Origin of the sequence: Streptomyces sp. NPDC006529, assembly GCF_040611795.1 — a bacterium.
Lineage (GTDB): Bacteria > Actinomycetota > Actinomycetes > Streptomycetales > Streptomycetaceae > Streptomyces.
The window spans coordinates 1-225605 of record NZ_JBEXPB010000003.1 but is presented as its reverse complement, the minus strand read 5'-3'; the positions used below and the strand labels follow the sequence as shown (position 1 = coordinate 225605).

The following is a 225605-nucleotide window of genomic DNA, read 5'->3' as shown; positions in this document are numbered from 1 at the left end:
ACCCCGTACGTCTGGAGCATGCCGCCCCCGTCCACCCGCATCTCGTACAGCCCGGCCGGGATCTGCTGCACCGCCCCGTCCTGGGTGCGCAGGACCGCCTGGCCGTACGTCTTCAGCCCGTCCAGCACGGCGCTCGCGCCCTCCGGTGGCCGGGTGGCCGAACCGTCCGCCCCGGCGGCGGCCGCGGCGGTGCCCGGCGCGGTGGCGATGGCCGCCGCCAGCAGGGCCGTGGCGAGCGGCCGTCTCGCGGCGGCCCGCACCCCGCCCCCGGACGCGCCGGGCGCGGCGGACGCCGCGGACGTAGCCGCAGCAGACGTAGACGTGGACGTAGACGCAGGAGATGCGGGAACGGCGATCGACACAGTCTTCCCCTCCGGGCCAGAGACCCAGGTGCCCGTGAGTTCCGGGGAATCCTATCGGCCCCGAACACTCAGCCCACCGTCGCCTTCTGAGGTTCCGTCAGTGGAGTCTCCGCGCGGACGATGCGGCGGAACGCCGAGGTCCCGCGATTGAGGTCGTGGCCGATGGCCACCGCGTCGATCTCCGCCGAAAAATAGCGTTTGCCGTCGCCCTCCTCGTCCCGCACCCGCAACCGCCCGTGCACCACCAGCGGTTCGCCCGACGCGACCGACCCCGCGAGGTTGGCGGCGAGCGCACGCCGTGCCCACACGGTGTAGAAGCTGGTCGCGCCGTCCTTCCAGCCCTCCCGCTGCCGGTCCCAGTACCGCGGGGTCACGGCGAACCGGAATCTGACCACCGCCCCGCTCGGCGATTCCCGGTAGTCCATGCCCGTCGCCACGTTCCCCACCAGCGTCACCAGGGTGTCGTTCATCCCGGCCGCCCCCTCCCCCGCATCCGTCCAGCCTCTCGGACACCCGGCCATCCGCCCCGATCGGCACGTCCGCACCTCGCGTCCGCCCACCCATGCTGACCCGGCCGGCCCGCACCCCGCTCCGGGCTGTGGACTACTGACGGGTTGTGGACAACCGCGCCACCGTCGCGTACTGCTCGCGCACCTCCCGGTAGCGCAGCAGCTCCGCCGCCACCGGCTCCAGCACCCGCGCCCGCCCGCACCCGGCGGCGGCCTGCCGCAGCCGCTGCTCCGCGTCCTGCCCGTACCGCCGGGCCGGTCCGCGGGCCGCGATCGAGCAGGCCCACTCCACCAGCGGGCCGCCCACGATGCCCGCCACCATCAGCAGCACCGGCGGCAGCAGCCGCGGCTCCAGCACCCCGGCGATCTGGCCCACCAGCCACAGCCCGCCGAAGATCTGGAGCAGCGTCATGGCCGCCTGGGTGAGCACCGCGGCCGGCCACCACGCGGGCCGCGGCGGCTTCCCGGCGGGCACGCCCAGCGTCGCCGTCAGCTCGTCCAGCGCCTCCGGCAGCCGCTCGCCGCCCCGCACCGCGGTCTCCCGCACCGCCTGCGCCCAGGGGTCCGGCAGCCCGTTCACCGCCTCGTCGGAGACGGTCCGTACGGCCTGCTCCACCCGCTGCCGGGCGGTCACCTCCTCGCCGACCGGCGCCTCCACGATCCCGGATCCGGGGTGACGTCCTCCAATGGCGGCAAGGGCGGCGAGCCCGGCCAGCGTGCGCGGGGCGCGCTTGCCCTCGTACCAGCGCCACAGCCGCAGCCACGGCGTCCCGCAGGCCTTTCCGGCATTGCGCCGCCAGGCCCGTTCGGCGGCGAGCCCGGCGGCGTACGCGCCGACCGCCTCGGCCAGCCGGTCCTCGAACTCGGCCCGGGCGGCCTCGCCGATCTCCGGCCCCGAGTGCCCGTCGGCCACGTACAGCGGGCGCAGCCGCACCGCCGCCTGGTCGACGTCGGCGGCGATCCGCCGGGTGGCGGCGCCGCGCTCCTGGGTGAACTGGCCGAGCAGTTCGCGCAGTTCCCCCAGCCCCTCGCCGGTGAGGGCGGAGAGCCCGAGCACGGTCGCGCCGGGTTCGCCGTGCTCGCCGAGCGCGATGCCGTCCTCGTCGAGGAGCCGGCGCAGGTCGTCGAGGACCAGGTCGGCGGCCTCGCCGGGCAGCCGGTCCACCTGGTTGAGCACGACGAAGGTGACCTCGGCGTGCCCGGCCAGCGGTCGCAGGTACCGCTCGTGCAGCACCGCGTCGGCGTACTTCTCGGGGTCGACGACCCACACCACGGCGTCCACCAGCGCCAGTACCCGGTCCACGTGGTCGCGGTGCGCGCCGACCGCCGAGTCGAGGTCGGGCAGGTCCACCAGGACCATTCCGCGCAGCGCCTCCGCCTCGGAGGTCTCGCGCGGGCGCCGCCGCAGCCGGCCGGGGATCTCCAGCCGGTCCAGCAGGCCCGCCGCCCCGTCGGACCAGCTGCACGCGATGGGCGCGGCGGTGGTCGGGCGGCGCAGGCCCGTCTCCGAAATCTGTACCCCTGCGAGTGAATTGAAGAGCGTGGACTTGCCGCTTCCGGTGGCTCCGGCGATCGCGACGACCGTGTGCTGCGCCGACAGGCCGCGCCGCGCGGCGTACTCGTCGAGCACCCGGCCCGCCTCGGCCAGCGTCTTGCCGTCGAGCCGGGTCCGGGACAGCCCGACCAGCTGGCGCAGGGCTTCGAGCCGGGTCCGCAGGGCCTGTCCCTCGGGGCTGAGCGGCGGCGCGGCGGGCGACTTGCCGCCGTCGTTCCCGGCTCCGGAGACGGCGCGGACGAGCGCCTCGTCGGCGCCCCCGTCGGTGTCCGGGTCGTCGTCCGTACCCGCCCGGCGCGACCGCGCGATGAACCCGTCGTCCCAGCGCGGCCGCCCGTCCGCGCCCTGCTCGGACTCCCCCTCGGGCCCGCGCCCGCTGTCGGGGTCCCCGCCGCGGTCGCGGTCGCGCGGGTGCTCCCCCTCCCGCTCGCGGTCGCGGTCACGGTCGTCGGTTCGGTCGGTCAGGGCGGTCACCGCGTCACCTCTCCTTCTGCAGTAGGGACAGCGCGGCGATCAGTTCTGCCTGGGGCTCCGGGGTCACGTCGAGCGCTTCGAGGGGGGCCAGGCGGCGGTCGCGTTCGGCCCGCAGCACCTGGTCGAGGTGGGTCGCGACGAGTTCCGCGCCGCGGTCGCGCAGCCGCAGGGCGACCTGTACGCCGACCCGCTCGGCCAGCTTCTCGCCCGCCGCGCGGGCCCGCTTGCCGCCGAGCAGCACCGCGACGAGGAGGGCGGCCACGCCGTCCGGATCGGGCCCGGGCTGCTTCTCCAGCCGGGCCACCTCCTCCTCGGCCAGCTCCTCCAGGACGCGCCGCCAGCGCCGTACGGCCATCCCGATGCGTTCGCCCGCCTCCCGGTCGGGCGCGGGCAGCGGGACGGCGGCGGCGGCCGGTTCGCGGCGCCAGGCCTGCGCGATCCGCTCGTCGGCGGCGGCCACGGCGCATTGCAGCAGGGCGGCGAGCGACTCGGCGAGGGAGTCGAGGAGTTCGTCGGGGGTGGTGTCGAGGGGGTAGCCGCGCCAGCGGGTGAGGGCGTCCCCGGCGAGTACGGCGCCGTGGTCGAGCCGGTTGCGGACCCGCTTGCCCTCCCGCTTGTACGCGTCCTCGACGGCGAAGGTCAGCCGTACGGCGGCGGCGTGCTGGGCGGCGACGGCGGAGGCCAGTTCGGGCATCCGCCGCGAGAGCGAGTCCAGCACCCCGAGCGCGGTCCGGCCGACGGCCTGCTGCCGTGCGGCGGGGTCCTGCGCGTGGTGGCTGAGCCAGGCGAACAGCGGTGCCACCGCGCTGGCGGGCAGCAGCCCGCCCTCCCCGGCCGATTCGGGCAGCTCCGGGACGGTGAAGCGCGGTACGTCGCCCAGCCCGGCCCGGGTGAGCAGCGCGGCGTACTGCCGCGAGACCTCGCCGAGCACCTGGTGCGGCACCCGGTCCAGGACGGTGACCAGGGTCGCCTTGTACTCCTTGGCGGTGCGCAGCAGGTGCCAGGGGACGGCGTCGGCGTAGCGCGAGGCGGTGGTCACCATGACCCACACGTCGGCGGCGCAGATCAGCTGGGCGGCCAGGGTGCGGTTGTCGACGACGAGGGAGTCGATGTCGGGGGCGTCGAGGACGGCGAGGCCGCGCGGCAGGGTGCTGACGGTCTCGATGCGCAGTTCGCGCGGCTGCCCGCCCCCCGGAGCGGCCGGCCGCCGGCCGAGGCCCTTGCGGCCGACCGGAACGGCTTCCTCCTCGCCCTGCGGAAGCCAGACGCGCATCAGGTCGGGCAGCACCCGCATCCCGGCGAACCAGTGGTGGTCGTCCGGATGGCAGACGAGGACGGGCGTGCGGGTCGTGGGCCGGAGCACTCCGGCCTCACTGACCTGACGGCCCACGAGGGAGTTGACGAGGGTGGACTTCCCGGCTCCGGTGGACCCGCCGACGACGGCGAGCAACGGGGCTTCGGGGGCTTTGAGCCGGGGCACGAGATAGTCGTCGAGCTGTGCGAGCAGCTCCGATCTGGTCTGCCGGGCGCGCGGGGCACCGGGCAGAGGCAGCGGCAGACGCACGGAGGCTACCCGGTCGCGCACGGCGGAGAGGGCATCGAGCAGCTGGGGCCGAACATCCAAGGTCACCACATGTGAAGAATGCCCAATTTGTGACCTTTTTTGAAGCTTATACGCCCCCTGCGCGGCGAACGCGACTCCAGTGGTGCATTCCGGGCACTCCGGACAGCCCACCGGCGGGGCCCCGCCGAGACATCACAGACAGACGGGACGAGTGGGGCACAGGCATAACGAGTGCACAACACCCGGGGCGCCGCGGCGCAAAAGCGATGCGCGAATCGCACCTGCCTGCGATTATCGGGACCGCTTCACCGAACCTCCACATCGTGGCACGCGGGGGAAGCAACCGGGACAAGGCGGCCGGAGCCCTATCCTTGACCCGGCACGGACCGCAGCCCCACCCCCACACCGGGGCTCCAGGCCCCACACGGCCACCTTCCGGCCCCCGTAGCTCAGTGGATAGAGCAGGTGCCTTCTAAGCACTTGGCCGCAGGTTCGAGTCCTGCCGGGGGCACCACTTCTCCACCACCCGAAGCCCTCCCCCCGGGGAGGGCTTTCGTGCAGGTCAAAGGCACGTTAGCGTGTGCGTCGTTGCGGTGACGTCAGCCCGGTCAGAGACCCTGGTGCCGGCGGCGGCAGTCCGACTGAAGCCGGCTTCGGACGGCTCTTGGCGGCTGTTCTTCCCGAAAACTTGCCGAAGTTCTGGCCCGACCAGTCCGGCGGCGAGACTACGGCGGGCAGCTCCTGCGGGCCCTCGATGCGCTTTTGAAGATCGGCCAGCTGGCCAGTCACACATCGAGCGTAAGTAGCGAGCAGGACAGGGACGCTGTTGCCCGCCCAAGCGGCCACCTGGGCCGGCGGAACTCCATTGTTCAGCCAGGTCGTCAGGCAGGTGTGCCGGAGGTCGTACACGCGCTTGCCGACGGGCGAGGCGTACTCGTGTTTGTCGAGCACGGTCTGCCGCGCCCTGCTCCAGACGCGCCGGAAGACGGAGCCGGCGAGCAGCCCACCCTTCTCCCCGGGGAACAGGAGGTCCCCGGGCTTGAGATCGTCACGCGCCACGAGCTCGCGCGGGATCGCGGCGAGCGCCGGATGGGCGGGCACCGGACGGATATCGCCAACTGCCCGGCCCTTCAGCTGACGGCTCTCGTGTACCTGGCCGTCGTCCGTCCACTGACTGCCGACCTCGGGCCCCGCCCTGTGAGCAAGCAGTTCACCCCAGCCCATCTCCGGCAGCGTCGCATCGGCGACGCGCAGGGCGACGGCCCCCTCCGGGCGTAGGCCCGCGTAGTAGAGGGTGGACTGCCCAGCGATGAACGACGTTCAACGGCACGGGGGCGCCGGACAGGGCGCGCCCGGCGATGGTCCACTGAGGTCGAACACGCCGAACACAGAAGCAGTTGTGCAAAAACTTCGACATCAACTAAAGTCAAGACCGCACTGGAATGCTTCGATGCGTAGTCCGACCCTAGGAGTCGTCCGCATGAGTGTGCCTCCGTCGCAGTGGGCGACCAACGTGTTCGGCGATCAGGCCGCAGCTGTACGCCTCGGCGTCGGACAGGGCCTTCGCAACATGCAGGCCAACGCACAGGCCGCACAGGAACAAGGCGCAGCCCGCACCACTCGCGCCTACGGCACCAGCCGGTACGAGAACCAGTACGAGCGGCTCCAGGACGAGCTCAAGGATCTGCCGGGCGCCCGTGCGGTCCAGCCCTTCGGGTTCCCCTACGAGCTGATGCTCATCGGCAACGGACTGCTCTACCCGTTCCGGTACGCCAAGACCAAGTCCGACGTACGCAGCGCGCACATCCCCAACGAGACGCGACTGGTGAAGGAACTCTTCACCTTCGCGCCGACGCCGAAGCACACCCAAGACCCGTTCGACCTCGACTTCGGGGCGGCCGTCACCGTCGCTGAACCGCGTGGCGCCCTGGCCACGATCCCGCCGGACACCCAGCTGATCCTGGTGCCCTTCGCCTGCAACGCCTCCGAACTGCTAGAGGCGTACTGGGGCATCGCCGCTCTCGGGGTCAACCGGCAGCTGGAGTGGACCACCGACCCCGAGGCGCTCCACCTGCCACAGGCGGTCACCTCGTACACGTCGCGGCCGATCATCATCCCGGGCCAGATCACGGCGCACACCAGCTTCGCCGACGGAACCGAACCCACCCTTACGCTGTCCTCTCGTACCGCCTCGGATCGGGCCCTGCACCTGCCCGCTCAGACCGAGGCAGAACCCGTCGAGGACCAGACCAGCGAAGACGATGCGACTCACTAAGCAAGACCTGATTCCCGGTACGGAAGAACGAGGCGCCACGCCGCGTGCCATCTCCGACGGCTTCGATCCCACCCGGCTGACTCAAGCCCGCCGGTTGGCGGAGATGACGAAGAAGGACGTGGCGACGCAGCTCGGAGTGACGCCTGCCGCGGTGGGTCAGTACGAGACGGGGGTCTCCAAGCCACGGCCTGACCTGATTCCCCGTCTCGCGGAGATCCTCGGGGTTCCGGTGACGTTCTTCCTGCTGGGAAGGCCGGCCAACCGGCTCGACGCCTCCATGGCGCACTTCCGAAGCCTGCGCAGCACACCGAAGTCCCAGCGAGAGCGGGCTCTTGCCTTCGCCGAGCAGGTCTGGGAGCTCACCTACGCGCTGGAACAGCGGATCCAGTTGCCCCTCGTGGATCTGCCCGGCTTCGCCGGCGGGGAGGTCCACCCCGGCGAGGAGCTGTCCACCGATCCCGCGTCCGCCGCCCGCGAACTCCGCAAACGCTGGGGTCTCGGCGACGGCCCTGTCACGCACCTGGTGAGGCGGATGGAGTCGCACGGCATCGTGGTGGTGATGCCGCCTGCCAGTGACCCTTCCGCTGCGAGCGTGGACGCGTTCTCTACCCGGGCCGCGCGGCCGCTCGTCGTTCTGACCGCCAACCGGGCGGACGACATCTACCGCCACCGGTTCACCGCCGCCCACGAATTGGGCCACCTCGTCCTTCACGGCGACGCCACCGGTGACAGCCGCCAGGAGAAGGAGGCCGATGCCTTCGCGGCCGAGTTCCTGACGCCCCACTCCAGCATCCTGCCCCTGTTGCCCAGGCGGATGGATATCGCTCGGCTGGCTGAGCTGCGAGGTGTCTGGGGGGTCTCCCTCCAGTCGCTCGTCTACCGATGCCGTGAGCTGGGACTGATTTCCGACGCCACCGCCAGCAGGACGTACCAGCGCCTGCGCGCGCTAGATGGCCAGCCCGGCTTCACGCCGGAATCGGTCTCGAACTTCTCCGGTGAGCAGCCCTCGCTGCTCGGTCAGGCCTTCGACCTGGCGTCGAAGGAAACGAATCTCTCGGTGTCCGAGCTGGCGCATGAACTGGCCTGGACGAACAAGCGGGTTCGAGATCTGCTCGGCGTCCAGGAGCAACGGCCCGTGCTCCACCTCGTTCAGTAGCGCGAAGCCTCAGAGCATCGGCACGGTGTTCCGCAACTGCGCCGCGCTTCAAAGACGGTCGGCCTCAGTTCGGATTGCTGGGGCCAGGAGTTCGAGCGCCTCCAGCCAGGGGAAGCGGTCGGCGCCTCCGCCGGACTTGGGAGGGTGGGGCTGGTAGCTGCTGACCAGGACGCCCATCTCGCGGAGCTCGGCCAGGCTTCTCTGGTACGCCCGGTGGGCAGCGAGGGCGCTGTTCACGTACGGAAGGACCACGGTCGGGACTCCCATGCCGGTGGCCTCACACAGGATCCCGAGGGCGAGGTTGTCCGCGAAACCGGCCGCCCACTTGTTGACCGTGTTGAAGGTGGCCGGTGCGACGGCGATGGCGTCGGCTGGCGGGAAGGCCCGCGCCTCGCCGGGTGAGCGCCACGCCGAGCGGATCGGGTACCCGGTCTGGGCCTCGACAGCCGCGGCGTCCACGAAGCCGAGCCCCTGAGGTGTGGCGACCACACCCACGTCCCAGCCCCGCTCCTGCGCGGCACTGATCAGTCTGCCGACATCGTCAGCCACCCCGGCCGCGCACACGACGACGTACAGGAAGGGCTTGCGCTGCGGGTCGGTCACGCGGGTACTCCCAGTCGGCGGCTGAAGTGGTGGAGCTCTGGCAGCGTACGACGGCGGTCCCGGGCGGCCATGTCGGCGACGAGTTCGCGGACGGCGGGACGGCGCACGTCCTGGGCGGCGCAGGTCTCGGCGATCCGCAGGGCCTGATAGCCGTCGGCGAGACGACCCTGCTGGGCGTAGGCCCGGGCGGTCTCGATCCAGAGGGCGGCTCGGCGCTCGGGTACCGGGATGTGGCGGCGCATGAGCGGGCGGGCCGCGTCGAGGGCGATGCCTGCGTCACCGAAGGACACGGCGGCGCTGATCTGGTGCAGCGTGACGTTGGTCGGGCTGAAGTTGGCCCACACGTCCGGCTGGTCCAGAGCGACGTATTGCGCGACCTCTTTCGCTTCGGCGACGAACTCGCTGGTCGCGGCTCGGTCGCCGGCGCGGCTCGCGGCTGTGACTCCGCGAAGCAGGAGCAGGCCGAGGACGGCGAGATGGTGCGGAGAGCGGCGGTCGTACGACCCGGTGAGCTGGGAAGCGGTGTGCTGGATCAGCGTGACCGCCTGGCGAGCGTGCTGCTCACGCACCAGGACGTGTGCCTGGAGCCGAACACTGGCGGCGAGGACGAGCGGGTCCCCGAAGCGCTCCGCCTCGGCCATCGCCCGGCCGACGGCGAGCCACGCCGTACCCGCGTCTCCCCGCTTGAGGAAGAGGCTGGCCGAGGTCTGGTAGGCAGTGGCCAGGAAGCGGGACACCTCCTCCGGCTGCCGAGAGCTGCGGGCCGCTTGGCGCAGATCCGTGATCAGGCCGGGAAGCGTTCGCTCGAGCTCCGCGTAGTCGCATGTGGTCAGCAGCCGCCGCACGTTCATGGCTCGCTGCCGAAGCTGTTCCGCGGAGGGCGACTCGGCCGTCGAAGCCGGCAGTGCGCCGGGAAGCAGAGCCTGGACCAGGGCCGGATGCGCCGCCGCCATAGGTGCGGGGGTAGCGAGCATGGTGACACTGGCGGCAAGCAGGGTACGGCGGCGCAGCATGTCCTCGGTCTCCGGATCGTCGGGCTCGGCTTCCAGGGCGGTCTCCGCCAGCCCGAGGTGGGCCGGCGGGATCCGCAGGACGCGGGCGACTTCACGGAGGACTCGGATGTCCTCGGTTCCGCGCCCGCCCTCCAGGCGGCTGATCTTCGACTGGTGGTATCCGAGATCGGCGGCCACGTCCGCTTGTGAGCGGCCCCGTAAGACGCGCGCTTGGCGGAGCAGCTCACCGATTCGGTGTGCCTCGCCCTGTGTGTCGGCCATCTGCGCCACGGCCCCTTCTGCCGAGACCGATCCTGCCTGCTCAACCGAGCCTAACGGCAGGGAACTTGCCCGCCATGCACAACGTGCATAAGCGATGCAGCGCCCGCACAGGACATCGCGGTGCCCGTCTCCGAACCGGTTGCCTGGTGGAACCGCACCCCTCCAGGAGGAGTTGATCGTGGCACTCACCCAAGCCTCTGCATCGAACCCCGAGGTGATCGCCGTACGCCCTGGGAGCCCTCTGTCCGGCTCCGTCACCGTCGACGGTTCCAAGAATGCCGCCCTGCCCATGCTGGCCGCCGCGGCGACCGTGCGACGGACGGTCCAGCTGGACAACGTCCCGGCCAGCGCGGACGTCCAGTCCATGCTGGCACTGCTCCAAGGGGCCGGCTGGCATGTCGCCCAGGCCGTCGGACAGCAGGGCAGCCTCCTGGTCATGACACCGGAGACCGCACCCACGGCTCCCGATCTGGGTCGTGCCGCGGGCATCCGGGCCTCCTACTACCTGGTGCCCGCCCTCCTCGCCCTACAGGGCAGCGCCCGGCTGCCCTGGCCCGGTGGCTGCCGGATCGGGGAGCGCGGGATGGAGCTGCACTTCAAGGTGTACGAGGCGTTCGGTGACCGGGTGACCGTCCAGGACGCCGGTTACATCGTCGAGGCGGGGGAACGGTGCACCGGCGTGGTCTCCCTCGCGCTGCCCTTCCGGTCGCGCGGCGCGACGATCGCCGCCGTTCTCCGTGCGGTCGTCGCCGGCCGGGCCTTGCGCCTGGGTCTGCCGAACCTGTCGCCGGAAGTCCTCGCTGTGTTGGACGCCCTGGGTTCGGCGGGTTGGGAGGCCCGGGTCAGTGAGCAGGTCCTCGACCTCAGGATGGCGATGGTCCCCGCCGAGATCCCCACCTGGCGCGTGCCGGGCGACAAGATCGAGGCAGGGACCCTGGCCTGTGCCGTGGCCGCCACCGGGGGCAACGCGCGGATCGAGGGCATCCGCGGGCGCGACCTCGTGCCGTTGCAGGCTGCCCTCCAGCGTCTGGGCATCCCCACATCGGTCCGAGGGGAGGCTCTCCTCGTTGACGGCGGAAACGCCCGGCCGACAGGTCAGCCCTTGCGGGCCATCGCCACTCTGTCGCCGGGCGGCCTGGACGCGGACTTCGAGCCCCCGCTGATGGCCCTCGCCCTGAGCCAGCCCGGCACGCACCTGTTCGCCGACTCGATCAACCCCGGCCGACACGGCAACCTGCTTCCTCAGCTGGCCAGGCTCGGCGCCGAGATCGAGGAGATCTCGCCCACCGAGTGCCGGCTGACCGGGCCGCAGCGCCTGACCGGGGCCGGTGTCGAGGCCACGGACATCCGCACCGGATCCGCCCTGATGGTCGCCGCTCTGACCGCCCGCGGGATCACCACCCTCGGCGGCGTCGACCAGCTCCGCCGAGGCCACGCCGACCTGCCCGGCAAGCTCCTCCACCTCGGCGCCGACATCTGCGAGGTCACCCCATGACCGCGAGCCGTTCGGTGCGCCAGATCATGGCCACCACCGACGTCCACTCCGCCCTCGGCGCGGGCGACCTGCTGCTCGGCCACCTTCACCAGTCGCAAGCGGACAATCTCCTGGTCGACTGCGGTGATTTCTTCGAGGGCACCGGCTACTACCGGCTTGGCCAGGGTGCCCTGGAACGGGAGATCTTGCTCGGCCTGTACGACGTCATCGCGCCGGGGAACCACGGCTGGCCACACTACTTCGAGCCGGTGCTCCAGTGCCGGACCGTGTGCGCGAACACGGTCGACACTGCGAGCGGCAACTCCCTCTTCCGGCACCTGCGCATCGTGGAGGTCGCAGGTCGGCGTACGGCCGTCACCGGTGTGATCGGTCTCCAGGCGTTCGACTCGATCCCCGTCGACCAGCGGTCCGGGCACCGGGCGACCGACCCGGTGCAAGCGCTGCGCGAACTGATGCTCGCGCACCACCACGAGGTCGACTCCTGGGTGCTCCTCAGTCACTCCGGATTCGAGGAAGACCTCAAGCTCGCCGAAGCCTGCCCCTTCCTGGACGTGATCTTCGCGGGCCACTGCCACAGCCGGCACACGGGCCCTGCCCGCGTCGGCAACACCGTCGTCCTCAAGGGCCGTGAGCTCGCCGTCGGCTACGCCATCGCGGCGCCCAGTCCCGTCGGCTGGGTCGGACGTACGGCTCTGTTCCCGGACTCCGTCGAGGCCGTAGCACCGGACCTGCCGCTCGAGCTGGCCTCCTTGCGGGACCGAATGGCCACGGTCGAGGCCCAGCTGGCAGAACCCATCGGACGGATCGCGAAGCCCTACCGGAACCACCAGCTCGACCGCCGGGCCCTCCTCCAAGACGTCGCCGACCGGCTCCGCAGCGGACTGAGCAGGGAGGCGGTCGTCCTGAACGAGACCACCGTTCGCACGACACTGCTCGGCGAGGTCATGACCACGGGCGACCTGCTGGCCATCGAGCCGTTCGCGAACACCCTGGTCGAGGCCCGCGTCGCGCCGGCCCACCGCCACGACCCTGGGGCCCTCATCGCCCACCTCACCGAACGAGTCGGCCCGCTCGTCACCTCTCCCGACCCCCTTCCGGCCGGGCTGACAAGCATGCTCACCACCGACTACCTGGCCGACAGCTGCCTCGACGGCCGCACCCACCCCGCCGGCCTCGGTCTCGGCTCGGCGATCCGGAGCACCCTGACGAACGGAGACGACCAATGATCCTGACGGGCCCCGAGATCACCTCCGCGTCACAGGACGGGCGGTTGCGCATCGATCCGTTCCTGCCCTCCCAGGTCAACCCGAACAGCTACAACGTCCGCCTCGGACCGGTCCTGCTCACCTACGCGGAGGAGGTCCTGGACTCCCATCGCCCCAACCCCACGCGCCGCATCCAAATCGGTGACGACGGGTACACGCTGCAGCCCGGCGAGCTGTACCTGGGGCACACCCAGGAGGAGGTGGGCTCCGACTGCTTCGTCCCGCTGCTGTTCGGCCGTTCCTCCGTGGGCCGCCTCGGCCTCTTCGTCGAGATCACCGCACCGATCGGGGACATCGGGTTCCACGGGCAGTGGACGCTGATGCTCACCCCGACCCGCCCCGTCCGTGTCTACGCCGGGATGAAGATCGGGCAGATCATGTTCTTCGTCTCCGAAGGCGCGGTGGACCTGTACGCGGGCAAGTACCAGGCGGCCTCCGGTCCCCAGCCTTCCGCGTACTGGCGCGACCTCGACGGCACGGCGGTGACCTCGTGATCCTCACCGGACCGGCCATCGCCGCCGCGCGCGAGGCGGGCCGCATCACCATCGACCCGTACGACCCGGACCGCCTGTCCCCCAACGCGTACGACTGGCGACTGGGAAGCACCCTCCGCGTCTGCGAGGGGGACCTCGACGCCGCCGCTCCCACCGCCTTCCGCGAGCTCGCCCTCCCCGACGACGGATACGTCCTGGAGCCTGGCCACCTCTACCTCGGCCACACCCTGGAGCGCACAGGCTCCGAGACCTATGCCCAGCTCCTCAACGGCGACCGGACCACCGGATCCCTCGGCATCTGGGTCCACGTATCGGCGCCGCTCGGGCACCAGGGCCACGCGATCCGCTGGACCCTGGAAATCCGAGCCACCCGGCCCGTACGCGTCCAGCCCGGCATGACCTTCGGCAAGCTCGTTTTCCTCCGCACCCACGGCTCCCCAGCCAGCTACCAGCAACACGGCCTCAAGTACCGCTCCAGCGCAGGCATCGAGACGTCGCGCCTCTACGAGGAGAACCCCGGAGGCCGCCGATGAACGCCCTCGTCGCCACCGCTCTCGACCTGCCGTTCCCCAGCCCTGGCGGCAGCGTCGAACTCTTCCTCGACCTCTACACCGGCGCACAACCCGCCATCCCCGCCCGCGCCTTCATGCTCGCTCCCGACGGTCCCCGCCCCCGCACGCCCGCCGGTCTCGACCTCCTCCACGCTCCTGGCAAGTCCATCAGCGGCCCCGCCTTCAGCCGCTACATCACGAACCTGCGCCACGCCATGACGACCGCCATCGACCCGCGTCAGATCGGCATCCTGCACCTGCACCACCTCGCCTTCGGCGCCACGCCCGCTCTCCTGCGGGCGCTGCCCGCCCACCCGCGGATCGCATTCGTCCACGGAACCGACCTGCTGTACGCCGAGAACCACAGCACCCAGCTACGCGTCCTGCGCGAGGCCGCCTCCGAGGCCGACGCGATCGTCGTCCCCACCGGTGCAATGGCCGACCGCCTGCTCAAGCTCACTCCCAAGACGGACAGGCGCAAGATCGAGAAGATCCCTTGGGGCATCCCCGACCACCTCCTGACCAGCCCACCGCCCCGCCCCGCGCGGCGCCCCGCCAGCCATCTGCGAGTGCTCTTCGCCGGGCGCCTCAGCTCCGAGAAGGGGCTCGAACCCCTCCTGCAAGCCATCTCGGCCACCCCCTCGGTCGAGCTGAGCATCGCCGCCCCGCGCGCCCAGTTCCACGACCTCACGCCGGTCATCCGCCAGCATGGTGTCCACGTCCGCTACCTCGGCTGGTTCCGCCGGCAACAGCTCTGGAAGGTCTTCGCCGACCACGACGTCCTTGCCGTGCCCTCCACCACCCTGGAGGCCATGGGGCTCGTCGCGCTCGAAGCTCAGGCTTGCGGACTCCCTGTCCTCTACCAACCCGTCCCCGGACTCAGCGAAGCCCTCTCCGGTAGCGGCCTGGCAACCGACTTCACCAACGCCACGACCGCAGCCCACGATCTCCACCGCCTGCGCACCACCCCCGGCCTGCTGGAGATGCTCCGGGCATCCGGCCGCACCAACGCCGCCCGCTTCCCCCTCAGCACCACCGTCGCAGCCATCTCCGACCTCGGCCGACGGCTCGCCTGACCCCGCCTGTGGCGCAGCGGGCGCTGCCCTGGCCGCGTCACTAACCTGGCCAGTGGACCACCCGCGACCCACGACGATCGGGAGACCATGACCCACACCAGCGACCGGATCGAAGCCCTCCTGCAGACCGGAGTGCGCGACGAGGTCTACCCCGGCGCGGTGTGGGCGGTCGGGGACGCCGACGGCATCCAGGCCAGCGGAGCCGTCGGCCTCCTCGACCCCACCCAGCCGGACGAGCCGATGCGGCTGGACACCGTCTTCGACGTGGCCAGCCTCACCAAGATCCTTGCCGTCTGGTCCACGATCGGCACTCTCGCGGAAGAGGGGAAACTCCAGCTCCACGCTCCCCTGGGCGCCTTCTGGGACGAAGTCTCGGGTCACCCCCTGGCCGAGGCCACGACCCATCACCTGCTCACCCACACCGCCGGGCTGCCCCTGCGTGCCAACCTCAAGAACCTCTACGGCACCGACCCCCAGGACATCCGCGACGGGGTCCTCCACGAGGCCCTCCACCGCCAGCCCGGCGAAGCCGTCGAGTACACCGACCGAGCCGCCCTCATCCTCGGCTATCTCGCCGAGCACCTCGCGGGCCAGCCTCTGGACCAGCTCGCCACCGACCGGATCTGGCGCCCACTAGGCATGACCGAGACCCGCTTCGGCCCCCTCCCCGATGCCGAGGCGGCCCGCTGCGCCCCCACCGAGTACGACGACACCACCGGCGCCCACCTCAAGGGCACCGCCCACGACTTCTCCGCCCGTCTCCTCGGCGGCGTCTGCGGCATCGCCGGCACCTTTTCCGTCCTCGACGACCTCGCGCTCTTCCTGCGCCACATGCTCGCCCCCACCCAGGCCGCCTTCGGCCCCACCTGGATCAAGGACTCCCTCCGCCTCCACACCGGCGACCTCACCCCCGCCCGCGGCCTCTTCTGGCACCCCGCCCCCGGCACCGACCCAGCCGACGACATCTGGGTCCACTACGGCTTCACCGGCACCGGCATGTGGATCAGCCCGGCCCAAGGCCGCTGGGCCGTCCTCCTCACCAACAAGCTCCGCTTCGCCCGCGACCGGGAGCCGTTGACCGATATCCGCAACACTTACCGCGCCGCCCTGTTCTCGTAGCTGCACACGGCCTGGTGGAGCAGCGTGGCTGCCATTTTTCGAGCGTTCTGCTTCATCTGCGACTGAAACTGTCTACTGCTAAAAGTCCTGATGAGCAATCAACTCAGGGGCTAGCATCGTGATCGTCACATGGGGATCAGCACCCCCCTTCCGAACCGCGCTTTCAGGACGACCGTGAAGATCAAGCGAGTACGCATCGAGAACTTTTGCTGTCTGCACAAAGTGGACGTCTCCTTCGAGGAGACAACCTCCTTCATCGGCCCGACCGGTGTCGGCAAGTCCACTGTGCTGCGCGCCCTCGACTGGTTCTTCAACGGCGAAAAGTCCCTCGCCCTCAGCATCGATGACGTCCACTCTGCAGCCGAGGGCGGCCGCATCTCCGTGGAGGTCGAGTTCGACGGGCTCACCGGCCACGACCGCAAGGTCCTCGGACGGTACGCGCCGGACGGCTTCGAGAGCGTGAGTATCTGGCGGACCTGGCAGGACGGCGAGGACAAGATTACGGGCAAGGCACTCGCCTATGCCCCGTTCGAGGAGGTACGCCGGCACCAGAAGGCCGGTCCGCTGCGGGCTGCGTACAGGGAGCTCATGGAGAGCCACCCAAGCCTGGGCCTCTCCAGCGTCGGCAGCGCGCCTGCAGCGGAGGAGGTGATGCGAAACTGGGAGCTCGCGCACCGCGAACGGCTCACCGACTCCGAGGTCGAGGACACGCACTTCTTCGGCTTCGCGGGCCAGAGTGTCTTGGCCCAGTTGATCGACTTCGTATTCGTCTCCGCTGACTTGCGAGCGTACGAGGAGACAGACGACCAGAGAGCAACGGCGCTCGGCCGCATCCTCGACCACGCTGTGGACCGAACCGAGGCGAACGAGCAGCTCGGTCATGTCGAGGAGAATGCACACCAGGCGCGTCAAGAGATCCACTCCAAGGTGTACGGCCCCCTGCTCGATGACATTTCCGCCGCGCTCTCCTCGGAGGTCGCCAAGTTCACGGCCGGACGCCAGGTGGTAGTGACCCCCACGGCGCAGGCTCCGAAGCCAGCCCGGACCGCGTTCCTCGTAAGCATCCGGGACGGCGCCGCCGAAACTTCTGTATACCGGCAAGGACACGGCTTCCAGCGAGCGCTCATCATCGCCGCTCTGAAGTACCTGGCGGATCGCAGGCGTCCCGAGGACGGCACGCGGACCCTGTGTCTGGCAATCGAGGAACCCGAGCTGTTCCAGCACCCCCCGCAGGCGAGAACCTTCGCGAAGGTGCTGCGCGAGCTGATCGCCACCTCCCCGGAGGGGCGCACCCAGGTCATGTACGCCACGCACAGTCCCGTCTTCATCGACCCGAGCGGCTACCACCAGATCCGCCGCCTATGCCGTGCCGCTGATCAGGAGCATCCCGTCACCCAGGTCTGGCAAGCAACCGAGGACGACCTATGCCAAGTCCTCGATGGGCTGGTCAGCGCCGACGCGATCAGACGGCGCACGGTCGGCAAGCTGACCAGCTCGTTCGCGGAGGGGTTCTTCGCCCACGCGGTGGTGCTGGTCGAGGGTACGGGGGACGAGGGCGTGCTTGTCGGCTGCGCGGAGCGCGTGGGCGTCAGCTTCGGCGCCGAGGGTATTTGCGTTATCGAGGTCAACGGGAAGGACAACCTGATGATCTCCCATGCGATCTTCAGCTCCTTGGGGGTGCCTTGCCACGTCGTCTTCGACGGTGACGCCCGCAAGGAAGACGACAAGCGGCAGTCGGTGCAGCATCTAATTCCGGACCAGCGGCGCCAGCAGGAGTTGAAGTTCGAGCGCGAAGCACAGCAGACCCGGAAGAAGAACGCGGACCTTCTCCGGTACCTGGGCGCATCGCCCACTCCTCAGCCCACGAACAAGTCCACCGCCCAGTACACCGTCTTCGAGAACAATTTGGAGAGCTACCTCGCCGATCACTGGCCGGCCTGGGATGTGCGCAGGCAGGAGCTGATCGACGGGGGCGAAGGCGTCGAGGGCAAGAATGCGGCGACGTACCTGGAGGCCACTCGCACCGCAGTAACGAACCCGCCGTTCGTGCTTCATGCCTTGCTGGAGAACGTGCGGGCGCTGACCGGACAACGGTGATTGCACCCGGCGGAGGTTGCCCTCCGCCGGGCCGACGTAAGCTGAGTGGCCTCTTTGCAGCTGCTGAGCGCTGATCTACCCTCACCCCACTCAGCAAACGACATTCAGGAAGTCCTCATGGCTCCCCGGTCCCCGGGCGAGATCCGCGCTCAACTGCCCCGCCGTAACCATGGCACCCGCACTGTCATCCGGTGCTCTCCCGTTTAGCCAACCAGCGGATCGCGCACTTCGAACCTCGTCACGGCCTTCACCGAGGCGATGGCGCGCACGCGGTCCTCATCTGGGGCCGGTCCAGACGCCTACCGCGAAGAGGTATCCGCATCCTGGATACCTGCTGCGGCGACGCGACCTCGGACTGGCGGCACGGTGACTGCCACCCCCGGACGCCCACCGAGCACGCACTGGCCACCATGCGAAAGCAGGCCAGGCGAGAACTGCTCTTGGCCGTCACCGAGCACGACACACAAGCTATGGCCACCACGGTCAACAGTCCTTTTGCACCGCCCGCCCTGCCCTGGTGGGAAGGCCGCCTCGGCATCTGACACGACACGGCCCAAGTCCTCCCAGCAGAATCAGGGCATGTCCACCGAGGTGAGCGGGATGATCGAGTGCCAGCCGTGGCGGACGCTGTGGGATGACGACGATGATGAGCGGGCGGGCTGGCCGGGCGCCATAGGCCTGTTCCTACCCAACAACGGCAATGCCTACTCTGCACTCGCGCGCCTCTTCGGAGTACGCAATTCCTACGACTTTCAACCCCTTTCCGAGGGGCGCGGACAACGGGCGACACGTCTGACGCCGTCCTATCCGACTTCGCCGCCTACCCTGACGCCCATGGGGCGACCTGGCTCATTTGGGCCGAGAACGCCGCGGCTGACTGGGGCGAAACGAACGAGTCCGGCTCACTGCGCCGACGCGAAGCCGTTGGCAAAGGCAGCGGATGGAGCCCGGTCTGGAACGTAATGAGGACCCTGGCTGCACTGCAGGGCGAAGAAGTGACTTATGGTCAGTGAGTGGACATTACCGGCATGGTGGCGCCAGGAGCCGTGAGACGGAAGCCGTGGAGCCGGAGTTCGTCCGAGTCTATGTCGGTGGGTGCCCCTCTGCCTTCCAGGATGAAGCCGAAGAATGCGCGGAGCGCTTCTTCGCCGAGTTCGAGGGGGTGGAAGGGCAGCGGGTACGGTGCCTCGTCCTCCCAGTCCGGGTCCAGCTCCACCGGGTGGCCACCGGCCCAGTACGGCACTTCGAAGGGGAACGGCTCGCCTATGTCCTCGATGACTCCGCTGTCAGGCGACAGGCTCAGCGAGCGGACGAGCCGGCCGTCCTGCCAGACCGCGAAGGCGAGCCAGTCCACCACGCTGTGCATCGCGTGCAGGACCATCCTGCGTCCGGCACTTGCCGTGATCAGGTGCTCCAGCAGCCGCGACGGGCGGTCGATCATCAGACGCCGGTCGCAGACGATGTCCACGCCTGGGAAGCTCGCGGCGTAGGTGAGTCCGTCGGCGGGATAGGTGCCCTCACCCAGGATCTCGCCCTCCGCGACCTCCATGACCCAGCCCGGATACAGCCGCCCGACGAGTTCGGTCGTCTCCGCGATACCAGCTTCGGGCACCTGGCGCAGCGCGGCCGAGATGTCCCCGTCCGCGTACGCCAGCAGGCCTGTCTTGGCTCCCACGAGCACCCTCCCACCCTCGAATCCACGCGGGATGGACGCTAGCCGCACCCACTGACAGTGCGGGTGAAGGTTGTGGGGCCGACGGGGGTTTCCCGAAAACGGCGGAACGGGTTCGGCGACTGGTCGGGGGCCGTGGCCGTTCGTGCAGGTCAGGGGTGCATCGTCCCAGTACACGCCAGGTGCCTTCTAAGCACTTGGCCGCAGGTTCGAGTCCTGCCGGGGGCACCACCACAGTCTGACCAGTGGAAACGCTGGTCATTCTCCTTTCCTCCCACAGGCGCAGCGCTCATCGGACCTGCGCCCGGCTCAGTGCGCGAATCGGGCGTGGCGGATGGCCGCCCACCGGCAGCCTGGCGGCGCGACGCCGTGGGCGCGGTCCGGGGAGGCCCGGGGGTTTTCCCCACCCCGGACGGGCCTGCTGGCCGGAATCCGGATGGGCCCACTCACCGGATGGATCCGTTCCTCTTGTTCGCCGAGGCTGGACGTGTCGCACATGCTCGACCGATCGGAGAACCAGTGTTCAGCTTGAAGTCCTCGCGTCGCACGGTGGCACGCACCGCCGCGGTGGTCACCGCCGGAGCGGCCTGCGCCGCCCTGATGAGCGGAAGCGCGCACGCCATCGTCAACGGGGAGGACTCCACGCAGAGTTACCCCTTCATGGTGTCGATCCCCGTGGCGGGGGCGGAGGACCCGACCTTCAAGGGCGTCTGCGGGGGAACGCTGATCGGCTCGCAGTGGGTGCTCACGGCCGCCCACTGCGTGGATCCGACGCTCGTCACCCTGGACGGCACCGTCCGGATAGGCAGCGCATGGAAGTCGTCCGGCGGCACGGTCCGCAACGTGGCCAAGACGGTGACCCACCCGGGCTACAAGAACGGTGAGGGCAGCGGCCCCAACCGCGACGACCTCGCACTCGTCCGCCTGGACCGCCCCGTCACCGAGAAGCCCCTGCGCATCGCCGACAAACCGGGACGCCCCGGCACCCCGACCCGGCTGCTGGGCTTCGGCACCACCGACGACGCACCCAACCCCGACGGATGGGTCTTCCCCGAGCGGCTCCAGGAACTCGACACGCGCAGGGGCGCGGTCTCCGAGTGCGCGCCAGGCTATGCCGACACCACCCGCCTGTGCACGATCAGCCGGGTTCCCAAGGCCATGGCGTGCAACGGCGACTCGGGCGGTCCCCAGATCCAGCGCGACCGCAAGGGACGCTGGGAACTGATCGGCGTCACCACGGGTCCCGGTGCTCCGGGCGTACGGTGCAGCGAGGGCCCGGGGCTCTACACCAGTGCGCCCGCCTACACGGGCTGGATCCACAAGACGATGGGCCGCAACGGCTGATCCCGCCCCTACCTACGACGGCACTTGGGGCGCACGGCCCCCGTCCACGCCCCTCGGCGGACGGGGGCCGTTCCTCATGCGACGTCGCTCGTCACGGCCTGCGCCCCGCCGGTCGCGGGCCGGCCGCAGGGCGAACCAGAGGCCGAGCAGCACCGCTGCGGCCGCCACCCTCGGCGCGCCTGCCACCGCGGTGAGCGGCCCGTTGTGCCCCCTACGCGTCCGGGAGCGCCCCGGTCGCCCGGCGCTGCCGTTCGCGGTAGCTGCGCATGGACACTTGGGAGCCGCAGCCGGGGCTGCAGTACAGCCCTCCCCCGTTGCGCGTGCGGTCGAGGAAGCCGAAGTGGCAGGGGGGATTCCGGCACGCCTTGACGCGTCCCCAGTCACCGCTGCCGGCGAAGGCCGCCACCGCGGCCAGTACGGTCCCGAACGCGCCCGGCACCCCGGTCTGGGGCGACGCCAGTTCGACACCGTCGGCCGTGATGACCGTCGCCAGCGGGTAGAGCGCGCCCGCGCGCCGCAGGTGCCGTTCGGCGCGGCGCAGCGGTTCGCCGCGGCCCCCCTCGTCGCCCGCGTGCGCGAGCAGGACGGTCACCAGCGCGTCGCGCAGCTCGCGCGCGGCCGCGGCGTCGGCATCGGTCGCCACCGTCGCGCCGCCGAAGGCGTCGTGGCGCGCGAGCCATGCCGCGAACGCGTCGCCGTCCGCGAACGACTCCTCGCGGCCGGAGCCGTCGGCGCGGGTGTTCACGAAGGCGAGCACGGTCTCCACCTCCGGTGTGACCGCGCGGGGGCTGAGTTTGGAAGGTCCGGCCGTCGCACCGCTCATGGTCCCCACCCTACCCCAGCAATGAGAGGCACTAAAGCCTCTAACGGGCAACGTATAGCGCCCACTTGCTTGACTCGTTATGAGCTAACCACTTACGGTCGCAACATGAACGAGACGACAGCACAGCAGACCCAGCCCCGTCCCCGCGTCTGGCTGATCACCGGCGCGACGTCCGGCATCGGCCGCGAACTGACGCTCCAGGCACTGGCGAACGGCGACGCCGTCGCGGCCATTGCCCGCGACGCGTCCTCCCTGGCCGAACTGGCCGAACTGGCCGAACCACATGGAGCGGCCGACCCCCACAGCCCCCACGGCCCGCACCACGACCGCCTGCTCGCCGTACCGACGGACGTGCGGGACGAGCAGGCCGTCCAGCAGGCGGTGCAGCGCACCCTCGAACGCTTCGGCCGCATCGACGTGGTCGCCAACAACGCGGGATACGGGCTGTTCGGAGCCGTCGAGGAGGCCTCCGACGCACAGGCCCGCGCCGTCTTCGACACCAATGTCTTCGGCGTGCTGAACGTGCTCCGCGCCACCCTGCCCGTACTCCGCGCCCAGCGGTCCGGGCACGTCCTCCAGGGCTCCTCCGTCTACGGGCAGTCCGCCCACCCCGGCGTGGGGCTGCTGGCGGCGACCAAGTACGCGGTCGAGGGGCTGTCCGACGCGCTGGTGGCGGAAGTCGCCCCGCTGGGCATCAAGGTCACGCTCGTCCAGCCCGGGATGGCCGCGACCCCCTTCCTGTCCCACCTCGACGTCGCGGCCGGCCTCGGCGACTACGACGGGACCGTCCGCGAGGTCCAGAAGGGCATCGGTGAACTGCCCCCCTCCGCCTTCTCCTCCGCGGCGCGGATCGCCGAGGGCATCCGGAGCGCGGTCGACAGCCCCAACCCGCCGCTGCGCCTGGCCCTCGGCTCCTCCGGCGCCTCGGTCATGCGCGCCGCGCTGGAGGCGCGCCTCGCGGAGCTGGACCACGGGCAGCAGGTGGCGGACGCCGTCGACGGGTGACCGTGCGGCGGCCCGCCGGAGCGCCCGCCCCGAGCGGGACCTCGCGCCACGCGGCGGCCCCGGTCCCTGCACCCGCGCAGATGACGCGCAGGGGGTACGTACCCTTGGCCCGTCAGCAGCGGCACGGCGACGAACGGGGACCGGACCATGGCGGATGCGCCACAGGGCGAGCAGACCGGCGCCGAAGCGGCCGCCCCCGGCACCCCCGCCCCCGGAAGCTCGGATTCCGCAGGCGGTAACGGCGGCACGGATTCCGCAGGCGGTACGGGCGGCGCCCCGGCGCGCGATGCCCGGCGGGACGTCTTCCGCGACTACGTCGACGCCGTCGGGCTCCACGGCATGGCGGCAGCCGAAGCGGCCGGACTGCACGCCTCCGAGTGGTACGCCCTGAGCCGGATCACCCTGACCGGCGGGCTGACCTCCGGTGAACTGGCGGCCGGAACCGGCCTGACGACGGGGGCGACCACCCGCCTCATCGACCGCCTGGAGCGCGCGGGCTACGTACGGCGCACCGCCGACCCGGCCGACCGCCGCAAGGTGGTCGTGGAGGCCGTGCCCGGCTCGCTCGCGGCCGTCGAGCACGCAGTGGGGCCGGCCCGCCGCCGCGTCGCCGACGTACTCGCCGCCTATACCCCGGAGCAACGCGACCTGATCTTCGACTACTTCAGCCGCGCGACCCCCGCGTTCCGGGAAGCCACGGAAGAGATCAGGACGGCGTCGGGCGGCAGGCGGACCCGGCCCGCGACGGCGGGACCGCACGCTGCGGGCGGGCCGTTGTGACAAGCCACGGGTCCCGCTGTTATTCCTGTTGTTCCGGGATCCGCGCAGTCCCTACATTGCGGGGGTGACCACCTCGCTCTCGCCGGAACGCTCCGCGACGGACCGCCGGGCCCTGCTCGCCGCGGCCGCCACCGTGCTGCTCTGGGCTTCCGCGTTCGTATCGATCCGGGCGTCCGCCGGGCACTTCACCCCCGGCGCGCTCGCCCTGGGGCGGCTGCTGGCGGGGTCCGTGGTGCTGGTGCTCCTGTTGCTGGCGCGGCGCGGCGGGATTCCGCCACGGCAGGCGTGGCCCGGGATCCTGGGGTCCGGGATCCTCTGGTTCGGCGCCTACATGGTCGTCCTGAACTGGGGCGAGCAGCTGGTGGACGCCGGCACCGCGGCGATGGTCGTCAACATCGGCCCGGTGCTGATCGCGCTGCTGGGCGGCTGGTTCCTCAAGGAGGGCTTCCCGCCGCTGCTGCTGGCCGGGGTGGCCGTGTCCTTCGCGGGCGCGGCCATCGTCGGGTTCTCGACCTCCGGCGGCGGCTCGTCCTCGCTGCTCGGCCTGCTCCTGTGCCTGCTGGCCGCCGTGGCGTACGCGTCGGGGGTGGTGCTGCAGAAGCCCGCGCTGCGCCACGCGACCCCGATGCAGGTGACGACGTACGGCTGCCTGACGGGGACGGTCGCCTGCCTGCCCTTCAGTGGGCAGCTGCTCTCCGACCTCTCGCGCGCTCCGGCGTCGGCCATCCTCAACGTGGTGTACCTGGGGCTCTTCCCGACCGCGCTCGCCTTCACCACCTGGGCGTACGCGCTGTCGCGGACCACCGCCGGGAAGATGGGGGCGACGACCTACGCGGTGCCCGCCGTGGTGATCCTCATCTCCTGGATCGCGCTGGACGAGGTCCCCGGGTGGGTGACCCTGCTCGGCGGCGCCGTCTGCCTGAGCGGGGTGGCCGTGTCCCGGTCCCGGCCGCGCCGACCGGTTCGCCCGGCGCCGCCGGAGGCCTGACACCGGTCGCCGATGCCGAGTCGCCGCCGGGGCGGAGAGCGGCCCGGTGGAGTTTGGTCGTACGTCTCGAGAATGATGCGATCGCGTCCCGCCAGCCGGTCCGCGGCGGGGACCGCGGGGCCGCACGGAAGGGGCATTTCGCCGATCGCCCGAGGCCGCGGGGGTGCGCGCGGCCACCGCGCGGAGGCCGGCCGCCCCGGTGCCGGGAGGAGCGGGGAACCGGGCGGGGTGGGCGCATCAGACTTGCGGCGAATACGAGTTCGTCCGCAGGGCGGACCCGCTCGGGGGCCGCCGGAGCCACACTGGAGGCATGAAGCGTCCCTTCGTCATCGCCCTCGCCACCGTGGGAGTCATCGCCACCGCCGCCGTCGCCCTGCCGAACCTGCCGCCGAACCCGCTGACCGACACGGCCAACGCCCGCCTCTTCGGCAACGAGGAGAAGACGTTCGCCACCGCGGCGGACGCGCCGAAGAAGGGCGACCCCGCCTTCGTGCTGCCGGACTGGATCCCGCAGGACGCCCGGAAGGTCAAGGTGAAGGCCCACACGGCCGGCGACGCGAAACTGATCCGCTTCACGCTCGGCCGCACGCCGCTGGACGGCCCCCGGTGCGCGGGCGTCCCGGCCCCGCGGACCGGCGCCCCGAAGCTGGGCGCGAAGTGGTGGCCGAAGGACACCGCGAACGGGAGCCGTCCGCAGTGCCGGGGCCACTACCAGGTCGTGGTGCGCGGCGGGAAGGTCTACGCCTGGACCAACGGCGCGGTCCCGCCCGTGCCGACCCGGTCCGGCGCGACGATGGCGGGCGCCGCGGCCACGCGCTGAGCGGTGGTCGGACCGCCCTGGTCGACCGTGACCGGCCTCGACTACCCTCGGCCGGGTGATCGAGTACGTGAACCAACTCGGCGGCGCCGCCCCGCGGATCGGCGCGCTGCCCCAGGGCGACGCCGTGTCCCTGTGGGCCCTGGACACCACCCTGGAGGTGGTCGGCGGCCACCGCGTCGCCGGTGCGCTGCCGCTGCTGGACGCGGCCGAACGCGACCAGGCGGGCCGCCGCCGCCGGCAGGCCGACCGGCACCGCTACCTCGCCTCGCACGTCGGGCTGCGGGTCCTGCTCGGCGCCCATCTGGGGCTGGCTCCCGAACGGGTCGAGCTGGTCCGCGAGGTCTGCCCCTGCTGCGGCGGCCCGCACGGCCGCCCCGCCGTCGCCGGGGGCGCGCTCCACTTCTCCCTCTCGCACAGCGCCGACGTGGCGTACATCGCCCTGTCGCGGGTCCCGCTCGGGGTCGACGTGGAGGCCATACCGAGCCCCGATGCGGTGGTCGACGTACTCAACACCCTGCACCCGGATGAGACGGCCGAGCTCAACGCGCTGCCCGAGCCGGGCCGCCCGGTGGCCCTGGCCCGCGTGTGGTGCCGCAAGGAGGCCTACCTGAAGGGCACCGGCACCGGTCTCGCCCTCGGCCTCGTCGAGCCGTACGTCGGCTCCGCGCCCGCGCCGGCCGCCGTCCCGGGCTGGACCCTGACCGACCTTCCGGCGCCCCGCGGCTATGCGGCCGCGCTGGCGGTCCGGAGCGCCTAGGCTGCGCGCATGGACATCCACCGGGCCCGGACCGTCGCCGAACTCGTCGCCGCCGAAGGCCTGTTTGACGGTCCCGTCCGGGAGGAGTGGGCCACCCGGTTCCTGGCCGCCCCCGGGCACCTGATGCTCATCGCCTCCGTGGCGGGCGTACCGGTGGGGATGGTCTCCGGCGTCGAGATGAGCCACCCGGACAAGGGCACGGAGATGTGCCTGTACGAACTGAGCGTGGACGAGGGCCACCGCCGCCGCGGCATCGGGCGCGAGCTGACGCGCGCCCTCGCGGACGAGGCCCGGGCGCGCGGCTGTTACGGCATGTGGGTGGGCGTGGACACCGACAACGAGGCGGCGCTCGCGACCTATGCCTCGGCCGGCGCCGTCGACGAGGGCGTCTTCACGATGCGCGGCTGGGCGCTGCCCTCGGACCCCGCGGCCGGCACGCCGTAACCCCCGTGCGCGGCGTGTCGTGCGCCCACTCGGCGCACCCTCCGCGCGCCCCGCCCCCGCCTCGCCGAGCATCGCCGCATGACCGCATTCACCGCGCTGCTCCCCGCCGCCGCCCTGCTGGCGGCGACCGCCATGCCCCCGCAGACACCCCCCGGCGCGAGCAGCGGCCCCGCCACCGGCACCGCCCCCTATGTCGTCGTCCTCAAGGACACCACCGCGCGCGCCCCCGCACGGGCCCTGGCCGCCGAGGCCGCGCGGGCGGGCGACACCGTCGGCCGGGTGTACGACAACGCCCTGAGCGGGTTCTCCGTACGGACCACCGCGGCCCGGGCCGCCGCGCTGGCCGCCGACCCGCGCGTGGCGTCCGTCGAGCCCGACGCCCTCGTCCACACCACCGCCCGGGCGACGCGCGCGGCGGACGCGCCCGGTTCCCAGACCCCGGCGCCCTGGCAGCTGGACCGGCTCGACCAGCGCGCGCTGCCGCTCGACGGGGCCTACGCGTACCCGGGGACCGGGGCGGGCGTGACGGCGTACGTCATCGACACCGGGATCAACACCGCCCACACGGAGTTCGGCGGCCGGGCCGTCTTCGGGGTCAACGAGACCGGCGAGCCCGCCGAGGACCTCAACGGCCACGGCAGCCACGTGGCGGCGAGCCTGGGCGGCGCCACCTACGGGGTCGCCAAGGGGGTCTCCCTGATCGCGGTCAAGGTGGCCGACCGGCGGGGCGACGGCAGCGTCTCCGACATCATCGCGGGCATCGACTGGATGATCGGCCACGCGCGCGCGGCCCGGCAGGCGGGTGGGCTCCCCGCCGTCGCCAACCTGAGCATGGGCGGCGGCTACAGCTACGGCATGAACCGCGCCGTGGCCAAGGCCGTCACCTCCGGCATCACCTTCACCGCCGCCGCGGGCAACGACGGCGCCAACGCCTGCTACTCCTCCCCCGGCAGCACCCCGAGCGCCCTGACGGTCGGCGCGACCGACGCCGCCGACCGGCGGTCCTCCTTCTCCGCTTACGGTCCCTGCGTGGACCTGTTCGCCCCCGGCTCGCGCGTCACCTCGGCCTGGAAGGGCTCGCCGACCGCCCTCCAGAGGCTGTCCGGGACCTCCATGTCCGCCCCGCACGTCGCCGGTGCGGCCGCCCTGGTCCTGGCCGCCGGGACGGCGAAGACCCCGGCGGAGGTGACCCGGGCGCTCCTCGCCGGGGCCGCCGTCAACAAGATCACCGGGCTGCCCGCCGGGACCCCGAACCTGCTCCTGCAGACCCCGGCCGCGCCCGCGCCCGTACCGGCCCCCGCGCCCGTCGTCCCGCCGGTGGTCGCGCCGGTGCCGGCGCCGGTGGTGACGCCCGTGGTCCCGTCCGTCCCGCCCGCCCCGTCCGCATCGGACGTCCCGTCCCCCGCCCCGGCCGCCCCGTCCGTCCCGCCTGCACAGGCCGCTCCCTAAGGCAGGCCCGTACGGCCCGCACTCCGCCCGCCCTCCCGGCCCGCTCGCCGCCCCGTCCTGATGGGACATCAATGTCTGAGTGCTTCGGGCGAAAGCAAGTCATTGACTTCTCATCACCGCGACGCGTCAATATCGGCCACCGCACCGGCTCGGCCTCTCCCCCACAGCGGGTGGGGGGAGGGTTCGTTTGACGAAGGAGTCGCGACCCAGTGAGTACGACAACGTTCCGACGAAGAGTTCTGGCCGGGGCGGGCGCCCTTTCCCTGGCCCTGACGGGTGGCGTGGTGGGCCTGGCGGGTACGGCTCAGGCGGCGACCAAGACCACCCCGGTCGCCATGAAGTGCGTCGCCCCCGCGCCGCAGCCGGGCGCCAACGGCAACCAGGACTACACGATCACGCTCCCGGACGGCGCCAAGGCCGGGCAGTCCGTACCGATCACCATCGACCCGGGCGAGACCCCGGTCATCCCGATGTTCACGATCGACACGGTCAACACCATCAAGGCCAAGCTGTTCGTCGGCGGGGTCGCCCAGACCGTCACCAGCCCGGCCGTGCCCAGCCACCAGGAGGCCAACAAGAAGTCCGACCCGCCGGCGTTCAGCGGGAGCATCACCATCCCGGACGGAACCGAGGGCAGCAGCGTCCAGATCACCATCGACCAGGTGGTCACGGACGCCGACCTCGGCGGCACGGTCTACACCACGACCTGTACGCCGGACCCGCGTCCCAGCGGTCCGGTCGGCTCGGTCGCCGTGGAAGCCCTGCCCAAGGACCCGGTCACCACGAAGGTGACGCCCAACAGCGGCAAGGCGGGCACCTCCGTCGTCGCCACCGGCGCCAACTTCCCGGCCGGGCCGGTCACCTGCTCCGCCCTGCTCGGCGGCGCGGCGACCGGTGACACGGGGGCGGGCACGGCGGACGCCTCGGGCGTCGCGAGCTGCACCCTCACGGTCACGAAGAAGGCCGACGCGATCCGGATCGACGGCTCGGTCACCCCGTACAAGTCCTTCGTGTTCCTGGAGGACCAGGCGGGCGTGCGGAACCCGGTCGACGTCGAGGTGCTCCCCGGTCCGCTGGCGCTGGGTCCGAAGGACGGCCAGCCGGCCGTCAGCTTCGGCTCCGTCACGATCAACGGCAAGGCCCAGTCGGTGGTCGGCATGTTCAACGCCGCGGCCGTCCAGGACTTCCGCGGCGGCAGCCTCGGCTGGGACGTGACGGCGACCCGTACGCCGTTCCTGAACCAGACCACCGGTCACTCCATGGCCAAGGCCCAGATCGGCATCCAGCCGACCTGCACCGTGACCAACCCGGACAGCCCGAGCACCTGCTCGGCCGGTACCCCGGGCGCGATCACGGACACCCCGATGAAGGTGGCCTCGCAGGCAGCGGGCGGGGACGAGCTGACCGGTGGCGAGTTCGCGGTCGGCGGCGCCGGGATGATCCAGCTCCCGCCGTTCATGTTCGCGGACACCTACCAGTCGGTCGTGACCTTCTCGATCGCCTGACCGGCACCACCGCACGGCACAGCCCGGCTCCGGGTGGTGCGGCGCTCCGGCGCCGCACCACCCTTCCCGTTCCCTTTCCCGCTCGCGTTCGCGTGCGCGTTCCCCGTCGCGTCGCGTCCTGTCGCGTCCCGTCCCGTGGCGTCCCGTCCCGTCCGTCTGGAGCCCGCCCATGCGCCGCACCCGCACCCGCATCCGCCCCCGTCACCATGGACCCCTGCTCCGAGGCCAGTTGCTCGGCCTGCTGCTGCTCGTCGGGCTGCTGCTGCCGGCCGGGGCCGCGGACGCCGCCGAGAACGGCACCTGGGGCGTCTTCCCGACCCCTGCGGCGGGTGCGGCGATGACCGAGCGGGCGTACTTCTTCCACCAGGGCGCGGCCGGGTCCACCGTCGGCGACAGCGTGACCATCCTCAACACCTCAGCGAAGGACCTCACGTTCCAAGTCTTCGCCACCGATGCCGTGAACACCCCGGCCGACGGCGCCTTCGCGCTGCTGCCCCTCGAGACGAAGCCCAAGGACGTCGGCGCCTGGCTCGCCCTGCCGCCCGGCAGGGCGACCGTCACCGTCCCCGCCAAGGGCCGCAAGGACATCCCCTTCACCGTGAAGGTCCCCGAGGACGCGACGCCGGGCGACCACGTCGGCGGGATCGTCGCGCTGAACACCGAGGTGGAGGGCGTCCAGCGGGAGGGCAAGGTTCAGGTCGGGGTGAAGCGATCGGTCGGCGCGCGGCTCTACTTCCGGGTGCCGGGGCCGCTCGCTCCCGGGCTCAGCGTCGAGGACGTCCGGGTCCGCCGGGACGCGCCGCTGCTGCCATGGCTGCACCGGGCCTCCGCCACCATCACGTACGCGCTGGTCAACCGGGGGAACGTGGTGGTCGAGCCGAAGGTGGCGGTGAGCGCGGAAGGCCTGTTCGGGCGGAACGTCCTGAACCGGACGGGGCGCGATCCGAGGCTGACCCTGCTGCCGGGCCAGCGGATCGAAATGAGCGAACCCTGGCCGGACGCACCTCAGTTGGACTGGGTCACCGTGAAGGTGGAAGCGCGTGCGGCGACGTACGGAGACCTGGTCTCCGCCGGTTCGGCGGAGTTCGTCGCGGTGCCGTGGCCGGCGGCCGGCGCGCTGCTCGTCCTCCTGGGAGCCGGGACGGCGTTCTGGGTGCTGCGCCGCCGGCGCCGCCCGGAGGCCGAAGTCCCGGCTCATGACGCGGACTTGGCCGAGGCGCGCTGATCGTGGAAGGTGTCCAGGGAGGGGCGGCGCCCGCCCACCGCCGCCACCCTGGGGAGGCACTTCCATGACGTCCACGCCCCGACCGCAGCCCGCCGACGGGAGAATCCCGCCCGCGTCCACGGACGTTTCCGCAAGCGGCGGGCCCGCGGCGGCGCAGGCGCGCACCCCGCTCGCCGGTACCGCCCTGCTGACCCTGGTCGAACGCGCCCTGGGCGCAGGCACCGCCGCCCACCACCCCGGCCGCGACCACCTGCGCCTGACCCTCCCCCGTTCCGACGGTGGCCCCGGCGGCGGGGAGTCCGTGCCGCTGACCGTGGACGTCGTCACCGACCCCGAGCGGCCGCCGCGCGGGATCGTGTACCTGCTGCCGGGCGGCGGTCTCAACTGCGCCGCCGCCTTCCTCACCCCGGCCCGGCACGGCGCCGCCCCGGGCCATGACGGCCTCGCGCACCACTTCCTCCGCCAGGGCCACCTCGTCGTCGGGGTCACCCCGCGCGAGGACGCGGCCCGCCCCGGTGACGTCACCGCCGAGTGGGGGCTCGCCGCGCACCGCCGGGACCTGGCGGGGGTGGTGGCCGCGCTGGATTCCGTACTGGGCCTGCCGTACCAGTACGCCGGTCACTCGGCCGGGGGCGCCCTGGCCCTCGACGCCGCCTCCCACGACCCCTCGCCCCGGCTGCGCCGCGTCGTGGTCCTGGACACCACCGGCCCGCTGACCGGCGAGGACGCGGTCCGGGCGGGTGCGGCCCGGGACGCGTACGCCGCCCAGCTCGCGGCGGGCACGTACGCGAGCGACCCCGGGCTGGCGGCGCTCGTCTCCCGCGCCGTGACCGACCCCGACGGCGCCTCCGCCGCGCCCTGGCCGCCCGACCCGGCGCTCCGCTTCACCCACGCGGGCCTGGCCCACTACGCCCTGATCCGCACGGCCACCCTCCCCGGCCCGGCCAACTGGATCTACGCCCGCGGCCACGCCGCCGGCACCTACGCCTTCGGCGCCACCCCGGCCGAGGACCGCTTCACCCTGACCCACACCCCGCTCGCGGTGTGGCACGCGGCCACGGCGGCCCTGGGCAGCGGCCTGATCCCGCTGGCACTGCTGCGCGACCTGACCGCGATCTGGGCGGGCGACTCCTCGACGTACGCCCTCGCCTGGGACCGCATCCGCACCGAGGTCCTGTGGCTCAACACCGAGTACGGCCGCGGCGACCACCCCGAGGCCGCCGACCTCATCCGCGCGTCCGGCAACCCCCGCGTCACCTACCGCGTCCTCCCGAATCACGCCCACGCGGACATCACCTGGAGCCCCACCGCCCCCACGGCCACGTGGCCCCTCCTGTGACCCTTGTTCACTCACCGTGCTTGACCCACCAGTCGGGGAACGGTTCCGCGCGGGCAGGACTTCGACGCAAACACCGGACCGTGGGAACTGCGGCTCGTAGACCGGTCCACGTCCAAGGCCGCACTGGGGCAGTACAGCCGCGCCCCTGAATAGGCAGCAGGAACCCCCGGCCGGTGAGGGTGGGCCGGGGGTTCCTGGGTGCGGGGGTGGCGGGGTGGGTCAGTGGTTGCGGGGGAAGCCCAGGTCTACGCCCGAGGGGGCTTCCGAGGGGTCCGGCCAGCGGGTGGTGACGACCTTGCCGCGGGTGTAGAAGTGGATGCCGTCGTTGCCGTAGATGTGGTGGTCGCCGAAGAGCGAGTCCTTCCAGCCACCGAAGGAGTGGTAGCCCACCGGGACCGGGATCGGCACGTTCACGCCGACCATGCCGGCCTCGACCTCCAGCTGGAAGCGGCGCGCGGCGCCGCCGTCGCGGGTGAAGATCGCGGTGCCGTTGCCGAAGGGCGAGGCGTTGATGAGGGCGATGCCTTCCTCGTAGGTCTCGGTGCGCAGGACGCACAGGACCGGGCCGAAGATCTCGTCGCGGTAGGCGTCGGAGTCGGTGGAGACGTTGTCGAGGAGCGAGAGGCCGATCCAGTGGCCGTTCTCGTTGCCCTCGACCGTGTAGCCGGTGCCGTCGAGGATCACGTCCGCGCCCTGGGCGGCCGCGCCGGTGACGTACGAGGCGACCTTGTCGCGGTGGGCCGCGGTGATCAGCGGGCCCATCTCGGAGGTGGGGTCGTTGCCGGGGCCGATCTTGATCTTCTCGGCGCGCTCGCGGATCTTCTCGACCAGCTCGTCGGCGATGGCGCCGACCGCGACGACCGCGGAGATCGCCATGCAGCGCTCGCCGGCCGACCCGTACGCCGCCGAGACCGCCGCGTCGGCCGCCGCGTCCAGGTCGGCGTCCGGGAGGACCAGCATGTGGTTCTTGGCGCCGCCGAGGGCCTGGACCCGCTTGCCGTTGGCGGAGGCGGTGGTGTGGATGTGGCGGGCGATCGGCGTGGAGCCGACGAAGGAGACGGCGGCGATGTCGGGGTGCGCGAGGAGCGCGTCGACGGCGGTCTTGTCGCCGTGGACGACGTTCAGCACGCCCGCCGGGAGCCCAGCCTCGGTGGCCAGCTCGGCCAGCTTGTTCGCGGCAGAGGGGTCCTTCTCGCTCGGCTTGAGGATGAAGGAGTTGCCGCAGGCCACGGCCAGCGGGAACATCCACATCGGCACCATGGCCGGGAAGTTGAACGGGGTGATGCCCGCGACGACGCCGATCGGCTGGCGGATCGAGGCGACGTCCACGCGGCTGGAGACGGAGGTCGACAGCTCGCCCTTGAGCTGGGTGGTGATGCCGCAGGCCAGCTCGACGATCTCCAGGCCGCGGGCGACCTCGCCCAGCGCGTCCGAGTGCACCTTGCCGTGCTCGGCGGTGATCAGCTCGGCGATCGCGTCGCGGTTGGCGTCGAGGAGGGCGCGGTAGGCGAACAGCACCTTGGTGCGGGCGGCCAGCGAGGACTGGCCCCAGCTCAGGTACGCCTCCTTGGCGACCCGTACCGCCGCGTCGACCTCTTCGGCCGAGGCGAGGGCGACCTGGGTGGTGACTTCGCCGGTGGCGGGGTCGGTGACCGGGCCGTAGTTGCCCGACGCGCCCTCGACGGTCTGGCCACCGATCCAGTGGTTGACGGTCTTCATGCCTTGCTCCTTCACAGATGGCGACGTCGCTGCGCGGCTTGCCGGTCGTACTCTTCACGGGCTCCGGCCGCCGACGCACGGGTCGCGGTCTCGGCCACGGGAACATCCCACCACGCCGCCGCGGGGGGCGGGCCCGACACAGTGTCGGGCGTTCGGGTCTCCACGTAGACACATGTGGGACGGTCCGCATCGCGGGCCGCCGTCAGGGCTTCCCGCAGGTCACCGACGGTGCGGGCGCGGAAGACGGCCATCCCGAGGGAGGCCGCGTTGGCCGCGAGGTCCACCGGGAGCGGCGCGCCGTCGTACGCGCCGTCCGGCCCCCGGAAGCGGTAGGCGGTGCCGAAGCCCTCGGCGCCCACGGCGGCCGAGAGCCCGCCGATGGAGGCGTAGCCGTGGTTGTCCAGGACCACCAGGCGCAGCGGGACGCGCTCCTGGACGGCGGTGACGATCTCGGTCGGGTTCATCAGGTACGTGCCGTCCCCGACCAGGGCCCACACCCGGTCCGCGGGCGCGGCGAGGGCGGCTCCCAGGGCGGCCGGAATCTCGTAGCCCATGCAGGAGTAGCCGTACTCCACGTGGTACTGGTGCGGCGAGCGGGCCCGCCACAGCTTGTGCAGGTCGCCGGGGAGGGAGCCGGCCGCGTTGACGAGGACGTCGTCCTCGGTGAGCAGGGCGTCGAGGACGCCGAGCACCTGGACCTGCGTCGGTACGGCGCTCTCGTCGGGCGCGGCGTACGCGCGGTCCACGCGCGCCTCCCAGTCCTCCTTCGCCCGGGTGTAGCCCGCGCGGTACTCCGGGCTCACCCGGTGGCCGGCCAGCGCCTCGCGCAGCTCGTCCAGGCACTCGCGGGCGTCGCCGACCAGGGGCCGGGCGGCCAGCTTGTGGGCGTCGTACGGGTCCAGGTTGAGCCCGACGAAGCGGACCGCGGGGTGCTGGAAGAGGGTCGCGGAGGCGGTGGTGAAGTCGGTCAGCCGGGTCCCGGCCGCGATCACGAGGTCGGCCTCGCGAGCCAGTGCGGCGGCGGTGTCGGTGCCGGTGTGGCCGATGCCGCCGACCTCGGCGGGGTGGCCGTGGAGCAGGGCGCCCTTGCCCGCCTGGGTGGCCGCGACCGGGATGCCGGTGGCCTCGGCGAAGGCGGCCAGGGCGGCTCCGGCCCCGCTGTGGTGGATGCCGCCGCCCGCGATGAGCAGGGGGCGCTCGGCCGACCGTACGGCCGCGGCGGCCCCGGCCAGTTCGGCGCGGTCGGGCCGGGGACGGCGTACGGACCACACGCGCTCGGCGAAGAACTCCTCGGGCCAGTCCCACGCCTGCGCCTGGACGTCCTGCGGGAGCGCGAGGGTGACGGCGCCGGTCGCCACCGGGTCGGCGAGCACGCGCATCGCCTGGAGCGCGGCCGGGATCAGCGCCTCGGGGCGGGTGATCCGGTCGAAGTGGCGGGAGACGGGGCGCAGGGTGTCGTTGACGGAGACGTCCCCGGCCCAGGGCACTTCGAGCTGCTGGAGCACCGGATCGGCGGGCCGGGTGGCGAAGGCGTCTCCGGGGAGCAGGAGAACCGGGATCCGGTTGATGGTGGCGAGGGCCGCTCCGGTGACGAGGTTGGTGGCGCCGGGGCCGATGGAGGTGGTGACGGCGTGCGCGGAGAGGCGGCCGCTGCGCCGGGCGTAGCCGACGGCGGCGTGCACCATCGCCTGCTCGTTGCGTCCCTGGAGGAACGGCATGGCCTCCGGTCCGCTCTCCAGCAGCGCCTGGCCGATCCCCGCGACGTTGCCGTGGCCGAAGATCCCCCAGGTCGCGGCGACCAGGCGGGTGCGGCGGCCGTCGCGCTCGGTGAACTGGCGGGCGAGGAAGGCGACGAGGGCCTGCGCGACGGTGAGGTGACGGGTATCGCTCACCGGACCTCCTCCGATCGGTGCGCCGTGACGGGCCGACCCGGCGTGTCGGACCGGTCCGCCGCGGTCGACCGGTCCGCCGCCGGGAAGGGCAGCCGGGGGTCGACGGCCTGGTCCGGCCAGGTGTCCCGGATCCAGCCGTGGTCGGGGTGGTCCCGGATGAGCCATTCCCGGGACTCCCCCGGGCCCGCCATCACATTGAGGTAGTACATGTCGTGGCCGGGCGCGGCCATGGACGGTCCGTGCCAGCCGTCGGGGATCAGCACCGCGTCTCCGCTCCTCACCTCCGTGAGGATGTCGGTCTTCCCCGCCGGGGACGGACTGACACGCTGGTAGCCGACGCCGGGGGCGGCGCCGTGCGGGGCGATCTCGTAGTAGTAGATCTCCTCCAGCTCGGACTCGGTCCCGGGGTGGTGCTCGTCGTGCTTGTGCGGGGGGTACGAGGACCAGTTCCCGCCCGGGGTGAGCACCTCGACGGCGATCAGCCGGTCGCACGCGAAGACACCCGCGGCGGCGAAGTTGTTGACCTGGCGGGAGCAGCTACCCGCCCCGCGCAGCTCGACGGGCACCCGCTCGGCGGGGCCGTGGCGGGCGGTCAGCCTGCGCGTGGCGAGGGCGCCGGCGAGGGCGAAGCGGCCGCCGGCGGGCGAGGTGATCCGGGCGCTGCCGTCGCGCGGCAGGTACGCGCAGTCGGTGACGCCCGCGAACACGCCGGCCCGGCCGCGCAGGTCGAAGAGCTGCCCGGGGTCGTCCGGGGCGGGCCCAAGGCTACGCACCGCGCACGCCCCCGCCAGCGGGAGGACGATCCACTCGTGGTCACCGCACTCCAGCCGGTACGTCTCCCCCGGCTCCAGTGCCAGCACGCGCAGCTCCGTGTACGCCATCGCCCATGCCCCGGTCACCGCCATGACGCCAGCACCTCCTCCACCTCGTCGGTCCGCGGCATCGCCGTGGAACAGGCCAGCCGGGACGCCACGATGGCTCCCGCCGCGTTCGCGAAGCGCACCACCCGCTCCAGCTCCCAGCCGGCGAGCAGCCCGTGGCACAGCGCTCCCCCGAAGGCGTCCCCGGCGCCCAGCCCGTTGACCACCTCCACGCTCACCGGCGGCGCCTGCACCGCGCGGCCGTCGCGGTGGACGGCCAGGACGCCCTCCGGGCCCCGCTTGACCACGGCCAGTTCCACCCCGGCGGCCAGCAGCGCGCGGGCCGCCGCCCACGGCTCGCTCTCGCCGGTGGCGATCGCGCACTCCTCCACGTTCCCCACGGCGACCGTGGCGTGGGCCAGGGCCCGCGCGTACCAGGCGTCCGGCTTCGAGGACCAGAGCATCGGACGCCAGTCGAGGTCGAAGACGGTGGTCCCGGCCTTCGCCCGGGCCTCCAGCGCGGCCAGGGTCGCCGCCCGGCTCGGCTCGGCGCTCAGTCCCGTGCCCGTCACCCAGAACACCCGGGCGGCGCGCACCGCTTCGAGGTCCAGCTCCTCCGGGTGGATCTCCAGGTCGGGGGCCTTGGGCTGCCGGTAGAAGTAGAGGGGGAAGTGGTCCGGCGGGAAGATCTCGCAGAAGGTCAGGGGGGTCGGGTAGGCGGCGACCTCCCCCACCCAGCGGTCGTCCACGCCGAAGCCGCGCAGCTCCTGGCGCAGGTACGCGCCGAAGGGGTCCGCCCCGGTCCGGGTGATCACGGCGGTGCGCCGGCCGAGCCGGGCGGCGGCGACCGCCACGTTGGTCGGTGAGCCCCCGAGGAACTTGCCGAAGGTCTCGGCCTCGGCCAGCCGTACGCCGGTTCTCAGGGGGTAGAGATCCACCCCGATCCGGCCCATCGTGATCACGTCGAACGGGTCGGTGGTCACAAGCGTCCTCCCACTCCTCTTGCGGTCCCTGCGGCCTGTCCCGTCGAGCCTCGCACCCTAAGGTGGCGTCATGACGTCCTCCCCGCCCGCGTTGACCCGTATCCGCATCGGTTCGGCTCCGGACTCCTGGGGGGTGTGGTTCCCCGAGGACCCCCGGCAGACCGGCTGGCCGCGCTTCCTCGACGAGGTCGCGGAGGCCGGGTACGAGTGGATCGAGCTGGGCCCCTACGGCTATCTGCCCACGGATCCCGCGCGGCTCGCCGAGGAGACCGGCAGGCGCGGCCTGAAGGTCTCGGCCGGAACGGTGTTCACCGGACTCCATCACGGACCCGCCGTGTGGGAGGAGACCTGGGCGCACGTGTCGCGGATCGCCGGACTGACTCAGGCGATGGGCGCGGAGCACCTGGTGGTCATCCCCTCCTTCTGGCGGGACGACAAGACGGGGGCGGTCCTGGAGGACCGCAACCTCGACGCCGGGCAATGGCGCGAACTCGCCCGGCAGACCGAGCGGCTGGGCCGCGAGGTGCGCGAGCGGTACGGGCTGCGGATCGTGGTCCACCCGCATGCCGACACCCACATCGACACTCCGGAGAACGTCGCCCGGTTCCTGGACGCAACCGATCCGGACGCGGTCTCGCTGTGCCTGGACACCGGGCACTACGCCTACTGCGGGGGCGACAGCGTCGAACTGATCGAGACCTTCGGCGAGCGCATCGGCTACCTCCACCTCAAGCAGGTGGACCCGCAGATCCTCGCCGAAGTCGTCGCGGAGCGGCTGCCCTTCGGGCCCGCGGTGGGCCGCGGGGTGATGTGCGAGCCGCCCGCCGGGGTGCCCGCGCTGGAGCCGGTGCTGGCGGCGGCCCAGCGGCTCGGGGTGGACCTCTTCGCCATCGTGGAGCAGGACATGTACCCGTGCCCGCCGGATCGGCCGCTGCCGATCGCCCGGCGCACCCGCGCCTACCTCCGCTCCTGCGGCGCCCGTTAGCCCCCCTGGTCGCATCGAACCCTGGAAGAGGTAGTCATGAGCACGCTCGGCATCGCCGTCATCGGCACGGGGAAGATGGGCAGCGACCACGTCCGCCGGATCGGGCGGACCGTCGGCGGGGCCCGGGTGGTGGCCGTGGCGGACCCCGACGGCGACCGGGTCAAGGAGATCGCGGCGGCGCTGGAGGGCGCGAGCGCGCACACCGACCCGGCGGCCGCCATAGCCGCACCCGGGGTGGACGCGGTGCTGATCGCCTCGCCCGGACCCGCGCACGAGGAGGCCGTCATGCGGGCCCTGGCCCGGGACCTGCCGGTGCTGTGCGAGAAGCCGCTGACCCCGGACCCGGCGGGGGCCCTGCGCATCATGGAGGCGGAGCAACGGCTCGGGCGGCGGCGGGTGCAGGTCGGCTTCATGCGCCGCTACGACGCCGAGTACGAGCGCCTCAAGGAACTGCTGGACGCCGGGGGCATCGGCCGGCCGCTGTTCCTGCACTGCCGCCACCGCAATGCCTCCTCGCCCTCCTTCTTCACCAGCGACATGCTGATCACCGACTCGGTGGTGCACGAGGTGGACGCGGCCCGCTGGCTGCTGCGGCAGGAGATCACGGCCGTCACCGTGCTGTCCCCGACGCCGTCGGGTGCGGCCCCCGAGGGGTTGCGCGACCCCCGGCTGGTGCTGCTGGAGACCTCGGGCGGCGCGATCGTCGACGTGGAGATCTTCGTCAACTGCGGTGTGGGCTACCAGGTGCAGTGCGAGGCCGTGGGCGAGGCGGGCAGCGCCCGGATCGGCGACGGCCACGCGATGGTGGTGCAGTCCGGGGGCCGCTGGGGCGGTGAGATCGTCCAGGACTACACCGTGCGCTTCGCCGACGCCTACGACCGCCAGCTGCGCCGGTGGGTGGCCGCCGCGGCGGCGGGCCGGGTCGAGGGGCCCGGCGCGTGGGACGGCTACGCGGCGGCCGCGGTCTCGGAGGCGGGCCTCGCCGCCTCCCGCAGCGGGGCGCGGACCGCCGTCGAACTGGCGGAACGGCCCCCTCTCTACCGCTGATCGGCGCCGTGGCCCGGCGCGACACGCCCTTGCCCCTTCCGACCCTCGTGCCGCTTGTGTCACGGAGGTCGGGGTCTCGTCACACGTGTCCGCATTACGCGGGTCTTGCGTCACAGACATTCGACAGCCCCTCCCCTGCGTTCACTCCGTGTCGTTCTCCGGGCACAACCTTGATTGATCGTCAGTGTCCACGCTCTGGCTCCCCCGACGGCCTCCCGGCCGCCCCCGCGGCGTGGACGAGGAGGTGCCCCAGATGACCGACCGGAAGCTGTGGTCGTACAAGGAGATCGCCGCCCACATCCAGGTCCAGCCGGACACCGTGCGTTCCTACCGCAAGCACGGGCTGCTCCCCCCGCCCGACCACGTCGAGGTCGGCAAGCCCTACTGGTACGCCGACACGATCCGCGCCTGGGTCGCCCGGCGCCCCGGCAACCGGGGCCGCCGCGACGACTGACTCCCGCCGCGCGGAGTGCCGTTCGCCGCCCGGGCCGGGGTGCCGCCACCCCGGCCCGGACACCGCCCGCGAGGTCCGCGGTCCGGTCCGGGCTACGGCGCGACCGGCACCCGGCCGGAAGGTTCTACGGGTTCTACGAGCCCTACGGGCTCCGCGGCCCCGGCGGCAGGCTCGCGCGGCGCACCCGCCTCCCCGCCCTCGCTCAGCCCGAACCGGTCGTGCAGCCGGCGCAGCGGCCCCGGGGCCCACCAGGTGGCCCGTCCCGTCAGCTTCATGACGGCCGGCACGAGCAGGCTGCGGACCACCATCGCGTCCATCAGCACGGCCAGCGCGATCCCGAGCCCCAGCATCTTGGTGTTGGTCACCCGCGAGGTACCGATGGCCACCATCACCACCGCCAGGATCACGGCCGCCGCGGTGATCAGGCCGCCCGTGCGGGCGAGCCCCGTCCGCACCGCGCCCTCGTGGTCCCCGGTGCGGTCGTACTCCTCCTTGATCCGGGATATGAGGAACACCCCGTAGTCCATGGAGAGTCCGAAGGCGATGGAGAACATCAGCACCGGCAGGGTGGTCTCGATGTCTCCGGTGGAGGTGAAGGAGAGCAGGCCCGAGAGGTTGCCGTCCTGGAAGACCCACACCACCGCCCCGAACATCGCGGTCAGGCTGAGCGCGTTGAGCAGCACCGCCTGGAGCGGTATGAGCAGGCTCCCGGTGAGCAGGAAGACCAGCAGCAGCGTGGCCAGGACCACCAGGGCCAGCGCCCACGGCAGCCCCCTGGCGATCGCGTCCTGCCCGTCGACCAGGACCGCGGCCTGCCCCGTCACGGACGTCTTGAAGTCCGCATCGACCCCCCGGACCTCGCCGACCAGCTCGCGGGCCTGCTGCCCGGCGGCCTCCCCCTCGCCGACCACCGAGAAGTAGGCGTACTGCCCCGGGGCCCCGCCCGGACCGGAGCCCACCGGCCCGTCGACCCGGACCACCCCGGGCAGCTCGCTGAGCCTGCTCCGGTAGGCGGTGTACGCGGACGCGTCGGCCGGGCCCTCGGCGAGCACGAGGAGCCGCGCCGCGGGGTTGCCCGGGAAGCCGTCCCGGATGTGCTGCTGCACCACGTGCGATTCGGCGGTGGCCGGCAGCTGCCGGTCGTCCACCGTGCCGAACTTCACCCCGAGGAAGGGGACGCCGAGCAGCAGCAGCCCGGCGGTGGTGATCACCGCGAAGACGGGCGCCCGCCGCATGACCAGCGCGGCGGTACGCGCCCACCCCCGGCCCTCGCCGCCGCCGGCTTCCGCACGGGGCCCGCGCCGCCCGCGCCGCCACAGCGCCCGCAGGTCGAAGGAGTTGACCCGGTCCCCCAGCAGCACGAGCGCCGCGGGCAGCAGGATCAGCGCGGCTCCCGCCGCGAGCAGCACCACCGCGACCCCGGCGTAGGCGAAGGAGCGCAGGAAGTACATCGGGAAGAACAGCATCGCCGAGAGGGACACCGCGACCGTCAGGGCGGAGAACAGCACCGTCCGCCCGGCGGTGCGCAGGGTGGCGCCCACGGCCTCCCGGGGCTCCCGCCCGGCCGCGAGTTCCTCGCGGAAGCGCCGCACGATGAACAAGGCGTAGTCGATGGCCAGTCCGAGCCCGAGGGCGGTGGTGAGGTTCTGGGCGAAGACGGAGACCTCTGTGATCTCGGTCAGCCCGCGCAGGACCGCGTTGGTGCCGATGATCGCGACGATCCCGACCCCGAGCGGCAGTGCGGCGGCCACCGCGCTGCCGAAGACCAGTACCAGCAGGACCAGGGTGACGGGCAGGGCGATCATCTCCGCCCACAGCAGGTCTTCCTGGATGGTGCTGGTGACCTCGCTCTGTACGGCGACGGGCCCGCCGAGGGAGACCCGCACCGGGCCGTGGGTCCCGCGCAGCGCGGGGGCGATCCGGTCGAGCACCTCGGCGGTGGTCTTCTCGTCGCCCTCGACCCGGGCGGCGATCAGCGCCTGGTGACCGTCCTCGGAGCGCAGCGCGGGCGCGTTGGCCTGCCAGTACGAACCGACTCCGGCGATCCCCTCCTCCGCGGTGAGCCGCGCGGTCAGCCGGCGCGCCTCGGCGGCGACGGCCGGATCGTCCACCCCGGCCGCCCCGGCGTCCACGAGCAGCAGCAGATTGGGCTGCGAGGCGGGGAACTCGCGCTCCAGTGCCTTGGTGGCGTAGGTGGACCGGGCGTCCGGATCCTGCCAGCCCCCGCTGGCCATCCGGTCGGCGACGCCGCTGCCCGCGAACACGGCCAGGGCCGTGACGATCAGGGCGAGCAGCAGCGACAGTCCCGGCCGGGCCGTGACGAACCGCGACCAGCCGCCGATCTCCAGCCCGGCGACCGACCCCGGACCCGGCGGCCCGCCTCCCCGCCCCGGCCCCTGCCCCGACTCCCGCCCCTGTCCCTGCGCCCGCTCCGACGGTTTCTTGACTTCGGACATGTCTCGGTGTCCCCTTCACCGTGATTGCCAGAAGCTAGACTGGCAAACACGAGCAGTCGCTCGCGTTCCCACAGAATGCGAGCGATAGCTCGCGTTTGTCAATCACCCTCGGGAAGGACGGGGAGCGAAGTGCCCGACATGCCGGAAACATCCGCACCCGGGAAGGCCGTGCAGACGTCGCCGAAGTCGCCGAAGACGCGGAAATCCGCCCCCGGAACCACCCCGGACCCCACCGGCCCCGCCGCCCCGGACCCCGCCCCCCGCCGCCGACAAGCGCGCGGCGAGCGCCGGATCGCACAGCTCCTGGCCGCCGCCGCGGGGGTGTTCTGCCGTACCGGTTACGCCGCGGCGAGCACCAACGCCATCGCCCGCGAGGCCGGCGTGTCCCCGGGCACGCTCTACCAGTTCTTCCCGAACAAGGAGGCCATCGCGATCGAGCTGGGCGGCGAGCTGCTCAAGCGCGCCCACGACACGCACGGCCAGGCCTTCCTGCCCGAGAACCTGAGCAAGCCGCTGCCCGAGCTGCTCGACGCGGTCCTCGACCCGGTCATCGCCTTCAACTGCGAGAACCCCGCCTTCTGGGCCCTGATGCACGGCTCGGGGGTCCCCGGCATGACCCAGGAGCACGAGGAGCTGCACTCCGGCCTGCTCACCCGGGTCGAGGACGTGCTGCGCGCCTACGCGCCGGACTTCTCCCCCGAGCGGCTGACCCACGTCTCCAACATGGTGCTGGGCATCTTCAAGTCGTCCCTGGACCTGGTGCTCGCCAGCGAGGGCGCCGAGCGGGACGCCTACGTCGCCGAGCTGAAGGACGTACTCCTGCGCTACCTGGAGCCGATGATCACCACGACTCCCCATCGCTGACCGGCACCCGCTCACCCCGGCCGGCCTGCACCCCCGCCCGCCTACCACCCGACCGCAGCCGCAGCGCCAGCAGCGGGAACACCAGCACCGAGATCATCCCCGCACCCACCAGCGCCGCCGCCTCCCCCGCCCGTTCGAACTGGATCCCGGTGAGCACGAAGAACAGCGGCACCAGGAAACCGAAGCCCATCGCCTCGACCTTGGAGAGCACCACCTCGCCACTGTCGGGCGCGGCGCCGCGCAGGACCAGTCGGGTGATCAGCCCCGCGGCGAAGGCCCCGAGCAGCACGTCCAGGCCGAGCGCCTGCGCCAGCCCCAGCATGACCACCAGCAGCAGCATCACCAGCCGCACCGCGAACTGCGCGCTGCTGTCCAGGGTCCGGGTGATGACGTGCGAGAGCCAGGGCGCCTTCGGGCGCAGCGCCCAGAACACGGCGGCCGCCGTGAGCACCCCGAAGGCGGCCAGCAGGGCGGCGGAGCGGGCGGGGGCCCGCCCGCTGAGCAGCAGGGCCATGGCGATGACCGGCCCGAACTCGCCGATCGAGCCCATGGCCATCACCACGGACCCGAACCGGCCCCGCAGGTCGCCCGCGTCGCGCAGCACCGGCAGGACCGTGCCCAGCGCGGTGCTGGTCAGCGCGGTGCCGACGTAGACGCCCTTGCCGAAGCCGCCGCCCTGCGCGAGCAGGGTGCCGGCCGTCAGCCCCGCGGCCAGGGCGATCAGCCAGGCCGCGGCGGAACGCTTGAGGGTGTCGCCGCCGATCCGGTCGAACCGGATCTCGTACCCCGCCAGGAACATCAGCATCGCCAGGCCGAGCCGGCCGAGCACGTCGATCACCTGGCCCGGCGCCGCCCATCCCAGCACGTCGGGCCCGACGAGCACTCCGAGCAGGATCTCGAAGATCACCAGGGGTACGGACAGCCATCGGGAGACGCCGTGGGCGAGCAGGGGCGCCAGCACCGCGATCGACATGATCAGGATCAGCGTCAGACTTCCCGAAGCGGACATACCCGCCATTTACATACGGTGAACACGCCCTGTCCACCGGTCGCCCCGGGCGTCGGGGCTCGCTTCGATACCCCCTAGGGGTATAGTCTGGAGCCGTCGGCAGGAGGGTGGAAGGATCCACCGCCTTCCGGCGACCGCACACGCCCCCGATGAGGAGAACGACATGAGCGCCGAGACGGACACCCGGACCACCACCGTCTACCGGGTGACCGGCATGACCTGCGGCCACTGCGAAGGCGCCGTGACCGCCGAACTGACCGCCCTGCCCGGCGTCGACTCGGTCAAGGCCGTCGCCGCGTCCGGCGAGGTCACCGTGGTCTCCGCCGCCCCCCTCGCCGAGGACGACGTGCGCGCCGCCGTCGACGAGGCGGGGTACACCTACGCCGGCCGGGCCTGACCCTCCGCGGCGGGCCCGGCCTCCACGACGGACCGGGCCCCGCGCAACTCCGCAGCACCCGCAGCACCCGCAGCACCCGCAGCACCCGCCGGGCCGTACCGTCCAGCTCATACTGGTTCCGTACGGACCCGGCCCTCCCCCTGGAGCCGGACATGACCAGCACAGTGCACGACGGACCGATGACCACCGAGGTCGAGCTGACGATCGGCGGAATGACCTGCGCCTCCTGCGCGGCCCGCATCGAGAAGAAGCTGAACCGGATGGACGGCGTCAGCGCCTCGGTGAACTACGCCACCGAGAAGGCGCGGGTCTCCTACGCGCCCGAGGTGCAGGTGGCCGACCTGATCGCCACCGTCGTCAAGACCGGGTACACCGCCGAGGAACCCCCGCCGCCGGCCCCGGCGCCGCAAGCGGAATCCGGCGCGGCGGCGGACGGGGACGCGGCGCCCGATCCGGAACTCGCCGCGCTGCGCGGGCGCCTCCTCGTCTCCGCCGCCCTGGCCCTGCCCGTCGTACTACTCGCGATGGTGCCGGCCTTCCAGTTCGACAACTGGCAGTGGCTCTCGCTCACCCTCGCCTCGCCCGTCGTCGTCTGGGGCGCCCTCCCCTTCCACCGGGCCGCCTGGACCAACGCCCGGCACGGCGCCGCCACCATGGACACCCTGGTCTCGGTCGGCACCCTGGCCGCCTTCGCCTGGTCGCTGTGGGCGCTGTTCTTCGGCCACGCGGGCATGCCCGGCATGCGGCACGGCTTCACCTTCTTCGCCGTCCGGTCAGGCGCCGTCTCGCGCGTCGACGGTTCCTCGGCCATCTACCTCGAAGTCGCGGCCGGCGTGGTCGCCTTCATCCTGCTCGGCCGCTACCTGGAGGCCCGCTCCAAGCGGAGGGCGGGCGCCGCCCTGAAGGCGCTGCTGCACCTGGGCGCCAAGGACGTCGCCGTACTGCGCGGCGGCGCCGAGGTCCGGATCCCGGTCGGCGCGCTGGCCGTCGGCGACCGGTTCGTCGTACGCCCCGGCGAGAAGATCGCCACGGACGGCACGGTCGTCGAGGGCAGCTCCGCCGTGGACGCCTCGATGCTGACCGGCGAGTCCGTCCCGGTCGAGGTGGGCGTCGGCGACGCGGTCACCGGCGCCACCGTGAACACCGCCGGACGCCTGGTCGTCGAGGCGACCCGGATCGGCGCGGACACCCAGCTCGCCCGGATGGCCACCCTGGTCGAGCAGGCCCAGAACGGAAAGGCGCAGGTCCAGCGGCTGGCCGACCGGATCGCCGCCGTCTTCGTCCCCGTCGTGCTGCTGCTCGCACTCGGCACCTGGGTGGCCTGGCTGCTGCTCACCGATGACCCGACCGCCGCGTTCACCGCCGCGGTGGCCGTCCTGATCATCGCCTGCCCCTGCGCCCTGGGGCTCGCCACCCCGACCGCCCTGCTGGTCGGCACCGGTCGCGGCGCACAGCTCGGGATCCTGATCAAGGGCCCGGAGGTGCTGGAGTCGACCCGGCGCGTGGACACCGTCGTCCTCGACAAGACCGGTACGGTCACCACCGGCCGGATGACCCTGGCCGGGGTGCACCCCGCCGAGGGCACCGACGCGCGCGAACTCCTGCGCCTGGCGGGCTCGCTGGAGCACGCCTCCGAGCACCCGATCGCCCGGGCCGTCGCCGCCGGGGCCGCGGAGCGCGCGGGCTCGCTGCCCGTGCCGGAGGACTTCCGGGCCCTCGCCGGTCTCGGCGTCCAGGGCGTGGTGGACGGCCACGCCGTCCTGGTGGGCCGCGAGCAGCTGCTGGCCGACTGGTCGATCACGCTGCCCGAGGACCTCGCGCGGGCCCGGGCGGAAGCCGAGGCCGCGGGCAGCACCGCCGTCCTGGTCGCCTGGGACGGGGCGGCGCGCGGCGTGCTGACCGTCGCCGACGCGGTCAAGGAGACCAGCGCCGAGGCGGTGGCCCGGCTGCGCGCACTGGGGCTGACCCCGGTTCTGCTGACGGGCGACAACCGGGCGGTGGCTGAGACGGTGGCCCGCGCGGTGGGCATCGACGAGGTGATCGCCGAGGTGCTGCCGCAGGACAAGGTCGACGTCGTACGCCGGCTGCAGGCCGAGGGCCGTACGGTCGCCATGGTCGGGGACGGGGTCAACGACGCGGCGGCGCTGGCTCAGGCCGACCTGGGTCTGGCCATGGGCACGGGCACGGACGCGACCATCGAGGCGGCCGATCTGACCCTGGTCGGCGGGGACTTGAGGGTCGCGGCGGATGCGATCCGGCTCTCCCGGCGTACCCTGGGCACCATCAAGGGCAACCTCTTCTGGGCCTTCGGCTACAACGTGGCGGCGCTGCCGCTCGCGGCGGCCGGGCTGCTCAACCCGATGATCGCGGGGGCCGCGATGGCGTTCTCCTCGGTGTTCGTGGTGAGCAACAGCCTCCGGTTGCGTTCGTTCCGTTAGAAAGCGGCCTCCGCAGCCCGTACACATTTCCTTCACAGGAGACGCAGATCACAGTGATGGGAACGTAACCATCGGGCGTCGGCGCGGGTCTAATGGGGCGGGTGCCAGGAATGTCTTGGGGGACGTTCACGGAGGTCTTGGGGGACGTCCGCAGGCACCGGCCGGCCGGGACACGTGCCCGCGGGAAGCCCGTACGACGCGGGCCTTCCCGAACCGAACGGGTCCCGGCGGACACCCCTGACGGAGCGCCGTTCGCGCTCCTCACCGACACCCTGGTCCGGGTCCCGTGGGGGGAATCCGTACCGGGGAAAGGAAAGCGCCCCGACCGTCGACCCGTGGGGGGATCGACGGCGGGGCGCTTTTCGTACGCGCGGGGCCGGTGACGCGGTCAGCGGGCCTCGACCGGGACGAAGTCGCGCAGGACCTCGCCGGTGTAGATCTGGCGCGGGCGGCCGATGCGGGAGCCGGGCTCCTTGATCATCTCGTGCCACTGGGCGATCCAGCCGGGGAGGCGGCCGAGCGCGAAGAGCACGGTGAACATCTCGGTCGGGAAGCCCATGGCCCGGTAGATGAGACCGGTGTAGAAGTCCACGTTCGGGTAGAGGTTGCGCTCGACGAAGTACTCGTCGGCCAGCGCGTGCTCTTCCAGCTTGAGCGCGATGTCCAGCAGCTCGTCGCTCTTGCCGAGCGCCGAGAGGACGTCGTGCGCCGCGGCCTTGATGATCTTCGCCCGGGGGTCGAAGCTCTTGTAGACGCGGTGTCCGAAGCCCATGAGGCGGACGCCGTCCTCCTTGTTCTTCACCTTGCGGATGAAGGCGTCGACGTCGCCGCCGTCGTTCTTGATGCCTTCCAGCATCTCCAGGACGGACTGGTTGGCGCCACCGTGCAGCGGGCCCCACAGGGCGCTGATGCCGGCGGAGATCGAGGCGAACATGTTCGCCTGCGAGGAGCCGACCAGGCGCACGGTGGAGGTCGAACAGTTCTGCTCGTGGTCCGCGTGCAGGATGAGCAGCTTGTCGAGCGCCGAGACCACGACCGGGTCCAGGTCGTACTCCTGGGCCGGCACGGAGAACGTCATGCGCAGGAAGTTCTCGACGTAGCCGAGGTCGTTGCGCGGGTAGACGACCGGGTGGCCGACCGACTTCTTGTACGCGTAGGCCGCGATCGTCGGAAGCTTGGCGAGCAGCCGGATCGTCGAGAGGTTGCGCTGCTTCTCGTCGAACGGGTTGTGGCTGTCCTGGTAGAACGTCGACAGCGCACTGACCACGGAGGACAGCATCGCCATCGGGTGCGCGTCACGGGGGAAGCCGTCGTAGAAGCGCTTCACGTCCTCGTGCAGCAGCGTGTGCTGGGTGATCTCGTTGCGGAACGACGCGAGCTGGTCGACGGTCGGCAGCTCGCCGTTGATCAGCAGGTACGCGACCTCGATGAAGGTCGAGCGCTCGGCCAGCTGCTCGATCGGGTAGCCGCGGTAGCGCAGGATGCCCTGCTCGCCATCGAGGTAGGTAATGGCGGACTTATAGGCGGCGGTGTTCCCGTAGCCGCTGTCCAGGGTGACCAGACCGGTCTGGGACCGGAGCTTCGAGATGTCGAAGCCCTGGTCGCCGACGGTGCTTTCGACCACCGGGTAGGTGTATTCACCGTCCGCGTACCGCAGTACTACAGAGTTGTCGCTCACGTCATCCCTCACCGACGTAGTGCCTCTTCTTCGAGGTGCCCTGACTGCCTCTACCTTCCCCCATTTGGCACAGGTGAGTGCACTCGGGGTCGGGGTTTGGTGTGTGTGACGGCACTGAGTGCCTTCAAGCTGCTCATCCTGCCCCCTCCGAAGGGGTGGGGATAGCCCAAATGATCGATCATTTAGGTGATGTTTCCCACCGGTATGCGTCCGGAGAGCCTGGCGGCCACGGCTGTGTACCTCCTGCCTGCGGAAACGGTACGCACCGCCTGGCCCAGCGCCTTGCGGGACCCGACGAGGACGACCAGTTTCTTCGCCCGCGTCACCGCGGTGTAGAGCAGATTTCGCTGGAGCATCATCCAAGCCCCGGTGGTGACCGGGATCACGACCGCGGGATATTCACTCCCCTGGGACCGGTGGATGGTGACGGCGTAGGCGTGGGCCAGCTCGTCGAGCTCGGAGAACTCGTACCCCACCTCCTCGTCCTCGTCCGTGCGCACGGTCAGGCGCTGTTCGACCAGGTCGAGGGCGGTGACGACGCCGACGGTGCCGTTGAAGACGCCGTTGGCCCCCTTCTCGTAGTTGTTCCGGATCTGGGTCACCTTGTCGCCGACCCGGAAGACCCGGCCGCCGAACCGCTTCTCGGGCAGGTCGGGGCGGGCCGGGGTGATCGCCTGCTGGAGCAGGCCGTTCAGGTTCCCGGCGCCCGCCGGGCCCCGGTGCATGGGCGCGAGGACCTGGATGTCGCGGCGGGGGTCGAGGCCGAATCTGGCCGGAATGCGGCGGGCGGCCACGTCCACGGCGAGCAGCCCGGCCGCCTCGGTGTCCTCCTCGGCGAAGAGGAAGAAGTCCGGCAGCCCCTCGGTCAGCGGCGGCAGCCCGGTGTTGATGCGGTGCGCGTTGGTGACCACGCCCGACTGCTGGGCCTGCCGGAAGATCCGGGTCAGCCGGACGGCCGGTACCGGCCCGCCCTCGGCCAGCAGGTCCCGCAGCACCTCGCCCGCCCCGACGGACGGCAGCTGGTCCACGTCCCCCACGAGCAGCAGGTGGGCGCCGGGCGCCACCGCCTTCACCAGCTTGTTGGCGAGCAGCAGGTCGAGCATCGAGGCCTCGTCGACCACCACCAGGTCCGCGTCCAGCGGCCGCTCCCGGTCGTACGCCGCGTCGCCGCCCGGTTTCAGCTCCAGCAGCCGGTGCACCGTGGAGGCGTCGGCCCCGGTCAGCTCGGCGAGTCGCTTGGCGGCCCGCCCGGTGGGGGCGGCCAGCACCACCTTGGCCTTCTTCGCCCGGGCCAGCTCCACGATGGAGCGCACGGTGAAGGACTTGCCGCAGCCGGGCCCGCCGGTGAGCACCGCGACCCGCCGGGTGAGGGCGAGCCTGACCGCGTCCCGCTGCTCGGGCGCCAGGGTGGCGCCCGTCCGCCCGGCCAGCCAGCCCAGCGCCTTGTCCCAGTCGACGTCCGCGAAGCCGGGCATCCGGTCCTCCTCGGCCCGCAGCAGCCGCCGCAGCTGGCCGACGAGGGAGAGTTCGGCGCGGTGGAAGGGGACCAGGTAAACCGCGGTGAGCGGGGGGCCGCCCTGCGGGTCGGGCACCTGCTCGCGCACGACGCCCTCGGGATCCGCGGCGAGCTCGGCCAGGCACTCGATGACCAGCCCGGTGTCCACCTGGAGCAGCTTGACGGCGTCGGCGATCAGCCGCTCCTCGGGCAGGAAGCAGTGGCCCTGGTCGGTGGACTGGGAGAGGGCGTACTGGAGGCCGGCCTTGACCCGTTCGGGACTGTCGTGCGGGATCCCGACCGACTGGGCGATCTTGTCGGCGGTCAGGAAGCCGATGCCCCAGACGTCGGCGGCGAGCCGGTAGGGCTGGTTGCGCACCACCGAGATGGAGGCGTCGGCGTACTTCTTGTAGATGCGCACCGCGATGGAGGTGGAGACCCCGACCCCCTGGAGGAAGATCATGACCTCCTTGATGGCCTTCTGCTCCTCCCAGGCGGCGCCGATCATCTTCGTCCGCTTGGGGCCCAGTCCGGGCACCTCGATCAGCCGCTTCGGCTCGTCCTCGATCACTTCCAGGGTCCCGACGCCGAAGTGCTCCACGATCCGGTCGGCGATCTTCGGCCCGATGCCCTTGATCAGACCGGAGCCGAGGTAGCGGCGGATGCCCTGGATGGTGGCGGGCAGGACCGTGGTGTAGTTCTCGACGGTGAACTGCTTGCCGTACTGCGGGTGCGAGCCCCAACGGCCTTCCATGCGCAGGGATTCGCCGGGCTGCGCGCCGAGCAGCGAGCCGACCACCGTGAGGAGGTCGCCGGCGCCGCGCCCGGTGTCGACGCGCGCGACCGTGTAGCCGCTCTCCTCGTTGGCGTAGGTGATGCGTTCCAGAACCCCTTCGAGCACTGCCGTGTTCACTGCGCTGTCCGTCCCCATGGGCGCAACGCTAGCGCCAGGCGCCGACAGCCCGGCCCCCCTGTGGACAACCCCTGGACGAACGAAAGGGGGTCCGGCCTCGCGGCCGGCCCCCCTCACGGTTACCCCTCCCTCGCCGGACTTCCCGATCCCCCCAGATCCCCTCCCGGAAGTTTCCGACGCACCCTATGACCCGCGATCCGGCAGGACGGTTGCACAGAGATCCGAGGCTTTATCTTTCCGTTACCCGAGGTGCCGGTGAAACGCGGCAGACGTAGCGTTTCGGACATGAGCGAACCCTCCTTCCAGGACGACGTGATCAACGAGCTGGGCGACGACAGGCTGACCGAGATCGCGGGTCTGCTGGGCACCGACGCCTCCGGCGCGCGCGACACGATCGCCACCACCGTCGGCGCCATGACCGGCGACCTCCAGCAGAAGGCCCACACGGACGACGACGACGGCGTCCAGGTCCGCCAGGCCGTCGCCGAGGTGAGCGAACCGCCCCTCCAGGGCGTGGCCACCCTGGGCGGCGGCCTGCTGAGCGGCGGCATGATGGCCGGAGTGCTGGCCAAAGTGAGCCGGCCCGTCTCCGAGGCCGTCTCCAAGAAGACCGGCATCCCCGCCCCCACCATCGCCCGGGTGATCGAGATGCTGATCCCCGTACTGCTCGCCGTCTTCGCCAAGCGCGCGGCGGGCAAGGGCGCCGGTGCGGGCGCCGGTACGCCCCGGGCCTCGGGCGCTCCCGCCCCGGGCGGCGGCGGCCTCGGCGACCTGCTGGGCCAGATCCTGGGCGGCGGGAAGAAGTAGCCCGTCCGCGGCCGGAACACCCGCGCGTCCCCCGTACGGTGCGGCGCGGAGCCGGAAACCCCCGTTCCCCGGCTCCGCGGCGCGCCGTATCCTCGGACGCCATGGAGACGTCCGGCACGCAGCCAGTACTCCGCCCACCGGAACCCGGCGACCTGGGCTGGATCGTGCAGCGGCACGGCGCCCTCTACGCCGCCGAATACGGCTGGAACAGCGAGTTCGAGGGGCTGGTCGCGCGGATCGTCGCGGATTTCGCCCAGGACCACGATCCCCACCTCGAACGCGTCTGGATCGCCGAGCTGGGCGGCCGTCCCGTCGGCTCGGTGATGTGCGTGCGCGATCCCGCGCCCGGCACCGCCCGGCTGCGGCTGCTGCTGGTGGACCCGGCGGGCCGCGGTCACGGGATCGGCGCCCTGCTGGTGGACACGGTGATCGCGTTCGCCCGGTCGGCCGGCTACCGGGAGCTGGTGCTGTGGACGAACGACGTGCTGAGCGCCGCCCGCTCCCTCTACCAGCGCGCCGGATTCACCCTGGTGGCCGAACGCGAGCACCGTTCGTACGGCGTCACCCTGACCGGACAGGACTGGCGGCTGCCGCTGCGGGAGGACCCGCCGCGATGAGCGGTGCGCGGGGCGTACGGGCTCCCCGCGCCGGAGCGAGCGAGGTGGCCGCGACCCCGCCGACCAGCAGCGCCGCGGCCAGCCAGCGCAGCGGCGAGATCTGCTCGCCCAGCACCAGCGCGGCCGAGGACATCCCGAAGACCGGAACCAGCAGCGAGAAGGGCGCCACCGAGGAGGCCGGGTAGCGGCGCAGCAGGTAGCCCCAGGCCCCGAAGCCGAAGACGGTGGACACCCAGGCGACGTAGCCGATGACCGCCGCGCCGGACCAGTCCAGGGCGCGCAGCGCGGCCAGGTCCCGCCCGGGCCCCTCCAGCAGCAGCGAGAGGCCGAACAGGGGCAGCACCGGCACCGCGCACACCCACACCATGAAGTTCAGCGCGTCCGGCGGCGCGGCCCTGCGCGTCAGCACGTTGGACACCCCCCAGCACGCGGCCGCGGCGACGACCAGCACGAAGCCGGTGACGGGCGCCGAGGTCCCCCGGTCCACGGCCGCGACGACGATCCCCGCGAGCGCGACCGCCATCCCGGCCAGCCGCACCCGGCCGGGCCGCTCGCGCAGCACGACGGCGGCGATCAGGGCGGTGAAGACGGCCTGCACCTGGAGCACCAGCGAGGACAGCCCGGCCGGCATCCCGGCGGCCATCCCGGTGAAGAGCAGCCCGAACTTCGCGATGCCGAGGGCCGCTCCGACGCCGAGGATCCACTTCCAGGCGACCTTGGGCCGGCCCACGAAGAACACCGCGGGCAGGGCCGCGACGAGGAAGCGCAGGGCGGAGAGGAGCAGCGGCGGGAAGTGGCCGAGTCCGATCTCGATGACGACGAAGTTGACCCCCCAGACGGCGGCGACGAGGACGGCCAGAGCGGTGTGTACGGGACGCATACGAAGAGCATCACGCGCCGCATCATGTAGCACCAGCGATGATCTCTTCCGTCAAGGATGAAGCAGCACTTACGATTGCCCCATGCTCGACCTGTCCCGGCTCCGCGCCCTGCACGCCGTCTCCGTCCACGGCTCCGTCGCGGGCGCGGCGGCCGCCCTCGGCTTCACCCCCTCGGCCGTCTCCCAGCAGATCGCCAAACTGGAACGCGAGACCCGCACCACCCTCCTGGAGCGCCGCGGCCGCGGTGTCGCGCTCACCGACGAGGCCCGCCACCTCGCCGCCACCGCCCAGGAGTTGCTGGGGATCGTGGAGCGGGCCGAGACCACCCTGGAGGAGCGGCGCGGACAGCCCAGCGGGCTGCTGCGGGTGGCGGCCTTCGCCTCGGCCGCGCGCGGGCTGCTGCCGGGGGTGCTGGCCGAACTCGCCGACCGCTACCCGGCCCTGGAGGTCCGGCTGACCGAGGTCGATCCGCACCTCTCGGTGGACCTGGTGACCCGGGGCGTGACCGACCTGGCCGTGGCCCATGACTGGGACATCGCCCCGCTGCCCGTCCCCGACGGGGTGGAGCAGGCGGTGATCGGCGACGACCTCTGCGATCTGCTCGTGCCCGCGGCCCATCCCTTCGCCGCCCGGGCCGTCGTCCGCCGCGCGGACCTCGTCGGAGAGCGCTGGATTTGCCAGCCGCCCGGCCGGGTCTGCCACGACTGGCTGGTGCGCACCCTGCGGGCGGTCGGCTCCGAACCGGACGTCGCGCACGTCGCCGAGGAGAACCACACCCTGGTGGCCCTGGTCGCGGCGGGCCTGGGCATCGCGGTGGTGCCGCGCCTGGGCAGCGGTCCGCTGCCGCCGGGCGTGGTCGCGGCCCCGCTGCGGCCCGCGCCCTCGCGCAGGCTGCACGCCCTGTGGCGGGCGGGGGCTGCCCGGCGGCCCGCGATCACGGCGGCCGTCCGGGCCCTGCGGGAGCACGGGGCCACCACGTCCGGGGGACCCGGCGAGTGTCCTTAGGCGCTGCGGGGGCGGGCGGCGCTAGCGTGCCCGCGTGCCGAACCACGCGTCCCGCCGCTCCCTGCTGTCCGCCGCCGCCGTGGCCGCCGTCGCCGCCGCCGGAGCCGCCGCTTCCGCGCTGCCCCGCCGGGCGCCGGGGGGCCCGTACCGCCGGGCTCCCGGTCCCGCGGGCGGAGAGGCCCCGGAGCGGCTGATGGCCCGGATGAGCCTGGAGGAGAAGGTCGGGCAGCTCTTCGTCACCCGGATCTACGGGCACAGTGCGGCCGCGCCCGACCCGGCCGACGCGGACACCTTCCGGGCCGAGCTGGGCGTCCGCAGCGCCGCCGAACTGATCGCCCGTTACCACCCGGGCGGGGTCATCTACTTCGGCTGGGCGAACAACATCCGCTCCCCCCGCCAGGTCGCCGAGCTGTCGAACGAACTGCAGCGGACGGCCCGCGCGGAGGGCGCCGGGGTCCCGCTGCTGCTCTCCACCGACCAGGAGCACGGCGCCGTCAACCGGATCGGGAAGCCCGCGACCCAGCTGCCGGGGGCGATGGCGCTGGGCGCGGCCACGGGCGGCGGCGCCGAGGCGGCGGCCGACGGCGCCCGGCGGGCCGCGCGGATCGCGGGCGCCGAGCTGGCCGCGATGGGCATCCGCCAGGACTACGCCCCGGTCGCCGACGTGAACGTGAACCCGGCCAACCCGGTGATCGGCGTACGGTCCTTCGGCGCGGACCCGCGGGCGGTCGCGGCGCTGGTGGCGGCCCAGGTGGGCGGCTACCAGAGCGCCGGGGTGGCGGCCACCGTCAAGCACTTCCCCGGGCACGGGGACACCGACACCGACAGCCACGTCGGGCTGCCGGTCATGCGGCACACCCGCGCCGAGTGGGAGGAGCTGGACGAGCCGCCGTTCCGGGCAGCGATCGAGGCGGGCGTGGACGCGGTGATGACCGCGCACATCGTCTTCGCCGCGCTCGATCCCGCCGGGGACCCGGCGACGCTTTCGCGGCCCATCGTCACGGGCATCCTGCGCGAACGCCTGGGCTTCCGGGGCGTGGTGGTCACCGATTCGCTGGGGATGGCCGGGGTCCGCCAGACGTACGGGGACGACCGGGTGCCGGTCCTCGCGCTCCTGGCCGGGTGCGACCAGCTGCTCAACCCGCCGGACCTGGGGCTCGCGTACCGCAGTGTGCTGGCGGCGGTCCGCTCGGGCGAGCTCACCGAGCGGCGGATCGAGGAATCGGTCCTGCGGATCCTGGAACTGAAGGCGCGCCGGGGCCTGCTGGCGGACCCGCTGGTGGTACCCGCCCGGGTGGCGTCGACCGTCGGCACCCCGGAGCACCTGGCCGGGGCCGACGCGCTCGCCGCCGGGACCACGACCCTGCTGGCCAACACCGGGGGCCTGCTGCCGCTCGACCCGGTGCGTTATCCGAAGCTGCTGGTCACCGGCGCCGATCCGGCCTCGCCCACGGGGACCGGCGGGCCGCCGACGACCGTGCTGGCGCGCGAGCTGGGAGCGCTGGGCTTCACCACGACCGCGCTGCCCGGCGAGCGGGCGGTGGCCGCGGCCCCGGACCACGACGTGGTGCTGGTGTGCACCTACAACGTCCCGGAGGGCGACAGCGCCGCGCACGAGCTGGTGGCGGACCTGGTCGCGGCGGGGGCCCGGGTGGTCACGCTGGCCCTGCGCAACCCGTACGACCCGGCCCGGCTGCCACCGGTGGCAGCCGCGCTGGCGGCGTACTCCTGGACGGACGGGGAACTGCGCGCGGCCGCCCGGGTGATCGCGGGCGCGCACCGGCCGACGGGACGGCTCCCGGTGCCGGTGCCGGGGCGCTGGCCGCTCGGTCACGGGCTGACGTACTGAGGCAGGAAGCGACGCTGCCGCTCCCGTGGGCCCGGGGCCCACGGGAGCGGCAGCGTTCACCGGATCACGGCCGCAGCTGCGGCTCGCGCTCCAGGTCGCGCTTGTCGAGCAGGGCGTCGGCCCGGGCGAGCGGGGCCGCCTTGTTCGGGTCGGCCTGCACGGCCGCCGGGGCGACTCCGGCCCACTGGAGGATCTTCGCGGTGGCGAGCTTGCGCTCGCCCTCCTGGAGCTTGGCCACGTTGGCGCCGTGGTTGGCTCCGGGGGCGATCATCACGTAGCTGTCGGTGACCCCGTAGCCGAGGTGGAACGGTTCGGCGCCCCACGGGTCGTTCTGGCCGTACACGAACAGCATCTGGTGGGCGTTGGTGCGCACCCAGTTGTCGACCTCGGCCATGACCCCGGGCTGGAAGGTCATGGGGATGTCGCGGGGCACGAAGTTGCGCGGCGGCTGGTAGCCGTAGCGGCTCAGGCCGGCCAGGTGCGGCTGCTTGATGTCGGGCGAACCGAGCTGGGTGCCCGCCTGGTAGTAGTACGGGGTGTAGGTCTCAAGGCCCTGGTCCGCATAGGCGGAGAAGCCGGAGATCGCGTCCACCGTGTCCCAGATCTCCTGGTCGGAGGCGGTCGCGGCGGTCGGGATGCCCGCGCAGTCGGCCAGCAGGCTGTACTGCCAGAAGGCCCAGGTGTAGTCGAGGACGACCGCTTCGAAGGCCTTGTCGAGGGTGCCGACGGTGTTGAAGGTCCAGCCGTTCTCGGCGGCGGCGGCCGCGTACTTGGCCTCCAGCGGCTCCCGGCGCACCAGGGCCTCGCGCTGTACGGCGTTGAGCTTGTCGCGGCACTCCTTGGTGCCGACCTTGGTGAAGAACCGGTCGTAGGCCGAGTCCTCCTTGTTGACCACGTCGTTGGGGGCGACGTAGGCGACGACGCCGTCCATGTCGCGGGAGTAGTAGCGCTCGTAGTACGTCGCCGTCATGCCGCCCTTGCTGCCGCCCGTGGCCAGCCAGTTCTTGGTGTAGATCTTCTTGAGGGCGGTGAAGACGCGGTGCTGGTCACTGGCGGCCTGCCAGATGTCCAGCTTCGACCAGTTGGCCGGGTCGGGGCGGGACGGGGTGAAGAATCGATACTCCAAAGACACCTGGTTGCCATCGACGATGGTCGTCGGCTCGCTGCGGCGCGGGCTGGCGTTGACGTTGTACCCGGAGGTGAAGAAGACCGTCGGGCGGGAAGTGTCCTTGTGCAGCAGGGTCAGCCGCTGCTTGAAGGTGCCCTTCCCCGGCTGCCGGTGGTCGATCGGCTGCTCATAGTTCAGTACGAAGAACCGGTAGCCGGGATACGGCTGTTCCTCGATGAGGGTCATCCCCGGAATCGCGAGGATCCGGTCCTTGATGTCCGTGGCGGCGGCCGGCCCGGCGGCGGTGGCCGCTTGAGCCGTCACGCCCGCCGCGCCCATGGTGCCGATGAGCACCACGAACGACAACAGCCATCTGAGCGCCTTGTGCATTCTCACCCTCCCCTTGAGTTCACTGCGGTACCGGTGAACCTAGCGGGGTCAACGCACGATCGAACAGGGGGCGTTGGGACTCCGTCTCAGCACAGGATCCAGCCGGAGCCGACCGCTTCCGGCCCCACCCGCCCCTTTACATACACACAGCGGTTCACCGCGGGCACCGTGACGGGCCCGGCGAACCGGGTGAAAGCGCCCGCGTCCCCGACCGGCACCCCACCGCGCGGCTGCACGCTCACCGCCATCCGCTGCCGCGCTCCCGGCCGCGCGGGCACGGTCACCGCGCACACCTGGGTACGGGTCCTGTACACCCGGATCTCGCCGGCCGTGAAGGGCGCCGTCCGCACCAGCTCACCGGGGCAGTCCCCGGTCGCCGCCCCGGCGGCGGGCGCCGCCACCAGCGTGCCGGACGCGAGGAGCAGCCCCGCCCCGGCCGCCCCCAGGGCCCTGGCCGTCCGGCCCGTCCCCCGCCATCCGAACATCTTCGCCCCCCTCGGTCGTCCGTACGCGTACGCACCCGTACGACGCACGGACCCCCCGGAAGGTTGCAGGGGCAACCTGGTCCGGGGGGCCGTGGCGGGCCGGGCCGCCGGTCAGGCGGCGGCGCGCTCGTCCTCGCCGACGAAGGTCCGCCACAGGCGCGCGTACCGGCCGTCCTGGGCCAGCAGTTCGGCGTGGGTGCCGTCCTCCACGACCCGGCCGCGGTCCATCACCACGACCCGGTCGGCGCGCGCGGCGGTGGTCAGCCGGTGCGCCACCACCAGGGTGGTGCGCTTGCCCGCCAGCCGGTCGGTGGCCTGGTTGACCAGGCCCTCGGTGGCCAGGTCGAGCGCGGCGGTGGCCTCGTCGAGCAACAGGACGTCGGGGTCGACGAGTTCCGCCCGGGCCAGGGCGATCAGCTGGCGCTGGCCCGCGGAGAGGTTGCGGCCGCGCTCGGCCACGGTGTGCAGGTAGCCGCCGTCCAGGGTGGCGATCATGTCGTGCGCGCCGACGGCCCGGGCGGCCCCCTCCACCTCGGCGTCGGTGGCGGCGGGGCGCCCGTAGGCGATGGCGTCGCGCACGGTCCCCGGGAAGAGGTACGGCTCCTGCGGGACCACGCCGAGCCGGTGGCGGTACGCCGTCAGGTCGAGGTCGCGCAGGTCGGTGCCGTCGGCGGTGACCCGGCCCGAGGTGGGGTCGTAGAACCGGGCGACCAGCTTGACCAGGGTGGACTTGCCCGCTCCGGTCTCGCCGACGAAGGCGACGGTCTGGCCCGCGGGAATCCGCAGGCTGATGCCGCCCAGCGCGTCGCCCTTGGCGCCGCGCTCCTCGGCCGTCCCGTACTGGAAGCGGACGTCCTCGAAGGCGATCTCGCCCCGCAGGGCGGGCACCTCGCGCGGCTCGGCGGGCAGCGGGGTGGTGGTGGGCTCGCGCAGCAACCCCTGGATGCGGCCGAGCGAGACGGTGGCCTGCTGGTAGCCGTCGAAGACCTGGGAGAGCTGCTGGACGGGGGCGAAGAACAGGTCGATGTAGAGCAGGTACGCGACCAGCGCGCCGGTGGTCAGCGTGCCCGCCTCGACCCGGCCCGCGCCGACGATGAGCACGGCGGCAGCGGCGACCGAGGACAGCAGCTGGACGAAGGGGAAGTAGACCGAGATCAGCCACTGGCCGCGGACCCGGGCCTCGCGGTAGGAGTGGCTGCGCTCCGCGAAGCGGGCGGCGCCGATGCCCTCGCGGCGGAAGGCCTGCACGATGCGCAGCCCCGACACGGACTCCTGGAGGTCGGCGTTGACCAGCCCGACCCGGTCGCGGGCGAGCTCGTACGCCGCCACCGACTTGCGGCGGAAGACGACCGTGCCGATCACCAGGAGCGGCAGCGTGGCGAAGACGATCAGGGCCAGTTCGACATCGAGGACGAGCAGCGCGACGAGGATCCCGAGGAAGGTGAAGACGGAGACGACGGCGGTGACCAGGCCGGTCTGCAGGAAGCTGGACAGGGCGTCCACGTCCGTGGTCATCCGCGTCATGATCTTGCCGGTCAGTTCGCGCTCGTAGTAGTCGAGGCCGAGCCGCTGGAGCTGCGCGAAGATCTTGACGCGCAGGGCGTACAGCACCCGCTCGCCGGTCCGCCCGGTCATCCGGGTCTCGGCGAACTGCGCGGCCCATTGGGTGAGGACCACCGCCAGCGCCAGCCCCGCGGCCACCCACACGGCGCCGAGCGCGAGCCGCTCGACGCCCCGGTCGATGCCGTGCCGGATCAGGATCGGCAGCAGCAGACCGGCGCCCGCGTCCAGGGCGACCAGGGCGAGGCTGATGGCCAGCGGCGCCCAGAAGCCCCGCAGCAGGTGGCGCACGCCATAGCTGGTCTCGGCGGACGCGGCGCGGGCCTCGTCCACCTCCGGGGTGTCGTCGGCGGGCGGCAGCGCGGCCACCTGGGCGAGCAGCTCGGGGGTGGCGGGCATCCCGGCGACGGCTCCGGCCATGGAATGACCCGCCCCGGGCGCGCCGGCGGTGACGGCCGCGCCCGGAGCCGGGGCCTTGGCGGCGTCCGTGTCCTCCTGGCGCCGCCACAGCTCGGGGGTGACGCCGTCGGCGACCCGGCGCTTGGCGCCGACCTGCTCGGAGTCGATCTCCGCTTCGAGTTCCAGGTCCCGTTCGAGATCGCGCTCCAGATCCCGTTCGAGGCCCGCGATGACGGCGGCCGGCGCCTCGTCCGCCCGCGGCGATCCGGCGCCGAGCGCGTCGGGGTCGGTCAGCAGCCGCCGGTAGAGCGCGGACCTGCCCTCCAGCTCCTCGTGCGTGCCGACGTCGGAGAGGCGCCCCTGGTCGAGTACGGCGATCCGGTCGGCGAGGGCGAGGGTGGAGCGGCGGTGGGCGATGAGCAGGGTGGTGCGGCCCGCCATCACGGAGCGCAGCGCCTCGTGGATCTCGTGCTCGACGCGCGCGTCGACGGCCGAGGTGGCGTCGTCGAGGAGGAGCAGCCGGGGGTCGGTGAGGATGGCGCGGGCGAGCGCGATGCGCTGGCGCTGGCCGCCGGAGAGGGTCAGGCCCTGCTCGCCGACCTTGGTGTCGTAGCCGGCGGGCAGGTCCCTGATGAAGCCGTCGGCCTGGGCGGCGCGGGCGGCGGCCTCGACCTGCTCGTCGGTGGCGCCGGGGTGCCCGTAGGCGATGTTGGAGCGGATGGTGTCGGAGAAGAGGAACGAGTCCTCCGGGACGAGTCCGATCGCGGCGCGCAGCGAGTCGTAGGTCAGCTCGCGCACGTCGTGCCCGCCGACGCGGACGGCGCCGCGGTCGGCGTCGTAGAAGCGGGGCAGGAGCAGCGAGACGGTGGACTTGCCGCTGCCGGAGGAGCCGACGACGGCGACGGTCTCGCCGGCCGCGACGGAGAGGGAGAACCCGTCGAGCACCGGCCGGTCCGGGTCGTACCCGAAGGCCACGTCGTCGAACTCGACGGTCGCGGGCGCGTCGGCGGGCAGCGCGTGGGAGCCGTCCCGGATGACGGGTTCGGTGTCGATGAGTTCCAGCACCCGCTCGACGCCGGCCCGGGCCTGCTGGCCGACGGTCAGCACCATCGCGAGCATCCGGACGGGTCCGACGAGCTGGGCGAGGTAGGTGGAGAAGGCCACGAAGGTGCCGAGGGTGACCTCGCCCTTGGTCGCCATCCAGCCGCCCAGGGCCAGGATCGCGACCTGTCCGAGGGCGGGTACGGCCTGGAGCGCGGGGGTGTAGCGCGAGTTCAGCCGGATGGTGCGCATCCGCCCGGCGAACAGCCGCCGCCCGGCCTCGCGGAGCTTGCCGGTCTCCTGCTCCTCCTGGCCGAAGCCCTTCACCACACGGACGCCGGTCACGGCGCCGTCGACGACGGTGGCGACGGTGGCGGCCTGCGCCTGGGCGTACCAGGTGGCCGGGAAGAGCCGCTTGCGGCTGAGCTTCGCGATGAACCACAGGGCCGGGGCCATCAGCACGGCGACCAGGGTCAGCAGCGGGGAGAGCCACAGCATGATGGCCAGGGATATCCCGAAGAGCAGGAAGTTCCCGATGGTCATGGGGAGCATGAACAGCAGACCCTGGATGAGCTGCAGGTCACTGGTGGCCCGGCCGACGACCTGGCCGGTGGACAGCTCGTCCTGGCGGCGCCCGTCGAGGCGGGTGATGGTCGCGAACATGTCGGTGCGCAGGTCGTGCTGCACGTCGAGGGCGAGGCGTCCGCCGTAGTACCTGCGGACGTAGGTCAGCACGTACACGAGGAGCGCCGCGCCTATGAGCGTCCCGGCCCAGGGGGCCATGGGCCTGCTCTTGTCCCCGATGACGTCGTCGATGATCACCTTGGTGACCAGCGGCACGAGCGCCATGACGGCCATGCCGCCGAGCGAGGAGCCGAGCGCCAGCAGCACATTGGCCTTGTAGCGCCAGGTGTACCCGGTCAGCCGCCTGCCCCAGCCCTCGGCCTTCCCATGTTTCTCCGCCGCCGCCACGTGGTGCCTCCCCGTCCGTCCTGCCTGCCCTGCCGGAAGCCCCAACGCTGCGACCGGTCGTTTTCATCCCGCCGCAACAATCGAACGCCGTTGCGGAGCGGGTCGGGGCGGGCCCGGGCGGCCGCCGTCAGAGGTGGGTCGGGGCGAACATCTTCAGGGTCGCGGGGAGCACGAGGACGGAGGGGCCCGGGGTGGCGAGGGACGCCGCCAGGTCCGCGCGCAGGGATTGCGGGGTGGTGGTGGACGCCGGGACGCCGAAGGACCCGGCCAGGGCCACGAAGTCGGGGCGGGCGAGGTCCGTACCCGTGGTGCGGCCGTCGAAGGACTGGTGCATGTACTCGCGCAGGATGCCGTAGCCGCCGTCGTCCACGATCAGCCAGGTCACGTCCAGGTCGTGCTGGCGGGCGGTGGCCAGTTCCGCCAGGGAGTACATCGCGCCGCCGTCGCCCGAGACGGCCAGCACCGGGGTGCCCGGTTCGGCGGCGCAGGCGCCGAGGGCGGCGGGGAAGGCGTAGCCGAGGCCGCCCGCGCCCTGGGCCGAGTGCATGGTGTTGGGGTGCTTGGGATCGAAGGCGGACCAGGCCCAGTAGGACAGGATCGTCATGTCCCAGAAGGACGGCGAGCGGGGCGGCAGGGCCGACCTGATGGAGGCCAGGAGATGCTGCTCCAGGGTGACGTCCTGACCGGCCAGGCGCTCCGCGATCGCCGCGAGGACGGCGCGTACGCGCTCGGGCGCGCCCGGGTCCGGGCGCTCGGCCACCGTCTCCAGCAAAGCCTGGAGGGCGAGGCGCGCGTCCGCGTGGATGCCGAGCCCGGGGTGGTTCGACTCCAGCTTTCCGAGGTCGGCCTCGATCTGGACGACCCGGCCCTCCGGGAAGAACGTGTGGTAGTTCGAGGAGAGTTCCCCGAGGCCCGAGCCGACCACCAGCAGGACGTCCGCATCCTCCAGGAAGTCCGTCATGTGGCGGTCCTCCAGCCAGGACTGGAGCGAGAGCGGGTGGGTCCAGGGGAAGGCGCCCTTGCCGCCGAAGGTGGTGACCACGGGCGCGTTCAGGCGTTCCGCGAGCTGCTTCAGCTTGCCCGCCGCGTCCGAACGGATCACTCCGCCGCCCGCGATGATCACGGGGCGCTCGGCGTTCTCCAGCCAGTGCGCGGCCAGGGCGGTGAGCTCGGGGCGCGGGGCCGGCTCGTGCGGGGCCGCGTCCATGCCGGTGACCCGGGGGACGAGGGTTTCCGCGCGCAGGACGTCTTCCGGGATCTCGACCCAGACCGGGCCGTGCGGGGCCGTCAGCGCCGATTCCCAGGCCTCGGCGATGACCGAGGGGATCTGTGAGGGGGCGCGGGCGACGTGGACGGACTTGACCACGTCCCGGAAGGAGGCCGCCTGGTCCCGCAGCTCGTGCAGGTGTCCGCGCCGGCCGCCTCCCAGTCCCGGGGTCGGGACCTGGGAGGCGATGGCCAGGACGGGGGCGGATGCCGCGGCCGCCTCGGCGAGGGCGGGCAGGGCCATCAGCGCGCCGGGACCGGTGGAGAGGAGGAGGGGGACCGCCTCGCCGGTCATCCGGCCGTACGCGTCGGCCGCGAAGGCCGCGTTGTTCTCCGTACGGAGGCCGATCAGGCGGAGGTCCGAGCGGCCGACCGCGTCGAAGAGGCCGAGGGCGTGCTGGCCCGGCAGGCCGAAGACGGTGGTCGCGCCGAGCGAGCGCAGCGTCTCCACGACCAGGTCCCCGCCCGTGCGCCCCGGCGGCGGCGCCAGGGCGGCCGCCGTCTGGGCGGGGGTCGGACGGAGTACCAGGTCGTGGTCGTGCGTCACGTCGTGCGGGCCCTTCGGCTCTGTCCCCGGCGCGCCGCTCAGCCCTGACGTGCCGCGGAGATCTGGCGGCTCATGATCGTGGTCAGCTCGTAGGCGGTGTGCGAGGCCGCGACCGAGGTGATCTCCGCGTGATCGTACGCCGGGGCCACCTCGACCACGTCGGCGGAAACGAGGTTGCAGGACGACAGGCCGCGGATGATCTCCAGCAGCTCGCGGGAGGTCATGCCGCCCGCCTCCGGGGTGCCGGTGCCGGGCGCGTGGGCCGGGTCCAGCACGTCGATGTCGATCGAGATGTAGAGCGGGCGGTCGCCGATGCGCTGGCGCAGCTGGTCGGCGACCTCGTCGGCGCCGCGCCGGTAGACGTCCGCCGAGGTGACGATGCCGAAGCCCATCTTGGCGTCGTCGTCCAGGTCCTGCTTGCCGTAGAGCGGGCCGCGGGTGCCGACGTGCGAGAGCGCCTCGGTGTCGAGGATGCCCTCCTCGACGGCCCGGCGGAACGGCGTGCCGTGCGTGTACTCGGCGCCGAAGTAGGTGTCCCAGGTGTCCAGGTGGGCGTCGAAGTGGAGCAGGGCGACCGGGCCGTGCTTCTTGGCCACCGAGCGCAGCAGCGGCAGCGCGATGGTGTGGTCGCCGCCGAGGGTCATCAGGCGCGAGCCCGCGCCGAGCAGCGCGTCGGCGGCGGCCTCGACCTGGTCGACGGCCTCGTTGATGTTGAAGGGGTTCACGGCGATGTCACCGGCGTCCGCGACCTGCGCGAGGGCGAAGGGGGAGGCGTCCTGGGCCGGGTTGTACGGGCGCAGCAGGCGGGAGGCCTCGCGGATGGCGTTGCCGCCGAAGCGGGCGCCGGGGCGGTAGGAGACACCGGAGTCGAAGGGCACGCCGACGACGGCGACGTCCGCCGAGCCGACCTCGTCCAGGCGGGGCAGCCGGGCGAAGGTCGCGGGGCCCGCGTAGCGCGGGATGCGGGAGGAGTCGACGGGGCCGCGCGGCTGCGTGCTCATGAGGGGTGCCCTTCCGGAGGTCCTACGGGGTTGGTGCGGGTGCGGTGCTTCGAGCGTAAGCGGACACCCGGGGCGGGCGAAGTGTACGTTTCATCCACCCGGCGTTCCCGATGTGTACGGAGTATCCATGGAAGCGGCCCCCGCACCCGCTGCCCCGTCCGCTCCCCCGCCCACCCCGCCGGTCGCGCTCTCCGCGCTGCTGCGCGACCGGGAGCTGGGGCTGCGGCACCTCGCGGGGCCGGCCGAGGCCGCGGTGCACGGCGTGCACGCCTCCGAGATGGCGGACCCCTCCCCCTACCTGCTGGGCGGCGAGCTGCTGCTGAGCGCGGGCGCGGCCGCGGCCCAGGACGCGGAGCGGTACGTCGCCCGGCTCGCCGGAGCCGGTGTCGCGGCGCTCGGCTTCGGCGTGGCGCCCCTGCACGAGAGGGTGCCGCCGGGGCTGGCCGAGGCGTGCGAGCGGGCCGGCCTGCCACTGCTGGAGGTGCCGCCCGGCACCCCCTTCAGCGCGGTCGCCCGGGCGGTCTGGCGGCTGATGGCGGAGGCCCGTACCCGGGAGCTGCGCCGGGTCACCGAGGCCCAGCAGTCCCTGGCGGCCGCGGCGGCCCGCCCCGATCCGGTCCCGGCGGTGCTGCGGCGCCTCGCGGCCGCGCTGGGCGGGCGGGTCGAGCTGGCGCCGGACGGCCGCTCCGCAGGCGCGGCGCCGCCCGCGGCGGCCGCCGGGGCGCTGGTCGCGCTGCTGGAGCGGGTCGGCCGGCCCGGTGGCCCGGCGACGGCCACCGCCGAGGCCGCGGGCTGGCAGCTGGCGGCCTACGCCCTGACCCGCCGCCCGGAGCAGGCGGCCGCCCCGGCCCGCGCCGAGGCGCCCCGCCCCCCGGCCGCCCCGCAGCAGCCGCACACCGACTCCGCCGCCGCCCCGGAAGCCCCGGACCGGGCCCCCGCCGCGCCCGGGGCCGGGGGGCACGGGCGCGCGCGGGCCCTCGGGACCGCCACACCGGTCCGCGCCCCCGGGGACCACACCATCGCCTCGGTGGCCGCCGTCCTGCTCGCCCTGCTGACCGCGCACCGGCCCGGTGGCGACGAGGCCACCGCCCTGACCCGGCTGCTGCTCGACGGGGATCCGGCCGAGGCGCTGGGACCGGGGCCCTGGTACGCCGTCCACGCGCGCGGGGCCGGGGATCCGCGGGCCCTGGCGGCCGCGCTGGGCACCGTACTGCTCGACCCGCGCGAGTCCGCAGGAGTGCGCCTGCTCACCGACCGGGACCCGGACCCGCAATCCGGATGGCGGCTCGGCGTCGCAGCGCCCGCGGGCCCCGCGGAGCTGCGCGGGGCCGCCGCCCAGGCCCGGCGGGCCCTGGAGCGCGCGGAGGCCGCCCGCATCCCGCTGGCCCGGCACACCCCGGGCGGCATCGGCGCGCTGCTCGATCCGGCGGAGGCCCGCGCGCACGCCGAGGCGCTGCTCGCTCCGCTGAGCCCGGCCCACGCGGACACCCTGCGCGCCTGGCTGGCCCACCACGGCAGCTGGGACCGCAGCGCGGCCGCCCTCGGGGTCCACCGCAACACCGTCCGCCAGCGCATCGCCCGCTGCGCGGCCCTGCTGGCCCTCGACCTGGACGACCCGGACACGCGCATGGAGCTGTGGTTCGCGCTGCGGCACACCGCACCGGGCGGCTGACCCGGTCCGCCCCCGAGGCGCCCGGAGGCGACAAGCGGGGCGGCAGGGGCGAGGCTGGGCACATGAACCGAGCGGAGGACAGCACGCCGCGGCCGGGAGGATGGGAACGGCGCCCTCCCCCGGGCGGCCCGCCCCCGGGCCCGCCTCCGCATGCGCCGCGCAGGCGGCGGCGGTGGCCGTGGGTGCTGCTCGGGCTGCTCCTGCTGCTGGTCGGCGGGTGCGCGGCCCTCTTCGCCGTCTTCGCCCACGAGGTGTCGCAGGAGGCCGGGCGGACCGCCCGTGTCCGTTACGCGGCGACCGGCCAGGCCGCGGGCGTGACCATCACCTACTCCAGCTGGCGCAACGGGAACGTGTCCACGAGCCAGATCGGCGACCGGAGCGTGCCGTGGTCGAAGGAGATCACCACGAAGGGCTTCGTCAAGGGCGGCTCCCTCGTCGTCACGCTGGGCGCCGACGGCGGCGCGGCCACCTGCTCCGTGACCGTGGACGACGCTCCGCCGGTCACGGCGACCGCGCTCGGCCCCTTCTCCTCGGCGGTGTGCAGTGGTTTCTAGCCGCGGGCGTCGTGGTGCGTGCCCGGCGTCACTCTGGACAGCAGGGACAACTCACCGGTAACTTAATCTGAGCAAGCGCTTAGATTGGGCGGCTGACTGCCGCGACGAAGGGAGTCGGCCGTGCGCCGTACGGTGTTCAACGAGGACCACGAGGCGTTCCGCGAGACCATCCGCGCCTTCATCGAGGCCGAGGTCGTCCCCGTCTACGACGAGTGGTTCCAGGCCGGCCAGGCTCCGCGCGAGTTCTACTACAAGCTCGGCGAGCTGGGCGTCTTCGGCATCAACGTGCCGGAGGAGTTCGGCGGCGCGGGCCTGGACACGCACAAGTTCGAGGCCGTCCTCTACGAGGAGACCTCGCGCGCCGGCGTGAACTTCGGCGGCTCCGGCGTGCACGTGCTGCTCGCCCTCCCCTACATCAAGATGCTCGCCAACGACGAGCAGAAGAAGCGCTACCTGGAGAAGTTCGTCACCGGCGAGGAGATGTGGGCCCTCGCGATGACCGAGCCGGGCACCGGCTCCGACGTCGCGGGCATGAAGACCTCCGCCAAGCTCTCCGAGGACGGCACGCACTACGTCCTCAACGGCGCCAAGACCTTCATCACCGGCGGCGTGCACGCCGACCGCGTGATCGTCTGCGCCCGCACCTCCGCCCCCTCGGCCGAGGACCGCCGCTTCGGCATCTCCCTCTTCGCCGTGGACACCAAGTCCGAGGGCTACTCGGTCGGCCGCAAGCTGGACAAGCTGGGCCTGCGCACCTCCGACACCGCCGAGCTGGCGTTCGTCGACGTGAAGGTGCCGGTCGAGGACCTGCTCGGCGAGGAGAACAAGGGCTTCTACTACCTCGGCGCCAACCTGCCCTCGGAGCGCTGGGGCATCGCCTTCGGCGCGTACGCCCAGGCCAAGGCCGCCGTCCGGTTCGCCCAGCAGTACGTGACCGACCGCACCGTCTTCGGCAAGCCGGTCGCGCACTTCCAGAACACCAAGTTCGAACTGGCCTCCTGCCAGGCCGAGGTGGACGCCGCCGAGGCCGTCGCCGACCGCGCCCTGGAGGCCCTGGACGCCGGTGAGCTGACCGCCGCCGAGGCCGCGTCCGCGAAGCTGTTCTGCACCGAGGTCGCGCACCGCGTGATCGACAAGTGCCTCCAGCTGCACGGCGGCTACGGCTACATGAACGAGTACCCGATCGCCCGTCTGTACGCCGACAACCGCGTGAACCGCATCTACGGCGGCACCAGCGAGGTCATGAAGTCCATCATCGCCAAGTCGATGGGCCTGTAAGGGACGTACGGCGCGCAGCCTTCCACGGTGAACGACGCACTGACGACGCTCCTCGATCTGCTCGACCTGGAGCAGATCGAGGAGAACATCTTCCGCGGTACCAGCCGTTCGGCGCTGGTACCGCGCGTCTTCGGCGGTCAGGTCGCGGCCCAGGCCATGGTCGCGGCCGGCCGTACCGTGCCCGAGGACCGCACGGCGCACTCGCTGCACTCGTACTTCCTGCGCGCCGGTGACCCCGGCGCGCCCATCGTCTACTCCGTCGACCGGATCCGCGACGGGCGCTCCTTCACCACGCGCCGGGTCGTCGCCGTCCAGCACGGGCAGCCGATCTTCCACCTCTCGGCGTCCTTCCAGACCGCCGAGGAGGGCCTGGACCACCAGGCCGCGATGCCGGACGCGCCCGATCCGGAGACCCTGCCGACGGCCGCCGAGTCCCTCCCGCGCTACCGGGACGTCTTCCGCGACCCGGGCACGGTGGAGCGGCTGATCGAGGCGCGGGGCGCGGTGGACCTGCGGTACGCGACGACCCCGCCGTGGGGCAGCGTCGGCGAGCCGGTCGAGCCGCGCTCGCAGGTGTGGTTCCGGACCGCGGGCAAGCTGGAGAGCGACGACCCCCTGCTGCACACCTGCCTGGCCACCTACGTTTCGGACATGACCCTGCTCGACTCGGTGCTGCTCGCGCACGGCCGGGGCGGCTGGGCGGTCGGAGACGTCGTCGGCGCCTCGCTGGACCACGCGATGTGGTTCCACCGGCCGTTCCGCGCGGACGAGTGGCTGCTGTACGACCAGGAGTCCCCCTCCTCGGCCGCCGGCCGGGGCCTGGGCCAGGCCAGGATCTGGACCCGGGAGGGGCGGCTCGCCGTCACCGTCATCCAGGAGGGCGTGGTGCGCGTCCCGCGCGCGTAGCGCGGGCGGCGCTTGTACCGTCGGCTCATGTCGAGCAGCGAGCACGAGGGCCCCGGCCATGCGGGCCGCGGCGACGAGCGCGCCGGCGGCGAGAGCGTCGGCACGGTCCTCGTCGCGGTGGTCACCAACCTGGGCATCGCCGCCGCGAAGGCGGTCGGCGGGATCGTCAGCGGCTCCAGCGCCATGCTGTCCGAGGCCGCGCACTCGGTGGCCGACACGGTGACCGAGGTGCTGCTGCTGGCCTCGCTGAAGCGCAGCGCGAGACCGGCGGACGAGGCCCATCCGCTGGGTTACGGACCGGAGCGCTACATCTGGGCGCTGCTGGCCTCGATCGCCACCTTCGTCGGCGGCGCGGTGTTCGCGGTGTACGACGGGATCCACACACTGGTGCACGGCGAGGATCCGGGGAACCCGGCGCTGTCGTACGTCATCCTCGGCGTCGCGTTCCTGCTGGAGGGCTACTCGCTGCTGGTCGCCTGGCGCCAGGTGACGGGCGAGGCGGCCCGGATGCGGGCGCCGCTCGGCCTGTACGTGAAGCACACGCCCGACACCGCGGTGAAGGCGGTCCTGCTGGAGAACGTGGCCGCGCTGATCGGGCTCGTCCTGGCCGCGGGCGGCCTGCTGGGCGCGCAGCTGACCGGGTCCGGGGCGTACGACGGGATCGCGTCGCTGCTGATCGGACTGCTGCTGGTCGCGGTGGCGTGGGAGCTGGGCCGCTCGAACGCCCAGTACCTGATCGGCCGCCCGCTGCCGGCGCCGATGCGGGCCGAGGTCCGCGAGGAGCTGCTGTCCGTGCCGCACATCGAGGGGGTCCTCGAACTCACCACGCTGGTGCAGGGGCCGGACGAGGTGCTGATCGCGGCGAAGATCGACTTCCACGACCTGGCGTCGGCCCGCCAGGTCGAGGCGGCGTGCGAGGACGCGGAGGCCCAGCTGCGCGAGCGCTGGCCGGCGGTCCGCCGCGTGTACCTGGACCCGACCCCCACCCCGGGGCGGACGCCGACGCCGGCCCCGGCCGCTCCGCCCGCCCCCGCGGACGGGCCCTGAGCCCGGCCCGGACCGTTCCCGTACCCAGGAGAACCCCATGACCCGCAAGACCGTCCTCATCACCGGCACCTCCTCCGGCATCGGCCTGGCCGCCGCGGTCGGGGCCGCCCGGGCGGGCTGGCACACCGTCGCGACGATGCGCGACACGGGCCGGGCCGACGCCCTGCGCCGGGCGGCCGAGGAGGCGGGCGTGTCCGGCCTCGTGGAGGTCGCGCGCCTCGACGTCACCGACGCGGCCTCGGTCGCCGAGTGCGTGGCCGGGGTGGTCGCCCGGCACGGCCGGCTCGACGCGGTCGTGAACAACGCGGGCGCCGGGTTCGCCGGCACCGTCGAGCAGCAGGGCATGGGGCCGGTCCGCGCCGCGATGGAGGTCAACTACTTCGGCGTCGTGGAGGTCACCCTCGCGGCGCTGCCCCACCTGCGGGCGTCGGGCGGCCGGATCATCACGGTGACGAGCGTCGGCGGGGTGGTCGGCCAGCCCTTCAACGAGGCGTACTGCGCCGCCAAGTTCGCCGTGGAGGGCTTCATGGAGTCGCTCGCCCCGGTCGCGGCGAGCGTCGGCGTCCTGGTGTCGGTGGTCGAACCGGGCGCGGTCACCAGCGAGTTCGTGGCGAGCCAGCGGCTCGACGTCCCCGCGATGGTGGAGGCGGCCGGTCCCTACGGCGGCGCGCTGCGGGCGTACGTCGAGCACGCGATGTCCTCGTACGGGGCGGACACCTCGCAGACCTCCGCCGAGGCGGCCGGACCCGTCGTCGCCCTGCTGGACGCGCCCGAGGTGCCGCTGCGGGTCCAGACCTCGCCGTGGGCCCGGGACTTCGTCGCGGCGAAGCTGGCCGACCTCGACGGCTCGGCCGTCCAGGCCGTCACGACCGGCTGGCTCCGCTGAGCGGCGGCCGCCGGGGCCCGCTGCGCCGCGCGGGTCAGCCGGACAGCCCCGCCGCGTCCAGCAGGTACGCCACCAGCGGGTCGTAGTGCCGCGGGTCCCGCACGTGGTCGTCCAGCGGCACCGCCACCTGGAGGGTCCCCTCGGCCTCGCCGAGGAAGAGCGCCGGGTCGTTGCAGTCGGCGTACCCGACCGCGTCCAGGCCCCGCTGGGCCGCGCACCCGGCCCACCCGTGGTCCGCGACGACCAGGTCCGGCAGCGGCCGCCCCTCGGCGGCCAGGGCGTCCAGGATCGCGGCCATCGGGTTCGGCGAATGGGTGTGCCACAGGGTCGCCCCGCGCTCCAGCACCGCCACGTCCGCGAACTGCCACACGGAGCCCTCGTCGGCCATGAGCCCGGCCGGGATCACCACGATCTCGCAGCCGGCCGCCCGCAGGGCCGCCGCGGTGGCGCGGTGCACGTCGAGCAGGCCGCCCGGGTGGCCGGTCGCGAACAGCACGCGCTGCTGGTCGAGGGCGGCCTTGCGCAGCCGGGCCGCCATCCGGTCGAGGGCGTCCAGGGTCAGCTCGGGGTCGATGGTGTCCTGGCCGGACATCTGCGCCGGGTCGTCGACGACCCCGCAGCGCTCCGCCATCACGGCGAGGACGTCCTGTTCGTCCGTCCAGCGGTCGCCCAGTTCCAGGCCCAGCCAGTAGTGGCGGTCGCCGTTGGCGAGCTTGCGGTAGTGGGAAAGGTTGTTCTCGCGCGGCGTGGCGACCTGTCCCGCGATCCGGGTGCGGACCAGGTGATCGACGAGTTCGGCGCGGCTGGGTACGGACGTCTCTATCGGCATGGGGGCCATTCTGCCGCCGGAGGACCGGACGCGTCCGTTCCGTCCCGGCCGGCGGACCCCGCGGACCGGCTTCCCGCCGCGGCCCCACCTCACCCCGACAGCGCCCCGAACGCCCCGTGCGCCACCCGGCGCAGCAGCGACTCGGTGGCCTCGCGGCCGAGCGGTCCCAGGTGCGGGGTCGAGTTCAGCAGGCCGAAGACGGCGTGGACGCAGATGCGCACCTCCGCCTGCGGCACCAGCGGGTGCAGCTCCCGCACGACCTCGACCCACAGCTCCACGTACTGGCGCTGGAGCTGGCGCACCAGCTTGCGGTCGGCGTCCCGCAGCCGGTCGAGCTCGCGGTCGTGGACGGTGATCAGCGCGCGGTCGTCGAGCGCGAAGTCGATGTGCCCGTCGATCAGCGAGGCCAGGACGGAGGCGGGGTCCCCGGCGGCCTCGGCCACCCGGTGGCGGCCGCCGGTCAGCAGCCGCTCGCTGATCCCGACGAGCAGCTCGGCGAGCATCGCGTCCTTGCCCGCGAAGTGGCGGTACAGGCCGGGGCCGCTGATGCCCACCGCGGCCCCTATCTCATCCACGCCGACCCCGTGGAAACCACGCTCGGCGAAGAGACGAGCGGCCTCGTTGAGGATCTGCTCGCGACGGGTGGGGACGGCCGCTCCGGTGTTCATGGGAATCCATTCTAGACAGGGCCGTTAGCGGTCGTTAACCTATGGCGCGTAAGGCGTTAACGCTCATTAACCGAGCAAGGGAGCTCGAGCGATGCAGCAGGCACCAGTGCTGACGACCGCCGCCGATCCGGCGTCCGAGGCCTGGCGGACCAACGAGGCCGCCCACCGCGAGCTGACCGAGGGGCTGCGGGCCCGGCTCGACGCCGCCCGGCTCGGCGGCGGCGAGAAGGCCCGCGCCCGCCACACCGCCCGCGGGAAGCTCCTGCCGCGCGACCGGGTGGACGCCCTCCTGGACCCCGGTTCGCCGTTCCTGGAGCTGGCGCCGCTGGCCGCCGAGGGCATGTACGGGGGCGCCGCCCCGGCCGCCGGGGTGATCGCGGGCATCGGCCGGGTCAGCGGGCGCGAGTGCGTGATCGTGGCGAACGACGCCACCGTCAAGGGCGGCACGTACTACCCGATGACCGTCAAGAAGCACCTGCGCGCCCAGGAGGTCGCGCTGGAGAACCGGCTGCCCTGCCTCTACCTGGTCGACTCCGGCGGCGCCTTCCTGCCCATGCAGGACGAGGTCTTCCCCGACCGCGAGCACTTCGGCCGGATCTTCTACAACCAGGCGCGGATGTCCGGCGCGGGCATCCCGCAGATCGCCGCCGTCCTCGGCTCCTGCACCGCGGGCGGCGCCTACGTCCCGGCGATGAGCGACGAGGCCGTCATCGTGCGCGGCCAGGGCACCATCTTCCTCGGCGGGCCCCCGCTGGTGAAGGCGGCCACCGGAGAGGTGGTCACGGCCGAGGAGCTGGGCGGCGGCGAGGTCCACTCGCGGACCTCCGGGGTCACCGACCACCTGGCCGAGGACGACGCGCACGCGCTGCGGATCGTCCGCAACATCGTGGCCACGCTGCCGGCGAAGGCGGCCCCGCCGTGGTCGGTGGAGGCTCCCGAGGAGCCGAAGGCGGATCCGTACGGCCTGTACGGCGCGGTGCCCGTCGACTCCCGCACTCCCTACGACGCCCGCGAGATCATCGCGCGCCTCGTGGACGGCTCCCGCTTCCAGGAGTTCAAGGCCGAGTTCGGGCAGACCCTGGTCACCGGCTTCGCCCGGATCCACGGCCACCCGGTCGGCATCGTCGCCAACAACGGCATCCTGTTCTCCGAGTCCGCCCAGAAGGGCGCCCACTTCATCGAGCTGTGCGACCAGCGCGGCATCCCGCTGCTCTTCCTCCAGAACATCTCGGGCTTCATGGTCGGCCGGGACTACGAGGCGGGCGGCATCGCCAAGCACGGCGCGAAGATGGTCACCGCCGTGGCCTGCACCCGGGTCCCGAAACTGACCGTGGTCGTGGGCGGTTCGTACGGCGCGGGCAACTACTCCATGTGCGGCCGGGCCTACAGCCCCCGCTTCCTGTGGATGTGGCCCAACGCCAAGATCTCCGTCATGGGCGGCGAGCAGGCCGCCTCCGTGCTGGCCACCGTCAAGCGCGACCAGATCGAGGGCGCCGGCCAGGAGTGGCCCGCCGACGACGAGGACGCCTTCAAGGCCCCGATCCGCGCACAGTACGAGGAGCAGGGCAACGCCTACTACGCCACCGCGCGGCTGTGGGACGACGGGGTCATCGACCCGCTGGAGACCCGGCAGGTCCTGGGACTCGCCCTGACCGCCTGTGCCAACGCGCCCCTCGCCGAATCGGCTTTCGGCATCTTCCGGATGTGATGTGTGACGTGAGGACCTCTTCGATGTTCAGCACTGTTCTGGTGGCCAACCGGGGCGAGATCGCGGTCCGGGTCATCCGTACGCTGCGGCGCCTCGGCGTGCGCTCGGTCGCCGTGTTCAGCGACGCGGACGCCGACGCGCGCCACGTGCGGGAGGCGGACACGGCCGTCCGGATCGGCCCGGCGGCGGCCGCCGAGAGCTACCTGTCGGTGGAGCGGCTGCTGGATGCCGCCCGCCGCACCGGCGCCGAGGCCGTCCACCCCGGCTACGGCTTCCTCGCGGAGAACGCCGCCTTCGCCGCGGCCTGCGCCGAGGCGGGGCTCGTCTTCATCGGCCCGCCCGCCGGCGCGATCTCCCTGATGGGCGACAAGATCCGCGCGAAGGAGACGGTACGGACGGCAGGCGTACCGGTCGTCCCCGGCTCCTCGGGCAGCGGGCTCACCGACGCCGAACTGACCGCCGCCTCCCGGGAGATCGGCATGCCGGTCCTCCTCAAGCCCTCGGCGGGCGGCGGCGGCAAGGGCATGCGGCTGGTCCGCGACGAGGCCCTGCTCGGCGAGGAGATCGCGGCCGCGCGGCGCGAGGCGCGGTCCTCCTTCGGCGACGACACCCTGCTCGTGGAGCGCTGGGTCGACCGCCCGCGGCACATCGAGATCCAGGTCCTGGCGGACGCCCACGGCCACGTCGTCCACCTCGGCGAGCGCGAGTGCTCCCTCCAGCGGCGCCACCAGAAGGTCGTCGAGGAGGCCCCGAGCGTCCTGCTGACCCCGCGGATCCGGGCCTCGATGGGCGCGGCGGCGGTGGAGGCGGCCCGGTCCTGCGGGTACGTCGGCGCGGGCACCGTGGAGTTCATCGTGCCGGGCGGGGACCCGTCCTCGTACTACTTCATGGAGATGAACACCCGCCTCCAGGTCGAACACCCGGTCACCGAGCTGGTGACCGGCCTGGACCTGGTGGAGTGGCAGCTGCGGGTCGCCTCCGGCGAGCCCCTCGGCTTCGGCCAGGACGACATCGCCCTCACCGGCCACGCGATCGAGGCCCGCGTCTGCGCCGAGGACCCGGCGCGCGGGTTCCTGCCCTCCGGCGGGACCGTGCTCGCGCTCTCGGAGCCGAACGGGGGCGCGGTGCGCACCGACTCCGGGCTGACGGAGGGCGTGCCGGTCGGCAGCACCTACGACCCGATGCTGTCGAAGGTCATCGCCTACGGGCCGGACCGGGCCAGCGCCCTGCGGACCCTGCGGGCGGCGCTCGCGGACACGGTGATTCTGGGCGTCCAGACCAACACCGGCTTCCTGCGGCGCCTGCTGGCCCACCCGGACGTGGTCTCGGGCGACCTGGACACCGGGCTGGTGGAGCGGGACCTCGCCAAGCTCCTGCCGCAGGGGGTCCCGGCCGAGGTGTACGCGGCGGCCGCACTGCTGGCCGCGCCCGAAGACGGCCCGGCGGCGCAGGGATCGTGGGTCGACCCCTTCGGCGTCCCCAACGGCTGGCGCCTGGGCGGCACTCCCGCCTGGACCGTCCACCACTTCCGCCTCCCGGGCGCCGACCCGGTCGAAGTCCGCACCCGCCCCTCGGGCCAGGACACGGAACTGCTCCTCGCCGCCGAGCCACTTCCAGCCGCACCGGCACATCCAGCCCCGCCGGCGTTTGAGGCGCGGGGCCCGGGGCGGAGCCCCGGCACACCGGCCCGCGGCCGCATCGTCACCCGCACGCGGAACACCGTCACCCTCGAACTCGACGGCATCACCCACCGCTTCACCCACACCCCCTCCCCGGAGGGGACCTGGCTCGGCCGCGACGGCGACACCTGGCACGTCCAGCGCCACGACCCCGTCACCGCGTCCCTCACCGGCCGCGGCCGCTCCGGCGCCGACACCCTGGCCGCCCCCATGCCCGGCACCGTCACCGTCGTGAAGGTGGCCGTCGGGGACGAGGTGGCCGCGGGCCAGAGCCTCCTGGTCGTGGAGGCGATGAAGATGGAGCACGTCATCTCCGCGCCCCACGCCGGCACCGTCACCGAACTCGACGTGACCCCCGGCACCACGGTCGCCATGGACCAGATCCTGGCCGTGGTCACCCCCGCCGCAACCGGGGAGGACAAGTGAACGGGCTCCCGATGGCCGTCCCCGCAGCCGGCCTCCCGGCCCGGGTCCGCATCCACGAGGTGGGTGCCCGCGACGGCCTGCAGAACGAGAAGACCTCCGTCCCCACCGCGGTGAAGGCGGAGTTCATCCACCGCCTCGCCGCTGCGGGCCTCACGACCATCGAGGCGACCAGCTTCGTCCACCCCAAGTGGGTGCCCCAGCTGGCGGACGCGGAGGACCTCTTCCCGCTGCTGTCCGACGTCTCCGCGGAGCTGCCCGTCCTCGTGCCCAACGAGCGCGGCCTGGACCGGGCGCTGGCCCTGGGCGCGCGGCGGATCGCCGTCTTCGGGTCCGCGACCGAGACCTTCGCCGCCCGCAACCTGAACCGCACCGTCGCGGAGTCCCTGGCCATGTTCGAGCCGGTCGTCGCCCGCGCCAAGGAGGCCGGCGCGCACGTCCGCGGCTACCTCTCCATGTGCTTCGGCGACCCGTGGGAGGGGGCCGTCCCGGTCCGGCAGGTCGTCACGGTCGCCAAGGCCCTGCTCGACCTCGGCTGTGACGAGCTGAGCCTCGGCGACACCATCGGCGTCGCGACCCCCGGCCACGTCGGGGCGCTGCTCACCGCGCTGAACGAGCGGGGCGTGGGCACCGGCCTGATCGGGGTCCACTTCCACGACACCTACGGGCAGGCCCTGTCCAACACCCTGGCCGCGCTCCAGCACGGGGTCGCCGTCGTCGACGCCTCCGCGGGCGGCCTCGGCGGCTGCCCGTACGCCAAGAGCGCCACCGGCAACCTCGCCACCGAGGACCTCGTGTGGATGCTCGACGGCCTCGGCATCGAGACCGGGGTCGATCTGCCCGCCCTCACCGCCACGAGCGTGTGGATGGCCGGACAGCTGGGGCGGCCCAGCCCCTCCCGCACCGTCAAAGCCCTCTCCCACAAGGAGCAGTAGACCCATGCCCCTCGACCACCGGCTCACCCCCGAGCACGAGGAACTCCGCCGCACCGTCGAGGCGTTCGCGCACGACGTGGTCGCCCCGAAGATCGGCGACCTCTACGAGCGGCACGAGTTCCCGTACGAGATCGTCCGCGAGATGGGCCGGATGGGCCTGTTCGGCCTGCCCTTCCCGGAGGAGTACGGCGGCATGGGCGGCGACTACCTCGCGCTCGGCATCGCCCTGGAGGAGCTGGCCCGCGTCGACTCCTCCGTCGCCATCACCCTGGAGGCGGGCGTCTCGCTGGGCGCCATGCCCATCCACCTGTTCGGCACCGAGGAGCAGAAGCGGGAGTGGCTGCCGCGGATGTGCTCCGGCGAGATCCTCGGCGCCTTCGGCCTGACCGAGCCCGACGGCGGTTCGGACGCGGGCGGCACCCGCACCACGGCCGTCCGGGACGGCGACGAGTGGGTGATCAACGGGTCGAAGTGCTTCATCACCAACTCCGGTACGGACATCACCGCTCTGGTGACGGTCACCGCGGTCACCGGCCGCAAGGCGGACGGCCGCCCCGAGATCTCCTCGATCATCGTGCCGTCCGGCACCCCCGGCTTCACGGTCGCGGCGCCGTACTCCAAGGTCGGCTGGAACTCCTCCGACACCCGCGAGCTGTCCTTCGCCGATGTCCGGGTGCCGCTCGCCAACCTGGTGGGCGCGGAGGGCCGGGGCTACGCCCAGTTCCTGCGGATCCTGGACGAGGGCCGGATCGCCATCTCGGCGCTCGCGACGGGCCTGGCCCAGGGCTGTGTGGACGAGTCGGTGAAGTACGCCAAGGAGCGGCACGCCTTCGGCCGCCCGATCGGCGACAACCAGGCGATCCAGTTCAAGCTGGCGGACATGGAGATGCGCGCGCACATGGCGCGCCTCGGCTGGCGGGACGCGGCGTCGCGGCTGGTGCACGGGGAGCCGTTCAAGAAGGAGGCGGCGCTCGCGAAGCTGTACTCCTCGACGGTAGCGGTCGACAACGCCCGCGAGGCCACCCAGATCCACGGCGGGTACGGCTTCATGAACGAGTACCCGGTGGCCCGCATGTGGCGGGACTCCAAGATCCTGGAGATCGGCGAGGGCACCAGCGAGGTGCAGCGCATGCTCATCGCGCGCGAACTGGGCTTCGCCGGCTGAACCGAGGCCCCGTACATACGGAAGACCCGGCGTCCGTCGCTCACGCGGCGGGCGCCGGATCACGTTTCGAGCCGGAAGTTAGGACCCCCTTACCCAGAGGGCATGAGGTTAGGCTAACCTTCGTTGCGAACGGCCGAGAGCGGCCCCTGCAACGCACGAAAGCGGACACCCACATGCCCAAGTCCCGGTCCTCCCTCCTCACCCGCCGCGGTCTGATCGCCGCGGGCGGCGCCCTCGGTCTCGTCGCCGCGCTCACCGCGTGCGGCGGCTCCGACGCGAAAGCGGAGAAGGGCGGGTCGGACGCGGCCGGCGCGAGCGCGGGCGCCTGGACGTTCAAGGACGACCTCGGCAAGGACGTCTCGCTCAAGGCCAAGCCGAAGAACATCGTCGCCTTCACCGGCACGGCCGCCGCGCTGTACGACTACGGCATCCAGGTCAAGGGCGTGTTCGGGCCGACGACCCTGCCGGACGGCAAGCCGGACGTGCAGGCCGGTTCGATGGACGTGAAGAAGGTCGAGATCCTCGGCAACGTGTACGACCAGTTCAACGTGGAGAAGTACGCGGCCCTGCAGCCCGACCTGCTGCTCACCAACACCTGGGACGGTACGTACTGGTACGTCCCGGAGGCCTCCAAGGACAAGATCCTGAAGCTGGCCCCGGCCGCCGCCATCGCGGTGGGCGGTGACGTCACCCTCACCAAGCCGCTGGAGCGGATGGCCGAGCTGGCGAAGTCCCTGGGCGCCGACATGAACGCGAAGAACGTCGTCGACTCCAAGGCCCGCTTCGAGGCGGCCTCCGCCAAGCTGCGCGCGGCGACCAAGGCCAACCCGGGCGTCAAGGTGCTCGTCGGCTCGGGCGCGGAGGAGATGTTCTACGTCTCGACCGCGAAGACCTCCGCCGACCTGAAGTACTTCGAGGAGCTGGGCGTCGAGTTCGTCACCCCCGAGAAGCTGGACGCGGGCGGCTTCTTCGAGAGCCTCAGCTGGGAGAACGCCGGCAAGTACAAGGCCGACGTGATCATGCTCGACAACCGCAGCTCCGCCCTCCAGCCGGAGGCCCTGAAGGCCAAGCCGACCTGGAACGAACTGCCCGCCGTCAAGGCCGGCCAGGTCATCCCGCGCGTCACCGAGCCGATCTACTCCTACGACAAGGCCGCCAAGCTCGTCGAGGACCTGGCCGCCTCCATCGAGAAGGCCAAGAAGCTCGGCTGAGCCCGGCAGTGGTGGCGGACGCCGCCCGCGCCCGCCACCGCGCCCGCTCCGGCCGCCGCACGCACCGACTCCCAGGGGGACCCTCCGCATGACCGTCACCGCACCGGCCCCGGCCGCCGTCGCCCACTTCCGGTTCTTCGCGCTCGACGTGCTGCGCACCCGGCGCCTCGGCCACTCCTTCCTGCGCGTCACGTTCGGCGGCCCCTCGCTCGCGGACTTCCGTTCCGGCGGCTACGACCAGAGCCTCTCGCTCTTCCTCCCGCCGCCCCACCGGGAGCACACCGTGCTCCCGTCCACGGACGAGGAGACCTGGTTCGGCGCCTGGCGGGCGATGCCGGAGGAGGAGCGTCCGGTGATGCGGTCGTACACCGTGCGCGAGCAGCGGCGCACGGAGGAGGGCGTGGACGAGATCGACATCGACTTCGTCCTGCACGGGGACGGGAGCCCCGCCTCCTTCTGGGCGGGCAGGGCGGTTTCCGGCCGCCGGATCCTGGCGATCGGCCCGGCCGTCGCGGAGAACAAGTCCGTCCGCTTCCAGCCGCCCGCGGCCACCGACCTGATCCTGATGTACGCCGACGAGACCGCGCTGCCCGCGGCCGCGGCGATCCTGGACCGGCTCCCGGCCGGCGCCCGGGTCAGGGCCTGGTTCGAGGTGCCGCACGAGGACGACCGGATCGTGCTCCCGACCGCGGCGGACGCGGACATCACCTGGATCGTCCGCACGGAGCCGGGCTCCGGGCGCACCGACCAGGTCCTCCGGGTGCTGCGCGCGGCCGAAGCGCCGCACGCGCAGGCCCCGTACGCGTGGATCGCGGGCGAGGCCGGCACGGTGCGGGCGGTCCGCCGCCACGTCGTGCAGGAACGGTGCGTCGACCGACGGGCGGTGCGCTTCACCGGGTACTGGCGGCTCGGGACCAGCGAGGAGCAGCTGCTCGCCGAAGCGTACGCGGGCGAGGCGCCCAGCGAGGAACCCGACTCCGCGCTGTAGTACGCGACATGGGAGAGGGGCCCCGGCTTTGGCCGGGGCCCCTCTCTATTTGGTGCACGACTTAGGTTAGGCTAACCTAATCAACGCCAGCCCACTCCCCGCCTCTTCCCCGCCCGGAGGAACCAGTTGATGCGTCAGCATCTGCTCAACGAGACGACCGCGGACCTCTACCGGCGTTCCGTCACCGAGGGCGTCGCACGCGTGGCCGCCAAGATCGCCACCACGGAGCGCCCCCACACCGGCATCTCCGTCGACGCACTCGCCCCGGTCATCAACGGGATCGACCTCGACAAGCCGCTGGAGGACCCGGCCCTCGTCCTGGACGAACTGGAAGAGGTCTACCTGCGCGACGCGGTGTACTTCCACCACCCGCGCTACCTCGGCCACCTCAACTGCCCGGTCGTCATCCCGGCCGTCCTCGGCGAGGCGGTCCTCTCCGCCGTCAACTCCTCGCTCGACACCTGGGACCAGTCCATCGGCGGCACGCTCATCGAGCGCCGCATGGTCGACTGGACCGCCCGGCGCATCGGCCTCGGCCCCCGCGCGGACGGCGTCTTCACCTCCGGCGGCAGCCAGTCGAACTTCCACGCGCTGCTCCTGGCCCGGGACGAGGCCTGCCGGACCGTCATGCAGGCCGGCCAGGGTGCCCAGGCCGGCCCCACCAAGGCGCAGGTGCTCCCGAAGCTGCGCATCTTCGCCTCCGAGTGCAGCCACTTCAGCGTCAAGAAGTCGGCCGCCATGCTCGGCCTCGGCTACGAGGCGGTCATCTCCGTCCCCTGCGACGGCAAGCGCCGCATGGACACCTCGGTCCTCGCCCTGGAGCTGGAGGACTGCGTCCGCGAGGGCCTCGTCCCGATGGCGGTCGTCGCCACCGCGGGCACCACCGACTTCGGGTCCATCGACCCGCTCCAGGAGATCGCCGACCTGGCCGCCGAGCACGGCGCGTGGATGCACGTGGACGCCGCCTACGGCTGCGGCCTGCTGGCCTCCCCCACCCGCCGCCACCTCCTCGACGGCATCGAGCGGGCCGACTCGGTCACGGTCGACTACCACAAGTCGTTCTTCCAGCCCGTCTCCTCCAGCGCGATGCTGGTGCGCGAGCGCGACACCCTGGGGCACGCCACCTACCACGCGGACTACCTCAACCCGCGCCGGATGGCCGAGGAGCGCATCCCCAACCAGGTCGACAAGTCGATCCAGACCACGCGCCGCTTCGACGCGCTCAAGCTCTGGATGACCCTGCGGGTGATGGGCGCGGACGGCATCGGCTCGCTCTTCGACGAGGTCGTCGACCTGGCCGCCGAGGGCTGGAAGCTGATCGCCGCCGACCCCCGCTTCCAGGTCGTCGTCGAACCGCAGCTCTCCACGCTGGTCTTCCGTTACGTCCCCGGCCCGGACGCGGGCGAGTTCCGCGCCGACCTGGTCGACGAGGCCAACCTGCACGCCCGCAAGGCCCTGTTCGCCTCGGGCGAGGCGGTCGTCGCCGGCACCAAGGTGGACGGCGACCAGTACCTCAAGTTCACCCTCCTCAACCCGCAGACCACGACGTCCGACATCGCGGCCGTCCTCGACCTGCTCGCCGCGCACGCCGAGCAGTACCTGGGAGAATCCCTTGTCCACGCCTCGTGACCTCCGTGAACCCCGCGGGCCGCACGATTTCATCGCCATCGGACTCGGTCCCTTCAACCTGGGACTGGCCTGCCTGACGGCGCCGATCGACGAGCTCGACGGCCTGTTCATCGAGTCGAAGCCGCACTTCGAATGGCACGCCGGGATGTTCCTGGACGGCGCGCACCTGCAGACGCCGTTCATGTCGGACCTGGTCACGCTGGCCGACCCCACCTCGCCCTTCTCCTTCCTGAACTACCTGAAGGACAAGGACCGGCTGTACTCCTTCTACATCCGGGAGAACTTCTACCCGCTGCGCGCCGAGTACAACGACTACTGCCGCTGGGCCGCCGACCGGCTCGACAACGTCCTGTACTCCACCTCCGTCACCGAGGTCACCTACGACGAGGCCGCCGGCCTGTACGAGGTCCACACCGACCAGGGCTCCGTGCACCGTGCCCGCCACCTGGTCCTCGGCACCGGCACCCCGCCCTTCGTCCCGCAGGCCTGCGCGGACCTGGGCGGCGACTTCACGCACAACTCCGCCTACATGCGCGGCAAGGCGGAGCTGCAGAAGAAGAAGTCGATCACCCTGGTCGGCTCGGGCCAGAGCGCCGCCGAGATCTACTACGACCTCCTCTCCGAGATCGACGTACACGGCTACCGGCTCAACTGGGTCACCCGCTCGCCGCGGTTCTTCCCGCTGGAGTACACCAAGCTAACGCTGGAGATGACCTCCCCCGAGTACGTGGACTACTTCCACGCGCTCCCCGAGGACACCCGCTACCGCCTGGAGACCTCGCAGAAGAACCTCTTCAAGGGCATCGACGGCGAGCTGATCAACGCCATCTTCGACCTGCTCTACCAGAAGAAGGTTTCCTCGCCGGGTCCGGTCCCGACCAGCCTGCTGACCAACACCTCGCTGAACTCCGCGGCCTACGACACCACCGCGGGCGCGTACACGCTGGGGCTGCGCCAGGAGGAGCAGGAGCGCGACTTCACCCTCGTCACCGAGGGCCTGGTCCTGGCCACCGGCTACAAGTACACCGTGCCGGAGTTCCTCGCCCCGGTCCGCGACCGCCTCAACTTCGACTCCCACGGCCGCCCCGACGCGGCCCGCAACTACAGCATCGACACCACCGGCCGTGGCGTGTTCCTCCAGAACGGGACGGTCCACAACCACTCGATCACCTCGCCCGACCTGGGCATGGCCGCGTACCGCAACGCGTACATCATCGGGGAGCTGCTCGGCCGCGAGTACTACAAGGTCGAGAAGTCCATCGCGTTCCAGCAGTTCGCCGCCCCGGAAGGCAGCCTCGCATGAGCACCACCGACGTCTTCTTCACCCGCACCGATCCGGCCCTCGGCACCTTCGCCCTGCGGCCGCTGGACCCCCTCGTCGACGCGGAGACGCTGCACCGCTGGGTCACCGATCCGAAGGCCGCGTTCTGGATGATGCAGGACGCCTCGCTGCCGGACGTCGAGCGCGAGTACATGAGGATCGCCGCGGCCGAGCACCACGACGCGTTCCTCGGCCTGCACGACGGCCGCCCGGCCTTCCTGATGGAGCGCTACGACCCGAGCCGGGTGGAGCTGGCCGGCCTGTACGACGCCCGGACCGGGGACGTCGGCATGCACTTCCTGGTCGCTCCGAGCGACCGGCCGGTGCACGGCTTCACCCGCGCCGTCATCACCACCGTCATGGCGGCCCTGTTCGCGGACCCCGCCACCGCGCGCGTGGTCGTCGAACCCGACGTCCGCAACACCGCCGTGCACGCCCTCAACGCGGCGGTCGGCTTCGTGCCCGACGGCCCCGTCACCAAGCCGGAGAAGGAAGCCCTGCTGAGCTTCTGCACCCGCGCGCAGTTCGAGGCCGCCACGGCCGCGCAGGGGGCCTCCATATGAACCTCGCCGACGCCGTCTCCCACCTCTCCCCCGCACTGTGGGAGCGGGCCAACCGCGCCCTCGTCCGCAAGGGCCTCGCGGAGTTCTCGCACGAGCGCCTGCTGACCCCCGAGCCGCTGGGCGACGACCGCTACGCCGTCCGCAGCGACGACGGGAGCGTGGAGTACCGCTTCACCGCCCGGCGCCGCGCGCTGGACCACTGGGCGGTCGAGGAGTCCTCGGTCAGCCGCCACCGGGACGGCCGCGAACTCCCGCTCGACGCGCTCGACTTCCACATCGAGCTGCGCGAGACGCTCGGACTGAGCCCCGAGGTGCTGCCGGTGTACCTGGAGGAGATCTCCTCCACGCTCGCCGGATCGGCGTTCAAGTACACCAAGGAGCAGGTCCCGGCCGCCGTCCTCGCCACGTCCTCCTTCCAGGACATCGAGACCGGCATGACAGAGGGCCACCCCTGCTTCGTGGCCAACAACGGCCGCCTCGGCTTCGGCGTCGACGAGTTCCGCTCCTACGCCCCGGAGGCCGCGAGCCCCGTCCACCTCGTGTGGGTCGCCGCGCACAAGGACGTCTCCACCTTCACCGCGGGCGCGGGCCTGGACCACGACTCCTTCGTCCGCGCGGAGCTGGGCGAGAAGGCGGTCGAGGGCTTCGCGGCGCGCCTCGCGGAGCTGGGCCTGGACCTCGCGGACTACCACCTGATGCCGGTCCACCCCTGGCAGTGGTGGAACAAGACCTCCGTCACCTTCGCGGCCGAGATCGCGAACCGGCGGCTGGTGCTGCTCGGCGAGGGCGAGGACGCCTACCTCGCCCAGCAGTCGATCCGGACGTTCTTCAACACGAGCGCGCCCGGCAAGCACTACGTCAAGACGGCGATCTCGGTCCTCAACATGGGCTTCATGCGCGGCCTCTCCGCCGCCTACATGGAGGCCACCCCGGCCATCAACGACTGGCTGCACCAGCTGATCCAGAGCGACGAGACGCTGCGCTCGGTCGACTTCTCGATCATCCGCGAGCGGGCGGCCATCGGCTACCACCACCGCCAGTACGAGCGCGCCACCGACCGGTACTCCCCGTACCGCAAGATGCTGGCCGCGCTGTGGCGCGAGTCCCCGGTGGAGTCCCTGCGCGACGGGGAGCGCCTGGCCACCATGGCCTCGCTGCTGCACGTCGACTCCGAGGGGCGGTCCTTCGTGGGCGCCCTGATCGAGGAGTCCGGGCTGAGCCCGGCCGAGTGGCTGCGCTCCTACCTGCGCGCCTACCTGGTGCCGCTGCTGCACTGCTTCTACCAGTACGACCTCGCCTACATGCCGCACGGCGAGAACACCATCCTCGTCATCGAGGGCGGCGTGGTGAAGCGGGCGGTCTTCAAGGACATCGCCGAGGAGATCGTGGTCATGGACCCGGACGCGGTGCTGCCGCCCGCGGTCGAGCGGGTCCGGGCGGACATCCCGGAGGACATGAAGCTGCTGTCGATCTTCACGGACGTCTTCGACTGCTTCTTCCGCTTCCTGGGCTCCATTTTGGAAGAGGAGGGCATCTGCGAGGAGGCCGTCTTCTGGCGGGCGGTCGCCGAGTGCGGGCACGCCTACCAGGAGTCGATGCCGCAGCTCGCGGAGCGCTTCGAGCGCTACGACCTCTTCGCCGAGGAGTTCCAGCTGTCCTGCCTGAACCGGCTCCAGCTGCGCAACAACAAGCAGATGGTCGACCTCGCCGACCCGGCCGCCGCACTCCAGCTGGTCGGCACCCTCAAGAACCCCGTCGCGCCCTTCGCGCGGCGGTGACCGCGGGCCGGGCGCGCCGTGCGATACGGTCCCTCGCACAGCGCGCCCGGCCTCCCCGGCCCCCGGATCACGACCAGGGGACGTCCGGAGCCCGGTAGAACGTCACGCCCTGCTCGTCCAGCCGCGGCCCCTGGTCCGCCAGCCGCCGCGCGTACCCCGTCCAGCCGTGCGCGGTCTTCGGCGCCCAGCCCAGCTCCGCGAGCCCCAGCACCCGCGGGAAGGCCATGAACTCCAGGTCGGCCCGGGTCCCGATGGTCTCGGTCCACAGCGGGGCCTCCACCCCCAGCACCGCGGACTCCGGGACGCCGGCCCCGCCCAGGTAGGTCCCCGGGTCCCAGTCGTAGGCCCGGCGCACCGGCACGTATCCGGCCCAGGTCAGCCCGGGCCCCGTCGTCGCGTCGTACTTCATGTCGAGGTAGAGCCGGTCCGCCGGGGACAGGATCAGCGGGTGCCCGTTCTTCGCGGCGTCCGCCACCTTCCCCTTCTCGGTGGCCGAGGTGGACGCCGTCCCCCAGTACTGGAGCACCGCCCCGTCCGCCGGGCGGGCCCCCGCGAGCTGGTGCCAGGCCACGGCGGTCTTCCCGTACCGGGCCACCGACTCCTGCGCCCGGTCCATGAACGCCGCGTAGTCCTCGGCGGTGGTGCTGTGCGCCTCGTCCCCGCCGATGTGCAGGTACCGGCCGGGGGTCAGCTCCGCCAGCTCGCCGAGCACGTCGTCGATGAACCGGTACGTCACCTCCTTGCGCACGCACAGGGAGCTGAAGCCGACCTTGATCCCGGTGTAGCGCGCGGGGGCCTTGCCGTCGCAGTTCAGCTCCGCGTAGGAGGCCAGCGCCGCGTTGGTGTGCCCCGGCATGTCGATCTCGGGCACCACCTCGACGTGCCGCTCCCGCGCGTACTCCACCAGCGAGCGGTACTCCTCCTTGCTCCACGCCCCGCCGAGCCCGGCGCCGACCTCGCCGGCGCCCCCGTACGTCGCCAGCCGCGGCCACGCGTCGACGGCGAGCCGCCAGCCCTGGTCGTCGCTCAGGTGCACGTGCAGCGTGTTGACCTTGTACTGGGCGAGCTGGTCGACGTACCGCTTCGCCTGGCCGACCGGGAAGTAGTGGCGGGCGATGTCCAGCATCACGCCCCGGTAGGCGAAGCGCGGCCGGTCGGTGATCGTGCCGCCCTGGACGAGCCCGCCGCCCGCCGCGGGGACCAGCTGGCGCAGGGTCTGCACCGCGTAGAAGAGGCCGGCCGGGGTGCGGGCGGTCAGGGTCACGGCGCCGGGGCCGGAGGTCAGCTCGTACCCCTCCGCCCCCAGCCGGGCGGCCCCCTCGTCGATCCGCAGCAGGATCCCCTCCCGCTCGTCGCTGTCCACCACCAGCAACGACAGGCCGCTGGTGGCGCGCAGCTGCTCGGCGAGCCGGTCGGCGGCCTCCCGGGTGTCCGGCGAGGAGGGATCGGCGCGGATCACCGTGCCCGGACCGAGGGGGTAGCCGGTGCCCGGGGCGGCCGCTACGGCCCGTTCGGGCGCCGGGAGCAGCCGCTGGAAGGCGGGCAGCACGGGCGCCGGGGCCCCCGGTTTCGCGTCGTCGCCCTGGGCCGCGGAGCAGGAGACCGCCGCCATGAGGACCAGCAGGGCGGCGAAGGTGCGCGGGACTCTCATGAGCCCAGGTATAGGCCAGGAACGGCCGTGCGCACGGTGCGAGAATCCGGGCATGGCGGAAATCATCCAGAAGGATGGCAATTGGAGCTTCGACGGGGACGCGGTGCGCATCGTGCCGGGCCACGACAAGGGGGTGGGGCTGCTGCGGCAGACCCTCGGTGAGGTGGCCGTGCCGCTGGGGGCACTGGCGGGGATCTCCTTCGAACCGGGGCGCAAGGCGGGGCGGTTGCGGCTGCGGCTGCGGGACGGGGCCGATCCCCTGCTCCAGGTGGCGGGCGGGCGGCTGCCGGAGGGCTCGGACCCGTACGTGCTGACGGTGGCGGACCGCGCGGGCGTCGCGGAGTACTTCGTGGACGAGGTGCGGCGTGCGCTGCTGCTGGACGGGATGGACGCAGGGCCCGTGACCGGCTACCTGCTGCCGGGGCCCGCGGTGCCGCTCTCGGTGAGCGCCGGGGACGGATCGGTGTCCTTCGACGGGGACCGGATCGCGCTGGACTGGAACTGGAAGACCGAGGAGTCGAAGAGGTCCGCGGGCCCGCGGGACTTCCGGGCGGCCGACCTGCGGTCGGTGGAGTGGTTCCCCGCGGCGGGGATCGAGACCGGCTACCTCCGTTTCGCCCTGACGGGCGCGCCGCCCGCTCCCGCGCCGAAGTACGACCCGTACGCCGTGGAGCTGTTCGGCTTCAAGAAGGACCCGCTGATGGCTCTGGTGGCGGCGGCCGTGCTGGCGCGGCTGCCGCACCCGGCGGCCCCGCGGGACGCCGTTCCGCCGGCCTGGGCGCAGGAGCCGTCGGCCGGGGAGACGATGGTGGCGGACCACGACGCCCTGCTGCGGCGGCTGCGCGAGCTGGCCGACCTGCATCGGGTGGGAGTACTCACGGAGGACGAGTTCTCGGTCGCGAAGCAGGCCGTTTTGCGTCGTTTCTGACCGACCAGGACCGGATTATTCGCTTCCGTTGGTCCGTACCAGCTGAATCCTGCCCGATTCCGGGCAGGATTTTTGCGTTCCGATCGATCTCCGGTCAATATCTACGGGTGCCCGATCGCCGCCCGTCGCATGACGACCTCGTCGACCACCTGGTGCGCAGCACCGCGCTCCCCCGCGGCGAAGCCGCCCGGGTGGTGCTCGACGTCCTCGCGTACTTCGACGAGACGGCCGAGGAATTCGTCCGGCGCCGCCACCGCGAGCTGCAGTCCGGCGGCGCGGTGAACGCGGAGATCTTCGAGCGCATCGCGGCCGAGCTGCCGCACCGGGCCGTGGCGCCGCCGGAGCTGTCGCTGCGGCAGCTGCGCCGCATCGTCTACGGCTGAACCGGCCGGGCGGCCAGGGGCCGCCGCGGGCACACACACCGAACTTCAGGAGGGGCAGAACCGTATGTGCGGAATTGTGGGTTACATCGGCAAGCGTGACGTGGCACCGCTGCTGCTGGAGGGACTCCAGCGACTGGAGTACCGCGGCTACGACTCGGCCGGCATGGTCGTCAACACCCCCAAGTCCGGCGCCCTGAAGATGGTCAAGGCCAAGGGCCGGGTCCGCGACCTGGAGGCGAAGGTCCCCAAGCGCTTCACGGGCACCACCGGCATCGCCCATACCCGCTGGGCCACCCACGGCGCCCCGAGCGACCACAACTCCCACCCGCACCTGGACCCCGAGAACAAGGTCGCCGTCGTCCACAACGGCATCGTCGACAACGCCTCCGAGCTGCGCGCCAAGCTGGAGGCCGACGGGGTCGTCTTCGCCTCCGAGACCGACACCGAGGTGATCGTCCACCTCATCGCCCGCGCCCAGGCGGACACCCTGGAGGAGAAGGTCCGCGAGGCGCTCAAGGTCATCGAGGGCACCTACGGCATCGCCGTGATGCACGCCGACTTCGCCGACCGCATCGTCGTCGCCCGCAACGGCTCGCCCGTCATCCTCGGCATCGGCGAGAAGGAGATGCTCGTCGCCTCCGACGTCGCCGCGCTGATCGCCCACACCCGCCAGGTCGTCACCCTCAACGACGGCGAGATGGCCACCCTGAAGGCCGACGACTTCCGCACCTACACCACCAGCGGAACGACGACCACCGCCACCCCGGAGACCGTGGAGTGGGAGGCCGCCTCCTACGACATGGGCGGCCACGACACCTACATGCACAAGGAGATCTCCGAGCAGCCCGACGCGGTCGACCGCGTGCTGCGCGGCCGGATCGACGACCGCTTCTCCACCGTGCACCTGGGCGGCCTGAACCTGGACCCGCGCGACGCGCGCGGCATCCGCCGGGTCAAGATCCTGGGCTGCGGCACCTCCTACCACGCCGGTCTGATCGGCGCGGGCCTCATCGAGAGCCTGGCCCGGATCCCGGCCGACGCCGAGCCGGCGTCCGAGTTCCGCTACCGCAACCCGGTGGTGGACCCCGACACCCTCTACATCGCGGTGTCGCAGTCCGGTGAGACGTACGACGTGCTCGCGGCGGTGCAGGAGCTCAAGCGCAAGGGCGCCCGCGTCCTCGGCGTGGTCAACGTGGTCGGCTCGGCCATCGCCCGCGAGGCCGACGGCGGCGTGTACGTGCACGCGGGCCCCGAGGTCTGCGTGGTGTCCACCAAGTGCTTCACCAACACGGTGGTCGCCTTCGCGCTGCTCGCCGTCCACCTCGGCCGCATCCGCGACCTGTCCGTCACCGACGGCAAGCGGATCATCGAGGGCCTTCGCAGGCTGCCCGCCCAGATCCAGGAGATCCTGGAGGGCGAAGAGGACATCAAGGCGCTGGCCGCCGAGTACGCCGAGGCCAAGTCGATGATGTTCATCGGCCGGGTGCGCGGTTACCCGGTCGCGCTGGAGGCCTCGCTCAAGCTCAAGGAGATCTCCTACATCCACGCCGAGGCCTACCCGGCCTCCGAGCTCAAGCACGGCCCGCTCGCCCTGATCGAGCCCGCGATGCCCACGGTCGCGATCGTGCCGGACGACGACCTGCTGGAGAAGAACCGCGCGGCCCTGGAGGAGATCAAGGCCCGCAGCGGCCGGATCCTTGCGGTGGCCCACCGGGCGCAGGAAAAGGCCGACCACACCATTGTGGTGCCGAAGAACGAGGACGAGCTGGACCCGATCCTGATGGGCATCCCGCTCCAGCTGCTCGCCTACCACACGGCGCTGTCCCTGGGCCGGGACATCGACAAGCCGCGCAACCTGGCCAAGTCGGTCACCGTCGAATAGCCGTCCCGCCCCCGGGCGGCGAACCGCCCCTCGTGCGTCCCGCGCACGAGGGGCGGCCGCGTTCCGCCCGCGGTCAGCTCGCGGGGACGGCCCCGCGCGAGCGCCTGCCGACCGCCATCGGCCACTTGGCGAGCGCGGCGGTGGCCGCGTACCAGCCCAGCAGTCCGGCGACCGCCGCGACCCAGCCCGCCACCTTGGCCAGCGAGCCGCTGCCCGCGAAGGCGGATATGGCGAGCAGCACCAGCGAGAGGCACAGCAGGCCGTACAGGCCCTGGCCGAACGGACCGCTCGCCGCGCCCACGGCGAGGCTCAGCGCGAGCAGGGCGAAGAGCACCAGAAACGTTCCGCCCGCGTGCGCGGACACCTTGTCTCCGGCCCCACTGGCCCAGGTGAACCAGAAGGCGCCGAGGCCGGCGAACGCCGTGCCGTTGAAGCCGTTGCCGCCGCGGAATTCGAGGATCCCGCAGACGAACAGGGCGAGACCGCCGATGTACAGGGCGAGCGAGACGGAATCGGCGGCCGACACTCCGCTGATGATGCCGGTGTGGCCGATTCCGAACGCGAGAAGGGTCAGACCCAGGGCCAGGTGCCCCAGGGTCGACGTCGTGGCCGTGCTTCCCGCAGAGACGTCATTGTCCACGGCGGGCTCCCTTCGATCTGCAGTTTTGTGCTGGGTCCCAGCGGCTTTTATGTACCCTTCACAACCGCTCATTCCACCATTCGGCGGGTCACGGCTGGGTCACGGGACGCGTGACCGGGCGATCACAACTGGTGACGGAGTAGGGGTCGCGGGGGCGCCGCCCGGGGAGCCCGGATCAGGGAATGACGACGACCGGCCGCTGGGCCCGCTTCGCGAGACGGCCGGCCACCGAACCGAAGAGGCGCCCGACGAAGCCCTGGGTGGAGCCGACCACGATCGCGTCGGCCGCGTACTCGCGGCCGACCTCCTCCAGCTCGTGGCAGATGTCGCCGCCCCGCTCCACCAGGATCCACGGGACCTCGGCCAGATAGTCGGCGCAGGCGAGTTCCAGCCCCAGCACCTCGGTGCGGTGGTCCGGGACGTCCACGAAGACCGGCGGCTCACAGCCCGCCCACACCGTGGTGGGCAGCCGGTTGGCCACATGGACGATGATCAGACCGGAACCGGAGCGGCGGGCCATGCCGATCGCGTAGGCGAGCGCGCGTTCGCTGGACGTCGAGCCGTCGAATCCGACCACGACCCCGTGCCGGAAGGCCGGGTCGCAGGCGAGACGTGTCTGTTCCACCGCGCGCAGGTCGGCCGACGCGGAGTCGGCGAGGGACTTGCGCTTGCGGTCCGCGGGTTCGGAGAATTCGTGACCGGCCATGGGCGTCTCGGCGAAGGTCCTCGGGATCAGGGTCGCGCGGAATCGGCGACTCAGGGTGACGGGGGTCTGTCCGGGAAACCATCTTCCCAAGCCCTTACCCCCAGGGTACGGCGACACTCCTGCCGTGCACAGGGCTTGCCGCCCCTTGCCGCCCTTGGAGAGCGTCGAAGGGAGCATGCCGGAGCGCGGGCCGCTTGGCAATGGCCGCTGTCCCCTACAGGCAGTGACGAGCCACCCCTGCGCGCAGTGACCGAGCCCCGCCGCGCGGCGTTGGACAAGGGTCCGACCGTCCAGGAAGAGCGCAGGGAGTACGCCGTGCCCGGTCATCCGGTCCACCCCGTCCAGCCAGCTCCGCCGACCCCGCCTGCTCCACCCCTCCCCTCTTCACGCGCCTCCCTCGCCCCGTCCCGCCGCCGCTGCTTTCACTCGTCCGTGCTCCCCGCCCGGGAGGCCGACGCCGATCCGGCGGGTGACGTGGTGCGCTGGGCCGCCTTCAGCTGCCTGCTCGTCCCCGTGGTCCTCGTCGTCTACGGGACCTCCTTCGGCGGGGCCGCGGTCGCGACCCTGGGCCTGGTGGCCGTCACGGCGGTGTGCCGGGTGATGCTGCGCCAGTCGGAGAAGACCCTGCGGGCCGCCGCGCGGGTTCCGGTGGCCCTGCCTCCGGGCTCCGCCCCCCGCGGCCGGCACTCCCGCCCGGGGGCCGGAACCCACCGCGGCTGCCATGGGTCCGGCGGGATTTCCCCCCACGAATGACTGATTCGCACACGCGCGCCCGCACGTTTTAAGCCAACTTCACTTCCGGACCCCGCCCTTGCCGGAACGCCCGGCCCAGCGCCCCACCACCAGGGACGACGGCGCCGGGGGAACGCTCTGACCCTATGCGTACTGGCCAGGGGCCGACGGCGCACTTCCCACCCGCCTGGCGGAGTGGAAGGGTTCCTGATCGAATGCTTTTCGCCAAGTTGCCAAGTCGACATAGCGCTGCGTGCTGAACTTGTCACGCCGACACCACGGGACGCAGTAGATTCGATCATGTTTTTACGGCGGGGGATCCACGTGCAAGGCCGAGGGGAAACGTGCAGGTGCGACCAGACCAAGGAGTCGCGACACCCAAGGGGGGCTTAGCGCCATGAGCCAGGATTCCACCGCCGTCGTCGCGGACGCCGGCCGGAAGCTCGCAGGGCGCCGCCGCAGGGAAATTGTTGCGGTGCTGCTCTTCAGCGGCGGTCCGATCTTCGAGAGTTCCATTCCACTCTCCGTGTTCGGCATTGACCGGCAGGACGCGGGAGTTCCACGCTATCGACTGCTCGTGTGCGCCGGGGAGGACGGTCCGCTGCGGACCACCGGCGGGCTCGAACTGACCGCGCCGTACGGGTTGGAGGCGATCGCCCGGGCAGGCACGGTCGTCGTTCCGGCCTGGCGCTCCATCACTTCGCCGCCGCCGCCCGAGGCGCTCGACGCACTGCGTCAGGCGCACGAGGAGGGGGCCCGGATCGTCGGACTGTGCACGGGGGCCTTCGTGCTCGCCGCCGCCGGTCTGCTGGACGGCCGGCCCGCGACGACGCACTGGATGTACGCGCCGACGCTGGCCAAGCGGTATCCGTCCGTCCATGTCGACCCGCGCGAACTCTTCGTGGACGACGGCGACGTGCTGACGTCCGCGGGCACCGCGGCCGGAATCGACCTGTGCCTCCACATCGTGCGCACGGACCACGGCAGCGAGGCGGCCGGGGCACTGGCCCGCCGGCTCGTCGTGCCGCCGCGCCGCACCGGGGGCCAGGAGCGCTACCTCGACCGGTCGCTGCCGGAGGAGATCGGCGCCGACCCGCTCGCCGAGGTCGTCGCCTGGGCGCTGGAGCACCTCCACGAGCAGTTCGACGTGGAGACGCTGGCGGCGCGCGCCTACATGAGCAGGCGCACCTTCGACCGGCGGTTCCGTTCGCTTACCGGCAGTGCGCCGCTGCAATGGCTGATCACCCAGCGGGTGCTCCAGGCGCAGCGGCTGCTGGAGACCTCCGACTACTCGGTCGACGAGGTGGCCGGCCGCTGCGGCTTCCGCTCGCCGGTCGCGCTGCGCGGGCACTTCCGCCGGCAGCTGGGGTCCTCTCCCGCCGCCTACCGCTCCGCCTACCGGGCGCGCCGGCCGCAGGCCGACGCCTCGCAGGTGGGGCAGCTCTCGGACGGGCCCGTTCCGCACCAGCGCACACCGCAGCCCCAGCGGGCCGCGGCCGCCCTGGCGGCCACCGGACCGTCGGTGACCGAGCTGTACTCCCCCGGCCGGGTCCTGCGCGAGCACGCGTAGTCCCCGCCCCGGGCGGACACCGCTGAACGGCAGGTGCCCCCGGCCCTTGATCAGGGCCGGGGGCACCTGCGCGTCCGGCGGGCGCATCACCGGCGCCCTCCGGGGGGTCCGTGGAAAGGAAAGCTCCGCATAAGGTGGGACGCATGAACGATCGCATGGTGTGGATCGACTGCGAGATGACCGGGCTCTCGTTGGCGGACGACGCACTTATCGAGGTGGCCGCACTGGTCACCGACTCGGAGCTCAACGTGCTCGGCGAAGGCGTGGACATCGTGATCCGCCCGCCGGACGCCGCCCTGGAGACCATGCCCGACGTGGTGCGCGAGATGCACACCTCGTCCGGCCTGCTCGACGAGCTGGCCGGCGGGACCACCCTCGCGGATGCCGAGGCCCAGGTCCTGGCCTACGTACGCAAGCACGTGAAGGAACCGGGCAAGGCCCCGCTGTGCGGGAACTCGGTCGGCACCGACCGCGGTTTCCTGCTGCGCGACATGGCCACGCTCGAGGCCTACATGCACTACCGGATCGTGGACGTGTCCTCGGTCAAGGAGCTGGCGCGCCGCTGGTACCCGCGGGCCTACTTCAACAGTCCGCCCAAGAGCGGCAACCACCGGGCGCTCGCGGACATCAAGGAGTCCATCGCCGAGCTGCGCTACTACCGCGAGGCGGTCTTCGTCCCGCAGCCGGGCCCGGACTCGGACACCGCCCGGACCATCGCCGCCAAGCACGTCATCCCCGCCGAATAGCGGCCTGCCGCGCGGGGCCCCGCGGGCCGGGGAAAAGGTGGGAGCGAGCACCCTCTCGGACCCTGTACCCTTTTAATCGGCCGGTCGGGATTCCCGCCGGGCATGGTGGGTGTAGCTCAGTTGGTAGAGCACCTGGTTGTGGTCCAGGTGGCCGCGGGTTCAAGTCCCGTCACTCACCCTGTGGAAGGGCCCCGGTTCGCGCGAGCGGACCGGGGCCCTTCGCGTTTCCCCGGTGCGGTAGGCCGCGCGGTCCGCGGGGCGCTCACGCGCCCGCGAACTCGGCGGCGTGATCCTCGGCCCAGTCGGCGAAGGAGCGGGCCGGGTGCCCGGTGAGGCGCGGGAGGTCGCCGGTTATTTCCACCGGCCTCCCGTCCCCCGCGGCCCAGTAGGCCAGCAGCGAGTCGGCGTAGGGGCCCGGTACATACTGCGCGACGGATTCCTTCCACGCCTGCGGACTGAGCGTCTCGAAGCGGACGGGCCGGCCCAGCACCTCGGCGAGGATCTCCAGCTGCTCCGCGAAAGTCAGCGACCGGGGCCCGGTGAGGAGGTGGGCCCGGCCGTCCGGACCCGGATCGGCGAGGACGGCGAAGGCCGCCTCGACGAGGTCCGCCTCGTGGAGCGGGTCGCTGTGCGCGTGCGGGTAGGGAAGGAGCACCGGCTCGCCGGAGCGGATGGGCCAGGACCAGCTCCGCGCGTTGCTCGCGAAGGAGCCGGGGCGCAGCAGGGTGGACCGGACGGGGGCGGCCAGGAGGGCCTCCTCCACGGCGAGGTGGGAGGCGGCCAGGGCGCTCTCGCGGGCGTCGGGAGCCAGCACGCTGGAGGAGGACAGGAGCACGATGTGCTCCACCCCGGCGCGGACGGCTTCGGCCAGGAAGTCGTCTATGCCCTCGGCGGCGGCGTAGAGGAAGACGGAGCGGATGCCGTCGAGCGCGGCGGGGAAGGTCGTGGGGTCGGTCAGGTCGCAGTGGACCGCGCCGGGCGGCGCGGAGCCTCCCGCCGCTCCGGGCTCGCGGGAGGCGAGCCGGAAGGGGACGTCGCGCTCGGCGAGGAGCGCGGCGAGGCCCCGGGCGATGGCTCCGCGGCCTCCGGTGACGAGGATCGTCATGGCGGGTGGTTCCTTTCACGTCGGTGGTGCGCTCGGTTAAGATGAAGACGTGGCGCAGATTCTGTGTGACACACCCTCTGCGTCACACAGATAAATCTGGAGCATGGAGAAGCCGATGTCAACAGATTCACTTCCTTCGGGTGGTTCCCAGCCCGGTGACTCGCAGCCGTGGACCCGCGCCGAACTGCTCGCGCGCGTCGTCACCGAGAGCCAGCGGCACTACGCCGACTACTCCCTCTTCAGCCAGGCCCTGGCCGATCACGTCGGTCTGCACCCCACCGACCTGCAGTGCATCGCGCTCCTCGACATCGAGCCCGGCCCCGTCAGCACCGGCGACATCGCCCGCCTCACCGGCCTGACCTCCGGCTCGGCCACGCGCCTCGTGGACCGGATGGTCAAGGCGGGCATCGTCGAGCGCCGGGCCGACCCCCACGACCGCCGCCGCTCCCTGGTCGCCCTCGCCCCCGAGGCCCGGGCACGCATCGGCGCGGCCTGGGACGCCCCGGGCCGCGCCTTCGGCGAGGTCCTGGCCGGCTATTCGGACACGGAACTGGCCGTCATCGCCGACTACCTGCACCGCGCCGCCGAGGTCGGCCGCGCCCAGGCCCGGCGCCTTGCCTCGGGCGCGGCGGACGAACCCGCCCCCTGAGCGGCGCCGGGCGGCCCTTCAGCCGGCGGTGCGGTCGAGCGCCCGCAGCCCCTTGGCGAGGTCGTCCTGATTCATCACGGGGAAGATCTCGATCTCGGCGTTGACCTGCACGAACAGGTCCTCGGCCAGCGGCGGCAGCTGGGCGCTGTCCTGCATGTCGAAGACGATCCAGCAGGACCGGACCCCCTCGGACAGGCCGAAGTAGGCGGACTCGGGCTTCAGGGTCTCCATCAGCCTGCCCACCATCTCGCTCATGGTGCCGTTCTGGATGCCCTCATTGGCGGCGGCCGTGTCGAAGTGGGCGCGGAGCATGACTCTCATGCTGACTCCTTCCGTCACGCCCACCCTCGGCGCGCCCTCCGCACCCGGCAACGCGGCCGCACCCGTCAGGGGCGGGCACGGCCGGGGCGCGCCGGGCCTCAGCCGAGGATGCCGAGGTCGTACGGCAGCCGGTACCTCGTCGGGTCGTCCGGGAGGAACCAGTGGAACCCCTCCTCGAAGAAGACGGCCACCAGGTTCACCGCGATCACCACGCCGAGGAACCACAGCGCGAACACCCCGACCGCCCGGTACGGCCCGTCCTCCGGCACCGCCCGGTCCGCCGTCGCGTGCGCGAAGGCCAGTACGACGCCGATCGCGACCACCGAGGCCTGGAAGAGCACCCACGCCCACACGTACAGGTGCAAGCCGAAGACCTCGCTCCCGAACCCCTTGTCCCCCGGCAGGACGTGCAGCATCGTCTGGCGCCAGGAGGCGAAGGACCCGGCGGTCACCGCGACCAGGGCCAGCCCCCAGCCCGTCATGTAGTCCCGCCCGGTCACCGCCCCCGTACCGATCCCCGTACGGATGATGGACGCCGCCCCCATCGCGGCCAGCAGCATGAACATCCGCTGCACCACGCAGAGCGGGCAGGGGTACTCCCACAGCACGAACTGGAAGAACAGGCCCCCGCAGACGACCCCCGTCCAGCCGATGGCGAAGACGCAGGCGAACCAGTACTGGACCCGTCCCAGCAGCCCGCCGGCCAGCGGGGCCTCGGGCATGATGCTGCGCATCGCGGCCACGGCGGTCAGTAGCTCAGGGTCAGGGCGAGGCCGCCGGTGACGTGGTGCGCCATCAGCAGGATCACGGCGACCAGTGCGACCCACCAGGCCGCGAGCACGAGCCTGCGGGAGGAGTCCCGGCACATCGTGACCAGCGTGGCGAGGAGCCCGCCGAAGAGAAGGGTGTCCATGCGCCGGACCGTACCGACCGGGCCGCGCGCCCCTCACGAGGCGCGCCCCCCGCCCGCCTGCGCTTCCCCCCCTTGAGCCGCCTTCGCCGCCCCTCAGCCGCCGGCCCTCGCCCGCCCCGCCGCCGGCCGCTCAGCGGCCCCGCTTGCGCCGCCCCCGGCGCCCGCGCGCGCCGTCCGGCCTGCCGCGGGTCCGCCCGTCCAGCGCGAGCCACACCCGTACCTCGGTCCCCCCGAGCACCGAGCGCCCCAGCCGTACGTCCCCGCCGGTCGATTCCGCGACCCGGCGCACGATGTCCAGGCCGAGCCCCGTGGACCCGTCCCGGCCCCCGTCGTTCCCGCGCCGCAGCGCCGCGTCCGGGTCGGCGATCCCCGGCCCCGCGTCCGAGACCAGCACGATCACCGCGTCCCCGGCGTCGTGCACGTCCACCGCGAAGGGGGTGCCCTCGGGGGTGTGCCGGAAGACGTTGCCGAGCATCGCGTCCAGCGCGGCCGACAACTCCGGCCGGGCCACGGGGATCCGTACGACCCCGTCCACGCCCGCCAGCCGCACCTCGCGGCCCTCGTCCTCCGCCAGCGCCGACCAGAAGTCCATCCGCTCCCGGATCACCTCCGAGGCGTCGCACCCGCCGCCGGAGAACCCCTGGGCGGCGGCGGGCCGCTGCTCGCGCGCGGTGCGGATGATCGTGTCCACCTCGCGCTCCAGCTGCTCGACGGCGGCGCGGGTCTGCTCGGCCGCCGGACCCTCCCCGAGCGAGGCCGCGTTGAGCCGCAGCACCGTCAGCGGCGTCCGCAGCCGGTGCGAGAGGTCGGCGGCCAGCTCCCGTTCGCCGGCGAGGAGTTCCACGACCTGGTCCGCCATGGAGTTGAACGCGACGGCCGCCGACCGGAGTTCCTTCGGCCCCTCTTCGGGCACCCGGGCCCCCAGCTTCCCCTCGCCCAGCCGGTGGGCGGCGTCGGCGAGCCGTTCGGCGGGGCGCACCAGGCGCGCGCCGAGCCGGTCCGCGACCGCCACCGAGCCCACGACCAGGGCGAGTCCGACTCCCGCGAGGACCAGCCAAGCGGTGGTGACACCGTTGCTGACCTCGCGCTCGGGCACGTGGATCTCGATCACCGCGATGTCGCCGGAGCCGAGGGCGGTGGGCTGGAGCAGCGCCGATCCCCCGCCCGGGACCGAGGTGGTCATCGCGCGTCCGTAGGAGCGGGTCTCGGCGACCGCCCGGGCCCCCGCCCAGCCCGCGCCGTCCTCCCCGGGTCCGCCGATGTCGACGGCCGGGCCGCCGCCCACCGGCGGCACGTGCACGGCCATCCGGTGGGCGGCGCCCGCCTGCGTGGACTCGACGGCCTTGCGCAGTTGGAGCGGGTCGGTGGTGATGGAGAGGGTGGGGCCGATGGTGGCCGCCTGCCGTTCGGCGTTGGAGAACGCCCGGTCGCCGGCCATCTCGCGGACGACCAGCCCGAGCGGGATCGCGAAGGCGGCGACCACCATGGTGGTCACGGCGAGGCACACCTTGACGAGCGCCCACCTCATCGCGGACCGCCGCGCCCGCCCGGTCCGCCTCGCGCACCGGTCACAACGGCGGTTCCAGCTTGACGCCCACACCCCGCAGCGTGTGCAGGTAGCGCGGGCTGGCCGCCGTCTCGCCGAGCTTGCGGCGCAGCCAGGACAGGTGGACGTCGATCGTCTGGTCGTCGCCGTACGCCTGCTGCCACACCTCGGCCAGCAGCTCCCGCCGCGCCACGACCACCCCGGGCCGCCCGGCCAGGAAGGCCAGCAGGTCGAACTCGCGCCGGGTCAGGTCCAGTGCGGTCCCGTCCAGCTCGGCCTGGCGCCGTAGCGGGTCGATCGCCAGCCCGCCCACCCGCAGCACCCGCGAGGGCGGTTCGCCGCCCGCGGCCGCGCGCGCCCGGCGCAGGACGGCGGCCATCCGGGCGGACAGGTGCTCGACGGAGAACGGCTTGACGAGGTAGTCGTCGGCGCCGTCGTTGAGCAGCCGGACGATCTCCGCCTCGTCGTCGCGCGCGGTCGCGATGATGACCGGTACGTCGGTGATCCCGCGCAGCATCTTCAGCGCCTCCGACCCGTCCAGGTCGGGCAGCCCGAGGTCCAGGACGACCACGTCGAAGGAGTGGTGCGCGACCTCGCGCAGGGCTTCCAGGGCGGTCCCGACGCTGCGCACGGTGTGGGAGGCCTCGGTGAGGTGCCGGATGAGGGCGGAACGTACGAACTGGTCGTCCTCGACCACGAGCACACTTGCCATGAGCGGCACCGTACGCCATTCGGGTGGTACCGCAGGCCCCGGACCGCCACTCGGACGGGTGGTGCAGGATGTCCCCTGATGCAACGAGGACTGGTCCACGCACTGGCCTGGACGCTGTCGACCGGAGCTGCGGTGACGCTCTCCTGGTGGGGCGTCCACACCGTCATGTCCGGTACGGTCTACGATCCTCCGCGCGCCGTGCCGCTGACCGCGCTGCCCCGGTCCTCCTCGACCGGCGACGCCCTCACACCCTCCCCCTCGCCGTCGGCCACGCCCTCCCCCGGCCCGTCGGCCGCCGCGTCCACGCCCCCGCCGTCACCGTCCCCGGCACCCCGAACGACCTCTGCCGCGCCCCCGGAGCAGCCGCAGGGCCGTCCTTCGGACGAGGCCGCCGGGAGCGTCAGGAGCTACGCGGTCCAGGGCGGCCGGGTCGTCCTCGACGTCGGCGGCGCCGCGGGCCAGCTGGTCTCCGCAACCCCGGAGGCGGGCTGGCGGATGCAGGTGTGGAAGCAGACCGAGTGGATCCGGGTGGACTTCACCCGCGACGACCGCACGGCGTCCGTCTTCTGCACCTGGAACGGCCACCCGCCGCTGGTCGAGCTCGTCGACCGCTGACCCGGGCGGGCGGCTCGGTCAGGACCGCTCCGGGGCCCCGTGCAGGAGCAGTTCGAGCACCGCGTCGACGTGCGCGGCCACCCGGCCCTCCTCGGCGCCGCCGAGCGGGAGCACCCCCGGCAGTCTGGTCTCCAGTTCGTCCTGCCCGACGTACGCGGTGTAGCCGAGCGCCGCGCGCCGCGCGGCGGTCTCCGGCGGGAAGCCGATCTCCTCGAACAGCCCGGTGATGTAGTCGAGCCGGCGGCGCACCACCCGGCGCACCACGGGCGCCACCAGCTCGTGGTCGGCCGCCGCGAGCAGGTTGGCCGCCGCGGCGCCGCGCCCGAGGCCGGTGGTCACCCGGGTGAACAGGATGCGCAGCCGGGCCCGCGGGTCGGGCTCGGCGGCGAGGTCCGCGATGGTCGCCTCGGTGAAGCGGCGTTCCCAGAGCGCGAGGGCCGCCTCGATGAGCGCGTCGCGGTGGGTGAAGTGCCAGTAGAAGCTGCCCTTGGTCGTGCCGAGGCGCGCCGCGAGCGGCTCGACGGCCACCGCCGCGAGCCCGCGCTCGCCGATCGCGTCGAGCGCCGCCGCCGCCCAGTCGTCCGCCGTGAGCCGTCGTCTGCTTCGTTCCACGTCCATACGCTACCGTACGGTCAGTCCATACGCCTCCGTATGGACACCCGCGCAGGGCATGCAGGGAGACGACGTGCAGAACGTGCAGGAACGCACCATCGACGCCCCCGCCACCGAGGTCGGCGCACTCCTCGACCGGCTGGGCACCCCGGACGACCGGATCTGGCCCGCACCGGCCTGGCCTCCACTGGTCCTCGACGCCGGCCCGGCCGTCGGCTCGCGCGGCGGGCACGGGCGGATCGCTTACGCGGTGGTCGCGTACGAACCGGGCAGGCGCATACGGTTCGCCTTCGCCCCCGGGCGCGGCCTCGACGGCCACCACGAGTTCGTGGTGATCCCCCAGGGGCCGGAGCGCTGCCGGATCTCCCACGTGGCGCGGGGGCGGCTGGAGGGGCGGATGCGCCTGCTGTGGCCGCTGATGATCCGCTGGCTGCACGAGGCCCTGCTCCAGGACCTCTTCGACAACCTCCAGCGCGCGGCGACCGGCCACCTGCCGCGCCCGGCCCGCTGGTCGCTGCGGGTGCGCCTGCTGCGCCGGGCGCTGAGCCGCAGCGCGCCGTCCGGGACCGCGTAGGCGGGGCCCCTCAGCGGAAGACGGACGGCGGCGGTACCGGCGAGGCCACCGCGGTCGCGTCGGCGACCGGCGCGGCGCCGCCCGCGAAGGCGGCCAGTTCGCGGCCGTATTCGACCCGTCCGGGATGCGGGTCGCTCGCCACCCGGCGGGTGAACTCGGCCACCGGCAGCTCTTGGTCGGCGGCCACGAGCACCGCGTTGCCGAACCGTTTCCCCCGCCACACCACCGGATCGGCGGCCATCGCCAGCTGCCCGAACCGGGAGGCGGCGGTGGCGATCTGGCCGCGCAGGTGGGCGAGCGGCGGCCCGTCCGCGAGGTTGGCGACGTACCACCCGGTGGGGTTCAGCACTCGGCGTACGTCGTCCAGGAACTCGGCGCTGGTCAGGTGAGCGGGGGTGCGCGCGCCGCTGAAGACGTCGGCGATCACGAGGTCCGCCCAGCCGTCCGGGAGCTTCCCGAGCCCGGCCCGTGCGTCGGTGGCCCGGACCCGGACCCGCGCCTGCGGGTCCAGCGGCAGGTGGGTCCGTACGAAGGCCACCAGCCCCGCGTCGATCTCCACGACCTGCTGGGCGGAGCGGGGGCGGGTGGCGGCGGTGTAGCGGGCCAGGGTGAAGGCCCCGCCGCCCAGGTGCAGCACGTTGAGGGGCCGGCGGGCGGGGGCGGCCAGGTCGATGAGGTGCCCGATCCGGCGCTGGTAGGAGAAGTCCAGGTACCGCGGGTCGTCGAGGTCCACGTGGGACTGCGGGGCGCCGTCGATCAGCAGGGTCCAGGCGCGGGTGCGCTCGCGGTCCGGCGCCAGCTCCGCCGTGCCGCCGTCGACGGGCCCGGTGAGCGGGCCGGTGGCCGCGGACCGCCCGCCACCGCCGCCGCCGCTCGCGCTCCCGCTGCCGCCCCGTTCGCCGCGCTGCCTGCCCTTAGCCATGCCGTCATTATGACGTCGTCCCAGCTCACGAGCCCGTCCCGGTGGTCAGCGGCAGTTGTCGGCGGCCTCGATCAGCCGGGCGGCCTCGCCGAGGGCGGCGCGCAGCACCACCGGGTCGGTGACCGGACCGGTGGAGTCCGGGGGCAGCAGCCAGCCGGTGCCGCCCGCCGCGGGGGATTCGCCGAACAGCCGGATGCCCCGGCCGTTGGTCTGCGTACACGCGCTGCCCGGCATGTCCCAGGCGTCGGCCGTGCCGGGCGGTACCAGGAATCCGAGGGTGTCGCCGGACCCGTCGTGCAGCACCGGGCCCACTCCGCTGTCCCGGGCCGCGGCGCGGCGGATGATGTCCACCGCCTCCAGCCCCTGGCGGGTCGGCACGGTCACCAGGTCCGGGGCGGGAGCGCCCGCCGCGGCCGTGCCCGGCTCGGGCAGGGTGTATGTCGCAGTGCTCTCCATGCCGGCCTCCAACAAAGGGAACCCCTCCTCGATGCGCGCGCCGGCCGGGAGTCGCCTCCCGGTCCGCATGGTTCAACGCACGGGGTCGTCAACGGGTGCGGCGACAGGACGCCGCAAAGGATGGCAGTTCATGGCGGATCGCGGGTGAGATATCCGTTTTGTAGGCAAACACCGTGTGAACCCGCCTTCGTCGGCGGTACGTTCATGCGCGCCGGAACTCCAGATCGCCGGCAGCGTTCCTCGCCAGAGAGGCCACGTCCATGGCGGCGTACCCCCACTCACCCAACACGGCGTTCCGACGGTTCCGCGGGCAGCGCTCCCCCGCCGAGTTCGCGGGGTTGGTGCGCCGGGCGGCGAAAGAGATCGGAGAAACGGTTTCCTGCGACGCCCGTTACATCGGACGGGTCGAGTCGGGGGAGATCCGCTGTCCCAACTACGCCTACGAGCGCGTGTTTCTGCACATGTTCCCCGGGCACACGCTCCTCGATCTCGGTTTCTCCCCGCGCGAGGCGGTCCGCGGCCGGTCCGCGCACCGGGTCCCCACCCCGCGGGTCCCCTCCCCACCCCTGTCCCTGTTCCCAGGCTCCACGCATTCCTCCAAGGAGAGCGACGTGCTGCGTCGCGCATTCATGGCGGGCGGCTCCGCGACCGTGGCGGCAGCCGCGACGCTGAACCTCGCCCTGCTCGGCGACAACCGCCGCACCCCCGCCCGGGCCGGCGCGGCCGAGGCCGCGGCGGTCGAGGACGCCGTACGCCAGATCCGCCTGCTGGACGACCGGCACGGCGCGGACGCCCTGTACCGCAAGGCGGCCCAACCGCTGCGCGCCGCCTACGCGTTGCTGGACGCCGGGGCCACCCGCCAGTCCACCGAGGACCGGCTGCAGGCGGGCGCGGGCGAACTGGCCATCTCGGTGGGCTGGCTGGCGCACGACTCGGGCCGGTTCGAGGACGCGCGCTCGCACTACGCGGAAGCCCTCGCCACCGCCCGGGTCTCCGGTGACGCGGCCCTGGAGGCGCACGCCTTCAGCAACGCGGCCTTCCTGGCCGGGGACCGCGGGCGGCCCCGCGAGTCCGTACGGGCGGCCCAGGCCGGCGCCCGGGCGGCCCGCGGCCTCGGCTCCGCGCGGCTGCTGGCCCTGCTGGCCCTGCGCGAGGCGGGCGGCTGGGCCGGGATGGCGGACCGGCGGTCCTGCGAGGACGCGCTGACCCGGGCGCACACGCACTTCTCGCGCGGCCCGGCCGCCGCCGACCCGGAGTGGATGTCCTTCTTCGGGGAGGCGGAGCTGGAGTTCCTGGAGGCCCGCTGCTGGGCGGCGCTGGGCGAGTACTCCCGCGCCGCCCGGCACGCCCGGCGGGCCGCCGACCTCCAGGACCCGCACTTCGCCCGCAACGTCGCCCTCTACACCTCGGAGCTGGCCGACGACCTGGCCCGCGCGGGCGCCCCCGACGAGGCGGCCTGGGCGGGCCACCGGGTCCTGGACCTGCTGGCCGAGGTGCAGTCGACGCGGGTGCAGTCGATCCTGGCGGGCACGGCCCGCACGCTGGTCCCGCACCAGCGCTCGCCGCGCGTCGGCGACTTCCTGGCCCGGCACGCCTCGGCCTGACGAGCGGCCCCGCCGCCCGGGGGCTACGTGTCCAGGTGCCCGGTGTCGTTCCAGCGTTCCAGCGCCGGGGAGCCGTAGGCCCAGCCGAGGACCGACAGCGAGGTCGGGTCCAGCTTGATCCGGGCGCCGAAGGAGATGTCCAGGCCGAGCCAGCGGGCGGCGAGGGCGCGCAGGATGTGGCCGTGGGCGAAGACCAGCACGTCGCGCTCGGAGGAGCGGGCCCAGGTCACGACCTCGTCGGCGCGCGCGGAGACGTCGGCGAGCGATTCGCCGCCGCGCGCGCCGTCGCGCCAGATGAGCCAGCCGGGCTGGATCGCGTGGATCTCGGCCGGGGTCATGCCCTCGTAGTCGCCGTAGTCCCACTCCATGAGCAGGTCCCAGGGCGTCGCCTGGAGGCCGAAGCCGGCGATGTCGCAGGTCTCGCTGGCCCGGATCAGCGGGCTGGTGCGCACCTCGATGCCCGGCAGGCCCGCCCAGGGGTCGCGGCCCAGGCGCTCGCCGAGCAGCTTCGCGCCCCGCTTCCCCTCGTCCAGCAGCGGGATGTCCGTACGTCCCGTGTGCTTGCCGGACAGCGACCACGCCGTCTGTCCGTGCCGGGCCAGCAGGATGCGGGGGGCCATGTCTTTTTCTCCCGGTCCATCAGAGTTCACGGGGCATTGCCATGCTTGCCGTGGATCATATGGTTCTGTCTTCAGCTCATCATCCACCACGCGCAGCCCGGGCAACCTCCGGGCGCTCATCCGCGTCTTACACCGTATGACTAATTGGCGACGGCCCACTCGATGGTGGGCCGAACTGCTGCTCCTGGGCCTCGTCTACGGCGCCTATTCGGGCGGCCGGCTCCTGGCCCGGGGCGACGTGCAGCTCGCCGTCGACCACGGCCTCGCGATCCTCCGGTTCGAGCGGGGCCTGTCCCTGGACTTCGAGAGCCCGCTGAACCGGCTCTTCACCGCCCACGCCTGGCTCGGCGTACCCGCCGACTTCGTCTACGCCTCGCTGCACTACCTGATCACCCCCGCCGTGCTGGTCTGGATCTACCACCGGCGCCCCGGGGCGTACCGCACCGCCCGGACCTGGCTGGTCTCCTCGACCCTGCTCGGGCTCGTCGGTTTCGCCCTGATGCCCACCTGCCCGCCGCGCCTGCTCCACCTGGCCCACGGGTTCAACGACACCATGGCCCAGTACAGCGCGTACGGCTGGTGGGGCGCGGAGGCCAGCGCGCCGCGCGGGCTCGGCTCCTTCACCAACCAGTACGCGGCGATGCCGAGCCTGCACGTCGGCTGGGCGCTGTGGTGCGGGCTGCTGCTGTGGCGGTACGGGCGCCACCCGCTGCTGCGGGCGGCGGGCGCGGCGTATCCGCTGCTGACCACCGTCGTGGTGATGGGCACCGCCAACCACTACTTCCTGGACGCGGTCGCCGGGGCGGGCGTCATGGGCGTCGGGCTGCTGATCGCGCGGGGACTGGACCGGCTCGCCGCGCGCCGCGCGGCCGCCACGCCCGCCGCCCCGGCCCCCGCGGAGGCGGTCCCCGGCGCCGGTTTCCGCCGTGCGTCCCCGATTGTCGGTGGCGGATGGGAGACTTCCGCGGGTGAGCTCCTTCCCGCCCAGCGGCCTTCCGCAGACGACGACGCTCCGGCAGCGGCTCGCTGATCTGCGCGGCCCCGCCGTGCCGCCCCGCCCGCTCGACGCCCGGGCGCTGGCGGCCCTGGCCGCCAACCCCGGCTGCGGCAGACGGGCCCTGCTGGACGGTGCCGGGGTGGACAAGACCGCCCTCGCCTCGGCGCTCGGCTCGCCGGCCGCCTTCGGGCAGTCGCAGTTCGCGATGATCCGCGGCAATTCCTTCGAGGCCAAGGTCAAGGGCGACGGCGGCGCCGAGCTGCTGCGCCTGGTGTACGAGCACCTCGGCGCCGGGGCCGATGCGGCGGAGCCGGGTCCGGCCGGGCGCGCCCGCGTCCCCGACCTGACCGCCGCCGGTCCCGAGGGCCGCGCCGCCCGGACCGCGCTGGCCCTGCGCGAGGCCACGGCGGCGGCCGCCTGGACCCTGCTCGACCACCCGATGCTCGCGCTGGAGGTCGCCGGGTCCCCCGCCTATCTGGAACCCGACGCCGTCGTGGTGCATCCGGACGGCCGCTGGACCGTCGTCGAGATCAAGTCCTTCCCCATGATCGACGGGACGGCCGACGCGGCGAAGGCGGGCGCCGCCGCCCGCCAGTCCGCCGTCTACGTCCTGGCCCTGGAGCGGATCGCCGCCGTCGTGGAGGGCGCGGCCGTCGGACACCGCGCCCTGCTCGTCTGCCCCAAGGACTTCTCCAACCTGCCCACCGCGGCCGTCCTCGACATCCGCAAGCAGTGCTCGGTGACCGCACGCCAGCTGGCCCGGCTCACCCGGGTCGAGGAACTGGCCGCGGCCCTGCCCGAGGGGCTGAGCTTCGACCCGTCCCGGCCCGCCGGGGAACTGACCGAGGCGGTCGAGGCCGTCGAGGCCGCCTACGCCCCGGAGTGCCTGGCCTCCTGCGAGCTGGCCTTCCACTGCCGCGAGCGCTCCCGCACCGCCGACGCCGTGACCTCGCTCGGCCGCTCCGTGCGGGGTGAGCTGGGCGCACTGACCACGGTCGGCGCGGCCCTGGCGGCCGCCGCCGGGGCGGGCGACCAGGACGACCCGACCGCCGCGGCCCTGCACCGGGCGGCCCGGCTGCGCGCCGAGGCCCTGGAATCCGCCGCCCTCCCCACGGACCCCCTTCCGGAGGCCCTCGGATGCCCCTGCTGAGCACCCTGGCCCGGCTGGAGGCGGTCCGCGCGGGGCGCGCGCAGCCGCTGGCCACCGTCCGCCACCGGCACCTGGGCGCGCGTCCGCTGGTCTTCGTCCCGCTGACCACCGCCGGTGAGGCGGGGGCGCCGCTGGGCGCGCTGGTGGGCACGGACCGGGCCGAGCCGCGGCTGCTGGTCGTCACGCAGCCGCGCGACCGGGACCTGCGCTGGGCGTTCCTGGCCGCGCTGGCGGACGAGGTGCTGCCCTATCTCGACGGCTACGCGGACGTGGTGGAGCCCGCCGAGCGGACCGAGACCGACCCGGAGAGCGGCAAGAAGGTCAAGGTGGCCACCGAGCTGTGCGCGGACGCGCCGCAGCTGATCGTGCCGAGCCGGGCCGGCGTGGAGTACGTGCGGCTGCTGGGGCGGTCGATGCGGTTCCGCCGGACGGCGGAGGAGGATCCGGACGCGCCGCACCCGGCGCCGCCGCGGGTGCCGCTGCTGGGCCGCTGGTTCACGCACCTCGGCGAGCGCGCCCGGGTGCCCGGTTCCTCGATGCTGCTGTCCGCGACGGAACTGCTGGCCCGGCACTGGGCGAGCGGCCAGTCCCAGCTGGAGGACCAGCACCTGGGCGCGCTGCTGGCCTGGCTGGACCCGCCGCAGGGCGCGAGCGGCGCCGAGGCGGCGCTGCGCGCCGAGCTGGGCCGCGACCGGGACGGGCAGCTGCTCGTCCCCCCGGCGGGGCCCGCCACCGACCCGGCCTTCGACAACCGGCTGCTGGCCCCCGCGATGTCCCGCTTCGACGCGGCCCGCGGCGCCGACCCGCGCAGCGAGGAGGCGGTGGAGCGCGCCACGGGCGAGGTGCGCCGGCTGGTCCGGACGCAGCTGCGGCCGACCTGGGACGCGGTGTGGCGGGCCCTGGACCTGCTGCGCGCGCTGCCGGAGGGGGCGTACGTCGACCAGCGCTGGACCCGCGACCGCTGGTCGTACACCGGGCACCGGGACCGGGTCCGGGCGGGCGAACCGCCGCAGCCGCGCCGGGACGACGCGGTGACGGCGGCGCAGAAGCTGGCCACCCGGGAGACCGAGCAGGTCCGCCTCGACGCCCAGGAGGCGCTGGACGACCCGCTGGTGATGGCGGGGCGGCGGCTCGCGGGCGAGGCCTTCGCGGGCGAGGTCACCGAGGTGGTCATGGAGTGGACCGAGTCCAAGCGGCCCAGCCCCCGCCCCCTGGTGACGGTGGCGACGGAGGACCGGCCGCAGCTGCCCGAGGACGGCGGCCGGGTGAAGGTGTACCGCGCGCTGGACGGTCGGCCGCAGTCGGCCGAGTTCGTGGGCTACGCCGGTCCCAGGGAGGACGGTCTGCTGGTCCTGCGGCTGCTGGACAAGATGGGCCGCGGCCGGGAGCCGGACGCGGGCTCGGTGCCGGGCAAGGGCGACCGGGTCTGCTGGACGCTCTTCGAGCACGACGCGCGGGGCGGGCCGAAGCTGCCCGACCCGGAGAACACGCCGTGGACGCACGGCGGACCGCCAGGATCCGCGGGCCCCGCGAGCACGCCGCGGCCCGACGCCGTGACCGACGAGGACATCCTGTGACCGAGAACCGGCCCGCGCCCGACTCCGGATCCGACCCGGGAGCCGCCGCCGCGCGGGCCACCGAGGCGATCCTGCGCGACACGCTGCACGGCACCGAGCGGGGCGTGGTCGTCGACTCCCCGCCCGGGGCCGGGAAGTCCACGCTGGTGGTGCGGGCCGCCCGGGAGCTGGCCGCCGCCGGGCGCCGGATGATGATCGTGGCGCAGACGAACGCGCAGGTGGACGACCTGGTGCTGCGGCTGGCCGAGAAGGACCCGGAGCTGCGGGTGGGGCGGCTGCACAGCAGTGAGGGCGACGCCTACGATCCGGCGCTGCTGGAGCTGCCGTCGGTCACCCTGGCCGCGAAGGCGGGTGACCTGGCCGAACTCCCGGTCGTCATCTCCACGGCGGCGAAGTGGGCGCACACGCAGGGCGTGGAGCCGTGGGAGCACGCGATCGTGGACGAGGCGTACCAGATGCGCTCCGACGCGCTGCTCGCCGTGGCGGGGCTGTTCGAACGGGCGCTGTTCGTGGGCGATCCCGGTCAGCTGGACCCGTTCAGCGTGGTCGGCGCCGAGCAGTGGGCCGGGCTGTCCTATGACCCGTCCGCCTCGGCGGTCTCCACCCTGCTGGCCCACAATCCGCAGCTGCCGCAACACCGGCTGCCGGTGTCCTGGCGACTCCCGGCGTCGGCCGCGCCGCTGGTCTCGCGCGCCTTCTACCCGTACGCCCGGTTCCGCAGCGGTACGGGCCCGGGCGAGCGGCGGCTCGCGTACGGGGTGCCCTCGGACGGGTCCGGCCCCGACCGGGTGCTCGACGAGGCGGCCGAGGCGGGGTGGGGCCTGCTGGAGCTGCCCGCCCGGCACACGCCGCGCACCGACCCGGAGGCGGTGGGCGCGGTGGCCCTGGTGGTCCGGCGGGCGCTGGACCGCGGTGCGGTGACCTCCGACGAGCACGGCGGCCCCGCCCCGCTGACCGCGGACCGGATCGCGGTCGGCACGGCCCACCGCGACCAGGCCGCGGCGATCCGCGCCGCCCTGACCGGGCTGGGCGTCACGGGCGTCACGGTCGACACCGCGAACCGGCTCCAGGGGCGCGAGTACGACCTCACGGTGGTCCTGCACCCCCTGTCCGGCCGCCCGGACGCGACGGCGTTCCACCTGGAGACGGGCCGCCTGTGCGTCCTGGCATCCCGCCACCGGCACGCCTGCGTGGTCGTGGCCCGCGCGGGCATAGCGACCCTCCTGGACGACCACCCCTCGACGGAACCGGTCCAGCTGGGCGTGACCATGAAGTTCCCGGACGGATGGGAAGCCAACCACTCGGTCCTCGCCCACCTCGCGGAACACCGGGTGGCCTGGCGGCCGTAGGGGGGAGGGCGCCGCGGGCGCACCGGGGTTCGTACGCGCGTTCCAGGGGGCCGGGCCCCTTGGGGCGGGCTTGCGCGGCGCTGGACAATGGACGCTGGCCCGGAAGGAATTCGTCCGCGAAGCAGGAGGACACGCATGGCAGAGCCCGAGCGCACCGAGCGGAGGCTGCGGCCCGCGCCGCTGCTCTTCGAGCCCTCGGAAGCGGCCACGGACCCGGAGCACTTCTTCGATCTCGAATCCATCGAGGACCCGCGCGAGCTGCTGGCCCGCGCCACCGAACTCGCGCTCGCCTTCCGGGCGGCGCAGGACCGCGCGGTGGAGTACCAGGCCATGGCGGCCGCCCAGCTGGCGGACCCGCGCCGGTTCGACCGGCTCACGGCGGCGGCGATCGGCGAGCGCGCCCAGTGGTCCGAGGACTACGCCGAGAAGATGATCGACTTCGGCGAGGGTCTGCTGCGGGGCGGCGCGGAGGACCGCTGAGGGTCAGGGTGCCGCGCACCCCCACCCCCACCCGTACACCCGTTCTGGCATATGCGCAGCGCAAGATACCCCAGCCCACCCCCCGCTGTCCGGGATTTCCGTAACTCCGCGGAAGCACCGCACTACGGCCGGTAGACCTTCCCCATGACCACGATGACGACGGCTACCGGCTGCCCCGCCCCCCACGGACCCGCCACCCACGTCACCCCGCAGGGCGCCGCGTGGCTCACCTCCGCCGCGCCCTACCCGCACAGCACCCTCACGCTGTGGCGGGACCGGCCCACCGCCCCCGCGGTGCTGCCGTGCGGGACCGCCTTCGACGTGGTCAGCGTCCCCGTGGTCTTCGGGCGCCGGATGCTGGACCTGCTGTGGGCCGAGGGGCCGGGCTCGGGCCCGGTGGCCGTGCACCGCGGCCGCATGCTGCTGTTCGCGACCCCCGGCACCGCCCAGCGGCTGCCCGCCCTGCTGGACTGGGAGGAGTGGGGCGAGGCCCACGGCGCCACCGCGGGCCCGCTGCCGGCCCCGCTCTGCCACGGCCGGGGCGACGCCGTGACCGTGCCGGCCCTGACGCCCGCCCCCGGCGCCGCGCCCGGCCACTCGCGCTGGCTGGTGGCGCCGGACACCCGGCTGCCGTGGCTGCCGGGACCGGAGGCGCTGCTGTGGGCCTGCGTCCGGGCCGCCCGCGGCGCGGCCGCCCCCACCACCCCTCCCGCCCCCGCCCTCGCACCGGACCTGCGGGTATCGATTTTTCCTTCGGCGGATCCGGATGCTAATGTCTACGACGTCAGCACGCGCCGCTAGCTCAGTTGGTTAGAGCAGCTGACTCTTAATCAGCGGGTCCGGGGTTCGAGTCCCTGGCGGCGCACAGACGGAAGAAGGCCCCCACGCGAGTGGGGGCCTTCTTCGTGTGCGCGGACCGCGGCCGCCGCCCGGGCCCGTCCGCTAGGGCGTGTTTTAAAAGTCCCGCCTGGCCTGCGACGCCTGGCACCGCACCTCGCCGCAGGCCCGCGCCCTCTGGGCGCCCGGCGCTACTTTTAAAACACGCCCTAGCTGGTGATCTTCACCGTGTACGCCCCGGACTGGGTGCGGTCGGCGACCTCGATGGTGATCCGCTCGCCCGGCACGGTGAACGTCTCGCCGACCTCCAGCGGCGCGTCCGCCAGCGGCGGGTACACCGAGCGGCCCCAGCAGGCGTCGGTGTCCGGGTGGCCGTCCAGCACCTCGATCGGGCCGCCGCCGGACGCGGGCTCGTTGCGCACCCGGTAGACCAGGACGCCCTCGGTGCAGGTGTCCCGGTCGTTGCCCGCCGAGCCCCGGGCCTCGACGGCGATCGCGCTGCCGGGGCCCGTACGGACCACCGCGAGCCGGGTGCCGACCGAACCGCCGCGCTGCGGGGCCTGGGCGAGCGGCTGGAGGGTGTGCAGCGTGGTGCCGCCGCGGACGCAGTCGACCTGGTCCGGGCCGAGCCAGCCCAGCTTCCACTTGTGCCAGGCGAAGAGGTCCGGGGACATGCCGAACTGGCTGCCCATCACGTCCCAGTCGCCGACGTAGGTGTCCCAGTCCCCCTTGCCGTCGGTGGGCCGGTGGTAGAGGTCGGGCAGGTCGAAGACGTGCCCGGTCTCGTGCGCCAGCACGTTGCGGTCCGGGGGGTGCTTCTCGAAGACCGTGACGATCCGCCGCAGGTCGGTGCCGTCGGCGCGCAGCGGCCGGTCGAAGTTGACGACCTTGGTGGCATCGGAATCGACCCCGGGCGCGTCCGGGTCGGCGATGAAGTACACGACGTCGTACCGGGCGAAGTCGACCGCGGGGTCGGCGGTGGCCACCGCGTCGCGCAGGTAGGCCGCCCGCGCGTCGGGGGCCCAGTCACGCTGTATCCCGTAGGCGGTGGACGGCTTCGGCATGCGCATCCAGTGGCTCTGCGGGTGCGGCACCAGCCGGAAGCGGCCGTAGGAGGCCCGCTCGAAGAAGTCGCTGGTGGCGGGGAAGTAATCGCCCGTCAGCTGCTCGGGGGTGGTGAGCGGCTGGGAGTCCGGGAAGGACAGGAAGACCATCAGGGCGTTGAGGGAACGTTCCGGCTTGGGGTAGGCGCCGTTCCAGGTGTCCAGGCCCAGCGAGTGGTGCGCCCGCGTGCGGGTGAGCGCGCACGGCCCGGACCCGGGATCGGCCACCGCCGGACCCGCGACGAGCGAGATCGCGGCGATGGCCGCCAGGGACGTGAGGGCGGCCGCGGCACTGCGCACGCGGTCGCGCTCCACTCCCCCGGGTGTCTGCTGTCGCGGCACATCGACCTCCGGTGGTGGATTTCGTAACATCCCACTCACCTTGCGGCGATTGTCTTACTAATGTCCTGTTCCGGTGCCCCACACGAGTGAGGGATCCGGCATCCCGGTGACGGTGCCCCGGGACGCGCATATTCACCTGCGCCTACAGAACGTCACGAGTGATCAGCCGAGGTCAGGTACGGACTCCGCATGCTCACAGCCGCTCAGGAACGATCGGACACTGAAGGGCCGACGAACCGTCAGCACGGCGAACCGGAGGCCTCCGCACGGCGACGCCGCTGGATGGGGGCTCCTGCCAGCCTCTATGATCGGCACACTTTCCTGCACGGACACCACGAGCACTGCGGGAGCGAACGGTGAGCGGAACCTCAGAAGGAACCGGTTCGGCGGCCGACAGCATCCGCCCGGCCACTACGGAGCGTCACGCGGCCGTTCCGGCGGCGGCGGCCGCGCCCTCGGGCGGCGGCGGCCGGGCCACGGCGGTCCGCACGACGGCGGCCCGGACGACGGCGGAGCGACCCGCCGCGGACCGGTCCGCCGCGGACGTGATCGCGGGCGACCGGAGCCGGGCCGACCGGTCCACGCCCGCGTCTGCCTATGCGAATGCGCCCGAGTCCGCGTCCGAACGGCGGGACTACCGGGCCGCCTTCGAGGCGGCCCACCTCGCGATGGCCGTCGTCGACCGGGACGGCTGTGTCGTCGCCGCCAACGCGGCCCTCGCCGCCCTGCTCGGCACCGAGCCGCACGCCCTCGGCGGGCAGCGCGCGGCCGACCTGGTGGACCTGACCGCCGATCCCCGCACCTGGCAGGCCTACCGCGAGGTGCTGCGCGGCCGACAGGCGCGGCTGCGCTGCACCCGCCGGCTCAAACACCCCGACGGCCACTCGCTGTGGACCGAGATCACGCTGGGGCCGGTACCCGGGACCGGTGACGTCCTGCTGTCGGTCACGGACATCAGCGACCGGCGCGACCTGCAGGCCCGGCTGCGGCACCTCCAGATGCACGACCCGGTCACCCGGCTGCCCAACCGGGCGCTGTTCTTCGAGCGGTTGTCGGCCGCCCTGGAGAGCCCGCCCTACGAGCGGGGCGGCACCGGCCGGATCGGGCTGTGCTACCTCGACCTCGACGGGTTCAAGGCGGTCAACGACACCCTGGGCCACCGGGTCGGCGACCGGCTGCTGGCCGCCGTCGCGGCCCGGCTCACCCAGTGCGCGGACCAGTCCGGGTACGGGCGTACGGGCGGCCACCTGGTCGCGCGGCTCGGCGGCGACGAGTTCGCCCTGCTCGTGGAAGACTCCACCGGCACCGAGCAGCTCGCGGACCTGGCCCGCTCCGCGCTGGCCGCCGTACAGGAGCCCTTCGACCTGGCCGGACAACGGCTGTCGGTGTCGGCGTCCATCGGCGTGGTGGAACGGGTGACGGCCGGCACCTCGGCGACGGCCCTCATGCAGGCCGCGGACACCACGCTGTACTGGGCCAAGGAGGACGGCAAGGCCCGCTGGACCCTCTTCGACCCGGAGCGCAACGCCCACCGGATGACCCGCCAGGCGCTGTCCTCGACGCTGCGGCCGGCGGTGGAGCGGGACGAGTTCGTGCTGGAGTACCAGCCGCTGGTGGACCTGGAGAGCGGGGTGGTGCGGGGCGTCGAGGCGCTGGTGCGCTGGAACCACCCGCAGTTCGGCACGCTCACGCCGAATCGGTTCATCGGAATTGCGGAAGAGGACGGATCCATCGTCCAGTTGGGGCAGTGGGTCCTGCGGACGGCCTGCCGGCAGGCCCGGCGCTGGCAGATCGAGCAGCCCAGCGACGCACCCGTCTTCGTGTCCGTCAACGTGGCCGTGCGCCAGGTGTGGGACTCCGACCTGGTCGGCGACGTCGCGGAGATCCTGGCCGAGACGGGTCTGGCGCCGCAGCTGCTCCAGCTGGAGCTGACGGAGTCGGCGGTGATGGGCTCGGCGGGCCGGCCGCTGCAGGCCCTCCAGGCGCTGAGCGACATGGGCGTGCGGATCGCCATCGACGACTTCGGCACGGGGTACTCGAACCTCGCCTACCTCAGCCGGCTGCCGGTCTCGGTGCTGAAGCTCGACGGTTCCTTCGTGCGCGGCTTCCGCTACGAGGAGGGCACGCACCCGAACCCGGCCGACGAGACCATCGTCGAGGCCCTGGTCCAGCTCGCCCACCGGCTGGGCCTGACGGTGACCGCGGAGTGCGTGGAGACCACGGACCAGGCGGCCCGCCTGCGCCGCGTCGGCTGCGACACCGGCCAGGGCTGGCTGTACTCCCGCGCGGTCGCCCCGGAACGGATCGCCGAAATGATCAGGAGCCGTCCGGAGGACCTCGCCGGGTGAGCGCCGCTGACCAGGGCACTTCCCGGGTCCGGGGCCACTGGCCGGAAAGCGACCGGTGACCTGCGGGCGGCCGTTAGGTTGGATCGATCTTCCCGCCGCCGGCGACGGCGGCGGGACTTCCGACCTTGGGGGGAAACATGAACACGACCCGTGCCGCGCTCATCATCGCATCGGCGGCGCTGGCTCCGGCCCTGCTGTTGTCCAGCCCGTCCTTCGCCGCCGGTCCGGCCACCGCGCCCGCCGCCTCCGTGACGGCGCAGGCGGACTCGGACACCGACAATCGCGTGGCGATCCTCCGGCTCCTCGCCGACCCGGCCTCCGGCAGGGCCGTCAAGCGCGAGGCCCAGAAGGTCCTGAACGGCACCGCGGCCGACCGGGCGGCGTTCCTCGCGACCGGCCTGCGGCTCGCCCGGGCCGAGGACGACCGGGTCGCCGTCGCCCGGATCCTGGCCCGTCCCGGCATCAGCGACTCGCTGCGCGCGGCGGCCGGGAAGCTGCTGGACAACGGCACCCCGGAGGAGCTGCGGTACTTCGTGACGGTCGGCCAGTACCAGGTGTGACCTGCGGCTCCGCCCACGGGTGAAGGCCGGACCGCCCGGTGCGGGGGGTCCGGCCTTCGCTCGCGCCGAGGGTTATCCGTTGACGACGTGGTCGTAGCGCAGGGCGACGTAGCCCGAGGCGGCGTGGCCGGCGATGCGGCCGTCGCTGCCGCCGTTCAGGTAGTCCTGGCCGCGCATCATGTCGTCGTTGGTGTTGGCCTCGTGGATGTACGAGAACTTGCCCGCGGCCTTGTCGACCCACTTCTCGAAGAGCACCACGTGCCCGTCCAGGGTGTTCAGCGCGTCACCGGGCTGGAGGTCGGACTTGGAGATGGTGGCGGTGGTGGTCGGCAGGCTCTGGGTCGTGTAGCTGGTACCGGCGTGCCAGACCATGGAGACGAAGCCGGAGCAGTCGGTGCGGTAGGTGTGGTCGCCGTCCGGGTCGGAGGCGTACGCGCCCTGGTTGTAGGCGATGTCGCGGCTCAGCCAGTTCGCGGCGCGGCTCATGATCTCGCTGCGGGCGATCTGGCCGCCCCTGGTGGAGGGGGTGGGCGTGGGGGGCGCCGGCGGCTGGTAGGTGCAGTCGTTGGCGAAGGCGGAGAGCAGGCTCTGGGTCCAGCCGCTCGCGTCGACCGGGTCGGCGGGGTGGTAGGCGATGTCGTCGCCCTTGCCGTCGGTGGGGTCGGCGTCGTGGTACCAGTACATCCCGCCGTTCGTACGGCCGTAGTAGAGGCCGCCGCCGGGCGAGACGAGGTTGTCGACCGCCGACCAGCCGGAGCTCTTGAGCTCGGAACTCTCCCAGTCCCCGACGCCGTTGATCTGGTACGACAGCAGGCGGCCGTCGGCGGTGGTGGCGATGAGGACGTCGTCGCCGGCGGCGGCGAGCGTCTTCAGGACGAAGCCGGTGTCGATCACGGCGTGCTTGGCGATGTGGGCGGGCCCGGCGGGCTTGGCCTGGGAGACGTTGTAGCGGTGGAGCTCGCCGCCGACCGTGCCGTAGAGGTGGCCGGCGCCGTCGTAGGTCAGCTTGTCGAAGGTCCAGCCGCTGTCCCAGATCTTGGTGACACCGGCCAGGGACAGGGCGCTGTCGTTGGTCTGAATGTCGACGCGGTACAGCTCGCCGGCCGTCGAGGTCACCAGGACGGTGTTGAAGTTGAGGGCGGCCATCGCCTTGGGCGTGAAGCCGAGGTTCGCACCGACCAGGGTCTTGACGCGGTCGCCGGTGTTGGGGGCTATCGCCGTGTAGGTGAGGCGGCCGTCGGGGAGGGTGCCGTAGACCGACACGTTGCCGCCGCAGATGGCGGCGGCCTGGGCGGGCGCCGAGGCGAGGGTGATCATGCCGAGCGTGGTGGCAGAGACGGCCAGGGTGGCGGCGAGGCGGCGCTTGAGGGACGACGAGGACATGGGTGTCTCCAGGTTCCGGGCAGCCCTGACGTACGCGCGTCGGGCCGGGAGGTGAGGGAAGGGCAGAACTGGCGAGCGGGCGAGCGGCGCGGCTCGGGGCCGCTCAATACCAGTTGTTGTTCACGAAGTGGGTCCAGGCGCCGCAGGGCGTGCCGTACTGGCCGTCGATGTAGGACAGGCCCCACTTGATCTGCGTGACCGGGTTGGTGCGCCAGTCGTCGCCGAAGGCGTCCATCTTCGACCCGGGGAGGGCCTGGGGGATGCCGTACGCCGTGGAGTTCGGGTTGTCGGCCCAGTAGCGCCAGCCGCTCTCCTTGTCCCAGAGCTGCTCCAGGCAGTTCCACTGGGTGGTGCTGTTCCAGGCGCCGCCGTCGTGCCGGTTCATCAGGTCGCGGCCGGCCGCCTTCACGGCGGGTATGTCGTGGCCGTCGAGCGGGTCCGCGGCGGTGGTGCAGCTGAAGGTCCCCGGCTGGGCGGAGAGCAGCCGCTGCGTCCAGCCGCCGGTGTTCACGGGGGTGTCGTTGTGATAGGCGATGTCGGTTCCCAAGCCGTCCGCCGGATCGGCGTCCTTGTACCAGTACAGGGCGCCCGTGGTTTCGATCCGGCCGTAGTAGAGGCCGCCGCCGGGTGAGACGACCTGGTCGAAGCCGGACCAGCCGGACGGCTTGAGGTCGTCCCGGTCCCAGGTGCCATCGGCGTTGATCTTGTAGGAGTAGAGCGCGCCGGCCGACGTGGTGGCGAGCAGCCGGTCGTCCCCGGCGGCCGTGAGGGTCTTCAGGACGAAGCCGCTGCCGATCTCCTTGCGCTGGCCGATGTGCGCCGAGCCGGTCGGTTTGGGCTGGGAGACCAGGTACTGGAGCAGGACCCCGCCCGCCGTGCCGTACAGGTGGCCGTGTCCGTCGTAGGTGAGCTTGTCGTGGGTCCAGCCGCTGTCGAAGATCTTGACGGGCGGGCGTTCCAGCACGAGGGACTCGTTGTTGGTGAGGACGTCGAGGCGGTAGAGCGCGCCCGTCGTCGAGGTCACCAGGACGGTGTTGAAGTCGAGGGTGGCCATCGCCCGGGGCTCGAACCCCAGGTCCGCTCCGACCCGCACCTTCTTCAGCGCGCCGGTGGCCGGGGTGATGGTGCTGAAGGTCAGGCGGCCGTCGGGCAGGACGCCGTAGATCGAGGCGGTCCCGCCGCACGTGGTCGCGGCCTCGGCGGCCGGGGCGGCGACGACGGCCGCGGCGGTCAGCAGGCAGGCGCCGAGGGCGGTCGAGAGGGCGGCTCCCGCGCTCTTACGGGCGGCCTGACGGAGGGTGGCGGTCACTGTGTTCTCCTGGGGAACGTTCGCGGCGGGGCTCGCTGGGGCGGTAGCCGTGCGCACCCAGCGGGGCGCGGGCGCCGTCGAGGATGGCGTGGGCCTGGGTGAGGGCCGCGGCTTCGGAGGCGGCCCGCAGGAAGAGGTAGACGTCCACGCCGTCGGCTGCGGCTCTGGTCCGCAGGTGTTCGAGTCCGTGGGCGGCGGGCGTGTGGGCCCAGATCAGATCGGAGACGAGCGCGAGCACGCCCTCCGGGTCCGGATCGGCACGTGGCCCCGAGAGCGAGGCCCGTACGACGCGCACCGCGGTCAATCCCAGTTGATGCTGTCGTCGGCGGACGCGGGCGCCGTGTCCCAGTTGATGCTGTCGTCCACGGATGCCGGGGCGGTGTCCCAGTTGATGCTGTCGCCCACGGATGCCGGGGCGGTGTCCCAGTTGATGCTGCCGTCGGCGGCGGCGCTGACGGTGCGGTCCTCGGCGGCGGCCACCGAGGCGGTGGTGACCGTACCGGTGCACAGGGCGGTGAGGACGGCGGCGACAGCGGCGAAGCGGGCGGTGCGGGACATGGTTTCCCCCAGGTCACGGGCGTGGAAGCGTGGCGTTCGGTGCGGTGTGCTGCGCGCTGGTCCGGATCGTCCTTGCGGCTCTGGCCTGAGTCGGGGAGTTTCTCCCCGCCGTCCCGGTGAACACCATGTTGCTGCCCGCGGGACCTGCGAAGAAGAGGTTCCGGCTGGCACCAACAGGCCTGGCACCTTGGTGACAGACTTCGCCTACGATCGCGGGGGCGACGCTCGCCGGGGGCGGCCCAACTAGAGCCGGGGGGCTGGGAGATGCTGCAAACGCTGGGGCTCGGAGCCGACGTGGAAGCCGTGTACCGGGGCATGCTGGCCGACCCGTCGGGAGGCATCGCCGAGCTCAGCGGCCGCCTCGGTCTGACCGAGGCCGCGGTCCGCGAGGGCTTGGACCGGCTCGTCGACCTCGACCTGCTCAGACCGTCCCGGGACTGCCCGGGCGGCCTGCGCGCGGTGCGGCCCGAACTGGGCCTGGAACTGCTCCTGCGCCGCCAGGAGGAGGAGCTGGCCAGGCAGCAGCAGGAGCTGGCCCGCAGCAAGGCGGCCGCGGCGCAGGTGGTCTCCGAGTTCGCCGGGCTCAGCCCCAACACCGAGGTCGACGGCGCGGAACGGCTCGTGGGGATGGACGCCATCCAGGGCCGCCTGGAGCAGCTCGCCCACGGCCTGACCCGGGAATGCCTGGCCATCCTGCCGGGCGGCGCCCTGTCGGAAGCGAGCCTGGAGGCCTCCCGGCCGCTGGACCGGCGCGCGCTGGACCGCGGCATCGAGATGCGCTCGGTCTACCAGGACAGCGCCCGCAACGATCCGACGACGCTGGCCTACGCCCGGTGGCTGACCGAACAGGGCGGCCAGGTGCGGACGAGTCCGCTCCTGCCGCCGCGCTTGCTGATATTCGACCGCGCGGTGGCGGTCGTCCCGATCGACCCGGACCGCTCCCGGCTGGGCGCCCTGTGCACCAGCGCGCCCGGGATCGTGGCCTCCCTGACCACCCTGTTCGAGCAGACGTGGGACGCGGCCGTACCGCTCGGCGCGGACCGGCCCCGCCCCAGCGACACCCGGCCCACCGCGACCGAACTCGAACTGCTGAAGCTCCTGGCCTCGGGCATGACCGACGAGGCCGCCGCCAAGCGCCTCGGGGTGTCCCTGCGCACCGTGCGGCGCCAGATGTCCGCCCTGATGGAACGCCTCCACGCGACGAGCCGCTTCGAGGCCGGCCTCAAAGCGGCGCAGCAGGGCTGGCTCTGACGGTCGGGGTCTTCGACGTCCCGCAGAGGTGACACGCCTGCGCCCCGCCCCGGGAGAGAGGGGCGGGGCGCAGGTGTCGCTCGGCGCGGGGTGGGGGGATCAGCAGGCGCCGAGGTCCTTCCAGACACCCCATTCACCGGTGGTGCCCGGCGTCTCGTTCTGCGTCCACCACTGGGCCTTGTACTTGCGGCCGTTGTGGGAGACCTCGTTGCCGGCGGTGTAGACGGTGCCCGCGACGTACGCCGGGAGCGATCCGCAGCCGGTCGGAGGCTGCGTGGTCGGCGGGGTCGTGGTGGGCGGAGTGGTCGTCGGCGGAGTGGTCGTCGGCGGGGTGGTCGTCGGCGGCGTGGTGACCGGCGGCTGCGTGGCACCGCCCAGCGCGTCCGAGATCTGGTTCAGCAGGGTGGTCTTGTCGTCCAGGCCGAGCAGGGAGTACATCATCGCGCCGGCCAGGCCGCGCTGCTTGCCGTAGTCGACCCGGGCCTGGATGGACTTCTGGTTCAGGCCGGTGAAGAACTCGCCGTCCTTGTAGAAGTACGAGGCCTTCGCCTGGTCGTCCCAGAAGGTGGTGGCCGGGTTGTCGACGATCCCGCCCAGTTCCTTGTAGTTGGCGATGCCCGCCTGCTGGCTGGTGGGCCGGGCGGCCGAGGGGCCGGTCGCGCTCTGGGCGAGGCCGTTCGTGGCGCCGGCCGGGACGCCCTTCCAGCCGCGGTAGTAGAACTCGTAGCCCAGGGTCAGCTTGTTGGCGGGGAAGCCGCCCGCGATGCCGTAGGCCGCGTTGCCGTCGATCCAGGAGTCGATGGCGTTCTTGATGCCGTACTTCTGGGTGCCGGGCGCGATCGGGTCGGTCGGGTCGGCGGCCGAGTTCAGCAGCGGGGACTGGTGGTAGGTGGGCCCGTCGCCGTCCCAGGCGCCGTGCATGTCGTAGGTCATGATGTTCGCGTAGTCGAGGTACGCGCCGATCTTGTCCGTCTCGATGTACTTGATCTTGTCCTGGCCCGCCGGGAGGGCCGAGGTCAGCAGGTACTTCTTGCCGCCGTTGGCCGCGCCGTAGGCGTCGAGCTGGGTACGGAACTCCTTGAGCAGGAGCGTGTAGTTGGCCTTGTCCTCGGGGCCGGTGTGGTTGCCCAGGTGGCCGCCGGTGGAGCCGGGGTACTCCCAGTCGATGTCGATGCCGTCGAAGATCCCGGCCGCGCTGCCCGCGCCGCCGTAGCCGCCTTCGACCGGCAGGTTGCCCTTGATGTACTGGTCGATGCAGGAGGAGACGAACTTCTTCCGGCTCGCGTCGGTGAGCGCCGCGTCGTGGAAGTACTTGGAGTAGGTCCAGCCGCCGATCGATATGTTGATCTTGAGGTGCGGGTACTTCGCCTTCAGCTGCTTGAACTGGTTCATCACGCCCACGATGGGCTGGTCCCACTTGTCCGCGACGCCGCTGACGCTGTCGGCGGCGCTGAAGGACTTCTGGTAGTCGGCGTAGGAGTCCCCGGCGCCGTCACCGGCACTGGCGTTGTTGTCGTCGCCCGCCGCCTTGTTGGCTTCGAAACAGGTGAGGTTCGTGGGGTGGATGTTGCCGAACGAGTAGTTCAGGACGTCCAGTTTGCCCGCGATGCCCCGGGTGTCGAGCTGCTTCGGGTAGAAGGCGTTCCCGTACACGCTCCACTGGTCGTAGTAGGCGATCCGGACGCCGCCGGCCGCCGTGGCGGCGGTCGTGGCGTCCGCGGCCTGCGCGGTGCCGAGGCCGGCGAAGGTGGCGAGCACCCCGGCGGCGAGGGCGGCCGTGGTGGCCGCCGCGATGAGGGGTTTACGGATGTGCATGGGGGGCCTCCGGAGGCGGGGGGAGGGCAGAACGCTGCGGGTAGGTGAAGTGATAGCGATCACCCCGACTCCGCGTCAATGGTTTGGACCAAACAAGGACTAGACCACTTGAACGGTAAACACCCTTGTCAGAGCCCTGACCGCACAACAGAAACCGCCCGCCACCCCGGGTGACGAGCGGTTTAAGGCCCCCTTAGGCCACCTCCGCGCAAGGTTTCGGCAACAAACCAGCCGAACCCCCGCCGGGCGCACTCAGGCAGGTCCGGCGCCCTCCGCGGGCAGCCCGTACGCATCTGCGACGAGCCCGTACGAGCGCAGCCGGGCGGCGCCGCTGTGCCCGGTCGCGGTGAGCATCAGCTCGTCCGCGCCCGTCCGCTTCACCAGCGCGTCCAGCCCGTCGCGCACCGCGTCGGGGATGCCGTACACGACGTTCGCGAGCCAGCTGTCGATGAACTCCCGCTCCAGGGAGCTGAAGGAGTACGCCGCCGCCTCCTCCGGCGTCGGCACCAGCCCCGGCCGCCCGCTGCGCAGCCGCAGCATCGACAGCGCCCCGGTGAGCACCTGCGCGTGCGCCGCCTCCTCGGTCTCGGCGGCGAGCGCGGAGACCCCGATCAGCGCGTACGGCTCGGCCAGCACCGCCGAGGGCCGGAAGCTGCGCCGGTACAGCTCCAGCGCGGGGATCGTGCCCGCGGCCGAGAAGTGGTGGGCGTAGGCGAAGGGCAGGCCGAGCTGTCCGGCGAGGTTCGCGCTGAAGCCGGAGGAACCGAGCAGCCACAGCGGCGGCCGCGCGGCCGGTCCCTGCACCGGTCCGGGTACGGCGTGCACGCGGGCGTAGGGGTGGCCGTCGGGGAAGTCGTCGTCGAGGAAGCGGGTCAGCTCCGCGAGCTGGCGCGGGAAGTCCTCGGCGCCCTCGTCGAGCCGGCCGCCGCCGCGCAGCGCGGTGGCGGTGCGCCCGTCGGTGCCGGGCGCACGGCCGAGGCCCAGGTCGATCCGCCCCGGCGCGAGCGCCTCCAGCGTGCCGAACTGCTCGGCGATGGCGAGCGGGGCGTGGTTGGGCAGCATGACCCCGCCGGAGCCGAGCCGGATCCGGGAGGTGTGCGCGGCCAGGTGGGCCAGGATCACGGCCGGGGAGGAGCTGGCGACCCCGGGCATGGAGTGGTGTTCGGCCACCCAGTGGCGGTGGTAGCCGCGCGCCTCGGCCAGCCGGGCGATCTCCACGCTGGTGCGCAGGGAGGCGTGGGCCGTGCTGCCCGCGCCGACGGTGACCAGGTCCAGTACGGACAGCGGCACCGGCGCCGAGCCCCGGACGGTTCCGCGGACCGCGTCCGCCGCGCCCCCGGCGTCCACCGCGCCCCGCAGGTCCCCCGTGTCAGCCATCTTCGCTCCTCTGTCGTCCCTCGGCGGCCCTGTCCGGCCGCCCACTGTGTGCGCGCCCACCGTCGTGACCCGTTCGTGACGGCGGCGTACGAAGGGATCGAACAGCGGCCGCGCCCGGGGCATTCCCGGCACACCGGGGCACGGTGCATGACCCAGGCATATGCCAAGCGGGTAGCCCCTGACCGAGGGCGTAATTGAGCCATCAAGTTCTTCAACAGCCGCTCCGCGTGCTCCTCTTCGTGGCTATCGTGTGAGAGCAAGCGGTAACAACCTGCTAGGGGGAAACCGTGGCGCTGAAGCCCGAGCCGACCGCGCCGTTCCACTCGGTGCAGTACGCCTTGCGCGTACTCGAAACGATCGCCCGGCACACCGGGGGTGTGACGGACGTCCAGATCGCCCGCGAGACCGGGCTGCCCGCGGCCCACCTCACCCCCATGCTCCTCATGCTGCGCCGCGAGGGCTACGTCCTCCAGGTGTCCGACGGCGCCTACGCGATAGGCGACTCGCTCGTCCTGCTGAGCTCCGGCACCGACCGGCAGCAGGCCTTGCAGGACAAGCTCCAGGAGACCCTGGACCGCCTGCGCGACTCGGTGGGGGCGGCGGTCTACATCAGCCGGTACGTGGACGGGGAAGTCAGGATCACGCAGTTCGCGGACAGCCCCCGCACCCCGAAGGTGCACGAGTGGGTCGACTTCCGGTCCGCCGCGCACGCCAGCGCGGTCGGCAAGTGCCTGCTGACGCAGCTCGACCAGAACGGCCGCCGCGACCACCTGTCGCGCCACAAGATCGCCCGGCTGACGTCGAAGACGATCACCAACGAGCGGATCCTGTTCTCGAAGCTGGACAGCCAGCCGGCCACGGTGCCCGTGCTGGACCTGCAGGAATACGCGGTGGGCACGGTGTGCGCGGCGGTGCCGATCACCGCGGGCGCGGCCGTGGGCTGTCTGGCGCTGTCGATGCCGGTGGAGCACGCGCACCGGCTGCGGGCCGCGGCGGACGCGCTGAACCGGAAGGCGGCGCCCCTGCTGCTCTCGCTCACGCTGTGACCGGTGAGCGCGGGCGCGGAACGCACTTCGGGCGGTTCCCGGTGAACCGGAAACCGCCCGAAGCAGAGGTGCGCCGCCAGGGACTCGAACCCCGGACCCGCTGATTAAGAGTCAGCTGCTCTAACCAACTGAGCTAGCGGCGCCTCACGAGAGAAAATATTACCCGGTCCCCGAGGGTGCTCGCGACCACGTTCCGCACCGGGCGGCCGCCTCGCCTCAGCGGTCCAGCAGCTCCGCACGGGACTGGGCCGCGTACGCCTCCAGCAGGGCGGCGACGTCCGCAGCGGTCAGCGGGCGGTAGCCCCCCGCGGTCGCCGCCGGGCGCCACCACACCGGGTCCGGCGTGCGGAACCCGGCCCGCCGCAGGCCGACCCGGTGGACCTTGTTCGTCGCCGTCACGGGCATGGCCGCCACCACGCGCAGGTAGCGCGGCACCATCTTCGGGCCGAGGTCCGGCTGCGCCGCGAGGAACGCCCCGAACGCCTCCGGGTCGAAGACCGCCCCCGGCCGCAGCGCGAGGGCCGCCATCACCTGGTCCCCGGCGACCTCGTCCGGCACCGCGTACACCGCGACCGCCGCCGCGGCCTCCCAGCGGGCCAGAATGTTCTCGATCATCGCGGCGGCCAGGTTCTCGCTGTCGACCCGCAGCCGGTCGTCCGTACGGCCCGCGAAGTAGAGGAAACCCGCGGCGTCGCGGAAGAAGAGGTCCCCCGTCCAGTACCAGCCGTCCCGGGTGCGGGCGGCCTCCGCCTCCGGGTTGCGCCAGTACCCCTCGAAGAGGCTGCGCCCCCGGTTGACCAGCTCCCCGATGGCCTCCGCGCCGTTCACCAGCCGGCCGCCCGCGTCGAAGACGGCGGGCGGGCACTCGGCGCCGGTCTCCGGGCCGATGACGGCCAGGTCGTCCCCGGCGCCCGCCCGGCCGAGGGCGCCCGGCGGGGTGTCCGGGGTGCGCTGGACGGAGGCGCCGCCCTCGGTGGCCCCGTAGCCCTCGACGAGCCGGACCCCGAACCGCTCGGCGAAGCGGGCCGCGTCCACCGCCCCGGCCTCGGTCCCGAAGCCGAGCCGCAGCGGGTGGTCCCGGTCGTCGGGGCGCGGCTCGGTGGCCAGGAGGTACTGGACGGCCCGGCCGACGTAGGTGAAGTACGTCGCCCCGTACGCCCGTACGTCGTCCAGGAACGCGGAGGCCGAGAAGCGGCGGCGCAGCGCCACCGAGGCGCCCGCGGCCAGGGCCGGGAGCCAGTCGGCGATGACGGCGTTGCCGTGGAACATCGGCATGCAGATGTAGTGGACGTCGTCCGGCGTGACGGAGAACTGCCGGGCGAGGGCCGCTCCGGCGGCGGCGAGCCGTCCCTGGGTGCAGATGGCGGCCTTGGGGGCGCCGGTGGATCCGGAGGTGAAGTACAGGAGCAGCCGGTCGCCGGGGCCCGGACCGCCGGGCCGGAGCACGGCGTCCCCGGGCCGGGCGTCCGCGTGCGGGGCGAGCAGGCCGGCGTACGCGCCGTCGTCGTCGGTGACCAGGATCCGTACGCCGGGCAGGTCGAGCCCGTCGAGGAGCGGCAGGTGGGCGCGTTCGGTGACCAGGATCCGGCAGTCGGTGTGCAGGATGTCGCGGGCCAGCTCGGGGCCGCGCCGGGTCGGGTTGATCCCGGCGACGGCGGCCCCGGCGAGGGCCGCCGCGCCGAGCCAGAACGGGAACTCGGGGGTGTTGTCCAGCAGCACCCCCACGTGCGGCGGCGCCCCCGGCGGCAGCAGGGCGACGAGCAGCGCGGCGCGCGCCGCGCTCTCCCGGGCGCACCGGTGGTGGCTGAGGACGGTCTCGCCGTACCTCAGCCCCGGCCGGTGGTCGCCCCACTGGCGCGCCACGAGCTCCGCGACGGTCCCGGGTGTCGTCGTCGTCCGCATGCCGCCGGAGGGTAGCTGACGCTGCGTCAGAACTGAACGTCGGAGCAGGAGTAGAAGGCGTTGGCGGTGTCGTTGACGGTCCACACCGCCAGGATCAGGTGCCGTCCGGTCTTGCCGCCCGGCATCGTGCCGTGGTGGACGGTGGTCATGGCGGGGCGGGCGCCGTTGTAGGCGACCGTGAGGAAGGGCTGGGGGTCGAGCGAGGCCCGGGTGAGGGGCTTGGAGGGGTCCCATCCGTTCTTGGTGACGTAGTAGCGGAAGTCGGTGGTGGAGTGGTTGGCCGTGAACTGCCACCGGAAGTCGTAGGCCGAGCCGCTGGTGACCTTGGTCGTCGGCCAGGTGCCGCCGCGCGGGTCGTCGAGCTCCGCGAACTCGGCGTGGTTGGCGGAACATATCCGGCCGTCGGCGGGTCCGGCCGCCGGGAAGCCCTTGAGGCCCTCCACGCTCTGCGGCTCCCACTGGATGGAGCCGCAGTTGGTGACGGTCTTGTTGGCGCAGAGCTTCTGGCGGCTGATCGGGGTGTCGGTGTACCCGTGGCTGCTCGCGGTGGGGGCGCTGAGGACGGAGAGGCCGACGATCATGCCGAGGCCGAGCGCGGCGGCGCCGGCCCGTCTGGGCATGCGGACGGGCATGCGGGTCTTACGCATGATGCTCCTTGAACGTGGGGGGAGTTCGGTGAGCGTGCGCACGCGGGGGAAAGCGGTACCGGTGTGTGCGGGTGTGCGGGTGTTCTGCTCTTCTGCCGTTCAGGTCTAGACCAAGTTCCAGATTATTGACGGGAGTTGGCCATGTCCAGACCAAAGGGCGAACGGACGTCCCGCGATGTGGGCGGCCGGACGCGCGCCGGAGGGGCGGCCGGTGGTTCCGGTCGCCCCTCGCGTTCCTGGCGTGAGTGCGCGGTTGCCCCGCGGGGTCTACTCGGGGCGGCCCGTGTAGAAGGCCACCGTCAGGTCCTTCACCAGCGCCTTGCGCTCGTAGTCGTCCAGCTCGACGAGCCCGCGCGAGGTCAGCCGGTTGACGGTGTCGTCGACCGCGTCCACCACCGAGGTCAGCACGCTGTCCCGGTGCTTCGCGTCGATCGCCGCGACCCGACGGCGGCGCATCGCCGCGGCGACCTCCGGGGCGTACTCGATCCGGGTCGGCTGGGCCGAGTACACCTCGATGCCCACGGCCTCGGTCTCGGCCGCCAGCATCCGGGTCAGGGCGTCCCCGACCGCCTCCGCGTCGCGCAGGGTCGGGGCGTCCTCGTGGAAGGCGTCGGCCGGGAGCTGCGAGAGCACGCGGGCCATGGCGGACTCGACCTGCTCGGCGAGGTAGCCGATGTGGTCCTCGACGGCCAGCGCGGCGCGGGCCGTGTCCTTGATCTGCCAGACCACCTGCACGACGACCTGGAGGGCGAGACCGCCCGAGTCGACGGCGGGCAGCGGGTCGCTGCGCCAGTGCCGCAGGCGTACGTCGACCCGGCGGCGCAGCAGCAGGGGGCTGACCCACAGCAGGCCGGTGCGGCGGACCGTGCCGCGGTAGCGCCCGAAAAGGGTCAGCACCCAGGCGTGCCCCGTACGGCCCCGGCCGAGGCCGCCCAGCGCGAAGAGGGTGACGATGCCGAGGAAGGCGAGCGGGGGCCACTGGTAGGCGCGCAGCCCCCGGTAGGCGCGGGGCGTCATCCCGAAGCCCTCCACCAGTGCGGCGGGCAGCGCCCCGGCCCGCCAGAGCACGGCGGCGCACCCGGCGAGTGCCAGAGCGCCGACGAGCAGGCCGACCGAGCCGGGCAGCACCGGACCGCGGCGCTCGCGCAGCCGGTCGTCCCCGCGGGGCACCCGGCGGCCGGGGTCGGCGGGTGCCGCCGCCGCGCGGGGCCGGGGGGCGGGGGCCGGGCGCAGGACCGCGGTCCCCTCGCCCTGGAAGGGCAGGCCGGCCGGCACCTCGGTGGCCGCCGAACCGGGGCCCGGCAGGGTTACCCGGGGCAGGTCCTGCGTGTCCTCCTCCATCCCCCGCGCCACGGCCTGCGCCACGACGTGCGCGACCCCGGGCCCGGGCACCCGTGAACCACCGGGCGCGGGCGGCCACACGGCGTGCGGGGAGCGGACGGGGGCGATGCCCCGGGCGGGGCGGGCGGCGGAAGCCTGACCGGGGTCGGCGTCCTGAGCGTCCGTGCCGGGCATCGGGTCCTGGACCGGGTCGGCGGCGGGGGCGCCGAGGACCGGGGCGGTGCCACCCGGGGCGGCGGCGGGGGCCCCCGTTACGAGTACCGGGCCCCGGGCCGGGTCGGCGTCGGGGGTGGCCGGGGTGCGTGCCGGATCCCGATCCGCGGCGGCGGCAACGCGGGTGCCGAAGGCGGGGGTCGCCCCGGCCGGACCTGCGTCGGGGACGCCCGTCGGCTGGGCCGGACGCCGCTCCGGGCCGGCGGCAGGGGCGCCCGCGGCGAAGTCCGGAACCTGGACCGGGTCGGTGACGGGCGGGCGGGAGGCGGGTACCGGACCCTGGCCCGGGTCGGCGCTCAACGTGCCCGCGGCGAAGTCCGGAACCGGCACCGGGTCGCTGACGGGCGGGCGGGAGGCAGGTACCGGACCCTGGCCCGGGTCGGCGCTCAACGTGCCCGCCGCCAAGTCCAGACCGGGGGCCGGGTCGCTGACGGGCGGGCGGGAGGCAGGTACGGGACCCTGGCCCGGGTCGGCGCTCAACGTGCCCACGGCGAAGTCCGGAACCGGCACCGGGTCGCTGACGGGCGGGCGCGGGGCGAGTACCGGGCCCCACGCCGGGTCGGTGACGAGGGTGTGGGGGGTGGGCGGGGGGCCGCTCGGGTCGGCGTCGCCGAGGCCGACCGGTTCGGGGGCCGCCTCCCCGGCCCGTGCACACGCCAGGTGGGTGACCGTGCCGCCATGGGCCCCGGTCACGGCCTCGGCCTCGGCCTCGACCTCCGCCAGGGCGGGCGCCACGCCGAGCCCCGGCCCGTACCCGGTCGCGCCATGGGCCGCCTCCGGCCCGACCCCGTACCCGGACATCGTGGGGGCCGTACCGGCCCCGGCGTACCGGATGGTCCCGGCGGCTGCCTCGGCCAGGGCCGGAGCCACGCCGGCCTCCGACCCGTGCCCGAACTCGTACTCGTGCCCGTACGCGCGCTCGTGCCCGTACGCGTGCTCGTGCCCGCCTCGGCCACCGGACCCGCCCGTCGCGGCGGGGGCCGCGTCCGGGCCGGCGGCGGCTTCGGCCGGCACGTAGGCGGTGTCGGTGCCGGTTTCGCCGCGGGCCGCGGGGACTTCGCCTCGGGGCGGGTCCGCGGCCGGGGCGGTGTGGTCCGCGACGGCCGTGAGCACTGCCCGTCGGCCCGGGTCGGAGGGGGCCGCCCCGCTCGGGTGCTCCCCCGCGCCGGCGTGTTCGTGGCCCTGCGGCGCGGAGACCCCGGCGCGGTGGCCGTCCGGCACCGGCACGGCGGCGGAGGCGCCCGTGCGGGACTCCGCACGGGCCGCGGGGGCCCGGAAGTCCGCCCCCTCCTGCGCCAAGGCCACCCCGTGCCCCTCCGGGAGCGCAACGGCGGGGGCCGACAAGGTGTGCAGGCCCGCCCGGGGGGCTTCCGGGGGCGTGGTCCAGCGGCCCGGGGACGGGGCGGCCGGGGGTGCGGGGGTCGGCGGCGCCGGGGGGATCCGCATCGTGCCCGTCGTGGACGTCGTACGCGTGGGGTACATCGTTTCCTCCGTCATGCGAACAGCCGGCGCCAGGTTTCCGGGCCCGGATAGCCGTCGGCCGAGGCGCCGCGCCAGCCCTGCGCGCGCTGGAACGCCTCGACGCCGCGGCGGTCGGCCTCGCCCCACCGGGGGCCCGGGCCGGTCGTGTAGTACTTGCCGAAGCCCTTCTTCGTCAGCTGCCGCCCCAGGGCGGTGACCGCCGGTCCGGACGCGCCGGGGCGGAACGCCGCCGCCCCCGGGTACGGCGGCACCGACAGCGGCGGCGGGCCCGCCGCCCCGGTCCGCGTCGGCGCGATGTCCCTGCCCTGCTTCTGGACCAGCAGCTTCCAGGTCTGCGGACCCGGCAGGCCGTCCGCCTCCGCGCCCGTCCAGCCCTGGGCCCGCTGGAAGGCCTCGGTGGCCAGCCGGTCGGAGTCGGTCCACTGCGGGCCGGTCCCCTGCGGGTAGAACCGCGTACCGCCGCGGTCGACGAGCATCCGGCCGAGCCGGGCGACGTGCGCGTTGTTCGCGCCGGGACCGAAAGCCGCAGCCCCCGGATAGGCCGCGTCGGCCACCGGCTGGGGCTTCGGTTTGGGCAACGTCACCGGTGTCGCGGGAGTGCCCGGCGTCACCGGCCCCGCGGCGGGCACCTCGGGGACGGCGGGCGCGGCCGGCACCTCGGGAGTGGCGGGGGCCGCGGGAACCGTGCCGCCCGTGATCCCGTTGAAGCGGTAGGGCAGGTACTTCGTGGCGTTGTTCCAGTAGCCGTAGGGCGTCGCCTGCTTGCGCGTGTGCGGGCGCGTCTGCTCGTAGGCGATGTAGTGCGTGCGGGTCCCGTCCACCCAGCCGCCGAAGAGGGTGACGTGCGAGCCCTGGTTCGGGTCGGCCGGGTTGTGGAAGAGCAGCATGTCGCCCGGCAGCAGCTCGTCCTTGGTGATCCGGGTGGCGAACTTGTCGAGGCTGCCGGTCCATTCGTTGGTCCCGAGGTTCCAGGCCATCGAGACGTAGCCGGAGCAGTCCTGGCGGTAGCCGTCGGTCCAGTACAGCTCCATGCTGTACGGAACCTTCGCGTCCAGCCACCGCTTCGCCCGGTTGATGATCGTCGTACGGTCGATGTTCCGTCGCAGCGTCGGCAGCCGGACCGGGCCCGCGGGCGAGGGGCCGTGCAGCGGGGCCCGGCCGCCCTGGGGGCTGCCGGGAGACGCCGGTCCGGGCACCGGGTCCGGGTTGGCGACCGCCGCCGCGACGCCGCCGGAGCCGCCGAGCACCACCCCGGCGGCGGTGGCGAGCACCAGCGCGCGCCGCGCTCCCCGCGCCGCCGGGTGACCGCCGTCCCGCAGCGGTATGGCGCGGGCGCGGGCCAGGGAGCGGCGCCGCTGGACGCAGCCCGGGCACGCGCAGTCGGGCGCGGGGGCGTACTCCTCGAAGAGCGGCGTCGTCATCAGGGTCTGCTGAGGGGGCTGCGTCGTCATGCGGTTCCGTCCACTCCCCTGTTCGTCCACTGGGCGGCCGGGGCGTACCTGGCGGGGCATCAGGTGCGGCGCGGCCAGAACACATCGTGCACGATAAACACCCCAAACATGGGCTAATCAGACAAGGCGGACGTGTGTTGTCACGAGCACCGTCACGTGTGGGGTAAAGTTCTCTTTGTCGAAACAAGCGCCGCTAGCTCAGTTGGTTAGAGCAGCTGACTCTTAATCAGCGGGTCCGGGGTTCGAGTCCCTGGCGGCGCACAGACACGAAGAAGCCCCTCGCTCACGCGAGGGGCTTCTTCGCTTGTGCCCTGCGGGTCCCGGAGGGCGCACTGCCGGGCCGCTCTCAACCGCTCACGGCGGCCGGCTCCGGTGCGGACGGCTCCGCCGACGCCCGGTCCGGGGTCCCCGTGGCCGTCAGGTAGGCCGAGACCACCACGTTCGCCGTGTACTGCTTCGCCGCCTTGTCGTACGAACCGCCGCAGGTCACCAGCCGCAGTTCCGCCCGGCCCGGCACCTTCGGCCCGTAGGCCTTGTGCGGGTCGAAGGAGGCCCGCTCGTACACCTGGATGTCCTCGATGGTGAACTCGGCGGCCGTGCCGTCCGCGCGCAGCACCCGCACCTTGCCGCCCGGCTGCGCCGAGCTGAGCCCGTAGAAGACGGCCGGCTTGGACTCGGTGTCCACGTGCCCGACCAGCAGCGCGGTGCCCGCGGCCCCGGGCTGGACCCCGCCCGACCACCAGCCCACCGTGCCCGGCTGCTCGTAGGGCGGCGCGGTGATCGCCCCCTGCGCGTCCAGGCCCCGGCTGATCACCGGGGCCCGGATGCCTATGGAGGGCACGTCGACGCGCTGCGGCGGCCCGGGCGTGGCGGGCGCGGGGAGGGGGGCGTGCGCGGCGGGCATGCCGGGCGCGGACATCCGGCCCGGCTGGGCGTACGGACCCCCGGGCACCCCGGTGATCTCGCGGCCCCACAGCCACAGCCCCAGCACCAGGACCGTCCAGGCGGCGGCGGTCAGCAGCCGCCCGCCACCGGAGGCCTTCGGCTCCGCCGTCACCGGGGCGCCCTCACCCGCCGCTGCGGCGGCGGCGCAGGGCCAGCGCGCGGCCCGCGACCGCGAGGGTCGCCGCGGCGGCCAGCACCGCGCCGATCACCGTGTGCGGAAGGCCAGGGCCGCCCGTGTCGTGTTCCTTCTTGGCGGTGGTGTTGGCGGGGGCTCCGGCGGCCAGTTCGGCGGCCATGCCGCCGCCGCCCGCATGCACCGGCCAGATCGGGGTGGGGTGGTGCGAGGGCTGGTGGTGCTCGACCTCCAGGGAGCCGCGCACCCGGTCGTCCCGGTCGTCGCACCGCACCCGGATCTCGTGGCGGCCTGACCAGGCGTCCGAGCGGATGTGGGCGTCGCCCCACAGTTCCCGGCTGTCTCCGCGGCCCCGGCTGAGGCGGATCTCGGAGACGAAGGCCGAGGACGTGGCGGACGCCCAGTCGCCGTCGCAGCCCCGGACGCGCAGTTTGACCTGCGCTCCCGGACGTGCGGGGTCGGGATCGGCCGAGACGCTGCCGCGGCCGTCCGGGTTCGCCAGGGCGACGGGGGCGGCCACGGTGGTCACGGCGGAGAGCGCCGTCAGGGTGACGGCCACCCCGGCGACACGGAGAGCGATCAGATCACTGCGCATGGTGAACCTCCTCACCAAGGAGGTTCACGCGCGGTGCGCCGCTCCGCATCCGGAGCGGCGCACTCTTGGCCCGTACGGGTCGGGCGTACGCCCTACCGCCCTACAGCCGTCGGGCACCCGGACCCGGCTGCGGGGGCTAGATCAGATCGACCAGGTCCGCGATCGACGGCACGGTCCGGGTGGGGCGGTAGGGGAACTTCTCGGTGTCGGCGACCGACGTCAGACCGGTCAGCACGAGGAAGGTCTGCATCCCCGCTTCCAGGCCCGCCAGCACGTCGGTGTCCATGCGGTCGCCGATCATCGCGCTGGTCTCGGAGTGCGCCCCGATGGCGTTCAGGCCGGTGCGCATCATCAGCGGGTTCGGCTTGCCCGCGAAGTACGGCTTCTTGCCCGTGGCCTTGGTGATCAGTGCGGCGACGGCGCCGGTGGCGGGCAGCGGGCCCTCGGCGGAGGGGCCGGTCTCGTCCGGGTTGGTGCAGATGAAGCGGGCGCCCGCGTTGATCAGGCGGACGGCCTTGGTCATGGCCTCGAAGCTGTACGTACGGGTCTCGCCCAGCACCACGTAGTCCGGCTCGTGGTCGGTCAGGATGTAGCCGATGTCGTGCAGGGCGGTGGTCAGGCCCGCCTCGCCGATGACGTACGCGGTGCCGCCGGGGCGCTGGTCGTCGAGGAACTTGGCGGTGGCCAGCGCCGAGGTCCAGATGTTCTCGACGGGCACGTCGAGGCCCATCCGCAGCAGCCGGGCCTGGAGGTCGCGCGGGGTGTAGATGGAGTTGTTGGTCAGCACCAGGAAGGGCTTGCCCGAGTCGCGCAGCCGCTTGATGAAGACGTCGGCGCCCGGGATCGGAACGCCCTCGTGGACGAGGACCCCGTCCATGTCGGTGAGCCAGGATTCGATCGGCTTGCGCTCTGCCACTGGAATGTTCTCCGCTCTCGCCGGCCCCGTTCGGGCGGGCCGCTGACCTCTGACCTCTGGTCTCCACCACCCTACGCGGGCCGGGCCGTGGACGCGTGGGGCGTCCACGACCCGGCCGCGGGGAGGACGGACCGCGGCCCGCGGGTCAGCCGAGCGTGACGTTGTCGACGGTCCAGTACCAGTTGTTGGCGCCGCTGTAGCGGAAGCGGACCTGGACGTCGGTGGCGCCCGCGGGGACCTGGAGGGTGATCGCCTCGGCGCGGGCGACGGCGTCGGCGGTGTAGCTCTTGACCACGGCCGGGGTGCCGCCGTTGTAGGAGACGAGCACCTGGGCGCTCTGGCCGGCCTCGTGGCGGTAGTGCGTCCGGAAGGCGAGGGTCCTCGTCGCGCCGCCGGTCACCGCCCACTTGGGGGTGACGAGGGTGGAGTCGAAGCCGCCGGTGTGGGCCTTGTCGTCCCACTCGTCGGAGTCGGCGACGGCGAAGACGTCGCGCGAGCGGACGTTCAGCTCGCGCCACTGGTCGCGCTGGGACCGGGTCCAGAACTCGTCGGTGGTGAAGGCCCAGCCGGCCCATTCGGTGACGCCGCCCGTCCCCATCCGGGAGTTGTCGACGCTCCAGCCCGCGGGCGGGGTGTGCGTGAAGCCCCGCACGCCGACGGGGATGCCCGTTTCGTCGACCCGTCCCTGGAGGGAGGGGCGCAGGGTGTCGAAGGGGTCGCCGTCCGGGGCGTCCAGCGGTACGCCGTCCAGTCCCGCGGTGGAGACGCCGACCTGCCGGAGCGCGGTGGCCGCGACGTCGACGAGGCGTACGTCGTCGCGGACCGAACCGGCGGCGATGCCCGCGCCCTTGGCGATGACGAAGGTGCCGCGCTCCTGGATCGTGGAGCCGCCGTGGCCTCCCGCGTCGGTGTGCCCGTGGTCGGTGGTGACCAGGATCTTCCAGTTCTCCTGCGCGTACGTCGGGCGCTCCTGGACGGCGGTGAGGAGCCGGCCGATCAGCCGGTCCACGCGGCCGATGGTGTCCAGGTACTCCTGGCTGGCGGCGCCCGAGGAGTGGCCCGCGTGGTCGATCTCGCCGAAGTAGACGAAGGCGGCGTCCGGGTCCTGGTCGCGCAGTTCGGCCGAGGCCGCGGCGGCGATCTTCGGGTCCTCGCTGCCGTAGCCGTCGCGGTCGCCCTTGAGGGAGAGGCGCTTGTCCACGGCGGCCGAGAAGACCGGGCCGTTCTGGTCGGTGGAGGTGAGCGGCTCCCAGTCGGCGGCGGCGTAGGTGTGCAGCGCCGGGTTGGCCTTCTCGGCGCGGGTGAGGAAGTCCGGGTGGGCCGTGTAGTTCTTGCCGGAGAAGGAGTTGTCCTTCACGCCGTGCTTGTCGGGCCAGACGCCCGTGGCGATGGTGGACCAGCCGGGGCCGGAGGAGGTCGCGGCCATCGGGTTCGCGTACAGGGTGCTGCGGGCGGTCAGGCCTTGGGCCATCAGGGCGCCCAGGTGGGGGGCGTCGGCGGCCTTGACGCGGTCGAGGACGGCGCCGTCGATCCCGATGACCAGGACCTTGTTGACGGCGGCGGCCGGAGTCGTGGCCGCGGGGGCCGCGGGTGCGGTCGGGGCGGCGGCGGCGAGCAGGGCCGCGGCGGTGGCCGCCACGGCGAGGGCGCGTCCGTGCAGGACAGGGGACACGTACTCCTCCAGGGAGTAAGCGAGGCGAGAACAGCGGCAGTTGGTGCGTGTTCGTGCGGCGGGTCCGGTCCCATCATAGGAGCGTTGGACCAGACCCGTTATGTGAACGTCACTCTTGCGGGAGCGGATGAAGGACGGGTGGCCGAGGGGCTTCCGGTCAACTGCCCGTGGCCGACTTCCACGCGTCCACGTACGCGGACAGGTTCTTGTCGATGTCGGCCCAGTCCGGCTCGAACACCTCGACGCCCGCCATGACCTTGGCCAGTTCGACGGCGTTGGCGCCGGTCGGCTTCACGTCGGCGCGCGCCGGGAAACCGCCGCCGACCTCGCTGACCAGCTTCTGGGCGTCCTCGCCGAGGAGGTGGTCCAAGAGCTTCCTGCCGTTCTCGCTGTGCGGGCCCTTGGCCGTCAGCCCGGCCGCGTAGGGCAGCGCGAAGGTGGTCGGCTTGCCGCCGTCCCTGGCGGGGAACCAAATGCCAAGGTTCGGCATGGACTTGGACTGGGCGAAGTTCATCTGCACGTCGCCGTTGGCGACGAGGATCTCGCCCTTGTCGGTCTTCGGCGCGAGCTTGCTGGTCGAGGAGGACGGGCCGACGTTGTTGCCCTGGAGCTTCTTCAGGTACTCCATCGCCGCCTCCTTGCCGCCGAAGTCGTGCATCGCCTTGACGAGCACGGCGGTGCCGTCGCCCGCGACACCCGGGGTGGAGTACTGGAGCCGGCCCTTGAGCTTCGGGTCCAGCAGCTGCTCCCAGGTGGTGGGGGCCCCGGTCAGCTCCTTCTTGTTGTAGACGAAGCCGAAGTAGTTGTTGACGACCGAGGTCCACTTGCCGTCGGGGGCCTTGTTCGCGCCGCTGACCTGCTCCGCGCCCTGCGGCGCGTACGACTGGAGCAGCCCCTTGCCGTCGGCCTGCTGGATGAACGGCGGCAGGGTGATCAGGACGTCGGCCTGCGGGTTGGACTGCTCGCGGACGGCGCGCTGCACCATCTCGCCGGAGCCGCCCTCCACGTACTTGACCTTGATGCCGGTCTTCTTGGTGAAGTCGGCGAAGACCCGGTCGTACCAGCCGTCGCCCTTCTCCCCCTTGAGGCCGTCGGCGCTGTAGACGGTGACGGTCTTCTCACCACCTGCGGAGTCGGCGGCGGAATCGGCGGCGGAGGAGCCGCCGCAGGCGGTGAGGGCGGCGCCGAGGACGACGCAGCCGGTGAGGGCGGCGAGCGGGCGCGGCAGGCTGCGGGGCATGCGGGACATCGGATTCCTTCGGGATGCGGGAGGGGCAGCGCTCATCGGCAGAGGGAGCGCTCAGCGGTAGGAGGCGCGGGTACGGACGCGGCCGACGGCCAGCAGCACCAGCAGGGTCGCGGCCATCAGCACCACCGCGACGGCGGAGCCGGTGAAGAGCGAACCGCGGTCGGTCGCGGTGAAGATCCGGACGGGCAGCGGCATCCAGTCCGGCGGGTAGAGCATCATCGTGGCGCTCAGCTCGCCCATGGACAGGGCGAAGCAGAGTCCGGCGGCCGCGGTGAGCGAGGGCAGCAGCAGGGGCAGCCGCACCCGCCACAGGACGTACGAGGGGCGCGCCCCGAGGCTGGCCGCCGCCTGCTCGTAGGCCGGGTCCAGCCGGACGATCGCGGCCGCGACGGACTGGTGGGCGAAGGCGGTGACGAGGACCGCGTGGGCCAGGACGACGATGGAGGGCGTGCCGTTGAGCAGGACCGGCGGGCGGCTGAAGGCCACGAGCACGGCCAGGCCGACGACCACGGACGGGACGGCGACCGGCAGCACGAACAGGGCGTCGAGCACCCGCTTCCCGCGCCTCCCCAGCCCGGCGGCGGCCAGCGCCGCCCAGGTGCCGACGGCGAGCGCGAGCAGGCTGGCCACGAGGGCGGTGACCAGGCTGGTGGTGAGCGCCTGGAGGGATTCGCCCTGTACCGCCGCCGCGTAGTTCCCGGTGGTCGGACCGGAGGGGAAGGCGCTGGACCAGTGGGTGGCGAAGGAGGCGGCCACCACCACGAGCAGCGGCAGGGCGAACAGCGGCAGGAAGAAGAGGCCGAAGGCGGCCCAGGCAGCCCAGCGGCCGGACTTGCTATGCACCAGCACGCTTGCCCACCACCCGGTAGAGGCCGAAGAGGCCGACGGAGATCGCGATGTTGACGACGGCGACCACGCAGGCGGCCGGGTAGTCGGATTCGAGGATGGCCTTGCCGTAGACCAGCATCGGCAGGGTGGTGACGCCCTTGGCCCCGGTGAACAGGACGATCCCGAACTCGTTGAGGCACATGACCAGCACCAGGCTGCCGCCCGCGCCGAGCGCCGGCAGGGCCTCGGGGAGGATCACCTTCCGGATGATCCGGCCGGGTCCCGCGCCGAGCGAGGAGGCCACTTCCAGCTGTGCGGTGTCCAGTTGGGTGAAGGCCGCGAGCAGCGGGCGCATCACGAAGGGCGTGAAGTAGGTGATCTCCGCGAGGAGGACGCCCCAGGGGGTGGTGAGGAAGTGGAAGGGTCCCTGCGCCGCGCCGGTGACGTCCGTCCAGAGGCCGTTGGCCATGCCGACCGTGCCGTAGAGGAAGAGCAGCGCGAGGGTGATGAGGAAGGAGGGGAAGGAGAGGAAGACGTCGATGAACCGGGCGACGGCCTTCGCGCCGGGAAAGGGCACGAAGGCGATGACCAGCGCGAGCCCGAAGCCGAGGAGCAGGCAGCCGGCGCTCGCCCCGACGGCCAGCCACACGGTGGTGCCGAGGGCCTCGCGGAAGGCGGTGGAGGCGAAGACCTTCCCGTAGGCGTCGAGGGCGCCGCCGCCGTCGTCCGGGGTGAAGGACTGCCGGACGACCAGGGCCAGGGGGTAGAGGAAGACCAGGGCGAGCACCGCCACCGGCGGCAGGGACCACAGCCAGCGGGGAAGCATACGGGGCGCCCGGGCGGCGGGCGGCACGTGGACGCCGGGCTCCGGGTTCGGGTCGGGGTCGGCGGCGGCCGGGGCCGGGGCGCAGACGGCGGCGCGGGCCGTGGTGTCAGCCATCGCCGACTCCCGCCGACAGCAGCACCGCGTCGCGCGGCTCGAAGTGCAGGGTGACGCGGTCGCCGAGGGCCGGGGTTTCGCGCAGCTCCGGCAGGTCCGCCGTGATCCGGTGGCCGTCCACGTCGACGGACAGCCGGTGTGTCGAGCCGCGCCACTGCACCTCGGTGATCCGGCCGCTGAGCGCGTTGGGCCCCTCGCCCAGGCCGAGCAGGTGCGGGCGCACGCACAGCGTGGCCTTCGCGCCGGGGGCCGCGCGGCCCGGGTCGAGCTTCAGGGTCCGCCCGGCAAACAGCGCGCCCCCGGCGGCGACCGTGACCGGCAGCAGGTTGGCGTTGCCGACGAAGGAGGCGGTGAACTCGGTGCGCGGAGCCCGGTACAGCTCCTGCGGGGTGCCGCAGTCCCGCAGCCGCGCCGCGTCCATGACCGCGATCCGGTCGGCCAGCGTGAGGGCCTCGACCTGGTCGTGGGTGACGTACAGGATGGACACGTCGGGCAGCTCCCGGTGCAGCCGCGCCAGTTCGGTGAGCATCCCGGACCGCAGCTGGGCGTCGAGCGCCGAGAGCGGTTCGTCGAGCAGCAGCACGCCGGGGCGGACGGCGAGCGCGCGGGCGATGGCCACGCGCTGCTGCTGGCCGCCGGACAGCTCGCGCGGATAGCGCCGGGCGTAGGCGGCCATGCCGGTCATCTCCAGCGCCTCGGCGACCCGGCCGGGTATCTCGGCGCGGGGCGCCTTCCGGGCCTTGAGGCCGAAGGCGACGTTGTCCTGGACCCGCATGTGGGGGAAGAGCGCGTACTGCTGGACGACCATGCCGATGCCGCGCCAGTGCGGCGGGAGCGCGGTGACGTCCCGTTCGCCGAGGAAGATCCGGCCCGAGGCGGGGCGCACGAAGCCGGCGACCGCCCGCAGCGCCGTGGTCTTGCCGGAACCGGAGGGGCCGAGCAGCGCCATGACCTCGCCCGGCTCGACGGTCAGGTCGAGCGAGTCCAGGACGGTGGTCCCGCCGTAGGCGACCGAGACCGCGTCGAAGCGGATGCCGCTCACGCGGCGCCCGCCGGGCCCAGCAGGGCGGGGAGTTCGGCGATCGAGCCGAGGACGTGGGTGGCGCCGTGCGCGGTGAGCGCCGCCCGGTCGTGCGCCCCCGTCAGCACGCCGGCCACGATCCCGGCGCCCGCCCGCCGCCCGCTGAGCATGTCGTACGCCGTGTCGCCCACGACGACCGCCTCGCGTACGTCCGCCACCGCGCCGGTGCGCAGGAACGCGGCCAGCACCATGTCCGGGTACGGGCGCCCGCGGCCGCCCGCGTCGGCGGGGCACAGGGTGAGGTCGGCGAGGTCGCGCCAGCCGAGGGCGTCGAGGATGGCGTCCTGGGTGACGCGGGCGAAGCCGGTGGTCAGGACGACGGTGCGGCCCTCGCCGCGGAGCCGCTCGATGGTCTCGCGGGCTCCGGGCAGCGGTGCGACGAGACCGCCGTCGACGAGTTCGCCGTAGGCCTCCTCGAAGGCGGCGTTGGCGCGCCGGGCGAGCTCCGGCGTGCCGAAGAGGTGCCGGAAGACGGAGATCTTCGACTCGCCCATGGTGTCGCGGACGTAGCGGAGCTTGTCCGCGTGGTCGGCGGAGCCGGGCTCGACGCCGAGGGACTCAGCGGCGCGCTCGAAGGCCCGCTCGACGAGGCCGCCGTCGGCGACGGTGGTGCCGGCCATGTCGAGGACGACGAGGTCGCGGCGCGGGGCCGGGCCGGTGGAGTCGGTGGTGCTGTTGTTCTCGGTGTCGGTCATGTCGGTCACCAGCCCAGTTCGTTCGCGGTGGTTTCGGCTATGGCGGGCGAGCAGGTCATGCCCCGGCCGCCGGGTCCGGTCACCAGCCACACGCCGTCCCGCACCTGCTGGCGGTGGACGACGCGGGTGGTGTCGGTGCACTGCGCGTACACGCCCGCCCAGCGATGGCGCACCTTCGGCAGCGGGCGGCCCAGGAAGGACTCCACGACCCCGGTGAGGTGGTCGTAGGGCTCGTCGAGGGTGTCGAAGGCGAAGGGGTGTTCGTACTCGTGGGTGTCGCCGATGGTCAGACCGCCGTCGCTGCGCTGCACCATCAGCAGCTGCATCTTGTGCGCGGCGGCGACGGGCGCCTGAGCCTGCTCCGCGTTGAGCGCGTCGAGGGCCCCGCTCCGGTACGCCGGGTAGTAGCGGAAGCTGTCGGGGTCGGCGACGGAGGTGGTCAGCGGCTCGCCGAGCGGCTCGGTCTGCATCATCTGGAGCCGGACCCGGCGCACGGGCAGGTCCGGTGCCAGCTCGCGGACCAGCCCCGAGAGCCAGGCGCCGGTGGCCAGGACGACGGCGTCGCCGCGGTGGACGTCCCCGTGGTCGTCGCGGACGGCGCCTGGGCCGGTCACCTCGCGGACCTCGCGCCCGGGCAGGAAGGTGTAGCGGCCGGAGGCCCGCAGCGCGGCGCGCAGATGGAGCTGCGCGGTGCGCGGTTCGACGGCCGCGTCCCGCTCGCACCACAGCGCCGCCTCGAAGGCGCCGCGCAGGGCCGGGTTGACCGTGCGCGCCTCGGAGGCGGTGAGCAGGGCGTAGCCGCGGGCGGCGGCGTCGGGGCGGGCGACGGCCGCCTCGGCAACCGCGTACTCGCGGGCCGTGCGCAGCGGGGTGAGGGATCCGATGGCGCGGAAGCCCAGGCCGGGGACCCGTTCCCCGATCCGCTCCCAGAGCTCGCGGGCCCGCAGTGCCGTGTCCAGCTCCGCACCGCCGGCCCGTCCGCTGACCCATATCTGGCCGAAATTGCGCAGCGAGGCGCCGCGCGCCTCGGCTTCGCGCTCGATCTGGACGACCTCGTGGCCGCGTTCGACTGCTTGCCAGGCGTGCATGGTGCCGACCACGCCGCCCCCGATGACTATGACTCTCACCCGGCCCACGGTGTCCGCGACCCGTGGCCCGGGAGGATCCGCCAGGCGACGCACCGGTGAACAGCCCCCGACGGTTGGACCAGACCCGTTATGATTCCGTGATCGCATGGCATCCATTTGTACCGTGTCCGCGGGTGCCGCGCCGCCTACTCGGGGCGCAGGTGCGTCGTGAAGCTGAACCGGTCGCCGCGGTAGAGGGAACGCACCCGCTCCAGCGGCCGCCCGTCCTGGTCCCGCGAGAAGCGGTGGATCAGCAGCATCGGCAGCGCGGGCGGCGTCCCGATGAGCAGCGCCTCGCGCGGGGTGGCCAGGACCGTCTCCAGCTTCTCGTCGGCGTCCCCGAAGGCGATGCCGAGCCGCTCCCGGAGGTACCCGTAGAACGAGGAATCCGGCTGGAATTCGCTGTCCAGACGGGGTGCGCGGGCCACGCGGAGGTACGTGCTCTCCAGCCCCACCCGCTCGTCATCGGCCAGCAGCACCCGCTCCAGGTGCCATACGGGCTCCCCGGTCGCGGCGCCGATGCCGGGCGCGAGGTCGGGCGGGCAGGGGAACCGCTCCAGCCCGATCAGGTTGCGGCCGGGCCGGCGCCCCTGGCGGCGCACCCCCTCGGTGTAACTGGCGAGGGAGAGCGGCTGCTCCAGCTTCGGGCCGGCGACCACGGTGCCGCGCCCGGCCCGGCGCAGCCGCCCTTCGAGCAGCAGCTCGCGCAGCGCCTGCCGTACGGTCTCGCGCGCCACCTCGTACCGCTCGGCGAGATCCCGCTCGGTGGGCAGCACACCCCCCTCGCCCAACTCCTCGACCAGCTCGGAGACCCGGGCCTTGACGGCGTAGTACTTGGGGATGCGCCCGTGCTCGGGAATCCCGGATCGAACGGGCGAACCGGGACGGTGCGAAATCGATTCCACCCTGGGACTGTACGGGGCCCCTGGCCGCGCGGTGCGGCCAGCGCGGGCGGCAATCCCAGCCCCGCCGGGGAGCAGCGGCAGCGATCTCAGCCCCGCCGGCGTTTGAGGCGCCCCCGGAGGGCAGACGGAGCCGCACCCTAAGCCGTACGCCCGCTCTCCCTACGCAAGCGCCGCGCCAACAGCACCAACCCTCCACCCACCGCAACGGCCCCCACCGCACCGCCCCCGTACACCCACTCCCGCTCCCGCTCCGCCCCACGGGCAGCACCCCCACCCCCGGCCCCCGTCTCGGCAAGGGCCCCGGACCCGGCGGCACCGGCACCGGCCTCCCCCTCGTCCTCCTCACCGGCGGCCCCCACCCCGGCCCCCGCCTCCAGCGGATCCAACGGATCCAGTGGATCCTGCGGCCCCCGCGGCCCCTCGACAGAGAACCGGTACCCCCCGCTGTCCCCGACCCAGTCCCCGTCATCCCCCTTGCGCTGGACCAGCGCGGCATCGGCCACCACTTCCCCGGCGGGCGCATCGGCCGCGAAGGCCAGCCGCACCTTGACCGTGGCGGAGCCGCCCGGCCCGACGGTGAACCCCGGGAACGCCTCCCCGCCGTCGAAGACGGCGATGACCTCGTCCCGGTCCGTGCCCTCCAGGCTGACGGGGAAGGTGGTCCCCCGCGCATCGAACTCCATCCGCAGATGGGCCGGCCGCAGGCTCCGCGTCTTGTCCGTGAAGACGACCACGGGGTGGATGGCGGTGCACGCGGAAGCGGTGGTGTTGGTCAGGTCCAGGTACCAGGTCTGCGGCGCGGCGCCGATCCGGTAGACGGCGGGACCGCCGCGGATCCGGGCCCCGATGGGGAAGGCCGTGCTGACGCCGTCGCCACAGGTGGCCCTGGCCCCCGAGGGCAGCGCGGGCGCGGGCCGGGCCCCGCCACCGCCGGGCGGCGCGGGCGCGGCCACCGCGGCCGCCGCGGGCAGGGCGGCCGGTCCGGAGAGTCCCGATACGGCCACCAGGGCCGCGGTGAGTGCAAGGGCTTTGCGCAGTCGCATGGGAGGCCTTCGCTGGCTCGCCGGAAGATGATCTGACGAAGCGACGATCACCCCGCCTTGGCCGCACCCTGCCATGCCGCCACGCTCCCCTCCGGCCGCCGCGCCCCGCCGGCTCCGATGAACCCCCGATCGGCGCACGGCGTCACGCTCCCCCGAAGAGGGGGGCCAGGACCAGTTCCGCTGCGCCCTCGGCCACCCCGCCGGGGGCCCGCTCCACCCGCGCCGGTTCCCCGCCGAGGGCGCGGGCCGCCAGTACCGTACGGACCCCCTCGACGAACACCTGCGGCGCGGCCGCCACCACGCGCCCGCCCAGCAGCACCCGGTCCACGTCCAGCAGCGCGACCAGGTTCGCCGCGGCCTCCCCCAGCACCCGCGCGGCCCGGGCGAGGTCCCCCCGCGCCACCGCCTCCAGGCACAGCGCCTCCGCACAGCCGCGCGCCCCGCACCGGCACGGGGGGCCGTCCAGCAGCAGCACCTGGTGCCCGAACTCCCCCGCGCCCGACCTGCTGCCCCGGTAGACCTGGCCGCCGAGCCGCAGCCCCGCGCCCAGCCCCGTGCCCACGTGCAGGTACACCGAGCTGCCGGAGCCCGGACCGGCGCCCGCCGCGCCCGCGTTGGTGTCCTTGTCCACGACCACCGGCAGCCCGAGGCGCTCCTCCAGCGCCGCCCGCAGCGGGTAGCCCTCCCAGCCGGGGAAGCCGGTCACCCGCCCGAGCACCCCGGTGCGGTGGTCCAGCGGCCCGGGCGCGGCGACCCCGACGCCCGCCGACGATCCCCCGCCCGGCCCCTCGGGGACCGCCCCGCGCTTCCCCGACCCGCCCGCGCGGGCCCGTACCACCGCGTCCGCGACCGCCGCGACGACCGCGTCGGGGTCGGCGCCGAAGTCCAGCGGCCGGCGCCCCTCGGCCACCACCCGCCCCAGCAGGTCCACCCGCACCACGCGCAGCTCGTCGCGGTCCAGGTGCGCGCCCACGGCGTACCGTGCCCCGGGAACGAGGCGGAGCAGGGTGCGCGGTTTGCCACCGGTGGAGGCGCCGCGGCCCGCCTCCGCGACCAGCCCCTCCGCCGTGAGCCGCGCCGCGATCTTGCTGACGGCCTGCGGGGTCAGGCCCGTACGGGCGGCCAGTTCGCCGCGGCCCGGCCCGGCCTCGCCGCGCAGGCCCGCCGCGCGCAGCAGGCTCAGCACCAGCGCGGCGTTGTGCCCGCGCAGCCCGGACAGGTTGGCTCCGCCGCCGTTCGGGGGGCCCGTACCGCCCGCGCCGTCCGTGCCGCTCATGCCGTCCCCGCTGCCCCTGATCACCCGGCCATTGTCCACCCTCCTTGCACTTAGGCAACAGTGTTGCCAAAGTGGACTCCATGGCTACCACCACCTCTCCCGTCTCGCCCGCCACTCCCGCCTCGCCCTCCCGCCCCCTCCGGGTCGGGCTGATCGGCTACGGACTCGCCGGTTCCGTCTTCCACGCGCCGCTCGTCGCCGCGACCGACGGGCTCGTCCTCGACACGGTCGTCACCTCCGACCAGGCCCGCGGGGAGCAGGTGCGCGCCGAATTCGCGGACGCGCACGTCGTACCCTCCCCGGACGCGCTGTGGGAGCGTGCCTCCGAGCTGGACCTGGTCGTCATCGCCTCCCCCAACAAGACCCACGTCCCGCTCGCCACGACCGCGCTGACCGCGGGTCTCGCCGTGGTCGTCGACAAGCCCCTCGCCGCCACCGCCGCGCAGGCGCGCGAACTCGCCGCACTGGCGGACCGGACCGGAACCTTCCTGTCCGTCTTCCAGAACCGCCGCTGGGACAACGACTTCCTCACCGTGCGCCGCCTGATCGAGGACGGCGAACTGGGCGAGGTCCAGCGCTTCGAGTCCCGCTTCGAGCGCTGGCGCCCCCAGCTCAAGGGCGGCTGGCGCGAGTCGGGCGCCCCGGAGGAGATCGGCGGCCTGCTGTACGACCTCGGCAGCCACGTGGTCGACCAGGCACTGGTGCTGTTCGGCCCGGCCGTGCGCGTGTACGCGGAGGCGGACGTCCGCAGGCCGGGCGCACGGGCGGACGACGACACCTTCATCGCGCTCACCCACGCGAGCGGCGTCCGCTCCCACCTCTACGTCAGCGCGACGACGGCCCAGCTGGGCCCCCGCATGCGCGTGCTCGGTTCCGCCGCGGGCTACGTGAAGTACGGCCTCGACCCGCAGGAGGCCGCCCTGCGGGAGGGCAAGCGGCCCGGCGTGGATCTGCCGTGGGGCGTGGAGCCCGAGGACTGCCGGGGCCGGATCGGCTCCGGCGAATCCCCGCTGACCGGCGGCGGGCGGCCGGTGCCGACCGAGCCCGGCGACTACCCGGCGTACTACGCGGCGGTCGCCGCGGCGCTCCGTGACGGCGGCCCGGCTCCGGTCACGGCGCGGGAGGCGGCGGACTGCCTGGAGGTACTGGAGGCCGCGCGGCGCTCGTCCGACGAGGGGCGTGCGGTGGGCATCTCGCCTGGAGCCACTGCTTCCGCCTGAAAATGGACCGGGCGGGTGATCATCACACCGTAAGCTGTGGGAAACCTATGATCATCACAGTTGCGAAGAGTGGGTATCCCCAAGTGAAGTTGTCCCGGATCGCATCGGCCGTCGCCGCGGCCGCCATCGCCCCGGCCGTCCTCTTCTCGGCGCCGGCCTTCGCCGCCGACGCCCCGACGGCGGCGGGGGCGGCCGCCCCGGCCGTGTCGACGCCCGCCGGCACCACGGCCGGTGAGCCCGCGAAGGACGGCAAGCCGGCCGACGGCTCGGACCAGGCCGCGGCCGACCGCGCCCTGATCGAGAAGATCCTGGCCGACCCGAACAGCGGCGTCGGCGTGCGCGAGTACGCCGAGAAGGCTCTCAAGGGCACGGCCGCGGAGATGCGGCACTTCCTGGCGGTCGAGTGGGGCCGGCAGCAGTTCGACGACGACCGCGTGCGGGTCTCGCGGCTGATCGGCACCGGCGGCAAGGCCGTCCAGCGCGAGGGCAAGAAGGCCATGCAGGCGGGGACCCAGGAAGCACTGACCGAGTTCCTGAAGACCGGGCAGCACACGGCGCGGCTGGAGGACGACCGCGTCGAGCTGGCCACGCTGCTCCAGGGCGCCGGTCCCGGCCTGACCGAGGGCATCCAGAAGGTCCTCTCGAACGGCACCCCGGCGCAGATCCGCGAGTTCGTGACCACCAGGCAGCACGAGCTGCGGGACGACGACAACGCCGTCCTGATCTCGCGGATGCTGAACGCCAACCCCGGTCCCGAGCTGAAGAAGGCCGCACAGGCCGCCCTCAAGGGCAGCGCGAAGGACCGCGCCGAGTTCCTGAAGACCGGGCAGTTCACGGCCCGCGAGAAGGACAAGCAGGCCGGCCACGGCACGCCGACGGACGGCAAGGACCAGGGCAAGGACCCCGCCACCGGCGCGGGCACCGGCAAGGACAAGGACAAGCCGAAGGACGGGGCGGGCAAGCCCGTCGCGACCCCCGCGGCCGGCGGGTCCGGCGCCAACACCGCCGCCCCGGCGGGCGGCAGCGGCCCGCTCGCCTCCACCGGCAGCGGCTCCGAGACCCCGTGGATCGTCGGCGGCAGCGCACTCGCCCTCGCGGCGGGCGCGGGCCTGGTCCTGGCGGCACGCCGCCGCGGCGCCTCGACCCGCGGCTGAACGCTCCGGTAACCAGCACGGACCCCGGCACGTACGAGGAGGGGCGGGTCCGCCGACCACGGCGGACCCGCCCCTTTCGCATGCCGGCCGGACCAAAGGCGCGGGCGCGGCGGCGCCCAGGCACCGGGACGCTCAGGCGCTCTTGAACTCCTGGCGCTGGCGGCCGAGCTTCTCGATCTCCAGCTCGACGACGTCACCGGCCCGCAGGAACGGCTTGGGTTCCGGCTGCCCCATGGCCACACCGGCCGGGGTGCCGGTGACGATGACGTCGCCCGGGTGCAGGGTCATGAACCGGCTCAGGTACCGCACGACCTCGCCGACCGGGAAGATCTGGTCGGAGGTGGCGCCGTCCTGCTTCAGTTCGCCGTTGACCCACAGCTTCACGTCCAGGACCTGCGGGTCCGGGATCTCGTCGGCGGTGACCAGCCAGGGGCCGAGCGGGGTGAAGGTCTCGCAGTTCTTGCCCTTGTCCCAGGTGCCGCCGCGCTCGATCTGGAACTCGCGCTCCGACACGTCGTTCGCGAGCAGGTAGCCGCCGACGTGGGCCAGCCCTTCCTCGGCCGAGGCGAGGTAGCGGGCCGTGGCGCCGATGACGACGCCCAGCTCCGCTTCCCAGTCGGTCTTCACGCTGCCGCGCGGGATCAGCACGGTGTCGTCGGGCCCGACCACCGTGTCCGGGGCCTTGAGGAACACGATCGGCTCGGCGGGCGCATCGGCGCCGACCTCCGCCGCGTGGGCGTGGTAGTTCAGGCCGATGCCCACGATCTTGCCGATCCGGCCGACGGGCGCGCCGACCCGCAGGCCCTCGGCGTCCAGGGCCGGGAGCCCTCCGGATGCCGCCGCCTCCCGTACGCGGGACAGCAGGGCGTCGTCGGCGAGCAGAGCGCCGTCCACATCCGTGATCAGGCCGGACAGGTCCCGAAGGGTCCCGTCCCGGTCGAGCAGCGCGGGGCGCTCGGCACCCACCGGTCCGACACGCAGCAGCTTCATGGGCATTCTCCCGTGGTCGTGGGTGGTCGGCCCGCGGGCGTGCCCCGGGCCGGCCGATGGGTTGCGGCCATCGGAGGATTGGCCGATCCTCCAAGATGTCCACCCAATCCGCAAGACCCTGTTCACACACTGGAACGCCCGGCTCCGGCCCGGCGGTGCTGGAGCCAGGCCCGCTCCGCCACGGTCCAGGCCGTGGTGGCCACGAGGTAGAGACCGGCGGCCAGCGGCACCACGGCGGCGGTGATCAGCGTGCCGAAGGAGAGCAGGGGCAGGACGCCGGTCAGCTTGCGCAGCGCCTCCTGCTGCTCCGCGGGCACGGTGGCGGGAAGCTCGGGGCCGCTGCCCGAGCGGGCGGCCCGCCGGCCCCGTACGGCACTCCACGCGGCGACGGCCGCGATGGCGGCGAACACGCCGAGGAACACCAGCCCCGGCGCCCCGAACGGGCCGCCGTCCGCGAGTGCGTCGGTCCACCGGGCTCCCAGCGGCGCCGCGAACAGCCGCTCGTCCAGCAGCCCGCTGTCCTTGGACGTGAACGCCCGGTACATGAAGAAGAACACCGGCAGCTGCACCAGGGCGGGCAGGCACCCGGCCGCCGGGGTCGCGCCCCGGAAGGCGGCCCGGCTCAGCGGGTGCAGGGCGAGCCGGACGAGCACGGTGAACAGCACGATCGCGGCAGCGGTCGCGGCCGGCGCCGCCACCGGGTCCAGCAGCCGGGCGAGCGCGGCGACGGGTTGCGCCACGCCCTGCGTGAGGGCATGGGTGAGCGGGGTGAGTACGGACACGGGGGTCCCTCCGGGAGGTCGCGTCGAGCGTCGAAAGATGCGTGAGGTGCATTTCGGCGTGACGGACCGCGCGGGGGCGCGCGTGCAGGGGTGGGGCACGTTCAGTGGTGGAGCACGTGCGGTGGTGGGGCGCGGGCTCGGAAAGCCTCGTCGTCCCGGGGAACGCCCCTACGCGGCCGTCGGGACGGACCGCCCGGGCGCCCTGGGCCGGGAGCGGCCGGAGGCGTCGGGATCGCGCTGCGGCAGGAAGGCCGTGCGCTGCTCGCGATCACGGATCGCGGTGCGTATTCGGGTGGGCGGCACGGGCGGGGCGCACCGCGCGAGCAGCGCCGCACAGCCCAGCACCGCGGCGCCGACGGCGGCCGTGGCCGCGAAGGCGACGGCGGCGCTCAGCCCGCCCTCCCCGAGGGAGGACCCCAGGAGCAGCGTGAAGAGCCCGGTGAGCAGGACGACGCTCAACAGCCCGCGGACTCGCGTCATTCGACCCACCCCCCTCGCACACGTCCCGGATCCGATACGGCTTCGATACGGCGCTTCACAGCCTAACGCGGCCCACTGACAACGGGGTCGGCGGCCAGCACATCCGCGTCCGGCCGCCCGTCCGCCTCCCGCGGCCCCAGCCACGCCACCCCCAGCGCGACCGCCAGGTTCAGCCCGAGCGCGACCATCCCCGCGTTCACCCCCCACACCGGGTCGTTACCCGTGAAGACGAGCCCGCAGACGACCGCGACCCCGACCACCAGCCCGCTCACCGCCGCGGCCAGGGTCAGACGCCGCCACACCAGCCCCAGCAGCAGCATCGGAACCAACTGCGCCATCCCCTCGTAGGAGATGAGCGAGAGCCGCACCAAGGTGTTCGGCGCCGTGTACGTCATCACCAGGGCCAGCGCCCCGGCCACCACCACGACCACCTGCGAAGCCGACTTCTGCCGCTCCCCCGCACGCCACCGGGGGACCAGCGACAGCACGCTGCGCCCCCACATCGTCCCGATGACCAGCATGAACACCGCCATCGGCACGATCGACGACAACGCCGCCGCGACCCCGATGACCCCCACCGCCCACGCGGGCAGCGAGTCGACGATCAGCTCGAAGAGCGCGAGGTTGGAATCCGCGCCGGTCAGCCCCGGCACGACGAACAGCGCGGCCATCCCCAGCAGCATCGGCACGAACAGCAGCACGTTGTAGGCGGGCAGCAGGATGGCGTTGCGCCGCAGCGCGTCGGCGTCGCGGGCGCCCAGGTAGCCCGCCACGGTGGTCGGGAAGATGACCACGGTCAGCGCGTTGAGCACGGAGGTCGACACGAACCACCCCGTCCCGAGGCCGCCCCTGCCCCCGCCCGCGCCCCCGCCGGGCAGCGTCAGCCACTGGGGCCGCTCCGCGACCAGCCGGTCGAACAGCTCCCCGTAGCCGCCGAAGTAGTGCACCGGCACGTACACCGCGAGGAAGCCCAGCGTCCCGATCACCAGCACGTCCTTGAGCACCGACACCCACGCGCTCCCGCGCAGGCCGCTGACCACCACGAAGCCGGTGGTCACGGCGAAGGCGACGAAGTACGCCCACTCCAGCGGGACGGCGCCGTAGGTCACCGTCGAGACCACCACCCCCATCCCGGTGATCTGGAGCTGGATGTACGGCAGCAGGAACACCGTCGCCAGCACCGCGACCGCCGCGCCCGGCCAGGGGCGGCCGTACCGGTGCGCGACCATGTCCGAGATCCCGACCAGGGCGTGCCGGCGCGCGTAGTCCCACAACAGGGGCCCGACGACGTAACCGACGGCGTACCCGCAGGACATGTAGGCGACGACGTACATCACGGGCGCGCCGTAGTTGTAGCCCCAGCCCGCCGCGCCCAGATAGCTGAAGCTGGTGTAGCCCTCGCCCGCCATCAGCACCCAGATGAAGACCGTGCCCAGCGACCGCCCGCCCACCGACCACTCGGCGAGCCCGCCCCCACCGCCACCGGCCCCCTTCCCGTTCCCTCCGTCGCTTCCGCCGCCCCGCCCGCGCACCGCGAAGAGGCCCAGCGCCACGGTCGCCACCATGGACACGGCGAAGAGGGAGGTGGCCACGGCCGCCGGGCTCACCGGTGATCACCGCGCCAGGCCAGCCAGACGGCGAGCGGCGTGACCAGGGTCGCCCCGACGCACCACACGAGGAGGAACGGCACCCGCCCGAAGGCGAGCGGTTCCACCCGGTTCACCAGGGGCAGCACACCGAGGAAGAGCACGAAGGGCGCGGCGAGCCACACCAGCTGAGGACGTTTCACCCGTTTCGGACACACGGCCCCACGGTAGACGCACCCTCCCCACCCTTACCCCGGCGCCTCTCCCCTCACCCCTTCAACTTCCCCCACACCACGAGCCGGTACGTGGAGGTGTACTCGGGGGTGCAGGTCGTCAGCGTGAGGTACGCCCCGGCCTCGGCGTACCCGTAGGAGGGGTGGACCGCGCTCCGCGGCACCGGGGCGATCACCCCCGCGTCCCGCGCGGTCGTCTCCGCGAGCACCTGGTCCACGACGTACGTGTACCGCGCACCCCGCGCCTCGACCTGGATCTCGTCCCCGGCCCGCAGGCGGTTGACGTACCGGAAGGGTTCCCCGTGCGTGTTGCGGTGCCCCGCGAGGGCGAAGTTCCCCCGCTCCCCGGGCTGCGCGGTCCCCGGGTAGTGCCCCGCGTACCCCTTGTCGAGGACCGCCGCCTTGGACACCCCCTGCGCGACCGGCACAACCAGCCCCAGCCGCGGGACGCGCAGCACGGCGTACGCCTGGGACGCGGCCGGCGGCGTCCCCCGGCCGGGCCGCCCCGCGGCGGGCGGCGCCGCGCTCCCGGCGCCCGCGCCGGAGGAAGCGGACGCGGAGGGCGCCTCCGGGGGCGGGCCGTCCGCATCCGCCCCGGGTCCGGCGCCCTCGCCCGCCGCGGTCGGGCCAGGTGCGTCAGACGCGTCGGACGCGTCAGGGACCGCCGGATCGTCCACCGGTCCGCCCCACTCCCGCTCCAGCGCCCGCACCTGCTCCCGCGCCCCGGCCACGGCCTCCCGGTTCGTCCACCACACCAGGTGCACCACCAGCAGCAACAGCACCACGCCCACGGTGACCGCCAGCTCGGCGCAGCTCCACAGCACCCGCGCGGTCCCCCCGCGCCGCGCCCGCCGACCGCTCCCCTGCACCACGACAGGTATGTGATCCCGCACGGCCCGCACCTTAAGTCCTGCCCCACCAACTGACCAGCGGCAGTACGGTGTGAACCATGCGCCCCGACACGCCTGCCGAGCACATCGCCGAAGCCGAGCGCCTCATCCGCACGGCGAACCGCTATCCCGAGGACCAGGAGCCGCTGCTCCTGCAAGCCGCGGCCCACCTCGAACTGGCCGACGTACGCGACAGGGCGAGCGCGCTCTACGACCAACTCCTCTCCGGCACCCCGGCCGACATCCACCTGATCAAGGCGCTCCAGGCCGCGAACCTGTGGGAGTACGGGCACGAGGCCGAGGCCCGTGCCCTGATCTCCGGCATCCGCACGGCGGCGCCGGACGACCCGGCGCCCTGGGAAGTCATCGCCGAGACCCTGGAGAACCACGACGAACTCGACGCCGCCCACGAGTGCTTCACCCAGGCCGCCCACCTGCTCATCACGGACGAAGAACCCCTCACCGCCTCCACGACGGCGCTCCTCACGGGCCGCCACCGCGTCCGCCGCCTCCTCGGGCTCGCCCACGACGACTGGGACATGGTCGCCGACACCCGCCACACGGGCCCCATCCCGCTCGACGAACTCCACGACCCCAAGCGCATCTGGGCCCTGGGCTCCGACGACCCGGCGGAGCTGCGCGCCGAGATCGCCCGCCTGCGCGCCGAACTCGGCGACCGCCGCGCCGCGCTCTCCCGCCCCTTCCCGGTGGCCCTGCTGCACTGGCCCCTCGACGAACTGACCGAACTCCTCGCGTCCTACCCGACCCTGGCCTCGGAGTACCCCTCGCACGCCGCGCACCTGACGGACATCGAGGCCTCCCTGCGCGCCCTGGCCGCCTCGGGCACCACGAACCTCGGCATCGTCACCGCGAGCGTCCCCTCGTACGAGGCCTTCGCCGCCTCCGAGAAGACCTCCCCGGCCTCCCCGAGCCTCCTGGCCGAATACGCCACCACCCTCGCCGCCCGCGGCAAAGCCACCCCCTGGCCCCCCTCCCCCACCACCCCCTGCTGGTGCGCCTCCACCAAGCCCTACGCCACCTGCCACGGCGCCCCGCTCGGCTGACGAGATCGAGCCATTCTTCGCCTGTTTCTCAGCAAGTGGGTTTCGAACTGGCATGCATTCCGACGGTTTTCACGCCTGTGGTTGATAGAACCAGGGCAGCATTCACTCTGCCGTCGAGGAGACTCCGTCATGTCTGGTTCGTTCCCGAGCCCCCGGAGGCCGGCCACCGGCCTCCACGAGACCCTCATCACGACGGGCCTCGAGACTCAGTTGGCGGAGATCATTGCCGCTGGACGAGTCGTCATACGCAAATCCATCAGCGACGACTCGTCCGCGCAGGTCCTTACACGTCATGTGGCCGACGCAATCGCTCGGGCGCTAGAACAATTGGAACCTAGCGAGCAAGTCAAGGCTGCCAACGAGCTACTCAGACATCTCGGCAACCTGACTGGGTCCAATGATCTAGCGAGCGTCATCGCAGCAGGGCCGTCCCAACTACTTGCTGTCGCGGAAGAGGGAGCGGCCGATCCCTACAGAGTGCGGCCCACCACTCCGCTCTCCGAATCCGCGTTGATCACCAACGCGCCCGAAGAACCCAACCTTGGGACTGAGCTGCGAGCCGAGCTGGCTACGGCGGACCACATCGACCTCTTGTGCGCCTTCGTCAAGTGGACCGGCCTGCGAGTGTTGGACCAGCAGCTCAGAGCAGCGGCTGATCGTGGAGTTCCCATACGGGTCATCACGACGACATATATCGGCGCTACCGAGCGCGGCGCCCTGGATCGACTCGTCCGCGACTTCAATGCTGAAGTAAAGGTTAATTACGAAGTTCGCTCGACCCGCCTCCACGCAAAAGCTTGGCTCTTCAGGCGACGAAGCGACTTCAATACCGCTTACGTCGGAAGTTCCAATCTTTCCAGAGCGGCGCTTCTCGATGGCCTGGAATGGAACGTCCGCCTGTCTTCTGTCTCTACCCCTGCACCCATGCAGAAATTCGAATCCACCTTCGAGTCCTACTGGGCTCACCACGCCTTCGAGCCCTACGACCCCGACCGCGACGGCGACCGGCTGGACAAGGCGCTACAGGCGGCCCGAGGTATCGACTCCGGAAATCGACAGGCCGCCTACAACATCAGCCATGCAGGCGAGATTGATCCCCATCCGTACCAGCGTGACATGCTGGACCGCTTGGAAGCCGAGCGAATCCTCCATGACCGGCATCAGAACTTGCTCGTCGCCGCGACCGGGACAGGGAAGACCGTCATGGCGGCCTTGGACTTCAAGCAGCTTCGAAAAAGACTTGGCCACAACCTACGCCTGCTATTCGTCGCCCACCGCAGGGAAATCCTCGATCAATCACGGCGAACATATCGCCGCATTTTGAACGATGGGGCATTCGGCGAGCTGTTTATTGGCGGAGAAAGTTCGATCGAACGGCGACACGTCTTCGCGAGTGTGCAATCCCTGCATACTCGCACACTGGATAAAATTTCACCTACCTATTTCGATGTGATCGTCATCGACGAATTCCATCACGGAACGTCGGACACCTATCGAAAAATTCTTGACCACTTTGAACCCACAGAGTTCCTCGGCCTCACTGCCACCCCGGAACGCGCGGACGGGCTCGTCATCCAGGATGAATTCTTCGACGGCAAAATTTCCGCCGAGATGAGACTGTGGGAAGCCCTGGAGAACGACCTCCTGAGCCCCTTTCATTACTTCGGGATCACGGACGAGACGGACATGAGAGCCATCGCGTGGAAGCGAGGCGGATACGACGTGTCGGCGTTGAGTGAGCTCTTTACCGATAATGAGAAGCGGGCCGAACTGGTCCGCAACGCTCTCCAAGACAAGCACAGCAATCCCGACGAGATGCGCGCCTTGGGCTTTTGCGTCTCCGTGAAACATGCTCACTTCATGGCGGATTTCTTCGTGCGTTCCGGATATCGAGCAGTGGCTCTATCAGGCAACACCCCGGAACCAGAGCGCCGCACAGCGCTGGAGGACCTGAGAGAAGGTCGCCTACACGTGATTTTCTCAGTGGACCTGCTGAACGAAGGACTCGACATCCCTGATGTGGACACACTGCTACTCCTTCGACCCACGTCAAGCGCTACGGTGTTTCTCCAACAACTCGGCCGGGGTCTACGGCGCAGCGCGAGCAAACCCGTCCTGACGGTTCTCGACTTCATCGGGCAACACCGGAAAGAATTCCGATTCGAGGAACAGTTCCGCGCCCTTACCAACCTAACCGGAAAACGCCTCCTCACTTCCATCAGAGATGATTTTCCACTTCTTCCTTCAGGGTGCGAAATCATCCTTGAGCCGAAGTCCAAAGAGTTGATCATCGGTAATATTCAAGAGCAACTGAAAGCCAACGTCACCAAACTCGCCAAAGAAGTCGCTACCTACGGAACGCGCAACCTTGCCGAATATCTCAAGGAAAGCGGTCGCGACATTCAGGACGTTTATCGCGGAGGCAAAGGGTCTTGGACATATCTACTCCATCAGGCGAAACTGATCACCAGTCCTGCACACCTCGACGAGGCAGAACTACTGAAGCGTGTCCCAGCTTTTCTCCACGTTGACGATCCGAAACGATTCCGCGCGTACACCGACCTACTCTCGGACGACGCACCGCTCTATGAGCAACTCGACACTGAACAACAGGCTTTCGCCCGGATGTTCTTCTTCTCTTTGTGGCCCCTAGGTGGCACGTTCACCACCTACCAAGACGGCCTGAACGCCATCCGGGCACACCGGGACTTCCGTGACGAGCTGAGGCAGGTACTCGCCTACACGTTCCAACAGGCGGACCACCTGCCCATCCATATGACCGGACATCCCTCCGATTTCCCTCTTACCATTCATTCTTCCTACAGTCGCGAGGAAATACTCCCGGCTCTAGGAATTTCAAAGCTTGATGGCTTCCTTCCCGGACATTTCCAGGAAGGAGCCAGGTGGTGCCCTGAAATAAACTCAGATGCCCTCTTCGTTACGCTCGACAAACAAGAGAAGGATTTCTCTCCTCAGACACGATTCAAGGATTACGCGATGAGCGAATCGACGTTCCACTGGGAATCTCAAAACAGGACGTCTGAAACCTCTGCCACGGGTATGCGGTACCAGAGCCACAAGAACCGCGGTTCGCACGTGCTTCTCTTCGTTCGCCGCTACAAGACGAACGACATCGGTCGGCCGTACCCTTCGATCTTCCTGGGCCCCGCCGACTACATCCGGCACGAGGGCAGTGGCCCCATGGCCATCGAGTGGCGTCTCCACCACCCCTTGCCAGCCGACGTGTGGTCGTATTCCACACCCGCCGGCTAGGTCCGCTGGCTCACCCGGGTGGGAACAGGTCGAGCTGCTGATGGCCGCGGGCCGTGGCTGTGGGTGGGGTGTGGCGGGGGGTGGTGAGGGACAGGAGGGTGCGCAGGGCTTCGGTGACTTCCGTGGGGGTGTCGCGGATCATCGACGGGGTCGCGCTGACCACCAGGACGCCGTGGGCCTCCAGGCGCAGGCGGCGGCGCAGGGTGGCGTGCCAGGAGGCGCGCGTGTAGTGGTACTCCGCCGAGTCGATCTCCAGGGCCACGCCCTCGTCCGGCCAGTACGCGTCCGGGCTCGCCAGGAAGGCGCCGTCGCGGGTGTACAGGCGGGCGTTCCACAGCGGGGTCGGCAGGTCCGTGGCCGTCAGGGTGTCGCGGGCCCGGGCCTCGGCGATCGAGCGGACCCCGGCCACCAGTTCGGCGGCCGCGCCGCGGACCGCGGGGCGGCCCAGGGTGCGGGAGGCGCGGAGTTCGCCGTGCAGGTCGTGCGGGTGGCACCAGCCGGCCTGGACCACGTTCGCCAGGACGGAGCGGACCAAGCCCGGGTCATCGGCTCGCGCCGCGAAGTCGGCGGCCGCGCGCACGGGGCGGGTGCTCGGGATGCCGGAGACGGTGATCGTCGCGGGCCAGCGGGAAGTGGTCAGGGTCCGTACCCCGGGGGCGGGCGTGACCGCACGCGGGGCCCGGACCAGGACGTCGAGGGGGGTCGCCGGGGCGTCCCGTACGCCGATCAGCGCGAGGGCGGCTCCGCCGGTGAGGGCGGCCGCCGTCCCGCCGAGCGGGTCGTCCCCGGCGGGCGGGGCGGCGTACAGGACGGCGGAGAGGGCGCGTTGGCGGCTGTCGGGCGGTCCGGTCTGGAGGAGGTAGACCCGCGGCAGCAGCCGCTGCCAGGGCCCGCCGGGGCGGGTGCGCCCGGCGATGGTGGCCGGCGGGATCCGGGCGGCCTTGAGCTGGTGGTAGGTCGCCAGGTTCGACTGGCGGCGCGCGAGCGACGCGAGGGACTCACCCTGCGGGCCGGCGGGGGCAGTGTGGGTGGTGTGGGTGGCGGGGGTCGTCCGCGCGGTCGCGGTGGGTTCGGTGATCATGCCCCCGATATGCCCGTCGGGGCTGCCTCGAAGCGTCGGCCTCCGGGGGGCCGGGCCGCTGTGGGAGCGGGCGCACGGGTGGCTCAGCGGCCACGGCCGGGCGGCTGCCGAGGACACCGAAGCCATCAGCGGTCCCGGCCGTGCGGGCGGGAATCCGGACGTCGGGGCGGGCGGTCGTCAAGGCGTGGCACTTAAACCGCCGGCGTAGCCGGGGATCAGGGCTACGCCGTGGCCGACGGGAGCGGTCGGCCGCCGAGGCGGCCACCTCGGCCCCTCCGGCCGGGGCGGTCGGCGCGCCGGTCGGGTCAGGCCGCCGCCGAGGCCGTCGTGGCTTCCGGGTGGTCCGGGGAGAGGAAGACGATCACGGCGTTCTCGGTGCCCGGGAGGGGGGTCACCTCGTGCCAGCCGAGGCGGCGGTAGGTGGCGACGGTGTCCGTGGCGGCGCGGGCGGTGAGGAGCCAGGCGCGGCGGTCGGGGGCGTCGGCGGTGATCTCGGCCAGCAGGGCGCGGCCGGTGCCCTGGCCGCGGGCGTGGCGGCGTACGGCGAGTTCGTCCACCTCCAGCGCGTCGACCAGGAGCCGCCGGACGCGGGGGCGGCCGAGCTGGGCCGTGACCTGGGCGTAGCCGCGGTCGGCGGGGAAGGGGGCGCGGGTCAGCCAGGCGGTGGCGAAGCCGTCGATGCCGGTTGCGGTCTGGGCGAAGGCGGTACGGAAGCCGCGTCGGCGGGTATCGGACTGCAGGCGGGCCGCGAACTGACGAATGGTTTCTTCGCCTTCGTTCCACGGGGGGCCCGAGAAGACATCGGCGTAGGTGTCGACCAGTTCGTCCGTCAGGTCGAGGACGGCCGGTCCGTAGCAGATCACGGTTGTCCGCTCCTGGGGTGGGTTGGGTGGTTTCTCTCCTGCGGAGAGCGAATCTACGCCCCCGCGGTTGCCTGGTGTGGCGCATGCCTCGATCGGGAGGTTCCCGGCGGATCCCGGCGATCCCGGCAGATCCGCGGTCGTGCCGTGTCAGGGGCGGGGGCGCGGGCGTTGTCACGGTGGTGGCGCCCGTGCCGTTGGCCCGCTTCGTCGAGGGAGGTACGGACGGTCGTGGACGGATTCCTGCGCGGGCTCGGCGTGTGTGCGGTGGCGTTCTTCCTGGTCCTGGGGGTGGTGGCCATGCTGCCGCCGGGCGTGCCGCACGGCGTCGTCGGCGGGGCCGTGCTGCTCGGCGGGGCCTTGGGGGCTCGCCGGGTCGTACGGCGGTCGCGCTAGCCGTACGTGCGCCCCCGCGGCCGCGCCGTTTCGCGCCCCCGCTCCGGCGCCCGTGCCGCGTCGGCCCCTCACGCCGTCCCGACCGCGCGCCGCGTTAGCCTCGTGTGAGTCGCGGCGGGGAGTGGACGCCGCGCGGAGCAGCAGCGTAGGGCGTTCGAACGGCGGAGGGAATGGACATGGCAGCACCGGTACCGACCTCGGTGGTGGCCGCGGCAGGATTGGTCGGCGGCTACGCCGTCGCGCGGTGGACGCGCAAGCGCCCGCTCGGCGGCGTCGTCCTCGGTACGGCCGGACTCGTCGCGGGGCGCGAATGGCACCGGCGGGCGGGCGCCCCCGCGGCGGCCGGGCTCGGCGCGCTGTACGTGGCCGGCTTCGCCGGATCGCACCCGCTGGCCAAGAAGATCGGCGCCTGGCCCGCGGTCTTCGGTGTGGCCGGGGTCGTGGCCGCCGCCTCCTGGGCCGTCGCCGACCGGGCGTAAGCCGACGCTCCGGCCCCGCGAACCGAGGCCCTAGGCCGGGGCGCCCACGCCCAAGGCGCCGCGGGCCCCGGGGCCCCGCCCCACCCCCGGGCCGGGACAAAAGCGAGACCTGAGCCGAGACCAGAACCTGGCCAAGGCCGGGCGACGACCGCGGCCCCACAGCCAAGAGCGGAACCCGGGCCCGGGTGCCGGGGCCAAGGCCGGGACCGGGGCCAGGGCCAAGCCCGGGGCCAGGGCCAAGCCCGGAGCCGGGGCCAGGAGCCAGCCCCCCTACCCCCCCAACGCCCGGCTCACCGTATAGATCAGCAGCCCGGCCAGTGCCCCCACCACCGTGCCGTTGATCCGGATGAACTGCAGGTCGCGGCCGATGTGGGCCTCGATCTTGCGCGAGGTGTGCTCCGCGTCCCAGCCCGCCACCGTGTCCGTGATCAGCGAGGTGATCTCGGTCCGGTAGGTGGTCACGACGTACACCACCGCGCCCTCGATCCAGCCCTCCACCTTCGCCTGCAGGCGGCCGTCCGTGGCCAGTCGCGAGCCGAGGGCTAGCAGGGACGCCCGTACGCGCAGGCGCAGTTCGCTCTGCTCGTCCTCCGCTGCCGACAGGATCATCGTGCGCACGGCCGACCACGCCGACGCGATGATGTCCTGGAGCTCGCCGCGCGCCAGGACCTCGGACTTGAGCCGTTCGACCCGGGCGCGGGTGTCCGTGTCCGACTGGAGATCGGCCGCGAAGTCGCTCAGGAACCGGTCCACCGCCCCGCGCGCCGGGTGCTCCGGCATGTCCCGCATCTCCGTGACGAACCGCAGCAGCTCCTTGTACACGCGGTCGCCGATCTTGCGGTCCACGAACCGCGGGGTCCAGCCGGGGGCCCCGCCCTGGACCGCGTCCATCACCGACTCGCCGTGCGTGACCAGCCAATCGTGTGCCTTGACGCACACCAGGTCCACGGCGCGCCGGTGGCCGCCGTCCGCGACGATCCGCTCCAGCGTCTTGCCGATGCCCGGCGCGATCTCCGCGTTCTCCGCGCGCCGCGTGATGGCCTCGCCGACGACGGCCTGGACGTCGGAGTCGCGCAGCACGGTCAGCGCGCCCCGCAGCGCGGCCGCCAGCTCGTCGGTGACCCGGTCGGCGTGCGCGGGCTCGGCCAGCCAGGAGCCGAGCCGGCCGCCGATGCCGAGCGCGTGCAGCCGCGCGCGGACGACCTCGGAGGACAGGAAGTTCTCGCCGACGAACTCGCCGAGGGAGATGCCTAGCTGGTCCTTCTTGGTCGGGATGATCGCGGTGTGCGGGATCGGCAGGCCGAGGGGGCGCCGGAAGAGCGCCGTCACCGCGAACCAGTCCGCGAGCGCGCCGACCATGCCCGCCTCGGCCGCGGCCGCGACGTAGCCCGCCCAGCCGCCGTCCCCGCCGCCGCCCGCGTGCTGGGCCCACTTGGCGAGGACGTAGACCAGCGCGACCAGGACCAGCAGGCCGGTCGCCGTCGCCTTCATCCGGCGGACGCCGCGCTGCCGCTCCTCGTCCGCCGCGTTGAACACGAACTGGCCGGGGGCACCGGGGGCCGCGGGCGCGCCGGGAGCCGGAAGACCCCCTTGCCCTCCGAGCGGCGATGTCCACGACCCTGCCGGCGGCGGCGGCCGTCCGTTGCTCGTCCCTGTGTCGTTCACGGGTTCCTGCCTTCCCCCGGGGGCGCCGGTGTGTCTGCATAGCATCCGACTCCCGGGGCGGCCGCGGAGTTCCCGCCACCACCCGGCGTGTCCCCGGCACCACCCACCGCACCAGCCCCGCTACGGCCGACTGCAGCCGCACCCACAGCCACGACCACACCCACACCCACAGCTACAGGCGCACCTACAGCTACAGCTCCTTGCGCCGCGCCCGGCCCCCGCGACCCGGGATCTTGCGCGCCTTCTGCTTGACCTCGACCCCGCCCCAGAAGGCGAGACCGTTCACGACCACCCGCGGAGCGCCCGGTTCCGCCGGAACGGCCATGTCCCGGTGGTCGAAGGCACCCATCACCCCGATGCCCCGTACGTCGACCTCCACGCCCGGCGGCACGACGATCTCGATCCCGCCCATGATCGCGACGCAGTCGATCACCACCTCGCGCTCCTCGAAGCGCGCCTCGCGCAGGTCGATCTCGCCCCCGCCCCAGAACGCCACCGCCGTGAAGCGCGCGGGCACCGTCCACGCCCCCTTGCGCTGGAAGGCGGACATGATCGCCACGCCCCACGACGACGTGCCGCGCCCGCCGATCCGCGCCGGCCAGGACTCCCCAGCGGAAGCCCCCCGCTCCGACGACGGCACCGGCTGCTTGCTGAACGACACCGGCCCGCCCGGGACCTGCCCCGGCGCCGGCAGATCGATGGTCAGCGGCTCCAGTTCGGCGTACGTGCGCGACCGGTAGGCCGCCTCCAGCCGCTCCTCGAACTCCTCCATGTCGAGCCGTCCCTCGGCGACGGCGTCGCGCAACCGCTCCACCACCCGCTCGCGGTCGGCGTCGGACGCCCTCAGCTCCGGCAACGGCTTCTGCGGCCGCTCGTCACTCATACGGCACAGCCTATGCAGACGACCGCCCGAACCGTAGGGGCGACCCCAACCACCGCACTCTCACGGCCCGTTACCACCGCACCCCCATGGCCCGTTAACGCCACCCCCACCCCGCGTCACCACCCCCGGCGCCCGCTCCCACCCTCCCCGCAACGCCCCCTGCTCCCGCCTACTCCCGCCCCGCGTACATCCGCGCGATCACGTCCTCGATGTCCGGCTCCCGCACCGATAGGTCCACCAGCGGGTACCGCGCCGCCACCGCCGCCACCAGCGGCGCCGCCGACGCCTCCGCCGGGAAGGCCAGCCACTGCCGCGGCCCCTCCACCTTCACCACCCGCGCACCCGCCACCGTGATCGGCGGCAGGTCCCGCTCCAGGTCCACCACCAGCGTCCGCTCGCCGCGTCCCGCGGACCCGGCGGCGTGCAGCCCGGCGAGCGCGCCGTCGTACATCAACCGTCCGTGGTCGATCACCATCACCCGCTCGCACAGCTGCTCGATGTCCTGGAGGTCGTGCGTGGTCAGCAGGACCGTGGTGCCCTGCCGCCCGTTCAGCTCCCGCAGGAACCCGCGCACCTTCGCCTTGCTCACCACGTCGAGCCCGATCGTCGGCTCGTCCAGGTACAGCACCTCCGGATCGTGCAGCAGCGCCGCCGCGATGTCCCCGCGCATCCGCTGCCCGAGCGACAGCTGACGCACCGGTACGTCGAGCAGCGCGCCCAGGTCCAGCTGCTCCACGCAGCGCTCCAGGTTCCGGCGGAACCGGTCCGCCGGGATCCGGTACATCCGCCGCATCAACCCGTACGAATCCTTCAGCGGCAGGTCCCACCACAAGGTGGTGCGCTGGCCGAACACGACCCCGATCCGGTGCGCCAGCCGCGTCCGCTCGCGCGCCGGGTCGATGCCCGCGACCCGCAGCCGCCCGCCGGTCGGCGTCAGGATGCCGGTCAGCATCTTGATGGTGGTGGACTTCCCCGCGCCATTGGGTCCGATGTAGCCGACCATCTCACCCCGCGCGACCGCGAAACTGATCCCGTCCACCGCCTTGACCTGCACCTTCTCCCGGCGCAGCAGCCCGGTCCTGCGCCGGACGCCGAACACCTTCCGTACGTCCGCCAGCTCGATCAGCGGCTCCCGCACCCGGCCCCCCGCTCCCTCGTCCACGCCCTCGTCCACGCCCACCGCCGCACCTCTTCCCGTATCCGTGTCGATGTCCCCACCTGTAGCGCTGTCCCCCCACCCCTCAGCTCCCCGTGCTCCGGTACGAGCGCAGCCCCGCCCGCCACGCCCACGACGCCGGGACCAGGACCAGCCCCGCGACCAGCGGGCTCGCGTACGCCACCCACCCCGGCAGCCCCAGCGGATCGGGCCGCCCCAGCACGTGCAGGGCCGGGAGCCAGTTCACGAAGGCCAGCGGCACCACGAAGGTCACCCCGCGCAGCAGCTCCTTGCCGAAGATGCCCGGCGGGTACTGGAGCATCGTGTTGCCGCCGTAGGTGAAGGAGTTCTGCACCTCCGCGGCGTCCCCGGCGACGAACTGGAACGCCGCCCCCGCCACGATCACCGCCCCGAAGATCGCGGCCCCCGCCACCACCATCACCGGCACCAGCAGCACCCGCCCCGCCGTCCAGTGCACGTCCAGCGCCGACACCGCCCAGACCAGCACCCCCAGCCCCTGCGCCACCCGCCCCAGGCGCCGCAGCGCGAACCGGTCCGCGGCGACCTGCGCCAGCACCGGCACCGGGCGGACCAGCATCGTGTCCAGCGAACCGTCACGGATCCGGGTGCCGATCCGGCCGGTGTTCCCGAGCAGCAGGTCCGCGAGACCGAGGGAGGCCGAGCAGGACCCGTACAGCAGGGCGATCTCGGGCAGCGTGAACCCGCCGAGGACGCTCACGTGCCGGAACATGATGTAGATCGCGACGAAGTCCAGCAGGCACCCGGCCGCGTTCCCGAAGACGGCGATGAGGAAGGAGGTCCGGTAGGTCATGGTCGCCCGGATCCACATCGCCACGATCAGGCCGTAGCCGCGCAGCCCGGCGCCCGCCTGCCGCCAGACGCCGAAGCGCCCACCCTCTCCCCCGTCCCCGCCCAGCCCGCCCGGCACACGGGACAGACCCGGCTCACCCGAATCCCCCGGCCCGTCCGGCTCACCCGGCAGCTGCGGCCCATCGGGCACATCCGGCGCCAGCGCCCGCACCCGCCCCGCTTCCCCCGCCGCCCCGCGGACGGACACCCCCCGCGCCTCAGCCACCCTGGACCACCACCTTCCGCGTCGCCGCCGCCTGCGCGAGCCGCCCCGCACCCAGGAGCGCGCCCGCCCACACCGCCTGGAACCCCAGCGCCCGCGCCGTCCCCCCGGCCCCCGCGTGCGTGCCCATCAGCACGTCCAGCGGCACCTGGAGCATCGCCGACCAGGGCAGCATCCGGACCACCTCGCCGAACCCGCCGGGGAAGACCGTCAGCGGCAGCAGCATCCCGGAGAAGAAGATCGAGACGAGGGTGGCCACCATGTTGATGCCGGACCCGTCCAGCAGCCAGAACGCGCACAGTCCCAGCAGGTAGCGCAGCGCGAAGCTCACCACCAGCCCGAGCAGCACCGAGAGCAGGAAGAGCAGCCAGCGCCCCGGTGCGGCCGGCAGCGCGAGCCGGAAGGCGAGCGCCCCCGCCGCCAGCGGAACCACCCCGCGCCCCAGCAACTGGAAGGCCGCACGCCCCAGATCGGCGGCCAGCCACCACATCTGGAGGTCGGCCGGCCGGTACAGGTCGACCGCGATGTCCCCCGTACGGATGCGCTCCTGCATCTCCTCCTGGAACCCCCCGCCGATCAGCGCGCCCGCGGCCAGCAGGGACTGGCTGACCCACACGAAGGTCAGGGCCTGCGCCTGGTCGTAACCGCCGAGACCCGGCCGCTGCTCCCACAGCGCGATGTAGGTGTACGCGACGATGAAACCGAAGACGGTGTTGGTGAACACCCCCGCGGCCGTCGCCGTTCCGTAGGTGGCGAAGCGGCGGAAGCCGCCCGCCGCGACGGCCGCGTAGAGGCGCGCGGTCCCGGCCGCGCGCCGGTGCCCGCCCTCCCGAGTCACCCGGCCCGAAGTCCTGTCCGAAGTCCTGTCCCGCGTCGTGTCCGAAGTCCTGTCCGTGGTCCTGTGCACCCATTCCTCCGTTTGCACGTTGTTCCCACGACGGCCAAAGCGCGCGAGCTTAGTGCGGGCGGGGCGGTCCACGCGAGGGATTTACCCCTGTCCAGTGCGGAATCAGCGCAATCACCGGCCATCGGGTAGACACCATGAGGTACAACACGGATATTTCGTACGCGCCGAGGAGCCCCGGAGACATGAGCGACCCGTCACCACCCCCGGGCTGGACCCCTCGGGACCCCGACTCCCCCGCCACACCCCTCCCGCCGGCCGGAACCAAGGACAAGGGGAAGAAGAAGGGGAAGGGTGCGACCGGCCCCCCCAAGGCACCCCGGCCCCCCACCCGCGCACGCACCGGCTGGCGCCGCGCCCTGCCCACCTGGCGCATGCTGCTCGCAACGTTCCTGCTGCTCGCCCTGCTGATCGGCGGCGCCCTCGTCGCGGGCTACCTCCTGGTCAACATCCCGCCCGCGAACGCCGCCGCCACCGCCCAGTCCAACGTCTACCTGTACGCGGACGGCTCCCCGCTCGCCAGCGACGGCGAGGTCAACCGCGTCAACGTCCCGCTCTCCGAGATCCCGCGGACCGTCCAGGAAACCGTACTCGCCGCCGAGGACCGCGACTTCTACTCCGAACGGGCCGTCGACCCCAAAGCCATGCTGCGCGCCGCCTGGAACACCGCGACCGGCAAGGGCACCCAGTCCGGCTCCACCATCACCCAGCAGTACGTCAAGAACTACTACCTGGGCCAGGAGCAGACGCTGAAGCGCAAGGCCAAGGAATTCTTCATCGCGATCAAACTCGGCCGCGAGAAGTCCAAGGACTACATCCTGGAGGGATACCTCAACACCAGCTACTTCGGCCGCAACGCCTACGGCATCCAAGCCGCCGCCCAGGCCTACTACGGCAAGGACGTCGGCACACTCACCACCGCCGAGGGCGCCTACCTCGCCACCCTGCTCAACTCCCCCAGCGCCTTCGACGTCGTCGCCCACCCCCAGGGCCGCCCCCGCGCCCTCGCCCGCTGGAACTACGTCCTCGACGGCATGGTGAAGAAGGGCTGGATGCCCGCCGCCGAACGGGCCGCCGCCACCTTCCCCGAACCGGGCAAGGTCCGCCCCGCCTCGGGGCTCTCGGGCCAGCGCGGCTACCTCGTCGAGGCGGTCAAGGAGTACATCGTCGACCGCAAGATCCTCGACGACAAGACCTTCTCCGAAGGCGGCTACCGCATCACCACCACCATCGACAAACGCCGCCAGAACGCCTTCGTCGACGCCGTCCAGAAGCAGCTGCTCGGCAAACTCGACCCGGCCGCCCGCCCCGTGGACCGCGTCGTCCGCGCGGGCGGCGCCTCCATCGACCCCGTCACCGGCAAGGTCGTCGCCCTGTACGGCGGCATCGACTACACCAAGCAGTACGTCAACAACGCCACCCGGCACGACTACCAAGTGGCCTCCACCTTCAAGCCGTTCGTCTTCACCGCCGCCGTCGAGAACGGCTCGCGCACCCAGGACGGACGCACCATCACCCCGAACACGGTCTACAACGGGACCAACAAGCGCCCGGTGGTCGGCAGCCGGATCCCCTTCTTCCCCTCCAACGAGGACGACGCCTCGTACGGGAACATCACCGTCCGCACCGCCACCGACCTCTCCGTCAACGCCGTGTACGCACAGATGGCCGTCGACGTCGGCGGCGCCAAGGTCAAGCAGACGGCCATCGCCCTCGGCATCCCCGAGAACACCCCCAACTTCGACGCGGGCCCCGCCATCGCGCTCGGCACCGTGCAGGCCAGCGTCCTCGACATGACCCAGGCCTACGCGACCCTCGCCGACCACGGCCGCCACACCCCGTACACCTTCGTCGAGAAGATCGCCAAGGGCGACGAGACCGTACCCCTCCCCGACCGCTCCGCACGCCAGGCGGTCACCCGCGAAGCCGCCGACACCACCACGTCGATGCTGGTCAGCGTGGTCGACAACGGCACCGGAACGGCCGCCCTCGCCGCCGGGCACCCGGCGGCCGGCAAGACCGGCACCGCCGAACTGGACCGCTCCGCCTGGTTCGCGGCCTACACCCCGGACCTGGTCACGGTCGTCTCGATGATGGGCCAGGACCCGGACAAGGGCACCCCCGAATCCCTCTACGGCGCCCTCGGCGAACCCCGCATCGGCGGCGGCGGCTACCCCGCCCGCATCTGGGCGGCGTACACCAAGGCCGCACTGGACGGCAGCGACCCGCAGGACTTCGAACTGGACCTCCAGCCGGGCGGCGGCCTGCCGCCCCCGCCTCCGCCCTCGCCCGTCACCCCCGACACGCCGTCCGGCCGGCCCCCGGCCCCCGACGACGGCGGCGCCACCGCGACCCCCACCACCGGGGGCGGAGGCACCAACGGCACCCCCGGCAACGGCGGCACGACCGGCACCCCGACCACCGGCGGCGGGGGCACCACCGGAACCCCCACCACGGGCGGCACCACCGGAACCCCCACCACCGCGGGCACCACCGCCGGAAACCGCGGCGGCACCACCGAGGGCAACCGCGGCGGCACCACGGCGGGCGACCAGGGCGGCCAGGGCGGCGCGACGACGGAGGGCACCCGGGGCGCCACCACGGAAGGACCCGACCCGCTCGGTCAGTGACCGGATGTCGCCTTCAGCCCCACCACGGCCACCAGCAGCAGACAGATGAAGAAGATCCGGGCGGCGGTCACGGGCTCACCCAGCAGGGTCATCCCCAGCACCGCCGCCCCCGCGGCCCCGATCCCGACCCACACGCCGTACGCCGTACCGATCGGCAGCGTCTTCGCCGCGATGGACAGCAGCACCATGCTCGCGACGATCCCGGCGCCCGTGAACACACTGGGCCACAGCCGGGTGAAACCCTCGGTGAACTTCATACCGATCGACCACGCCACTTCGATCAGACCGGCGAGCAGCAACAGGACCCAGGCCACGACAGGCACCTTCCGACGAGAACGGACATCAGGTGCGTCGTCTTGTCCAACCCGGTACGGCGCGTCTCGTCGGGAATCCCCCCACCGTAGCAAAAACCGGTCCAACCCGGCCCAAAACAGCCGAAAGGCCCGGTGACCTCGGTCACCGGGCCCTTCGCGCACTGCTGGAATGCAGGGTCAGAGATAGAGGCCGGTGGAGTCCTCGGCCCCCTCCAGCCGCTCCGCGGCCACCGCGTGCAGGTCCCGCTCGCGCATCAGGACGTACGTCGCCCCGCGCACCTCGACCTCGGCCCGGTCCTCGGGGTCGTACAGCACCCGGTCACCCGGCTCCACGCTGCGCACGTTCTGCCCGACGGCGACCACGGCCGCCCACGCCAGGCGCTTGCCCACCGCGGCCGTCGCCGGGATCAGGATCCCGCCGCCCGAGCGGCGCTCGCCCTCGGGCGAGTCGGACCGTACGAGCACGCGGTCGTGCAGCATGCGGATGGGCAGCTTGTCGTCGTGGGTGCTGTTCTCGCTCACGCCCCGAACCTACCCGCCCGCGTCACGCGCGCTTGCGGCGGGCGCCCAGCGCGAGCAGCCCGACGACGGCCACGGCGACCAGCGCGACCGGCACGATCCGCTCGATGCGCGGAGCGCCGTCCTCGTGGCGCAGGCCGCCCTTCACGTCGGTGACCAGACGGTTGACGGCGACGAAGGCGCGGCCCGCCGTGTGGTCCACGATCCCGGCGACCTTGGCCTTGGCGTCCCCTGCAATCGTCTTCGGGTGCACGCGCACACCGATCTCGTCGAGCGTCTCGGCGAGCTGCCCGCGCCTGCGGACGATGTCCGCCTCGATCTGTTCGGGGGTCCTGGCTTCCGGCACCGCGCTGCCTCCGTCGTCGTGGTCCTGGTCGTAAGGGGCGTAGTCCGCCGTGAACAGTCTGTCAGCTTAGTCTCGTCCCGTACCGATCCCCTCCCGAGGAGACTGCTGAGACATGAGCGAGCGACTGCAGCCGGGCGACACCGCCCCCGCCTTCACCCTGCCCGACGCGGACGGCAACGAGGTCTCGCTCGCCGACCACAAGGGCCGCAAGGTCATCGTCTACTTCTACCCCGCAGCCCTCACTCCGGGCTGCACGAAGCAGGCCTGCGACTTCACCGACAACCTCGCCGTCCTGGCCACGGCGGGCTACGACGTCATCGGCGTCTCCCCCGACAAGCCGGAGAAGCTGGCGAAGTTCCGCGAGAAGGAAGCCCTCAAGGTCACCCTGGTCGGCGACCCCGAAAAGGAGGTCCTGACGGCCTACGGCGCCTACGGCGAGAAGAAGTTGTACGGCAAGACGGTCACCGGGGTCATCCGCTCCACGGTGGTGGTGGACGAGGAGGGCAAGGTCGAGCGCGCCCTCTACAACGTCAAGGCCACCGGCCACGTAGCCAAGATCATCAAGGACCTGGGCATCTGACCCGCCCCCTTTGCGCCAACGGAGTGGCCCGCACCGAACCGGTGCGGGCCACTCCGCTTATCGGACGAAAACCCCCGTAACCGTCCGACTATCGGTCCGTTACTCCGTACGAGGGCCGCACGCGCGGCCGCAACCGGAGGGACGCGAACATGCCGATCAGCCCGTACACGAAGGAACGCCTGGCGGAGGCGGCGCAGGGGGCTCGGACACTGTCCGAAGCGCTCCAAGCATTGGGGGTGGAACCGAAGAACCCGTCGCGGAGGCGTTACCTGCACGAACGCATGCGCAAGCTGGGCGTGGACACGTCGCACTTCCAACCAGAAAGCACCAAGTGGACGCGAGAGATCCTCGCGGAGGCCGTCGCCGCCTCCACGACGATGTGCGAGGTGCTCAGGCGAATAGGCCTCGATGTAGTCGGCGGCCACCACACCCACATCAGCCGCAAGGTGAAAACCTTCGGCATAGACACGTCGCACTTCGCGCCGCCGCCGCGCACTGCTGGAGACCGGGCGCGAGGAGCGCTGCGCCATGTGCGAGATGGACGCCACATGGCAAGGAGAGCCCCTGCCCTTGGAGGTCGACCACATCGACGGCAACTGGCGCGACAACCGCGCGGAGAACCTGCGCTTCCTCTGCCCCAACTGCCACTCCACCACGGACACGTACCGAGGCCGCGGCAAGGGACGCCGATGACGCGCGGGGCCCACTACACGCGGGAGCGCCTGACCGAGGCCGCCACCGAGTGCAAGAGCATCGAAGAGGTCATCGCCCGCTACGGCGTCGAGCCACACCCCCAGCGGCTCAAGGATTCGTGCGGCGGGGCTCGACACGTCGCACTTCCTGGGGCAGGCACATCAACGCGGCAAACCAGGCCCCGTCCCCGCCCAGACCGCCGCCCAGATCCTCGTACTGCACGAAGGCGAGCGGCGCACCGTAACCAAGCTCTTGCGACGCGCTCTCCGCGAGATCGGTGTTCCTGACGAATGCGCCCGGTGCGGGACCCCTCCGGAGTGGGGCGGGCGTCCCATGACGCTGGAGGTCGACCACATCAACGGCGACTGGAGTGATGACCGCCGCGAGAACCTGCGACTGCTGTGCCCCAACTGCCACGCGCTCACCACCACCTGGTGCCGGGGAGGGCCCCGCAGACCAACGCGGTGATCTTCTGCCGCCCCTCAGCCGCCTGCCGGTATCATGGCAGGCGGCTAGCGGCGGTGGCGCAACGGCGACGCAGCAGACTTAGGATCTGTGGCCCGTGAAACGGCTTGAGGGTTCGAATCCCTTCCGCCGCACAGCAACGGCCTGCGAATCGAAGGACTGATTCGCAGGCCATTTGCATGTCGCCTTCAGCCCAGCAGCTCCCGGACCACCGGCGCAAGGGCGCGGAAGGCCTGGCCGCGGTGGGAGATGGCGTTCTTCTCCGCCGCCGTGAGTTCCGCGCAGGTGCGGGTCTCGCCCAGGGGCTGGAGGATCGGGTCGTAGCCGAAGCCGCCGGTGCCGGCGGGGGCGTGGCGCAGGGTGCCCGGGAGGCGGCCCTCGACGACGCGTTCGGTGCCGTCCGGGAGGGCGAGGGCGGCGGCGCAGGCGAAGTGGGCCGCGCGGTGTTCGTCGCCGATGTCGCCGAGCTGGGCCAGCAGCAGGTCCAGGTTCGCCTGGTCGTCGCCGTGGGTGCCGGCCCAGCGGGCGGAGAAGATGCCGGGGGCGCCGTTCAGTACGTCCACGCAGAGGCCCGAGTCGTCGGCGACGGCCGGGAGTCCGGTGGCCTGCGCCAGGGCGTGGGCCTTGAGCAGGGCGTTCTCGGCGAAGGTGACGCCGGTTTCCTTGACGTCGGGGATCTCCGGGTACGCGTCCGCGCCGACCAGCTCGTGCGGCAGGCCGGCGTCGGACAGGATGGCGCGGAGCTCGGTGACCTTGCCCGCGTTGCGGGTGGCCAGGATCAGGCGGGGGCGCGCCGGGGGCGTGGCGGGGGTGGAGGGCGTCGAGGTCATGTCCCCATTATCCCGTCGGCCGCCCTCACCCCGGCCGGGGGTCAGCCCGGGGTGCAGACCTTGGAGATCTCCTTGGCCGCGTCCGCGACGGGGGTGATGTCGGGGGCGGTGTTGCCGCCTTCGATCGAGGTGCGGACGTTCTTGACGGCCGTGGTCATGGAGTCGACCGCCTTGCCGAGGTCGGCGTTGCCGGTCTGGTCGCCGACCTTCTTGAGGTTCCGCTCTATCTGGTCGAGGGCGTTCTGGGCGTCCTGGGGGCTGTTGCCGGCCTGGGAGACGGCCTGCTGGAGGTCGTTGGCGCCGTCGGTGATGGCCACGGCCGTGTTCGCGCAGTCCATGGCGGTGGAGATCGCGTCGCAGGAGGTCAGGGCGGGCACGGTGAGGGCGGCCGCCAGGAGGACGGCGGACAGGCGAAGGCGGTGGTGGCGGTGCTGGGACATGTGGTTTCCCCCGGTGGCCGGTGACGTGGACGGGCGCACAGTTCTGACACTGTGCGCCCGTACTCGTCAAGACGCGGAATCCGGCCGCGCGGTTGCCGCCGGTCGCGCCGCCGGGATGCGCGTGCAGCGTCCCTACAGCTGGAGCGCTCCGCGCTGGATGGCTTCGAGGTCGGCGCAGCCGCCGGCGGCGAGGTCGAGGAGGGCGTTGAGTTCCTTGCGGTCGAAGGGTTCGCCTTCGGCGGTGCCCTGGACCTCGACGAAGCGGCCGTCGCCGGTGCAGACGACGTTCATGTCGGTTTCGGCGCGGACGTCTTCCTCGTAGCAGAGGTCGAGGAGGGGTTCGCCGTCGACGATGCCGACGCTGACGGCGGCGACGGTGCCGGTGAGCGGCTTGCGGCCGGCCTTGATCAGCTTCTTCTGCTGGCCCCAGGCGACGGCGTCGGCGAGGGCGACGTAGGCGCCGGTGATGGCGGCGGTGCGGGTGCCGCCGTCGGCCTGGAGGACGTCGCAGTCCAGGACGATGGTGTTCTCGCCGAGGGCCTTGTAGTCGATGACGGCGCGCAGCGAGCGGCCGATGAGGCGGGAGATCTCGTGGGTGCGGCCGCCGATCTTGCCGCGTACGGATTCGCGGTCGCCGCGGGTGTTGGTGGAGCGGGGGAGCATCGAGTACTCGGAGGTGACCCAGCCTTCGCCGCTGCCCTTGCGCCAGCGCGGGACGCCTTCGCTGAAGGAGGCGGTGCAGAAGACCTTGGTGTCGCCGTATGAGATGAGGACGGAGCCCTCGGCGTGCTTGCTCCATCCGCGTTCGATGGTGACGGGGCGGAGCTGTTCGGGGGTACGGCCGTCGATGCGAGACATGGATCCGAGCCTAGTCGGTGCGGGGCGGCGGTACGGCGGTGTGGGAAGACCCCGTCCGGGTGGGCCCGGGGACGGGGTCTTCTCGTCCGGCCGTTGGGCGGCCGGTGGGGGGAGCGGGGTGGGCGGGCCGGGCGGGCTCAGCTCGCTCGGCTCACATCATGTCTTCGATGTCGGCGGCGATGGGGTCGGCGTCGGTGCCGATGACGACCTGGATGGCGGTGCCCATCTTGACGACGCCGTGGGCGCCGGCGGCCTTGAGGGCGGCTTCGTCGACCTTGGTGGGGTCGATGACCTCGGTGCGCAGGCGCGTGATGCAGCCCTCGACTTCTTCGATGTTCTCGATACCGCCGAGCCCGGCGACGATCTTCTCAGCCTTGGTGGCCATCTGTTTCTCCCTGAGTTCTACGAAGAACGAGTCTCGGCGGCGCATACTCCGCGTGAGCGTCCGATCTGTCACGGTAGCCCACGGTTGGCCCATTCACACGGGCACATGTCCCGTATGTGCCGAATCATAGCGATCAGCACCACCCCGCCCGCCGGCCCCCGGGGGGCCCCGCGGAGCGGGCGCGTGCGACCGCGTCAGAAGTGGTCTACACCAGTGTGCCGCACGTGTCGCAACTGCCAAAAACGGGCCGTCGAACGGCCAGCCAGGGAGGACGCCGATGAGCGCGAGCAGCGCCGCAGCAGTGCCGGAGCAGAAGTGGTGGAACGGCATTTTCCAGGGGCTCCAGAAGATGGGCCGGAGCCTCCAGCTGCCCATCGCCGTCCTTCCCGCGGCAGGCATCCTCAACCGGTTCGGCCAGGACGACGTCTTCGGCAAGGACGGCCTCGGCTGGACGGACGTCGCCAAGGTGATGGCCAGCGCGGGCGGCGCGCTGCTCAACGCGGACCTGGGCCTGCCGCTCCTCTTCTGCATCGGCGTGGCCATCGGCATGGCCAAGAAGGCGGACGGGTCGACGGCCCTGGCGGCGGTGGTCGGCTTCCTCGTCTACCGCAGCGTCCTGCACGCCTTCCCCAAGGCGTGTCCGACGGGCACGAAGGACATCAAGGGCGGATGCCTGGCGCAGGGCGACCTGTTCGCCGAGTACACCTTCCAGAACCCGGGGGTGTTCGGCGGCATCATCATGGGGCTGCTGGCGGCCTGGTTCTGGCAGCGCTTCCACCGGGTGAAGCTGGTGGACTGGCTCGGCTTCTTCAACGGGCGGCGCCTGGTCCCGATCATCATGGCCTTCGTCGCGATCGTGTTCGCCGTGCTCTGCCTGGGGGTGTGGCCGGCGATCGGCGACGCGCTGGAGAGCTTCTCGGACTGGCTGATCGGGCTGGGTTCGTGGGGCGCGGGGATCTTCGGCGTCGCGAACCGTGCGCTGCTGGTGATCGGGCTGCACCAGTTCCTGAACGTGCCGGTGTGGTTCCAGTTCGGCAGCTTCACGAAGCCGGACGGGCAGGTCGTGCACGGTGACATCGCGATGTTCCTGGCGGGTGACCCGAAGGCGGGGCAGTTCCTGTCGGGGTTCTTCCCGATCATGATGTTCGCGCTGCCGGCGGCGGCGCTGGCGATCACGCACTGCGCGAAGCCGGCGCGCCGCAAGCAGGTGGGCGGCCTGATGCTGTCGGTGGCCCTGACGTCCTTCGTCACGGGCATCACGGAGCCGCTGGAGTACTCGTTCCTCTTCATCGCGCCGGCGCTGTACGCGGTGCATGCGGTGCTGACGGGCGTGTCGATGGCGGTGACCTGGGCGCTGGGGGTGCACGACGGCTTCAGCTTCTCGGCGGGCCTGATCGACTACGTCATCAACTGGAGCCTGGCGACGAAGCCGTGGCTGATCATCCCGATCGGGCTGTGCTTCGCGGTGGTCTACTACGCCGTCTTCCGCTTCGCGATCACGAAGTTCGACATTCCGACGCCGGGGCGGGAGTCGGACGAGGAGATCGCGGAGATGGAGCGGGAGAACGTGAAGTAGTACCGCGGGACGGACTGTCTGCCGTTCGTCCCGGGCGCCAAGGCCTTCGGACCCCATGGGTCCGGGGGCCTTTGTCGTTCATATGCTGATGTGTCCGCCACCACGGAACCGGGGGTTCCTTACGCGGACCTCACCGTGCTAAAACTGGTCTACACCACTTAGTGGTGTAGACCACGCGGGCGTGCAACGCCCCGCGGTCCCCCTTTCTGAGACGCCGCCTCCCCCTTCCATGTCCCCGGGCGGCGCCTTGCCCAATGGAGGAAGTTGATGAGTACGGCTACCGCCGCTCCCGCCAAGAAGCGGGGCTCCGGCCTGATGCAGGGCCTTCAGAAAGTCGGCCGCAGCCTCCAGCTGCCGATCGCCGTGCTGCCCGCCGCCGGCATCCTGCTGCGCCTCGGCCAGCCGGACGTCTTCGGCAAGGACGGTCTGGGCTGGGGGAAGGTCGCCACGGTGTTCGCCACCGCCGGTGACGCCGTCTTCACCAACCTGCCGCTCCTCTTCTGCATCGGTGTCGCGATCGGCTTCGCGAAGAAGGCGGACGGCTCCACCGCGCTCGCCGCGCTGGTCGGCTTCCTCGTCTACAAGAACGTGCTCACCGCCTTCCCGGTGCACGAGGCGATCATCAACACCACCGAGAACAAGGGTGTCGACGTCGCCGCGACGTACAACAACCCCGGTGTTCTCGGCGGCATCATCATGGGCCTGCTCGCCGCCGTCCTGTGGCAGCGATTCCACCGCACCAAGCTGGTCGACTGGCTCGGCTTCTTCAACGGCCGCCGCCTCGTCCCGATCATGATGGCCTTCGTCGGCGTCATCGCCGGTGTCTTCTTCGGCCTGGTCTGGGAGCCGATCGGCGACGTCATCTCCAACTTCGGCGAGTGGATGACCGGCCTCGGCGCGGGCGGTGCCGGCCTCTTCGGCCTGATCAACCGCGGTCTGATCCCGATCGGCATGCACCAGTTCGTCAACACCGTCGCCTGGTTCCAGATCGGTGACTTCACCAACGCAGCGGGCGACGTCGTCCACGGCGACCTGAACCGCTTCTTCGCGGGTGACCCGAACGCCGGACTCTTCATGACGGGCTTCTTCCCGATCATGATGTTCGGTCTGCCGGCCGCTGCCCTCGCCATCGCGCACTGCGCCCGCCCCGAGCGCCGCAAGGCCGTCACCGGCATGATGGTCTCGCTCGCCCTGACCTCGTTCGTCACCGGTGTGACCGAGCCGATCGAGTTCTCGTTCATGTTCATCGCGCCGCTGCTGTACGCGATCCACGCGGTGCTGACCGCCATCTCCATGGCCGTCACCTGGGCCCTGGGCGTCCACGCGGGCTTCACCTTCTCCGCCGGCCTGATCGACCTCGGACTGGGCTGGAGCAAGTCCACCCAGGCCTGGATGATCCTGCCGATCGGCCTGGTGTTCGCCGCGGTGTACTACTTCGGCTTCCGCTTCGCGATCCTCAAGTTCAACCTCCCCACCCCGGGCCGCGAGTCCGACGAGGAGATCGCCGAGATGGAGAAGGCCGAGGCGAAGTAGGCCCCCGGCACCACTGCGTCACCCACGCCGAAGCCCCTGCTCTTCCTTCCGGAAGGGCAGGGGCTTCGGCGTGCCGCGGTGCGGCGCGCACGGGGTACGGCGGCTCCCCGTACGGGTCAGACCTCGTAGACGGCGCCCGCGCGGGCGAGGTCCACCGGGCCCCCGTACACGGAGCGGGCGTCGGCGACGTTGCGCCGGGCGTCCGTCCACGGCGGGATGTGCGTCAGGACGAGCCGTCCGACCCGGCCGGCGCTGGCGAACTCCCCGGCCTCGCGGCCGTTGAGGTGGAGGTCGGGGATGTCCTCCTTGCCGTGGGTGAAGGAGGCCTCGCAGAGGAACAGGTCGGCGCCTTCGGCGAGCAGGCCCAGTTCGTCGCAGGCCCCGGTGTCGCCGGAGTAGGTCAGGCTGCGGCCGCCGTGTTCGAGCCGGATGGCGTAGGACTCGACGGGGTGGGAGACGCGTTCGGTGCGGACCTGGAAGGGGCCGATCTCGAAGGCGCCGGGCTTCAGGGTGCGGAAGTCGAAGACCTCGCTCATGGAGCGTTCGTCGGGGACGTCCTCGTAGGCCGTGGTCAGGCGCTTCTCGGTGCCTTCGGGGCCGTAGACGGGGATGGTGCCGCAGCGGCCGCCTTCGTGGCGGTAGTAGCGGGCGACGAAGTAGCCGCACATGTCGATGCAGTGGTCCGCGTGCAGGTGGCTGAGGAAGACCGCGTCGAGGTCGTACAGGCCGCAGTGCCGCTGCAGCTCACCGAGGGCGCCGTTGCCCATGTCGAGGAGCAGCCGGAAGCCGTCGGCCTCGACGAGGTAGCTCGAGCAGGCCGATTCCGCTGAGGGGAACGAGCCGGAGCAACCGACGACGGTGAGCTTCATGGAGCGGGAACCTCCGTGGACGGTCCGTGGACGTTACACGGAGACGGGGAGGGCGACGGGGCGTGCGTGGAGTCGAGCGTAAAGCGCGAAGCGTGCCGTCGCTCCTCCGCGGTGGGCCGTTGTGGGACAACTCACCTGCGCTGTCACCCGGTGGAGCGACGGCGGGTACCCGGGTTGCCGTCCGCGGGGCGGTCGGCGGGCGTGCGCGGGCCGTGCGGGCGGGTGGGGGCGCGGTTACGGTCGATGCATGGACACGTCCTGGTGGCCCGGGATGGCGGCGGTCGTGGCCGTGGCCCTCGTGGTGCTGGTGACGGGTCGGCGGACCCAGGCGGTGCGGCCGCGGCTGCCGGCCCGGTCGGGGCCGTCCGGGCACGGTCCGGGACCGCCGCAGCGGCCGGTGCCGGGCGAGCTGTGGCGGCTGGCGGACGGGAGTGCGTGCCTGGTCCTGGCGGTACGGGGCCCGCGGGCGCGGATCGCCCCGGTCACCGGGAAGTACCGGGACGCCCGGCCGGGGGTGATCGCTCTCCCGCCGGGGGTGCTGGGGGCCGCGCACGGGCGGGCGGCGTTCCTGGAGGCGGACCGGCCGCGGGAGGTTCCGGTGCGGGAGGTGCGGCGGCGGGTCGGGTCGGTGGATCCGGCGGTGTGGGACCAGGTGAAGGGGCTCGGGCTGGGAGGCGAGGGCCGGTGACGCGGGCGAACGCGCGAGCGGGGGCGGGGGGCGGTGAGGTCCGGGTGCGGCGGGTCTACGATCCCCCGGACCCGGCGGCGGACGGCGTCCGGGTGCTGGTGGACCGGCTGTGGCCGCGGGGGCTGTCGAAGGCGGCGGCCGCGGTGGACGAATGGCCGAAGGAGGTGACCCCGTCGGCGGAGCTGCGGAAGTGGTTCCACGGTGGGGGCGGGGGGTTCGAGGAGTTCCGCGAGCGGTACGAGGCGGAGTTGCGGGGGCGGTGGCGGGGGCGGAGCTGGAACGTCTGCGGGGGCTGCGGCGCAAGGGGCCGCTGACCCTGCTGACCGCCGTCAAGGACCCACCCTCCAGCCACGCCGCCATCCTGGCCGCGATCCTGTCCCGCTGACGGGGTCCGCGGGGGCGCGGTGCGGTGCCCCCGCGTCGGCTCGGGTGCCTCCGGCGGCGCCTCAAACGCCGGCGGGGCTGAGTTGTGCCGAGGCTGTCGCTGCCCTGCCGCCTTGCGGTACCTGGGGCGGCGCCTGAAGCACCGACGGGTTTGCCGGGCCCGGTTCCCGGGGCACGGCAGTCGGCCAGGACCACGCCGAGCCCACACCAGCCCTGCCGGCGTTTGAGGCACCGGCCGGGGAGGCAGCCCGGCGGGCCGGTTATCGTCCGTGCGGTCGGCGTCGGCGGCGCCGCACCACCATCAGCCCCGCCGGCGTTTGAGGCGCCGCCGGAGGCAGGCACCGGCCGGAAGGCCACCGGCGGAGCGGCACCCGCCCGTGCCCTGCGCGTCGGCGCCGCCGATGGCAGCCGTGCGGCTACGGGCCGGGGCGGGGGTCCGGGATCAGGCCCAGAGTTGGCCCTGGAGGGTTTCGATGGCCTCGGCCGTCGTCGGGGCCGTGTAGACGCCCGTCGACAGGTACTTCCAGCCGCCGTCGGCCACGACGAAGACGATGTCCGCCGACTCGCCCGCGGCAACCGCCTTGCGGCCCACGCCGATCGCCGCATGCAGGGCGGCCCCCGTGGAGACGCCCGCGAAGATGCCCTCCTGCTGGAGGAGTTCACGGGTGCGGGTCACCGCGTCCGCGGAGCCCACCGAGAAGCGGGTGGTCAGCACGGAGGCGTCGTACAGCTCCGGGACGAAGCCCTCGTCCAGGTTCCGCAGCCCGTACACCAGGTCGTCGTAGCGCGGCTCGGCGGCGACGATCCGGATGCCCTCGACGTGTTCGCGCAGGTAGCGGCCGACGCCCATCAAGGTGCCCGTCGTGCCGAGGCCCGCCACGAAGTGGGTGATCGACGGGAGGTCGGCGAGGATCTCCGGGCCGGTCGTGGCGTAGTGGGCGCCCGCGTTGTCCGGGTTGCCGTACTGGTAGAGCATCACCCAGTCCGGGTGCTCCGCCGCCAGCTCCTTGGCGACGCGGACCGCCGTGTTCGAGCCGCCCGCCGCGGGCGAGGGCACGATCTCGGCTCCCCACATGGCCAGCAGGTCGCGCCGCTCCTGGCTGGTGTTCTCCGGCATGACGCACACGATCCGGTAGCCCTTGAGCTTCGCGGCCATGGCGAGCGAGATGCCCGTGTTGCCGGAGGTGGGCTCCAGGATGGTGCAGCCGGGCCGCAGGAGGCCGGACTTCTCGGCCTGCTCGACCATGTGGAGCGCGGGGCGGTCCTTGATCGAGCCGGTCGGGTTGCGGTCTTCCAGCTTGGCCCAGACCCGGACGTCCTCGGACGGGGACAGCCGGGGCAGCCGGACCAGCGGGGTGTTGCCGACCGCCGCCAGTGGGGAGTCGTAGCGCATTACTTCGATCCGCCGGCCACGGCCGGGAGGATGGTGACGCTGTCGCCGTCCTTCAGCTCGGTGGTGATGCCGGCGAGGAAGCGGACGTCCTCGTCGTTGAGGTACACGTTCACGAAGCGGCGCAGCTCGCCGCCCTTGGCCTCGTCGATGATGCGCTCCTGGATGCCCTTGTGGCGGGTCTCCAGGTCGGCGAAGAGGTCGGCGAGGGTCGCGCCTTCACCGGACACGGCCTTCTCGCCGGCGGTGTAGGTGCGGAGGATGGTGGGGATGCGGACCTCGATGGCCATGGCTGGCTCCAGTCGTGAAGAGGGTGCGGGGAAGTGCGGGGGCTGGGCGGGCGGTGCGGAAGGCGGAGCGGGTGGCGGCGCCGCGCGCGGTCGGCCGCGGGCGCCGCGGTGGTGCGGCGGTACTCAGGCAGCGGCAGGACAGATGGCACTGGCGAGGCGGCACAGGTCGACGTGCAGCCGCGCCACGAGCAGCAGCCTGCCGGGCGTCTCGATGCTCACGTCGTGGGGAACCATGCGGTCATGTTAACGATTCCCGGTCCCGCGTTTGGAGTGTGATCCCGCATCGTGGACGCCTTTGGCTCACATACTGGGCGGTAGCCCGCTAGTAACCCGCCACGACCTGCACTTCTTCCTCCGTGACCACGCCGTCGACGATGCGGTACGACCGGAACTGGAACTCCCCCAGGCCGTCCTGGTCCGCCGTGGACACCAGGACGTAGTGCGCGCCGGGCTCGTTCGCGTAGGTCAGGTCGGTGCGCGAGGGGTAGGCCTCGGTCGCGGTGTGCGAGTGGTAGACGATCACGGGCTCCTCGTCCCGGTCGTCCAGCTCGCGGTAGAGCTTCAGCAGGTCCTTGGAGTCGAACTCGTAGAACGTGGGCGACCGCGCGGCGTTCAGCATGGGGACGAACCGCTCGGGGCGGTCGGTGCCCGCCGGACCGGCGACGATCCCGCAGGCCTCGTCCGGGTGGTCCTTGCGGGCGTGCTCGACGATCCGGTCGTACAGGTCCTGGGTGAGGGTCAGCATGAGCGAAAGGATAAACAGACGGGCCCTTCCGTACCGAGGAGTGGTACGGAAGGGCCCGGATGCTGGACAGGATCCCGCTACGAGGCCTTGGTGAAGGCGTCGCCGCTCGGGTTCCGGTTCTTCATGACCAGGTAGGAGACGCCGAGGATCAGGCCCCACAGCGGGGCGCAGTACAGCGAGACGCGGGCGTCCTTGTCGATGCCCATCATCACGATGACCATGGCGATGAAGGCGAGCGCGAACCAGCTCGTGTACGGGGCGCCGGGCGCCCGGAAGGGTGAGGCGGGCAGCTCGCCGCGGTCGGACTTGGCGCGGTAGCGGATCTGGCAGACCAGGATCATGATCCAGGCCCACATGCCGGAGATGGTGGCGAAGGAGACGACGTAGTCGAAGGCCTTGCCGGGGGCGACGTAGTTGATCCAGACGCCCACCAGCATCAGCGCGGCGGAGAAGGTCGTGCCGACGAGCGGGGTGCCGCTCTTGGTGAGCCTGGTGAAGACCTTGGGGCCCTGGCCGTTCTGCGCGAGGTCGCGCAGCATGCGGCCGGTGGAGTACATGCCCGAGTTGCAGGAGGACAGGGCGGCGGTCAGCACCACGAAGTTGACGATGGCCGCGCCGATGCCGAGGCCCATCTTCTCGAAGGCCAGGACGAAGGGGCTCTCGCCCGCCTTGAACTGGTTCCACGGGATGACCGACAGGATCATGATCAGCGCGCCGACGTAGAAGACGGCGATCCGCCACGGCACGGTGTTGATGGCCTTGGGGAGGGTCTTCTCGGGGTCCTTGGACTCACCGGCGGTGACGCCGACGAGTTCGACCGCGAGGAAGGCGAACATCACGATCTGCAGGGTCATCAGCGTCTCGCCGATGCCGTTGGGGAAGAAGCCGCGGTCGTTCCACAGGTTCGAGACGCTCGCCGTGCCGGCGGCGTCGGAGAAGCCGATGGTCAGGATGCCGGCGCAGATCAGGATCATGCCGACGATGGCGGTGACCTTGACCATCGAGAACCAGAACTCCAGCTCGCCGAAGAGCTTCACGGAGATCAGGTTGGCGGCGTAGAGGATGAGCGTGAAGATCAGCGCGAAGCCCCACTGCGGGAAGCTGCCGTGGGTCCAGAAGGACATGTACTTCGCGGCGGCGGTGACCTCGACGATGCCGGTGACCACCCAGAAGAGCCAGTACGTCCAGCCCGTCACGTAGCCCCAGAAGGGGCCGAGGAACTCGCGGGCGTAGTCCGAGAAGGACCCCGAGACCGGGCGGTACATGAGCAGCTCGCCCAGGGCCCGCATGATGAAGAAGATGACCAGGCCGGCGATGGCGTAGGCCAGGATGAGGCTGGGGCCCGCCTTGGAGATCGCCTTGCCGGCGCCAAGGAAGAGTCCGGTGCCGATGGCCCCGCCGATGGCGATCATCTGGATCTGCCGCGCGCCGAGCGTGCGGTGGTAACCCTCGCCCGCCTCGGCTCCGCCGCCGGCCGGCTTCGTGTCGTCGTGCTCGACCTGCACAGAGGTCATGTCTTGGTGCGCCTTTCTCCACGCCGGTCCGCGCCTGTGAGGGCTGCGGGCCGGATCCTCGATCCCCCCGGATACGGATGGAGTTGCACCCGGCGGTCAGCCGGTTCGAGCGAGCCGGGGAACAGGGGTGGCGTCCCGTCGGCAGTCGTGAAGATTTATCACGGGCTTACGGGTGGTCGAGGCGCGAAAAAGTGATCTGGAGCACGAAAAAATAGGGACAAACGCCGGGAAGGAGATCAGACCACCGCAGGGCGGTGATCTGATCGTTATCCGGATTTGAGCGTCCGCTGAGCGAACGGAGCGACGGCGGGGCCCCGCTCAGAGGGTTTCGATCAGCGTCTCCTGGAGACCGCCGAGCCACAGGTAGGCCATCACCATCGGCTTGCGCGGATCGTCGTCCGGGAGCCGGAAGAGAGCGGCGCTCTCGTCGTCCTCGGTGATGTCGAGCCGGGCCGCGATGGTGAGCCGCAGGTCGTTGAGCGCACCGAGCCAGCGCAGTGGCAGTTCCCCGGTCAGCTCCAGCACCGCGCCGCGGCCGCGGTCGTCGCCGTAGACCTCGCCATCAGCGTCGTCGGCATCGGCGCCGTCGTCGCCCGCGAGCCCCAGCCCGTCGAGGCTGCGCACGACGGCCAGCGCGTCCTCGCGCTTGCGGGTGCGCAGGTCGTTCTCGGTGAAGCGGCGGAATTCGGCCGAGCGGGCCCGCAGCTCCTCGGGCTCCACGCCGTTACCGGCGCCGGGGCCGCCGTAGGCGTCCGGGAAGAGCCGGGCCAGCGCCGGGTCGGAGGGCGGCTCGGTGGGGCCGTCGGCGGCGAAGAGCACGGCGAGCGGGTCGGCGTCCTCGGCCGGTTCGGCGGCGCCGGGACCGATCAGCTCCAGGAGCTGTACGGCCAGCGAGCGCAGGATCTGGATCTCGATCTCGTCGAAAGCGACGGCCGCGCCGCCGCCTTCGAGCGGCACGAAGGTGCCCGTCTCGCGCTCCATCAGTTGCGGTCCTGGGTGAGGGTCGCCCACAGGCCGTAGCCGTGCATGGCCTGCACGTCGCGCTCCATCTCCTCGCGGCTGCCGCTGGAGACGACCGCCCGCCCCTTGTGGTGGACGTCGAGCATCAGTTTGTTCGCCTTGTCCTTGGAGTAGCCGAAGTACGCCTGGAACACGTAGGCGACGTAGCTCATGAGGTTGACGGGGTCGTTGTGCACCAGCGTCACCCAGGGGACGTCGGGTTCGGGGACCGCGAAGGCCTCCTCGGCGGATTGGGTGCGTTCGATCTTAGCGGGGGCGACACTCACTCGTCCCATGCTGCCACTGTGACGGCCCCGTCGCACAAACGGGCCCTAGATCTCGTCACTCTGACGAGATGTGCGCTAGCATCCGTGACATGAACCCTGCGGACCTGGGCCTGCCGGTGGACGTGCCGTCGACAGCGCTCTTCACGGACCATTACGAGCTGACGATGCTGCAGGCCGCGCTGGCCAACGGCACGGCCGACCGGCGCTCCGTCTTCGAGGTCTTCACCCGGCGGCTGCCCGAGGGACGGCGCTACGGCGTCGTGGCCGGCACCGGCCGGGTCCTGGACGCGGTGGAGAACTTCCGCTTCGACCCCGCCGTGCTGGAGTTCCTGCGCGAGCGGGCCGTCGTCGACACGCGGACCCTGGACTGGCTGGCCTCCTACCGCTTCTCGGGCGACATCTGGGGCTACCCGGAGGGGGAGGTCTACTTCGCCGGCTCCCCGCTGCTGCGCGTCGAGGGCAGCTTCGCCGAGTGCGTGCTGCTGGAGACCGTGATCCTCTCGATCCTCAACCACGACTCGGCGATCGCCGCGGCCGCCTCGCGGATGTCCTCCGCGGCGGGCGGCCGCCCGCTGATCGAGATGGGCGCGCGGCGCACCCACGAACTGGCCGCGGTGGCCTCGGCGCGGGCCGCGTACGTCGGCGGCTTCGCCTCCACCTCGGACCTGGCCGCCGGCTTCCGGTACGGGATCCCGACCGTGGGCACCAGCGCGCACGCCTTCACCCTGGTGCACGACAGCGAGCGGGACGCCTTCGAGGCCCAGGTGGCCTCGCTGGGCGGGTCGACCACGCTGCTGGTCGACACGTACGACGTCGCCGAGGCGGTACGGACGGCCGTCGAGGTGGCGGGGACCGGGCTCGGCGCGGTGCGCATCGACTCCGGGGACCTGCTACTCGTCGCCCACCGGGTGCGCCAGCAGCTCGACGAACTCGGGGCCACCGGTACGCGCATCGTGGTCACCTCGGACCTGGACGAGTACGCGATCGCCTCGCTGGCGGCGGCGCCGGTCGATGCGTACGGGGTGGGCACGCAGCTGGTCACCGGGAGCGGGCACCCGACCTGTTCGATGGTCTACAAGCTGGTGGCGCGGGCCACCTCCGCCGATCCGAAGGCGCCGCTGCACCCGGTGGCGAAGAAGTCCTCCGGCGGCAAGACCTCGATCGGCGGCCGCAAGTGGGCCGCGCGGCGTCGCGACCGCGACGGGGTGGCCGAGGCGGAGGTCGTGGGCACCGGGGCGGTGCCGGCTTCGCTGGCCGGGGAGCAGTTGCAGGTGCAGCTGGTCAAGGGCGGTGAGGTGATCGCCCGCGAGCCGCTGGAGGCGGTGCGGGACCGGCACCGGGTGGCGCTGTCCGCCCTCCCCCTGTCCGCGACCCAGCTCTCGCGGGGCGAGGCCGTGATCCCGACCGAGTACGTCTGACCTGGCGGTGGCGGCGGTGCCGCTGCGGGGGGCGGGGGTGAGCCGGTGGCCCGGGGCGCGCGGCCGACCGGCTGTCCTGGCCGTACCGACCGCCGGTTCGCCGCCCTCCGGCCGCCGTCCCCTCCGGGGGCGCCTCAAACGCCGGCGGGGCTGGAGTGGTGGGGCGGTGGGCCCCGGGCCTGCCCAGACGCACCGGCCGCCGGATCCCGGTCTTCCGGCCGTCCTCCCCTCCGGGGGCGCCTCAAACGCCGGCGGGGCTGGAGTGGGCTGGCGGTGCGTTTTCGGCTTCGCCGGGGCGGGGGCTCCGCGAAATCCGGCGGCTGAAGGTGCGGCCACCCCCCGGCCCCGCCGCGCAGCCCCCGTCGCCCACCCCAGCCGCGCCGCGCAGCCTCCGGCAGCCACCTCCAGCCCCGCCGGCGTTTGAGGCGCCGCCGGAGGCCGGGGCCACCGGGGCGGGAGATGGCAGGGCGGGCCTTGGCCCGGCGGCCACCCGATCGAGGCGCCGCCGGAGGCGGAGGGGCTGGGCGGCGGCCCGGCGGGGGGCGGGTTCGGGGAGGGGAGGGGCGGGGAAGAGGCCACCGGAGGCACCGGCAGGGAACGGGTAGGGCGCAGACACCGGTGGCGGCGAACGCCGCCACATCGAACGAAGGACACGCGACATGCACCGCGCACTGATCGTCGTCGACGTACAGAACGACTTCTGCGAGGGCGGCAGCCTGGCGGTCGCCGGAGGCGCCGACGTCGCCGCCTCCATCACCGAGCTGATCGCCCAGGCCACCCCCGGCTACCGGCACGTGGTCGCCACCCGCGACCACCACGTCGACCCGGGCGCCCACTTCGCCCGCCCCCCGGCGGAGCCGGATTACGAGACCTCCTGGCCCGTGCACTGCGTGGCCGGGACGGAGGGCGTCGGGTTCCACCCGAACTTCGCCCCCGCCGTCGCCTCGGGCGCCGTCGCCGCGGTCTTCGACAAGGGCGCCCACGACGCGGCGTACAGCGGTTTCGAGGGCGCGGACGAGAACGGCGTGACGCTCGCCGACTGGCTGCGCGACCGCGAGGTCACCGAGGTCGACGTGGTCGGGATCGCCACGGACCACTGCGTACGGGCGACCGCCCTGGACGCCGTCCGCGCGGGCTTCGACACCCGCGTCCTGCTCGACCTCACGGCGGGGGTGGCCCCCGGGAGCACGGAGCGGGCCCTGGAGGAGCTCAGGACGGCCGGGGTGAAGCTCTCCGGCACGCCGCACGTGGCCGACGCGTAGGGGCGCTCAGGCCTGCGCTCGGGCCTGCGCTCAGGCCCTCGGCAGGAGGGCCCGGATCGGGTGCCACAGCTCCTCGGCCCGGTCGGGGGCGCCGCGCCACAGCAGGCCGTCCGGGTGGTGCAGGACCGCCGTCACCTCGTCGGGGGTCGGCGGCTGCGCGTTGCCGCGCAGGTAGACGGCGCGCATGCCGAGGTTCCGCAGCCTGGTCAGGGCGCGGGCCCGGTTCGCGGCGTGCACCAGCACGCGGACGTTTCCGCCCTCACCGGACGGTCTGGGCAGCGTGAGCGCGACCACCACGCTGCCGCCGGGCAATCGGACGAAACCTCCACCGGGCATGCTTGTCATCTCCCCCGTCAATAAGAAACTCGCACGGGCATCTAAACGCGATCGGCCGCCGCCCGCTAGAGGGCGACGGCCGATCATGCTCTGACCTGCAGTTTTGCGTGTTACTTGACGGAGGGACCGACCTCGACCGTCATCTGGAGACCGTCGTAGGGCTCCTTCACGATCTTGATCTTGGTGTTGGTGTCAGTGACCTTCACCGAACCGGTCGGGTTCTCGTCGTAGAAGTACTTGCCCTTGTGGTCGTCGAAGACCAGGTTCGCGGGCTTCGGCTTCAGGAAGAGCGCCTCACCGTTCTTGTGCAGGGTGAAGGCGTCCGTGGAGTACGCGCTGAAGGTGGCGTCGTACGGCTGGATCTTGTTCCGCAGCAGGGTGCCGTCCGCCCACTTCATGGGCTTGGCGTTGGCGTCGATCGGAAGGATCAGGCCCTGGCCCGGGTGCTGGCTGGTGTTGTTGTCCTTCTGGGAGGTGTCCCACTGCCAGATGAGCAGGCCGTCCTGGTACGGGTAGTGCTCGACCCAGCCCGGCTTGGTGTTGGCGAAGCCGAAGTTGTACGGGCCCACCTTGAGAGTGGAGTCGTACGAGACGTAGCGGCGGTTCTCCGCCAGGTAGTACTGGGCGTACTCCTTGGTGAAGTTGGCACCGATGCGCGAGAAGCCCTTGCCGGTCCAGCCGTTGTCGCCGTTCTCGGCGCCGTCGGTGAAGAGGGCCTGGCCGTCCGCGGTGACGGTGACGGCGTCGGCGGTGAAGCCCTTGCCGCCCGCGCCGCCGTCCGTCTGGTAGCGGAAGCGGAGGTCGAACTTCTTGCCCGCGTAGGCGTCGAGCGGGTAGTTCAGGTCCTGCCAGGCGCCGGAGACGTCCGTCAGGGCCGGGGAACCGCCGGCGTCGAGCGGGATGGCCTTGCCGTTGGCCGTGCCGGCGAGGGCGGTCCAGTTGGCGCCGCCGTCGGTGGAGACCTCCGCGTAGAGGAAGTCGTAGTCCTTCTCGATGTCCCACCAGCCCTTGAGGGAAAGGGCCGCGGAGGACTTACCGGTCAGGTCGACCGGGCGGGAGAGGGTGTTCTTGAGGTCGTCACCCATGTTGCTCCACCACTGGGTGGCGCCTTCGGCGGGAGCGACGATGTCCGTCCGGACCTGCTTCTTGGGCAGCTCGACGACCAGCGCCTGCTTGTCCTTGGTGTTGTACTCCGAGACACCGAGCTTGTGGGTCGACTTCGTCGCGGCCTTGGCCGTGTCGTAGTTCAGCCAGCCGAGCTGGTACTTGTCCCACGCCGTCATGTCGCCCGGCATGTCGCCGATGGAGTCCTTGCCCTCGCCGAGCCAGGAGCCCGCCGACATCAGGGACCAGAAGCCGACCGAGTTGTCGCCGCCACCGGAGGTGTCGTAGAGGTCCGGGAGACCGAGGTCGTGCCCGTACTCGTGCGCGAAGACACCGAGGCCGCCGTTCTCGGGCTGCATCGTGTAGTCGCCGACCCAGATGCCGGTGGTGCCGATCTGGGTACCGCCGGCCTTGTTGCCGGCCGGGCCGGTCTTGCCCGCGTCCGTGCCGTAGGCGTACCAGCGGTGGGCCCACAGGGCGTTGGTGCCCTGCACGCCGCCGCCGGCCGACTCGTCCTCGCCCGCGTGGACGATCTGGAAGTGGTCGATGTAGCCGTCGGGCTCGTTGAAGTTGCCGTCGCCGTCGAAGTCGTTGCGGTCCCACTGGTCGTACTGCGCCAGCGTCGCCTTGATCTCGGCGTCGGTCTTGCCGGCCTTCTTCTGGGCGTCAGCCCACGCGTTGACGCCGTCCTTGACGGTGTCCCACACGTTGGCGCAGTTGGTCTGACCGCAGTAGTTCGAGCCGTAACGGGCCTCGTTGTACGGGATCTTGACCCAGTCGGAGACCTGGCCCTCGACCGAGTAGCGGCCCGAGGAGGTCTTCTCGTAGTAGGTCTTCAGCGAGTTCTTGCCGGGGCCGGTACCGAAGTACAGGTCCTGGAAGTACTCGCGGCTGAAGTCCTTGCGCCAGGCCGTGCTGTTGTTCGACGCACGGTCCGGCTGGGCTATCTGGTTGTGCGCCGGGCCGGGGGTGCCGCCGTACTTCTGGACCGGCGGCTTGGGGCCGTCGGGGCCGTCCGGGTCGACCATCGTGGTGCTGTCGACCTGGTCGCCGAAGTCGACGAGGACCGTGAAGATCTTGTCGGTCTTCTCGCGGCCCAGCTCGACGTACTTCTTGTCGTCGAGCTTGACGACCTTGGAGGCGCCGCGCTGCTCGACGTTCTTCTTGCCGGACAGCACCTGCTCCAGAGCGGCCTTGCGGGCCTGCTCGTTCTGCTTGCTGAACGGGCCGTCGAGGTTGTGCTGGACCTTGACGTTGGCCGGAGCCGTCGGGTCCTGGTGGTCGGCGGCCGCCACGGGCGCGGGGGCCACGGGGCCCGACGCGGTCGCGGTGGTGAAGGCTGCGCCGGTGGCGGCGCACGCGGCGATGGACACGGCGACGGCCGTGGCGCGCAGCGCTCGCCTTCTGGCGGAGTCTGAGTTGCTGGTCACTTGATGTCGTTCCCCTCCCGCGGCCGCCAGGACGTGTCGGAACGAACGTCTCCATCGGAGCGGGGGTTCCGCGCGGCGCGCGTCTCAAGTGACGACATTTGACCGGAGTAACGCGAGAAAAGACAGACCTTGACTTGTTCCCTACAACTGCACTATGCGGTCAGTCAGTTCCGCTATTCGGACGTTCCCCGGCCATTATGGGCGAAGGGGGAGCTTCCCGCCCGCGCCGCGCTCCGCACCCCGGGCCAACACATGACTCCGTGCGCCCCCCTGTGCTCCGGTGGACGCGTGCCAACGGGTAAGGACACGCTTACCGTTGGTCAGGCTCGGGCATTCCCCGTCGTAGAGTTCCCTCCCTGCGTGAGGACGGATACCGCCATGCCGCGACCGACCGCCGTTCAGCTCACCTCCGGTTCCGTCACCGTCGTGGTGTCGACGATCGCCATGCTGCTGCTGTCCCAGACGAGTACGGGCCTCGGCGTCGCGGTCATCTCTGTGGCGGCCCTCGCCCTCGGCCTGCTCGTCGCGCTCACCGTGCCCATGCCGAAGCGGCGGCGCCGTGACTCCGCCGCCGCTCCGGACGCGGGCGCGGCGACGGCCGCCCGGGTACCCGTACCCCGGACGGCCGCCGCCGACGACGCCTCAGACGCCGCGCGCGCGCCGCACTCCTCGCACGCCTCGCACGCCTCGCGCGCCGAGCACTCCGTGCACCGCTAGATGGGGGCCGAGCTGACCACCACCGTCTTGGCCGCCTTGTCGTGCCAGCCCTGTTTGTACGGCTTGTCGATGAGCATCGAGATGACGAGTGCGATCGGCCACAGGCAGAAGCAGCAGAGCAGCGTCGGCAGCCACAGCACGGCGGCGCGGGTCAGCGCCGCGTTGGAGGGGGGCACGCTGCCGTCGTTGAGCATCGCGACGCGCACGTTCATGACGCGCTTGCCGACCGTCTGGCCGTTCTTCTTCGTCATGAACCAGTCGTAGCCGACGTACGCGAGGATCCCGATCAGCGTCCAGATCAGGCCGCTGCCGCTGTAGGACCGCACGACGACGTCGCTGACGTCGTCGCCCTTGCTGGTGTCGACCACGTAGCGCTTGCTGCTGAAGGCCCACTGCAGCAGGTACAGCGGCACGCTGATGATCAGCAGGTCGATGACGCGGGCCGCGAGGCGCTTGCCGAAGTCCGCGAGCGGGGGCATCCCGGCGAGCGGATCGGGCATGCCGTAGCCGCCGCCCCCGCCGTAGGGGTCGCCGCCGTACGGGCCCCCGCCGCCGTAGGGCGGGGGCGGCGGAGGCGGGTAACCGCCCCCGCCCGGCGGCACCCCGCCGCCGGGGGGCGGGGTGGGCCCGCCGGGCGGCGGCGAGCCGTACGGCGAACCGCCCGACGGGGGCGTCGGTTGCTGGGGCTTCTTGAGGAACGGGTCGTCCTCGGGCGACGGGCCCGGCGGCGGCTGGTCGGTACTCATGGCCCGAGTCGAACCCGGCCGGACGCGCCCCGCAACGGGACCGCGTCCGTTCGGGGGGCGGACCGGGCGCACGGACCGTCAACCGGGCGGTACGACCGTCAGCGGGCCACGTACGTCCCCGCCGCCTTGTCGTGCCAGGCCTGTCGGCGCGGACGGTCGACCAGGCACCAGAGGGAGCCGGGCACGCCCAGCAGCGCGTAGACGAGCCAGCGGCGCAGCGCCGCCCCGAAGGACGGCGGCCGCCGGGTAGCGACGGCGAGCACCCGGATCCCGAACAGCTTCTTGCCCGGCGTCCGGCCCCAGCGGGCGGTCGGCAGCACCTCGCAGAACACGCCGCAGAGCAGGACGGCCCCGAGTACGACGCCCAGGTAGCCCGCGGTGGTCCCGTCGAGCAGCCACACCGTGACCGTGTGCCCGCTCCCCCGGGCCGCCTCCACCTTGGCGTCCAGGTGCGCGGTGACGGCGGGCAGGAGCGGCCGGGCCACGGCCACCGCGACCCCGGCGGGCACCAGCGAGTCCACCAGGCGCGCGAGCAGCCGGCGCGGGCGTCCCGCGGGGCGCACGGCCCGCTCGGCCATCCGCTCGAAGACGTCGCTGTCGGTGCGCCGGGGCGCGGGGGCCGGGGCGTCGGTCCCGGTGGCGGCCTCGGGCCCGGCGGGCACGGCGCGCGCCGCGGCCATCGCGGGGGCGTGGACCGGCGCGTGGGCCGCGGGCGCCGGAACCGCGGCGCCCGCGGGGTCGGGGGCGGGCGCGGGGGCCGATGCGGGGGCCGACGGGGCCGCGACCGAACGAGCCGGGGCTGACGCGGCCGGAGTTGACGCGGATGCAGTTGACGGGGCCGGGATCCCGCCGCTGCCCCGAGGTTCCGGCCAGTCGGGGGCCGGGGCGGGGGCGGCGGGCGCCAGCGGTGACCGCGCCGAGAGGATGCCGGCCTCTTCCGGCGCGCGGCCGATCCGGACGCCGGAGGCGGACCCGCGGACGGCCGCGGGCTCGCGCACGGGCTCGCGCGCCGGCTCCCACCGCGGCTCCGGCCGGTACTCCGGCCGGGATTCCGGTTCTGCCTCCGGAAGTGGTTCGGGACGGCTCCGGGCGAAGGACACCCCGCCCTGGCGGCCCGCCGCCTCGTGCCCGTGCTCATCCGCCTGGCCCCAGGAAACCAGGTGGTCGCGGGGCCCGCCGAAGCCCGCCTGGTGGAGGGGGTCGGCCTGCCACCCCATCGGCTCCGGTGCGGGCGCCCGTACCGCCACCGGTTCCGGTACGGGTTCCGGTTCGCGACAGGCCGCGGTCATCGAGGTCTCGTCGAGGAAGACCGGGCCGGTCTCCTCCACGGGCGCGGGGCGGCTCGTACCCGGGACCCAGGACCCGCCGTTCCAGTACCGGACGTACCCGGGGATGGACGGGTCGGGGTAGTACCCCTCGCGGGCCGCGTGCCCGCCGTCTCCTGGGGAGGCCGTCAATGTCCCCAACTCCGTTCGTGGCGTGAGGCTTGTGCAGGGGAGGACCATAGCCAAGAACCGGTGTCCCGCAGGTCCGGTAACGGGAGAGTGCAACCCTTCGGGCGAACCTCGCCCCATGCGGGAGGTTTCCGGTCAGCCGATCGTTTTCGGCCATCTTGCGGACGGACCGGGAAACCCGCGTCATAGCCGCGCGTGCGCGCGCTCTCTCCGGGTGCGGGGCCGGACACAGGCTCCGCGTGAGACGAGAGACCGAAGCGAGGCACACCGTGCACCACCCCGTCATCGAGCGCGAGCTGGAACTGCGACTGGTCCTGTCCCCCGAGCGCAGCATCTGCGTCCCCGCCAAGCTGTCCTACCGCGCGGCCGACCCCTACGCCGTCCACGTCACCTTCCACACCGGGACCAGCTCCCCGGTCAACTGGACCTTCGCGCGCGAACTGCTGGTGGAGGGCGTCTTCCGCGCCTGCGGGCACGGGGACGTCCGGATCTGGCCGACCAAGGTCGACGGGCGCAGCGTGCTCTGCATGGCGCTCAGCTCGCCCGACGGGGACGCCCTGCTGGAGGCCCCGGCCCAGGCGGTGTCGACCTGGCTGGAGCGCACCCTGCGGCTGGTGGCGCCGGGCACCGAGGCGGAGAGCCTGGGGCTGGACGACGCGCTGGCGGCGCTGCTCGCCCCGACCCCGGCGGACGACCTGTGGCTGCGGGACCCGTGGCCCTCCGACGAGTCCGCGGACGGGGAGCTGTGAGGCGGCCGGGCGGGAGCGGCGACCGTTCCGGTCGCCTCTCGGGGCCCGGGCTCAGAACAGCTTGCCGGGGTTGAGCAGGCCCAGCGGGTCGAAGGCGTGCTTGACCGCGCGCTGCGCCTCCATGCCCACCGGGCCCAGTTCGCGGGCCAGCCATTCCTTCTTCAGTACGCCGACGCCGTGTTCGCCGGTGATCGTCCCGCCCAGCGCGAGGCCCAGCGCCATGATCTCGTCGAAGGAGGCGCGGGCCCGCGCGGTCTCGTCGGCGTCCGCCGGGTCGAAGCAGACCACCGGGTGGGTGTTGCCGTCGCCCGCGTGCGCACACACCCCGATGGTCAGGTCGTGGGCGCGGGCGATGGCGCTCGTCCCGTCCAGCATCTCGGCCAGCCGCGACCTGGGCACGCACACGTCGTCGATCATCGTGGCGGGCCGCAGGGCGTCGAGGGCGGTGAGGGCCATCCGGCGTGCCTGGAGGAGCAGTTCGGACTCGGCCTCGTCGTCGGCGGGCACGACGGCGCTCGCTCCGGCGGCCGTGCACAGCGCGCCGACGGCGGCGAGGTCTGCGGGGGCACCGGGGGTGTCGAAGGCGGCGAGGAGCAGGGCCTCGGTCGTCTCGGGGAGCCCCATCTTGCCGAGGGCGTTGACGGCGCGGACCGTCGTACGGTCCATCAGTTCCAGCAGCGAGGGCGTCAGTCCGGCCTCCATGACCGCGCAGACGGCGGCGCAGGCCGCGGCGGCCGAGGGGAACTCGGCGGCGAGCGCGAGCTGCCGCGGCGGGGCGGGGCGCAGGGCGAGGACGGCTCGGACGACGATGCCGAGGGTGCCTTCGGAGCCGACGAAGAGCCGGGTCAGGTCGTATCCGGCGACGCCCTTGGCGGTGCGCCGTCCCGTGCGCAGCAGCCGGCCGTCGGCCAGGACCACGTCCAGTCCCAGCACGTATTCGGCGGTGACGCCGTATTTGACGCAGCACAGGCCGCCGGAGGCGGTCCCGATGTTCCCGCCGATCGTGCACTGCTCCCAGCTGGAGGGGTCCGGCGGGTAGTACAGGCCGCGGGCGGCGACGGCCCGTGACAGGACGGCGTTGACCACGCCGGGTTCGACGACGGCGAGCCGGTCGACCGCGTCGATCTCCAGGATCCGGTCCATGGCGGTCAGGGAGAGCACGATGCAGCCCTCCGAGGCGTTGGCCGCGCCCGACAGGCCCGTACGGGCGCCCTGCGGGACGACGGGGACCCGTAGCGCGGTCGCGGTGCGCATGACGTGCTGGACCTGCTCGACCGTACGGGGCAGGACCACGACGGCCGGGGTGCCGGCCGCGCAGAAGCCCGCCATGTCACGGGCGTAGGAGGAGGTCACCTGGGGGTCGGTGAGCACGGCCGCGGCCGGCAGCCCGTCGTGGAGGCGTGCCAAGAGATCGTCCATGGGGCCAGCCTGGCACCCGCCGCCATCGGTGTGAACCCGGACGCGACCCTCTTGCGACACCCCGGTGCACTCTTCATATTGACGCACAGTGACCCCATGGACGAGGAATCGCGGCCCGCGCCGCCCGTGACCTTCACCGGCCGCAAGACGCTCGTGCCGGCCGTAGTCGCCGTGGTCCTGATCATCGGGGCCCTGGTGATCCGGCCGGTCGAGAACGGCGACGACGCCCGCCCGCCCGGGCCCACCGAGCGGGCCGCCTCGGCGGTCGGCCGGGGCGCGCCCGCCGCGGCCGTGGACCTGAGCGCGCTGATCGGCGACCGGGAGAAGTGGGTGGCCGCGCACGCGAACGACGACGGTTCGTGGGCGGTGCTGGGGGCGGCGTACCTGGAGCAGGCGCGGCGCACCGGTGACACCGGCTGGTGTCCGAGGGCGGAGCGGGCGCTGAAGCGTTCGCTGGAGCTGCGGCCCGCGGAGAAGGGCAACTTCGACGCGATGACGGGCATGGGCGCGCTCGCCAACGCCCGGCGGGACTACGGGACCGCGAAGAAGTGGGGCGAGCTGGTGCGGGCGCAGTCCCCCAAGCGGTGGACCGCGTATCCGGTGCTGGTGGACGCCTACGGCGGGCTGGGCGACTACAAGGCCGCCGAGAAGGCGATGAACGAGCTGCTGGAGCTGCGGCCGGGCCTGGCGGCGTTCACGCGGGCCGCGCAGGTCTACCGGGACCACGGCTGGCGCGAGGACGCGGTGGCCGCGATGGCGAACGCCTCGGGCGCGGCGAAGGCCCCGGTGGAGAAGGCGTACGTGCTGTACCGGACGGGCGAGCTGTCCTGGGAGCGCGGGGACTCCGGGGAGGCGCTGCGGATGTTCGAGGGCGCGCTGCGCACCGACCCGGCGCAGGCGGAGGCGCTGGGCGGGCGGGCGCGGGCGCTGGCCTCGCTGGGGCGCTCGGGCGAGGCGGTCCGGGACTACCGGATGGCGCTGGGCCGGGCGCCGGTGCCGCGCCTCGCGCTGGAGCTGGGCGAGCTGCTGGAGTCGCTGGGCCGCACGGAGGAGGCGCGCGCGCCGTACGAGATGCTGGCGGGGCTGGCGTCGAAGGGCGTGGCGAACGGGGTCTCCGACGAGGTCACCCTCGGCCTGTTCGAGGCGGACCATGGGGATCCGGCGGCGGCGGTGCGGCGACTGACGGCGGAGTGGGGCCGGCACAAGAACGTGCAGGTGGCGGACGCCCTGGGGTGGGCGCTGCACCGGAGCGGTGATGACGCGGCCGCGCTGGAGTACGCGAAGAAGGCGACCGAGCTGGGGCTGCGGAGCGCGGACTTCTCCTACCACCGGGGGCAGATCGAGCGGGGCCTGGGCGACACGGCGGCGGCCCGGCGGCACTTCCAGGAGGCACTGCGGACGAACCCGCGGTTCTCGCCGGTGCGCGGGCCGCAGACGAAGGAGGCCCTGGAGGCGGTGGGCCAGCCCGCGGCGGGCGGGCCGGAGAACGTGCAGCCGAAGGGGCCGTGGGTGGCGCCCGTGATGCCGAAGCCCTCGGCGAAGGCGTCGCCCGCGGCGTAATGGCGCTGACGCGGGTGCCGCCGGGGCCGGGGCAGGCGGTACCCGTGGCACGGCAGGGGCCGGGAGCCGCCCAAGGCGGCCACCGGCCCCGTCGCACGTGTGATTACAGGTTGCCGCGCTTCTCCTGCTCGCGCTCGATCGCCTCGAACAGGGCCTTGAAGTTGCCCTTGCCGAAGCCCATGGATCCATGGCGCTCGATCATCTCGAAGAAGACGGTCGGCTTGTCCTGCACCGGCTTGGTGAAGATCTGGAGCAGGTACCCGTCCTCGTCGCGGTCGACGAGGATCTTCAGCTCGCGCAGGGTCTCCACCGGCACGCGGGTCTCGCCCGCCCACTCGCCGAGGGTGTCGTAGTAGGAGTCGGGGGTGTCCAGGAAGGCCACGCCGGCCGCGCGCATCGTCCGTACGGTCGACACGATGTCGTTGGTGGCCAGCGCGATGTGCTGGACGCCGGCGCTGCCGTAGAACTCCAGGTACTCGTCGATCTGCGACTTCTTCTTCGCGATCGCCGGCTCGTTGATCGGGAACTTCACCTTCAGGGTGCCGTCCGCGACGACCTTCGACATCAGCGCCGAGTACTCGGTCGCGATGTCGTCGCCCACGAACTCCTTCATGTTCGTGAAGCCCATGACCTTGTTGTAGAAGGCGACCCACTCGTTCATGCGGCCCAGCTCGACGTTGCCGACGCAGTGGTCGATCGCCTGGAAGGTGCGCTTCGCGGGCGGGGTCACCAGCGGCTCGGCGGCGACGAAGCCCGGCAGGTAGGGGCCGGTGTAGCCCGAGCGCTCGACCAGGGTGTGGCGGGTCTGGCCGTAGGTGGCGATGGCGGCGACGACGACGGTGCCGTGCTCGTCCTTCAGCTCGTGCGGCTCGTCCAGGCCGCGCGCGCCCTGCTGGACGGCGAAGGCGTAGGCGGCCCGCGCGTCGGGGACCTCGATGGCGAGGTCGATGACGCCGTCGCCGTGCTCGGCGACGTGCTCGGCGATGAAGCGGCCGCGGTCGGTGGACGGCTTGATGACCGAGGTGAAGACGAAGCGCGCGGAGCCGTTGGTCAGGACGTAGCTCGCGGTCTCGCGGCTGCCGTTCTCCGGTCCGGAGTAGGCGACCAGCTTCATGCCGAAGGCCGTGGAGTAGAAGTGCGCGGCCTGCTTGGCATTGCCGACGGCGAAGACGACCGCGTCCATTCCCTTGACCGGGAAGGGGTCTCCGGCGGGGGCGGTGTCCGTGGCGTGATCGAGGGTCTCAGTCATGACCGCAGAGTCCCGCCGAACCACAAGCTGCGCAATAGTTCGCATTTTCACTGCACAGATTGCCCAGTGGAACCACAGGATGGGTGCAGCATTCGTACAGGATGTGCAGCGAACGGCGCAGGGAGGACACCGATGGGAATCGACCGGCTGGACGGAAGGCTGATCGTGCTGCTGGCCCGGGAGCCCCGGATCGGGGTCCTGGAGGCGTCGCGGCGGCTCGGCGTGGCGCGCGGCACGGTGCAGGCGCGCCTGGACCGGCTTCAGTCGAACGGCGTCATCCGCGGCTTCGGCCCGCAGGTGGACCCGACGGCGCTCGGCTACCCGGTCACCGCCTTCGCCACGCTGGAGATCAAACAGGGCCAGGGAGCGGACGTACGGGCGCACTTGGCCGGGGTGCCGGAGGTGCTGGAGCTGCACACCACCACGGGCCACGGGGACATGCTGTGCCGGCTGGTGGCCCGGTCCAACGCGGATCTCCAGCGGGTGATCGACCTGGTGGTCGCCTTCGACGGGATCGTGCGGGCTTCCACCGCGATCGTGATGGAGAATCCCGTGCCTCTGCGGATCATCCCGCTGGTCGAACAGGCGGCGCGGGACGACTGAGCCGGACGGCCCCGGGCCGGGCAGTTCCAAAGAAGTCTATGCAAAGAAGTCCTTGCAAACTCTTCTTTGCAACTCTAGAGTGGGGTCATGCCCGATGACACCGACCCCACCAACCCCAAGGCGCCCAAGGTCCGCACCCTGGACGCCCACGCGCTGCGCGGCCTGGCCCACCCGCTGCGCATACGCCTGCTGGCCGCCCTGCGTCACGAGGGGCCGGCCACGGCCTCCCAGCTGGCCGAGCGGCTCGGCGAGTCCAGCGGGGCCACCAGCTACCACCTGCGCCAGCTCGCCGCCCACGGGTTCGTCGAGGACGCCCCCCAGCACGGCAAGGGCCGCGAGCGCTGGTGGCAGGCCTCCCACGAGGGCACGGGCTTCGACGAGACGCTGATGCGCGACGCCGACCCGGCCACCCGCAGCGCGGCGGAGGTGTTCCTGCACGAGATCGCGTCCATCCACGCGCAGGAGATGAACACCTGGCTCGGCAACTCCCAGCGCTGGTCGACCGAGTGGCGCCAGGGGGCGGACCTCAGCGACTTCACCCTGCGGCTGACCGCCCCTCAGGCACATGAGCTCATCAACAAGATGCACGACCTGATCAACAGCTACCGGGACCTGGGACCCCAGGAAGGGGCCGAGACGGTCCGCCTGCACACCCACGTCTTCCCGCGAACCTCGGACTGACCCGGGCCGCACCGCCCAGCCACACAGCACCGCAACGCCCCGCACGACCACCGGAAATCGTTTGCCCCGCTTCCTGCCGCCCGGAAAGAGTCCTGCCATGTACGCGTTCACACCTGCCGAGACCCACACCGTCCTCCACAGCGCCCGCGCCGGCGAACTGGCCGCGGGAGCCGCCGCAGCCGGCACCCGACGGCTCGCCCTGGCCCACGCCCGGGCGGGCGAGCCCCTCCCGGCCCCCGCCGTGCGCGCGCTGCTCGGCAGGGCTCTCGTCGCCGCCGGGACCCGGCTGCTCGACCACGGTCACGGCTACGGCCGCGGCCCCGCGCACCCGCACGCGGCATGAGCCGGCGCCCGTTCGCGGCCGTCCTGACCGCCAACACCGTCTCCATAGCCGGCAGTTCCCTCACCCTCATCGGCGTCCCGTGGTTCGTGCTCCAGACCACGGGCAGTGCCGGCCGGGCCGGAGTCGTGGCCTTCTGCGCCACCCTCCCCGTCATCGTGGCCGCCCTCGTCGCGGGTCCGGTCATCGACCGGATCGGCCGCCGCCGGGTCTCGGTCGCCTCCGACCTGATCTGCGCCCTCTCCGTGGGCGCCATACCCCTGCTGCACTACGCCGGGGTACTCGAGTTCTGGATGCTGTGCGCGCTGATGGCCGTCGGCGGCCTGGTGCACACCCCCGGCCTGACCGCCCGGGGGGTGCTGCTGCCGCACCTCGCCGAGCACGCGGGCACCACCCTCACGCGGGGCGCCGGGCTGTACGACGCGGTGTCCCGCGGGGCGCGGATGATCGGCGCCGCGCTGGCGGGCGTACTCATCGCCTTCTTCGGGGCGGAGTCCGTGCTGCTCCTGGACGCGGCCACCTTCGCGGTCTCCGCGCTGCTCGTCGGCGCCTTCCTGCGGGGGATACCGGCGGCCGAACCGCAGGGCCGGGCCCGGGCGGTGACCCCGGCCGGCTACCGCGCCGAGCTGCACGAGGGGTGGGCCTTCCTCATGGGGTCCCGGCTGCTGACGGGGATCACCTTCATGGTGATGCTGACGAACGGCATGGACCAGGCGTGGGGCGCCGTCCTGCTGCCGGTGCACGGCCGCGAGGCGCTCGGCGGGGCCACCTCGATCGGCCTGCTGATCTCCCTCTTCGGGGGCTCCGCCCTGGTGGGCGCGCTGCTGTACGGCGCCTGGGGCGACCGGCTGCCCCGGCGGCTGGTGTTCGCGGCCGCCTTCGTCCTGTGCGGTGCTCCGCGCTACGTGGTGGCGGGTCTCACGGACACCACGCTGCCGCTGGCCGTGACGATGGCACTGTCGGGGCTCGGCGCGGGCGTGCTCAACCCGGTCCTCACCACGGTGGTCTACGAGCACGTGCCCGAGGAACTGCGCAGCCGGGTCGCGGGCGTGACCACGGCGGGCTGCGAACTGACCATGCCGCTGGGCGGCCTGGCCGCCGGTCTGCTGGTGGAGGCCTGGGGCATCGGGTCCACGCTGCTGCTGTTCGGCGGGGCCTACCTGCTGACGACCCTCGCGCCGCTGGTCTTCCCGGCCTGGCGGTCGATGGAGAAGCCGTCCGCCGCAATACCGATCCCGCTCAGCAGGACGGAACCGGACCTCCGCGGTTCAGCGCCCGCAGATCGCTGACCGCTCCCGCCAGGGTCGCGACGGGGATCAGCCGCAGGCCGTCGGGTAGTTCGGACTTCGCGTCCGAGCACTCCGCCTCGGGCACCAGGAAGACGGTCGCGCCGTCCCGCGCCGCGGCCTGGGTCTTCAGTGCCACGCCGCCGACCGGGCCGACGTCGCCGTCCGCGGAGATGGTGCCCGTACCGGCGATGTCGCGGCCACCGGTGAGGTCGCCGCCCTGCCCGTCACCGTCGAGCGTGTCGACGATGCCGAGGGAGAAGAGCAGTCCGGCACTCGGGCCGCCGACGTCGGCGAGGCGCAGTTCGACCTTCACGGTGTCGGGGCTCTTGTGGAGGAAGCCGAGCGCGGCCAGGACGGCGTCCGACTGCGACTTGGTCATTTCCTCCAGGTTGTGCACGTTGATCTCCTTGTCGCTCCCGCCCGTCGGATAGACCGCTGCCTTGGGCATGACCGCCCGGTCCGTGCGGAACCAGTTGTCGACGAGTTCGGCCAGGCCGACGGTGCTGGAGGGGCCGGTGGCCAGGATCGTGGTCATCCGGAGGTGGCCGCTCGTCGCGCGGGTGGGCGCGCCGGTGACCGTGATGACGGGCTTGCCGTCCTTGGCGCCGAGCACGTCCGTGGTGAGCCCGGGGCTCGCGAGGACGTACGGCAGGGGCGCCAGCGCGGCCACGGCGAACAGCCCGAGGACGGGCGCGGCGCAGACGGCGAGGGCGGCGGGACGCGACATGCGTGTGAGACGGGAGAGCACCCGGCCAATCTAACCGCCGGGTGCCGGCTCCGGGTCAGCGCAGCGCGTCCGCGACCTCCCGGGCCGCGTCCACGACCCGCGGACCGACCCGCTCGGGCACGGCGTCGGCGAGCATCACGACGCCGACGCTCCCCTCCAGCCCCGTGATGCCCACCAGGGGCGCTGCGGCGCCGCTGGCGCCCGCTTCCAGCTCCCCGTGGGTGAGGGTGTACCCGGGGTCCGTCAAGGCCCCCTGACGGGCGGCCAGGATCGCGCGGCCCGCGGCCCCCCGGTCCAGCGGATGGCGGAAGCCCGCCCGGTAGGCCACGTGGTAGTCGGTCCAGGTCGGCTCCACGACGGCCACGGCGAGCGCCTCGGTCCCGTCGACCAGGGTCAGGTGCGCGGTGGCCCCGATGTCCTCGGCGAGGGAGCGCAGCGCGGGCAGGGCCGCTTCGCGCACGAGCGGATGGACCTGACGTCCCAGCCGCAGTACGCCGAGGCCGACCCGGGCGCGGCCGCCGAGGTCGCGGCGGACCAGGGCGTGCTGCTCCAGCGTGGCCAGCAGGCGGTAGACCACGGTGCGGTTCACACCGAGGCGGTTGGACAGCTCGGTGACGGTCAGACCGTGGTCGGTGTCGGCGAGCAGTTTGAGGACTCTGAGCCCTCTGTCGAGAGTCTGGGAGGTTTCCGCGGTCACGACGCCTCTCCCTCTTTCGTGAGCGGCGGTGACTCTCGCGGGGTGGAGCGCTGCCGTATCCCTTAGGCGACGCACGGAGAGGCCGCCGGTACAGACCATGGCACCGGCTGCGCTCCCGCGGCGGCGTTGCCACGGGGCGTTCATTGCGGGGACAGTAGCGACCGGGTCCGCTCAGCGGAAGGGCTCGTCCAGAATCCGGGCGCGTGCTACCCGTATGTGCCGTTTCGCTCCGCGCCCCTGTGTCATTTCGTGACCTGCCCCGGCATAAAAGCAGTTTAAAGAGCCATTAGTCTGAGCGCGTTCAAAAAGTTGGGGGTGGTGCCGGACGAACCGTCCGGAGCCACAGGGGAGGAAGAGCACACAGATGAACCTGAAGCGCATGGCCGTCGTGGCCGCTGCGGCCGTGGTCGGCCCGACGGTCCTCATGGCCACGCCGGCGATGGCGGACGAGGCCAAGACCACCTCGGTCACGACGCCGGACACCGACCTCACGAAGGACGACGCGGCAGCCCCGGTCAAGGCCGAGACCCCGGCTCCGGCCCCGGTCAGCGACGCCAAGCCCGCACCGGCTCCGGTCGTCCCGGTCACGCCGGTCGGCCCGGTCACCCCGCCGGTCGTCCCGCCGGTCGCGGACAAGCCCGTACCGGCTCCGGTCCCGACCCCGGGCGACGAGGACGAGGTGGCCGCCCCCGGCCCGAAGCTCGGCCTGGTGGGCGTCCCGTCCTCCTTCAAGGCGGGCGGCGACTGGACCGGCTTCCGGGTCGCCGTCACCAACGACGGCAAGGCCCAGAAGAGCTACGTGCTCGTCCTGGCCGTCGCCGACGAGCACGCCAAGCTCAAGGCCAAGGACGTCCAGGTGCAGGTCCTGGTCAACGGCACCTGGCACAACGCCGAGATCATCTCCGAGGACGGCACCCCCGTCGCCCTGCTGACGGACGACATCAGCCTCCCGAAGGGCGCCACGAACCTGTCCGTCCGCGTCCGCTTCGGCGCGAGCGCCCCGGCCGGTGAGATCCTGTTCGCGGTTTCCGGCGGCAGCAACACCGACGAGGAGATGTGGTCGGACACGACCATCGAGTACTCGAAGATCACCCGCGGCGCCAACGGCGGTGGCAGCACCGGCGGTGACCAGGGCAACGGCAACACCGGTGGCAACACCAACAACCCGAAGCCCGACGGCGGCGCCACCACCCCGATCGTCGACCACACCACCGGCAACGGCACGGGGGCCGGCACCAACGCCGGTGGGCAGCTCGCCGAGACCGGCGCCGACGCCGCCACGACCTGGGCCGTCGGCGGCGCGGGCGTGGCCCTCGCGATGGGCGCCGCCTTGGTCGCGGGCACCGGCCGCCGCCGTCGCCCGACCGCGTAACACCTGCCCGCAGGGCCGACGGAACCACCGGCCCGCAGGACAACGGGAAGGGGGCCCGTGCGCACCACGCGCACGGGCCCCCTTCGCATCTCACACCGGCACTTCCGCACCGGCACACCGCCGGGTCACCGCATCCGGGTGGCCCACTCCTGCACCTTCTTGATCCGCTCGCGCAGCTGCCCCGCCGTCGCCTCCGCGCTCGGCGGCCCCCCGCACACCCGCCGCAGCTCGGTGTGGATGACCCCGTGCGGCTTGCCGCTCTGGTGGACGTACGCGCCCACCATCGTGTTCAGCGACTTGCGCAGCTCCAGCAGCTCCTTGTGCGACACGACGGGCCGCCGGTCGGCCGGCAGCTCCAGCAGGTCGGCCTCCGCGTCCGGCTTGCGGCGGCTGTGCGCGATCTGCCGGGCCTGGCGCTTGTGCAGCAGGAGCTGGACCTGGTCCGGCTCCAGCAGCCCGGGAATGCCCAGGTAGTCCTGCTCCTCCTCGCTGCCGGGGTGCGCCTGCATCCCGAACTCGGCGCCGTCGAAGAGCACCCGGTCGAAGACGGCGTCGGACTCCAGCGCCTCGAAGGACATCTGCTCCTCGTCGCCGGTGTCCTCGTCCTCCTGCCGGTTCGCCTCGTCCATCTCCTTCTCGGACTCGGCGTAGGGGTCTTCCTCCCCCTGCTTCTTCGGCTTGTCGAGGACGTGGTCGCGCTCGACCTCCATCTCGTTGGCGAAGCCGAGGAGGTAGGGGATCGTGGGAAGGAACACCGACGCGGTCTCGCCGCGCCTGCGCGATCGCACGAAACGGCCGACGGCCTGGGCGAAGAACAGCGGGGTGGAGATCGTCGTCGCGTACACGCCGACGGCGAGCCGCGGGACGTCGACGCCCTCGGACACCATCCGGACCGCGACCATCCAGCGGCTGCCGTCCTCGCTGAAGGTGTCGATCCGCTTGGAGGCGCCCGTGTCGTCGGAGAGGACGACGGTGGCCTTGGTCCCGGTGATCTCCCGGATCAGCTTGGCGTACGCCCGAGCCGAGTCCTGGTCCGCGGCGATCACCAGCCCGCCCGCGTCCGGGATGCCCTTCCTGACCTCGGTGAGCCGCTGGTCGGCGGCGCGCAGCACGTTCGGCATCCAGTCGCCGCGCGGGTCCAGCGCGGTGCGCCAGGCCTGCGAGATGGCGTCCTTGGTCATCGGCTCGCCGAGCCGGGCCGCGATCTCGTCGCCCGCCTTGGTCCGCCAGCGCATGTTGCCGCTGTAGGACATGAAGATCACGGGCCGCACCACGCCGTCGGCGAGCGCGTTGCCGTAGCCGTAGGTGTAGTCCGCCGAGGAGCGCCGGATCCCGTCGTTGCCCTCCTCGTACGTGACGAAGGGGATCGGGTTCGTGTCGGAGCGGAACGGCGTACCGGTCAGCGCGAGCCGCCGGGTCGCCGGGTCGAAGGCCTCCAGGCAGGCCTCGCCCCAGGACTTCGAGTCACCGGCGTGGTGGATCTCGTCGAGGATCACCAGGGTCTTGCGCTGCTCGCACCGGTTGCGGTGCAGCATCGGCCGTACGCCGACACCCGCGTAGGTGACGGCGACCCCGTGGTAGTCCTTGCTCAGCGGGCCCGCCGAGTAGTCGGGGTCGAGCCGGATCCCTATCCGGGCCGCCGCTTCCGCCCACTGCTTCTTCAGGTGCTCGGTGGGCGCGACGACGGTCACCTGCTGCACGACGTGGTGGTGCAGCAGCCAGGAGGCCAGGGTCAGCGCGAAGGTGGTCTTGCCGGCGCCGGGGGTCGCGACGGCCATGAAGTCGCGCGGCTGGGTTTCGAGGTATCGGTTGAGCGCACCCTCCTGCCAGGCACGCAGTTTGCTTGCGGTGCCCCACGGCGCGCGGCCGGGGAAGGCGGGTGAGAGGTGGTGGGAGGCGGTAGTAGTCACGGTCTCCGGTTCGGGCTCTCGGTGGCGTACTGACGGGCAGCGGTACGGGCGGCGGGCAGTCGTACGGAGGACAACCGGGCCACCCTACCGGCCCCGGCCGCGGCCCGCGGAAGGGACGGGGCCGTGACCTCGGCGGGTGCGGCGAGCGTCACACCCGAGCGGCGAGCCCGCGCAGCCGGTCCGCGATCCGCCCGCTGTCCCCCTCCGCGCCGCTGGCCACGTCGATGACCAGGCGGTACGCCGCCTCCTGGTCGGCGTCTGCGAGATCGACCCCGTTCACGGCGAGGAAGGTGGCGGCCGCGAGCCACGCGGTCCGCTTGTTCCCGTCGACCAGGGGGTGGTTCGCGGCGATCCCGTGGAGCAGCACGGCGGCCTGCTCGTACGGGTCCGTGTAGGCGGGGGTGCCGAACATGCGTGCCCGCGGCCGGTGCACGGCGGACTCCAGCAGTCCGGGGGCGCGCACCTCCACGGGCTGGTCCCGGGCCGCGCAGGCGTGCCGCGCCAGGTCGCCCACCTCGGCGAGCGTGAGGTGCCGCGTCCCGGACCGCTCCCCTCCCCCGGCGCTCATGCGCCGAGCCGCTTCAGCAGCGGGGCGTGGCGCACGGCCAGGCGCCCGGCGGCTTCGGCCACGCCGTCGCGCTCCCGGCGCAGGTACGCCCGTACCGCTTCGAGGGCGCACTCCTCGGGCGTACGGCCGCACGCGTCGGCCAGGTCGGCCAGCTCGGCGCGCTCCGCCTCCGGCAGGCTGATGATCAGCTCGTTCATCGGGGAAGCGTAGCCGCGCGTCCGGCGGGCCTCAGCCGGTTTTCGCGGCGGGGGCGTGGGCGGACGCGGGGGCCGTGCCGGCCGGGGGGCCGGTGACGCGCGTCGCGACCCAGGCGCCCGCCAGGGCCACCACGGCCATGGGCAGGAAGACGGCGACGAAGGCGGCGGGGTGGGAGGCCCCGGCCGCGGACCCGGCGGCTCCGGTCACGGCGTGCGCCGCCCCCACCGCTCCCCCGCCCAGCGCGGCGAAGGCGGCCCCGCCGAGGGCGAGCAGCACCACGTTGGCGAGGGCGTCGGAGATCTGCAGGGCGGCCGAATTGGCGCCCGCCTCCTCCGGCGGCGACAACTGGAGCAGCAGCACGCTGGTCGGCCCGATCACCAGCCCCATGCCGAGGCAGCCCAGGCCCCACACCAGCGCCAGCGACCAGACGGGCACCGCCTCGATCAGCACCGCGGGCGCGGCGGCGATGGAGAACGCGACCAGCAGCATCCCGCCCACCATCAGCCGCTCGCGGTGCGGCACGGCCCGCGCGGTGGACTGCACCCAGGAGCCCAGCGCCCAGGTGGCCCCGCCGAGGGCGAGCGAGAACCCGGCCAGCGTGGGACTCAGCCCGCGCTGCGTCACCAGCATCAGCGGCACGAAGCTCTCGGCGCCGATGAACGCGCCCGCCGCCACCCCGCGCAGCAGCACCACGGCGGGCAGCCCCCGCCGGGCCAGGTACGTCCCGCGCGGCAGCAGCCCCCGCACGGCGGGCACGAGCAGCGCACCACCCGCGAGGGCGGGCACGACCGAGAGCCAGCGCAGGTCCTGGGCTGCGTACTGGAGCAGCCCGGCCCCCAGCGAGATCCCGAAGGCGAGCCGGATCCGGCGCCGGTCCAGGGGCTGCGGGGCGGCGCCCTTGTCGACGGGGCCGCCCGCGGACCGGCGGATCTCCGGCAGCGCGACCAGCAGCGGGACGATCACCATGGCCGGGATCCCGAGGAACACCCAGCGCCAGCCAAGGTGCTCGGTGACGGTCCCCGAGATCAGCGGCCCGACGATGGACGGCACGACCCAGCCCGCCGCGAAGGCGGCCATGATGGCGGGGCGCAGCCGCTCGTCGTAGGCGCGGCCGACGACCACGTACAGGGCGACGATCACGAGCCCGCCCCCGAGCCCCTGCACGGCCCGGCCGAGGACGAACAGCCACATCGTGGCGGCCGTCCCGGAGAGCACCAGCCCGGCGGCGAACGCCGCGATCCCGCTGGTGAGCGCCCCGAGCGGGCCGCTGCGGTCGGACCACTGGCCGGCCAGGACCATGCCGAAGAGGCTGGTGGTGAAGTAGGAGGAGAAGGCGAAGGCGTAGAGCGCGATCCCGTCCAGCTCCCGTGCGGCGACGGGCATGGCCGTCCCGACGGCGGTGGCCTCGAACGCGATGATGAAGATGACGGAGATGATCCCGATGCTCAGCGTCCGGTGCGCGGCCCCCATGATCCCGCCGCGGGCCGTGCCGCCCGTGTCACCCGTGTCACCTGTCTCGCCCTGGGCGGCCCTCTCGGCCGTCAGGGACGTGTCGGCCCTCTCGGCCATCAGGGACGTCTCGGCCGCCGTGGCCGTCTCGGGGGCTATGTCGGGTGCACGGGGTTCGCGGGCGCTCATCGCCCCAGGGTAAGGGGCCAACCCGCCGTTCGTCCCTGTCACGACGACCGATCTTCCTCTCCGCCTCCAGCCCTAGGCCGACGGCCCGAGAGCCGCGCGGAACCGCCCCCGGGGACCGACCGCCCCTCCCGGTTGTGAACGCAGCATGGCAGTCGCGTTGCGTCCCCCCGGCACTCCTTCCCCCCGCCCCGCCCGCCCCCGTACGGTCGTCTCACCACCCCAGCCGTGTGCCCGAGTGGTTGAGGGACTCGCCTGCAAAGCGAGTTACGCCGGTTCGATTCCGGTCACGGCTTCTGCTGTGTGCGCAGCAAGCCCGAAGGGCGGCACCCCAAGCGGGGCGCCGCCCTTCGGTCATTGCCCGCTACTGCGACTCAGGCCCCGCACTTGGACTGCTGCTTGACGGCGTCAAAAAGCTTGGCGACGAGCATCGTGAAGTGCGGGCGGCGCTCTTCGGGCTTCATCTTGTCCACGTCACCCGTGACCTGCACTTGGAGCGCGAACTCATCTTTGGGGCCCTTGCAATCGACGCGTACCAAACCAACCGTGTCGTCCACGATCGCTTCGTCGCCGATGCTGAGTGGATCCGCAGTCGGGTAGAGCGTCTCGCGGTGCCAGAAGAAACTCTGCCCCAACGGCTGCCTCGTTGCGGAAGCCTGAAAGTGGTTCGTACCGGCAGCGACGGTACACGTCACCGTTCTACGAACCGACGACAGTTCGGCGTCCGGGGGGCCGGACACGCGCACCTTCTCGGCGTTTCCCAAAAACGGCGCCAGATCGGAACGTGTGAAGACGCCGAAACAGGTCCGGTCCTCCAGCAGCCGGGCGGCCGGCTTCGCCTCCTCGGCACAACCGGTTAGCACCATGACCACGGCCGCCCCGATGCAAAGCAGGGGGGTGGGGCGCCTCTCCCAAATGGAGATCACGACTTCGACTCCGGCGGTTTGATCCCACGTCCGGTCGCGTGGGCATTCACGGTTTCCGTCGAAGCCACACCAGCCAGGGCATCAACGGTCCGCTGGCTCATTCCGGAATCCTCTAGTGCCTTACGGACTGATTGCGCTGCCGACTCACCTGCCGCGCGTTGGGCGATCCTGTAATCAACAAGAGCCTTGTGGTCGGCCTTGTCGGTTTTGATCCCCTGATCCTTGTCCGCCCGCTCGACCATGCTCGCCTCCTGATCTTCCTGGAACCACTCCAGGAGGTCTCCGGCCAGTGGCACCATCTCCACGTACTTGCCCCCCGCGGCGCTGATGCCCCGGTTGAGCCACTTGGCGTTGTCCTCGACTCCCTTGACATATTCCTCGTGCGCATGGGCGTTCGTGGCGAATGTTCCCTGCGCCCTGGCCTCGGAAAGGATGCCCGCGATCTGACCTCCGGGGTTCACAGCAGCTGCGATACCGGCGTCCAGGTACCCGATGTCGTACTGATGACGGTGCGCGATGACATCGGTGATCAATGCGGTCGTGAACACGCGCTGGGCATTGGTCATCGCGCCGTACGCGTCCGGATCCTGGGCCACCACGCCGATGAAAGCGGCCATGTCGGTCGTGTCGAACACGGCCCGCACGCCATTGGTAATGATGATTTTGCTGGCGTTCTCAGCGGAGGCCTGAATGTCTGGCATGTATTCGGCGGCCATCTGGCCGAAGTGGCCTGACAGGCCGCTCAGCGGGCCGTCCTCACCTGGCTGCTCCATCACCAGCTTCGGGGTGCCGCCGATTTTCGCGACCACCCGCTCCATGACCGCACTCATGTCCTTCGTGTGCTCGACCGGTTTCGCGTCCTCGTCGCCCGCCACCCGGCCCGAGACCGCTGCCTCCAGGGCGTTGCCCAGGGCTTCCTGGCCCGGGTGGGGTTCGCCGGTCTGCGTGATGTCGAAGGCATCGTCGTACGGCTTCTTGTCGAGCATGTAGTCGACCATGCCCTGGGGCTTGCCGTGCTGCCCGCTGACCGCCTTGTCGGCCGTGGTCACGATGCCGTCGCCGTTGCTGTCCTGGCGGACCGGTTCGTTGAAGAGGGCCGTCGCGGCGTCCGGGTTGTTGCCGAGGGCCTCCATCAGGCCCGTCAGGGGGTGGAAGCCCCGGCCGCCCTCGGCTCCGTGGTTCAGGATCGCGTTCAGGTTCATCTGGGAGGTCTGTTCCCAGAGCTTCGGGTTCTTGTTGTCCATCGCGATCATGTCGCGACCGACCGACGTCAGGAACTCCTTGTCGTACTCGCCCTCGCGCAGCAGCGACCCGAGCGCCTGGTAGCCGTAGACCTTCTGCAGGAGGCCGACGTCCATCTCCTTGCGCCCGGCCTTCATCAGCTGCGTCGTCCACGCCGCGTCGAGGTGGTTCGGTACGTCCTTGTGCGTGGCCAGGCCCAGCATGGAGCCCAGTTCGCTCTGGATGTTGCCGACCAGGGCGGTGCGGTCCGCGCCCGTGGGGCCGAGCATGCTGGAGTCCAGGGACATCGACGCGTACATCTTGAGCGTGTCGTCCGGTCCCACCGTGCGGTAGAAGCCGGTGGCGAACTCCGGGTCCGCGCGGTTGTCGTCGAGCAGGTCCTCCAGCTCGCGCAGCGCCTCGAGGTTCCGGGCGGTACCGCCCGGGCCGGTCACCTTCTTCATCAGAGCAGCCGCACGGTCGACCTGTTCGGCGTCCAGGGTCGTGTACTTCGGTGCGGTGAAGTCGTGGTCGTCCGTGACGTTGGCCTGGAGCACCCGCGCCAGCGAGTCGTCGGCGTCCGCGCAGTCCTCGACCGCGCGGTCGATCCGCGCCTGCCAGGCGTCACGTTGCTCGCGCACCAGCTGCTGGTAGTCGGGGTCGTGCCGGGCGGCGTTGCGCTCCTTCGCGTCCGCGATCGGTACGGGCGTCACGCGGCCCGTGGCGTCGACCTGGTAGCCGGCCGCCGGGGCCTCCACGTCCACAAGCTTCTTGAGCTGGTCCCGGGCCGCCTTGATGGTGGCGTGCCCGTCCGCCAGCACGAGGTGGATGCCCTTGGCCTCCTTGGCCGCGTCGTCGAACTCCTTCGCGGTCTTGGCCACGAACGGTTTCGTCACGTCCGCGTTGGCACCCTTCCAGTCGGCCTTGTCGGACTTGGCCCGCATGCCGGTACGGGCCGACTCCGCCAGCTCCGCCAGTTTCGTGGCCATCGCGCCCCAGTCCTGGACGGCGGTCTGGAGCTTCTCCAGGGGAGCGTTCATCACGTTCTCGAACGTCAGCACGTGCCTGCGATGCCTTCCTACGGGCCTGGCGGCCTACTTGAGGTACTCGTTGACCTTCGACGCCGACAGGGTGGCCACGAGGTCCGCCTCTTCCTTGGCGTGGGAGGCCACGGTGTAGTCGAGGTGGTTGGAGATGTTCGCGCAGGCCGCCACGAGCACCTTCAGCTGGGAACTCCAGCGGTCGTGCACCTTGAGCAGGGCCGCGCCGCTGGTGAAGTTGCGGTTGGTGAGGGCGATCGACGCGTCGAAGGTGGCCACGCGGGCGTGGTCGCCTTCGCGCGAGAGCCGCTCGTGCAGGACGTACGCGTCGCTGCCGACCGCGCCGAGGGCGTCATCGGCGATGCTCAGGTCCGCCCCGCCGGCGGGGCCGCCGGGTCCGGGTGCGGCGGGGACGTGGTTGAGGCGCACCGCGGCGCGCGCGGAGGACCACTCCTGTTCGAAGGACATCCGGTCCGGTGCTCCTAGGGTCGGCGGTTGCGGCGTACGACGACGGCGGTGACGGCGCCGCCTATCACCAGGCACGCGCCCAGCCCCAGGGCGATCCAGGTCACGGCCCCGAGGCCGCCGCCGGCTTCCGCAGCCTCGGGGACGCGGGTGGCCTTCTCGGGCGTCTTGCCGTCGGTGGAGGCCGAGGGGGCGGAGGAGGGCGTCGCCTTGCCCTTCGCCTCGGCGGCGGCCAGGTCGGGCAGCGGGTAGACGTTGGCCGGCCCGGGGTCGCCGGGGGCGGCGAGCGCGATGCGGGGGCGGACGACGCCGTAGCCGATGTAGTCGTTGCGCTCGACGCCGTCGCGGGGCTTGCCGGAGGTGTTGAGGAGGACGCGGAGGACCTGGTTGTTGGTCCAGTCGGGGTGGGCGGACCAGATGAGGGCGGCGGAGGCGGAGGCTAGGGCGGTGGCGTCGCTGGTGCCGCTGGTCTTGCACACGCCGGTCTTTCCACCGCAACCCGAAACGATGTCGTCTCCGGGTGCGGAGATGTCGACTTGGGCGCCGTACTGGGACATCTTGCTCGCTTCGGCGCTCTTGTCGACCGACCCCACACCTACCACGCCGGGTGTGCCCGCTGGGTAGTCCACCCCATGCGAACCGTCGTTGCCCACGGCGGCAAAGATCAATTTCCCCTTACCCAGCGCGTATCTCACAGCCTCTTGGAGCTCTGCTGTGTCGCCGACACCGGACATGGAGATGTTCATGATCTTGGCTTCCGAATCAGCGGCATACCGGATGCCTTTGATAAAGCCCTCGTGCTGGGACTCCCCACCGCCGCCCTGCGAAATGCGGATCGGGAGGATCTTTGCTCCGGGTGCAAGGCCGTAGGACCCGTCACCGCCGGGACCCTTGCCCGTACCGGCGATGATCGCAGCCATCGTGGTGCCGTGACCGTTGTAGTCGTCACGCTCATCCCCACTGGAAAGGCGGGCGTAGTTGGTGCCCGGCAGCACTTGTCCAGCCAACTCGGGAATGTCACCGACACCACCGTCAATCACCGCAACGGTGACACCCTTGCCGGTGCTGACCTTCCACATCTCATCAGCGTGCATCGAGTCGAGATGCCATTGCATGGACCGGATGGTCTCCGCGTGAGCCGGAGTCGCGGCGACTCCGGCCAGCAGGAGGCCCATCAGGACCGACGTAACTCTCCGCATGCGCATCTCGTGCAGTGTCCCGTTCGCTCAGTCGATCACCGGCGGGACAACACGACGGTTGCCCTGCCAGGTCTCTTCGTCCTCGGCCAGGTAGTCCGGGCGTTCGCCCGACTGGTCGTTGCGCTTCTTGCCACCCGTCCGGGCGCCCGCACCACCGTGGCCCATGGCGCCACCGACACCGCCGGCCGCACCACCGCCCTGGTTTCGCACGAGACCGGAGCCGCCCTGGGTGAACGGCTTTCCGCCCGTCGTCGAACGGCCACCCGCACCCGGCTGGCGGCCACCGACCACGCCACCCGGCTCGCTGGCGAGCCGACGTCCGGCGGCCGAGCTGCCCTGGCCGCCGACACCACCCGTACCACCGGCACCGGCCATGCCACCGGCCATACCGCGGCCGGTCATGCCGCCTTCATTGCCGATGACCGTGCCGCGCGGGATCGAGGACTTCGGTCCGCTCGCGGAAACCGGACGGCCACCTGTGATGCCGGCTTCCCGCGGCGGAAGACCCGCGATACCGCCGACCTTGCCGCCGGGGCCTGAGGTGTTCGGGAAACCGCCACCGGGGCCCACGCCGCTGATCGGAGAGCGACCGCCCCCTGCTCCACCGATGCCGTTACCAGGCGATTTCATTCCGCCGATCGGCGGCAGCGTCAGGGGCGGGAGGGAACCTGCGGGGCCAACACCGGTAGGACCGCCCGGGCCTACGCCTGTAGGCACTCCCGGAAGCTGGGTGCCCGGCCTGTCCGGCAGGGTCCCGACCGTGTTCAGGTCCACGTTCACATCGCGGTCCGGCACGGTGGGTACGTGCGTCTGCCCAGAGTCAGGCGCCGGCTTCGACGGCAACGTGTTGTCCTGAACCTGCTGGTGGGTGGCCACGTGCCCCTTGTCGGAAGAGGACTCCGTGCTGCCTCGCTCAGATGGAACGTAAGCGTCTCCGGTGGACCCGGTACGCGACGTATCACTGCCCGGCCGCTGGATATCAACGGAGTAGCCACTACGGTCGCCCGTCGGGACGAAACTAGCCGGCGGCGGCGGAAACGTAGGCGGCACCGCCGCGTTCATCTGCGTCGTCGACGCCTCGTACGACTGCGCCAGCTTCGTCATCTGCTGGACAGCCTCTTGGTGGTCGCCGCTCAGCTTCGTGAACGCCTTCTGGCCGATCTCCCGCGAGTCAGGGTCGTTGTGGTACTTCTTCGCCGCCTCGTAGTTGTCCGCCGCCGCCGCGTCGTACTTCGGCATGCTCGCCTTGACCTCGACGATCGTCTGCGCCGCCTGGATCATCCACTTGCCGCCGGTCTTGCTGTAGTCCCCCAGCTTCAGCGTCGAGTTTCCCGCGGTGTTGACCCACTCCTCGAAGTCTCGGGCGGCCTTGCCCTCCCAGCCTGCGACCCGGTAGTTCTTGAGGTCGTTGCCGATTTTCGTGATCGTGTCCGCGGCCGTCTGCAGCAGCTCACCACGCGACTTCACCGTCTCCGCGTTGACAGGAGCCAGCATCGCCAAAAGTTCCTGGTGCGAGTGGCCCTCGAAATTGGTCGCCATTACATCCCACCCCCCGCGGTGCTTCCGTTGCCGTTGTCCGGGTGACCCTGAGCGGCCGCGGTCGCCTTGTCGTGCTCCGCCTTGTGACTGTCCAGCTTCGGGTCGTACCAGCCCTGCGCTTCGGCGTTCAGCTTGCGCATCCGCTGCTTGATGTCGTCGTCGATGTTCTCGTAGCCCACGCGCGAGGCCTCCACCGCGATACCGAGCGCCTCGATCTGGACGCCCAGCGCCTTCGAGAGGGTCTCCAGCTCGCCGCGGACCTTGTTGTACGCCGTGTAGAGGCCGTCCGCCTCCGGGAAGCCGTGGCCGAGGTCGGTCTTGCCGAGGGTGCCGTCCGCGATCTTGCCGTGGTCGGCCGGCGAGTCCTTCAGCTGCTCAAGGAGCGCGTCCACCCGCTGCTTGTATTTGGTCATCGACTCGTGCTCGACGAACAGCGCCGGCGCCTGATTGGCGATCATCACCTGGTTCGCGACGAGTACCGCCGGTCCGATACCAGGCATCATCGCGATCACATTCTTGTCAACGTCCTCTGCCACGTTGGCTCCCCGACTCCCCGTATCCCCGTTGTCCCCGTGATTCCCCGTCGGAGCGGCGTTTCCACCGCCCCCCGTCCGCGGCCTCCGCGCCGAACCCGGCGCGCGTACGCAGACGTACAGATCACTCTAGCGACCGGCACCGACACACCCAAGTCCGGGGTTGCAGGTGCAATGCGGGTCACACGGTCACGAGTTGGGCACCGCGACCGCCGCCGATGGCCGGATCGGGAGCCTGTTGACCGGGCGGCCCGTTGCCGCGCGTACTGCCGAGGCTACCGCCGCGGGCGCCGTCACCACAGGGACCGCGCTCGCCGCCTTCGCGCCGAAGGGCGCCACGACGTCCCGCTCCTCCACCAGTTTCACGATCCGCACGGTCGGCGCGTCCAGCGCCGTCGGCAGGGCGTAGCCCGTCAGGTCGGGGTGGCGGATGAGGCCGGCGGCCGAGCGCAGGTTCTCCGTCAGGGCCGCGCCCACGCCCTGGGTGACGCCCGCCTCGATCCGGGCCTCCAGCTGGCGGGGGTTGAGGATCCGGCCGACGTCCTGGGCCACGGCCAGCTCGACCACGCGCACCGAACCCAGCTCGATGTCCACGTCGACCACCGCGCGGATCGCGCAGAACGCGAGCCCCACGAACGCGTCGCCCTGCCCGTCCGCGTCCAGCGGTTCCGTCGGGTGGGGCCGGCACTGGGCCGTCGCCCAGAGCTCCTTGCCCTCCATGGCCTCGGCGACCGTGGTGGAGAACGCGCCGTCGTACGACGTGATCCGGCCATCCGTGATCTGGAGCAGCTCCGTGGACATGCCGAGCTTGTGGGCCATCGGCTGGAGCAGCTGCGTACGGACCATCTTGGCCGCCCGCTCCACCGCCCCGCCCGACACCCACGTGTGGCGGCCGTGCGCCGACGCCCCGGCGGGCGGCTGGTCGGTGTCGACCGGAGCGGTCACCACCTCGTCCACGCCCAGCACTTCCTGCACGATCTGGCGGGCCAGCGTGGCGAAGCCCTGGCCGGTGTCGACGGCCGCGCAGATCACCGTCGCGACGCCGTTCTGCACCTTCACGGTGGCGGTGGACACCTCGTCGGTGCCCTCCGCGCCGAGCATGTGGACCATGCCCACGCCGTACCCGACGCCGCGCCGCACCGCGCCCGGTTCGCCCGCGCCCTCCGGACCGCCGGGCAGCAGCCACTCCTCCTCGGGCGTGTCCATGGGCAGCGGCGGCAGCTCGAAGTCGCGCACCGCGCGCAGCAGTTCGGCGACGGGCGCCGGACAGGTGACGGTCTGCCCGGTGGGCAGCAGATCGCCGGTGGCCAGGACGTTGCGCATCCGCAGTTCGGCGCCGTCGATGCCGAGGGCGGCCGCGAGCTTGTCCATCTGGCCCTCGTACGCCGCGCACACCTGCATGGCGCCCTCGCCGCGGACGTGGCCCGACGGCGGGTTGTTGGTGCGCACGGCCCAGCCCTCGACGAAGGCGTGCGGGACGACGTACGGGCCGCACGCGAAGGCGACGGCGGCGGCGAGCGACTCCGACGAGGAGTCCGCGTAGGCCCCCGCGTCCATCAGGATCTGCGCCTCCACCTTGACCAGCCGGCCCTCCGCGTCCGCGTGGTGGCGGTAGCGCAGCAGGGTCGGGTGCCGGTGGGCGTGCCCGAGGAAGGACTCTTCGCGGGTGGCGGCCAGTTTGACGGGGCAGCCGGTGCGCAGCGCGAGGAGCCCCAGCGGGAGCTGGAACGCGGGGTCCTCGCGGTCGGCGGTGGCGCCGGGGACGCCGGTGACGACGACCTTGACCCGCTCGGGTTCGAGGCCGAAGCAGGCGGCGGCGAGGTCGCGGTCGGTGTGCGGGTCGGTGGAGGCGGTGTAGAGCTCGACGCCGCCGTCGGGGCGCGGCACGGCGAGCCCGGCCTCGGCGCCGATGGGGGCGGGGTCCTGGCGGCCGATCCGGTACAGGCCCTCGACGACGACCTCGCCGACCGCTTCCGGATCGCCGTAACGCAGCGGGATGTGCCGGATCAGGTTGCCGTCGGGGTGCAGGGGCGGCGCGCCGAAGGAGTGCTCGGGGTCGGTGACCGCGTCCAGCAGCTCGTACTCGACCGCGATCGCGGCGGCCGCCAGGCGGGCCGTGTCGGGGTGGTCGGCGGCCACGGCGGCGATGGCCTCGCCGTGGTGGCGGACCAGGTCGTGGGCGAAGACCGGGCGGTCGGCGATGCGGCGGCCGTGGGTGGTGGAGCCGGGGACGTCGGCGTGGGTGACCACGGCCCGTACGCCCGGCATCGCGACGGCGGCCGAGGTGTCGATGGAGCGGATCCGGGCGTGGGCGTGCGGGGAGCGCAGGACGGCGGCCCAGAGCAGGCCCTCGGCCCACAGGTCGGCCGCGTAGGGGAAGGTGCCCTCGGACTTGGCGCGGGCGTCGGCGGCCGGGACGGACGCGCCGATTCCGCGCAGCGCCTCGGGTTCGGCGGCCTCGGCCATCGCCGTGATGGAGAACGATCCGGTGGCGGGTCCGGTTCCCGGGCCCGTGCCCGCCGCTCCCGCGGCCGGTCCCGTCGCCGTCGCCGCGTCGTGCCCGCTCACGCCATGCCTCCGTGCTGGTGGTCCGGGTGGATGCCGCCCTCGCCGGGCGCCGCCTGGTGCGGGATGCGCGCTTCCGCGCCGCCCTGGGCGTCGCCGTGCGGGCCGGCCGCCGCGGCCTCGGCGGCGGCCTCGCGCTCGGCGACGACCTCGCCGACGGCGTCGATGACGCCGCGGTAGCCGGAGCACCGGCAGAGGTTGCCGCACAGGGCCTGGCGGGTCTCCAGCTCGCTGGGGGCGTGGTTGCCCTCCAGCAGGTCGTGGATCGTCATGGCCATGCCCGGTACGCAGAATCCGCACTGGACGGCTCCGGACCGGCACAGCGCCTGCTGCACGTCGGAGAGCTCGCCGTCCGTGGCCAGCCCCTCGACCGTGCGGACCTCGCTGCTCGCGGCGGTCGCGGCGGGCACCAGGCAGGAGGCGACCAGTCGGCCGTCGACCTGCACCGCGCAGGCGCCGCACTCGCCCTGCGAGCAGCCGTCCTTGGCCCCGGCGAGCCCGAGCCGCTCGCGCAGCACGTAGAGCAGCGACTCACCGATCCAGGCGCCGGTGACGGGCCGGTCGGCGCCGTTGACGCGCAGCACGTAGGAGGCGAGGGGGTGCTCCTCGTGTACCGGAAGCGGCGCCTCCGCAAGAACGGGCACCTCCGCTTCCACCGGAGCCGGAACCGGAGGAACCGGAACCACCGGATCCACAGGCGCCGAAGCCGAGCCCGCCTCCGGACCGGCCTCCGGACCCGCCCCGGAAGCCTCCGCAGAGCCCCCCGTCCCTTCACCCCCGTCGTACGCCGCCCACTCGTCCGGGACGTCCGCCGCGTCCCCGTCCCCGGAGGCCGTACCGGTTTCCCGGTGCTCCCCCTCGGCCCCGCCCGGCGCGCCGTCCGCTCCGGCGAAGCCCGGGGTCCGCTCCGGCGCCGCGGGGTCCGCGGCCGGGTGCGGGCGCTCCGAGGCCACCGGGGCCGCGGCGGCGCCGTGCGCGGCGTCGATGTCCGGGGCCCCCTGCGGCGCCCCCTCGCCGTGCGCGGCGTGGTCGAAGTGGTCCGGGTGTTCGAGGTGCCGCAGGTGCTCCGGGAGCGGTGTGCCCACGCCGGGGCCGCCGATGACCCGCGGCCCGTACGGCAGCGGTGCGGGCGTGCCCACGCCGGGGCCGCCCAGCACCCGGCGCCCCGACCCGTCGCCGGTGTCGGGGCCGAGGTCCGGGCCGACGGCGGGCAGCACGCCCGCGCTCATGGTCTGCTCGGGGTCCAGGGCGCCGAAGGCGTCGAAGGCGCTCGGGGTTCCCTGCGCACCCGCAATCGCACCGGCACCGGCGCTGTCACCGGAGTCGGCACCGGCCTCCGCACCGGACTCGGCGGGCTGCTCGGCAAACCCCTCCGCGGCGGTGTGCCCGTGTCCGGGCTGGGTGGCCCAGGGGGCCGCGGCGCCGCCCGGCAGGGTGGCCGGGGCCCGGCTCCAGTCCGCCTCCGGACCGCCGCCGTGGCGGAACTCGCCGGACTCCCGGGGCAGTTCCCCGTCCACGACGGGCACCGCCCACTGACCGGTCTGCCCGCCGTGCGTGCCGTGAGTGTCCTGCGAGCCGTGCGCGTCCTGCTGGCCGTGAGTGTCCTGCGAGCCGTGCGTGTCCTGCGTGCTCAGCGCGAACTGGCCGGTGTGCCCGCTCTGGTCGCCACCGGCCGCGTGCCCGTTCCCGTGCGCGTACGGGTCGTCGAGGTTCTCCGCGGTCTCCGGGAAGCGCCATTCGGCGGTCGACGCGGATTCGTGCCCGTACTCGTAGGCGTGCTCGTACCCCGGAGCCGCACCGGTGCCGGCCGCGCCGTCGCCACCGAAGCCCTGGTCCGTCTCCCCCTGGAGCGAGGCGATCGCCGACGCGGGCATCGGGATGACCGCCGGGATCGGGCCCAGCACCGGCGCGGGGGCGCTCTGCGCCCGGGGGGCCGGTTCCGCGGGGGCCGAGCCGCCCGCCTCCGGCCACCGCACGGGCAGCGTCCAGGTCCCGGTCGCGGCCGGGTCCGTACCGGCCGAGCCCAGCGGGACGATCATCGGCGGCGGCACGAACCCGTGCCCGGGGGCCGCCAGCGGCTCCCCGGTCCCCGCCGCGCCCATCATGTCCGGGGGCAGCTGCACGAACGCCGTCGCGTCCGAGTCGTACTCCCCGCCGTGCGGCACCGGTTCCCAGCCCCACGCGGTGCCCGCGCCGTCATTGCCCGTACCGTCGTCGCCCACGCCGTCGCTCGCGTTCTCGTTCTCACTCATGAGGTCAGCGCCCTCCCCAGGGCCCTCCGTGCCAGTACCGCCACCGTGCGGCGCAGGTGCAGCACCGCCGGAGCCACCGTTTCGCCCTGGTCCGGTACGCAGGCGGCCGCGACGTACTCGCCGAAGGCCTCCAGCGCGTCCGGAGCCAGCGTGCGCTCGCCGTCCCAGTCGATCAGCGAGGCGACCCACTGCTCGGCCTCCAGCGGGCGCAGCGGCATCGGCGCGACCGCGCCCACCGCGATGCGCACGCCCCGGCGCGCAGGGTCCAGTACGAGCCCCACGGACGCCACCGCGCGCCCCGGGCCGGTGCGGCCCGTGGCCTTCAGGAACACCTGCGGCGCGTGCAGCAGGGGCACCCGGACGAAGCCGATCAGTTCACCGGGCCGCAGCATCTCGCGCCCGGCCAGCAGGTGCGAGACCGGGATCTCCCGGCGCGAACCGCCCGGGCCGACGATGACGAGGACCGCCTCCAGCGCCGCGAGGACCGGCAGCGCGTCGCCGGTCGGGGCGGCCGTGGCGATGTTCCCGCCGAGCGTGCCCGCGTTGCGGATCTGCGGCGGCCCGGCCGCGCGTGCGGCGGCCGCCAGGGCGGGGATCAGCGCGGCGAAGTCGGGGCGGCCCATCCGCGCGTGCGTGAGCCCGGCGCCGAGGAGGGCGTGACCGTCCTGGTACTGCCAGCCGCGGATCTCGTTGATCCGGCCCAGGCCCACCAGCGCCGCGGGGCGCAGCAGCCCGGCGTTGACGGCGGCCATGAGGTCGGTGCCGCCGGCCACGGGCACGGCGGCGGGCATGGCGGCCAGCGCCGCCACGGCCTCGTCGAGCGAGGCCGGCAGCGTCACGGACTGCGTCGGCTGCGGCCCCTGAGGTGAATCCGGTGCGTGCAGTGCGTGCGGTGCGTGCGTGGTCAACCCAGCTGCCCCTTCCCGATGTCCCGGCGCTCACGCCTGTTCCGCCGTACGGTACGTGCTCACGACCGGGAGGTGGCAACTCTGGCACATCTTCCGGGGCACCCGGCGCGAGGGTCGGCCGGGCACGGCCCGCGCGGGCACCCTGCCCGGATCGCCCGTTTCCGACCCTCTCACCCGTATTCGGGGAAGAGTTACCCGAATCTCCCCCCGGCTGCGCCCGCCCCGGCCGCCGCCTCAGACGGTCGGCGGGACGCCCTCCTTGGGACGCCCGAGCACCCCGGGCCGACGCTGCCACGGCAGCGGGCCGCCCGGGGGCCGGTAGCCGACGCCGAGGGCGTCCAGGCGCGCGTAGTGGCCGCCCATGCGCTCCTCGAACTCCGCGTAGTCCCGCGCCGCCGGGTCGGGCAGCGCCGACCACACCACCTCGGCGAAGGCGGCCAGCCGCGGGAACACCTGGTAGTCCAGGCGCCCCTGGTCCTCCGTCACCTCCGTCCAGATGTTGGCCTGCGCGCCCAGCACGTGCTCCGCGGCACAGGCGGAGAGCTGCGGCGGCACCGGTTCAAAGCGGTAGACGTCCTCCAGCGTGCGCACGTACCCGATCGGCACCGGCTCGCCCGGGCCCGGCGCCTGACGGTGGTCCAGGTACACCTGCTGCTCGGGGCACATCACCACGTCGTGCCCGGCTTCGGCGGCCGCGATGCCGCCCGCGTAGCCGCGCCAGGAGGAGACGGCGGCGCCGTCCGCCAGTCCGCCCTCCAGGATCTCGTCCCAGCCGATCAGCCGCCGCCCGCGGGCGGCGAGCCAGCGGTCGAAGTGCCGGATGAACCAGGCCTGGAGGCCGTCCTCGTCCCCCACCCCCAGCTCCCGGATGCGCGCCTGCGCGGCGGGCGAGGCCGCCCACTGGGTCTTGGGGCACTCGTCCCCGCCGACGTGCACGAAGGGCGAGACCTCCGCCGGGAACAGCTCCAGCACCTCCTCGAAGACGCCCTCGTAGAAGCGCAGTACGGCGTCGGTGGGCGCGAGGACGTTCTCGTTGATCCCCCAGTCGTCCCACACGCCGAGCGCCGCCGTGTCGACGACGTCGGTGTTGCCCAGCTCCGGGTAGGCGGCGAGGGCGGCCTGCGCGTGGCCCGGCAGGTCGATCTCGGGCACCACGCGCACGTGGCGCTCGGCCGCGTAGGCGACGATCTCGCGGATGTCGTCGTGGGTGTAGAAGCCGCCGTGCGGGGTCTCGTCCCACAGCGGCGAGTCCCGGTGGCCGCGGCGCGAGCGCGGGCGCCAGGCGCCGACGGCGGTGAGCCGGGGGTGGCGCTCGATCTCGATCCGCCAGCCCTGGTCGTCCGTCAGGTGCAGGTGCAGCACGTTGAGCTTGTGGGCGGCCATCAGGTCGATGTAGCGCAGGACGCCATCCTTGGGCAGGAAGTGCCGGGCGACGTCCAGGAGCAGTCCGCGCCAGCCGAACCGGGGCGCGTCGCGGACCGTCCCGTACGGCAGGCTCCAGCGGGCCCCGGGCAGCGGCGCCCGCCGGAAGGCGTGCGGTCCGAGCAGCTGGCGCAGCGTCTGCGCGCCCCGGAACACCCCGGCGGGTGCGCCGCCGCGGATCTCGGCGCCCTCCGCGGTGACGGTCAGCTCGTACCCCTCGGGGCCCAGCTCGCGCCCGACGCCCTCGTCGACGAGGAGCCGTACGTCGGCCCGCCCGCCGGGGCCGGCGGGCGGCAGCCCCCACCCCGCGGCGGCCCCCAGCACCCCGCGCAGCCAGCGCGCGGTGCCCTGCGTACCGGGTCCGGCGGCGACGTCGGGCTCGGCCCCGAACGCGTAGCGCGCCCCGGCCGGCCCGAAGGCGGCCTCGCGGGGCGCGGGGATCAGGTCGGCGGCGGGGTCGGGTATCGGATCGCGGTCCATGCGTCAGCCCTCCACGGCGGCCGCCGCGGCGGGCGGGGCGGCACATTGCGTTGCGCTGTGCGCAACGACCGTTCCGCAGAGCGCTTGTCGGGGCCGACCCTACCCGCGCCGCGCCGCCGCGCGGGGGCGTCCGGGCACGCGAAGGGCCCCCGGGCACGCGTCGGCGCGCCCGGGGGCCCTTCCACACCTGGGGGTGGAGCGGTCAGGACGCGGTCACTTGTCCTTGCCCTTGTCCTTGTCCCCGCCGGATCCCATGGATTCGTAGATCTCCTTGCACATGGGGCAGACCGGGTACTTCTTCGGGTCGCGGCCCGGTACCCAGACCTTGCCGCAGAGCGCGACGACGGGGGTCCCGTCGAGGGCGCTCGCCATGATCTTGTCCTTCTGGACGTAATGGGCGAAGCGCTCGTGGTCGCCGTCACCGTGGGAAACCTGCGGCGTCGGCTCGACGAGGGTTCCCGTGCCAGACCCGCGCTCGGGCTCAAGAGTGCTCATACAAGCCAGGGTACTGAACGCGGGCGGCCTCAGTTCAGCGACGGGTCGTCCGGATAGGTGGCGACCATCGCGAGGTCGCTGCGCTGGCGGCGCAGCACCGCCCGCCAGAGCTGCTCGGGGACCGGGAAGGCCACGTCCCCCGGCTCGGACTCGACGACGTACCAGGCCCCCTCGCCCACCTCGTCCTCCAGCTGGCCCGGGCCCCAGCCCGAGTAGCCGGCGAAGATCCGCAGCGAGCCGAGGGCGCCGGCCAGCAGCTCCGGCGGGGCCTCCAGGTCGACCAGGCCGATCGCGCCGTGCACCCGGCGCCAGCCGATGGGGTCTCCCCCGCTCGAGCGCAGCCGAGAGTTTGGGGAAGGGCCCTCCTCGCCGGGGATGACCGCGATGCCGAGGGCGGAGTCGAGGGCGACCGGGCCGCCCTGGAAGACCACGCCGGGGGCGCCGGCCAGCGGCGCCCAGGGCTGCAGGACGTCGCCGACGCCGACCAGGGTGGGCCGGTTGAGGACCACGCCGAGGGAGCCCTGCTCGTCGTGGTCGAGCAGCAGCACCACGGCGCGGTCGAAGTTCGGGTCCGCGAGGGCGGGGGTCGCCACGAGCAACCGCCCTGTGAGGGAGGACACCTCGGTCATGCGGCCATGGTCTCGCACATTCGCCCTCCCGGGGGAGCGGACGGCGCCGACGGGTCCCGCGCAGCTCAGGACGTACGGCGCCGGACCGCGGCGGCGGTGCGGGAAACCACCGGAGCGGGCCCGGAGGCTACCCGGAAGGCGACACTCCGCTATGTGGCGTACACACTGGGTGCTGTGGCGAATTCATGACAGTCATACGGCCACGTCGGCCTTACGTACCAGGGGGTCCTGCCGCTTACCCTTTCTCCTGGCCCCCTGCCCACCCCTCTCCGGAACGCGAGATTCATGACCGGCACAGTCAGTGACGATGTACTGCTTGTCCACGGCGGTACCCCGCTCGAGGGCGAGATCCGTGTCCGCGGTGCGAAGAACCTCGTGCCGAAGGCCATGGTGGCCGCTCTGCTCGGCAGCGCCCCCAGCCGGCTCCGCAACGTTCCGGACATCCGTGACGTGCGGGTCGTGCGCGGCCTCCTCCAGCTGCACGGCGTCACCGTCCGCCCCGGCGAGGAGCCGGGCGAGCTGGTGCTCGACCCCACGTACGTCGAGAGCGCCAACGTGGCGGACATCGACGCGCACGCGGGTTCGTCGCGCATCCCGATCCTCTTCTGCGGCCCGCTGCTGCACCGCCTCGGCCACGCCTTCATCCCGGGCCTGGGCGGCTGCGACATCGGCGGCCGGCCGATCGACTTCCACTTCGACGTGCTCCGCCAGTTCGGCGCGACCATCGAGAAGCGCGAGGGCGGTCAGTACCTGGAGGCCCCGCAGCGGCTGCGCGGCTGCAAGATCCGCCTGCCCTACCCCTCGGTCGGCTCGACCGAGCAGGTGCTGCTGACGGCCGTCCTGGCCGAGGGCGTCACCGAGCTGAGCAACGCGGCCGTCGAGCCGGAGATCGAAGACCTCATCTGCGTCCTGCAGAAGATGGGCGCGATCATCTCCGTCGACACCGACCGGACCATCCGCATCACCGGTGTGGACGAGCTGGGCGGCTACAACCACAAGGCGCTCCCGGACCGCCTGGAGGCCGCCTCGTGGGCTTCCGCGGCCCTGGCGACCGGCGGCAACATCTACGTCCGCGGAGCGCAGCAGCGCTCGATGATGACGTTCCTGAACACCTTCCGCCGGGTCGGCGGCGCCTTCGAGATCGACGACGAGGGCATCCGCTTCTGGCACCCGGGCGGCCCGCTCAAGGCGATCCACCTGGAGACGGACGTCCACCCCGGTTTCCAGACCGACTGGCAGCAGCCCCTGGTGGTGGCGCTGACGCAGGCGACCGGGCTCTCCATCGTCCACGAGACGGTCTACGAGTCCCGCCTGGGCTTCACCTCCGCGCTGAACCAGATGGGCGCGCACATCCAGCTGTACCGGGAGTGCCTGGGCGGCTCCGCGTGCCGCTTCGGCCAGCGCAACTTCCTGCACTCGGCGGTCGTCTCCGGCCCCACCAAGCTGCAGGGCGCCGACCTGGTCATCCCGGACCTCCGGGGCGGCTTCTCGTACCTGATCGCGGCCCTGGCGGCCGAGGGCACTTCGCGAGTGCACGGCATCGACCTGATCAACCGCGGCTACGAGAACTTCATGGAGAAGCTCGTGGAACTGGGCGCCAAGGTCGAACTGCCGAACGGCGACCTCGTCTAGACCGTACGGGTTCCCGCGCACCCGCGGGAACGCAGCTCCGCGATGGCCGCGCGCAGCCCGTCCTGGACCGCTTTGACCGCCTCGGGGGAGACGACGAGGTCCCCGTCGCCCGCCATCAGAAGG

Annotated in this window: 200 protein-coding genes, 8 tRNA genes, 5 pseudogenes and 1 riboswitch (1 of these 214 running past the window's edge); of the genes and pseudogenes, 98 read left to right on the top strand and 115 right to left on the bottom strand. The window is 72.6% G+C overall.

Annotated elements, in window-relative coordinates; translation table 11 throughout:
- From ABZY31_RS04705 to ABZY31_RS04690, 4 genes are all read right to left on the bottom strand, one after another.
- On the bottom strand, positions 1-260 hold the 5' portion of the coding sequence (locus ABZY31_RS04705) for a TQXA domain-containing protein (protein ID WP_356404779.1). 958 nt of this gene lie to the left of the window's left edge; 260 of the gene's 1218 nt are visible here — the first part of the coding sequence; it begins with the start codon at positions 258-260; the stop codon falls past the left edge of the window.
- A 170-nt stretch (positions 261-430) separates the two neighbouring features.
- Positions 431-832, bottom strand: a complete 402-nt coding sequence (locus ABZY31_RS04700; protein ID WP_356404777.1) for a single-stranded DNA-binding protein — start codon at positions 830-832, stop codon at positions 431-433.
- 133 nt (positions 833-965) lie between these two features.
- Complete coding sequence (locus ABZY31_RS04695) at positions 966-2900, bottom strand: YfjP family GTPase (RefSeq protein ID WP_356404775.1); 1935 nt, start codon at positions 2898-2900, stop codon at positions 966-968.
- A gap of 4 nt (positions 2901-2904) precedes the next feature.
- Positions 2905-4524, bottom strand: coding sequence for a dynamin family protein (locus tag ABZY31_RS04690; RefSeq protein WP_356404872.1), 1620 nt, complete (start codon positions 4522-4524; stop codon positions 2905-2907).
- 378 nt (positions 4525-4902) lie between these two features.
- On the opposite strand from ABZY31_RS04690, the gene ABZY31_RS04685 reads away from it, so the two are divergent.
- Positions 4903-4978: transfer RNA gene (locus ABZY31_RS04685), tRNA-Arg, on the top strand.
- Between the two features lie 59 nt (positions 4979-5037).
- Here ABZY31_RS04685 and ABZY31_RS04680 read toward each other — a convergent pair.
- The gene (locus ABZY31_RS04680; protein ID WP_356404773.1) at positions 5038-5688 is read right to left on the bottom strand and encodes a hypothetical protein; all 651 of its coding nucleotides are present in this window, start codon (positions 5686-5688) and stop codon (positions 5038-5040) included.
- Between the two features lie 256 nt (positions 5689-5944).
- Here ABZY31_RS04680 and ABZY31_RS04675 point away from each other — a divergent pair, with 256 nt between their 5' ends.
- Together ABZY31_RS04675 and ABZY31_RS04670 are read left to right on the top strand one after the other, a co-directional pair.
- The gene (locus ABZY31_RS04675; RefSeq protein WP_356404772.1) at positions 5945-6739 is read left to right on the top strand and encodes a hypothetical protein; all 795 of its coding nucleotides are present in this window, start codon (positions 5945-5947) and stop codon (positions 6737-6739) included.
- Positions 6726-7895, top strand: coding sequence for an XRE family transcriptional regulator (locus ABZY31_RS04670; RefSeq protein WP_356404770.1), 1170 nt, complete (start codon positions 6726-6728; stop codon positions 7893-7895). Before ABZY31_RS04675 ends, ABZY31_RS04670 begins: the two co-directional genes overlap by 14 nt.
- A 48-nt stretch (positions 7896-7943) precedes the next feature.
- Here the strand turns inward: ABZY31_RS04670 and ABZY31_RS04665 are convergent, their stop codons facing one another.
- Both ABZY31_RS04665 and ABZY31_RS04660 read right to left on the bottom strand, forming a co-directional pair.
- Positions 7944-8498 (bottom strand): flavoprotein, encoded by a 555-nt coding sequence (locus ABZY31_RS04665; RefSeq protein WP_356404768.1) that lies wholly within the window; start codon positions 8496-8498, stop codon positions 7944-7946.
- Positions 8495-9772, bottom strand: coding sequence for a helix-turn-helix transcriptional regulator (locus tag ABZY31_RS04660; RefSeq protein WP_356404766.1), 1278 nt, complete (start codon positions 9770-9772; stop codon positions 8495-8497). The genes ABZY31_RS04665 and ABZY31_RS04660 overlap by 4 nt, the downstream gene beginning before the upstream one ends.
- A 214-nt stretch (positions 9773-9986) precedes the next feature.
- Here ABZY31_RS04660 and ABZY31_RS04655 point away from each other — a divergent pair, with 214 nt between their 5' ends.
- From ABZY31_RS04655 to ABZY31_RS04625, 7 genes are all read left to right on the top strand, one after another.
- Positions 9987-11267, top strand: coding sequence for a UDP-N-acetylglucosamine 1-carboxyvinyltransferase (locus ABZY31_RS04655; protein WP_356404871.1), 1281 nt, complete (start codon positions 9987-9989; stop codon positions 11265-11267).
- Positions 11264-12493, top strand: a complete 1230-nt coding sequence (locus ABZY31_RS04650; RefSeq protein ID WP_356404764.1) for a metallophosphoesterase — start codon at positions 11264-11266, stop codon at positions 12491-12493. Before ABZY31_RS04655 ends, ABZY31_RS04650 begins: the two co-directional genes overlap by 4 nt.
- Positions 12490-13026, top strand: coding sequence for a dCTP deaminase (dcd, locus tag ABZY31_RS04645; protein WP_356404762.1), 537 nt, complete (start codon positions 12490-12492; stop codon positions 13024-13026). The genes ABZY31_RS04650 and dcd overlap by 4 nt, the downstream gene beginning before the upstream one ends.
- Complete coding sequence (locus ABZY31_RS04640) at positions 13023-13559, top strand: deoxycytidine triphosphate deaminase (RefSeq protein ID WP_356404760.1); 537 nt, start codon at positions 13023-13025, stop codon at positions 13557-13559. The genes dcd and ABZY31_RS04640 overlap by 4 nt, the downstream gene beginning before the upstream one ends.
- Entirely contained in the window at positions 13556-14653 is a 1098-nt protein-coding gene (locus ABZY31_RS04635) for a glycosyltransferase family 4 protein (RefSeq protein ID WP_356404758.1), read from the top strand. The genes ABZY31_RS04640 and ABZY31_RS04635 overlap by 4 nt, the downstream gene beginning before the upstream one ends.
- An 87-nt stretch (positions 14654-14740) precedes the next feature.
- Positions 14741-15772, top strand: coding sequence for a serine hydrolase domain-containing protein (locus ABZY31_RS04630; RefSeq protein WP_356404756.1), 1032 nt, complete (start codon positions 14741-14743; stop codon positions 15770-15772).
- 129 nt (positions 15773-15901) lie between these two features.
- Entirely contained in the window at positions 15902-17869 is a 1968-nt protein-coding gene (locus ABZY31_RS04625) for an AAA family ATPase (protein ID WP_356404754.1), read from the top strand.
- A 1006-nt stretch (positions 17870-18875) separates the two neighbouring features.
- On the opposite strand, the gene ABZY31_RS04620 is transcribed toward ABZY31_RS04625, so the two are convergent.
- Positions 18876-19544, bottom strand: a complete 669-nt coding sequence (locus ABZY31_RS04620) for a hypothetical protein (protein ID WP_356404752.1) — start codon at positions 19542-19544, stop codon at positions 18876-18878.
- A 129-nt stretch (positions 19545-19673) separates the two neighbouring features.
- On the opposite strand from ABZY31_RS04620, the gene ABZY31_RS04615 reads away from it, so the two are divergent.
- Together ABZY31_RS04615 and ABZY31_RS04610 are read left to right on the top strand one after the other, a co-directional pair.
- A tRNA-Arg gene (locus ABZY31_RS04615) sits at positions 19674-19772 on the top strand.
- Positions 19773-19994: 222 nt separating this feature from the next.
- A complete protein-coding gene (locus ABZY31_RS04610) occupies positions 19995-20885 on the top strand; it encodes a serine protease (protein ID WP_356404750.1) in 891 nt (296 codons plus the stop codon).
- A 211-nt stretch (positions 20886-21096) separates the two neighbouring features.
- On the opposite strand, the gene ABZY31_RS04605 is transcribed toward ABZY31_RS04610, so the two are convergent.
- Positions 21097-21708, bottom strand: a complete 612-nt coding sequence (locus ABZY31_RS04605) for an ABATE domain-containing protein (protein WP_356404749.1) — start codon at positions 21706-21708, stop codon at positions 21097-21099.
- 105 nt (positions 21709-21813) lie between these two features.
- On the opposite strand from ABZY31_RS04605, the gene ABZY31_RS04600 reads away from it, so the two are divergent.
- The 10 genes from ABZY31_RS04600 to ABZY31_RS04555 all read left to right on the top strand — a co-directional run bounded on the left by ABZY31_RS04600 (position 21814) and on the right by ABZY31_RS04555 (position 32020).
- Positions 21814-22713, top strand: a complete 900-nt coding sequence (locus ABZY31_RS04600; RefSeq protein WP_356404747.1) for an SDR family NAD(P)-dependent oxidoreductase — start codon at positions 21814-21816, stop codon at positions 22711-22713.
- Between the two features lie 147 nt (positions 22714-22860).
- Entirely contained in the window at positions 22861-23493 is a 633-nt protein-coding gene (locus ABZY31_RS04595) for a MarR family transcriptional regulator (RefSeq protein ID WP_356404745.1), read from the top strand.
- A 64-nt stretch (positions 23494-23557) separates the two neighbouring features.
- Complete coding sequence (locus tag ABZY31_RS04590) at positions 23558-24481, top strand: DMT family transporter (protein ID WP_356404743.1); 924 nt, start codon at positions 23558-23560, stop codon at positions 24479-24481.
- Positions 24482-24791: 310 nt separating this feature from the next.
- Entirely contained in the window at positions 24792-25301 is a 510-nt protein-coding gene (locus tag ABZY31_RS04585) for a hypothetical protein (RefSeq protein ID WP_356404741.1), read from the top strand.
- A gap of 55 nt (positions 25302-25356) precedes the next feature.
- Positions 25357-26058, top strand: a complete 702-nt coding sequence (locus tag ABZY31_RS04580; protein ID WP_356404739.1) for a 4'-phosphopantetheinyl transferase superfamily protein — start codon at positions 25357-25359, stop codon at positions 26056-26058.
- A gap of 9 nt (positions 26059-26067) precedes the next feature.
- Positions 26068-26502, top strand: a complete 435-nt coding sequence (locus tag ABZY31_RS04575; protein ID WP_356404737.1) for a GNAT family N-acetyltransferase — start codon at positions 26068-26070, stop codon at positions 26500-26502.
- Between the two features lie 78 nt (positions 26503-26580).
- Entirely contained in the window at positions 26581-27951 is a 1371-nt protein-coding gene (locus ABZY31_RS04570) for a S8 family peptidase (protein WP_356404735.1), read from the top strand.
- A 209-nt stretch (positions 27952-28160) separates the two neighbouring features.
- Positions 28161-29456, top strand: a complete 1296-nt coding sequence (locus ABZY31_RS04565) for a hypothetical protein (RefSeq protein ID WP_356404733.1) — start codon at positions 28161-28163, stop codon at positions 29454-29456.
- 169 nt (positions 29457-29625) lie between these two features.
- Positions 29626-30681: a DUF916 domain-containing protein gene (locus ABZY31_RS04560; protein WP_356404731.1), complete on the top strand. Its 1056-nt coding sequence runs from the start codon at positions 29626-29628 to the stop codon at positions 30679-30681.
- 64 nt (positions 30682-30745) lie between these two features.
- Positions 30746-32020: a hypothetical protein gene (locus ABZY31_RS04555; RefSeq protein WP_356404729.1), complete on the top strand. Its 1275-nt coding sequence runs from the start codon at positions 30746-30748 to the stop codon at positions 32018-32020.
- Between the two features lie 219 nt (positions 32021-32239).
- Here the strand turns inward: ABZY31_RS04555 and ABZY31_RS04550 are convergent, their stop codons facing one another.
- The 4 genes from ABZY31_RS04550 to iolC are packed head-to-tail and all read right to left on the bottom strand — an operon-like array spanning position 32240 to position 37444.
- On the bottom strand, positions 32240-33739 hold the full coding sequence (locus tag ABZY31_RS04550; protein WP_356404727.1) for a CoA-acylating methylmalonate-semialdehyde dehydrogenase: 1500 nt from the start codon (positions 33737-33739) through the stop codon (positions 32240-32242).
- A gap of 11 nt (positions 33740-33750) precedes the next feature.
- Positions 33751-35631 carry a 3D-(3,5/4)-trihydroxycyclohexane-1,2-dione acylhydrolase (decyclizing) gene (iolD, locus tag ABZY31_RS04545; RefSeq protein ID WP_356404725.1) on the bottom strand — a complete coding sequence of 627 codons (1881 nt, stop codon included), beginning with the start codon at positions 35629-35631 and terminating at the stop codon, positions 33751-33753.
- Entirely contained in the window at positions 35628-36536 is a 909-nt protein-coding gene (iolB, locus tag ABZY31_RS04540) for a 5-deoxy-glucuronate isomerase (protein WP_356404723.1), read from the bottom strand. The genes iolD and iolB overlap by 4 nt, the downstream gene beginning before the upstream one ends.
- The gene (gene iolC, locus ABZY31_RS04535) at positions 36527-37444 is read right to left on the bottom strand and encodes a 5-dehydro-2-deoxygluconokinase (RefSeq protein WP_356404870.1); all 918 of its coding nucleotides are present in this window, start codon (positions 37442-37444) and stop codon (positions 36527-36529) included. The genes iolB and iolC overlap by 10 nt, the downstream gene beginning before the upstream one ends.
- 100 nt (positions 37445-37544) lie before the next feature.
- Here iolC and ABZY31_RS04530 point away from each other — a divergent pair, with 100 nt between their 5' ends.
- The 3 genes from ABZY31_RS04530 to ABZY31_RS04520 all read left to right on the top strand — a co-directional run bounded on the left by ABZY31_RS04530 (position 37545) and on the right by ABZY31_RS04520 (position 39960).
- Positions 37545-38459, top strand: coding sequence for a sugar phosphate isomerase/epimerase (locus ABZY31_RS04530; RefSeq protein ID WP_356404721.1), 915 nt, complete (start codon positions 37545-37547; stop codon positions 38457-38459).
- Positions 38460-38495: 36 nt separating this feature from the next.
- Positions 38496-39506: a Gfo/Idh/MocA family oxidoreductase gene (locus tag ABZY31_RS04525; protein WP_356404719.1), complete on the top strand. Its 1011-nt coding sequence runs from the start codon at positions 38496-38498 to the stop codon at positions 39504-39506.
- Positions 39507-39759: 253 nt separating this feature from the next.
- Positions 39760-39960 carry a MerR family transcriptional regulator gene (locus tag ABZY31_RS04520; protein ID WP_283449034.1) on the top strand — a complete coding sequence of 67 codons (201 nt, stop codon included), beginning with the start codon at positions 39760-39762 and terminating at the stop codon, positions 39958-39960.
- Positions 39961-40052: 92 nt separating this feature from the next.
- On the opposite strand, the gene ABZY31_RS04515 is transcribed toward ABZY31_RS04520, so the two are convergent.
- Positions 40053-42302, bottom strand: a complete 2250-nt coding sequence (locus ABZY31_RS04515; RefSeq protein WP_356404869.1) for an MMPL family transporter — start codon at positions 42300-42302, stop codon at positions 40053-40055.
- A 252-nt stretch (positions 42303-42554) separates the two neighbouring features.
- On the opposite strand from ABZY31_RS04515, the gene ABZY31_RS04510 reads away from it, so the two are divergent.
- Positions 42555-43280: a TetR/AcrR family transcriptional regulator gene (locus tag ABZY31_RS04510; protein WP_356404717.1), complete on the top strand. Its 726-nt coding sequence runs from the start codon at positions 42555-42557 to the stop codon at positions 43278-43280.
- Here the strand turns inward: ABZY31_RS04510 and ABZY31_RS04505 are convergent.
- On the bottom strand, positions 43258-44289 hold the full coding sequence (locus tag ABZY31_RS04505) for a cation:proton antiporter (RefSeq protein ID WP_356404715.1): 1032 nt from the start codon (positions 44287-44289) through the stop codon (positions 43258-43260). The genes ABZY31_RS04510 and ABZY31_RS04505 overlap by 23 nt on opposite strands.
- A gap of 163 nt (positions 44290-44452) precedes the next feature.
- Here ABZY31_RS04505 and ABZY31_RS04500 point away from each other — a divergent pair, with 163 nt between their 5' ends.
- Together ABZY31_RS04500 and ABZY31_RS04495 are read left to right on the top strand one after the other, a co-directional pair.
- Complete coding sequence (locus tag ABZY31_RS04500; RefSeq protein ID WP_356404713.1) at positions 44453-44686, top strand: heavy-metal-associated domain-containing protein; 234 nt, start codon at positions 44453-44455, stop codon at positions 44684-44686.
- Between the two features lie 152 nt (positions 44687-44838).
- Positions 44839-47124 carry a heavy metal translocating P-type ATPase gene (locus ABZY31_RS04495; protein ID WP_356404711.1) on the top strand — a complete coding sequence of 762 codons (2286 nt, stop codon included), beginning with the start codon at positions 44839-44841 and terminating at the stop codon, positions 47122-47124.
- A gap of 388 nt (positions 47125-47512) precedes the next feature.
- Here the strand turns inward: ABZY31_RS04495 and ABZY31_RS04490 are convergent, their stop codons facing one another.
- Both ABZY31_RS04490 and ABZY31_RS04485 read right to left on the bottom strand, forming a co-directional pair.
- The gene (locus tag ABZY31_RS04490) at positions 47513-48802 is read right to left on the bottom strand and encodes a citrate synthase (protein ID WP_356404709.1); all 1290 of its coding nucleotides are present in this window, start codon (positions 48800-48802) and stop codon (positions 47513-47515) included.
- 182 nt (positions 48803-48984) lie between these two features.
- The gene (locus tag ABZY31_RS04485) at positions 48985-51228 is read right to left on the bottom strand and encodes an ATP-dependent RecD-like DNA helicase (protein WP_356404707.1); all 2244 of its coding nucleotides are present in this window, start codon (positions 51226-51228) and stop codon (positions 48985-48987) included.
- Between the two features lie 267 nt (positions 51229-51495).
- Between ABZY31_RS04485 and ABZY31_RS04480 the strand changes: the two genes are divergently transcribed.
- Positions 51496-52017, top strand: coding sequence for a DUF937 domain-containing protein (locus ABZY31_RS04480; protein WP_356404705.1), 522 nt, complete (start codon positions 51496-51498; stop codon positions 52015-52017).
- Positions 52018-52142: 125 nt separating this feature from the next.
- Positions 52143-52634 (top strand): annotated as a pseudogene (locus ABZY31_RS04475) (GNAT family N-acetyltransferase); the annotation flags it as partial.
- Here the strand turns inward: ABZY31_RS04475 and ABZY31_RS04470 are convergent.
- Complete coding sequence (locus ABZY31_RS04470; protein ID WP_356404703.1) at positions 52579-53514, bottom strand: EamA family transporter; 936 nt, start codon at positions 53512-53514, stop codon at positions 52579-52581. The pseudogene ABZY31_RS04475 and the gene ABZY31_RS04470 sit on opposite strands and share 56 nt — an antisense overlap.
- Before the next feature lie 82 nt (positions 53515-53596).
- Here ABZY31_RS04470 and ABZY31_RS04465 point away from each other — a divergent pair, with 82 nt between their 5' ends.
- Both ABZY31_RS04465 and ABZY31_RS04460 read left to right on the top strand, forming a co-directional pair.
- Entirely contained in the window at positions 53597-54520 is a 924-nt protein-coding gene (locus ABZY31_RS04465) for a LysR family transcriptional regulator (protein WP_356404701.1), read from the top strand.
- A 34-nt stretch (positions 54521-54554) separates the two neighbouring features.
- Positions 54555-56369: a glycoside hydrolase family 3 N-terminal domain-containing protein gene (locus ABZY31_RS04460; protein ID WP_356404699.1), complete on the top strand. Its 1815-nt coding sequence runs from the start codon at positions 54555-54557 to the stop codon at positions 56367-56369.
- 64 nt (positions 56370-56433) lie between these two features.
- Here ABZY31_RS04460 and ABZY31_RS04455 read toward each other — a convergent pair whose 3' ends face one another.
- From ABZY31_RS04455 to speB, 5 genes are all read right to left on the bottom strand, one after another.
- Positions 56434-57867: an aminopeptidase gene (locus ABZY31_RS04455; protein ID WP_356404697.1), complete on the bottom strand. Its 1434-nt coding sequence runs from the start codon at positions 57865-57867 to the stop codon at positions 56434-56436.
- Positions 57868-57953: 86 nt separating this feature from the next.
- Positions 57954-58352, bottom strand: coding sequence for a hypothetical protein (locus ABZY31_RS04450; RefSeq protein WP_356404695.1), 399 nt, complete (start codon positions 58350-58352; stop codon positions 57954-57956).
- Positions 58353-58463: 111 nt separating this feature from the next.
- Positions 58464-62324, bottom strand: a complete 3861-nt coding sequence (locus ABZY31_RS04445) for an ABC transporter ATP-binding protein (RefSeq protein WP_356404693.1) — start codon at positions 62322-62324, stop codon at positions 58464-58466.
- A gap of 127 nt (positions 62325-62451) precedes the next feature.
- Complete coding sequence (locus tag ABZY31_RS04440; protein WP_356404691.1) at positions 62452-64137, bottom strand: thiamine pyrophosphate-binding protein; 1686 nt, start codon at positions 64135-64137, stop codon at positions 62452-62454.
- 38 nt (positions 64138-64175) lie between these two features.
- Positions 64176-65138, bottom strand: coding sequence for an agmatinase (gene speB, locus ABZY31_RS04435; protein WP_356404690.1), 963 nt, complete (start codon positions 65136-65138; stop codon positions 64176-64178).
- A 127-nt stretch (positions 65139-65265) separates the two neighbouring features.
- On the opposite strand from speB, the gene ABZY31_RS04430 reads away from it, so the two are divergent.
- The 6 genes from ABZY31_RS04430 (at position 65266) to ABZY31_RS04405 (ending at position 71481) form a co-directional block, all read left to right on the top strand.
- Positions 65266-66810 carry a PucR family transcriptional regulator gene (locus ABZY31_RS04430; protein ID WP_356404688.1) on the top strand — a complete coding sequence of 515 codons (1545 nt, stop codon included), beginning with the start codon at positions 65266-65268 and terminating at the stop codon, positions 66808-66810.
- 182 nt (positions 66811-66992) lie between these two features.
- Positions 66993-67364, top strand: a complete 372-nt coding sequence (locus ABZY31_RS04425) for a hypothetical protein (RefSeq protein ID WP_356404686.1) — start codon at positions 66993-66995, stop codon at positions 67362-67364.
- Between the two features lie 120 nt (positions 67365-67484).
- Positions 67485-68642, top strand: coding sequence for an acyl-CoA dehydrogenase family protein (locus tag ABZY31_RS04420; RefSeq protein ID WP_356404684.1), 1158 nt, complete (start codon positions 67485-67487; stop codon positions 68640-68642).
- Between the two features lie 27 nt (positions 68643-68669).
- Positions 68670-69548 carry an acyl-CoA thioesterase II gene (locus ABZY31_RS04415; RefSeq protein WP_356404682.1) on the top strand — a complete coding sequence of 293 codons (879 nt, stop codon included), beginning with the start codon at positions 68670-68672 and terminating at the stop codon, positions 69546-69548.
- A 27-nt stretch (positions 69549-69575) separates the two neighbouring features.
- Complete coding sequence (locus ABZY31_RS04410) at positions 69576-70595, top strand: cation diffusion facilitator family transporter (protein WP_356404680.1); 1020 nt, start codon at positions 69576-69578, stop codon at positions 70593-70595.
- Positions 70596-70632: 37 nt separating this feature from the next.
- Positions 70633-71481 carry an SDR family NAD(P)-dependent oxidoreductase gene (locus ABZY31_RS04405; protein ID WP_356404678.1) on the top strand — a complete coding sequence of 283 codons (849 nt, stop codon included), beginning with the start codon at positions 70633-70635 and terminating at the stop codon, positions 71479-71481.
- A 34-nt stretch (positions 71482-71515) separates the two neighbouring features.
- Here ABZY31_RS04405 and ABZY31_RS04400 read toward each other — a convergent pair whose 3' ends face one another.
- Both ABZY31_RS04400 and ABZY31_RS04395 read right to left on the bottom strand, forming a co-directional pair.
- On the bottom strand, positions 71516-72310 hold the full coding sequence (locus ABZY31_RS04400; protein WP_356404676.1) for a phosphatase: 795 nt from the start codon (positions 72308-72310) through the stop codon (positions 71516-71518).
- An 89-nt stretch (positions 72311-72399) separates the two neighbouring features.
- The gene (locus ABZY31_RS04395; RefSeq protein ID WP_356404674.1) at positions 72400-72978 is read right to left on the bottom strand and encodes a TetR/AcrR family transcriptional regulator; all 579 of its coding nucleotides are present in this window, start codon (positions 72976-72978) and stop codon (positions 72400-72402) included.
- Between the two features lie 91 nt (positions 72979-73069).
- On the opposite strand from ABZY31_RS04395, the gene ABZY31_RS04390 reads away from it, so the two are divergent.
- The 10 genes from ABZY31_RS04390 (at position 73070) to ABZY31_RS04345 (ending at position 86378) form a co-directional block, all read left to right on the top strand.
- On the top strand, positions 73070-74686 hold the full coding sequence (locus ABZY31_RS04390; RefSeq protein ID WP_356404672.1) for a carboxyl transferase domain-containing protein: 1617 nt from the start codon (positions 73070-73072) through the stop codon (positions 74684-74686).
- Positions 74687-74709: 23 nt separating this feature from the next.
- Positions 74710-76791, top strand: a complete 2082-nt coding sequence (locus tag ABZY31_RS04385) for a biotin carboxylase N-terminal domain-containing protein (RefSeq protein ID WP_356404670.1) — start codon at positions 74710-74712, stop codon at positions 76789-76791.
- A gap of 11 nt (positions 76792-76802) precedes the next feature.
- Positions 76803-77723 (top strand): hydroxymethylglutaryl-CoA lyase, encoded by a 921-nt coding sequence (locus ABZY31_RS04380; protein ID WP_356404867.1) that lies wholly within the window; start codon positions 76803-76805, stop codon positions 77721-77723.
- A 4-nt stretch (positions 77724-77727) separates the two neighbouring features.
- Positions 77728-78888 (top strand): acyl-CoA dehydrogenase family protein, encoded by a 1161-nt coding sequence (locus ABZY31_RS04375; RefSeq protein ID WP_356404668.1) that lies wholly within the window; start codon positions 77728-77730, stop codon positions 78886-78888.
- Between the two features lie 173 nt (positions 78889-79061).
- Positions 79062-80099 carry an ABC transporter substrate-binding protein gene (locus tag ABZY31_RS04370; RefSeq protein ID WP_356404666.1) on the top strand — a complete coding sequence of 346 codons (1038 nt, stop codon included), beginning with the start codon at positions 79062-79064 and terminating at the stop codon, positions 80097-80099.
- Positions 80100-80187: 88 nt separating this feature from the next.
- A complete protein-coding gene (locus ABZY31_RS04365) occupies positions 80188-81087 on the top strand; it encodes a siderophore-interacting protein (protein ID WP_356404664.1) in 900 nt (299 codons plus the stop codon).
- Between the two features lie 129 nt (positions 81088-81216).
- Positions 81217-82716, top strand: a complete 1500-nt coding sequence (locus ABZY31_RS04360; protein WP_356404662.1) for an aspartate aminotransferase family protein — start codon at positions 81217-81219, stop codon at positions 82714-82716.
- A complete protein-coding gene (locus tag ABZY31_RS04355; protein ID WP_356404660.1) occupies positions 82700-84019 on the top strand; it encodes a SidA/IucD/PvdA family monooxygenase in 1320 nt (439 codons plus the stop codon). Before ABZY31_RS04360 ends, ABZY31_RS04355 begins: the two co-directional genes overlap by 17 nt.
- Positions 84016-84600: a GNAT family N-acetyltransferase gene (locus ABZY31_RS04350; protein WP_356404658.1), complete on the top strand. Its 585-nt coding sequence runs from the start codon at positions 84016-84018 to the stop codon at positions 84598-84600. Before ABZY31_RS04355 ends, ABZY31_RS04350 begins: the two co-directional genes overlap by 4 nt.
- Positions 84597-86378 (top strand): IucA/IucC family siderophore biosynthesis protein, encoded by a 1782-nt coding sequence (locus ABZY31_RS04345; RefSeq protein WP_356404656.1) that lies wholly within the window; start codon positions 84597-84599, stop codon positions 86376-86378. Before ABZY31_RS04350 ends, ABZY31_RS04345 begins: the two co-directional genes overlap by 4 nt.
- A 67-nt stretch (positions 86379-86445) precedes the next feature.
- On the opposite strand, the gene ABZY31_RS04340 is transcribed toward ABZY31_RS04345, so the two are convergent.
- On the bottom strand, positions 86446-88029 hold the full coding sequence (locus tag ABZY31_RS04340) for a beta-N-acetylhexosaminidase (RefSeq protein ID WP_356404654.1): 1584 nt from the start codon (positions 88027-88029) through the stop codon (positions 86446-86448).
- A gap of 52 nt (positions 88030-88081) precedes the next feature.
- Between ABZY31_RS04340 and ABZY31_RS04335 the strand changes: the two genes are divergently transcribed.
- The 3 genes from ABZY31_RS04335 (at position 88082) to glmS (ending at position 91222) form a co-directional block, all read left to right on the top strand.
- Positions 88082-88957, top strand: coding sequence for a DUF4429 domain-containing protein (locus ABZY31_RS04335; protein WP_356404652.1), 876 nt, complete (start codon positions 88082-88084; stop codon positions 88955-88957).
- Positions 88958-89064: 107 nt separating this feature from the next.
- On the top strand, positions 89065-89340 hold the full coding sequence (locus ABZY31_RS04330; RefSeq protein ID WP_356404650.1) for a hypothetical protein: 276 nt from the start codon (positions 89065-89067) through the stop codon (positions 89338-89340).
- Positions 89341-89404: 64 nt separating this feature from the next.
- Entirely contained in the window at positions 89405-91222 is a 1818-nt protein-coding gene (gene glmS, locus ABZY31_RS04325) for a glutamine--fructose-6-phosphate transaminase (isomerizing) (RefSeq protein ID WP_356404648.1), read from the top strand.
- Between the two features lie 73 nt (positions 91223-91295).
- On the opposite strand, the gene ABZY31_RS04320 is transcribed toward glmS, so the two are convergent.
- Both ABZY31_RS04320 and ABZY31_RS04315 read right to left on the bottom strand, forming a co-directional pair.
- Positions 91296-91862 (bottom strand): acetate uptake transporter, encoded by a 567-nt coding sequence (locus ABZY31_RS04320; protein ID WP_356404646.1) that lies wholly within the window; start codon positions 91860-91862, stop codon positions 91296-91298.
- 175 nt (positions 91863-92037) lie between these two features.
- Positions 92038-92568: a universal stress protein gene (locus ABZY31_RS04315; RefSeq protein WP_356404644.1), complete on the bottom strand. Its 531-nt coding sequence runs from the start codon at positions 92566-92568 to the stop codon at positions 92038-92040.
- Positions 92569-93000: 432 nt separating this feature from the next.
- Here ABZY31_RS04315 and ABZY31_RS04310 point away from each other — a divergent pair, with 432 nt between their 5' ends.
- From ABZY31_RS04310 to ABZY31_RS04295, 4 genes are all read left to right on the top strand, one after another.
- Positions 93001-93321: a hypothetical protein gene (locus ABZY31_RS04310; protein ID WP_356404642.1), complete on the top strand. Its 321-nt coding sequence runs from the start codon at positions 93001-93003 to the stop codon at positions 93319-93321.
- A 376-nt stretch (positions 93322-93697) separates the two neighbouring features.
- Entirely contained in the window at positions 93698-94870 is a 1173-nt protein-coding gene (locus tag ABZY31_RS04305) for a helix-turn-helix domain-containing protein (protein ID WP_356404640.1), read from the top strand.
- Between the two features lie 143 nt (positions 94871-95013).
- On the top strand, positions 95014-95616 hold the full coding sequence (orn, locus tag ABZY31_RS04300; protein ID WP_356404638.1) for an oligoribonuclease: 603 nt from the start codon (positions 95014-95016) through the stop codon (positions 95614-95616).
- Between the two features lie 105 nt (positions 95617-95721).
- Positions 95722-95794: transfer RNA gene (locus tag ABZY31_RS04295), tRNA-His, on the top strand.
- Between the two features lie 84 nt (positions 95795-95878).
- On the opposite strand, the gene ABZY31_RS04290 is transcribed toward ABZY31_RS04295, so the two are convergent.
- Positions 95879-96721 carry an NAD(P)H-binding protein gene (locus ABZY31_RS04290; RefSeq protein WP_356404636.1) on the bottom strand — a complete coding sequence of 281 codons (843 nt, stop codon included), beginning with the start codon at positions 96719-96721 and terminating at the stop codon, positions 95879-95881.
- Between the two features lie 115 nt (positions 96722-96836).
- Between ABZY31_RS04290 and ABZY31_RS04285 the strand changes: the two genes are divergently transcribed.
- Entirely contained in the window at positions 96837-97370 is a 534-nt protein-coding gene (locus ABZY31_RS04285; protein ID WP_356404634.1) for a MarR family transcriptional regulator, read from the top strand.
- Positions 97371-97388: 18 nt separating this feature from the next.
- Here the strand turns inward: ABZY31_RS04285 and ABZY31_RS04280 are convergent, their stop codons facing one another.
- From ABZY31_RS04280 to ABZY31_RS04260, 5 genes are all read right to left on the bottom strand, one after another.
- Positions 97389-97691 carry a hypothetical protein gene (locus ABZY31_RS04280; protein WP_356404632.1) on the bottom strand — a complete coding sequence of 101 codons (303 nt, stop codon included), beginning with the start codon at positions 97689-97691 and terminating at the stop codon, positions 97389-97391.
- Positions 97692-97789: 98 nt separating this feature from the next.
- The gene (locus tag ABZY31_RS04275; protein ID WP_356404630.1) at positions 97790-98425 is read right to left on the bottom strand and encodes a disulfide bond formation protein B; all 636 of its coding nucleotides are present in this window, start codon (positions 98423-98425) and stop codon (positions 97790-97792) included.
- A 14-nt stretch (positions 98426-98439) separates the two neighbouring features.
- Positions 98440-98604, bottom strand: coding sequence for a DUF5993 family protein (locus tag ABZY31_RS04270; protein WP_356404628.1), 165 nt, complete (start codon positions 98602-98604; stop codon positions 98440-98442).
- 130 nt (positions 98605-98734) lie between these two features.
- Positions 98735-100132 carry a HAMP domain-containing sensor histidine kinase gene (locus ABZY31_RS04265; RefSeq protein WP_356404626.1) on the bottom strand — a complete coding sequence of 466 codons (1398 nt, stop codon included), beginning with the start codon at positions 100130-100132 and terminating at the stop codon, positions 98735-98737.
- A 40-nt stretch (positions 100133-100172) separates the two neighbouring features.
- Positions 100173-100862, bottom strand: coding sequence for a response regulator transcription factor (locus ABZY31_RS04260; RefSeq protein ID WP_356404624.1), 690 nt, complete (start codon positions 100860-100862; stop codon positions 100173-100175).
- A 78-nt stretch (positions 100863-100940) separates the two neighbouring features.
- Between ABZY31_RS04260 and ABZY31_RS04255 the strand changes: the two genes are divergently transcribed.
- The gene (locus ABZY31_RS04255; RefSeq protein ID WP_356404622.1) at positions 100941-101477 is read left to right on the top strand and encodes a hypothetical protein; all 537 of its coding nucleotides are present in this window, start codon (positions 100941-100943) and stop codon (positions 101475-101477) included.
- Between the two features lie 18 nt (positions 101478-101495).
- Here ABZY31_RS04255 and ABZY31_RS04250 read toward each other — a convergent pair whose 3' ends face one another.
- Positions 101496-102089: a helix-turn-helix domain-containing protein gene (locus tag ABZY31_RS04250; protein ID WP_356404620.1), complete on the bottom strand. Its 594-nt coding sequence runs from the start codon at positions 102087-102089 to the stop codon at positions 101496-101498.
- 73 nt (positions 102090-102162) lie between these two features.
- Between ABZY31_RS04250 and ABZY31_RS04245 the strand changes: the two genes are divergently transcribed.
- On the top strand, positions 102163-102663 hold the full coding sequence (locus ABZY31_RS04245) for an SRPBCC family protein (protein WP_356404618.1): 501 nt from the start codon (positions 102163-102165) through the stop codon (positions 102661-102663).
- A 10-nt stretch (positions 102664-102673) separates the two neighbouring features.
- Here ABZY31_RS04245 and ABZY31_RS04240 read toward each other — a convergent pair whose 3' ends face one another.
- Positions 102674-103585, bottom strand: a complete 912-nt coding sequence (locus ABZY31_RS04240; RefSeq protein ID WP_356404616.1) for a fused MFS/spermidine synthase — start codon at positions 103583-103585, stop codon at positions 102674-102676.
- A gap of 45 nt (positions 103586-103630) precedes the next feature.
- Positions 103631-104041 carry a hypothetical protein gene (locus ABZY31_RS04235; RefSeq protein WP_356404614.1) on the bottom strand — a complete coding sequence of 137 codons (411 nt, stop codon included), beginning with the start codon at positions 104039-104041 and terminating at the stop codon, positions 103631-103633.
- Positions 104042-104301: 260 nt separating this feature from the next.
- On the opposite strand from ABZY31_RS04235, the gene ABZY31_RS04230 reads away from it, so the two are divergent.
- A complete protein-coding gene (locus ABZY31_RS04230; RefSeq protein WP_356404612.1) occupies positions 104302-105645 on the top strand; it encodes a tetratricopeptide repeat protein in 1344 nt (447 codons plus the stop codon).
- Positions 105646-105668: 23 nt separating this feature from the next.
- Here the strand turns inward: ABZY31_RS04230 and ABZY31_RS04225 are convergent, their stop codons facing one another.
- Positions 105669-106265, bottom strand: coding sequence for a histidine phosphatase family protein (locus ABZY31_RS04225; RefSeq protein ID WP_356404611.1), 597 nt, complete (start codon positions 106263-106265; stop codon positions 105669-105671).
- 136 nt (positions 106266-106401) lie between these two features.
- On the opposite strand from ABZY31_RS04225, the gene ABZY31_RS04220 reads away from it, so the two are divergent.
- From ABZY31_RS04220 to ABZY31_RS04190, 7 genes are all read left to right on the top strand, one after another.
- Complete coding sequence (locus ABZY31_RS04220; protein ID WP_356404609.1) at positions 106402-107295, top strand: phosphatase PAP2 family protein; 894 nt, start codon at positions 106402-106404, stop codon at positions 107293-107295.
- Positions 107234-108412, top strand: a complete 1179-nt coding sequence (locus ABZY31_RS04215) for a hypothetical protein (protein WP_356404607.1) — start codon at positions 107234-107236, stop codon at positions 108410-108412. Before ABZY31_RS04220 ends, ABZY31_RS04215 begins: the two co-directional genes overlap by 62 nt.
- A complete protein-coding gene (locus ABZY31_RS04210; protein ID WP_356404605.1) occupies positions 108400-109989 on the top strand; it encodes a hypothetical protein in 1590 nt (529 codons plus the stop codon). The genes ABZY31_RS04215 and ABZY31_RS04210 overlap by 13 nt, the downstream gene beginning before the upstream one ends.
- Positions 109986-111338 carry an AAA domain-containing protein gene (locus ABZY31_RS04205; RefSeq protein ID WP_356404603.1) on the top strand — a complete coding sequence of 451 codons (1353 nt, stop codon included), beginning with the start codon at positions 109986-109988 and terminating at the stop codon, positions 111336-111338. The genes ABZY31_RS04210 and ABZY31_RS04205 overlap by 4 nt, the downstream gene beginning before the upstream one ends.
- 135 nt (positions 111339-111473) lie before the next feature.
- The gene (locus ABZY31_RS04200; RefSeq protein WP_356404601.1) at positions 111474-111818 is read left to right on the top strand and encodes a hypothetical protein; all 345 of its coding nucleotides are present in this window, start codon (positions 111474-111476) and stop codon (positions 111816-111818) included.
- 144 nt (positions 111819-111962) lie between these two features.
- Complete coding sequence (locus ABZY31_RS04195) at positions 111963-112619, top strand: hypothetical protein (RefSeq protein ID WP_356404600.1); 657 nt, start codon at positions 111963-111965, stop codon at positions 112617-112619.
- A tRNA-Lys gene (locus tag ABZY31_RS04190) sits at positions 112610-112683 on the top strand. The genes ABZY31_RS04195 and ABZY31_RS04190 overlap by 10 nt, the downstream gene beginning before the upstream one ends.
- A 181-nt stretch (positions 112684-112864) precedes the next feature.
- Here the strand turns inward: ABZY31_RS04190 and ABZY31_RS04185 are convergent.
- Positions 112865-114100 (bottom strand): M6 family metalloprotease domain-containing protein, encoded by a 1236-nt coding sequence (locus ABZY31_RS04185; protein ID WP_356404598.1) that lies wholly within the window; start codon positions 114098-114100, stop codon positions 112865-112867.
- A 356-nt stretch (positions 114101-114456) separates the two neighbouring features.
- On the opposite strand from ABZY31_RS04185, the gene ABZY31_RS04180 reads away from it, so the two are divergent.
- Both ABZY31_RS04180 and ABZY31_RS04175 read left to right on the top strand, forming a co-directional pair.
- Entirely contained in the window at positions 114457-116448 is a 1992-nt protein-coding gene (locus ABZY31_RS04180) for an EAL domain-containing protein (protein ID WP_356404596.1), read from the top strand.
- A 137-nt stretch (positions 116449-116585) separates the two neighbouring features.
- Positions 116586-117008: an ALF repeat-containing protein gene (locus ABZY31_RS04175; RefSeq protein WP_356404594.1), complete on the top strand. Its 423-nt coding sequence runs from the start codon at positions 116586-116588 to the stop codon at positions 117006-117008.
- Positions 117009-117080: 72 nt separating this feature from the next.
- On the opposite strand, the gene ABZY31_RS04170 is transcribed toward ABZY31_RS04175, so the two are convergent.
- The 4 genes from ABZY31_RS04170 to ABZY31_RS04155 form a co-directional block, all read right to left on the bottom strand.
- Positions 117081-118391, bottom strand: a complete 1311-nt coding sequence (locus ABZY31_RS04170) for a tachylectin-related carbohydrate-binding protein (protein WP_356404593.1) — start codon at positions 118389-118391, stop codon at positions 117081-117083.
- A 103-nt stretch (positions 118392-118494) separates the two neighbouring features.
- The gene (locus ABZY31_RS04165; protein ID WP_356404591.1) at positions 118495-119700 is read right to left on the bottom strand and encodes a peptidase S1 and S6; all 1206 of its coding nucleotides are present in this window, start codon (positions 119698-119700) and stop codon (positions 118495-118497) included.
- Entirely contained in the window at positions 119669-120004 is a 336-nt protein-coding gene (locus ABZY31_RS04160; RefSeq protein WP_356404589.1) for a hypothetical protein, read from the bottom strand. Before ABZY31_RS04160 ends, ABZY31_RS04165 begins: the two co-directional genes overlap by 32 nt.
- Entirely contained in the window at positions 120001-120258 is a 258-nt protein-coding gene (locus ABZY31_RS04155) for a hypothetical protein (RefSeq protein WP_356404587.1), read from the bottom strand. Before ABZY31_RS04155 ends, ABZY31_RS04160 begins: the two co-directional genes overlap by 4 nt.
- A 264-nt stretch (positions 120259-120522) precedes the next feature.
- Between ABZY31_RS04155 and ABZY31_RS04150 the strand changes: the two genes are divergently transcribed.
- Positions 120523-121509 (top strand): helix-turn-helix transcriptional regulator, encoded by a 987-nt coding sequence (locus ABZY31_RS04150; RefSeq protein WP_356404585.1) that lies wholly within the window; start codon positions 120523-120525, stop codon positions 121507-121509.
- A 99-nt stretch (positions 121510-121608) separates the two neighbouring features.
- On the opposite strand, the gene ABZY31_RS04145 is transcribed toward ABZY31_RS04150, so the two are convergent.
- Both ABZY31_RS04145 and ABZY31_RS04140 read right to left on the bottom strand, forming a co-directional pair.
- Positions 121609-123324: a glycosyl hydrolase family 18 protein gene (locus ABZY31_RS04145; protein ID WP_356404583.1), complete on the bottom strand. Its 1716-nt coding sequence runs from the start codon at positions 123322-123324 to the stop codon at positions 121609-121611.
- A gap of 252 nt (positions 123325-123576) precedes the next feature.
- On the bottom strand, positions 123577-124701 hold the full coding sequence (locus tag ABZY31_RS04140) for an LLM class flavin-dependent oxidoreductase (RefSeq protein ID WP_356404582.1): 1125 nt from the start codon (positions 124699-124701) through the stop codon (positions 123577-123579).
- 287 nt (positions 124702-124988) lie between these two features.
- Here ABZY31_RS04140 and ABZY31_RS04135 point away from each other — a divergent pair, with 287 nt between their 5' ends.
- Positions 124989-125747: an IclR family transcriptional regulator C-terminal domain-containing protein gene (locus ABZY31_RS04135; RefSeq protein ID WP_356404580.1), complete on the top strand. Its 759-nt coding sequence runs from the start codon at positions 124989-124991 to the stop codon at positions 125745-125747.
- A 69-nt stretch (positions 125748-125816) separates the two neighbouring features.
- Here the strand turns inward: ABZY31_RS04135 and ABZY31_RS04130 are convergent.
- The 5 genes from ABZY31_RS04130 to ABZY31_RS04110 all read right to left on the bottom strand — a co-directional run bounded on the left by ABZY31_RS04130 (position 125817) and on the right by ABZY31_RS04110 (position 132753).
- Positions 125817-125890: transfer RNA gene (locus ABZY31_RS04130), tRNA-Lys, on the bottom strand.
- 73 nt (positions 125891-125963) lie between these two features.
- Positions 125964-127649 (bottom strand): AMP-binding protein, encoded by a 1686-nt coding sequence (locus ABZY31_RS04125; protein WP_356404578.1) that lies wholly within the window; start codon positions 127647-127649, stop codon positions 125964-125966.
- 26 nt (positions 127650-127675) lie between these two features.
- Entirely contained in the window at positions 127676-128269 is a 594-nt protein-coding gene (locus ABZY31_RS04120; protein ID WP_356404865.1) for a lytic polysaccharide monooxygenase, read from the bottom strand.
- Between the two features lie 294 nt (positions 128270-128563).
- Positions 128564-131332: an SPFH domain-containing protein gene (locus ABZY31_RS04115; protein WP_356404576.1), complete on the bottom strand. Its 2769-nt coding sequence runs from the start codon at positions 131330-131332 to the stop codon at positions 128564-128566.
- Positions 131333-131343: 11 nt separating this feature from the next.
- On the bottom strand, positions 131344-132753 hold the full coding sequence (locus ABZY31_RS04110) for a peptidoglycan-binding protein (RefSeq protein ID WP_356404863.1): 1410 nt from the start codon (positions 132751-132753) through the stop codon (positions 131344-131346).
- Positions 132754-132970: 217 nt separating this feature from the next.
- On the opposite strand from ABZY31_RS04110, the gene ABZY31_RS04105 reads away from it, so the two are divergent.
- A tRNA-Lys gene (locus ABZY31_RS04105) sits at positions 132971-133044 on the top strand.
- An 85-nt stretch (positions 133045-133129) separates the two neighbouring features.
- Here ABZY31_RS04105 and ABZY31_RS04100 read toward each other — a convergent pair.
- From ABZY31_RS04100 to ABZY31_RS04040, 13 genes are all read right to left on the bottom strand, one after another.
- On the bottom strand, positions 133130-133840 hold the full coding sequence (locus tag ABZY31_RS04100; protein WP_356404574.1) for a class F sortase: 711 nt from the start codon (positions 133838-133840) through the stop codon (positions 133130-133132).
- Between the two features lie 10 nt (positions 133841-133850).
- Positions 133851-134456: a hypothetical protein gene (locus ABZY31_RS04095; RefSeq protein ID WP_356404572.1), complete on the bottom strand. Its 606-nt coding sequence runs from the start codon at positions 134454-134456 to the stop codon at positions 133851-133853.
- A gap of 136 nt (positions 134457-134592) precedes the next feature.
- Complete coding sequence (locus tag ABZY31_RS04090) at positions 134593-135372, bottom strand: HAD-IIA family hydrolase (RefSeq protein ID WP_356404570.1); 780 nt, start codon at positions 135370-135372, stop codon at positions 134593-134595.
- A 145-nt stretch (positions 135373-135517) separates the two neighbouring features.
- On the bottom strand, positions 135518-137044 hold the full coding sequence (locus ABZY31_RS04085; protein WP_356404568.1) for an alkaline phosphatase family protein: 1527 nt from the start codon (positions 137042-137044) through the stop codon (positions 135518-135520).
- Positions 137045-137201: 157 nt separating this feature from the next.
- Positions 137202-138284, bottom strand: a complete 1083-nt coding sequence (locus ABZY31_RS04080; protein WP_356404862.1) for a 2-aminoethylphosphonate ABC transporter substrate-binding protein — start codon at positions 138282-138284, stop codon at positions 137202-137204.
- Positions 138285-138344: 60 nt separating this feature from the next.
- Complete coding sequence (locus ABZY31_RS04075; RefSeq protein ID WP_356404566.1) at positions 138345-139142, bottom strand: ABC transporter permease subunit; 798 nt, start codon at positions 139140-139142, stop codon at positions 138345-138347.
- Entirely contained in the window at positions 139129-139947 is an 819-nt protein-coding gene (locus tag ABZY31_RS04070; protein WP_356404860.1) for a 2-aminoethylphosphonate ABC transporter permease subunit, read from the bottom strand. The genes ABZY31_RS04075 and ABZY31_RS04070 overlap by 14 nt, the downstream gene beginning before the upstream one ends.
- A 106-nt stretch (positions 139948-140053) precedes the next feature.
- Positions 140054-141103 (bottom strand): ABC transporter ATP-binding protein, encoded by a 1050-nt coding sequence (locus ABZY31_RS04065; protein WP_356404564.1) that lies wholly within the window; start codon positions 141101-141103, stop codon positions 140054-140056.
- Complete coding sequence (locus ABZY31_RS04060; protein WP_356404562.1) at positions 141100-141837, bottom strand: phosphonatase-like hydrolase; 738 nt, start codon at positions 141835-141837, stop codon at positions 141100-141102. The genes ABZY31_RS04065 and ABZY31_RS04060 overlap by 4 nt, the downstream gene beginning before the upstream one ends.
- A gap of 5 nt (positions 141838-141842) precedes the next feature.
- Positions 141843-142964 carry a TIGR03364 family FAD-dependent oxidoreductase gene (locus ABZY31_RS04055; RefSeq protein ID WP_356404561.1) on the bottom strand — a complete coding sequence of 374 codons (1122 nt, stop codon included), beginning with the start codon at positions 142962-142964 and terminating at the stop codon, positions 141843-141845.
- A gap of 146 nt (positions 142965-143110) precedes the next feature.
- Positions 143111-143869 carry a GntR family transcriptional regulator gene (locus tag ABZY31_RS04050; RefSeq protein ID WP_356404559.1) on the bottom strand — a complete coding sequence of 253 codons (759 nt, stop codon included), beginning with the start codon at positions 143867-143869 and terminating at the stop codon, positions 143111-143113.
- A 137-nt stretch (positions 143870-144006) separates the two neighbouring features.
- Positions 144007-144912, bottom strand: coding sequence for a hypothetical protein (locus tag ABZY31_RS04045; RefSeq protein WP_356404557.1), 906 nt, complete (start codon positions 144910-144912; stop codon positions 144007-144009).
- A gap of 142 nt (positions 144913-145054) precedes the next feature.
- Positions 145055-146188: an ROK family transcriptional regulator gene (locus ABZY31_RS04040; protein ID WP_356404858.1), complete on the bottom strand. Its 1134-nt coding sequence runs from the start codon at positions 146186-146188 to the stop codon at positions 145055-145057.
- An 80-nt stretch (positions 146189-146268) separates the two neighbouring features.
- Here ABZY31_RS04040 and ABZY31_RS04035 point away from each other — a divergent pair, with 80 nt between their 5' ends.
- Positions 146269-147408: a Gfo/Idh/MocA family oxidoreductase gene (locus tag ABZY31_RS04035; RefSeq protein ID WP_356404555.1), complete on the top strand. Its 1140-nt coding sequence runs from the start codon at positions 146269-146271 to the stop codon at positions 147406-147408.
- A gap of 83 nt (positions 147409-147491) precedes the next feature.
- Positions 147492-148562 (top strand): ALF repeat-containing protein, encoded by a 1071-nt coding sequence (locus tag ABZY31_RS04030; RefSeq protein ID WP_356404553.1) that lies wholly within the window; start codon positions 147492-147494, stop codon positions 148560-148562.
- Positions 148563-148694: 132 nt separating this feature from the next.
- Here ABZY31_RS04030 and ABZY31_RS04025 read toward each other — a convergent pair whose 3' ends face one another.
- The 6 genes from ABZY31_RS04025 to ABZY31_RS04000 form a co-directional block, all read right to left on the bottom strand.
- Positions 148695-149552, bottom strand: coding sequence for a fumarylacetoacetate hydrolase family protein (locus ABZY31_RS04025; protein WP_356404551.1), 858 nt, complete (start codon positions 149550-149552; stop codon positions 148695-148697).
- Between the two features lie 122 nt (positions 149553-149674).
- A complete protein-coding gene (locus ABZY31_RS04020) occupies positions 149675-150334 on the bottom strand; it encodes a YidC/Oxa1 family membrane protein insertase (protein WP_356404549.1) in 660 nt (219 codons plus the stop codon).
- Between the two features lie 168 nt (positions 150335-150502).
- Positions 150503-150814, bottom strand: a complete 312-nt coding sequence (locus ABZY31_RS04015) for a DUF6412 domain-containing protein (protein WP_356404547.1) — start codon at positions 150812-150814, stop codon at positions 150503-150505.
- Positions 150815-150876: 62 nt separating this feature from the next.
- Complete coding sequence (locus tag ABZY31_RS04010) at positions 150877-152379, bottom strand: sodium:solute symporter family protein (protein ID WP_356404856.1); 1503 nt, start codon at positions 152377-152379, stop codon at positions 150877-150879.
- A 38-nt stretch (positions 152380-152417) separates the two neighbouring features.
- Positions 152418-152603, bottom strand: a complete 186-nt coding sequence (locus ABZY31_RS04005) for a DUF3311 domain-containing protein (protein ID WP_356404545.1) — start codon at positions 152601-152603, stop codon at positions 152418-152420.
- Positions 152604-152668: 65 nt separating this feature from the next.
- Complete coding sequence (locus tag ABZY31_RS04000) at positions 152669-153526, bottom strand: class E sortase (RefSeq protein WP_356404543.1); 858 nt, start codon at positions 153524-153526, stop codon at positions 152669-152671.
- Between the two features lie 56 nt (positions 153527-153582).
- Between ABZY31_RS04000 and ABZY31_RS03995 the strand changes: the two genes are divergently transcribed.
- Both ABZY31_RS03995 and ABZY31_RS03990 read left to right on the top strand, forming a co-directional pair.
- Entirely contained in the window at positions 153583-154587 is a 1005-nt protein-coding gene (locus ABZY31_RS03995) for a hypothetical protein (RefSeq protein ID WP_356404541.1), read from the top strand.
- Between the two features lie 129 nt (positions 154588-154716).
- Positions 154717-157860 (top strand): DUF3427 domain-containing protein, encoded by a 3144-nt coding sequence (locus ABZY31_RS03990; RefSeq protein WP_356404539.1) that lies wholly within the window; start codon positions 154717-154719, stop codon positions 157858-157860.
- Between the two features lie 10 nt (positions 157861-157870).
- Here ABZY31_RS03990 and ABZY31_RS03985 read toward each other — a convergent pair whose 3' ends face one another.
- A complete protein-coding gene (locus ABZY31_RS03985) occupies positions 157871-158941 on the bottom strand; it encodes a hypothetical protein (protein ID WP_356404537.1) in 1071 nt (356 codons plus the stop codon).
- Between the two features lie 305 nt (positions 158942-159246).
- A complete protein-coding gene (locus ABZY31_RS03980) occupies positions 159247-159804 on the bottom strand; it encodes a GNAT family N-acetyltransferase (protein WP_356404535.1) in 558 nt (185 codons plus the stop codon).
- Between the two features lie 228 nt (positions 159805-160032).
- On the opposite strand from ABZY31_RS03980, the gene ABZY31_RS03975 reads away from it, so the two are divergent.
- Together ABZY31_RS03975 and ABZY31_RS03970 are read left to right on the top strand one after the other, a co-directional pair.
- Positions 160033-160197 carry a hypothetical protein gene (locus tag ABZY31_RS03975; protein ID WP_356404533.1) on the top strand — a complete coding sequence of 55 codons (165 nt, stop codon included), beginning with the start codon at positions 160033-160035 and terminating at the stop codon, positions 160195-160197.
- Between the two features lie 176 nt (positions 160198-160373).
- Entirely contained in the window at positions 160374-160676 is a 303-nt protein-coding gene (locus tag ABZY31_RS03970) for a hypothetical protein (RefSeq protein ID WP_356404532.1), read from the top strand.
- 270 nt (positions 160677-160946) lie between these two features.
- On the opposite strand, the pseudogene ABZY31_RS03965 reads toward ABZY31_RS03970, so the two are convergent.
- From ABZY31_RS03965 to ABZY31_RS03945, 5 genes and pseudogenes are all read right to left on the bottom strand, one after another.
- A pseudogene (locus ABZY31_RS03965) lies at positions 160947-162215 on the bottom strand (DUF445 domain-containing protein); the annotation flags it as partial.
- 316 nt (positions 162216-162531) lie between these two features.
- Entirely contained in the window at positions 162532-163224 is a 693-nt protein-coding gene (locus ABZY31_RS03960; RefSeq protein ID WP_356404530.1) for a DUF1707 domain-containing protein, read from the bottom strand.
- Positions 163225-163393: 169 nt separating this feature from the next.
- Positions 163394-164386 carry an ATP-binding cassette domain-containing protein gene (locus ABZY31_RS03955; protein ID WP_356404854.1) on the bottom strand — a complete coding sequence of 331 codons (993 nt, stop codon included), beginning with the start codon at positions 164384-164386 and terminating at the stop codon, positions 163394-163396.
- A 79-nt stretch (positions 164387-164465) separates the two neighbouring features.
- Positions 164466-165230, bottom strand: coding sequence for an ABC transporter permease (locus ABZY31_RS03950; RefSeq protein WP_356404852.1), 765 nt, complete (start codon positions 165228-165230; stop codon positions 164466-164468).
- Positions 165231-165468: 238 nt separating this feature from the next.
- On the bottom strand, positions 165469-166311 hold the full coding sequence (locus ABZY31_RS03945; protein ID WP_356404528.1) for an ABC-2 family transporter protein: 843 nt from the start codon (positions 166309-166311) through the stop codon (positions 165469-165471).
- A gap of 251 nt (positions 166312-166562) precedes the next feature.
- Between ABZY31_RS03945 and ABZY31_RS03940 the strand changes: the two genes are divergently transcribed.
- Positions 166563-169007, top strand: coding sequence for a transglycosylase domain-containing protein (locus tag ABZY31_RS03940; RefSeq protein WP_356404526.1), 2445 nt, complete (start codon positions 166563-166565; stop codon positions 169005-169007).
- Here the strand turns inward: ABZY31_RS03940 and ABZY31_RS03935 are convergent.
- The 3 genes from ABZY31_RS03935 to ABZY31_RS03925 form a co-directional block, all read right to left on the bottom strand.
- Positions 169001-169321, bottom strand: coding sequence for a multidrug efflux SMR transporter (locus ABZY31_RS03935; RefSeq protein ID WP_356404524.1), 321 nt, complete (start codon positions 169319-169321; stop codon positions 169001-169003). The two genes, ABZY31_RS03940 and ABZY31_RS03935, sit on opposite strands and share 7 nt — an antisense overlap.
- A 31-nt stretch (positions 169322-169352) precedes the next feature.
- Positions 169353-169417: riboswitch (guanidine-III (ykkC-III) riboswitch) on the bottom strand.
- Between the two features lie 81 nt (positions 169418-169498).
- On the bottom strand, positions 169499-169843 hold the full coding sequence (locus ABZY31_RS03930) for a co-chaperone GroES (protein WP_356404522.1): 345 nt from the start codon (positions 169841-169843) through the stop codon (positions 169499-169501).
- 22 nt (positions 169844-169865) lie between these two features.
- The gene (locus tag ABZY31_RS03925) at positions 169866-170186 is read right to left on the bottom strand and encodes a DUF3618 domain-containing protein (RefSeq protein ID WP_356404520.1); all 321 of its coding nucleotides are present in this window, start codon (positions 170184-170186) and stop codon (positions 169866-169868) included.
- Between the two features lie 112 nt (positions 170187-170298).
- Here ABZY31_RS03925 and bcp point away from each other — a divergent pair, with 112 nt between their 5' ends.
- The 4 genes and pseudogenes from bcp to ABZY31_RS03905 all read left to right on the top strand — a co-directional run bounded on the left by bcp (position 170299) and on the right by ABZY31_RS03905 (position 172058).
- Entirely contained in the window at positions 170299-170766 is a 468-nt protein-coding gene (bcp, locus tag ABZY31_RS03920; protein ID WP_356404518.1) for a thioredoxin-dependent thiol peroxidase, read from the top strand.
- A gap of 149 nt (positions 170767-170915) precedes the next feature.
- Positions 170916-171459, top strand: a pseudogene (locus ABZY31_RS03915) (HNH endonuclease signature motif containing protein).
- 129 nt (positions 171460-171588) lie between these two features.
- Positions 171589-171927 (top strand): annotated as a pseudogene (locus ABZY31_RS03910) (HNH endonuclease); the annotation flags it as partial.
- Positions 171928-171974: 47 nt separating this feature from the next.
- Positions 171975-172058: transfer RNA gene (locus ABZY31_RS03905), tRNA-Leu, on the top strand.
- 54 nt (positions 172059-172112) lie between these two features.
- Here ABZY31_RS03905 and rdgB read toward each other — a convergent pair.
- The 4 genes from rdgB to ABZY31_RS03885 all read right to left on the bottom strand — a co-directional run bounded on the left by rdgB (position 172113) and on the right by ABZY31_RS03885 (position 174482).
- Positions 172113-172754 carry an RdgB/HAM1 family non-canonical purine NTP pyrophosphatase gene (gene rdgB, locus ABZY31_RS03900; RefSeq protein WP_356404516.1) on the bottom strand — a complete coding sequence of 214 codons (642 nt, stop codon included), beginning with the start codon at positions 172752-172754 and terminating at the stop codon, positions 172113-172115.
- Positions 172755-172795: 41 nt separating this feature from the next.
- The gene (locus tag ABZY31_RS03895) at positions 172796-173194 is read right to left on the bottom strand and encodes a hypothetical protein (RefSeq protein ID WP_356404514.1); all 399 of its coding nucleotides are present in this window, start codon (positions 173192-173194) and stop codon (positions 172796-172798) included.
- Positions 173195-173326: 132 nt separating this feature from the next.
- Positions 173327-174052 (bottom strand): ribonuclease PH, encoded by a 726-nt coding sequence (rph, locus tag ABZY31_RS03890; RefSeq protein WP_356404513.1) that lies wholly within the window; start codon positions 174050-174052, stop codon positions 173327-173329.
- A 151-nt stretch (positions 174053-174203) separates the two neighbouring features.
- Positions 174204-174482, bottom strand: a complete 279-nt coding sequence (locus ABZY31_RS03885; protein ID WP_356404511.1) for a PTS glucose/sucrose transporter subunit IIB — start codon at positions 174480-174482, stop codon at positions 174204-174206.
- A gap of 232 nt (positions 174483-174714) precedes the next feature.
- On the opposite strand from ABZY31_RS03885, the gene ABZY31_RS03880 reads away from it, so the two are divergent.
- Both ABZY31_RS03880 and ABZY31_RS03875 read left to right on the top strand, forming a co-directional pair.
- On the top strand, positions 174715-176013 hold the full coding sequence (locus tag ABZY31_RS03880) for a PTS transporter subunit EIIC (protein WP_356404509.1): 1299 nt from the start codon (positions 174715-174717) through the stop codon (positions 176011-176013).
- Between the two features lie 267 nt (positions 176014-176280).
- Positions 176281-177546 carry a PTS transporter subunit EIIC gene (locus ABZY31_RS03875; protein WP_356404507.1) on the top strand — a complete coding sequence of 422 codons (1266 nt, stop codon included), beginning with the start codon at positions 176281-176283 and terminating at the stop codon, positions 177544-177546.
- A 116-nt stretch (positions 177547-177662) separates the two neighbouring features.
- Here ABZY31_RS03875 and ABZY31_RS03870 read toward each other — a convergent pair whose 3' ends face one another.
- Positions 177663-178415 carry an MBL fold metallo-hydrolase gene (locus ABZY31_RS03870; RefSeq protein ID WP_356404505.1) on the bottom strand — a complete coding sequence of 251 codons (753 nt, stop codon included), beginning with the start codon at positions 178413-178415 and terminating at the stop codon, positions 177663-177665.
- 247 nt (positions 178416-178662) lie between these two features.
- On the opposite strand from ABZY31_RS03870, the gene ABZY31_RS03865 reads away from it, so the two are divergent.
- Both ABZY31_RS03865 and ABZY31_RS03860 read left to right on the top strand, forming a co-directional pair.
- A complete protein-coding gene (locus ABZY31_RS03865; RefSeq protein ID WP_356404504.1) occupies positions 178663-179103 on the top strand; it encodes a hypothetical protein in 441 nt (146 codons plus the stop codon).
- Positions 179100-179488, top strand: a pseudogene (locus ABZY31_RS03860) (DUF488 family protein). The gene ABZY31_RS03865 and the pseudogene ABZY31_RS03860 overlap by 4 nt, the downstream one beginning before the upstream one ends.
- A gap of 441 nt (positions 179489-179929) precedes the next feature.
- Here the strand turns inward: ABZY31_RS03860 and ABZY31_RS03855 are convergent.
- The 7 genes from ABZY31_RS03855 to clpS all read right to left on the bottom strand — a co-directional run bounded on the left by ABZY31_RS03855 (position 179930) and on the right by clpS (position 184721).
- Positions 179930-180880: a cysteine synthase gene (locus tag ABZY31_RS03855; RefSeq protein ID WP_356404502.1), complete on the bottom strand. Its 951-nt coding sequence runs from the start codon at positions 180878-180880 to the stop codon at positions 179930-179932.
- Positions 180880-181167 carry a MoaD/ThiS family protein gene (locus tag ABZY31_RS03850; protein ID WP_356404500.1) on the bottom strand — a complete coding sequence of 96 codons (288 nt, stop codon included), beginning with the start codon at positions 181165-181167 and terminating at the stop codon, positions 180880-180882. Before ABZY31_RS03850 ends, ABZY31_RS03855 begins: the two co-directional genes overlap by 1 nt.
- A gap of 123 nt (positions 181168-181290) precedes the next feature.
- Entirely contained in the window at positions 181291-181401 is a 111-nt protein-coding gene (locus tag ABZY31_RS03845; RefSeq protein WP_330330664.1) for a putative leader peptide, read from the bottom strand.
- 88 nt (positions 181402-181489) lie between these two features.
- Positions 181490-181912: a M67 family metallopeptidase gene (locus ABZY31_RS03840; protein WP_356404499.1), complete on the bottom strand. Its 423-nt coding sequence runs from the start codon at positions 181910-181912 to the stop codon at positions 181490-181492.
- 77 nt (positions 181913-181989) lie between these two features.
- Positions 181990-183426 (bottom strand): amino acid permease, encoded by a 1437-nt coding sequence (locus ABZY31_RS03835; protein ID WP_356404497.1) that lies wholly within the window; start codon positions 183424-183426, stop codon positions 181990-181992.
- Positions 183427-183744: 318 nt separating this feature from the next.
- Positions 183745-184407: a DUF2017 domain-containing protein gene (locus ABZY31_RS03830; protein WP_356404495.1), complete on the bottom strand. Its 663-nt coding sequence runs from the start codon at positions 184405-184407 to the stop codon at positions 183745-183747.
- Positions 184407-184721, bottom strand: coding sequence for an ATP-dependent Clp protease adapter ClpS (gene clpS / locus ABZY31_RS03825; RefSeq protein WP_356404493.1), 315 nt, complete (start codon positions 184719-184721; stop codon positions 184407-184409). The genes ABZY31_RS03830 and clpS overlap by 1 nt, the downstream gene beginning before the upstream one ends.
- An 80-nt stretch (positions 184722-184801) precedes the next feature.
- On the opposite strand from clpS, the gene ABZY31_RS03820 reads away from it, so the two are divergent.
- Positions 184802-186130 carry a nicotinate phosphoribosyltransferase gene (locus ABZY31_RS03820; protein ID WP_356404491.1) on the top strand — a complete coding sequence of 443 codons (1329 nt, stop codon included), beginning with the start codon at positions 184802-184804 and terminating at the stop codon, positions 186128-186130.
- Positions 186131-186789: 659 nt separating this feature from the next.
- Positions 186790-187392 carry an isochorismatase family protein gene (locus ABZY31_RS03815; RefSeq protein WP_356404489.1) on the top strand — a complete coding sequence of 201 codons (603 nt, stop codon included), beginning with the start codon at positions 186790-186792 and terminating at the stop codon, positions 187390-187392.
- A gap of 30 nt (positions 187393-187422) precedes the next feature.
- Here the strand turns inward: ABZY31_RS03815 and ABZY31_RS03810 are convergent, their stop codons facing one another.
- Together ABZY31_RS03810 and ABZY31_RS03805 are read right to left on the bottom strand one after the other, a co-directional pair.
- A complete protein-coding gene (locus ABZY31_RS03810) occupies positions 187423-187728 on the bottom strand; it encodes a hypothetical protein (protein ID WP_356404487.1) in 306 nt (101 codons plus the stop codon).
- A 110-nt stretch (positions 187729-187838) separates the two neighbouring features.
- Positions 187839-190262: an immune inhibitor A domain-containing protein gene (locus ABZY31_RS03805; RefSeq protein ID WP_356404485.1), complete on the bottom strand. Its 2424-nt coding sequence runs from the start codon at positions 190260-190262 to the stop codon at positions 187839-187841.
- Positions 190263-190640: 378 nt separating this feature from the next.
- Here ABZY31_RS03805 and ABZY31_RS03800 point away from each other — a divergent pair, with 378 nt between their 5' ends.
- Entirely contained in the window at positions 190641-190979 is a 339-nt protein-coding gene (locus ABZY31_RS03800) for a hypothetical protein (protein ID WP_356404483.1), read from the top strand.
- Here the strand turns inward: ABZY31_RS03800 and ABZY31_RS03795 are convergent.
- Both ABZY31_RS03795 and ABZY31_RS03790 read right to left on the bottom strand, forming a co-directional pair.
- A complete protein-coding gene (locus tag ABZY31_RS03795) occupies positions 190976-191725 on the bottom strand; it encodes an RDD family protein (protein ID WP_356404481.1) in 750 nt (249 codons plus the stop codon). The genes ABZY31_RS03800 and ABZY31_RS03795 overlap by 4 nt on opposite strands.
- A gap of 98 nt (positions 191726-191823) precedes the next feature.
- On the bottom strand, positions 191824-193182 hold the full coding sequence (locus tag ABZY31_RS03790) for an RDD family protein (protein ID WP_356404479.1): 1359 nt from the start codon (positions 193180-193182) through the stop codon (positions 191824-191826).
- A 266-nt stretch (positions 193183-193448) separates the two neighbouring features.
- On the opposite strand from ABZY31_RS03790, the gene ABZY31_RS03785 reads away from it, so the two are divergent.
- Positions 193449-193928 carry an SsgA family sporulation/cell division regulator gene (locus tag ABZY31_RS03785; RefSeq protein WP_356404850.1) on the top strand — a complete coding sequence of 160 codons (480 nt, stop codon included), beginning with the start codon at positions 193449-193451 and terminating at the stop codon, positions 193926-193928.
- A 51-nt stretch (positions 193929-193979) separates the two neighbouring features.
- Here the strand turns inward: ABZY31_RS03785 and ABZY31_RS03780 are convergent, their stop codons facing one another.
- Positions 193980-195347, bottom strand: coding sequence for an FAD-linked oxidase C-terminal domain-containing protein (locus ABZY31_RS03780; RefSeq protein ID WP_356404478.1), 1368 nt, complete (start codon positions 195345-195347; stop codon positions 193980-193982).
- A gap of 96 nt (positions 195348-195443) precedes the next feature.
- On the opposite strand from ABZY31_RS03780, the gene ABZY31_RS03775 reads away from it, so the two are divergent.
- Positions 195444-196907: a tetratricopeptide repeat protein gene (locus tag ABZY31_RS03775; RefSeq protein ID WP_356404476.1), complete on the top strand. Its 1464-nt coding sequence runs from the start codon at positions 195444-195446 to the stop codon at positions 196905-196907.
- A 103-nt stretch (positions 196908-197010) separates the two neighbouring features.
- Here the strand turns inward: ABZY31_RS03775 and hppD are convergent, their stop codons facing one another.
- Positions 197011-198156, bottom strand: coding sequence for a 4-hydroxyphenylpyruvate dioxygenase (gene hppD, locus ABZY31_RS03770; protein WP_356404474.1), 1146 nt, complete (start codon positions 198154-198156; stop codon positions 197011-197013).
- A gap of 132 nt (positions 198157-198288) precedes the next feature.
- Here hppD and ABZY31_RS03765 point away from each other — a divergent pair, with 132 nt between their 5' ends.
- The 4 genes from ABZY31_RS03765 to ABZY31_RS03750 all read left to right on the top strand — a co-directional run bounded on the left by ABZY31_RS03765 (position 198289) and on the right by ABZY31_RS03750 (position 201069).
- Positions 198289-198759: an Lrp/AsnC family transcriptional regulator gene (locus ABZY31_RS03765; RefSeq protein ID WP_356404472.1), complete on the top strand. Its 471-nt coding sequence runs from the start codon at positions 198289-198291 to the stop codon at positions 198757-198759.
- Positions 198760-198846: 87 nt separating this feature from the next.
- Positions 198847-199440: a winged helix-turn-helix domain-containing protein gene (locus ABZY31_RS03760; protein ID WP_356404470.1), complete on the top strand. Its 594-nt coding sequence runs from the start codon at positions 198847-198849 to the stop codon at positions 199438-199440.
- A 97-nt stretch (positions 199441-199537) separates the two neighbouring features.
- Positions 199538-199783, top strand: a complete 246-nt coding sequence (locus tag ABZY31_RS03755; RefSeq protein WP_356404469.1) for a hypothetical protein — start codon at positions 199538-199540, stop codon at positions 199781-199783.
- Positions 199780-201069: an MFS transporter gene (locus ABZY31_RS03750; RefSeq protein ID WP_356404467.1), complete on the top strand. Its 1290-nt coding sequence runs from the start codon at positions 199780-199782 to the stop codon at positions 201067-201069. The genes ABZY31_RS03755 and ABZY31_RS03750 overlap by 4 nt, the downstream gene beginning before the upstream one ends.
- Here the strand turns inward: ABZY31_RS03750 and ABZY31_RS03745 are convergent.
- Together ABZY31_RS03745 and ABZY31_RS03740 are read right to left on the bottom strand one after the other, a co-directional pair.
- Complete coding sequence (locus ABZY31_RS03745; protein WP_356404848.1) at positions 201020-201796, bottom strand: S16 family serine protease; 777 nt, start codon at positions 201794-201796, stop codon at positions 201020-201022. The genes ABZY31_RS03750 and ABZY31_RS03745 overlap by 50 nt on opposite strands.
- Positions 201797-201851: 55 nt before the next feature.
- Positions 201852-202493 (bottom strand): helix-turn-helix domain-containing protein, encoded by a 642-nt coding sequence (locus ABZY31_RS03740; RefSeq protein WP_356404465.1) that lies wholly within the window; start codon positions 202491-202493, stop codon positions 201852-201854.
- 364 nt (positions 202494-202857) lie between these two features.
- Between ABZY31_RS03740 and ABZY31_RS03735 the strand changes: the two genes are divergently transcribed.
- Positions 202858-203865, top strand: coding sequence for a hypothetical protein (locus tag ABZY31_RS03735; RefSeq protein WP_356404463.1), 1008 nt, complete (start codon positions 202858-202860; stop codon positions 203863-203865).
- A gap of 125 nt (positions 203866-203990) precedes the next feature.
- Here the strand turns inward: ABZY31_RS03735 and ABZY31_RS03730 are convergent, their stop codons facing one another.
- The 4 genes from ABZY31_RS03730 to ABZY31_RS03715 all read right to left on the bottom strand — a co-directional run bounded on the left by ABZY31_RS03730 (position 203991) and on the right by ABZY31_RS03715 (position 208179).
- Positions 203991-205775 (bottom strand): DEAD/DEAH box helicase, encoded by a 1785-nt coding sequence (locus tag ABZY31_RS03730; protein ID WP_356404461.1) that lies wholly within the window; start codon positions 205773-205775, stop codon positions 203991-203993.
- Positions 205776-205923: 148 nt separating this feature from the next.
- Complete coding sequence (locus tag ABZY31_RS03725; RefSeq protein ID WP_356404459.1) at positions 205924-206343, bottom strand: type II toxin-antitoxin system death-on-curing family toxin; 420 nt, start codon at positions 206341-206343, stop codon at positions 205924-205926.
- Positions 206340-206540 carry a hypothetical protein gene (locus tag ABZY31_RS03720; protein ID WP_356404457.1) on the bottom strand — a complete coding sequence of 67 codons (201 nt, stop codon included), beginning with the start codon at positions 206538-206540 and terminating at the stop codon, positions 206340-206342. The genes ABZY31_RS03725 and ABZY31_RS03720 overlap by 4 nt, the downstream gene beginning before the upstream one ends.
- A 31-nt stretch (positions 206541-206571) precedes the next feature.
- A complete protein-coding gene (locus ABZY31_RS03715; protein WP_356404455.1) occupies positions 206572-208179 on the bottom strand; it encodes an MFS transporter in 1608 nt (535 codons plus the stop codon).
- A 221-nt stretch (positions 208180-208400) separates the two neighbouring features.
- Between ABZY31_RS03715 and ABZY31_RS03710 the strand changes: the two genes are divergently transcribed.
- Positions 208401-208472, top strand: a tRNA-Cys gene (locus ABZY31_RS03710).
- 78 nt (positions 208473-208550) lie between these two features.
- Here ABZY31_RS03710 and ABZY31_RS03705 read toward each other — a convergent pair.
- The 12 genes from ABZY31_RS03705 to ABZY31_RS03650 all read right to left on the bottom strand — a co-directional run bounded on the left by ABZY31_RS03705 (position 208551) and on the right by ABZY31_RS03650 (position 223850).
- Entirely contained in the window at positions 208551-209102 is a 552-nt protein-coding gene (locus ABZY31_RS03705) for a hypothetical protein (RefSeq protein ID WP_356404453.1), read from the bottom strand.
- On the bottom strand, positions 209099-211384 hold the full coding sequence (locus ABZY31_RS03700; protein WP_356404451.1) for a DUF6571 family protein: 2286 nt from the start codon (positions 211382-211384) through the stop codon (positions 209099-209101). Before ABZY31_RS03700 ends, ABZY31_RS03705 begins: the two co-directional genes overlap by 4 nt.
- A gap of 33 nt (positions 211385-211417) precedes the next feature.
- Positions 211418-211831: a hypothetical protein gene (locus tag ABZY31_RS03695; RefSeq protein WP_356404450.1), complete on the bottom strand. Its 414-nt coding sequence runs from the start codon at positions 211829-211831 to the stop codon at positions 211418-211420.
- A 14-nt stretch (positions 211832-211845) separates the two neighbouring features.
- Positions 211846-212943 carry a type VII secretion-associated serine protease mycosin gene (mycP, locus tag ABZY31_RS03690; RefSeq protein WP_356404448.1) on the bottom strand — a complete coding sequence of 366 codons (1098 nt, stop codon included), beginning with the start codon at positions 212941-212943 and terminating at the stop codon, positions 211846-211848.
- Positions 212944-213054: 111 nt separating this feature from the next.
- Positions 213055-214566, bottom strand: a complete 1512-nt coding sequence (locus tag ABZY31_RS03685) for a hypothetical protein (protein ID WP_356404446.1) — start codon at positions 214564-214566, stop codon at positions 213055-213057.
- A complete protein-coding gene (locus tag ABZY31_RS03680; protein ID WP_356404444.1) occupies positions 214566-215102 on the bottom strand; it encodes a hypothetical protein in 537 nt (178 codons plus the stop codon). The genes ABZY31_RS03685 and ABZY31_RS03680 overlap by 1 nt, the downstream gene beginning before the upstream one ends.
- A 186-nt stretch (positions 215103-215288) precedes the next feature.
- Positions 215289-217565 carry a xanthine dehydrogenase family protein molybdopterin-binding subunit gene (locus ABZY31_RS03675; RefSeq protein WP_356404846.1) on the bottom strand — a complete coding sequence of 759 codons (2277 nt, stop codon included), beginning with the start codon at positions 217563-217565 and terminating at the stop codon, positions 215289-215291.
- Positions 217566-217663: 98 nt separating this feature from the next.
- Positions 217664-219916: a (2Fe-2S)-binding protein gene (locus ABZY31_RS03670; RefSeq protein WP_356404442.1), complete on the bottom strand. Its 2253-nt coding sequence runs from the start codon at positions 219914-219916 to the stop codon at positions 217664-217666.
- Entirely contained in the window at positions 219913-220800 is an 888-nt protein-coding gene (locus ABZY31_RS03665; protein ID WP_356404844.1) for an FAD binding domain-containing protein, read from the bottom strand. The genes ABZY31_RS03670 and ABZY31_RS03665 overlap by 4 nt, the downstream gene beginning before the upstream one ends.
- 258 nt (positions 220801-221058) lie before the next feature.
- Positions 221059-222726 carry a beta-N-acetylhexosaminidase gene (locus tag ABZY31_RS03660; RefSeq protein ID WP_356404440.1) on the bottom strand — a complete coding sequence of 556 codons (1668 nt, stop codon included), beginning with the start codon at positions 222724-222726 and terminating at the stop codon, positions 221059-221061.
- Positions 222727-222939: 213 nt separating this feature from the next.
- Entirely contained in the window at positions 222940-223221 is a 282-nt protein-coding gene (locus tag ABZY31_RS03655) for a DUF3039 domain-containing protein (protein ID WP_351053399.1), read from the bottom strand.
- Between the two features lie 29 nt (positions 223222-223250).
- Entirely contained in the window at positions 223251-223850 is a 600-nt protein-coding gene (locus ABZY31_RS03650) for a YqgE/AlgH family protein (RefSeq protein WP_356404438.1), read from the bottom strand.
- A gap of 285 nt (positions 223851-224135) precedes the next feature.
- Here ABZY31_RS03650 and murA point away from each other — a divergent pair, with 285 nt between their 5' ends.
- Positions 224136-225482 carry a UDP-N-acetylglucosamine 1-carboxyvinyltransferase gene (gene murA / locus ABZY31_RS03645; RefSeq protein ID WP_351053395.1) on the top strand — a complete coding sequence of 449 codons (1347 nt, stop codon included), beginning with the start codon at positions 224136-224138 and terminating at the stop codon, positions 225480-225482.
- Positions 225483-225605: the final 123 nt, after the last annotated feature.

Excerpts from the sequence above, each read along its gene's own strand:
- ABZY31_RS04700 (WP_356404777.1), bottom strand. The coding sequence starts at position 832 with ATGAACGACACCCTGGTGACGCTGGTGGGGAACGTGGCGACGGGCATG.
- ABZY31_RS04680 (WP_356404773.1), bottom strand. The coding sequence starts at position 5,688 with ATGGGCTGGGGTGAACTGCTTGCTCACAGGGCGGGGCCCGAGGTCGGC.
- ABZY31_RS04675 (WP_356404772.1), top strand. The coding sequence starts at position 5,945 with ATGAGTGTGCCTCCGTCGCAGTGGGCGACCAACGTGTTCGGCGATCAG.
- ABZY31_RS04670 (WP_356404770.1), top strand. The coding sequence starts at position 6,726 with ATGCGACTCACTAAGCAAGACCTGATTCCCGGTACGGAAGAACGAGGC.
- ABZY31_RS04660 (WP_356404766.1), bottom strand. The coding sequence starts at position 9,772 with ATGGCCGACACACAGGGCGAGGCACACCGAATCGGTGAGCTGCTCCGC.
- ABZY31_RS04650 (WP_356404764.1), top strand. The coding sequence starts at position 11,264 with ATGACCGCGAGCCGTTCGGTGCGCCAGATCATGGCCACCACCGACGTC.
- dcd (WP_356404762.1), top strand. The coding sequence starts at position 12,490 with ATGATCCTGACGGGCCCCGAGATCACCTCCGCGTCACAGGACGGGCGG.
- ABZY31_RS04635 (WP_356404758.1), top strand. The coding sequence starts at position 13,556 with ATGAACGCCCTCGTCGCCACCGCTCTCGACCTGCCGTTCCCCAGCCCT.
- ABZY31_RS04630 (WP_356404756.1), top strand. The coding sequence starts at position 14,741 with ATGACCCACACCAGCGACCGGATCGAAGCCCTCCTGCAGACCGGAGTG.
- ABZY31_RS04625 (WP_356404754.1), top strand. The coding sequence starts at position 15,902 with ATGGGGATCAGCACCCCCCTTCCGAACCGCGCTTTCAGGACGACCGTG.
- ABZY31_RS04610 (WP_356404750.1), top strand. The coding sequence starts at position 19,995 with ATGGATCCGTTCCTCTTGTTCGCCGAGGCTGGACGTGTCGCACATGCT.
- ABZY31_RS04605 (WP_356404749.1), bottom strand. The coding sequence starts at position 21,708 with ATGAGCGGTGCGACGGCCGGACCTTCCAAACTCAGCCCCCGCGCGGTC.
- ABZY31_RS04600 (WP_356404747.1), top strand. The coding sequence starts at position 21,814 with ATGAACGAGACGACAGCACAGCAGACCCAGCCCCGTCCCCGCGTCTGG.
- ABZY31_RS04595 (WP_356404745.1), top strand. The coding sequence starts at position 22,861 with ATGGCGGATGCGCCACAGGGCGAGCAGACCGGCGCCGAAGCGGCCGCC.
- ABZY31_RS04585 (WP_356404741.1), top strand. The coding sequence starts at position 24,792 with ATGAAGCGTCCCTTCGTCATCGCCCTCGCCACCGTGGGAGTCATCGCC.
- ABZY31_RS04575 (WP_356404737.1), top strand. The coding sequence starts at position 26,068 with ATGGACATCCACCGGGCCCGGACCGTCGCCGAACTCGTCGCCGCCGAA.
- ABZY31_RS04570 (WP_356404735.1), top strand. The coding sequence starts at position 26,581 with ATGACCGCATTCACCGCGCTGCTCCCCGCCGCCGCCCTGCTGGCGGCG.
- ABZY31_RS04560 (WP_356404731.1), top strand. The coding sequence starts at position 29,626 with ATGCGCCGCACCCGCACCCGCATCCGCCCCCGTCACCATGGACCCCTG.
- ABZY31_RS04555 (WP_356404729.1), top strand. The coding sequence starts at position 30,746 with ATGACGTCCACGCCCCGACCGCAGCCCGCCGACGGGAGAATCCCGCCC.
- ABZY31_RS04550 (WP_356404727.1), bottom strand. The coding sequence starts at position 33,739 with ATGAAGACCGTCAACCACTGGATCGGTGGCCAGACCGTCGAGGGCGCG.
- iolB (WP_356404723.1), bottom strand. The coding sequence starts at position 36,536 with ATGGCGGTGACCGGGGCATGGGCGATGGCGTACACGGAGCTGCGCGTG.
- iolC (WP_356404870.1), bottom strand. The coding sequence starts at position 37,444 with ATGGGCCGGATCGGGGTGGATCTCTACCCCCTGAGAACCGGCGTACGG.
- ABZY31_RS04530 (WP_356404721.1), top strand. The coding sequence starts at position 37,545 with ATGACGTCCTCCCCGCCCGCGTTGACCCGTATCCGCATCGGTTCGGCT.
- ABZY31_RS04525 (WP_356404719.1), top strand. The coding sequence starts at position 38,496 with ATGAGCACGCTCGGCATCGCCGTCATCGGCACGGGGAAGATGGGCAGC.
- ABZY31_RS04520 (WP_283449034.1), top strand. The coding sequence starts at position 39,760 with ATGACCGACCGGAAGCTGTGGTCGTACAAGGAGATCGCCGCCCACATC.
- ABZY31_RS04510 (WP_356404717.1), top strand. The coding sequence starts at position 42,555 with ATGCCGGAAACATCCGCACCCGGGAAGGCCGTGCAGACGTCGCCGAAG.
- ABZY31_RS04505 (WP_356404715.1), bottom strand. The coding sequence starts at position 44,289 with ATGTCCGCTTCGGGAAGTCTGACGCTGATCCTGATCATGTCGATCGCG.
- ABZY31_RS04500 (WP_356404713.1), top strand. The coding sequence starts at position 44,453 with ATGAGCGCCGAGACGGACACCCGGACCACCACCGTCTACCGGGTGACC.
- ABZY31_RS04495 (WP_356404711.1), top strand. The coding sequence starts at position 44,839 with ATGACCAGCACAGTGCACGACGGACCGATGACCACCGAGGTCGAGCTG.
- ABZY31_RS04485 (WP_356404707.1), bottom strand. The coding sequence starts at position 51,228 with ATGGGGACGGACAGCGCAGTGAACACGGCAGTGCTCGAAGGGGTTCTG.
- ABZY31_RS04480 (WP_356404705.1), top strand. The coding sequence starts at position 51,496 with ATGAGCGAACCCTCCTTCCAGGACGACGTGATCAACGAGCTGGGCGAC.
- ABZY31_RS04470 (WP_356404703.1), bottom strand. The coding sequence starts at position 53,514 with ATGCGTCCCGTACACACCGCTCTGGCCGTCCTCGTCGCCGCCGTCTGG.
- ABZY31_RS04465 (WP_356404701.1), top strand. The coding sequence starts at position 53,597 with ATGCTCGACCTGTCCCGGCTCCGCGCCCTGCACGCCGTCTCCGTCCAC.
- ABZY31_RS04455 (WP_356404697.1), bottom strand. The coding sequence starts at position 57,867 with ATGCACAAGGCGCTCAGATGGCTGTTGTCGTTCGTGGTGCTCATCGGC.
- ABZY31_RS04450 (WP_356404695.1), bottom strand. The coding sequence starts at position 58,352 with ATGTTCGGATGGCGGGGGACGGGCCGGACGGCCAGGGCCCTGGGGGCG.
- speB (WP_356404690.1), bottom strand. The coding sequence starts at position 65,138 with ATGAGCACGCAGCCGCGCGGCCCCGTCGACTCCTCCCGCATCCCGCGC.
- ABZY31_RS04430 (WP_356404688.1), top strand. The coding sequence starts at position 65,266 with ATGGAAGCGGCCCCCGCACCCGCTGCCCCGTCCGCTCCCCCGCCCACC.
- ABZY31_RS04410 (WP_356404680.1), top strand. The coding sequence starts at position 69,576 with ATGTCGAGCAGCGAGCACGAGGGCCCCGGCCATGCGGGCCGCGGCGAC.
- ABZY31_RS04405 (WP_356404678.1), top strand. The coding sequence starts at position 70,633 with ATGACCCGCAAGACCGTCCTCATCACCGGCACCTCCTCCGGCATCGGC.
- ABZY31_RS04400 (WP_356404676.1), bottom strand. The coding sequence starts at position 72,310 with ATGCCGATAGAGACGTCCGTACCCAGCCGCGCCGAACTCGTCGATCAC.
- ABZY31_RS04395 (WP_356404674.1), bottom strand. The coding sequence starts at position 72,978 with ATGAACACCGGAGCGGCCGTCCCCACCCGTCGCGAGCAGATCCTCAAC.
- ABZY31_RS04390 (WP_356404672.1), top strand. The coding sequence starts at position 73,070 with ATGCAGCAGGCACCAGTGCTGACGACCGCCGCCGATCCGGCGTCCGAG.
- ABZY31_RS04385 (WP_356404670.1), top strand. The coding sequence starts at position 74,710 with ATGTTCAGCACTGTTCTGGTGGCCAACCGGGGCGAGATCGCGGTCCGG.
- ABZY31_RS04380 (WP_356404867.1), top strand. The coding sequence starts at position 76,803 with ATGGCCGTCCCCGCAGCCGGCCTCCCGGCCCGGGTCCGCATCCACGAG.
- ABZY31_RS04375 (WP_356404668.1), top strand. The coding sequence starts at position 77,728 with ATGCCCCTCGACCACCGGCTCACCCCCGAGCACGAGGAACTCCGCCGC.
- ABZY31_RS04370 (WP_356404666.1), top strand. The coding sequence starts at position 79,062 with ATGCCCAAGTCCCGGTCCTCCCTCCTCACCCGCCGCGGTCTGATCGCC.
- ABZY31_RS04365 (WP_356404664.1), top strand. The coding sequence starts at position 80,188 with ATGACCGTCACCGCACCGGCCCCGGCCGCCGTCGCCCACTTCCGGTTC.
- ABZY31_RS04360 (WP_356404662.1), top strand. The coding sequence starts at position 81,217 with ATGCGTCAGCATCTGCTCAACGAGACGACCGCGGACCTCTACCGGCGT.
- ABZY31_RS04350 (WP_356404658.1), top strand. The coding sequence starts at position 84,016 with ATGAGCACCACCGACGTCTTCTTCACCCGCACCGATCCGGCCCTCGGC.
- ABZY31_RS04345 (WP_356404656.1), top strand. The coding sequence starts at position 84,597 with ATGAACCTCGCCGACGCCGTCTCCCACCTCTCCCCCGCACTGTGGGAG.
- ABZY31_RS04340 (WP_356404654.1), bottom strand. The coding sequence starts at position 88,029 with ATGAGAGTCCCGCGCACCTTCGCCGCCCTGCTGGTCCTCATGGCGGCG.
- ABZY31_RS04335 (WP_356404652.1), top strand. The coding sequence starts at position 88,082 with ATGGCGGAAATCATCCAGAAGGATGGCAATTGGAGCTTCGACGGGGAC.
- glmS (WP_356404648.1), top strand. The coding sequence starts at position 89,405 with ATGTGCGGAATTGTGGGTTACATCGGCAAGCGTGACGTGGCACCGCTG.
- ABZY31_RS04315 (WP_356404644.1), bottom strand. The coding sequence starts at position 92,568 with ATGGCCGGTCACGAATTCTCCGAACCCGCGGACCGCAAGCGCAAGTCC.
- ABZY31_RS04305 (WP_356404640.1), top strand. The coding sequence starts at position 93,698 with ATGAGCCAGGATTCCACCGCCGTCGTCGCGGACGCCGGCCGGAAGCTC.
- orn (WP_356404638.1), top strand. The coding sequence starts at position 95,014 with ATGAACGATCGCATGGTGTGGATCGACTGCGAGATGACCGGGCTCTCG.
- ABZY31_RS04290 (WP_356404636.1), bottom strand. The coding sequence starts at position 96,721 with ATGACGATCCTCGTCACCGGAGGCCGCGGAGCCATCGCCCGGGGCCTC.
- ABZY31_RS04285 (WP_356404634.1), top strand. The coding sequence starts at position 96,837 with ATGTCAACAGATTCACTTCCTTCGGGTGGTTCCCAGCCCGGTGACTCG.
- ABZY31_RS04280 (WP_356404632.1), bottom strand. The coding sequence starts at position 97,691 with ATGAGAGTCATGCTCCGCGCCCACTTCGACACGGCCGCCGCCAATGAG.
- ABZY31_RS04275 (WP_356404630.1), bottom strand. The coding sequence starts at position 98,425 with ATGCGCAGCATCATGCCCGAGGCCCCGCTGGCCGGCGGGCTGCTGGGA.
- ABZY31_RS04270 (WP_356404628.1), bottom strand. The coding sequence starts at position 98,604 with ATGGACACCCTTCTCTTCGGCGGGCTCCTCGCCACGCTGGTCACGATG.
- ABZY31_RS04265 (WP_356404626.1), bottom strand. The coding sequence starts at position 100,132 with ATGAGGTGGGCGCTCGTCAAGGTGTGCCTCGCCGTGACCACCATGGTG.
- ABZY31_RS04260 (WP_356404624.1), bottom strand. The coding sequence starts at position 100,862 with ATGGCAAGTGTGCTCGTGGTCGAGGACGACCAGTTCGTACGTTCCGCC.
- ABZY31_RS04255 (WP_356404622.1), top strand. The coding sequence starts at position 100,941 with ATGCAACGAGGACTGGTCCACGCACTGGCCTGGACGCTGTCGACCGGA.
- ABZY31_RS04240 (WP_356404616.1), bottom strand. The coding sequence starts at position 103,585 with ATGGCTAAGGGCAGGCAGCGCGGCGAACGGGGCGGCAGCGGGAGCGCG.
- ABZY31_RS04235 (WP_356404614.1), bottom strand. The coding sequence starts at position 104,041 with ATGGAGAGCACTGCGACATACACCCTGCCCGAGCCGGGCACGGCCGCG.
- ABZY31_RS04230 (WP_356404612.1), top strand. The coding sequence starts at position 104,302 with ATGGCGGCGTACCCCCACTCACCCAACACGGCGTTCCGACGGTTCCGC.
- ABZY31_RS04225 (WP_356404611.1), bottom strand. The coding sequence starts at position 106,265 with ATGGCCCCCCGCATCCTGCTGGCCCGGCACGGACAGACGGCGTGGTCG.
- ABZY31_RS04220 (WP_356404609.1), top strand. The coding sequence starts at position 106,402 with ATGACTAATTGGCGACGGCCCACTCGATGGTGGGCCGAACTGCTGCTC.
- ABZY31_RS04210 (WP_356404605.1), top strand. The coding sequence starts at position 108,400 with ATGCCCCTGCTGAGCACCCTGGCCCGGCTGGAGGCGGTCCGCGCGGGG.
- ABZY31_RS04200 (WP_356404601.1), top strand. The coding sequence starts at position 111,474 with ATGGCAGAGCCCGAGCGCACCGAGCGGAGGCTGCGGCCCGCGCCGCTG.
- ABZY31_RS04195 (WP_356404600.1), top strand. The coding sequence starts at position 111,963 with ATGACCACGATGACGACGGCTACCGGCTGCCCCGCCCCCCACGGACCC.
- ABZY31_RS04175 (WP_356404594.1), top strand. The coding sequence starts at position 116,586 with ATGAACACGACCCGTGCCGCGCTCATCATCGCATCGGCGGCGCTGGCT.
- ABZY31_RS04170 (WP_356404593.1), bottom strand. The coding sequence starts at position 118,391 with ATGTCCTCGTCGTCCCTCAAGCGCCGCCTCGCCGCCACCCTGGCCGTC.
- ABZY31_RS04155 (WP_356404587.1), bottom strand. The coding sequence starts at position 120,258 with ATGTCCCGCACCGCCCGCTTCGCCGCTGTCGCCGCCGTCCTCACCGCC.
- ABZY31_RS04150 (WP_356404585.1), top strand. The coding sequence starts at position 120,523 with ATGCTGCAAACGCTGGGGCTCGGAGCCGACGTGGAAGCCGTGTACCGG.
- ABZY31_RS04145 (WP_356404583.1), bottom strand. The coding sequence starts at position 123,324 with ATGCACATCCGTAAACCCCTCATCGCGGCGGCCACCACGGCCGCCCTC.
- ABZY31_RS04140 (WP_356404582.1), bottom strand. The coding sequence starts at position 124,701 with ATGGCTGACACGGGGGACCTGCGGGGCGCGGTGGACGCCGGGGGCGCG.
- ABZY31_RS04125 (WP_356404578.1), bottom strand. The coding sequence starts at position 127,649 with ATGCGGACGACGACGACACCCGGGACCGTCGCGGAGCTCGTGGCGCGC.
- ABZY31_RS04120 (WP_356404865.1), bottom strand. The coding sequence starts at position 128,269 with ATGCCCAGACGGGCCGGCGCCGCCGCGCTCGGCCTCGGCATGATCGTC.
- ABZY31_RS04115 (WP_356404576.1), bottom strand. The coding sequence starts at position 131,332 with ATGTACCCCACGCGTACGACGTCCACGACGGGCACGATGCGGATCCCC.
- ABZY31_RS04110 (WP_356404863.1), bottom strand. The coding sequence starts at position 132,753 with ATGACGACGCCGCTCTTCGAGGAGTACGCCCCCGCGCCCGACTGCGCG.
- ABZY31_RS04095 (WP_356404572.1), bottom strand. The coding sequence starts at position 134,456 with ATGCGCAGTGATCTGATCGCTCTCCGTGTCGCCGGGGTGGCCGTCACC.
- ABZY31_RS04080 (WP_356404862.1), bottom strand. The coding sequence starts at position 138,284 with ATGCCCCGCAGCCTGCCGCGCCCGCTCGCCGCCCTCACCGGCTGCGTC.
- ABZY31_RS04070 (WP_356404860.1), bottom strand. The coding sequence starts at position 139,947 with ATGCTTCCCCGCTGGCTGTGGTCCCTGCCGCCGGTGGCGGTGCTCGCC.
- ABZY31_RS04060 (WP_356404562.1), bottom strand. The coding sequence starts at position 141,837 with ATGACCGACACCGAGAACAACAGCACCACCGACTCCACCGGCCCGGCC.
- ABZY31_RS04045 (WP_356404557.1), bottom strand. The coding sequence starts at position 144,912 with ATGCGACTGCGCAAAGCCCTTGCACTCACCGCGGCCCTGGTGGCCGTA.
- ABZY31_RS04040 (WP_356404858.1), bottom strand. The coding sequence starts at position 146,188 with ATGAGCGGCACGGACGGCGCGGGCGGTACGGGCCCCCCGAACGGCGGC.
- ABZY31_RS04035 (WP_356404555.1), top strand. The coding sequence starts at position 146,269 with ATGGCTACCACCACCTCTCCCGTCTCGCCCGCCACTCCCGCCTCGCCC.
- ABZY31_RS04025 (WP_356404551.1), bottom strand. The coding sequence starts at position 149,552 with ATGAAGCTGCTGCGTGTCGGACCGGTGGGTGCCGAGCGCCCCGCGCTG.
- ABZY31_RS04015 (WP_356404547.1), bottom strand. The coding sequence starts at position 150,814 with ATGACGCGAGTCCGCGGGCTGTTGAGCGTCGTCCTGCTCACCGGGCTC.
- ABZY31_RS04010 (WP_356404856.1), bottom strand. The coding sequence starts at position 152,379 with ATGGTGGCGACCGTGGCGCTGGGCCTCTTCGCGGTGCGCGGGCGGGGC.
- ABZY31_RS03995 (WP_356404541.1), top strand. The coding sequence starts at position 153,583 with ATGCGCCCCGACACGCCTGCCGAGCACATCGCCGAAGCCGAGCGCCTC.
- ABZY31_RS03990 (WP_356404539.1), top strand. The coding sequence starts at position 154,717 with ATGTCTGGTTCGTTCCCGAGCCCCCGGAGGCCGGCCACCGGCCTCCAC.
- ABZY31_RS03985 (WP_356404537.1), bottom strand. The coding sequence starts at position 158,941 with ATGATCACCGAACCCACCGCGACCGCGCGGACGACCCCCGCCACCCAC.
- ABZY31_RS03970 (WP_356404532.1), top strand. The coding sequence starts at position 160,374 with ATGGCAGCACCGGTACCGACCTCGGTGGTGGCCGCGGCAGGATTGGTC.
- ABZY31_RS03960 (WP_356404530.1), bottom strand. The coding sequence starts at position 163,224 with ATGAGTGACGAGCGGCCGCAGAAGCCGTTGCCGGAGCTGAGGGCGTCC.
- ABZY31_RS03950 (WP_356404852.1), bottom strand. The coding sequence starts at position 165,230 with ATGTGGATCCGGGCGACCATGACCTACCGGACCTCCTTCCTCATCGCC.
- ABZY31_RS03940 (WP_356404526.1), top strand. The coding sequence starts at position 166,563 with ATGAGCGACCCGTCACCACCCCCGGGCTGGACCCCTCGGGACCCCGAC.
- bcp (WP_356404518.1), top strand. The coding sequence starts at position 170,299 with ATGAGCGAGCGACTGCAGCCGGGCGACACCGCCCCCGCCTTCACCCTG.
- rdgB (WP_356404516.1), bottom strand. The coding sequence starts at position 172,754 with ATGACCTCGACGCCCTCCACCCCCGCCACGCCCCCGGCGCGCCCCCGC.
- ABZY31_RS03895 (WP_356404514.1), bottom strand. The coding sequence starts at position 173,194 with ATGTCCCAGCACCGCCACCACCGCCTTCGCCTGTCCGCCGTCCTCCTG.
- rph (WP_356404513.1), bottom strand. The coding sequence starts at position 174,052 with ATGTCTCGCATCGACGGCCGTACCCCCGAACAGCTCCGCCCCGTCACC.
- ABZY31_RS03885 (WP_356404511.1), bottom strand. The coding sequence starts at position 174,482 with ATGCGCCGCCGAGACTCGTTCTTCGTAGAACTCAGGGAGAAACAGATG.
- ABZY31_RS03880 (WP_356404509.1), top strand. The coding sequence starts at position 174,715 with ATGAGCGCGAGCAGCGCCGCAGCAGTGCCGGAGCAGAAGTGGTGGAAC.
- ABZY31_RS03875 (WP_356404507.1), top strand. The coding sequence starts at position 176,281 with ATGAGTACGGCTACCGCCGCTCCCGCCAAGAAGCGGGGCTCCGGCCTG.
- ABZY31_RS03870 (WP_356404505.1), bottom strand. The coding sequence starts at position 178,415 with ATGAAGCTCACCGTCGTCGGTTGCTCCGGCTCGTTCCCCTCAGCGGAA.
- ABZY31_RS03865 (WP_356404504.1), top strand. The coding sequence starts at position 178,663 with ATGGACACGTCCTGGTGGCCCGGGATGGCGGCGGTCGTGGCCGTGGCC.
- ABZY31_RS03855 (WP_356404502.1), bottom strand. The coding sequence starts at position 180,880 with ATGCGCTACGACTCCCCACTGGCGGCGGTCGGCAACACCCCGCTGGTC.
- ABZY31_RS03850 (WP_356404500.1), bottom strand. The coding sequence starts at position 181,167 with ATGGCCATCGAGGTCCGCATCCCCACCATCCTCCGCACCTACACCGCC.
- ABZY31_RS03845 (WP_330330664.1), bottom strand. The coding sequence starts at position 181,401 with ATGGTTCCCCACGACGTGAGCATCGAGACGCCCGGCAGGCTGCTGCTC.
- ABZY31_RS03840 (WP_356404499.1), bottom strand. The coding sequence starts at position 181,912 with ATGCTGACCCTCACCCAGGACCTGTACGACCGGATCGTCGAGCACGCC.
- ABZY31_RS03835 (WP_356404497.1), bottom strand. The coding sequence starts at position 183,426 with ATGACCTCTGTGCAGGTCGAGCACGACGACACGAAGCCGGCCGGCGGC.
- ABZY31_RS03830 (WP_356404495.1), bottom strand. The coding sequence starts at position 184,407 with ATGGAGCGCGAGACGGGCACCTTCGTGCCGCTCGAAGGCGGCGGCGCG.
- clpS (WP_356404493.1), bottom strand. The coding sequence starts at position 184,721 with ATGGGACGAGTGAGTGTCGCCCCCGCTAAGATCGAACGCACCCAATCC.
- ABZY31_RS03820 (WP_356404491.1), top strand. The coding sequence starts at position 184,802 with ATGAACCCTGCGGACCTGGGCCTGCCGGTGGACGTGCCGTCGACAGCG.
- ABZY31_RS03815 (WP_356404489.1), top strand. The coding sequence starts at position 186,790 with ATGCACCGCGCACTGATCGTCGTCGACGTACAGAACGACTTCTGCGAG.
- ABZY31_RS03810 (WP_356404487.1), bottom strand. The coding sequence starts at position 187,728 with ATGCCCGGTGGAGGTTTCGTCCGATTGCCCGGCGGCAGCGTGGTGGTC.
- ABZY31_RS03800 (WP_356404483.1), top strand. The coding sequence starts at position 190,641 with ATGCCGCGACCGACCGCCGTTCAGCTCACCTCCGGTTCCGTCACCGTC.
- ABZY31_RS03795 (WP_356404481.1), bottom strand. The coding sequence starts at position 191,725 with ATGAGTACCGACCAGCCGCCGCCGGGCCCGTCGCCCGAGGACGACCCG.
- ABZY31_RS03780 (WP_356404478.1), bottom strand. The coding sequence starts at position 195,347 with ATGGACGATCTCTTGGCACGCCTCCACGACGGGCTGCCGGCCGCGGCC.
- ABZY31_RS03775 (WP_356404476.1), top strand. The coding sequence starts at position 195,444 with ATGGACGAGGAATCGCGGCCCGCGCCGCCCGTGACCTTCACCGGCCGC.
- hppD (WP_356404474.1), bottom strand. The coding sequence starts at position 198,156 with ATGACTGAGACCCTCGATCACGCCACGGACACCGCCCCCGCCGGAGAC.
- ABZY31_RS03765 (WP_356404472.1), top strand. The coding sequence starts at position 198,289 with ATGGGAATCGACCGGCTGGACGGAAGGCTGATCGTGCTGCTGGCCCGG.
- ABZY31_RS03760 (WP_356404470.1), top strand. The coding sequence starts at position 198,847 with ATGCCCGATGACACCGACCCCACCAACCCCAAGGCGCCCAAGGTCCGC.
- ABZY31_RS03755 (WP_356404469.1), top strand. The coding sequence starts at position 199,538 with ATGTACGCGTTCACACCTGCCGAGACCCACACCGTCCTCCACAGCGCC.
- ABZY31_RS03750 (WP_356404467.1), top strand. The coding sequence starts at position 199,780 with ATGAGCCGGCGCCCGTTCGCGGCCGTCCTGACCGCCAACACCGTCTCC.
- ABZY31_RS03745 (WP_356404848.1), bottom strand. The coding sequence starts at position 201,796 with ATGTCGCGTCCCGCCGCCCTCGCCGTCTGCGCCGCGCCCGTCCTCGGG.
- ABZY31_RS03735 (WP_356404463.1), top strand. The coding sequence starts at position 202,858 with ATGAACCTGAAGCGCATGGCCGTCGTGGCCGCTGCGGCCGTGGTCGGC.
- ABZY31_RS03725 (WP_356404459.1), bottom strand. The coding sequence starts at position 206,343 with ATGAGCGCCGGGGGAGGGGAGCGGTCCGGGACGCGGCACCTCACGCTC.
- ABZY31_RS03720 (WP_356404457.1), bottom strand. The coding sequence starts at position 206,540 with ATGAACGAGCTGATCATCAGCCTGCCGGAGGCGGAGCGCGCCGAGCTG.
- ABZY31_RS03715 (WP_356404455.1), bottom strand. The coding sequence starts at position 208,179 with ATGAGCGCCCGCGAACCCCGTGCACCCGACATAGCCCCCGAGACGGCC.
- ABZY31_RS03695 (WP_356404450.1), bottom strand. The coding sequence starts at position 211,831 with ATGTCCTTCGAACAGGAGTGGTCCTCCGCGCGCGCCGCGGTGCGCCTC.
- mycP (WP_356404448.1), bottom strand. The coding sequence starts at position 212,943 with ATGCAATGGCATCTCGACTCGATGCACGCTGATGAGATGTGGAAGGTC.
- ABZY31_RS03685 (WP_356404446.1), bottom strand. The coding sequence starts at position 214,566 with ATGGCGACCAATTTCGAGGGCCACTCGCACCAGGAACTTTTGGCGATG.
- ABZY31_RS03675 (WP_356404846.1), bottom strand. The coding sequence starts at position 217,565 with ATGGCCGAGGCCGCCGAACCCGAGGCGCTGCGCGGAATCGGCGCGTCC.
- ABZY31_RS03670 (WP_356404442.1), bottom strand. The coding sequence starts at position 219,916 with ATGAGTGAGAACGAGAACGCGAGCGACGGCGTGGGCGACGACGGTACG.
- ABZY31_RS03660 (WP_356404440.1), bottom strand. The coding sequence starts at position 222,726 with ATGGACCGCGATCCGATACCCGACCCCGCCGCCGACCTGATCCCCGCG.
- ABZY31_RS03655 (WP_351053399.1), bottom strand. The coding sequence starts at position 223,221 with ATGAGCACTCTTGAGCCCGAGCGCGGGTCTGGCACGGGAACCCTCGTC.
- ABZY31_RS03650 (WP_356404438.1), bottom strand. The coding sequence starts at position 223,850 with ATGACCGAGGTGTCCTCCCTCACAGGGCGGTTGCTCGTGGCGACCCCC.
- murA (WP_351053395.1), top strand. The coding sequence starts at position 224,136 with ATGACCGGCACAGTCAGTGACGATGTACTGCTTGTCCACGGCGGTACC.